Origin of the sequence: Enterobacter sp. HSTU-ASh6, from assembly GCF_026319105.1 — a bacterium.
In the GTDB taxonomy this organism is placed as follows: Bacteria; Pseudomonadota; Gammaproteobacteria; order Enterobacterales; family Enterobacteriaceae; genus Enterobacter; species Enterobacter sichuanensis.
On record NZ_WSPD01000005.1, the window covers coordinates 1 to 229876 of the forward strand.

Consider the following 229876-nt stretch of genomic DNA (forward strand, 5'->3'; position numbering starts at 1 on the left):
CTCAGAAGTGAAACGCCGTAGCGCCGATGGTAGTGTGGGGTCTCCCCATGTGAGAGTAGGGAACTGCCAGGCATCAAATTTAGCGTGCTGATATGGCTCAGTTGGTAGAGCGCACCCTTGGTAAGGGTGAGGTCCCCAGTTCGACTCTGGGTATCAGCACCACTTTATACTTAGGTTAAAGTTCGGCAAGAAGTAAAAGAATTTGTCTGGCGGCTTTAGCGCGGTGGTCCCACCTGACCCCATGCCGAACTCAGAAGTGAAACGCCGTAGCGCCGATGGTAGTGTGGGGTCTCCCCATGTGAGAGTAGGGAACTGCCAGACATCAAACAAGTGAAAAGGCCATCCGAAAGGATGGCCTTTTTGCGTTATGATTGCCGTGAAAACCGTAGGCCCGGCAGGCAACGCGCCTCCGGGCAAGAGAGCAGGTTAATGAATCACCTGCGACAGGAAGGCTCGCGTGCGTTCTGACTTAGGATGGGCAAAGAACTCATCCGGTGGTGCCTGCTCAACAATCTCCCCGCGATCCATAAAGATCACCCGGTCGGCCACGGTTCTCGCGAATCCCATTTCATGTGTCACACACAGCATGGTCATGCCGGATTGTGCCAGCCCAATCATGGTATCCAGCACCTCTTTCACCATCTCAGGATCCAGGGCTGACGTCGGTTCATCAAACAGCATAATTTTCGGCTTCATACACAGCGAGCGGGCGATAGCCACGCGCTGCTGTTGGCCACCCGATATCTGACCAGGAAATTTATTGGCATGCTCTGCAATACGTACGCGTTCGAGGTAGTGCATTGCCAGCGCCTCCGCTTCCTTTTTAGGCATCTTTCGTACCCAAATTGGCGCAAGCGTACAGTTCTGCAGAACGGTCAGGTGTGGAAAAAGATTAAAGTGCTGGAATACCATTCCCACTTCCTGACGCACGCGTTCAATGTTGCGGATATCTTCATTCAGCTCGATACCATCAACCACAATGCGTCCTTGCTGATGTTCTTCAAGATGGTTAATACAGCGAATGGTTGTGGATTTCCCGGAGCCGGAAGGGCCGCAAAGAACGATGCGTTCCCCCTGCTTTACCTTGAGATTAATGTCTTTCAGGACATGGAACTGTCCGTACCATTTATTCACATTTTCCAGCGTAATCATCGCGTCGGCGGGTGTCATAGTTATTTGGCTCATAATTTCCTCAGTGCGGTGTACGCCCGGTGTTAAAGCGCTTTTCCAGATGCTGGCTGTAGCGCGACATGCTAAAACAAAAGATCCAGTAGATAAGGGCTGCAAAGACATATCCTTCTGTGGACATGCCCAGCCAGACAGGGTCCACGGTGGCCTGTTGCACGCTGCTAAAGAGATCGAACAACCCGATGATGATCACCAGGCTGGTATCTTTGAAGAGGGCAATGATTGTGTTGACCAGTCCCGGGATAACCAGCTTGAGAGCTTGTGGAAGAATGACCAGCCCCTGCGTTTTCCAGTAACCGAGCGCCAGTGATTCCGCCGCTTCGTACTGGCCTTTAGGTAACGCCTGCAGCCCACCTCGTACAACTTCAGCAACATAGGCTGACTGGAAGAGAATCACCCCAACCAGCGCACGGATCAGTTTGTCTATCGTGGTGCCTTCTGCCATAAACAGCGGCAGCATGACCGAAGACATAAACAGAACGGTGATAAGCGGCACGCCGCGCCAGAACTCAATGAAGATAACGGAGAGCACGCGTACGATCGGCATTTTTGAACGCCGTCCCAGGGCAAGTAAAATCCCCCACGGCAGTGCGCCGGCTATCCCCACCGAAGCGATAATCAGCGTCAGCGTCAGTCCGCCCCACTGGCGTGTTTCTACGCGTTCCAGCCCCAGGAAACCGCCATACAGCAGTATCCAGACAATGATGGGATAAACCACTGCCCAGCCGGTAATGTAGCGTCCACGATGAGGCAGCTTTTTCCAGAACATGACCGCGACAGAGAGCAGGCCGATGACCAGCGCCAGATTTATCCGCCAGCGCTGTTCATGTGGATACAATCCATACATGAACTGACCGAAACGCTCATGAATAAACACCCAGCAAGCGCCAGCTTTGGTGCAGTCTGCCCGGGTGGAACCGACCCAGTTAGCCTGTAAAAACGCCCAGTTCAGCAGAGGCGGGATCAATTCCCACATCAGCCACAGGCAGACGATCGTCAGCAGGCTATTACTCCAGCTGGAGAACAGATTCTTACGCGCCCACAGAATAAAGCGTCCACCTGTCGAGTTGGCAGGGCGCGAGGCGTGCGACAGTATCGCTTTTGTCATCATAGTTCCTTAGCGCTCGACCAGTGCTATACGACGGTTATAAAGGTTCATCAGCAATGAAATCACCAGGCTGATGATCAGATAGACAGACATGGTGATCGCGATGGTTTCAATGGCTTGTCCGGTCTGGTTAAGCACGGTTCCGGCGAAGAGTGACACCATATCGGGGTAGCCTATGGCTGCGGCCAGCGACGAGTTTTTGACAATGTTCAGATACTGGCTGGTCAGGGGAGGAATAATGACCCGTAAAGCCTGCGGAATGATGACCTGGCGAAGCGTCACGGTATGGGGCAAACCCAGAGAGCGTGCCGCCTCGTGCTGTCCGTGAGGTACAGCCTGGATCCCTGCACGGATAATCTCAGCGATAAACGCGGACGTATAAATCGACAGCGCCAGCGTCAGTGCGGCCAGCTCAGGAATTAATACCATCCCGCCCTGAAAGTTAAAGCCACGCAGATGCGGAATATCCCAGTGTAGCGCTGCTCCGAACAGCCAGTGTGCCAGCAGCGGCAGGCAAACAATCAGGACAGCCGCCGTGGGCCAGGTTCTGCGAAGCTGCCCGGTTTTGATCTGATGCTTGCGATTAAAACGGAATACCCCAGCTGAGAGAGCAAGCGCTATCACAATTGCGGCGATGAACGCATACAGCCCTTCACCTTGCAGAGGAGAAGGAATGGACAACCCTCGGTTACTGAGGAAAAACAGCTCAAACGCGTCGACGGCCTGACGGGGACCCGGAAGGTTACGCAGCACGGCGAAATACCAGAAGAAGATCTGCAGCAGTGGTGGGATATTACGGAACGTCTCGATATAAACAGTCGACAGTTTCCGCAGGAGCCAGTTTTCAGAGAGACGCGCCAGGCCGATAAAGAACCCCAGTATCGACGCGAAGACGATACACAGCGCCGAGACCAACAGCGTATTCAATAAACCGACGACGAACACGCGTCCGTAGGTGTCTCCTTCCTGGTAATCAATAAGGTGCTGAACAATGCCAAACCCCGCGCTGCGATCCAAAAACGCAAAACCGGAGGTAATGCCGCGGTTATTCAGGTTGGTGATCGTGTTGTGGATGAGATACACGGCGATGAGAACAACCGCAACGATAGCAATAATCTGGAATAGCCAGGCGCGGACCGCGGGATGAGAAAAGGATAGCGATCCTTTTACGGCTGAGCGGCGATGGGACATAAAGAAACCTCAATAACCATGACTCTGGAGTGGGCACCGCCTGAGCAGTGCCCGTTACAGCTATGACTTAACGTACTGGTGGCGCGTACTGAATACCGCCGTTATTCCAGAGATTGTTCTGTCCGCGTTTGATCTTCAGTGGGCTATCCGATCCCACGTTGCGCTCAAAGATCTCAGAGTAGTTGCCCACCTGTTTGATGATGTTGTAAGCCCACTTGTTATCCAGCTTCAGATCTTTACCGAAATCACCCTCTTTACCGAGCAGGTGCGCCATATCCGGGTTGGATGGATTCGCGGCTTTCTCATCCACGTTTTTCGAGTTGATGCCCATCTCTTCTGCGTTCAGCATGGCAAACAATGTCCAGCGAACAATGGAGAACCAGTCTTCATCGCCACGGCGTACCACAGGTCCGAGAGGTTCTTTTGAGATCACTTCAGGCAGGACAATCCACTCAGCCGGGTTGCTCAGCTTAATACGTAAGGCATACAGCTGTGACTGGTCAGAAGCCAGGGTGTCACAACGACCGGACTCCAGCGCTTTAGCCGATTCATCCGAGCGGTCAAATGTCACAGGGGTGTACTTCATATTATTGGCTTTGAAATAGTCTGCGACGTTCAGCTCGGTATCAGTACCAGCCTGGATACAGACGGTGGCACCATCCAGTTCTTTCGCGCTTTTCAGGCCCGCTTTGTTATGGGTCAGGAAGCCGATGCCGTCATAATAGGTCACGCCGGTAAATGACATTCCCATACCCGCGTCGCGGGAGGAGGTCCAGGTGGTATTACGGGAGAGCATGTCAACCTCGCCGGACTGCAGCGCCGTAAAGCGCTCTTTCGCCGTCAGCGGGGTATATTTTACTTTGCTGTCATCACCAAAAACGGCAGCTGCGACGCCACGGCAGACATCCACATCAATACCGGTAAATTTGCCGTTCGCATCGGCATAGGAGAAGCCAGGCAAACCGTCACTGATACCACATTGAACAAAACCTTTCTTTTTAACGGCATCCAGTGTCGTTCCCGCATGGGCTTGACCGGCTACGGCAAACAACATGCCTGCAGCGGCCAGGCTGGCTATCATCGTCTTTTTCATAATGCATCCTGTGTGGCGAATTTATCGTTATAGAGGCGTTTTAAAAACGCTTTACCTGTCTGTGGCGTTGGCCAACGTTTATAAAGCAAACGTAATGCCAGTTTTGCGTTCGACAAAATAAGTGAGAAGTGAACGCTTAATGCTGAGTGTAGACAGGCTTAAATAAAACGAGCGCCCCGAAACGGTGCGAAATTACAACCTGTGCCACAAATCGGAGCAAAAGTTTTAACGAGAGTCAGAGGAAATGAAGAGATAGTTTCCAGAGTGAATATTGGCAGGGTATTCAATAGGAATAATGTGTGAAAATCATCACGATAGAATATGAAATTTTAATGAGTATACGGAAAAGTTGTGACTGGCTTCTGGCTGCAATTAATTATTTGAATAAATACGGGGCTATTTTTTTACTTATTTGAAAACACTGCACTCTTTAAAAGCAAAAGCGCGGCCGGAGCCGCGCTTCTGAACAGATGTTATTTGGTCAGGGCAACGATACCCAACGTCAAACCCGCCACAGCGGCTGCACCACCAGCGATAGCACCCGCGGTTTCCCAGTTATCCTGGGTGGTGCCTTTCATACAGGTATTGGTATGAACCAGTCGGCCCTGGTCATCGTAAACCGGTACACATGGAGAGTCGTGCGCGCAACCAGCAAGCAACGCAGCGAGGAGTGCAACGGAAATGAATCTTTTCATGATGTTACCTCAGTATTATTTCTCGTCCGCTATAAAGCCAGGAGGGCAATTAGCGAACAGGAGGTTATTTTACCACCGGGGTAAGACCGTGTTACACGAGGAATAATCTCAATTTATGTCGTTTGTAAAAATCGTGGAGAAAAGTCGGTTTCAGAAAGAATTAATGGAGAAATTATGAAGCTGCAAAAGGCTGTTTTTACTTAATGCAAACTACCCTGGTTTTAACGCTGCTATTTTGTAAAGTCTAATTCGTTGTTTATGTTAAAAATAAAAAGGCACCGAAGGTGCCTTTTCAGGAAAACATTACTCTTTATGGCGGGTGAATCGTCGGCGGACAACCACAAAGAAAACGGGCACGAAGAAAATGGCCAGAAGCGTTGCGGAAAGCATCCCTCCCATCACGCCCGTACCCACCGCGTTTTGCGCGCCGCTCCCGGCCCCGGTGCTGATCACCAGCGGCATGACGCCGAGAATAAAGGCCAGGGAGGTCATCAGGATGGGGCGAAGGCGCATCCTTGACGCCTCCAGTGTAGCTTCAATAATACCTTTACCTTCTTTCTCCATCAGGTCTTTGGCAAACTCGACGATCAGGATGGCGTTTTTCGCCGATAAACCAATCGTCGTCAACAGGCCGACCTGGAAATAGACGTCATTGTTTAACCCGCGCAGCGACGCTGCAAGCAGCGCTCCAATGACACCCAGCGGCACCACCAGCATGACTGAGAACGGAATGGACCAGCTTTCATACAGGGCCGCCAGACACAGGAACACCACAATCAGTGAAATGGCGTACAGCGCCGGCGCCTGGTTACCCGAAAGCCGCTCCTGATAAGACATTCCCGTCCAGTCATAGCCGATGCCGGAAGGCAGTTTTGCCGCCAGGCTTTCCATCATCACCATCGCCTCACCGGTACTTTTCCCCGGGGCTGATTCACCGAGGATCTCCATTGATGGCATCCCGTTGTAGCGCTCCAGGCGAGGTGAGCCATAGACCCAGTGCGCGTTGCTAAAGGCTGAGAACGGGACCATTTCCCCATTCGCGCTGCGCACGTAGAGGTTGTTAATATCGCCTGGCAGCATACGGAATTTTGCGTCGGCCTGAACGTAGACCTTTTTCACGCGTCCGTGATCGATAAAGTCATTCACATAGGTGCCACCTAACGCCGTCGAGATCGTCTGGTTAACGTCAGAAATACTGACACCCAGCGCCTGCGCTTTCTCCTGATCGACATCCAGCTTGAACTGAGGCGTATCTTCAAGACCGTTAGGACGCACGCGAACCAGCAGATCAGGGTGCTCTTTCACCATGCCGAGCAGTTGGTTACGTGCCTGCGTCAGCTGGGTATGCCCCAGGTTAGCCTGGTCAATCAGCTCAAAGTCGAAGCCCGTGGCGGTACCCAGTTCAATAATTGCAGGCAGGTTAAACGGGAACACGAGACCATCTTTAATCTGACTGAAGGCTTTGGTCGCGCGACCCACAATGGCTTCGACGCCATTTTCCGCCCCCGGGCGCTCCTCCCAGGGCTTCAGGCTGATGAAGGCAATGCCGGAGTTCTGACCCTGGCCGCTAAAGCTAAAGCCGTTAACGGTAAAGACGGATTCCACATTCGCCTTCTCTTTGTTCAGATAGTAATCCTGAACCTGGTCGAGGACCTGCTGAGTGCGCGTCTGGGTTGCCCCCGCCGGGAGCTGAACCATCGTCATAAACACCCCCTGATCCTCTTCGGGCAGGAAGGAGGTCGGTAAACGAAGGAAGAGCACCGCCATCCCGCCGACAATAATGACGTACACCACCAGATAGCGGCCGGTCTTACGCAAAATACCGCTCACGCTGTTGCTGTAGTGCTCCACACTTTTATCAAAGCGCGCATTAAACCAGCCGAAGAACCCCCCTTTCTGGGCATGATGGTCGCCGGAGACGGGCTTGAGCAACGTTGCACAGAGTGCGGGCGTCAGGATGAGCGCAACCAGTACGGAGAGCGCCATGGCGGAAACGATCGTCAGTGAGAACTGGCGATAGATTGCCCCCGTTGAACCGCCAAAAAAGGCCATTGGAATAAAGACCGCCGAGAGCACCATGGCGATCCCCATCAGCGCCCCCTGGATTTGCCCCATCGATTTCTGCGTGGCCTCTTTCGGCGGCAGCTTGTCTTCTACCATGACGCGTTCAACGTTCTCGACGACCACGATGGCGTCATCCACCAACAGACCTATCGCCAGCACCATGCCGAACATGGTCAGGGTATTGATGGAGAAACCGAACGCCGCCAGAACCGCGAAGGTCCCCAGCAGAACGACCGGAACCGCGATAGTCGGGATGAGCGTCGCCCGCAGGTTTTGCAGGAACAGGTACATGACCAGGAAGACGAGAATAATCGCTTCAAACAGGGTCTTCACCACTTCGTGAATGGAGATTTTCACAAAAGGTGTGGTGTCATAGGGGTAGACAACCTTCAGCCCCTGCGGGAAGAACTGCTGCAGTTGCGCCAGTTTGCTCTTGATGGCTGCCGCCGTGTCCAGCGCATTTGCCCCGGTCGCCAGCTTAATCCCCAGGCCGGTTGCCGCCTGCCCATTGATTTTGGTCACCATGTTGTAGTTTTCGCCGCCCAGCTCAATGCGAGCCACATCTTTCAGATGCACCATTGAGCCATCCTGATTCACTTTGAGCGTGACCCGGCCAAACTCTTCCGGCGATTTCAGGCGGGTTTGCGCGATGATCGAGGCGTTCAGCTGCTGCCCGGGAATGGACGGCGTTCCACCCAACTGGCCTGCCGCTATCTGGTCATTCTGCGTTTTCAGCTGGTTGATAATATCCAGCGGCGTCAGCTGATATTTGTTCATCGCATTGCTGTCGAGCCAGATGCGCATCGCATACTGAGCACCAAACAGCTGGACGTCGCCGACGCCAGACGTTCGGCTGATGGCATCTTTGACGTTTGAGGCGACATAGTCGGAGATGTCATCCTGCGTGAGATGTTTGTTATCTGAAACAAAACCTGCGACCAGCAGGAAGCTGCTGCTGGACTTCTCAACGCCAATCCCTTGTTGCTGTACCTCTTGCGGCAGCAGCGGCATGGCGAGCTGCAGTTTGTTCTGAACCTGCACCTGGGCGATGTCCGGATCGGTCCCTGACTCGAAGGTGAGGGTGATCGTGACGTTACCTGCCGAGTCGCTGGTGGAAGACATATACATCAGGTTATCGATACCGTTCATGTTCTGTTCGATAACCTGAGTCACCGTATCCTGCACCGTTTGGGCATCAGCGCCCGGGTAGGTTGCGGATATCGCCACCGCAGGAGGCGCAATGGTCGGATACTGGGCGACGGGAAGTTTGAGAATGGCCAGCCCGCCGGCAATCATTAAAATGATGGCAAGTACCCAGGCGAAAACCGGCCGCTGAATAAAGAAATTAGCCATGTTGTCGTCCCTTAACTGGCTGGAGCGGTGGTGGTATCAGGCGTGGCGACCACGGTTGCCCCCGGTCTGACTTTCTGTAACCCGCTGACAATAACGCGGTCACCGTTTTTCAGCCCTTCTGTTACCAGCCAGCGATCGCCAATTGCCTGTGGGGCGACGACGGTACGTGCCTCAACCTGGTTTTTATCATTCACCACCATAACGGTTGCATCGCCTCGTGGCGTACGGGTCACCCCCTGCTGTGGAACCAGGATCGCATCCGGCTGCGTGCCTTCATCAATGCGGGCACGAACGAACATGCCGGGTAACAGCAGATGTTGCGGATTCGGGAAAATGGCACGCAGGGTTATCGAGCCGGTACTCTCATCGACCGTGACGTCAGAGAACTGCAAAGTGCCTTTCAGTGGGTAGGGCTGCCCATTCTCCATCAGCAGCTCAACGGTACTGGCGGACTCGCCTTTTTGCAGACTCGTCTGTTTCAGACGCATAAACTCATTACTGGACTGGGTGACATCGACATAAATCGGATCAAGCTGCTGGACCGTTGCCAGGGCTGTGGCTTGTCCGTTGGTGACGAGAGCCCCTTCGGTTACGCTGGATTTACCGATGCGGCCATCGACAGGCGATGTAACTTTGGTGTACGCAAGGTTAATACGCGCGCTTTCAACACCGGCTTTGGCAGCAACGACGCTGGCGTCTGCCTGCTGAGCCGTTGCTACAGCCTGGTCATACTCCTGCTTGCTGACATACTGGGTGCCCACCAGTGGGAGATAACGTTTCACGGTCAGGTGCGCAATACTGGCTGCCGCCTGGGCCTTCGCCAGCTCGCCTCTCGCACTGTCATAGGCTGCCTGATAGGTCGCGGGATCAATCTGATAAAGTGACTCACCCGCTTTAACATCACTCCCTTCCGTGAAGTTGCGACGCAGGATGATGCCGCTAACCTGAGGACGAACCTCCGCAACCCGAAAAGCGTCGGTTCTGCCCGGGAGTTCAGTGGTAACAGCCAGAGGCGCGCTTTTCACGATATGCACGCTGACCTGAGGTGCCTGCGGGGGTTGTTGTTGTTTTTCCTGACCATCGCATCCAGTGAGCAGTACCGCGCAGACAATGAAACCGGATAAGGGTAAGCGTCTGAAATGATTCGTCATTACTGTTCCTTTAAATACCCATTAACCGATATATGTCATGAACCGGTAGTTGGGGCAGAGGGATAAAAAATAAAATGTAGCTGCGTATAATAATGAGGGTATTTAATGTTTTTTAATTTATAAGTGCGAATGAGCTGGCCTGAAGACAAAATCAGAATCGGGCCTGAGGTTTACGGTAATATACGTCTGGCATAATTATCAGATAAACAGCGTTTAAGGTTATCCATTCATTCAGGTCATGAATTTAATTGGCTTAATGTATTTGTATTAATGATAAATTATGTGCGTTGACTTTTTTTGTGCAAAATGAAAACGGAAATTGGTGAATACTTTCATTTTTATGAACGCAGCAATATCTATAAACCTTGTGTATAACGAGTAGTCGTCTATGGCGCGTAAAAAGAAAGAAGAGGCTCAACAGACCCGACAGCAGCTGATTGAGGCGGCTATCGGACAGTTTGCAACACGTGGCGTAGCCAATACGACGCTGACGGATATCGCGGATGCCGCCAGGGTGACGCGCGGCGCGATCTACTGGCACTTCACCAGTAAATCTGAAATTTTTAATGCCATCTGGGAACAGCAATTACCGCTTCGCGACATTATTCGCGACCGGCTTTCCCTTTCCGAAAGTGACGATCCGTTGTTAATGCTTCGTGAGCAGTTTATTACAGCATTGCAGTATATTGCTCATGAGCCGCGGCAATGTGCGCTTTTACAAATTCTGTATCATAAGTGTGAATTTAGCAGCGATATGATTTCAGAAAGTGAAATCAGAAAGCGTATTGGGTTCAATGATGACGCGTTACGTGTCACGCTGGAGGGCTGTATTTCGCGGGGGATTATTTCACCCAGGATGAATGTGGACCTCACCTTGATCGTATTTCACGGTTTTTTTAGCGGAATCATTAAAAACTGGTTAATGAATAACGACAGTTTTAATCTCTACCAGCAGGCGCCCGCCCTTGTCGATAGCATTCTGGCGACACTCCCGATCGTTCGCGTATCGCCTCATGATGATTACAGCTCCGCGCCAGGTAACATTTCTCCCCGGGCACAAAGTGCCTCTACGGTCTGCGCGCTGACAGGTTTACCTAACAGATAACCCTGAAGGGTATTACAGCCAAGCTCGGTCAAAAAGTTTTGCTGTTCTTCGGTTTCCACCCCTTCCGCCACGACTTTCAGGTTAAGCGTTTTTGCGAGGGCCACAATCGCCGAAACAATGGTGGCATCCTCGCTCTCACCGCTTAACTCTTTCACAAATGCCCTGTCGATCTTGAGTTCGCAGGCCGGCAAGCGCTTGAGATAGAGCAGGCTTGAATATCCGGTGCCAAAATCATCAATAGAGGCCTTCACACCTGCATCCGTCAGCTCTGTCAGCACCCGCACACTTTCATCCGGGTTGCTCATTGCCGTGGTCTCCGTCACTTCCAGGATCAACATTTCCGGCGGCACATGATGACGCGCCAGGCAGTCGAGAACCGTTTTAACCAGCGAAGGTTGTTCGAACTGCAACGTTGACAGGTTGACTGCCATTGACCAGCTTTGATGCCCCTGAAGATGCCATTCCCGCAGCTGGCGGCAGGCTTCATTAATGACCCAGTTACCAATGGGGATGATCAGCCCCGTTTTTTCCGCCAGCGGCAGGAAGAGGTCCGGAGTCAGTAATCCCTGCTTAGGATGTTGCCAGCGTAATAACGCCTCAAAGCCGAGAACCGGCCCTGCGGGAGCGTGAAATTTTGGCTGATACAGCAGGCGCAGCTCATCACGATCGATCGCCATCCACAGATCGTTCATTAGCTGAAGATGGGTCTGCGCCAGGGTATTCATGGAAGGCTGGAAAAAGTGGTAACCGTTCCGGCCCATATGCTTCGTGTGATACATCGCAGCATCGGCATTAAACATCAGCTCGCGCTCGGTTTTGCCGTCGTGAGGATAAAGTGCGATGCCAATACTGAGGGTCACCACCAGTTCATAGGGGTCGAGATTGAACGGGCTATCGATGGCATGCACCAGCGAATTTGCCAGCGAGGCAGCATCGTCGGGACCTTCACCCTCTGCCAGCAGAACAAACTCATCACCGCCGATACGCGCAAGGGTGAACTGGCCTTTCAGGAGAAGCAGCAGACGCTGCGTGACGGCGACCAGCAGCCTGTCGCCGACATCATGGCCGTAGGCATCATTGACGGCTTTAAAACCGTCGAGATCCATGAACATCAGCGCAAAACGGGTGCCTTCACGATCGGCTTTGCTGATGGCCTGATCGAGTCTGTCTTCCAGAAGAATACGGTTGGGCAGCCGCGTCAGGGTATCGTGCAGGGCCAGTTGTGCGAGTTCCCGGTTCGCTTCTGCAAGCGATGAGGCCAGAAGGGCGGTACGTGCCTGGAGACGGGCATCCAGCATCGACACCAGCAGGGTGATCCCAAGAATAGAGAGCGCGACGACGCTGACCAGCACCGCCAGCCAGCTCCCGTTTATACCGTCATGATGAACCATGGTGGACATCGGAAACTGCGCGGCTTTCATCCCGGCGTAGTGCATACCGGCAATGGCAATCCCCATGGTGATGGCGGCACCCATGCGCATCAGCACGACCTGCGCGGCTTCGTGGCGCAGGCGGAAGGTTAGCCAGAGTGCCGCGAGTGAAGCGGCAAGGGCAATCACAACCGAAATGGCGACCCAGAACGTGTCCCAGATAATCCCGGGCATCACTTCCAGCGCTGCCATGCCGGTGTAATGCATGGCAACAATACCGCCACCCATCACCAGCGCGCCTGGCAGCAGACGACGCAAGCGCAATTGTTCGCCGCTGACAAGCCACAGCGCAAACAGTGACGATCCCACGGCGATAACCATGGATAACACCGTCAGGGTGGCGTTGTAGCTCATGCTCATGGAGAGGTCCATCGCCAGCATGCCAATAAAATGCATGGCCCACACGCCAATGCCCATTGCAATGCCCCCGCCAGCCAGCCAGACGCGTGCGGCGACGCCCTGACTCCCGGCGACACGTGCAGCCATATTCAGGGCGGTATACGCCGCAAGGATGGCAACAACAAAGGAGAGGACAACAAGGATTGAGTTGTATTGGCTAACCAGCATGGTCGGTTCTACTCGAGTGTGAAGTTACGCCAGAGCGGTTGAGAAGGGCGAGACATTATCACCGTAAGGTAACGGCTCAAAGGGATTTAAATCCCCGTTTTTACTGGGTAATAGCAGGGTGGTTTGCGCAATCGCGCGGTCAGTCGAGTTCTGAGCAGTTCACTAACTTGAGCGGATTCACGGAGTTCATATTGCGACACTTATCGGTTTCGGTGCTCATCAGCTCAATCCACTGCATCAGCAGTGTATCGAAAATGAAAACGGAGATTGCAAAGACAACCAGCCACCAGTATTTACGAATCATTGTGTCATTCCGCGAGAAGAGCGCCAGTAGGGTGGGTGAAATATACACGAAAAACCGAGCTTTAAAAGCGGGATAAACGAAGGTTTACACAGCGTTGACGGAGAAGAGAAAGTAATAAAAAAGGCGCATCCCCATGCCAGGTAGCGCCTTTTTAAACAAGCATTTGCTAACCGAAATTAGTTCATGCCGTATTTTTTCAGTTTCTTACGCAGAGTACCACGGTTGATACCCATCATCAGCGCAGCGCGGGTTTGGTTACCGCGGGTGTATTGCATCACCATGTCCAACAGTGGCTGTTCAACTTCAGCCAGTACCAGCTCATACAGGTCATTAACATCCTGACCATTCAGTTGAGCAAAATAGTTCTTCAGTGCCTGTTTAACCGAGTCACGCAGGGGCTTTTGAGTTACCTGGTCCTGAGAGTTAACGGTAGAAACGGTCAGTACGTCAGAATTTACGCGTTGTTCGAACATAGTTCTGTCAGCTCTTTATTTCATTACGCAAGATTTTCGAAGTATGCCTCCAACGCCTCCAGCTGTACGCTGGCATCCTCTATGGCGTTGAATGTGCGCCGAAACTGGTCATCTGGAGCATGCTCCTGGAGATACCAGGAGACGTGTTTACGCGCAATTCGGTACCCTTTTGCCTGACCATAAAAGTCATGCAATTCCCGAACATGCGAACAAAGCAAGCGCTTAACCTCTGCCAGTGGCAGGGGGGCAAGCAGCTCCCCAGTGTCCAGATAATGCTGGATTTCCCGGAAGATCCAGGGTCTTCCCTGAGCGGCACGTCCTATCATCAGAGCATCAGCTCCCGTATAGTCGAGCACAGCTCTGGCTTTAAGCGGGTCAGTTATGTCGCCATTCGCGATAATCGGAATGGAAACTTTCTGCTTAACTGCCCGAATGCTGTCGTATTCAGCTTCACCGTTGAACAAACAGGCGCGAGTGCGTCCATGAATGGTCAGGGCCTGAATGCCACAGTCTTCGGCCAGTTGGGCAATTTCTACACAGTTACGGTGTTCCGGCGACCAACCCGTGCGAATCTTCAACGTAACAGGAACGTCCACTGCGCTGACAACCGCCGTCAGGATAGATTTCACCTGATCGGGGTATTGCAGAAGGGCTGAACCTGCAAGCTTGCGATTCACCTTTTTGGCCGGGCACCCCATATTGATATCAATAATCTGGGCACCACTTTCCACGTTAATCCGCGCGGCATCTGCCATCTCTTCAGGCACGCTTCCGGCAATTTGCACGGTGCGGATACCTGGTTCATCAATGTGCACCATCCGAAGGCGGGATTTATCGCTTTCCCAGACCTGCGGGTTAGACGACATCATCTCGGATACGGTTAAACCGGCTCCCATCTCATAACACAGCGTCCTGAACGGCCGGTCTGTTATACCTGCCATTGGGGCTGCGATCAGGCGATTTCTAAGCTGGTGGTGTCCGATGCGCATGAGTTAAGAAATGACCATACTGTGACTGCAAGGCGGCGTATATTACGCATTTTTTGCACGAGATGAAAGGCCAAACTTTGAACAATCCACTGTTATAGATCATGGAATCGCCGCTCTGTCTTTCCGTTCAAAATTATTCACTATTTAAATCATTATGTTAGGCGTGGATGGTTATTTTATGGACGCTTACAATTTACCGTAACTTCTCGTCATTTCTGAATAAAAGCGTCACTGAAGCGGGATATTCTGCTGTTTTTAACAGCAGTTTATCCCGCTTCTTTGCGATCTGCGTCGCATTTCAGAAGATGATCGTATTGCGAGAAATGCCTGTTATTCGACCACTACACGTCCATGCAGAGACTGTACCGGACGGTTATTATCATGATGCATGGTATGGGTAAACTTATCGAGCTGTTCTGCGGAGACTGTCATCGGGTGCTTAAGCACAATCCAGGTGACACCTTCTGAACACGGAGGGGTGGTCAGTGAACCACTAAAGCGGAAGTACGTTTTATCTTCCGGCAGCAGCGTATTCAGGTTGAGATCTCCTTTGATGGAGACGTTCTGCTCGGCCAACTGAGGCATCACGCTCCACAGCTTTTCAAGCTCCGGGTTTGCGGCGCCTTTATCGAACATCACCGCAACCACCGTCAGCTCCCCTGCGGCATTTTTATGAACCAGGTGCATTTCCATTGCATATTTCTTGCCGTGAACGGTGTTTTCGCTCGGAGAGTGGAAATGGAACTGTTGTAACGTCCAGGTTTGCTTATCCAGCGTGATCGTATCGCGGGTGTCAGCCGGTTCACTTGCCTGAATGGTGTGGCCATTGTTCGTTAGCGTCACGGGGCCATCAATGTAGTGTGTTTGGAGCGGGGAGAGATGGGCGTCCAGGGTTGAATCAATATTAATCGGCGACTGGTTCATTCCTTTCTGACAGGTCTTGTATGCCTCGTCCAGTTCGCCCCAGTGTTCCGGTGATTCCTTCCCTTCGTAGCCCCAGTGTGATGCGAATGCTGAAGCCGTAACCATGCTCAGCGCCAGCAGCGCTGCCTTGCCTGTAATGTGTTTCATCATATTCTTCCGGTGAATTTTTGTAATACAAATCAACATGATTTGTATGGTTACTTTACCGGATAAAGAGTAGGGAAATGAAGCCGATCGGCAGGGAAAGCGGCGTGGTCAGATGACCACGCCAAAGGCTTATTTTTTACGGCCGGTGATACGGCACCACTCTTCTTTTTCCACCACCGGGTCGAGAGTGAAGAGATCGGCATAGGCTTCGCATACGCTGTCAGCCTGGCTTGCCAGAATGCCGGAGAGCCCCAGCAGACCGCCCTCAACGGGCAGCACGCTGATTAACGGTGCCAGCTCGCGCAGTGGACCCGCCAGAATGTTTGCGACTACCACATCGGCTTTCATGGCGTCTGGTTGCGCGTCCGGGAGATACAGCTCCAGACGATCGGAGACGCCGTTGCGCTCAGCATTATCGCGGCTGGCCTGAATTGCCTGTGGATCGATATCGATCCCGATGGCTTTTGCCGCGCCCAGTTTCAGTGCGGCAATGGCGAGGATCCCGGATCCGCACCCGAAGTCGATCACTGTCTTGCCGTCAAGATCCAGGCCATCCAGCCACTGCAGGCACAGGGACGTGGTTGGATGGGTGCCTGTACCAAACGCCAGGCCCGGATCGAGCATCACGTTAACGGCGTTTTCATCAGGGACTTCACGCCAGCTTGGACAGATCCACAGACGTTTGCCGAACTGCATCGGGTGGAAGTTATCCATCCACTCGCGTTCCCAGTCTTTGTCTTCCAGCTGTTCGATTTTGTGAGCAAAACCCGCGCCCAGCAGCGGATGGTTTTCAAGAATGGCGACCACTTCTTTCATGTCAGTTTCGGCATCAAACAGGCCAATAACGTCGGTGTCGCCCCACAGGCGGGTTTCGCCCGGCAGTGGCTCAAAGACTGGCGTGTCATGCGTGTCCTGGAAGGTGATAGAGACCGAGCCGGCCTCCATCAGCGCATCGCTCAGTTCCTCGGCGTTAGCGCCGGTTGTGTTCAGTTTTAGTTGGATCCACGGCATGGCAAAACTCTTTATTTATCAGTAGAAATCACAGGTTGTGGGACGGGCTGACCAAAACGGTTCCCCACCACAAACGCCAGTAAACTTAGCAGTAACGAAGGCACAATCGGATGGAAGCCCAGGTACTGAATTTTAAACGTTGCGAGAACGGCATACAGCACACCGCCGACAATCATGCCGCTCAAAGCGCCCGCAGCATTCGCCCGTTCCCAGTAGAGCCCTAGCACCAGCGGCCAGAGGAAAACGGCTTCGAGGCCGCCAAACGCCAGCAGATTCAGCCAGATGATCATCTCCGGCGGACGCCATGCGGCAAGCAGCAACAGCGCGCCTAATACCAGCGTAATTACGGCAGACATGCGCTTTAAGCGTCGTTCGTTTTCCATCTGCTCAGGACGCAAATTCAGATAGAGATCTTTGATAATCGTAGCGGAACTTTGCAGCAGCTGAGCGTTGATGGTCGACATAATGGCAGCCATCGGCGCGGCAAGGAAAATCCCGGCAGCAAACGGTGGCAGCACTTTCACCATCAGGGTTGGGATCACCAGATCGGGCACGGTGAGGTCCGGAATCACGGCCCGGCCCAGAGCCCCTGCCAGATGCATTCCCAGCATCAGTATCGCCACCACAATGGTCCCGATAATAATCCCGCGGTGGACCGCTTTACTGTCCTTATATGAGATACAGCGTACGGCGGTATGCGGCAGACCAATAACCCCGAAGCAGACCAGCACCCAGAACGAGGTCATAAAGGTTGGCGAAAGGATGTCATCTGCGCCCTCCGGAGCGACCAGTTTCGGGTCAATCGCTTCAAGGGTTTCAACCGCGTGGCTCAGCCCTCCAGCTGCATGGACAACCCCCACCAGCAGCACGATGGTTCCGATGAGCATCACCAGGCCCTGCATGGTGTCATTCAGCACGCTGGCGCGGAATCCACCAAACGCCGTATAGAGCGCGATACTGATGCCGAAGATAAGCAGGCCCGTTTCGTACGGGATCCCTGCTGCGGTCTCCAGCAGACGGGCTCCGCCGATAAACTGCACCGTCATTGCGCCAATAAAGGCGACCAGCAGGCTGAGACTTGCCAGCCAAACCAGTAACCGGCTGCGGTAACGGGCAAACAGCATGTCGTTCAGCGTCACGGCGTTATAGCGACGCGCCAGGATGGCAAACTTCTTGCCGAGTATCCCCAGAGAGAGCCAGACGGCCGGAAGCTGGATCATCGCCAGCAGCACCCAGCCTAATCCATATTTATAGGCGGCACCGGGACCGCCTATAAACGAACTGGCACTGATATAGGTGGCTGTCAGCGTCATCGCTAAAACAATGCCCCCCATCGAACGGCTGCCGAGGAAGTATTCGTTCAGAAAGGTGCCGGTGCTCCTTTTACGCATGGCATACACGGACAAGCCAAATACGACCAGTAAGTAAGCGATGAGTGGCAGAATGACTTCAAGCTGCATCGTCGTCCTCCAGGGGAATATCGCGATAAATGAACTTCACCATTGCCCAGCAAAGGAGGATGAAGATCAGCGGTACGAGCAGGCAGGCCATTTCAAACCAGTGCGGCAGGCCGGTAATACCGATACTGGAGTCAGGTAAGTAAGCAGTTACTAACCATGCAGCAAGATAGAGAAGGGTCAGCCACAGCGCCCAGCGCGCTTCTTTATGGGCCTGAACAAAACGTTTGTCCATTGTTTGTCCCTTGTGGATGAAGAAAGCGGGGATTGTACATGATGAGGCTTTCCAGGCCCCAGAAATAAAAAAGGCCGGAAATCCGGCCTTTTTGCAACGCTGCTTTATTACTTCTCGTTCAGACCGAGTTTTTTCTCCAGATAGTGGATGTTGGTACCACCATTCTGGAAGTGCTCATCGCTCATGATACGCATCTGCAGATCAACGTTGGTTTTGATACCGTCGATGATCAGTTCCTGCAGGGCGTTCTTCATGCGGGCAATCGCCACGTCACGGTTTTCACCGTAGCAGATAAGCTTGCCGATCATCGAGTCATAGTACGGCGGTACAGTGTAACCGGCGTAGATATGAGACTCCCAACGCACACCAAAGCCACCCGGCGCGTGGAAACGCGTGATTTTACCCGGGCTTGGCAGGAAGGTGTTCGGGTCTTCGGCGTTGATACGGCACTCGACCGCATGGCCTTTCACCACAACTTCTTCCTGCTTAATGGACAGCGGTTGGCCGGCAGCAATACGCAGTTGCTCTTTGATCAGGTCAACGCCGGTGATCATTTCGGTAACCGGGTGTTCAACCTGAATACGGGTGTTCATCTCAATGAAGTAGAACTCGCCGTTTTCGAACAGGAACTCGAAGGTACCCGCACCGCGATAGCCGATATCGACACACGCTTTGGCGCAACGCTCGCCGATGTAGCGACGCAGTTCCGGGGTGATGCCCGGTGCCGGTGCTTCTTCGACCACTTTCTGGTGACGACGCTGCATGGAGCAGTCACGTTCTGCCAGATAGATAGCGTTACCCTGACCGTCAGCCAGCACCTGAATTTCGATGTGGCGTGGGTTTTCCAGGTATTTTTCCATGTATACCATGTCATTGCTGAACGCGGCTTTCGCTTCAGCTTTGGTCATGGAGATGGACTGCGCCAGTTCAGCATCGCTGCGCACAACGCGCATACCGCGACCGCCGCCGCCGCCGGACGCTTTGATAATAACCGGGTAGCCAATGCGTTTCGCATGAGCACGGTTAGCATCCATGTCGTCGGTCAGAGGGCCGTCAGAGCCTGGTACAGTTGGAACACCGGCTTTCTTCATCGCAGTGATCGCGGACACTTTGTCGCCCATCAGGCGGATGGTGTCAGCTTTCGGACCGATGAAGATAAAGCCAGAGCGTTCAACCTGCTCAGCAAAGTTGGCGTTCTCAGAGAGGAAGCCGTAACCCGGATGAATTGCCACCGCGCCGGTGATTTCAGCGGCGCTGATGATAGCCGGGATGTTCAGATAGCTTTTTACGGACGGAGCCGGGCCAATACAGACCGTCTCATCCGCCAGCAATACGTGTTTTAAATCGCGATCCGCGCTTGAGTGCACAGCGACGGTCTTGATGCCCAGCTCTTTACAGGCACGAAGAATACGCAGTGCGATCTCGCCGCGGTTGGCGATAACAATTTTATCCAGCATGTTCGCCTCGTTACTCGATGACGACCAGCGGCTCGTCAAATTCAACCGGCTGACCACTTTCGACCAGAATCGCTTTCACAGTACCTGATTTGTCTGCTTCGATCTGGTTCATCATTTTCATCGCTTCAACGATGCACAGGGTATCGCCTACGTTGACTTTCTGACCCACTTCGATGAACGCCTTCGCGTCCGGGCTCGGGGTGCGGTAGAAAGTACCAACCATTGGGGAACGTACGATGTGACCACTGATTTCTGCTGCAGCGGCAGGTGCGGCTTCAGTTGCTGCTGGTGCAACGGCTGCGGAGAGCGCAGGCTGCTGCACTGGCGCAGCATAAGCCTGCTGCATTACCGGGAAGCTAGCGGCCGGGGCTGCACGGCTGATGCGTACAGACTCTTCGCCTTCAGAAATTTCCAGTTCGGAGATGCCTGATTCTTCAACCAGCTCGATCAGTTTTTTAATCTTACGAATATCCATGAGTGGGTTCCGTACTCTTGTTTAGTGTGATTGTGACAAGCGTTTTACCGCTGTCTGTAAAGCGTATGAATAACCGTCAGCGCCCAGTCCACAGATAACGCCAGCGGCGATATCCGACAGATACGAATGGTGGCGGAACGGCTCTCGGGCGTGCACGTTACTGAGATGGATCTCGATAAACGGGATACTCACCGCCAGCAGTGCGTCGCGGATAGCAACACTGGTGTGCGTAAACGCGGCCGGATTGATCAGGATATAGTCCACATTGTCTTTAGCCTGATGAATACGGTCGATGAGTGCGTACTCCGCATTTGACTGAAAATGGTCCAAATCCACATTCAGTGACGCTGCTTCCGTACCCAGACGGTTAACAATTTCACTCAATGTCAGCGTTCCGTACTTCTCTGGCTCGCGGGTGCCGAGCATGTTGAGGTTCGGTCCGTTCAAAACTAAGATCTGGAATTTATCAGCCATTGTGCCGCTATCTCCTGCGAATCTCGGGTAAAAAACAAAATATACCTTCAACGCGCGATTGTCACCTAATCAGAGTCCGAAAACTCCGTCAGGGAAACCAAAGTCGCACATTATAACGATTTCGTAGCATTTGGCAGCTAAATACTGGTCTTATCAGGGAAGATTATCAACCGCTATCCGAAAAAGATTTGCGGTTGACGGGGAATCTGCGGGAAAACGCACAGTTTCGCGAACTATCGCAACCACTGGCGGAACTTCTTGTAACGCCATGCTAAAAGCACTGCGGCCGCCAGTGCGTACAGAACGGGCTGAGGCGAGAGGATCTTCACTGACCACAGGTAGTGAATGGGGGCGAGGATCGCGACAAGATAGACGAAGTTGTGCAGCAACTGCCAGCGCCTGCCCAGTTTACGCTGCGCATATTGCGTGGAGGTCAGCGCTAACGCCAGTAAAATCACCCAGCTCACAATACCCAGCGTCAGATAAGGACGTGTCACCAGTTCGCGGCCCAGCAGCGCCAGATTGTTAATCCCCAGTTCCAGCAGCGCATAGCTGGTAAGGTGCAGCGTCGCCCAGGCAAAACACCATAGCCCCAAAAGCCGACGGGTGCGAATCAATAATGGTTGTTTAGCGTAGCGTGCCAGCGGCGTCACGAGCAAGGTGGCCAGCAAAAATTTCAGCGCCATCCTACCCGTAAAATGCTGGATATCCTTGGCCGGGTCGGCGCTAAAGAGGCCCTGGCTGGCGGCCCAGAACAGCCAGATAAAAGGAAGTAACCCGGCCAGGTGCAGCAGCACTTTCAGCCAGGTAATCTGCTTTGCTGTTAAACGCACTTAGAAATTCTCCCGTAAGTTCAGTCCACGATAGAGAGACGCCACCTCATCGGCATAGCCGTTAAACAGCAGCGTCGGCTGCCGCTTCACGTCCAGCGCACCGCCGGAACCGATAAAACGCTCGGTTGCCTGCGACCAGCGCGGGTGATCCACATGCGGATTCACATTCGCGAAGAATCCGTATTCGTCCGGCGCGGCCAGGTTCCAGGTGGTTGGCGGACGTTCGCGGGTCAGCTTAATGCTGACGATCGATTTAATCCCTTTGAAGCCATATTTCCACGGCACGGTTAAGCGGACAGGGGCGCCGTTCTGCGGGGGAAGCGCTTTGCCATAAACGCCGACAGTCAGCAGGGTCAGAGGATGCATCGCTTCGTCAAGACGTAATCCTTCTACATAGGGATAGTCCAGTCCACCACCGATAAACCGGTCTTTCTGCCCTGGCATCTCATCCGGCGCGTAACGCGTCTGGAAAGCGACATATTTTGCGTTGCTGGTGGGCTCAACCATTGCCAGTAATTTATGCAGCGGGAAGCCGACCCAGGGCACCACCATCGACCAGGCTTCCACACAGCGCATACGATAGATGCGCTCCTCTAACGGGAAACGGGTGGTGAGGTCGTGATGATCCAGGGTCAGGGGTTTGGCCACTTCGCCATCGATCTTCAACGTCCAGGGATCGGTTTTGAGGCTTCCAGCGTTGGCGGCTGGATCGGCTTTGTCGAGGCCAAATTCGTAGAAGTTATTGTAGCCAGTGACTTTATCTTCCGGCGTGAGCGTCAGTTTGTTTTGCCACTCGGCAGGTTTCGTAAAGGTGAGCGGGGCGCCGGAAGGGGCCTTAGGCCGATCGTTGCCTTTAAACCAGTCGAGCAGGTCGGCGTGTGCCGCCGGGGAAAGGGTGAGCGCGGTGGCGCTGATGCCAAGCATTTTCAGGATCTGGCGGCGCTGTAACATAAAGACAGACTCGGACGTTACGTCGGCTTCCGTCAGTTTTCGATTTTTCATGGCATCCTCCGTCATGCGTTTTTCTAAGCATGACGGAGGAGAGAGATTCGCGCGAATATGTCACGAAAATTTGAAGATTAGGCGATTTTCACCAGCGCGCGACCGTGGAACTGATTTGCCATAATCTTGCTGGCATACTCCGGCGCCTGGCCGAGCGTGATTTCCGTTGCGCTCTGGGTATAGAAGGATTCTGGCAGATCGCGCACCAGCCGTTCCCAGGCTTCCTGACGACGGGCGGATGGCGTCATAACGGAATCGACACCCTGCAGGCGTACGTTACGCAAAATAAAAGGCATCACGGTGGTTGGCAGGGCAAAGCCTCCCGCCAGCCCGCAGGCGGCAACGCAGCCGCCGTAGTTCATTTGTGCCAGCACTTTTGCCAGCACCTTATCACCAACGGTATCCACCGCCCCTGCCCAGACCTGTTTTTCTAGTGGACGAGTTTCGGCAAACTCGTCGCGACCAAGAATACGGCTGGCACCGAGCTGGCGCAGATAGTCGCGCGTGCTTTCGCGACCCGAAACCGCTGCGACCTGATAGCCCAGCGTGTGCAGCAGCGTGACGGCCGTACTGCCCACGCCGCCGCTGGCGCCGGTGACGACAATTTCACCCGACTCAGGGCGGATGCCGGCATCTTCCAGCGCCATCACGCACAGCATGGCGGTAAAGCCTGCGGTGCCGATGATCATCGCTTTACGGCCATCCATACCTTTCGGCATCGGCACCAGCCAGTCGCCCTTCACCCGCGCCTGCGTGGCCAGCCCGCCCCAGTGATTTTCACCGACGCCCCACCCGGTGAGCAGCACCTGCTGGCCGGTATGGAAGCGCGGATCTTCGCTGGTGCGAACCCGGCCCGCGAAATCAATCCCGGGTACCATCGGGAAATTTCGGATGATTTTACCTTTGCCGGTAATGGCCAGCGCATCCTTGTAATTCAGACTGGACCAGTCGATGTCGACAGTGACGTCGCCTTCAGGCAGTCGGCTCTCTTCAATGGCTTGCACCGAAGCAACGGTTTTGCCGTCCTGCTGTTCTAAGATCAAAGCCTGCATACAGGATCCTCACTATTCTGATGATTGGAAAATTTGTCCTGAAGACTATACTCGCTCAATGAAACGCGATGCCGATTTAACGCAATAAATTGCCAGATACACCCGATTTGGTAGTATGCCGCATTTGAAATGCAAGTTAGCGCTTACTCGCTACCCCATCAACCCACGGAGTAATCTCAAGGATGCGATTAACGACGAAGTTCTCAGCTTTTATCACCTTGCTGACGGGACTTACCATTTTTGTCACCCTTCTGGGTTGCTCTTTAAGCTTTTATAACGCCATTCAGGACAAACTGGTCAACCGGGTACAGTCTGTCGCATCGGTGATTGATACGCGTCTGGTGACGACGTCGTTACCGGCCCTCTCCCGTGAACTTGATGAGTTAATGGTCCCTGTCGATATTGTGCAGATCGATATTCAACAGGGAAAGCATCGCGTATTAAGCCATGAACGGCAGGGAGGTTATCGGCCTGCGGGCGTGGTGAGCCAGTACCGGGAAGTGACGGTACATTCCCTTAAAAATCCTGGGATGACTATACACATGGTCTATCTCGATCCGATGGCCAGCTATTTCCGCTCCATGATGACCACTGCGCCGCTCACCGTCTCCGTGGTGTTTATTGTCATGCTGATCTTTCTCGCGGTCCGCTGGCTGCGGCGCCAGCTCTCTGGTCAGGAGCTACTGGAGCTCCGCTCGGTACGGATCCTCAACGGTGAACGCGGACCGCAGGTGAGGGGCTCGGTCCATGAATGGCCTGCACGCGCCAGCAGCGCGCTGGATACGCTGCTCTCCGAAATTCAGTTTGCCAGCGATCAGCGTAGCCGTATGGACACGCTGATCCGCTCTTATGCCGCCCAGGATAATAAAACCGGCCTTAACAACCGTCTTTTCTTTGATAATCAGCTCGCCACGCTGCTCGACGATTCAGAAAAGGTAGGGACACACGGGGTGGTAATGATGATTCGCCTGCCCGATTTCGATCTCCTGCGCGACACCTGGGGACAGCGGGCCGCGGAAGAGAATCTCTTCACGCTGATTAACCTGCTCTCCACCTTTATTATGCGCTACCCGGGCGCGTTACTGGCCCGCTATCACCGCAGCGACTTTGCCGTATTGCTGCCTCATCGCACGCTGAAGGAGTCGGAAAGCATTGCCAGCCAGCTGCTGAAGGCGGTGGATGCGCTACCGCAGAGCAAAATGCTCGACAGGGACGATATGGTGCATATGGGGATCTGCGCCTGGCGCGGTGGGCAATCGGCTGAACAGGTGATGGAACATGCCGAAGCCGCCACCCGCAACGCCGTGCTGCAGGGAGCGAACGGATGGGCAGTGTATGATGACTCGCTACCGGAAAAAGGGCGCGGCAACGTGCGCTGGCGAACGCTGATCGAGCAAATGCTTAGCCGCGGCGGACCACGTATTTATCAAAAACCCGCGGTCATGAAAAATGGCAATGTGCATCATCGCGAGTTGATGTGTCGTATTTTTGACGGGACGGAAGAGGTTATCTCAGCGGAATATCTGCCGATGGTGCTGCAATTTGGCCTCTCTGAAGAGTATGACCGCCAGCAAATTACCCGGCTGATTCCGTTTTTATCGTTCTGGCCTGAAGAAAACCTGGCGTTACAGGTCACCGTGGAGTCGTTAATACGCCCGCGTTTTCAGCGCTGGCTGCGTGATACCTTAATGCAATGCGAAAAATCGCAACGCAAACACATTATTTTTGAACTTGCAGAGGCGGATGTTGGTCAACACATCAGCCGGTTACGCCCGGTGGTACGTTTGATCAATGCGCTCGGCGCGCGTATTGCGGTGACGCAGGCCGGTTTAACGCTGGTGAGTACCAACTGGATAAAGGAGCTGGATGTGGAGTTATTAAAGCTACATCCAGGCCTGGTAAGGAATATTGAGAAGCGAACGGAAAACCAGCTGCTGGTACAGAGTCTGGTTGAAGCCTGCAAGGGAACGCGGACACAAGTCTTTGCCACGGGCGTGCGCTCCAGAGGTGAATGGCAGATGTTAACAGAGCGCGGTGTCATGGGTGGTCAGGGGGATTTTTTTGCTGCCTCTCAACCGCTTGACACCAACGTGAAAAAATATTTGCAAAGATACTCTGTTTGACCTGCCGTTTACGCTGTTTTCACGTAGAATATCGCGCCTGTAGCTTTGAGTATGTCGAGCAAATAGCCAGTGAACGACCTTTAACGGGTTACAAATGTCAGTGGGGAACGCTACTGTTTACTCAGCCCTGAGGGAGTCAGGGGATGAATTTGTAACATCAGGAAACGTACTGCACAAATTTTCACCGTTGCAGATGATTTTTGCGCCTTGTCGCTGCTGCGTGTGGTTGGTAAAGTAAGCGGATTTTGTTTTCCGCCCCAGCTTTCAGGATTATCCCTTAGTATGTTGAAAAAATTTCGTGGCATGTTTTCCAATGACCTGTCCATTGACCTGGGTACCGCGAATACCCTTATTTATGTAAAAGGACAAGGCATCGTATTGAATGAGCCTTCTGTTGTGGCCATTCGTCAGGATCGTGCAGGCTCGCCGAAAAGCGTCGCTGCAGTGGGTCATGACGCGAAGCAGATGCTGGGTCGTACCCCTGGCAACATCGCCGCCATTCGCCCAATGAAAGACGGCGTTATCGCTGACTTCTTCGTGACTGAAAAAATGCTTCAGCACTTCATCAAGCAGGTTCACAGCAACAGCTTCATGCGTCCAAGCCCGCGTGTTCTGGTGTGTGTGCCGGTTGGCGCAACCCAGGTAGAACGTCGCGCAATCCGTGAATCTGCCCAGGGTGCAGGTGCACGTGAAGTGTTCCTGATTGAAGAGCCAATGGCGGCGGCAATCGGTGCAGGTCTGCCTGTTTCTGAAGCCACCGGTTCGATGGTGGTGGATATCGGTGGCGGTACCACTGAAGTGGCCGTTATCTCTCTGAACGGTGTTGTCTACTCCTCTTCCGTACGTATCGGTGGTGACCGCTTCGATGAAGCCATCATTAATTACGTGCGCCGTAACTACGGCTCTCTGATCGGTGAAGCGACCGCAGAGCGTATCAAACACGAAATCGGCTCTGCGTATCCGGGCGATGAAGTGCGTGAGATCGAAGTGCGTGGCCGTAACCTGGCTGAAGGTGTTCCACGCGGTTTTACCCTGAACTCCAACGAAATTCTGGAAGCACTGCAGGAACCACTGACGGGCATCGTGAGCGCAGTAATGGTTGCGCTGGAACAGTGCCCACCAGAACTGGCGTCCGATATCTCCGAGCGCGGTATGGTTCTGACCGGTGGTGGTGCGCTGCTGCGTAACCTCGACCGCCTGTTAATGGAAGAGACAGGTATTCCTGTCGTAGTTGCAGAAGATCCACTGACTTGCGTCGCCCGTGGTGGTGGCAAGGCGCTGGAAATGATCGACATGCACGGCGGCGATTTGTTCAGCGAAGAGTAGTCGAGTTTGAGAGGGTAGCAATTTGCTACCCTTTCTCTCTGACGCGAGAATACGCATAGCCTATGAAGCCAATTTTTAGCCGTGGCCCATCGCTACAGTTTCGCCTTATTCTGGCGGTTCTGGTTGCGCTTGGGGTCATTATTGCCGATAGCCGCCTCGGTACGTTCAGCCAGATCAGAACGTACATGGATACCGCCGTCAGTCCTTTCTACTTTGTATCAAATGGTCCCCGTGAACTCCTCGACTCCGTTTCACAAACGCTGTCTTCGCGTGACCAACTCGAACTCGAAAACCGGGCATTACGCCAGGAACTGCTGCTGAAAAACAGCGAACTGCTGATGCTGGGGCAATACAAGCAGGAAAACGCGCGTCTGCGTGAGCTCCTCGGCTCGCCGCTGCGTCAGGATGAGCAGAAAATGGTCACGCAGGTGATCTCCACCGTGAACGACCCTTACAGCGATCAGGTTGTGATCGACAAAGGGAGCGTAAACGGCGTGTATGAAGGCCAGCCTGTTATTAGCGATAAAGGCGTGGTGGGCCAGGTGGTCGCCGTGGCCAAGCTGACCAGTCGCGTGCTGCTGATTTGTGATGCTACCCATGCGCTGCCGATCCAGGTTCTGCGTAACGACATTCGCGTGATCGCGGCCGGTAACGGCTGTACGGATGACCTGCAGCTGGAACACCTGCCTGCCAACACGGATATCCGTGTTGGTGACGTACTGGTGACCTCCGGTCTGGGTGGACGCTTCCCTGAGGGCTATCCGGTTGCGGTGGTCTCGTCAGTTAAGCTGGATACGCAACGGGCCTATACCGTGATCCAGGCGCGTCCAACCGCAGGCTTACAGCGTCTGCGCTATCTGCTGCTGCTGTGGGGTGCCGATCGGAATGGCGCTAACCCGATGACGCCTGAAGAGGTGCATCGTGTGGCGAATGAACGCCTGATGCAGATGATGCCGCAGGTTCTCCCGCCAGCGGATTCCATGGGGCCGCCTGCGCCCGTGCCAGCGCCGGCTACAGGCTTAACGCAGCCGCTGCCGGATGCGCCGCCACCGCCTAAACTCTCTTCGGGAGGGCAGTAGTGGCAAGCTATCGTAGCCAGGGACGCTGGGTCATCTGGCTCTCGTTTCTCATTGCACTGTTACTGCAGGTGATGCCCTGGCCGGATGAGATTCTCGTTTTCCGGCCAAACTGGGTATTGCTCATTCTGCTTTACTGGATCCTTGCCCTGCCGCATCGCGTAAATGTCGGCACAGGTTTTGTGATGGGTGCCATACTGGATCTCATTAGCGGCTCTACGCTTGGCGTGCGCGCCTTGTCCATGAGTATTATTGCGTACCTCGTCGCACTCAAATTCCAGCTCTTTCGTAACCTTGCGCTCTGGCAACAGGCTCTGGTCGTGATGTTATTGTCGCTCGCTGCGGATATCGTTGTTTTCTGGGCAGAGTTTTTAGTGATCAACGTCTCTTTCCGACCGGAAGTGTTCTGGAGTAGTGTAGTAAACGGTGTGCTCTGGCCATGGCTGTTCCTGCTGATGCGTAAGGTTCGCCAGCAGTTTGCTGTGCAATAAAAGGTTTCTATGACGTCTTTGTATCTCGCTTCCGGCTCCCCGCGCCGCCAGGAACTTCTGGCGCAGTTAGGGGTATCTTTTGAACGCATCGTGACCGGCATTGAAGAAAAACGTGCCGAGGGCGAAAGTGCTCAACAGTACGTGTCGCGCCTGGCGCGCGAGAAAGCGCAGGCTGGCGTCGCCAGTGTACCGCGCGATCTTCCCGTGCTGGGAGCAGATACCATCGTTATCCTTAACGGTGAAGTGCTTGAGAAACCTTGCGATGCCGATCATGCGGCGCGCATGCTGCGCAAAATGTCCGGACAAACGCATCAGGTGATGACGGCGGTCGCGCTGGCTGACCGTCAGCACGTGCTGGATTGCCTGGTGGTGACGGATGTGACATTCAGAGTACTTACCGACGACGAGATCGCCGCTTATATTGCCAGCGGTGAACCGATGGATAAGGCAGGTGCATACGGTATTCAGGGGCTGGGTGGCTGTTTTGTCAGGAAGATTAATGGCAGCTATCACGCCGTAGTCGGCTTACCGCTGGTGGAAACGTATGAGTTGCTGAGCAATTTTAACTCACTGCGTGAGGGAAGGGATAATTATGACGGCTGAATTGTTGGTAAACGTAACGCCATCGGAAACCCGTGTGGCCTACATTGATGGTGGCATTCTTCAGGAAATTCATATTGAGCGTGAAGCGCGGCGCGGAATAGTAGGCAATATCTACAAAGGTCGTGTCAGTCGTGTACTACCGGGTATGCAGGCGGCTTTTGTAGATATTGGACTGGATAAGGCGGCATTTTTACATGCCTCCGATATTATGCCGCACACCGAGTGCGTCGCCGGCGAAGAGCAAAAACAGTTTGCCGTGCGCGATATTTCTGAGCTGGTGCGTCAGGGACAGGATCTGATGGTGCAGGTGGTGAAAGATCCCCTCGGCACTAAAGGCGCCCGTCTGACCACCGACATCACCTTACCTTCCCGTTATCTGGTCTTTATGCCTGGCGCGTCGCACGTGGGCGTTTCGCAGCGTATTGAGAGCGAAAGCGAGCGTGAGCGCCTTAAAAAAGTGGTCAGCGCGTACTGCGATGAACAGGGCGGATTTATCATCCGTACCGCCGCGGAAGGGATCAGCGAAGAAGACCTGGCGTCCGACGCGGCGTACCTGAAGCGCGTCTGGACCAAAGTGATGGAGCGTAAAAAACGCAATCAGACCCGCTGCCAGCTCTATGGTGAGCTGGCCCTTGCTCAGCGTGTTCTCCGTGACTTTGCCGATGCACAGCTTGACCGCATTCGCGTAGACTCTCGCCTGACTTACGAAGCCCTGCTGGAATTTACCGCCGAGTACATTCCGGAGATGCCAGGCCTGCTGGAGCATTACACGGGGCGTCAGCCGATCTTCGATCTGTATGATGTCGAAAACGAGATCCAGCGTGCGCTGGAGCGTAAGGTCGAGCTGAAATCTGGCGGGTACCTGATCATCGATCAGACCGAGGCGATGACCACCGTCGATATCAATACCGGCGCGTTTGTCGGCCATCGCAACCTGGATGACACCATCTTTAACACCAACATCGAAGCCACGCAGGCCATTGCGCGTCAGCTTCGTCTGCGTAATCTGGGCGGTATTATCATCATCGACTTTATCGATATGAGTAATGAAGACCATCGCCGCCGCGTGCTGCACTCGCTTGAGCAGGCGCTGAGTAAGGATCGCGTGAAGACCAGCATCAACGGGTTCTCACAGCTGGGGCTGGTGGAAATGACGCGTAAGCGTACCCGTGAAAGCGTGGAGCATGTGCTGTGTAATGAATGCCCAACCTGCCATGGACGCGGAACGGTAAAGACGGTTGAGACCGTCTGCTACGAAATTATGCGTGAAATCGTCCGCGTTCATCATGCCTACGACTCCGATCGTTTTCTGGTCTATGCTTCCCCTGCGGTGGCTGAAGCGCTGAAAGGCGAAGAGTCACACGCGCTGGCGGAGGTGGAAATTTTTGTCGGCAAACAGGTAAAAGTACAAATTGAACCGCTCTATAACCAGGAGCAGTTCGACGTCGTGATGATGTAAGACGCAGTTCGCTGTGTGACCAAAGCTGACAAGGAGAGATGCGTGAGGCGATTGCCGGGGATTTTATTGCTTACAGGGGCAACGCTGGTCGTGATTGTCGCGTTGCTCGTGAGTGGGCTACGCCTCGTTTTACCGCATCTGGACAGCTGGCGTCCGCAACTGCTGGCAAAAATCGAATCCACCACCGGCGTGCCGGTGGACGTCAGCCAGATAAGCGCCAGCTGGCAGAACTTTGGCCCGACGCTCGATGCCCGGGATATTAATGCCAGCCTGAAAGATGGCGGCCACCTCAAAATCAAACGCGTGACCCTGGCGCTCGATGTCTGGCAAAGCCTGCTGCATCTGCGCTGGCAGTTTCGCGATCTCACCTTTTATCAGCTCCAGTTTCTGACCAATACCCCCATCTCGGGTGGCGACAGCAGTCAGGGGCTTGAGGCCAACCGATTTAGCGATCTTTTCCTGCGCCAGTTCGATCATTTCGATCTGCGCGACAGCGAGGTGAGCTTTATTACCCTCTCTGGACAGCGCGCGGAACTGGCGATCCCACAGCTGACCTGGCTCAACGGCAGAAACCGGCACCGCGCTGAAGGGCAGGTGAGTCTCTCCAGCCTGAACGGTCAGCACGGCGTCATGCAGGTACGCATGGATCTGCGGGATGATGACGGTCTGCTCAACAACGGCAAAGTCTGGCTGCAGGCCGACGATGTGGATGTGAAGCCGTGGCTGGGGGAGTGGATCCAGCAGAATATGCAGCTGGAAACCGCCCGTTTCAGCCTTGAAGGCTGGCTGACCCTGACGAAAGGCGAATTTGCCAGCGGGGATATCTGGCTCAAGCAGGGTGGCGCAAGCTGGAAAGGTGAAAACCAGCAGCACCAGCTTTCCGTCGATAACCTTACGGCGCACGTAACCCAGGAGAAAGAGGGGTGGCAGTTCGCCATTCCGGATACGCGTATCACCATGGACGGCAAGGCCTGGCCGCGCGGCGCGCTGACGCTGGCCTGGATGCCGGAGCAGGATGTCGGCGGCGTGGCAAACAAACGCAGCGATGAACTGCGCATCCGCGCCAGCAATCTGGATCTCGGTGCCATTGAAGGCCTGCGCTCGATGGCCGCAAAGCTCTCCCCGGATCTCGGTGAGATTTGGCTGGCCACGCAGCCGAGCGGGAAGATAGACGCCCTGGCGCTCGACATCCCGCTGCAGGCAACGGAAAAGACCCGTTTTCAGGCCTCGTGGAAAGATCTTGCCTGGAAGCAGTGGAAGCTGCTGCCGGGGGCGGAACACTTTAGCGGCAAGCTGGAAGGCAGCGTGGAAGACGGCCGGCTGACGGTTGATATGCACGACGCCAGAATGCCTTACGAGACGGTGTTCCGCGCGCCGCTGGAAATTGAACAGGGCATCGCGGTGCTTAACTGGCTCCGTAACGATAAAGGTTTCCAGCTTGATGGCCGCCATATCGACGTTAAAGCCAAAGCCGTACATGCCCGTGGCGATTTCCGCTATCTGCAGCCAGCAGGTGATGAACCCTGGCTGGGGATCCTGGCGGGGATCAGTACCACTGATGGCTCTCAGGCCTGGCGTTATTTCCCGGAAAACCTGATGGGTAAAGCGCTGGTAGATTATCTGAGCGGTGCCATTCAGGGCGGTCAGGCCGATAATGCCACGCTGGTTTACGGTGGCAATCCACATCTTTTCCCGTACAAACATAATGAAGGTCAGTTCCAGGTACTGGTGCCGTTACACAACGCCACCTTCGCGTTTCAGCCGGGCTGGCCGGCGCTGAAAAACCTGGACATTGAGCTTAATTTCCTCAATGACGGATTGTGGATGAAGTCAGACAACGTGGCGCTGGGCGGCGTGACGGCCAGCAACCTGACGGCAAACATCCCCGACTATTCAAAAGAGAAACTGCTGATTGATGCCGACATCAACGGTCCGGGTAAAGCCGTGGGGCCCTATTTTGAGGAGACGCCGCTAAAAGCGTCGCTGGCGGCGACGCTGCAGCAGCTCCAGCTTGATGGCGATGTGAATGCTCGCTTACATCTTGATATTCCGCTGGACGGCGAAATGACTACCGCCAAAGGCGACGTCCGTCTGAAGAACAACAGTCTGTATATCAAACCCCTTGAGAGCACCCTGAAAAACCTCAGCGGGCAGTTCAGTTTTGAGAACGGTAACCTGAAAAGCGAGCCGCTGACCGCCAGCTGGTTTAATCAGCCTGTGAATATTGACTTCTCGACGACCGAGGGGGAAAAGGCGTATCAGGTGGCCGTCAATCTGAACGGTAACTGGCAGCCATCGCGCATGGATGTCCTACCGAAGCCGATTGAGTCGTCAGTGAATGGCGCGGTCGCCTGGCAGGGCAAGGTTGCAATCGATCTGCCTTATCACGCGGAGGCGCGTTATCAGGTCGACATTACGGGCGATCTGAAAAACCTGCAGAGCCAGCTGCCAGCACCGCTGGATAAACAGCCCGGACAGCCGCTGCCGGTGAAGCTGAACGTTGACGGCAACCTGAACAGCTTCGAGCTGACCGGAAACGCGGGCGGGATGAACCACTTCAACAGCCGTTGGCTGCTTAACCGCAAGCTCACCCTCGATAAAGCCATCTGGACGACGGATAGCCGCTCCACGCCACCGCTGCCGCAGCAGTCGGGCATTGAGCTTAATCTCCCGCCAATGGACGGTGCAGAATGGCTGGCACTGTTCCAGAAAGGTGTGGGGCAAAACGTTGATGAATCGGCCCAGTTCCCGCAAACCATTACCGTACGCACCCCGTCGCTGATGCTGGGCGGGCAGCAGTGGAACAACCTGAGCATCGTGTCTCAGCCCACCGCTAACGGCTCGAAAGTGGAGGCTCAGGGCAGGGAGATCAACGGTACGCTGACCATGCGCGATAACGCCCCATGGCAAGCGGCGATCCGCTATCTCTATTACAACCCGGCAAGCGCGAGCGGGAAAAACTCGCCGGCCGAGACATCGCCGTTGAGCAAGACATCCCACGTTGATTTTAGCGGCTGGCCCGATCTCCAGCTGCGCTGTGCGGAGTGCTGGCTGTGGGGGCAAAAATATGGCCGTATCGACGGTGATTTCGCCATTGATGGAAACACGCTGAAGCTCTCCGGCGGCCTGGTTGATACCGGTTTTGGTCGCATGACCGCCGCAGGGAAATGGGTGAATAATCCCGGGGAACAACGAACGTCTCTGAAAGGCGACATTAAAGGTAACAAACTGGATGCGGCCACCAATTTCTTTGGTATCAGTACACCGCTGCGCGGTTCGTCATTTGACGTCGATTACGATCTTCACTGGCGTGACGCACCGTGGAAGCCGGATGAGGCTTCGCTGAACGGCATTCTGAAAACCCGCTTCGGCAAAGGTGAAATCGCTGACGTGAGCACGGGGCGTGCAGGGCAGATCCTGCGCCTGCTGAGCTTTGATGCGCTGCTGCGTAAGCTGCGCTTCGATTTCAGCGATACCTTCAGCGAAGGGTTCTACTACGACTCCATCCGCAGTACGGCGTGGATCAAGGACGGCGTGATGCATACGGACGACACGCTGGTGGACGGCCTCGAAGCGGATATCGCCATGAAAGGCTCGGTCAACCTCGTGCGTCGCGAGCTGGATATGGAAGCCGTGGTGGCGCCGGAAATTTCCGCCAGCGTGGGTGTGGCGGCGGCCTTTGTGGTGAACCCGATTGTCGGTGCGGCGGTGTTTGCCGCCAGCAAAGTGCTGGGGCCGCTGTGGAGCAAGGTCTCCATTCTGCGCTACCGCATTACCGGTCCGGTGGATAAACCGCAGATTAACGAGGTGCTGCGCCAGCCGCGCAAAGATGCACAGCAATGATTTGACGTGGGCAGGTAATTGCCTCACTCTCAATAAATACGATCTTTATACCGCCACGGGCGGCAACGAACGAGTAGCAATACGATGAGTCTGAACCTGGTAAGTGAACATTTGCTCGCAGCGAACGGCCTGAGCCATCAGGACCTGTTCTCCATTCTTGGTCAACTGACCGAACGCCGTCTCGACTACGGCGATCTCTATTTCCAGTCGAGCTATCACGAATCCTGGGTTTTAGAAGACAGCATCATCAAAGATGGCTCTTATAACATCGATCAGGGCGTGGGTGTTCGTGCCGTCAGCGGCGAGAAAACCGGTTTTGCCTATGCCGATCAGATTAGCCTGACCGCACTTGAGCAGAGCGCGCAGGCCGCGCGTACCATTGTGCGTGATACCGGCGATGGTCGCGTGAAAACTCTGGGTGAAGTGTCGCACTCTGCGCTCTATACCACCATCGATCCGCTGCAGAGCATGAGCCGTGAAGAGAAGCTGGATATCCTGCGCCGCGTAGACAAAGTGGCGCGTGCTGCCGATAAACGCGTGCAGGAGGTCTCAGCCAGCCTGAGCGGTGTGTACGAGTTGATTCTGGTTGCGGCCACTGACGGTACCCTGGCGGCGGATGTGCGTCCGCTGGTGCGTCTCTCCATCAGCGTGCAGGTCGATGATGATGGCAAACGCGAGCGCGGCTCCAGCGGCGGCGGCGGTCGTTTCGGCTATGACTGGTTCCTGGGGGATGTTGACGGTGAAGCGCGCGCTGACGCGTGGGCAAAAGAAGCCGTGCGCATGGCGCTGGTGAATCTGAATGCTGTCGCGGCACCGGCGGGGTCATTCCCGGTGGTGCTGGGTGCCGGCTGGCCGGGCGTGCTGTTGCATGAAGCGGTAGGGCACGGTCTGGAAGGCGATTTTAACCGCCGCGGTACGTCCGTATTCAGCGGTCAGATCGGGCAACTTGTCTCCTCTGAGCTGTGCACCGTGGTGGATGACGGTACCCTGCGCGATCGTCGTGGCTCGGTAGCTATCGACGATGAGGGCACCCCAGGCCAGTACAATGTGCTGATTGAAAACGGCGTGCTGAAAGGCTACATGCAGGACAAACTCAACGCGCGCCTGATGGGCGTTGCACCAACGGGTAATGGCCGACGTGAATCCTATGCGCACCTGCCAATGCCGCGCATGACCAATACCTATATGCTGCCGGGCAAATCGACGCCACAGGAGATTATCGAATCCGTTGATTACGGTATCTTTGCGCCAAACTTTGGCGGTGGCCAGGTGGACATCACTTCCGGGAAGTTCGTCTTCTCCACGTCAGAAGCGTACCTGATCGAGAAAGGCAAAGTGACCAAAGCGGTGAAAGGCGCAACGCTGATTGGCTCCGGTATTGAAGCCATGCAGCAGATCTCTATGGTCGGTAACGATCTCAGGCTCGATAACGGCGTCGGCGTCTGCGGTAAAGAGGGCCAGAGCCTGCCGGTTGGCGTGGGCCAGCCAACGCTGAAAGTGGACAACCTGACGGTGGGCGGTACGGCCTGACCTGCGTTCACATAAAAAACAGGCGCTACCGGGTAGCGCCTTTTTTTTAACGTAAGTGACCCAGCGGTATCTCCGGATCCGGCTCGTGGGTGATGCGGTTGCGTAAATCGCGACGAATGATCTCGATCGACCAGAACCAGACCAGATGACCTACGATCTCTGACACGTGCTCATACCAGGGAAGTGTAAACAGCGGTGGTGTCAGCCCCATCAGCGGGAAGGAGATCATATGAACAAAAAGCTGGGCTAATGCACCCGCCAGCAAACCCTGCCAGAGTTTAATTTTCGGAAAGACTTCAGCAACTACACAATATCCCACCGCGAAGACAACGGAGAAAATAATATGTGTTACACCAACCCAGTTAAATATATGTCCGGCAAAGGTATAAACCGCCGCGTTAGGATCAACGACGCCCAGCCAGTCGCGTAAAAAAACATAGGGTGGGTTTAAAAAATTACGGGAGCAATCAATCTGACCCGCGGCTCTTATTAATTGCTCCGGCCCACAGGCGGCGGTGAATAAATCGGTGGGGCTTCGTGGCGGGAGGGGGACCTCGGCACCCCATTTGACAAACGCGGAGACAATCCCTGCAATCAAACCGATGAACGCGGCGAGTCCATAGCGCCTGCGTGACGGCGGTGTTTGTTCAAATATATTCATTTCTTTTCCTTGTTTAACGTCATCCTGCGGAATACATTTTATTATTCAAATCAGCAACAAATTAATAACAGTCTGAATACCAGACTGTTATTAAGGTAAAGGGCAGGCGGCGGCAGTGTCAATTCGCTATTCCTGATAGTGGCAAAAGAATATTCCTGGATGAAGGTCTGCTTCATCCTGAAATATTAATGGCGTGGATATTTCAGAAATTAATCACTTATTCCTTTCTTCTTCCCCGCATCCCCTGAAACAGCTCTGCCACGTCCACAAAATAGTCGGTCAGATAGTTAATACATACCTGTACCTTGAGCGGCAGCTTGTCTTTTTCGGTATACAGGGCGTACACCGGGCGCGGATCGGATTGATAGCGCGGGAACAGGATCTCCAGCACGCCGCTGTTGATCTCGTTGATCACCCACATCAGCGGCACGTAGGCGATCCCGGCCCCGGCCACCAGCCAGCGCGAAATGGTCATCGGGTCGTTGGTCACAAACCGGCCTTCCGGCAGCAGTCGGGTGGAAATCCCTTCCGGGGCAATCAGCTCAAATTCATTGTCGGGCCGTACGCTGTACTCCAGCCACGAGTGGTTGCTGAGATCGGCGGGTTTCTCGGGGACACCGTACTGCGCGAGATAGCTTTTTGAGGCGCAGACCACCATCGGCATGCTGCCCAGCCGACGCGAGAACAGGCTGGAATCCTGTAATGCACCGACGCGGATCACCACATCCAGCCCGTCGGCAATCAGATCCGGCGCCGGAATACCCGTCACCAGATTGACGGTCAGCCCCGGGTATTCTTTCAGCATATCCGCGGTCATGGCGGCGAGAACATTTTGTGCCATAGTTGAAGAACAACCAATGCGCAGGGTGCCAATAGGCGTGTTGTTAAAGGCGTAGAGTTGCTCGTGAACATCCTGCACTTCATGCAGCATGCGGCGACAGCCCTGATAGTAAATTTTACCCGCTTCCGTCAGCCCAATGCTGCGGGTACTGCGGTTGAGCAGCTTGACCTGAAGCTCATCTTCCAGTTTGGACACTGTCTGGCTGATGGATGAGACGCTCATTTGAAGCTGGCGTGCCGCCGCGGTAAAAGAGCCCAGTTCTACCACTTTGGCGAAGACCGACATGCGTTTTAAACGTTCCATTGTTCACTCTGGCTTAAAAGTGATTTAGATCACATATTATAGATAACAGCATAACAGTTACGTTAATATATTATTAATTACATAACGGCTGCGCCATTCCCGCCCGGCGTTTCTTGCTCTCCTGCGGTGGCGTACGCTAAAAAATTCTGAAGCCTGCACTCTCGCTTATCAAGGTCAACATGAGTCTGTTTCCCGTTATCGTGGTGTTCGGTCTGTCGTTCCCACCGATATTTTTCGAGCTGCTTTTATCACTGGCGATTTTCTGGCTGGTGCGCAAGGTGCTGGTTCCTACCGGGATCTACGATTTCGTCTGGCATCCTGCATTGTTCAATACCGCGCTGTATTGCTGCCTGTTTTACCTGATATCGCGCATGTTTGTCTGAGGTTGATGTGAAAACGCTAACAAGAAAAATCTCCCGCACCGCCATCACCATGGCGCTGGTTATCCTCGCGTTCATCGCTATTTTTCGCGCCTGGGTCTATTACACCGAATCGCCGTGGACGCGTGACGCGCGTTTCAGCGCGGATGTCGTGGCGATCGCTCCCGACGTGGCCGGGCTTATCACGGCGGTTAACGTTCACGATAACCAGTTAGTGAAGAAAGACCAGGTGCTGTTCACCATCGACCAGCCGCGTTACCAGAAGGCGCTGGAAGAAGCGGAAGCGGACGTAGCCTATTACCAGGCGCTGGCCGCAGAGAAACGTCGTGAGGCCGGGCGTCGTAATCAGCTGGGCGTTCAGGCGATGTCCCGCGAAGAGATTGATCAGTCCAACAACGTGCTGCAAACCGTACTGCACCAGCTGGCGAAAGCGCAGGCGACGCGCGATCTGGCGAAGCTTGATCTGGAGCGCACCGTGATCCGTGCGCCCGCTGACGGCTGGGTGACCAACCTGAATGTCTATGCCGGAGAATTTATCACCCGCGGCTCAACCGCTGTGGCGCTGGTGAAACAGAACTCCTTCTACGTGCTCGCCTATATGGAAGAGACTAAGCTGGAAGGCGTACGTCCCGGTTTTAGGGCGGAAATCACGCCGCTTGGCAGCAACCGCGTCTTTAAAGGTACCGTGGACAGCGTCGCGGCAGGGGTGACCAACTCCAGCAGCTCTAACGATGCAAAAGGGATGGCGACCGTCGATTCCAACCTTGAGTGGGTACGTCTGGCCCAGCGTGTGCCGGTGCGTATCCACCTGGACGAACAGCAGGGTAATGTGTGGCCTGCCGGTACCACGGCGACGGTGGTGATCACCGGGGAAAAAGACCGGGACGCCAGCCAGGACTCATTCTTCCGTAAAATTGCCCATCGCCTGCGCGAGTTTGGTTAACCGCTATGGGTATCTTTTCCATCGCCAGCCAGCACATTCGCTTCGCTGTGAAGCTGGCGTGTGCCATTGTGCTGGCGCTGTTTGTGGGCTTCCACTTCCAGCTTGAAACCCCTCGCTGGGCGGTGCTGACGGCGGCGATTGTCGCGGCGGGCCCAGCCTTTGCCGCGGGTGGGGAGCCCTATTCAGGCGCGATCCGCTATCGCGGGATGCTGCGTATCATCGGGACGTTCATCGGCTGTTTCGCGGCGCTCACCATTATTATTCTGATGATCCGCACGCCGCTGCTGATGCTGATGGTGTGCTGCATCTGGGCGGGGTTCTGTACCTGGATCTCCTCGCTGGTGAAGGTCGAGAACTCCTATGCCTGGGGACTGGCGGGCTATACCGCGCTGATTATTGTCATCACCATTCAGTCCGAGCCGCTGCTCGCGCCGCAGTTTGCGGTTGAACGCTGCAGTGAGATTGTGATTGGTATCGTCAGCGCCATTGTCGCTGACCTGCTTTTCTCTCCGCGCTCCATTAAACAGGAAGTAGATCGCGAGCTCGACGCGCTGATTGTGGCCCAGTACCAGCTGATGCAGCTATGCATTAAGCACGGTGACAGTGAAGAGGTAGATAAAGCCTGGAGCGGTCTGGTCCGCCGTACGCAGGCCCTGGAAGGGATGCGCAGCAACCTCAATATGGAGTCGTCGCGCTGGGCGCGCGCCAACCGTCGCCTTAAAGCGCTCAACACCGTCTCATTAACGCTTATCACCCAGGCGTGCGAAACCTACCTCATTCAAAACACCCGACCGGAAGCGGTCACTGATACCTTCCGCGAATTGTTTGCCGAACCGGTGGAAACGGTGCAGGACGTGCACAAGCAGCTTAAGCGCATGCGCCGGGTCATCGCCTGGACCGGGGAGCGCGATACGCCCGTGACGATCTACACCTGGGTCGGCGCTGCGACGCGCTACCTGTTGCTGAAACGCGGCGTGATCGGTAACACCAAAATCAGCGCGGCGGAAGAAGAGGTGCTCCAGGGGGAAGTGGTGATCAAGGCAGAATCTGCCGAGCGTCATCATGCGATGGTCAACTTCTGGCGTACGACGCTGGCCTGCATGCTCGGCACCCTGTTCTGGCTGTGGACGGGCTGGACCTCCGGCAGCGGCGCGATGGTGATGATTGCCGTCGTTACCGCCCTTGCGATGCGCCTGCCTAACCCGCGTATGGTCGCCATTGATTTCCTGTACGGCACCATCGCCGCATTGCCGATAGGTGCGCTTTACCTCCTGGTGATCATTCCGTCTACCCAGCAGAGTATGCTGCTGCTCTGTATCAGCCTGGCGGTGATGGCGTTCTTTATCGGCATTGAGGTGCAAAAACGACGTCTCGGATCGCTGGGGGCGCTGGCGAGCACGATTAACATTATTGTGCTGGATAACCCGATGACCTTCCATTTCAGCCAATTTCTCGACAGCGCGTTAGGCCAACTGGTGGGCTGTTTCCTGGCGATGATGGTTATTCTGCTGGTACGGGATAACTCCCAGGCAAGAACGGGACGCGTGTTATTGAACCAGTTTGTATCGGCTGCCGTGTCGTCCATGACCACCAATACGGCGCGTCGGAAAGAGAACCACCTGCCCGCACTCTATCAGCAGCTGTTTTTACTGCTGAACAAGTTCCCGGGCGATATCGCCAAGTTCCGCCTGGCGCTGACCATGATCATTGCACACCAGCGCCTGCGTAACGCGCCGGTGCCGATTAACGACGATCTGTCGGCCTGGCACCGTCAACTGCGTCGCACTGCCGACCACGTATTGTCCGCCAGCAGTGACGACAAACGGCGTCGTTACTTTACGCAACTGCTGGAGGAGCTCGATATCTACCAGGAGAAGCTTAAGGTCTGGGAAGCACCGCCTCAGGTGACCGAGCCGGTAGGACGGCTGGTCTTTATGCTGCATCGCTACCAGAATGCCCTCACGGATAACTGACTGAAGTAAAAAAGCCGACGCCAAAAGCGTCGGTTTTTTTGTGGCTATACTTAATTCCAGCATGTTCTTACATTTCAGAAAGGGAGGGCATATGACGACCCAGGCGCTACAGGACCACATTCTTTTTCAGACCGGTTATCTGGTCAACGGGATCTGGAAAACGTTGGACACAACGTTTGATGTGCTGAACCCCGCGACCGGTGAGGTCATCGCCAGAGTGGCGAAAGCCGGCAAAGCGGAAACCGAAGACGCTATCGCAGCGGCCGCTAAAGCCTTCCCGGCATGGCGCGCCAAAACCGCGAAGGAGCGCTCTGCCATTCTCTATCGTTGGTACGAGCTGATTATTGAGAATAAAAGCTGGCTCGGTCGCTTAATGACGACCGAGCAGGGTAAACCCCTGAAAGAAGCGGAAGGCGAAGTAGAGTACGCTGCCAGCTTTATCCAGTGGTTTGCCGAAGAAGCCAAGCGCGCAAACGGGGAGATTATTCCGCCGATCAAACCCGGCTCGCGTATTCTGGCGACCCGGGAACCCGTGGGCGTGGTTGCGGCGATTACGCCGTGGAACTTCCCGATGGCGATGCTCACTCGCAAGTTAGGTCCGGCCCTGGCTGCGGGATGTACCGGGGTCATCAAACCGGCAAATAACACGCCCCTCAGTGCTTTTGCGCTGCTTACGCTGGCAAAACAGGCCGGTGTGCCTGACGGCGTCCTCAACGCCGTGGCCGGGAATACGCATGAGATCAGCGATGCGATTATGGCAAGCCGGGAGGTGCGCAAAATTTCCTTTACCGGTTCGACCGCCGTTGGCAAAACACTGGTGCGTAACGCCGCAGATACCATGAAGAAAGTCTCCATGGAGCTGGGGGGAAATGCGCCGTATATCGTGTTTGAGGATGCGGACATCGACGCGGCTGTTAAAGGGGCCATCGCCAATAAATTCCGTAATGCCGGGCAGGTCTGCGTCAGCGTTAACCGTTTCTATATTCAGGAAACCGTCTACGACAAGTTTGTCAATAAACTGGCCGATGCGGTCACGGCGCTGAAAGTCGGGAATGGCCTGGAGGAGGGGGTTGTCGTTGGCCCGCTGATCGAACCTTCGGCGGTGAACAAAGTACGCGAGCACGTTGAGGATGCTGTTGCCCGGGGCGCGACCGTTCTGGCGGGCGGCAAACCGCACCCGCTGGGCGGGAACTTCTGGATGCCAACCGTACTGGGTGACTGCCATGAAGGGATGAAACTGGCAGAAGAAGAGACGTTTGGCCCCGTGGCGGCCTGCTTCCGTTTTACCTCGGAAGATGAAGTGATCCAGCGTGCCAACAACACGCCGTATGGGCTGGCGGCTTACTTCTACACCCAGAACCTCTCGCGGGTATTCCGCGTTTCGCAGGCCATCGAGAGCGGGATGATTGGCATTAACGAGTGCGCCGTCTCCACGGAGCTGGGGCCATTTGGTGGCGTCAAAGAGTCAGGGCTGGGACGTGAGGGCTCCGTACTGGGGCTGGAAGAGTATCTGGAAGTGAAAACCCTGCATATCGGGGGATTATAATAGACAGGGCGGCAGATGCCGCTCGCCTGGACTGGGTGGCTGGCAATGAAAACCTATACCTTTGATTTTGACGAGATCGACAGTCAGGAAGACTTCTATCGTGAATTTATCCGGGTGTTTGATCTTGAACGGCAAAGCGTGACGAATCTGGATACGCTGTGGGATGTGGTGACCGGTAGCCTGTTGCCGCTACCGCTGGAGATCGAGTTCATCCATTTGCCCGATAAGCTGCGCAGACGTTTTGGCGCACTGATATTACTGTTCGATGAGGCGGAAGAAGAGCTGGAAGGGCAACTGCGTTTTAACGCGCGGCATTGAAAGAGATAAAAAAAAGCCCCTGACCATGAAGCCAGGGGCAAGTCGTATGATGAGATACGACGAGGGTTTATTTGTACAGTTCTGCCGTAGCATGCCAGTGGTCACCCTGATTCAGTTCGGTGACACGATAGCTGCTGGCGCCTGCTTTTTCAGCTTTGGCGGCAAGTTCGGAACGAATATCCATCGGCGAGCCGGTAACGGATGTTACGGACACACTGCCCATAGGCTGCAGATTTTGTGCCTGGTCTGCGTTCACCTGCTGAACGGCTGCGCTTGCGCCGAAAGAGAGAACCGATGCCAGACCGAGGGTTGCGATGATCAATTTAGTTTTCATAGTCTTTACTCCTGAAGAGGTTTTGCTCAACGGCGAGAAGGGTTGAACCGCTATTTTTATGCCTGGTGCCGTTGAGTGGAGATTTACGTATTCAGTTATTACTAAAACTTATTTATACAGCTCTGCGGTAGCGTGCCAGTGGTCACCTGAACGCGCTTCAATGATGCGATAGGATGACGCACCCTGTTCTTCCGCTTTTTTGTTCAGCATTTCATGCATGTCCATCGGAGACGTGCCGATCGCGCCGACAGAAACCGTACCGATTGCCTGGCGGGATTGCGCCTGTTCGGCATTGATGGAGTCCGCTGCGAAAGCACCGAATGACAGGACAGACAGGACGCTCAGCGTCGCTACAGTGGTTTTGATTTTCATGATTCTTTACCTCGTCGAATTTTTTAGTGGGGTCTTGTTTCGTGACCCTCATCACAAAATCAAGCATACACTAATAACGGCAAAAATTAATACCAGACTAATGGTTTCTGTTGTTATTACGTGTTAACCGGTCTTTTTTTAATAACCAAAATGCATAAGATTGACTGTTTTTTGTGCGATATACGTGGTTATCTCTAATTAAATCATATGGATATTTGATTTTGATATTTTGTGCGATTTTTTGATTTATCATTCACCAAGTGAATGTTAAAGGGTGGTAAAAAGCACTATTTGCCAAAGCAGGGGCAGTGGAATAGCGGGAGAAAAAGAGGGGGAGCAGAACGATCCCCGCAGCGGTGCTACGGGGAGAGAGGATTACAGTTCCTGTTCGAACAGCACCAGAATCGCTTCGTGGAGGTCTTTCACCGAGAATCCGTTAGCCGGAGTGGTAAAGATGGTGTCATCACCGGCGATGGTGCCGAGAATACCCTCCGTTTTACCCAACGAGTCCAGCATGCGGGCAATCAGCTGCGCAGCACCCGGGCTTGTGTGGATCACCACAACAGCGTCGTTGTAGTCGATATCGAGAACCAGATTCTTGAGCGGGCTGGAGGTGGTTGGCACGCCAAGTTCCGCAGGCAGGCAATAGACCATCTCCATTTTGGCATTGCGGGTACGTACCGCACCAAACTTGGTTAACATGCGGGAGACTTTCGACTGATTGATGTTATCGAAGCCTTGTTCCTGCAGCGCCTGAACAATTTCTCCCTGAGAACTGAATTTCTCTTCTTTGAGTAGCGCTTTGAACGCCTTGACTAATTCTTCTTGCTTAGACGAGCTTCGCATAAGTCACCCGGAATATGACGATAGAAACAACATTATTATGCATGTGGATGAATTTTTATGCAAATTATCTACCAGACAGCAGCCTGAAATAATGTTATGAAAGGGAGTGATTTTATCAGATTTCGTTATCAGAAAACATGCCTGGGTCACGCCACGCAAATAAGCTTAAAAGTAAATTAAATGTTATCAAAATGATGTTGTTTTGGTGGCGGGGCAGGGTGTATTGTAACCCCCTCTTAATGCGTTGCCGTCTGTCGTCAGAGCCATCTGAAGAGAGATAAAGTCGCGCGACCTCAAATTCTTTAGCTACGAAAATTGTAATTAAACACTTGCTGAATTATGGTCGCCGCAACGGATTTACAGATACTTAAGTTAACCATAATAAGGAGTTTAGGATGAAAGTCGCAGTCCTCGGCGCTGCTGGTGGTATCGGCCAGGCGCTTGCCCTACTACTGAAAACCCAACTGCCTTCAGGCTCAGAACTCTCCCTGTACGATATTGCTCCGGTAACCCCAGGCGTGGCGGTTGACCTGAGCCACATCCCGACCGCTGTAAAAATCAAAGGCTTCTCCGGTGAAGACGCGCGTCCTGCCCTGCAGGGTGCAGACGTGGTGCTGATTTCTGCAGGCGTGGCGCGTAAGCCAGGCATGGATCGTTCAGACCTGTTCAACGTCAACGCGGGCATCGTGAAAAACCTGGTGCAGCAGATCGCAGAAGTCTGCCCGAAAGCGTGCATCGGTATCATCACTAACCCGGTGAACACCACCGTTGCTATCGCGGCAGAAGTGCTGAAGAAAGCGGGTGTTTACGACAAGAACAAACTGTTCGGCGTGACCACGCTGGATATCATCCGCTCCAACACGTTTGTTGCAGAGCTGAAAGGCAAACAGCCAACTGACATTGAAGTCCCGGTCATTGGCGGACACTCTGGCGTCACCATTCTGCCTCTGCTGTCACAGATCCCTGGCGTGAGCTTCACCGAGCAGGAAGTGGCTGATCTGACCAAACGCATCCAGAACGCGGGCACCGAAGTGGTGGAAGCGAAGGCGGGTGGCGGTTCTGCAACCCTGTCTATGGGCCAGGCGGCTGCGCGCTTCGGTCTGTCACTGGTTCGCGCACTGCAGGGCGAGAAAGGCGTGGTTGAATGCGCTTACGTTGAAGGTGATGGCGAACACGCTCGTTTCTTCTCTCAGCCGCTGCTGCTGGGTAAAAATGGTATCGAAGAGCGTAAGCCGATTGGCACGCTGAGCGCGTTTGAACAACACGCGATGGAAGGCATGCTGGATACGCTGAAGAAAGATATCACCCTGGGCGAAGAGTTCGTTAACAAATAAAACGAACCCGCTTTTGTCGGCCGGGTAAGCGTTAGCGCCACCCGGCAAAAAAACCGAAGCACTTACTGGCTTCGGTTTTTTTATGGCTGTCAGTTGGTGGCCGGGTATTCCTGAATGGTCACATGCAGCGTCAGTTTCTTATCGTTGCGCATGACTTCAACAGGGATGATGGAACCCGGGCGAATTTCTGCCACCTGGTCCATGGTCTCCAGCGCAGAAACCGCCGGCGTGCCGTTGACCGACACAATGACATCATTGACCTGAATTCCCGCGTTAGCCGCCGGACCACCCGGTGCGACCTCGTTGACCACGATGCCCTGAATCTGATCGATACCGCCGCCCTGGGTATGCATAGGCGCAATTTCACGGCCGCCGATACCGATATAGCCGCGGATCACACGGCCATCGCGGATCAGCTTATCCATAATTTTGGTTGCCAGCTGGAACGGAATGGCGAAGCCGATCCCTTCCGGCGTCTCTCCGTCGTTACTCTTATCGAACGAGAGGGTGTTGATGCCCATCAGCTCACCCAGCGAGTTGACCAGCGCGCCACCGGAGTTACCGTGGTTGATTGAGGCATCGGTTTGCAGGAAGTTCTGCCGTCCCGATGGGTTGAGACCAATACGACCGGTCGCGCTGATAATCCCCTGGGTGATAGTCTGGCCCAGGTTGTAAGGGTTGCCGATAGCCAGTACGACGTCACCAATATGCGGGGTACGTTTACGGTTGATCGGGATAACCGGTAAACCGCCCGTAGCGTTAATTTTCAGAACAGCCAGGTCGGTCAGGCTATCCGACCCCACAAGTAACGCCTCAAACACGCGGCCATCCTGCAGGGCGACGATGATCTGATCGGCATCATTAATCACGTGCTTGTTGGTAATAATGTAGCCCCGCTCGTCCATAATCACCCCGGAGCCGAGGGTACGGATCTCCAGCTGGTTATGGGCTGAGGTATTCAGACCACGGTTATAGACGTTGACGACGGCAGGTGCGGCACGGCGAACGGCCTGGTTATAGGTGGCCGGTGTTTCATCCGTGCTATCAAACTGGGGAGCCGACAGTTTATTGAACTGACGTAAAGACGGCAACGCCAGCAGCAGCAGGCCAGCGACAATCAAACCGATGACAATAGAACGTAAGAGCTTTAAAAGCATGATGCGCGTGTCGTGAAAAAAAGGAACGATTTGCAGCATAACATGAGTTATCCGGACATCACACGCAGCGGTGATGTCCGGGATCGCAAATGCTTAGCGCAACAGAATATAGATAGACTCATTGCCACGCATAACCTGCAGGGCAATCACAGCCGGTTTACTTTCCAGCAGCTTGCGCAGTTCAGCAATGGACTGCACGCGATTACGGTTTACACCAATGATAACGTCATCCTGATGCAATCCGGCCTGTGCGGCAGGGCTGCTCTTCTCAACGGTGTCGATGGTGATCCCCTTCGTTCCGTCTTTCAACTGCCCGTCGCTCAACGTAGCCCCCTGTAGCGCTGGAGCGATAAGCTCTGCACTGGCGGAGGAAGAGGTGCTCTTATCCAGCGTCACTTCAACACTGAGCGGCTTGCCGTCGCGGATCAGGCCCAGCTTCACTTTGGCGCCGGGTTCGGTTGTGGCAATCCGCGAGCGCAGTTCTGCAAAGCTGCTCAGCGGTTTATCGTTCAGGCTGACGATCACGTCCCCCGACTTCACGCCCGCTTTTGCCGAGCCGGAGTTTGGCAGCACTTCACTGACGAACGCCCCGCGCTGCACGTTAATATTGAACGCCTTCGCAATATCCGCGCTCATCTCCATTCCTTTGATACCCAGCAGCCCACGTTTGACCTCGCCGAACTGGATGAGCTGCTGCGCCAGGGTTTTGGCCATATTGCTCGGAATAGCAAAACCGATCCCAATGCTGCCGCCGCCCGGGGCCAGGATCGCGGTGTTGATCCCAATCAGCTCGCCGTTAAGGTTGAGCAATGCCCCGCCGGAGTTCCCGCGGTTGATTGAGGCATCGGTCTGGATAAAGTTTTCCAGCCCTTCCAGATTCAGGCCGCTGCGGCCCAGCGCCGAGACGATCCCGGACGTCGCGGTCTGCCCTAAACCAAAGGGGTTGCCCACGGCGACGGCAAAATCACCGACGCGCAGTTTGTCGGAATCCGCGATGGCAATCTGGGTCAGATTACTGGGGTTTTGCACCTGCAACAGCGCGATGTCGCTCTGGTCATCGCCGCCAATCAGTTTGGCATCAAACTCGCGCCCATCATTAAGCAGAACGCTGATTTTATCGGCCTGGCTGATAACATGGTTGTTAGTCAGAATATAGCCTTTGGCTGCATCAATAATGACGCCTGAACCCAGGCCTTCAAAAGGCTGAGCCTGCTGGTCGGGAGCCTCATCGCCAAAATATTTTTTCAGTTCTTCAGGGACGCGTTGGCTTTGTACGGCCGTGCCTTCAACCTGTACGCTAACGACCGCCGGCAACACTTTTTCCAGCATGGGGGCGAGGCTTGGAACGGCCGCTTGCCCGGGCACCTGGGAGGGAATGGCGGCCACTACGGGGAAGGACGCCGAGAGAGATAACCCGACACTTAACGCGATAGCGCTCAACAGCTGGTTTTTTTTCTTCATCGATGTTGACTCTCGTAACCTGGAATAAAGGAAAAACGGCCCTAAAAACACGTTGATGTTATTGAATTTTAAACCGCTGAACAATGAGGTGTTTAACTAAATGATAGCTGGGGTCATGAAGAAAAGACGGGCGCAATCGCTGCGCCCGTAAAATAAATTCAGGTTGTGCGATTAATCGCGTTTTACACCGCCGCGCAGCAGGCCGGACGCGCCATCTGAATAGTCGCGAGGCATCTGGACAGGGGCCTGATCGTTACCGGCTTCAGAGTCTGCCAGACGGTTGCGGAACGGGTTGGTTTCCGCCGTCATTTCCGGCAGCAGGCTGCTGGAGCTTTTGGCCATATGTTGATACAGCTGACGATAGTCGGTCGCCATGTTGTCCAGCAGCTCGGCGCTACGGGCAAAGTGGCTGACCAGCTCTTCACGATACTCTTCCAGCTCGGCTTTGTTCTTTTCCAGTTCGTACTGCAGTGACTGCTGCTGACGCAATTTGCGGTTACCGAAACGCATGGCCACAGCACCAATGACGATGCCGACGACTAAACCGATTAGCGCATATTCCCAGGTCATGAACTTCTCCCGTTGTCTTGTTGTTCCGTAGGGTGTTGGCTCGGCTCCTGCCTGTGCCTGATAATGCCACTATAACCGCTATTTCCGCAGAAGTGGAATCCTGACGTATCATCGCGTAGTGTAGAACGGCCTTTTTTTCATCAGTCACGCCTGCTGATGAGCGTTAATTGAAGGAATAACAATAAGATTATGCAAAACCTGTCCCCTGCATCACGATATCAACTGGCCCTTAACGAGGGCACGCATCAGCCGGATGACGTTCAACGTGAGGCGGTGAGCCGTCTGGAGATGATTTATCAGGCGCTCACGGCCAGACCCGCTGAAACAGAGCAGAGCAGTGGGCTAAAGGCGGCGTTTGGGCGGTTACTCGGTAAAAAAGCACCACCAGAGCACACGCCGGTGCGCGGTTTATATATGTGGGGCGGTGTCGGGCGGGGAAAAACCTGGCTGATGGATCTGTTCTATCTGAGCCTGCCGGGGGCGCGTAAACAGCGTCTGCACTTCCATCGTTTTATGCTGCGGGTGCATGAAGAGCTGACGGCGCTGCAGGGTAAAAGCGATCCCCTGGAGATTGTGGCCGACAGATTCAAGGCGGAAACGGACGTGCTCTGCTTTGATGAGTTTTTTGTCTCTGATATCACCGATGCCATGCTGTTAGGCGGCCTGATGAAAGCGTTATTTGCCCGCGGGATTACGCTGGTTGCCACCTCGAATATCCCGCCGGACGAGCTGTACCGCAATGGCCTGCAGCGGGCTCGCTTCCTGCCTGCGATTGACGCCATCAAGCAACACTGCGACATCATGAACGTGGATGCCGGGGTGGATTACCGCCTGCGCACGTTGACCCAGGCGCACCTGTGGCTTTCACCGTTAAATACCGAGACCACCCGCCAGATGGACAAACTGTGGCTGGCGCTGGCGGGGGCAAAGCGCGAGCATGCCCCGGAACTTGAGATTAACCATCGCCCGTTGCCCACCCTCGGCGTTGAGAACCAAACGCTGGCGGTCTCCTTTACGACGCTTTGCGTAGATGCCCGCAGTCAGCATGACTACATTGCGCTTTCGCGTCTGTTCCACACCGTGATGGTGCTGGATGTGCCGGTGATGACCCGGCTGATGGAGAGCGAAGCACGGCGCTTCATTGCGCTGGTGGACGAGTTTTATGAGCGTCACGTCAAGCTGGTGGTCAGCGCCGAGGTACCTTTATATGAGATCTACCAGGGGGAAAGGCTGAAGTTTGAGTTCCAGCGCTGCCTCTCGCGCCTGCAGGAGATGCAGAGCGAGGAATACCTGAAGCTTGAGCATATGCCATAATAAATGCCACCCTCTCCCTGTGGGAGAGGGGCTGGGGGTGAGGGCATCAGACCGCACACTACCCACCCTCGAAAAACCCATTCCAAATCACATTTAAGGGTCGATCTTTGACCTCAACTTCTCTATAATCTTGCGACCCCACGTTACGAGAAGGTTTTTTTCCCGAAACTTTCTATGTGTCGGCATGAGCTATTCGAAGGGGTAGGTTTGCCGGACTTTGTCGTGTGAACCTCAACTGACTAAACGTTTGGGTGTTCACCAACGTGTAACTTATTATTTGGGTAAGCTTTTAATGAAAACTTTTACAGCTAAACCAGAAACCGTACAGCGCGACTGGTATGTTGTTGACGCGACCGGTAAAACTCTGGGCCGTCTGGCTACTGAACTGGCTCGTCGCCTGCGCGGTAAGCATAAAGCGGAATACACTCCGCACGTTGATACCGGTGATTACATCATCGTTCTGAACGCTGATAAAGTTGCTGTAACCGGCAACAAGCGTACTGACAAAATGTACTACCACCACACCGGCCACATCGGTGGTATCAAAGAAGCGACCTTTGAAGAGATGATTGCCCGCCGTCCTGAGCGTGTGATTGAAATCGCGGTTAAAGGCATGCTGCCAAAAGGCCCGCTGGGTCGTGCTATGTTCCGTAAACTGAAAGTTTACGCAGGCAACGAGCACAACCACGCGGCACAGCAACCGCAAGTTCTTGACATCTAATCGGGATTATAGGCAATGGCTGAAAATCAATACTACGGCACTGGTCGCCGCAAAAGTTCCGCAGCTCGCGTTTTCATCAAACCGGGCAGTGGTAAAATCGTTATCAACCAGCGTTCTCTGGAACAGTACTTCGGTCGCGAAACTGCCCGCATGGTAGTTCGCCAGCCGCTGGAACTGGTTGATATGGTAGAAAAACTGGATCTGTACATCACTGTTAAAGGTGGTGGTATCTCCGGTCAGGCAGGTGCGATCCGTCACGGTATCACCCGCGCTCTGATGGAGTACGACGAATCCCTGCGTTCTGAACTGCGTAAAGCTGGCTTCGTTACTCGTGACGCTCGTCAGGTTGAACGTAAGAAAGTGGGTCTGCGTAAAGCACGTCGTCGTCCACAGTTCTCCAAACGTTAATCCATTCTGCTTGCGCAGAACGATTGGCGAAAAACCCGCTTCGGCGGGTTTTTTTATGGATAATGCGCAGGTTATCCACAATATCAATGCATATATCTTCTCTTTTTCCACATTTCCAGAATCCCCTCACCACAAAGCCATCAAAATCTGGTAAACTATCATCCAATTTTCTGCCCAAATATCGGTGAATACTCGCTTTTTGTTCGATTCTTGAACAATGTGTTTTCTCTGGGATGGGCGATACAACATCTGGCTGGCCCCTGTTGGGCCGGTAGCAGTAAAAATTCTGAATATACCTGGAGGTTTTCATGGCTGTCGCTGCCAACAAACGTTCGGTAATGACGCTGTTTTCTGGTCCTACTGACATTTATAGCCATCAGGTTCGTATCGTGCTGGCCGAGAAGGGTGTCAGTTTTGAGATCGAGCATGTGGAAAAGGATAACCCGCCTCAGGATCTGATCGATCTCAACCCGAGCCAAAGCGTACCGACGCTGGTGGATCGCGAGCTGACCCTGTGGGAATCCCGTATCATTATGGAATATCTGGATGAGCGTTTCCCGCATCCGCCGCTGATGCCTGTTTACCCTGTCGCGCGTGGTGAAAGCCGCCTGTACATGCAGCGTATCGAGAAAGACTGGTACTCGCTGATGAACGTGATTACCAGCGGTTCCGCTGCGGAAGCTGACGCTGCGCGTAAGCAACTGCGTGAAGAGCTTCTGGCTATTGCCCCTGTGTTTGGCCAGAAACCGTTCTTCCTGAGCGATGAGTTCAGCCTGGTGGATTGCTACCTGGCGCCGCTGTTGTGGCGTCTGCCAACCCTGGGTGTTGAATTCAGCGGCCCTGGCGCCAAAGAGCTGAAGGGCTACATGACTCGCGTCTTTGAACGCGACTCTTTCCTGGCATCTTTAACTGAACCGGAACGTGAAATGCGTCTCGGCCGAGGCTAATGACTGTGGAAATGTCACAACTCACCCCACGCCGTCCGTATCTGCTGCGCGCCTTCTATGAATGGCTGCTGGATAACCAGCTCACGCCGCACCTGGTAGTGGATGTGACGTTGCCGGGCGTGCTGGTTCCGATGGAATACGCACGCGACGGACAGATCGTGCTGAATATTGCGCCGCGAGCAGTGGGTAACCTGGAACTGGCCAACGACGAAGTGCGCTTTAACGCGCGTTTCGGTGGTGTGCCGCGTCAGGTATCGGTGCCGCTGGCTGCCGTGCTGGCTATCTATGCGCGTGAAAACGGTGCGGGTACCATGTTCGAGCCGGAAGCGGCTTACGATGAAGACGTTGCCAGCCTGAATGATGACGATACCGCCGGGGAGCGTGAAAGCGACACGGTCATGTCCGTTATTGACGGTGACAAACCCGATCACCAGGATGATAACGATCCGGATGACGATCCGCCACCGCGCGGGGGGCGACCGGCTCTTCGCGTTGTAAAATAAAAACAGGCCCAATCGGGCCTGTTTTTTTACACTTCCAGGTAGTTCAGTATACCGTCTGCCGCCTTACGACCTTCGGCAATCGCCGTCACCACCAGGTCGGAACCGCGAACAATATCACCACCGGCGAAGATTTTCGGGTTGCTGGTCTGGAACGCGTTATCGCTGCCTTCAGGCGCAATAATACGGCCCTGCGAGTCCAGCTCGACGCTGTGCTTCGCCAGCCACTCCATGCTGTGCGGACGGAAACCGAACGCCATGACGACGGCATCGGCCGGGATCACGTGCTCAGAGCCCGCCACGATCTCCGCGCGACGGCGGCCTTTGGCATCCGGCGCGCCCATCTCCGTGCGCGCCATCTTCACGCCGCTCACTTTACCGTTAGCATTCACTTCAATACCCAGCGGCTGGATGTTGAACTGGAACTCGACACCCTCTTCACGCGCATTTTTCACTTCGCGTTTGGAGCCTGGCATGTTCTCTTCGTCACGACGATAGGCGCAGATCACGTGTGCCGCATTCTGACGAATAGAGGTACGCACGCAGTCCATCGCGGTATCACCCCCGCCCAGCACAACCACGCGTTTACCTTCCATGCTGACGAAAGGCTCATCGGCTGTTTCGCCATAGCCCATAATCTGTTTAGTGTTGGCGATCAGGAACGGCAGCGCGTCATAAACGCCCGGCGCGTCTTCGTTTTCCAGACCACCACGCATGGACTGATAGGTGCCCACGCCCAGGAAGACGGCATCGTAATCTTTCAGCAGGTCGTCGAGCTGCACGTCGCGGCCCACTTCTGTGTTCAGTTTGAACTCAATCCCCATGCCGGTGAAGATTTCACGGCGGCGGGTCATGACCTCTTTCTCCAGCTTGAAGGCCGGGATACCGAAGGTCAGCAGACCGCCGATCTCCGGATGACGGTCAAAGACCACCGCCTTCACGCCGTTACGGGTCAGGACGTCCGCACAGGCCAGGCCCGCCGGGCCCGCGCCGATAATCGCCACGCGCTTGTCGGTCTGCTTCACGCCGGACATATCCGGACGCCAGCCCATCTCAAACGCTTTATCGTTGATATAGCGCTCGATGTTGCCGATGGTCACCGCGCCAAACTCGTCGTTCAGCGTACAGGAACCTTCACACAGACGGTCCTGAGGACACACGCGGCCGCACACTTCCGGCAGGGTGTTGGTCTGGTGAGACAGCTCGGCGGCTTCAAAAATACGCCCCTCGTTGGCCAGCTTCAGCCAGTTCGGGATGTAGTTATGTACCGGACATTTCCATTCGCAGTAAGGGTTACCGCAGGACAGGCAGCGGTCTGCCTGTGCTTTGGCCTGGCCTTCTGAAAACGGCTCGTAGATTTCTACAAATTCAATTTTACGGATCTTCAGCGGTTTCTTTGGCGGATCAACACGCTGCAGGTCGATAAACTGGTATACGTTCTGGCTCATCTGAATTCCTTACTGCGCCTGCACACGCAGCTCTGCTGCGCTACGACTACGGTGACCCAACAGGGCTTTAACATCGCTGGACTTCGGTTTAACCAGCGCGAATTTCGCAGAGAATGCTGGCCAGTTCGCCAGGATCTCTTCGCCGCGCGAAGAACCGGTATGCTGCACATGTTCGGTAATCAAACCGCGCAGGTGTTCTTCGTGAATAGCCAGCGTATCAACGTCCAGCACTTCCACCAGTTCCGGGTTCACGCGTTTGCGGAACTCGCCGTCTTCATCCAGGACGTATGCAAAACCGCCCGTCATGCCTGCGCCAAAGTTCACGCCGGTTTTACCCAGGACGCAAACAATCCCGCCCGTCATGTATTCACAACCGTTATCGCCAATGCCTTCCACCACGGTGATGGCACCGGAGTTACGCACCGCAAAACGCTCGCCCGCACGGCCTGCTGCAAACAGACGACCGCCGGTCGCGCCGTACAGGCAGGTGTTACCGATGATGCTTGCCTCATGGCTGCGGAAGGCAGAACCCACCGGAGGACGCACCGCCAGCAGACCGCCCGCCATGCCTTTCCCGACGTAGTCGTTGGCGTCGCCGGTCAGGTATAGCTCAACGCCGCCGGCGTTCCACACGCCAAAGCTCTGACCCGCGGTACCGCTGAAGTGCGCGGTAATCGGATCCGCCGCCAGCCCCTGGTCACCGTGCGTCTGCGCAATGTAACCGGAGAGGGACGCACCCACAGAACGGTCGGTGTTGCGGATATCAAACCAGAACGTTTTGCTCTGCTTGTCATCCACGTACGGTTTCGCCTGCTGCAACAGCTGCGCGTTCAGCACGCCGTTATCGAACGGTGGGTTGTTCTCGGTGCAGTAAACCGCTTTGCCAGGGTGTGGCTGCGCGGTTTCCAGCAGCTTGCTCAACGCCAGCTTCTGCTGCTTCGCCGTGAAGCCTTCTAGTTCTTTCAGTAAATCGGTACGGCCAATCAGGTCCACCAGACGTTTCACGCCCAGCTGCGCCATCAGCTCGCGGGTTTCACGGGCGATGAAGTCAAAGTAGTTGGTCACTTTGAACGGCAGGCCGTGATAGTGGTTCTTACGCAGCTTCTCGTCCTGGGTTGCAACACCGGTTGCGCAGTTGTTCAGGTGGCAAATACGCAGGTATTTACAGCCAAGCGCAACCATTGGGCCGGTACCGAAACCAAAGCTTTCCGCACCCAGAATCGCCGCTTTGATGATGTCGAGGCCGGTTTTCAGACCACCGTCCACCTGCAGACGGATCTTGTGACGCAGACCGTTAGCCACCAGCGCCTGCTGGGTTTCCACCAGGCCCAGTTCCCACGGGCAACCCGCATATTTCACCGAGGAGAGCGGGCTTGCACCGGTACCACCGTCGTAACCGGCGATGGTGATGAGATCCGCATAGGCTTTTGCCACGCCGGTGGCGATGGTGCCAACGCCCGGTTCGGAAACCAGCTTCACGGAGATCATCGCTTTCGGGTTGACCTGTTTCAGGTCGAAAATCAGCTGCGCCAGGTCCTCGATAGAGTAAATATCGTGGTGCGGTGGCGGAGAAATCAGCGTCACGCCCGGTACGGAGTAACGCAGTTTGGCGATGTACGGCGTGACTTTATCACCCGGCAACTGACCGCCTTCGCCCGGTTTTGCACCCTGAGCGACTTTAATCTGAATGACATCGGCGTTGACCAGGTACGCTGGCGTGACGCCGAAGCGGCCGGAGGCCACCTGCTTGATACGGGACACTTTGTTGGTGCCGTAACGCGCCGGATCTTCACCGCCTTCACCGGAGTTAGAATTGCCGCCGATGCTGTTCATGGCTTCCGCCAGCGCTTCATGGGCTTCCGGGCTCAGCGCGCCGATGGACATCGCCGCGGTATCAAAGCGTTTGAACAGTTCAGATGCTGGCTCAACCTCGTCAATGCTGACCGCTTCATCACCCGGATTGAGGGCCAGCAGGTCACGCAGCGTCGCCGCCGGACGGTTGTTCACCAGTTCAGCGTACTGCTTGTAATCACTGTATTCGCCGCTCTGCACCGCCTGCTGCAGCGTGCGCACCACGTCCGGGTTATAGGCATGATACTCGCCGCCGTGGACGTATTTCAGCAGACCGCCCTGATCCAGCGGCTTACGTGCCAGCCATGCGCGTTTCGACAGGTTCACCAGATCCTGCTGGAAGTCAGCAAATCCGGCTCCGCCGATGCGGCTGACGACGCCCTGGAAGCAGAGATTGGCCACGTCGTTATGCAGACCGACCGCCTCAAACAGCTTCGAGCAACGGTAGGAGGCAATGGTCGAGATGCCCATTTTGGACATGATTTTGTACAGACCTTTATTGATGCCGTTACGGTAGTTCAGCATCACTGTACGGTAGTCTTTGTCGATCGCGCGGGTATCCACCAGACGGGCCAGCGTTTCGTAGGCCAGATACGGGTAGATCGCCGTCGCACCAAAACCTAACAGCACGGCAAAGTGGTGCGGGTCGCGAGCGCTGGCGGTTTCAACAATGATGTTGGCGTCGCAGCGCAGGCTCTTATCGACCAGACGCGTCTGGATAGCACCCACTGCCATAGGCGCAGGCACCGGCAGACGGTTTTTCGCGATATTTCGGTCGGACAGCACCAGCAGAACGGTACCGTTACGTACCATCTGTTCGGCTTTGTCACACAGCGCATTCACCGTCTCTTCGAGGCTCGCGTCGTTCACGTCGAAGGTAATATCGAGCGTGTCAGCGCGGTAGTGCTCCTCTTTCATGGTGGTGAGCTGTTTGAAATCGGAATACAGCAGGATCGGCGATTTAAAGGTCAGACGGTGCGCCTGGCCTTCGGCCTCGCAGAAGACGTTCATCTCACGACCAATACTGGTGGCCAGCGACATCACGTGTGCTTCACGCAGCGGGTCGATTGGCGGGTTGGTGACCTGCGCAAACTGCTGACGGAAGTAGTCATAAATGATACGCGGCTGGCTGGAGAGCACGGCAAACGGGGTATCGTCACCCATCGAGCCGACCGCTTCCTGGCCGTTTTCACCGAGCACGCGGATAACCGAGTCCAGCTCTTCCGCACTGTAGTTAAACTGCTTCTGGTAGCTGGCGAGGGTATCGTCGTCCAGCTCGCGGCTGCCCACCTCTTCGTCCGACAGATCTTCAAACGGCACCAGACGACGCACGTTTTTCTCCATCCACTCTTTGTACGGATGGCGGCTCTTCAGGTCGTTATCGGTTTCGGCGGAATGCAGAATACGCCCAACGCGAGTGTCGATAACCATCAGTTCGCCAGGACCGACGCGGCCTTTCTCAACCACTTCGTCAGGCTGGTAATCCCAGATACCGACTTCAGAGGCACAGGTGATGAGCTTATCTTTGGTGATGACGTAGCGCGCCGGACGCAGACCGTTACGGTCCAGGTTACAGGCGGCAAAACGACCGTCGGACATCACGATGCCCGCCGGGCCGTCCCACGGCTCCATGTGCATGGAGTTAAAGTCGAAGAACGCACGCAGCTCTGGATCCATATCCGGGTTGTTCTGCCAGGCCGGTGGCACGAGCAGACGCATGGCGCGCACGATATCCATCCCGCCCGCCAGCAGCAATTCCAGCATGTTATCCATCGAGCTGGAGTCGGAGCCGGTTTCGTTCACGAACGGCGCGGCATCGTGCAGGTCAGGGATCAGTGGCGTCTGGAACTTATAGGTACGGGCACGGGCCCACTGACGGTTACCGGTAATGGTGTTGATCTCGCCGTTGTGCGCCAGATAACGGAACGGCTGCGCCAGCGGCCAGCGAGGTACGGTGTTGGTGGAGAAGCGCTGGTGGAACAGGCAAATGGCCGATTCCAGACGCAGGTCCGCCAGGTCCAGGTAGAAGCGCGGCAGGTCAGCCGGCATACACAGACCTTTATAGATATTTACCAGGTTCGAGAGGCTACAGACGTAGAACTCTTTATCGTCCTGGAGACGTTTTTCAATGCGGCGACGGGCGATAAACAGACGGCGTTCCATATCACGTGGACGCCAGCCCGCAGGGGCATTGACAAAAATCTGTTCAATACGAGGCAGCGAGGAGAGGGCGATTTCACCGAGCACCCCTTCGTTGGTTGGCACATCGCGCCAGCCGACAATAGACAGGGTTTCACGCTGAAGTTCTTCTTCGACGATGTGGCGCGAAGCGGCAGCTTTTTCAGGATCCTGGTTCAGGAACAGCATACCGACAGCGTAGTTTTTGGCTAAACGCCAGCCGCGCTCTTCCGCCACGATGCGGAAGAAACGATCGGGTTTTTGCAGCAGCAGGCCGCAACCGTCGCCGGTTTTACCATCGGCAAGGATGGCGCCACGGTGCTGCATTCGGGCCAGTGCGTGAATAGCAGTACGCACTACCTTGTGGCTAGGTTCGCCTTCTATGTGGGCGATCAGGCCGAAACCACAGTTATCCTTCTCAAGGGATTTATCGTACAACATATCAGTGAACCTCCCCAGGCTCGTCGGGCTTCTCTCTGAACGTAACCGTGGCGCACAGGCGCAGAAAGAGCATGGCGACGGGGTTTGCGTTTCATACGCGGACCTCGCATTCGCCCTCTTTTTCATCCTTTCGCGCAGGTAAACAAGTTTGAGGACTTGCTTCAGAGGGAATCTCAATTACTGCATAAATATGATGAGCAGGCCGCTCATCCAGAAAGCTTCCAGCGGATTTCCAACTTATCGGGAATTGGTACACAGGTCAAATGGCAATCTTATTTATACAAAAATGTGCTAAAGATAAGGTAACTGCTTGTAATTAAAGCTAATTTAACTAATTTTACATTGAATGAATGCCCTGGTAGGGCGTGGCGGAGTGTGATCTGACTCACTATCTGAAAGCGGTATTATCAATGCAGCATGCTGAATAGCGGTTATTTAACAGAATATTACGCTGCTGCGGGGGTTAAACCCGCATAAAGTCACTGTTTTTCAGAGGTGGCGCTATAAATGAAAAAAACAATCAGAACATAAGGAAAAGTAATCACGGCTGGCGTGAATGAAATTGCAGTAATCCTGAGTAGTTATTCATATGGATAAAAGCCGTCCAGGGCGATTGATCCAGGTCATCGCCGACAGAGGCTAAAAGTGGCAGGCTTGTCCCCTTTCTCCGGGACGGTTTATCAGATTATGCAGTTACAGAAATTAGTCAATATGTTTGGTGGGGATCTTTTGCAGCGGTACGGGCAAAAGGTTCACAAGCTGACGCTGCATGGCGGGTTTAGCTGCCCAAACCGGGACGGGACAATCGGGCGCGGGGGCTGCACGTTCTGTAACGTTGCGTCATTTGCAGACGAGGCCCAGCAGCATCGCTCTATTGCCGAACAGCTTTCGCATCAGGCGAGTCTGGTAAACCGCGCCAGACGCTATCTGGCCTATTTTCAGGCCTATACCAGCACGTGGGCGGAAGTGCAGGTGCTGCGCGACATGTATAAGCAGGCTGTCAGCCAGGCCAGTATTGTCGGGCTCTGTGTGGGTACGCGGCCGGACTGCGTACCGGACGCGGTGCTGGATCTGCTCAGCGAGTATAACGATCAAGGCTACGAGGTTTGGCTGGAGCTGGGCCTACAGACCGCGCACGACAAAACCCTGCACCGCATCAACCGTGGTCATGATTTCGCCTGCTACCAGCGCACTACCCGTCTTGCCCGTGAGCGCGGGTTGAAAGTCTGCTCGCATCTGATTGTCGGGTTGCCTGGTGAAGGGCAGCGGCACGGCCTGGAGACGCTGGAAAAAGTGGTTGAGACCGGCGTGGACGGTATCAAGCTGCATCCGCTGCATATCGTGAAGGGCAGCATTATGGCCAAAGCCTGGGAAGCCGGGCGCCTGAACGGTATCGAACTTGACGCCTATACGGTGACGGCGGGGGAGATGATTCGTCACACGCCGCCGGAGATTGTCTACCATCGCATCTCTGCCAGCGCCCGCCGTCCAACGCTTCTGGCACCCTTGTGGTGCGAGAACCGCTGGACGGGGATGGTGGAAATTGACCGCTATCTTCAGGAAAACGGCGTGCAGGGTTCGGCTCTGGGGCGCCCGTGGGTTCCCCGTCTACCGGCGACGGCCGCCTAAGAGGCTCCCCAGCATGCCGCGCACTATCTGATTAGTCACCTGCCGCGCCGCGCTCTTCGCCATGGTTTGTACCACGCCGTCGCGCTTACCGCCGCGCGGCCCGGTGCTGCCAAACAGGATATCTTTGAGTCCACCGAGAATACCGTCATCCACCGCCACCGACTGCCCTTTAGCGGCAGGGGCATCCTGCGATTCCGTTGTCGCCTGGACCCCTTTTTGCAGCATCTCAAACGCGGATTCCCGATCCACCTCGTCTTCATACTTCCCGTACACCGGGGAGTGGTTAATCAGGCCATTGCGTTCATCGTCCGTCACCGGTCCCATCCGCGAACAGGGGGCGATCACCATCGCGCGTTCCACCACGGACGGGCTGCCCTTCGCATCCAGGAATGAGATCAGCGCTTCACCGGTGCCTAACGCCTGAATAGCGGCTTCGGTATCAAAGGCCGGATTGGCGCGCATGGTTTGCGCAGCGGCTTTCACCGCTTTCTGATCTTTCGGCGTAAAGGCGCGCAGGGCGTGCTGAACGCGGTTACCAAGCTGGCCAAGCACGTTATCCGGGATATCAGACGGGTTTTGCGAAACAAACCAGACGCCGACGCCTTTAGAGCGGATCAGGCGAATGACCTGTTCAATCTTGTCCAGCAATATCTGCGGCGCATCGTTGAACAGCAGGTGCGCTTCGTCGAAGAAGAATACCAGCTTTGGTTTTTCCAGATCGCCTGCTTCGGGCAGTTGTTCGTAAAGCTCGGAGAGCATCCACAGCAGGCTGGCGGCGTAAAGCTTCGGCATCTGGTAGAGCTTCTCGGCACTGAGGATATTGATAATGCCTTTGCCGTTACTGTCGGTGCGCATCCAGTCTTTGATATCCAGCATAGGCTCGCCGAAGAAATGCTCAGCCCCCTGTTGCTCAAGCGTCAGTAACCCGCGCTGAATGGCCCCTACCGACGCGCTGCTGATATTGCCATACTGGTTCTGGAAGGATTTCGCGTTATCGCCAATGTACTGAGTAACGGCCCGCAGATCTTTAAAATCAAGCAGCAGCAGACCCTGGTCATCGGCAATGCGGAAGATAATATTCAGCACCCCTGACTGGACGTCGTTAAGGTTCAGCAGGCGGGCGAGCAGCAGCGGGCCGAGATCGGAGACGGTGGCGCGCACCGGGTGGCCTTTCTCACCGAAGATATCCCACACGACCACCGGGTTGCCGTGTGGCGTCCAGTCCGTGATGCCTATATTCTTCAGCCGTTCGAGCAGTTTTTCTGAGGCGGTACCCTCCTGAGCCACACCGGTTAAATCGCCTTTCACGTCAGCCATAAACACCGGTACGCCGATCTCTGAAAGCGACTCCGCCAGCTTTTGCAGGGTCACGGTTTTCCCCGTCCCGGTGGCGCCGGTGATCAGGCCGTGGCGGTTCGTCATGGCGGGCAGTAAATACAGCTCTTTTTCCAGCGTCCGGGCAATTAACAATGGTGTACTCATGATGCGCTTCCTCTCGTAGTCCTGGGTGGAGTATAGGCAACCTGACGGCAAAAGGGATGAGTAAATTCCTGAGTTTGCGGCGCATTATCCAGCGCGGACTATGCTTTTGCATACGGTTCACAAAATAGTGGGAAACTATGTCCAGATTCTTCTTTAATGACCGCAAACAGCTGGTCAACGATGCCATTGAAGGCATACTGCTCTCTGCGCCCCATGCAAATCTCGTCAAGCTTGATATCGATCCGGCCATCAGGGTTGTCGCGCGCGGCGACTGGGACAAAAGCCGCGTGGCGGTGATCTCCGGTGGCGGCTCAGGACACGAACCCGCGCATGCCGGATTTGTTGGCAAAGGCATGCTGACGGCGGCGGTGTGTGGCGATCTGTTTGCCTCGCCGAGCGTGGATGCGGTACTCAATGCCATCGTCGCCGTAACCGGCGATCGCGGCTGTCTGTTGATCGTCAAAAACTACACCGGCGACCGTCTGAACTTCGGCCTCGCGGCGGAAAAGGCCAAACGTTACGGTCTGAAGGTGGATATGGTGATTGTAGCGGATGACATCGCGCTGCCGGATAACAAGCAACCGCGCGGTATTGCCGGCACCGCTCTGGTGCATAAGATTGCGGGGTATGCGGCGGAGCTCGGGAAATCGCTGAGTGAAGTGCGGAAGATCGCGCAGCAGGCCTGCGATAACCTCTGGAGCCTGGGCGTTGCGATGCAAACCTGTAACCTGCCCGGCAGCGAGGAGGAAGAGGGGCGCATTAAGCAGGGCCACGTCGAGCTGGGTCTGGGCATTCACGGCGAGCCCGGGGCGTCCGTGGTGGATACCCAAAACAGCAAAGCCATTATCGACACGCTGGTCACGCCACTGAAAACAGAGGCGGGCGAGGGGCGCTTTGCGGTGCTGATTAACAACCTCGGCGGGGTATCGGCGCTGGAGATGGCGCTGCTGACGAAAGAGCTGGCGCACTCGGCGCTGAAAGAAGAGATCGCGTACCTGATAGGTCCCGCGCCACTGGTAAGCGCCCTGGACATGAAGGGCTTTTCGCTGACGCTGCTGAAGCTTAACGATTTCTTCGAAAAGGCGATTCATGCCGACGTCGAAACGCTGGGCTGGCAGAAACCCGTGGCGTTTGCGCCCTTGCGCACCGTTGAGCACAGCGCCATTCATGACCGCGTGGAATATACCCCATCGAACAATCCGCAGGTGGGAGAGTGTGTCTCCTCAGTGACGCAAACGCTGATCCAGCTGGAAAACCGCCTCAACGCGCTGGATGCGAAAGTGGGAGATGGCGACACCGGCTCCACTTTTGCGCAAGGTGCGCGGGATATTGCGCAGCGTCTGGAGGAGAATACCCTCCCGCTTAACGATGTCTCTACGCTACTGTTACTGGCTGGCGAGCGGCTGGCCACGGTAATGGGCGGATCGAGCGGCGTATTAATGTCGATCTTCTTTACTGCGGCCGGGCAAAAGCTGCATGACGGACAATCGCTCCCGGAGGCATTGCTCAGCGGGCTGGCGCAGATGAAGCAGTATGGCGGGGCGGATCTCGGCGATCGCACGCTGATCGACGCGCTGCAACCGGCGCTGGAGGCTTTACAGAAAAAAGATCTTCAGGCTGCGGCGCAGGCGGCGCAGCAGGGGGCGGAGGCAACGGCGAAAATGGTGAAAGCGGGTGCGGGACGTTCGTCGTACGTGAATAAAGAGAATCTGGATGGCGTAATGGATCCGGGGGCGGTGGCTGTCGCGGAAGTCTTTGCGGCACTGGTGCGGTAGTCGAAAAAGCCCGGTGGCGCTGCGCTTACCGGGCCTACAAAAACGAACCCTGGCCGGGTAAGGCGAAGCCGCCACCCGGCACTGTCACATCAAAAATCCGCTTTCAACACCACGCGATAACGGGCTTTGCCGTCGCGCACGTGCTGGATGGCTTCATTGATTTTCGACATCGGGTACAGTTCGGTGGTGGGTGCCACTTTGGTGCGCCCGGCGAACTTCATCAGTTTGCGCAACTCGTACGGCGTACCGGTTGCAGAGCCGGATATGCTGCGATCCCCGCCGATCAGGGTAAACGCCGGAACCGGCAGCGGCTTCATCACCGCACCCACGGTGTGGAAGTTACCGCCGTAGGCCAGGGCTTCAAAATACGGCTGCCAGTTAAGATCCACGTTCACAGTGTTGATGATCAGATCAAACTGACCCGCCAGCGCGTTCAGCGCGTCCGGATCGCGGCTGTTGACGACTTTATCCGCCCCCATCGCCAGCACTTCCTGCTCTTTCGCCGGGTTCGAGCTGAATGCCGTCACTTCGCAACCCATCGCGTGTAGCAGTTTGATGGCGATATGCCCGAGGCCGCCAATACCGATGACGCCCACGCGGCTGGTGGCGGTGATATGGTGCATCAGAAGCGGTTTGAAGACGGTAATACCGCCGCACAGTAGCGGACCGGCGGATTCAATATCAATGCTGTCCGGCAGCGGAATGACCCATTGCCAGTCGGCGCGCAGCTTATCGGCAAAACCGCCTTTATTCAGAATGGTGGGAACAGCGCCTTCGAGGCAGTTGATCTGGTTGCCGCTGATACAGGCGTCGCAGTGGCCACAGCTGCGTGCTGTCCAGCCAATGCCCACGCGCTGGCCGACTTTCAGCCCTTTGTCCTGCGCAGCGCTACCGAGCGCGACAACACGGCCAATGACTTCGTGCCCGGCAACCAGTGGATAGCTTGAAAAGCCCCATTCGTTATCGATCATCGAGAGATCCGAGTGGCAGATCCCGCAGTAATCAACCTGTACCTCGACGTCTTCTGCTTTTAGAACGCCTGCATCGTACTCGTACAGTTCAAGTTCTGCACCCGCCTGCGGTGCGGCGTAGCTTTTTATCTTCGACATCGTGTTTCCCCCGTTGTGGTGTGAACTGAGAGTGTAGAGCATTCAGTTAACCACCGTTTAACAGAAGAGGGCAGCAAAAAGGTTTACAGCGTTTTCAACATCCTGACTTCGCAATCGACGTGCCCGGTGCAGCCCAGCGGTGCATCAATATGCTCAAAGCCCAGATGTTCATACAGGCCGATGGCCTCTTTGAGGAAGGCGGTTGTTTCGAGGTAACAGCGGGTAAAACCCTGTTTGCGCGCGTGGTCCAGGGCAAGCAGCGCCAGCTTTTTCGCCAGGCCTTGCCCGCGAACGGACGGCAGAAAATACATTTTTTGCAGTTCGCAGATATCCGGCTCGCTGCAGCTGAGGGGTGCTACGCCGCCGCCGCCGACGACCTGGCCGTTCTGCTCGATGACCCAGTAAGCATGCCCCGGCTGGCTGTACAGCTGAAACAGTTCGTCCAGATTCGGGTCGGCAACCGTGTAGCCTTTATCAGCCGTAAGGCCATATTCGGCAGAAACCGTGCGGATGACGGCGGCGATAGCCGGGTTGTCCTGCACAGCGATCCGACGCATCGTCGTCGCGACGGGAGTGATCACGCTCATAGCATTACTCATTACAAAAATTGACACACATTTGCTGTTAATAGCACCGCGGAAAGGGGAGTGCAAGCGAGGAGTTTTCAGGAAGGATACCCCTTACGCCCTGAAGCGTAAGGGGTAATAGCATTACAGGGCTGCGATAACCGCCTGCTGCTCAATCAGCTTGGTCTTCGCATCGGCGAAAGCCACCAGACGCTCACGCTCTTTCGCGATGACCGCTTCCGGCGCACGGGCAACAAAGCCTTCGTTCGCCAGTTTGCTTTCGATCTTGCCGATTTCCACGTCCACTTTCGCCACTTCTTTCGCCAGACGCGCCAGCTCAGCATCTTTGTCGATAAGACCTGCCATCGGGATCAGCAGCTCGGCGCCGTCGATGATTTTGGTCACGGAGACCGGACCTTTGTCATCAGCAGGCAGCACGGTGATGCTTTCCAGGCGCGCCATGGTTTTCAGGAAGGTATTGTTCTCGTTGACACGACGAACCGCCACCTCGCTGCAGCCGCGCAGCAGCAGCTCCAGTGGTTTGCCCGGCGCGATGTTCATTTCCGCACGGATGTTACGTACTGCTACGATCGCCTGCTTCAGCCACTCGGTATCTGCAGATGCCGCGTCATCAACTTTCGCCGCATCGAATTCCGGGAACGGCTGCAGCATGATGGTGTCGGCATTGATGCCTGCAATCACCTTCACGCGCTGCCAGATGGTTTCGGTGATGAATGGAATGACCGGATGCGCCAGGCGCAGCAGACCTTCCAGAACGGTAATCAGCGTATTACGCGTACCGCGCAGTTCAGCCTCAGTGCCGCCGTTCATGACCGGCTTCGCCAGTTCCAGGTACCAGTCACAGAACTGGTTCCAGGTGAATTCGTACAGAATACCCGCCGCGATATCGAAGCGGAAGCTGTCCAGCGCCTCGCGGAACGCTTTCACCGTCTGGTTGAATTCCGCCAGGATCCAGCGGTCTGCCAGAGACAGGGTCATCTCGCCGCCGTTGAAGCCGCAATCCTGATCTTCGGTGTTCATCAGCACGAAGCGGCTGGCGTTCCACAGCTTGTTACAGAAGTTACGGTAACCTTCCAGACGCTTCATGTCCCAGTTGATGTCGCGACCGGTAGAGGCCAGCGCCGCCAGGGTGAAACGCAGGGCGTCGGTACCGTGAGCCTCAATCCCGTTCGGGAACTGCTTCTCGGTACGCTTGCGGATTTTCTCTGCCAGCTGCGGCTGCATCATGTTGCCGGTGCGTTTTTCCAGCAGCTCTTCCAGAGAGATACCGTCAACCATATCCAGTGGGTCAATGACGTTACCCTTGGACTTGGACATCTTCTGGCCTTCATCATCACGGATAAGACCGGTCATATAGACGGTATGGAACGGAACCTGCGGCTTGCCGTCTTCGTCTTTGATGAAGTGCATGGTCATCATGATCATGCGGGCAATCCAGAAGAAGATGATGTCGAAGCCGGACACCATCACGCTGGTTGGGTGGAACTGACGCAGCGCGTCGGTGTTCTCCGGCCAGCCGAGTGTGGAGAAGGTCCACAGTGCGGAGGAGAACCAGGTATCCAGCACGTCTTCGTCCTGGCGCAGGGCAACATCTGCACTCAGGTTGTTTTCCTGACGCACTTCATCTTCGCTACGTCCTACGTAGACGTTGCCTTCGTTGTCGTACCACGCCGGGATACGGTGACCCCACCACAGCTGGCGGGAGATACACCAGTCCTGAATGTCACGCATCCAGGAGAAGTACATGTTTTCGTACTGCTTCGGCACGAACTGGATGCTGCCGTTCTCAACCGCTTCAACAGCCGGTTTCGCCAGCACGTCGGCACGCACGTACCACTGATCGGTCAGCATTGGCTCGATAACCACGCCGCCACGGTCACCGTACGGCACGGTCAGATCGTGAGGTTTGATTTCTTCCAGCAGGCCGAGCGCATCAACGGCAGCCACGATCGCTTTACGCGCCGCAAAACGTTCCAGCTTCTGGAACTCAGCCGGAATGTCGCTTGAGTAAACGTCAGATTCGTTGCCTTTGGTGTCATACACTTCTGCGCTTTCACGGATATCACCGTCGAAGGTCAGAATGTTGATCATCGGCAGGGCGTGACGACGGCCCACTTCGTAGTCGTTGAAGTCGTGCGCCGGGGTGATTTTCACGCAGCCGGTGCCTTTTTCCATATCGGCGTGTTCGTCGCCCACAATCGGAATACGGCGGTTCACCAGCGGCAGCACCACGAATTTACCGATCAAATCTTTATAACGCGGATCTTCCGGGTTAACGGCCACGCCGGTATCGCCCAGCAGAGTTTCCGGACGGGTGGTCGCGACCACCAGGTAATCTTTACCGTCTGCGGTTTTTGCGCCGTCGGCCAGCGGATAGCGGATGTGCCACATGGAGCCCTTGGACTCGCGGTTTTCCACTTCCAGGTCAGAGATGGCGGTGCGCAGTTTCGGGTCCCAGTTTACCAGGCGTTTGCCACGGTAAATCAGGTCTTCTTTGTAGAGACGGACGAAAACTTCTTTCACGGCGTTGGACAGGCCTTCGTCCATGGTGAAACGCTCGCGCTCCCAGTCAACGGAGTTGCCGAGACGGCGCATCTGACGGGTAATGGTGCCGCCAGATTCTGCTTTCCACTGCCAGATTTTGTCGATGAAGGCGTCGCGACCGTAGTCGTGGCGAGTTTTACCTTCTTCAGCGGCAATTTTACGCTCAACCACCATCTGGGTCGCGATACCCGCGTGGTCAGTCCCCGCCTGCCACAGGGTGTTTTTACCCTGCATACGCTGGTAGCGGATCATGGTGTCCATGATGGTCTGCTGGAAAGCATGACCCATATGCAAACTGCCGGTGACGTTCGGCGGCGGGATCATGATGCAGAAGGACTCTTTGCTTTCGTCGCCGTTAGGCTTGAAATAGCCCTGCTGTTCCCAGTGCTCGTAAAGCGGCTGTTCGATATCGCGTGGGTTATATGTCTTTTCCATTATTTCCAGGTTGCCGTATTCAGGTTAAAACCAGCCAGGCGGTACGCTTTATAGCGTTCGCGCGCCAGTTGTTTCAAAGATTCTTCGTAAGGGACAAAGTCTACCACTTCTGTGAAAGCGGTGGCAAAATCTGCAAAATCTATCCGCAGGCTAATCAGAATATCGCGCGCGCTGCTGCTGCGCTTTTGCGGCCAGGCAATTTCAACCGGTGCGCCGCCGCGTGGGCCTTCGCCTGACAGGTTATGCGGCACAAAGCTCTCCGGCGGGCGTGCCCACAGCGCTTCATCAAGTCGAATCGCCTGCTGTTCATCTTCACAGGCAATCAGCACACGTTTACCTGCGCGCCAACGTTCTGCGGCAATTTCACACACCAGCTGTTCGACGGCGCTCAGGCCATCCTGATGGGTGTCGTTGTCCAGAAGGTAGAACGTTGCATTCTTCATATATGGGGTTCTTGTTTTGGATTCAAAGGCAAAGCCGGGTAGCGCTACGCTTACCCGGCCTACGGTTTGCTGCCGTGATGACTTACTCGTCGCCGTTAAAACCCGCGCGGTTCAGCAGGAACTGCGACAGTAACGCCACCGGACGACCGGTTGCGCCTTTGGCCTTACCGGAGCGCCATGCGGTGCCCGCGATATCCAGGTGCGCCCAGTTGTACTTGCGGGTAAAGCGTGCCAGGAAACAGCCTGCAGTGATGGCTCCACCAGGACGTCCGCCGATGTTCGCCATGTCCGCGAAGTTAGACTCCAGCTGATCCTGATACTCGTCACCCAGCGGCAGACGCCATGCGCGGTCGCCGGCCTGCTCCGAGGCACTAATAAGCTCATGCGCCAGCGGATTGTGGTTCGACATCAGACCGGTGATGTGATGGCCCAGCGCAATCACACAGGCGCCGGTGAGCGTAGCGACGTCAATCACTGCTTCCGGCTCGAAGCGTTCCACGTAGGTCAGCACGTCACACAGCACCAGACGGCCTTCGGCGTCGGTGTTCAGCACTTCAACCGTCTGTCCGGACATGGTGGTCAGGACGTCACCCGGACGATAGGCACGACCGCCAGGCATGTTTTCGCAGCCCGCCAGTACGCCAATAACGTTAACAGGCAGCTGAAGCTCCGCCACCATGCGCATTACGCCATACACCGCCGCCGCGCCGCACATGTCGTACTTCATCTCATCCATGCCTTCGGCCGGCTTGATGGAGATACCGCCGGAGTCGAAGGTCAGGCCTTTACCGACGAGCACGATAGGGCGCGCATCTTCGGACGGATTGCCCTTGTACTCAATGACTGACATCAGCGACTCATTCTGCGAGCCGTTACCCACCGCCAGATAAGAGTGCATTCCCAGCTCTTTCATCTGCTGTTCGCCAATGACGCGGGTAATGACATTCTTGCTGTAGGCATCGGCCAGCTGACGCGCCTGAGAGGCCAGGTATGCGGCGTTACAGATGTTCGGCGGCATGTTGCCGAGGTCTTTGGCCGCTTTAATGCCGGCAGCAATGGCCAGACCGTGCTGAATGGCGCGCTCGCCGCTGGTCAGCTCGCGGCGGGTTGGCACGTTAAAGACCATTTTACGCAGCGGGCGACGCGGCTCGCTTTTATTGGTCTTCAGTTGATCGAAGCTGTACAGGCTCTCTTTTGCCGTTTCGACCGCCTGACGGACTTTCCAGTAGGTGTTACGCCCTTTGACGTGCAGCTCCGTCAGGAAACAGACGGCTTCCATTGAACCGGTGTCATTCAGCGTATTAATCGTTTTCTGAATCACCTGCTTATACTGACGCTCATCCAGCTCGCGTTCTTTGCCGCAGCCAATCAGCAGAATGCGTTCGGACAGGACGTTCGGAACATGATGCAGTAACAGCGTCTGCCCAGGTTTGCCTTCCAGTTCGCCACGGCGCAGCAGGGCGCTAATATAGCCGTCACTGATTTTATCGAGTTGTTCGGCGATCGGGGAGAGTCGGCGCGGTTCAAAGACGCCCACAACGATGCAGGCACTCCGCTGTTTCTCCGGGCTACCGCTTTTTACACTGAACTCCATGCACTACGCTCCTGAATCTTAAAGACAACGGCGGCGGCTACGGATAGAATTGAAACCTTTCGTAACTCATGTCCGCTGTTGTGGTGACTTCGTGTTAATCTTACGTTACTACGGTTTCGACACGTCAGAAAAAGTCCTGAAGCGTGAATCCGCCGGATGTTTTAATCTTAGCGATGATTTCGACGACTCAAGAGAATAAATGACGTTTAAGCCATGAAACAAGCGAAATTCCTGCAAAGAGACGGGTTTTTACGGGCGTATTTAAAGTGATAATCATAAGATATCTGGTGCGGGAGACGCTCAAAAGCCAGCTGGCGATCCTCTTCATCCTGCTGCTGATTTTTTTCTGTCAGAAGCTGGTTAAGATCCTCGGTGCGGCTGTTGACGGCGAAATTCCAACGAATCTGGTGCTTTCCCTGCTTGGTTTAGGGATCCCGGAAATGGCGCAGCTTATCCTGCCGCTAAGTCTTTTCCTCGGTCTGCTCATGACCCTTGGGAAGCTCTACACCGAGAGTGAAATCACGGTGATGCATGCCTGTGGCCTGAGCAAAGCGGTACTGGTGAAAGCGGCCATGATACTGGCGCTGTTCACGGGAATTGTTGCGGCGGTGAATGTGATGTGGGCGGGCCCCTTGTCTTCCCGTCATCAGGACGAAGTGCTGGCCGAAGCGAAAGCCAACCCCGGCATGGCGGCGTTAGCCCAGGGGCAATTCCAGCAAGCCACCGACGGGAACTCCGTGCTCTTTATTGAGAGCGTTGACGGCAGCAAGTTTAACGACGTCTTCCTGGCGCAGCTGCGTACGAAAGGTAACGCGCGTCCGTCAGTGGTCATTGCCGACTCCGGGCAACTTGCTCAGCGCAAAGACGGTTCGCAGATCGTGACGCTGGACAAAGGTACCCGTTTCGAAGGGACCGCGATGCTGCGTGACTTCCGTATTACGGATTTCCAGAACTATCAGGCCATTATCGGCCATCAGACGGTGGCGCTCGATCCAACCGATACCGAGCAGATGGATATGCGTACCCTGTGGAATACCGATACCAACAGAGCGCGTGCGGAGTTCCACTGGCGTATTACTCTCGTATTTACCGTATTTATGATGGCGCTGATTGTTGTTCCGCTGAGCGTGGTGAACCCGCGTCAGGGACGCGTGCTCTCGATGCTGCCAGCGATGCTGCTTTACCTGATCTACTTCCTGCTGCAAACCTCGATTCGTTCCAACGGCGCGAAGGGTAAGCTGGACCCTATGGTCTGGACATGGTTCGTGAACAGCTTGTATATCTTACTGGCGCTGGGATTAAACCTGTGGGATACGGTGCCTGTGCGCCGCATACGTGCCCGATTCTCGCGTAAAGGAGCCATCTAATGCAGGCGTTTGGCGTTCTTGATCGCTATATCGGTAAAACCATTTTTACCACCATCATGATGACGTTGTTCATGCTGGTGTCGCTCTCCGGCATTATCAAATTTGTCGACCAGCTGAAAAAAGCCGGGCAGGGAAGTTATGACGCGCTCGGCGCGGGAATGTATACCCTGCTCAGCGTGCCGAAAGATGTGCAGATCTTCTTCCCGATGGCGGCGCTGTTGGGTGCGCTGCTGGGGCTGGGGATGCTGGCGCAGCGCAGTGAACTGGTTGTTATGCAGGCATCGGGTTTTACCCGTATGCAGGTTGCGTTGTCGGTAATGAAAACCGCGATCCCGCTGGTGCTGTTGACCATGGCGATCGGTGAGTGGGTGGCGCCGCAGGGTGAACAGATGGCGCGTAACTACCGCGCTCAGGCGATGTACGGTGGTTCTCTGCTTTCCACTCAGCAAGGGTTATGGGCGAAAGATGGCAACAGCTTCGTCTACATCGAACGCGTAAAAGGCGATGATGAGTTAGGCGGTGTGAGCATCTACGCCTTCAATGACCAGCGCCGCTTGCAGTCAGTTAAACACGCCTCTTCGGCGAAGTTTGACCCTGAACATAAGCAGTGGCGTTTGTCGCAGGTTGATGAGTCTGACCTGAGAGATCCGAAACAGATCACCGGTTCTCAGACGGTGTCCGGTACGTGGAAGACCAACCTCACGCCCGATAAGCTCGGGGTCGTGGCGCTGGATCCTGACGCGCTCTCCATCAGCGGTTTACACAACTATGTGAAATACCTGAAGTCGAGCGGCCAGGATGCGGGACGTTATCAGCTCAACATGTGGAGCAAAATTTTCCAGCCGATGTCCGTGGCGGTGATGATGCTGATGGCGCTGTCGTTTATCTTCGGCCCGCTGCGCAGTGTGCCGATGGGAGTGCGCGTTGTCACCGGTATCAGCTTCGGCTTTGTGTTCTACGTGCTCGATCAGATCTTCGGTCCATTGACGCTGGTGTATGGTATTCCGCCAATTATTGGCGCGCTGCTGCCAAGCGCCAGTTTCCTCCTGATCAGCCTCTGGCTGTTGCTTAAACGCTCCTGATTGACCTCTCCTCGCTTCCGGTTACCCGGGAGCGAGGCTAATCTCCTGTTTCACCCCGCACTTTTTCTCACAACCTTCAACGTCCCGCCGCGAATTTGAGTATTATTGAGCGATAAAGTCGTGAAGGGATCCTCTATGAAGCAAATTCGAATGCTTGCCCAGTATTACGTCGACCTGATGATGAAGCTTGGGCTGGTGCGTTTCTCCATGCTGCTTGCGCTGGCGCTGGTCGTTCTGGCCATCGTCGTGCAAATGGCCGTCACCATGGTTTTGCATGGTCAGGTCGAGAGTATCGACGTCATCCGCTCTATCTTCTTTGGCTTGCTGATTACTCCCTGGGCGGTCTATTTCCTGTCTGTGGTGGTTGAACAGCTGGAAGAGTCCCGTCAGCGTTTGTCAAAACTGGTCGATAAACTGGAAGAGATGCGCGAGCGCGACCTGAAGCTTAACGTTCAGCTCAAAGACAACATTGCGCAGCTCAATCAGGAGATTTCGGATCGTGAGAAGGCGGAAGCCGAGCGTCAGGCCACGCTGGAGCAGCTGAAAATCGAAATGAAAGAGCGTGAGGTCACGCAGATCCAGCTTGAACAGCAATCCTCTTTCCTGCGTTCGTTCCTGGACGCGTCGCCGGATCTGGTGTTCTACCGCAATGAAGATAAAGAGTTTTCCGGCTGTAACCGGGCCATGGAGCTGCTCACCGGGAAAAGCGAGAAGCAGCTTATCCACCTGAAGCCACAGGACGTTTACTCTGAAGAGGCGGCCGCCAAGGTTATGGAGACGGACGAAAAAGTGTTCCGTCACAATGTCTCGCTGACCTATGAACAGTGGCTGGATTATCCGGACGGACGCAAAGCCTGCTTTGAGATCCGTAAGGTCCCCTACTATGACCGCGTGGGGAAACGCCACGGCCTGATGGGCTTTGGCCGCGACATTACCGAGCGTAAGCGCTATCAGGATGCCCTGGAGCGTGCCAGCCGCGATAAGACCACCTTTATCTCTACCATTAGCCACGAACTGCGTACCCCGCTGAATGGTATCGTCGGGTTGAGCCGCATTCTGCTGGATACCGACCTGACCGCGGAGCAGGAAAAATACCTCAAAACTATCCATGTCTCGGCGGTCACGCTGGGGAATATCTTCAACGATATTATTGATATGGATAAAATGGAACGCCGAAAAGTTCAGCTTGATAATCAGCCGGTTGATTTCACCAGCTTCCTTGCGGATCTGGAAAACCTGTCCGGTCTGCAGGCGCAGCAGAAGGGACTGAGCTTTGTCATGGAGCCAACCCTGCCGCTGCCGCATAAAGTGGTGACTGACGGTACGCGTCTGCGTCAGATCCTGTGGAACCTGATCAGCAACGCGGTAAAGTTTACCCAGAAGGGGCAGGTGGCCGTGCGTGTCCGCTATGACGACGGTGACATGCTGCACTTTGAGGTGGAGGATTCCGGGATTGGTATTCCGCAGGAGGAGCAGGACAAAATCTTTGCCATGTACTACCAGGTGAAAGACAGCAACGGCGGGAAACCGGCTACCGGTACGGGCATTGGCCTGGCGGTGTCGAAACGGCTGGCGAAGAGCATGGGCGGGGATATCACCGTAGCCAGTCAGCCGGGCAAAGGCTCAACGTTCACCCTGACGGTGCATGCTCCGGCGGTGGCGGAAGAGGTTGAGGATACCTTTGAAGACGACGATATGCCGCTGCCAGCGCTGCATGTCCTGCTGGTGGAAGACATCGAGCTGAACGTGATTGTGGCGCGCTCGGTGCTGGAAAAACTGGGCAACAGCGTGGATGTCGCGATGACGGGCAAAGCTGCGCTGGAGATGTTTAAACCGGGTGAATACGACCTCGTTCTGCTGGATATTCAACTGCCGGATATGACCGGGCTGGATATCTCCCGTGAACTGACGCGTCAGTACGCGGCCGATGAGCTGCCACCGCTGGTTGCGCTGACGGCGAACGTACTGAAAGATAAAAAAGAGTATCTCGATGCCGGTATGGACGATGTGCTCAGCAAGCCGCTGGCGGTGCCTGCTCTGACCGCTATGATCAAGAAGTTCTGGGATACCCATGATGAAGAGGAGAGCACCATGACGTCTGTTGATAGCGCAAAAGCTCAAACGATACTCGATACCGCGATGCTGGAGCAGTATATCGATCTGGTTGGCCCGAAACTGATTACCGACGGTCTGGCGGTGTTCGAAAAAATGATGCCAGGCTATCTGAGTGTGCTGGAGTCCAACCTGACCGCGCGCGACCAGAAAGGCATCGTAGAAGAAGGACATAAAATCAAAGGTGCAGCCGGCTCGGTCGGCCTGCGCCACCTGCAACAGCTGGGTCAACAGATTCAGTCGCCTGATTTACCTGCATGGGAAGATAACGTGGGTGATTGGGTTGAAGAGATGAAACAAGAGTGGCAAAACGATGTTGCGGTGCTTAAAGCCTGGGTCGAGACCAGAAAAAAATGACCCCGGCTTAACCGGGGTGCGCGAATACTGCGCCAACACCAGGGAAATCGTGGCTGCGCCTGTTTTTTCAAGTATTTTTCGAATCGGCGCCGCCTGAAAAATTTAGGCCGCACGCAGATAAGATAGCAAATCTTAAATGGTTTGTTACATGAATCAGTGAAATGTGTGAAGCATAGCGTTTTAATCAAAATTATTAATGTGCTTCAGCAAGTTGCAGAAAAGGATCCTCATGATGAAAAAGATTGGTGTCGTGCTGAGTGGATGCGGTGTTTACGATGGCTCTGAAATACATGAAGCCGTCATTACGTTGCTGGCCCTGGCAAAACAGGGAGCAGAGGTGATTTGTTTTGCGCCGGACAAAAATCAGGCGGATGTGATTAACCATCTCACGGGTGAGCCAATGGCGGAAACCCGTAACGTACTGGTTGAAGCCGCGCGTATTGCACGCGGAAATATTCACCCTCTTATTCAGGCAGACGCCACAGAGCTTGATGCGCTAATTGTGCCCGGTGGGTTTGGCGCGGCCAAAAATCTCAGTACGTTTGCCACCCAGGGGGCGGAGTGTCAGATCGATCCGCATCTAAAAACGCTTTCGCAGGCTATGCACGCGGCGGGAAAACCGCTGGGCTTTATCTGTATCGCCCCCGCCATGCTGCCTAAAATTTTTGATTTCCCGCTGCGCCTGACCATCGGGACGGATATTGATACCGCGGAAGTCATTGAAGATATGGGCGGCGAGCACGTGCCTTGTCCGGTGGATGACATTGTGGTGGACGAAGACAATAAGATCGTCACCACGCCTGCGTATATGCTGGCGCAGAATATTGCAGAAGCGGCCACGGGTATTGAGAAGTTGGTGGCCAGAGTGCTGGTGCTGGCTGAATGAGTCGTCCATCCGGTGCTGGCGCATGGGTGAAGCGCACCCTGTTGCGCATCGTTCTTGTGCTGGCGGTCTTCTGGGGCGGGGGACTCGCCCTGTTCAGCATTCTGCCCGTGCCATTTTCTGCCGTGATGGTTGAGCGTCAGCTCGGTGCATGGTTCAGCGGTGATTTCAGCTATGTCGCGCATTCTGATTGGGTGAGCATGGACGATATCTCGCCCTTTATGGGGCTGGCCGTGATTGCGGCGGAGGATCAGAAATTCCCGGAACACTGGGGGTTCGACGTCGCGGCCATAGAGAAGGCGCTGGCCCATAATGAACGCCACGAAAACCGCGTGCGCGGTGCATCAACCCTGTCACAGCAGACGGCAAAGAATCTGTTTTTGTGGGACGGCCGCAGCTGGGTACGAAAAGGGCTGGAAGCGGGGCTGACGCTGGGCATGGAAACGGTCTGGAGTAAAAAGCGCATTCTGACCGTCTACCTGAATATCGCTGAGTTTGGCGATGGGGTATTTGGCGTGGAAGCGGCTGCACAACGCTATTTTAATAAACCGGCCAGCCGGTTGAGTATGTCTGAAGCGGCATTATTGGCCGCGGTGTTACCTAACCCTATCCGTTTTAAAGCCGGTGCCCCGTCAGGGTACGTGCGAAGCCGTCAGGCGTGGATTCTGCGTCAGATGCGTCAGCTGGGTGGGGAAGGGTTTATGCAGCGTAATCAGTTGATGTAAGGCGGGTAAGCGCAGCGCCACCCGCCAGAAAATGAGGCGTTAGTCTTCGTCAAAACCGGCGTTAAACAGCGCAACCACCGCCGCCAGCGCTTCCTCTTCCTGAGGGCCGGTGGCTTCAACTTCAATCTGGCGGCCTTTGGCGGAATCCAGCATCAGCAGCGCAATCACGCTGTTTGCTTCCGCTTCGGTACCTTCATCATTTCGCAGCAGAACTTCCGCATCGAAACCCTGCATCAGTTCAAACAGCTTCATCGCCGGGCGCGCATGCATGCCCAGCTTATTGGTGATCTCAACGGTTTGTTTTACGGTCATGTTTTACGTTTTTCCAGCGTGCGATGACGGGACTGAACGTTCTTCCCGCGCGAGCGGAAATAGTCGGCCAGCTGTTCGGCGATGTAGACCGAACGATGTTTACCGCCGGTACAGCCAATCGCCACCGTCAGGTAGCTGCGATTGTTTGTCTCCAGCATAGGTAACCATAGCTCAAGGTAGCTTCGCGTCTGGTAGATAAAATTGTGAACTTCTGTGTGCCTGTCGAGGAAGGCCGCGACGGGTTTATCCAGACCGGTCATCGGACGCAGTTTTGGATCCCAGTGCGGGTTCGGCAGGAAGCGCACGTCGAAAACATAATCTGCATCAATTGGTATCCCGTGCTTAAAGCCAAAGGATTCGAACACCATCGTCAGTTCGCGCTCGCGCTTGCCCAGCAACCGGGTACGCAGCATTTCCGCCAGCTCGTGAACGGACATCTCAGAGGTGTCGACAATCAGGTCAGCGCGTGAACGAAGCGGCTCCAGCAGGTCGCTCTCTTCGTCGATAGCGCTCTCCAGAGAGAGGTTCTTGCTGGAAAGCGGGTGCAGACGACGGGTATCGCTGTAGCGACGGATCAGGGTATTGCGGTCTGCATCAAGGAACAGCAGCTGAGGCGAAAACGCATCAGGCAGGTTACTCATTGCCTGTTCAAAAATTTCAGGCGATTCAGGCATGTTACGAACGTCGATACTGACGGCGGCAGAGGTTTGTCTTTCCGCAAGCGTGCGAGCCAGATCGGGCAGCAACACGACTGGCAGGTTATCTACGCAGTAAAAACCCATGTCTTCCAGCGCGCGCAGAGCGACGGATTTCCCCGACCCTGAACGACCACTGACAATCATCAGCACCATGTTCCGTTTCTCCTCAGGACAACAGATGTGAAGGCCATCTCCTGGTTATGCATCATCCTGATTGCCTTCTGCTTCAGTGATAATCTGATAGAGCTCTTCATCACTTTGGGCCGAGCGCAGTCGGCGGCAAATGGTTTTATCGGCCAGACGTTTGGCAACCAGCGACAGCGTATGCAGATGGGTTTTCGTCTGGTCGGCAGGCACCAGCAGCGCGAAGAGGAGATCGACGGGCTGGTTATCAATGGCATCGAAGGCGATGGGTGTTTCAAGCTGCACAAACACACCCACGGCACGCAGGGTATCCTCTTCTAGTTTGCCGTGCGGGATGGCGATGCCGTTGCCGATACCGGTACTGCCCATTTTTTCACGGGTCAGGATCGCTTCGAACACCACCTGTGGCGGCAGGCCCAGCTGTTTTGCGGCCAGCTCACTGATGATCTCCAGCGCACGTTTTTTGCTCTGGCAGTGAACAGCACTGCGGGTACATTCCTGGTTAAGGACATTGCTCAGTTGAAGAGCGGAATCGTTGTTCATCATAATTTCACCTAAGCGCTAACTGTACAAATGGCCTGTTGTGTTTCACAACAGGCCGTCCTGCACCCGTTAACTGCCCGGACAATTAGTGTTGTTTCAGTTTATCTTTATGTTTATTGAGCTGTCGCGCAAGCTTATCAATCAAGCCGTCGATAGCCGCGTACATGTCTTGCCCTTCCGCACTGGCATGAAGTTCCCCCCCATTAACATGCAGGGTGGCATCCGAGATGTGAGTCACTTTCTCCACTTTCAACACAATATAGACCTGGTTGATCCTTTCGAAATACTGCTCGAGTTTTGCAAACTTCGTATTCACAAAGTCGCGTAAAGCCTCAGTAATTTCGACGTTTTGTCCAGTGATGTTGAGCTGCATAGTGTCTTCCTTATCGGTTGTGTCAGACCAGCTGTTTACGCTGGTTGGACGGCGGAATGGATAAAGACTCTCGATACTTCGCGACAGTACGACGTGCCACCATAATACCCTGTTCGGACAGCATGGTGGTTAACTTACTGTCACTCAGTGGCTTCGCGGGGTTCTCCGCGGCGATCAACTTCTTCACCAGGGCACGAATCGCGGTTGACGACGCTTCGCCGCCACCCTCGGTATTGACGTGGCTGGAGAAGAAATACTTAAGCTCAAAAATACCGCGTGGACTGTGCAGATACTTCTGCGTGGTGACACGGGAAATGGTTGATTCATGCATCTCGACGGCCTGGGCGATATCCGCCAGCACCATCGGTTTCATATACTCTTCGCCCTGCTCAAAGAACGCCTGCTGCTGTTCGACAATGCAGCGGCTGACGCGAAGCAGCGTATCATTACGGCTCTCCAGACTTTTGATCAACCATCGCGCTTCCTGCAAATTGCTACGAATATATTGATTGTCGGAGTCGTTACGCACGCTGGTGCACATGGAGGCATACTGCTGGTTGATTTGCAGGCGAGGAATGCTGTCAGAATTCAGTTCAACGACCCAGCGGCCATTGTGTTTTCGGACCAGCACATCCGGGATCACGTATTCGGGTTCGCTGGTCTGGATCGACTGACCGGGGCGCGGATCGAGCGACTGGATCAGATTCACCGCTTCTTTCAGCACGTCTTCTTTCAGCCGCGTGACGCGCATCAGGGTGCGGAAATCGTGGTTAGCCAACAGATCCAGATGATCGCTGATGATTAAGCGCGCCTCATCGAGCCACGGCGTCTCTTTGCTGAACTGAGAAAGCTGGATCAGCAGGCAGTCGCGCAGATCTCTTGCGGCCACGCCTACTGGATCGAAACGCTGAATGCGCTTCAGAACGGCTTCAACTTCCTCAAGCTCAATCTCTTCGTCGCCCATGCTTTCGAGGATGTCGTCCAGCGTGACGGTTAAATAGCCGGTGTCATCAACGGCATCGACAATGGATGTGGCAATCGCACGATCGGTGTCGGAGAAGGGGGTCAGCTCCACCTGCCACATGAGGTAATCCTGAAGCGACTGGGTGGTTTCTCCCTGATAGACCGGTAGCTCATCGTCCTGGTAGTCCGCACGCGTTCCGGATGGGGTTCCGGCGGTGTAGATCTCATCCCAGCTGGCATCCAGCGGAAGCTCGTCCGGCATCTCTTTTTGTTCGAGTGCATCCGCGGTGTCGAGCGCTTCTGTATCCTGCGATTGCTGGGTATCTACCTCGTCATGAAGATCGGTTTGTTCCAGCAGGGGGTTACTGTCCAGCGCCTGCTGGAGTTCCTGCTGAAGTTCTAACGTGGACAGTTGCAACAGGCGAATTGCCTGCTGTAGCTGCGGCGTCATTGCCAGTTGTTGGCTGAGCCTTAATTGCAAACCTTGCTTCATGTTCAGAGCATTTTTCTCCGGTTCGGCGTTACGTTACCTCTACCCTATCAGAGTCTGAAGTCTTCCCCAAGATAGACGCGCTTAACATGATCATCTTCGAGGATTTGTTGCGGCGTACCGTGGGCGATCAGGTTACCCTGGCTTACAATATACGCGCGTTCACACACGGCCAGCGTTTCACGCACGTTGTGGTCGGTGATCAATACGCCAAGCCCGCTGTCGCGCAGGTGCTCAATGATACGTTTAATATCGATAACGGAGATCGGATCAACACCGGCAAACGGTTCATCCAGAAGGATAAATTTCGGGTTTGCGGCCAGCGCACGCGCAATCTCAACGCGACGGCGTTCCCCACCGGAGAGCGCCTGACCGAGGCTGTCGCGCAGATGCTCAATGTGGAACTCTTCCATCAGCTCGTTGGCACGATCCTGACGCTGTTCGCTGGTCAAATCGTTACGAATTTGCAGAACCGCCATCAGGTTATCGTAAACGCTAAGGCGACGGAAAATGGAGGCTTCCTGCGGCAAATAGCCGATCCCGCGGCGTGCGCGTGCATGCAGCGGCAGAAGGCTGATGTCTTCATCATCAATGACAATGTTGCCGGCATCGCGCGGCACAATGCCAACGACCATATAGAAGGTTGTCGTTTTACCCGCACCGTTAGGGCCAAGCAGGCCCACAATTTCGCCGGAGTTAACGGTCAGACTGACATCCTCTACGACACGGCGGCCCTTATAGGCCTTCGCGAGATTTTTTGCAGTTAATGTTGCCATAACGAATTAGTTACTCTTCTTCTGTGCCGGGGCCTGGCCTTTGCCTTTGTCCTGCAGCTGCGACGGTACCAGTACGGTGGTGACGCGTTTGCCTTTCTCGCTGGAGGCCTGCATTTTTTGCTCTTTAACCAGATAGGTAATCTTGTCGCCGGTAATGTTGCTGTCCAGCTGTTCCAGGTACGCATTTCCGGTCAGGATCACCAGGTCCTTCGCCAGCTCATAGTGCATATGCGTGGCATGGCCTTTCACCGGTTTGCCATTGTCCTGCATTTGGTAGAAGGTCGCCGGATTACCGTAACCATCGATAATCTCTTTGCCCTGCTCGCCACCCGGACGGGTAACAACCACTTTGTCGGCGTTGATTTTGATGGTGCCCTGAGTCATGACGACGTTACCCGTGAAGGTGACGACATTACCCTGCATATCAAGAGACTGGGTGTCGGACTCGATATGAATCGGCTGCTCGGTATCGCCCGTTACAGCAAGCGCGGGGAGACTGGTCGCCAGCATCGCGCTGGCGATAATTACTTTAAGGCTGAGTTTGTTTGTTTTGAATTTCATAGGAGGTTCTAACCTTTTCAATCAGCTCGGCGTTTTTGCTGCGTAAGTTCCCGCGCATTCTCAAACCGCTGGAATTAAATGTTGTGCCATACAGAGTAACCAGATCCTGCGACGTCACATCCTGGGTCACCAGGTTGATCTGGGCATTATCCGTCGTAATTTTTCGCAGTTGCGAGTCAGCGGTCAGGGCGTTGACTTCAACGTGGCCATACAGATAAAGCATACGGTCATTTGTCAGTTTTGCCCGGTCTGACTTGATTGACCACGTCGGTACTTTGTCCTTATCAAACGTGGTCATAACAGGTTGGGTAAACCACGAAATACCGTCATCTGAAAAATATTCAACATGCTGGGCAATCAGGCGATAGTTCAGCGCGCCTTGCGGGCTGTAGACCACGGTGTCGCTGTGATCGCTTTTATAGGTTGGATCGTTATTGTTGATCACTTCCGTTTGCGTATCGTCGCGATCGGCGAGGTTCACGCCAATCAATACCAGGGCGACAAGCGAAAGCAAAATGATAACCCAACGTCTGGTTTTACTCATATCGATTGCCCTTTGGCCTCATCAAGCTTGCCCTGCGCCAGCAGGAGCAGATCGCAGACTTCACGGACGGCACCGCGGCCCCCGTTGATGTGGGTAACGTAGTCCGCACGCGGGATCAGCAGCGGATGCGCATCGGCAACGGCGATACTCAGCCCAACTTCAGCCATTACGGGCCAGTCAATCAGATCGTCCCCGACGTAGGCCACGTTTTCCGGTGCGATAGCCAGTTTACCCAGTAAATCGTTGAACGCCGCCATCTTATCGGATTGACCCTGATACAAATGGGTAATGCCTAAGGTTTCACAGCGATCTTCTACCAGTTTAGCTTTCCGTCCGGTGATGATAGCCACCTCGATACCTGAGGTCAGCGCACAGCGGATACCGTAGCCGTCGCGAACGTTAAACGCTTTAAGCTCTTCACCGTTATTGCCCATATAAATCAGGCCATCGGAGAGTACGCCATCCACATCCAGAATGAGCAGGCGAATGTTTTCCGCCTTTGCCATCATCTGGGTACTGACCGGACCATAACAGGTTGCAAGGGATGCACCCGCATTACTCATTGTCTTATCCTTCATTACACTACGCCTGCGCGCAGCAGATCATGCATATGTACCACACCCAGCAACTGGTCGCCATCGGCAACCATAACGGAGGTGATATGACGGGACTGCATCAGGTTCAGCACATCCACTGCCAGCGTCCCCGGGCGCACGCGTATGCCGCCAGGTGTCATCACATCGGCAATGCCCAGCGTACGGACATCCACACCCATGTCGAACACGCGACGCAGGTCGCCATCGGTGAAGATCCCCTGAATTTTCATCAGATCGTCGCACACGACCGTCATACCCAGATTCTTACGGGTGATTTCCAGCAGCGCATCACGCAGGGAGGCGGCTTTACTGACGTGAGGGATTTCATCCCCTGTGTGCATAATATCGTTAACCCGCAGCAGCAGCTTACGCCCCAGCGCGCCGCCCGGGTGGGAAAGGGCGAAATCTTCCGGCGTAAAACCACGGGCTTCCAGCAGCGCCACGGCGAGCGCATCGCCCATCACCAGCGCCGCGGTGGTGCTGGATGTCGGCGCCAGGCCGAGCGGGCAGGCCTCTTTCGGCACCTTTACGCACAGGTGAATATCGGCTGCGCGCGCCATGCTACTTTCCGGACGGCTGGTCATGCAAATGAGCGGCACCTGCAGACGCTTCAGTACCGGGATCAGCGCCAGAATTTCATTGGACTCACCGGAGTTGGACAGCGCGATGACGATATCCTGCGGCGTGACCATACCCAGGTCGCCGTGGGCGGCTTCCCCCGGGTGGACAAAGAATGAAGAGGTTCCGGTACTGGCAAACGTTGCCGCCATTTTGCGTCCAATGTGGCCGGACTTGCCCATCCCCATCACCACGACTTTGCCGGCACAGTAGAATATCTTCTCACATGCCAGACTAAAATCCTGATTAATGTACTGATCCAACTGCGCCAGACCTTCACGTTCAATCTCCAGAACGTCTTTGCCTGCTTTCTGAAAGTCAAAACCCGGCTGCAATTCTATTTGCGACATAATGCGTTTCCGTTTACCCAGAGAGAAGAGGCGAGAGCCAGTACAGCATCGCCATCCATACGATAAATCCACCCGTCAACAGCGCGCCTGCGCCTTTGCCAATCTGTCGTTGCCGCCGCCAGCAGAGCAGGGCAAATATCACGCTGACCAGCAGCATCACACCGTAATCGCGTGAAAACGCCAGGGGGTTAAAGGGCCCCGGCGTAATCAGGGCCGGCAGGCCCATTACTATCGCGATATTAAAAATATTGGAGCCGATGATATTACCAATGGCAATGTCATCCTCTCCTTTCCGCGCCCCGGCAATGGCCGTGGCCAGCTCTGGCAGACTGGTACCGATAGCAATAACCGTCAGGCCAATGGTCAATTCGCTGATGGCAAAATAGTTTGCCACGACCGTCGCGTTATCTACGACCATGCGCGTGGCCATCGGCATGATGATCAGCGCCACGCCAAGCCAGAGCAGGGCGACGGGGAGCGTGCCTTCCCGCGGGAGTTCGGCGACCTGCTCACGCGTGAGGCTATCGTGCCCCTGCTTCTCAGCCAGACGGGCGATCTTAACACTATACAGCAACCAAATGACGGCCAGCGCCAGCAAGAAAATGCCGTCACTGACGCTCAGTATGCCATCATAAAATACGCACCCTGCCAGCAGACTTACGATTAACATTAGCGGCAATTCACGACGCAGAACATCAGAATGCACGCGAAATGGATGGAGCAGTGCCGCCAGGCCTAAGATCAACAATATATTAACGATATTAGAGCCAATCGCGGTACCGACGGCCAGGTCTAACTGGCCATGCAGCGATGCCGAGACAGAGACGATGATTTCAGGAAGTGATGTTCCAACGCTGACAACGGTCATCCCGATGACGAGAGGTGGCACGCCCGTCAGGCGACACAGGATAGATGCAGCAAACACTAAACGGTCAGCACTGTAGACCACCAAAAGTAAACCAATTATTAACAGTGCTGTTGCTAAAAGCATCAAAAGTCCTTTCTTCAGGTATACTCGTCGGTCCATCGCGCGGGAATGGCTGGACTGCATACAGTCTGAGGCGTAACGAATTCCTAATTTTGACTTTATGCGCCGGAAAAGTAAAACAAATGCCAGCTTTCGCTAACCTCAACGGCTATTATTCTGTAAAAATGCTGAGTTTAGGGCTGATCCAGGCTGCATGCCTAAACGTGAGCAGGGTAAGAAAGGAACCATAAATGAGCCAAACGATGGCGAATTTAGTCGATGTCCGCGGTGTGAGTTTTTCTCGCGCCAACAGATTGATATTTGATGATATTTCGTTGACCGTACCGCGTGGCAAGATCACGGCCATCATGGGGCCGTCCGGGATCGGTAAAACGACACTGCTGCGTCTTATTGGTGGGCAGATCCCACCTGACAGCGGTGAAATCCTCTTTGATGGCGAAAATGTCCCGGAGATGTCGCGCTCGCGTCTGTATACCGTTCGCAAGCGCATGAGCATGCTCTTTCAGTCGGGGGCGTTGTTCACCGATATGAACGTCTTTGATAACGTGGCCTATCCGCTGCGCGAACATACCAGCCTGCCGCCAGCGTTGCTGAAAAGTACGGTGATGATGAAGCTTGAAGCCGTCGGTTTGCGCGGGGCGGCGAAGCTGATGCCTTCGGAACTCTCCGGCGGGATGGCGCGCCGCGCCGCGCTGGCGCGAGCCATTGCATTAGAACCGGATTTAATCATGTTCGATGAACCGTTCGTCGGGCAGGATCCCATCACGATGGGCGTGCTGGTGAAGCTCATCTCTGAACTGAACAGCGCACTTGGCGTAACCTGCATTGTGGTTTCTCACGATGTGCCGGAAGTGTTGAGCATCGCCGATTACGCCTATATCGTGGCGGACAAAAAGATCGTCGCACACGGTAGCGCCCAGGCGTTGCAGGAAAATTGCGATCCGCGCGTGCGACAGTTCCTCGACGGTATTGCCGATGGCCCTGTGCCGTTCCGCTACCCGGCGGGCGACTATCGTGACGATTTACTGGGAATAGGGAGTTAAGCCACTCATGCTGTTAAATGCGTTGGCCGCTCTCGGACACCGTGGCATAAAAACCATCAGGACGTTCGGGCGTGCCGGATTGATGTTATTCAACGCGCTGGTCGGCAAGCCGGAGTTCCGAAAGCATGCGCCTTTACTGGTGCGTCAACTCTATAACGTCGGCGTGCTGTCGATGCTCATCATCATTGTGTCCGGTCTGTTTATCGGCATGGTGCTGGGGCTGCAGGGCTACCTCGTCCTGACAACCTACAGTGCGGAAACCAGTCTCGGGATGCTGGTGGCGCTTTCACTGCTGCGTGAACTGGGGCCGGTTGTGGCGGCGCTATTGTTCGCCGGACGCGCGGGGTCGGCATTAACGGCTGAAATTGGCCTGATGCGTGCGACTGAGCAGCTCTCCAGTATGGAGATGATGGCGGTTGACCCGCTGCGTCGCGTAATTTCGCCGCGTTTCTGGGCTGGGGTGATCTCTTTACCGTTACTGACTATTCTGTTTGTCGCCGTGGGTATCTGGGGCGGTTCGCTGGTTGGCGTTCACTGGAAAGGCATTGATGCCGGTTTCTTCTGGTCCGCCATGCAGGACGCCATCGACCTGCGAATGGATCTGGTTAACTGTCTGATTAAAAGCGTGGTATTCGCCATTACGGTCACCTGGATTGCCTTGTTCAATGGTTACGATGCCATCCCGACGTCGGCAGGCATTAGCCGTGCAACTACACGTACAGTCGTACATTCGTCGCTGGCCGTACTGGGTCTGGATTTTGTGCTCACCGCACTGATGTTTGGGAATTGAGTTCATGCAAACGAAAAAAAATGAAATTTGGGTCGGCGTGTTCCTGCTGCTGGCGCTGCTGGCCGCACTGTTTATCTGCCTGAGAGCGGCGGATATCACCTCCGTGCGTACCGAGCCGACATATCGCATCTATGCCACCTTCGATAACATCGGCGGGCTGAAGGCCCGTTCACCGGTCCGTATTGGCGGCGTGGTGATCGGACGCGTATCAGACATTACGCTTGATGAGAAAACCTATCTGCCACGCGTCGCGATGGATATCGAAGAGCGTTACAACCATATTCCGGACACCAGTTCCCTGTCGATCCGGACTTCCGGTCTGCTGGGTGAACAATATCTGGCGCTTAACGTCGGCTTTGAAGACCCCGAGCTGGGAACGACTATTCTTAAAGACGGCAGCGTTATTCAGGATACGAAGTCCGCAATGGTGCTGGAAGATATGATTGGTCAGTTCCTTTACAACAGTAAAGGGGATGAGAAAAAATCCGACGCTGCCCCTGCGCAGTCTGAAGATCATACCGACGTCGCACCGACACCTGGCACGACGCATTAATTTCAGGAGAAGTCATTCATGTTTAAACGACTGTTAATGGTGGCCATGCTGGTCATTGCCCCTCTTACCGCTGCCCATGCTGCGGATCAGAGTAACCCGTACAAACTGATGGACGAAGCGGCGAAGAAAACCTTCGACCGTCTTAAAAACGAACAGCCTAAAATTCGTGCGAATCCTGATTACCTGCGTGACGTTGTTGACCAGGAATTGCTGCCGTATGTGCAGATTAAATATGCGGGTGCGCTGGTGCTGGGTCGTTATTACAAAGACGCGACCCCTGCGCAGCGTGAGGCCTACTTTGCCGCGTTCCGTGAATATCTGAAGCAGGCTTATGGTCAGGCGCTGGCGATGTATCACGGCCAGACCTACCAGATTGCGCCTGAGCAGCCGTTGGGTGATGCGACCATCGTGCCTATCCGTGTGACGATCAACGATCCAAACGGCCGTCCGCCGGTTCGTCTGGATTTCCAGTGGCGTAAAAACAGCCAGACAGGCCACTGGCAGGCGTATGACATGATCGCCGAAGGGGTAAGCATGATCACCACCAAGCAGAACGAGTGGAGCGACCTGCTGCGCACTAAAGGCATTGATGGCCTGACTGCACAGCTGCAGTCCATTGCTCGTCAGAAAATCACGCTGGACGAGAAGAAGTAATGTCACAGCAACTCAGCTGGTCGCGTGAAGGCGAGACATTGAAACTGTCCGGCGAACTGGATCAGGACCTCCTGAACCCGTTATGGGACCAGCGCCATGACGCCATGCAGGGCGTGACGCTGATTGACTTAAGCGGTATCACCCGGGTGGATACGGCAGGTGTTGCGCTGCTTGCCCATCTGGTTGCCGAGGGGAAAAAGCAGGGGGCGAGCGTCAGGCTTCACGGCGCGAGCGATAATGTCGTGACCCTTGCGCAGCTCTACAATCTTCCTCAGGACGTACTGCCTCGTTAATATTTTCAGTGCGTTACTTCCGAAAGCCCTGACAGTTTCATCGTCGGGGCTTTTTGCTTGTTTAAGACGACGCCACTTTGCTCTAAGATGTTGGGCTTGTTTTCACTATCAGATGATTAAGAACCCATGGAAAATCATGAAATCCAGACAGTGCTGATGAATGCACTCTCCCTTCAGGAAGCCCACGTCACTGGCGATGGCAGTCACTTCCAGGTTATTGCTGTGGGTGAGATGTTCGACGGCATGAGCCGCGTGAAGAAACAGCAGGCTGTGTACGCGCCGCTGATGGAATATATTGCGGATAACCGCATCCACGCCCTGTCGATTAAAGCGTTCACCCCGCAAGAGTGGGCACGCGATCGCAAACTAAACGGTTTTTGAGCTGAGGGCGACAGGCCCGCAGCACGGTTGAATTTATAAGAGAGCACACAATGGATAAATTTCGTGTACAGGGGCCTACGCGCCTCCAGGGCGAAGTCACAATTTCTGGCGCAAAAAACGCCGCGCTGCCAATCCTCTTTGCTGCGCTGCTCGCGGAAGAGCCGGTAGAAATTCAGAACGTCCCGAAACTGAAAGATATCGACACGACCATGAAGTTGCTCACCCAGTTGGGCACTAAAGTTGAGCGTAACGGTTCTGTCTGGATCGACGCCAGCAATGTGAATAACTTCTCTGCACCTTACGATCTGGTGAAAACCATGCGTGCTTCCATCTGGGCGCTTGGCCCGCTGGTGGCGCGTTTTGGCCAGGGGCAGGTTTCACTTCCGGGCGGTTGTGCCATCGGGGCGCGTCCGGTTGACCTGCATATCTTTGGCCTGGAAAAACTGGGCGCAGAGATCAAACTGGAAGAAGGTTACGTTAAAGCGTCCGTCAACGGTCGTCTGAAAGGCGCGCACATTGTCATGGACAAGGTGAGCGTGGGCGCAACAGTCACCATTATGTCAGCGGCAACGCTGGCTGAAGGTACCACGATCATCGAAAACGCCGCGCGTGAGCCGGAAATTGTGGATACCGCCAACTTCCTCGTGGCGCTGGGGGCGAAGATTTCCGGTCAGGGTACTGACCGTATCACCATTGAAGGCGTTGAGCGTCTGGGTGGTGGTGTTTATCGCGTCCTGCCGGACCGTATCGAAACCGGTACCTTCCTGGTGGCAGCGGCGATCTCTGGCGGTAAGATTGTTTGCCGTAACGCACAGCCTGATACCCTGGATGCGGTGCTGGCGAAGCTGCGCGATGCCGGCGCGGATATCGAAATCGGTGAAGACTGGATCAGCCTCGATATGCACGGTCAGCGTCCAAAAGCTGTCAATGTGCGTACGGCGCCACACCCGGCGTTCCCGACGGACATGCAGGCGCAATTCACCCTGTTGAACCTGGTCGCCGAAGGGACGGGCTTCATCACTGAAACCATTTTCGAGAACCGCTTTATGCACGTACCGGAGCTGATCCGTATGGGCGCGCATGCAGAGATCGAGAGTAATACCGTAATTTGCCACGGCGTGGAGAAACTGTCGGGTGCTCAGGTGATGGCCACCGATCTGCGTGCGTCTGCGAGTCTGGTGCTGGCGGGTTGTATCGCGGAAGGGACAACGATTGTGGATCGTATTTATCACATCGATCGTGGTTATGAGCGTATCGAAGATAAACTGCGCGCGCTGGGTGCGAATATCGAGCGTGTGAAGGGCGAGTAATCGTTCCGGCAGCCCCCTGCCAGCAATGACCGGGGGGTTGCTGTGCCTGTCAATTAACGTGTTATTCCTGCAATCCTTTCTTTGCCTTTTTCTGGCGAATCATGCGCGTTCTGTCAATAAACTCATGGGTAATGGGATCGTGGTAACGCGAGGGCCAAATCACCCACGGGTGCGTATCCAGCGCCGTTGCGATAATGAGCTCTCCCTTGGGCCATGGGCGGGTGAGGGCGTTTGCCAGGGTTGAAGAACTCAGTCCGTGGCGGCGGGACTCTGCTGCCAGTGACGTGCCTCTTTTGCGCAGTGCGGCAATAATATCCGCCGTGTGCCAGTCGATAAATTTCGTGTCCATAACGCTGTCCTTAGTTCGGATTCACCTTCGCCGTTTCGTCAGAAACGACGGGGTTACTATACCCATTTCACACTCTTGTTCTAAAAAGTTCGCGTTACTTGAAGGGATATTCAGAATAAGGCACAGCTTTATTCATGCGGACTCTAAACCGATGCGTTTACATGAAGACGTAATTTACAGGAACGTACGGGAATCTCCCCGCAAAGGCGCGGGGAGAAACAGGAGGGATCACCGATCGCGCTGAACGGCGATGTGCGCCAGACCGATCAGCGCATCGCGCCACGGGCTGTCTGGAATAACCTGAAGTGCAGCAATGGCTTTATCCGCTTCCTCTTCCGCACGCTGGCGCGTCCACTCGAGCGATCCGCAAATGGCCATGGTTTCCAGTACGGGTTCCAGAAGATGGCGGCCATTTCCCTGCTCAATCGCTTCACGGATCATTTTCGCCTGGTCGGCCGTTCCGTTGCGCATGGCGTGGAGCAGCGGCAGGGTCGGTTTGCCTTCGTTCAGGTCATCCCCCACGTTTTTGCCGAGCGTCTCGCCGTCCGCACTGTAGTCCAGCAAATCATCAATCAGCTGGAATGCCGTACCCAGATAACGACCGTAGTCCTGCAGCCCTTTTTCCTGGGCGTCGGTACAGTCAGCCAGAATGCCGGAACACTGGGCGGCTGCTTCAAACAGGCGCGCGGTTTTGCTGTAGATCACGCGCATGTAGTTTTCTTCAGTAATATCAGGATCGTTGACGTTCATCAGCTGCAGTACTTCGCCTTCTGCGATGACGTTAACGGCTTCGGACATCACTTCCAGTACTTTCAGGGAGCCCAGACTGGTCATCATCTGGAAGGCGCGGGTATAGATAAAATCCCCCACCAGTACGCTGGCTGCGTTCCCGAAAGCGGCGTTCGCCGTGGCTTTGCCGCGACGCATATCCGATTCATCCACAACATCATCATGCAGAAGCGTCGCTGTGTGAATAAATTCGATGAGCGCTGCGATGGTGATGTGGGCATTTCCCTGATAACCAACGGCTCTGGCAGCCAGAATGGCAATCATCGGACGTATGCGTTTACCGCCACCGCTGACAATGTAATAGCCCAACTGATTGATCAGTTGAACGTCAGAGTTGAGTTGCTCCAGGATTGCTGCATTCACACCCGCCATATCTTGCGCGGTTAACTCGTTGATTTTTTCTAAATTCATCGCAAAAGCCGGGCTTTTTATCCTGTTGATCCCATCTACTATGGGGTAACGAAGGGTTTCGGTTTATCAATAGTATTGCTGATTGTACTGAAAAAACGGCTCAGATAAACGTTACCGTACGTGTTGTGTTTTTTTTCTTCATGTATTGACGGTAGCACTTGTCAAAGGCTCGCGTTTTGCGTAATATTCGCGCCCTATTGTGAATATTTATAGCGCACTCTGATTCATACGAGGACGTGCGCGGAAGCGGAGTTTATATGTACGCGGTTTTCCAAAGTGGTGGTAAACAACACCGAGTAAGCGAAGGTCAGACCGTTCGCCTGGAAAAGCTGGACATCGCAACTGGCGAATCTGTTGAGTTCGCAGAAGTTCTGATGATCGCAAACGGTGAAGAAGTCAAAATCGGCGTTCCTTTCGTTGATGGCGGCGTTATCAAAGCTGAAGTTGTTGCACACGGTCGTGGCGAGAAAGTTAAAATCGTTAAGTTTCGTCGTCGTAAGCACTACCGTAAGCAGCAGGGCCACCGTCAGTGGTTCACTGATGTGAAAATTACTGGCATCAGCGCCTAAGACCTGAGGAGAGATTTAAATGGCACATAAAAAGGCTGGCGGCTCCACACGTAACGGTCGCGATTCAGAAGCTAAACGCCTGGGCGTTAAGCGTTTCGGTGGCGAATCCGTTCTGGCGGGTAGCATCATCGTTCGTCAACGTGGTACCAAATTCCACGCTGGCAACAACGTAGGTTGCGGTCGTGACCACACTCTGTTTGCTAAAGCAGACGGTAAAGTGAAATTTGAAGTTAAAGGCCCGAACAACCGTAAATACATCAGCATCGTTGCTGAGTAAGGTTTTCTCGGTCCGGTAACGGATTAAAGCCCCGCAACCTGTTGCGGGGCTTTTTACATTGGAAACCCGGTAATTTTTTCTGTAGGGAAAACGGGCATGAAGCAGCAGGCCGGCATAGGTATTCTTTTGGCGCTCACTACCGCAATGTGCTGGGGTGCGCTGCCAATTGCAATGAAGCAGGTACTGGAAGTGATGGAGCCGCCTACGGTGGTCTTTTATCGCTTTCTGATGGCAAGTATCGGCCTCGGGGCGATTCTGGCTGTCAAAGGTAAGCTTCCTCCGCTGCGACTCTTCCGGAAACCGCGCTGGCTGGTGTTACTGGCTATCGCGACAGGTGGACTGTTTGGGAACTTCATCCTGTTCAGTTCTTCCCTGCAATATCTTAGCCCTACGGCGTCACAGGTGATTGGTCAGCTTTCACCCGTGGGCATGATGGTCGCCAGCGTCTTGATCCTCAAGGAGAAGATGCGCGGTACGCAGATTATCGGGGCGAGCATGCTGCTATGCGGTCTGGTGATGTTCTTCAACACCAGTCTGATCGAGATTTTTACCCGGCTGACCGATTACACCTGGGGTGTGATCTTCGGTGTAGGGGCAGCAACGGTCTGGGTGAGCTATGGTGTCGCGCAAAAGGTGTTATTGCGTCGTCTTGCCTCACAGCAGATCCTCTTTTTGCTGTACACTTTGTGTACACTGGCGTTGTTGCCGTTAGCGAAGCCGGGGATAATCACCGAGCTTAGCGACTGGCAACTGGCGTGCCTCATTTTTTGTGGGCTGAACACGCTGGTTGGTTATGGCGCGCTGGCCGAAGCAATGGCGCGCTGGCAGGCAGCACAGGTGAGCGCATTAATTACGCTTACTCCGCTGTTTACGCTGTTATTTTCAGATTTGTTATCAATGGCCTGGCCCGATGTCTTCGTCAGACCGATGCTCAACCTGTTGGGCTATCTCGGTGCGTTTGTCGTGGTTGCGGGCGCGATGTATTCCGCCATTGGTCATCGTCTTTGGGGACGTTGGCGCAAAAATGAAGCGGTTGTAGTAGTCCCCCGCTCAGGCGAATGAGTTACGGAGTGTAAAATGAAGTTTGTTGATGAAGCGACGATCCTTGTCGTGGCTGGTGATGGCGGCAACGGTTGCGTGAGCTTCCGCCGTGAAAAGTATATCCCTCGTGGCGGCCCTGACGGCGGCGACGGCGGGGATGGTGGTGACGTGTGGCTGGAGGCGGATGAGAACCTCAACACGCTGATCGACTACCGTTTTGAAAAATCCTTCCGCGCTGAACGTGGTCAGAACGGCCAGAGCCGTGACTGCACCGGTAAACGCGGAAAAGACGTCACCATTAAGGTGCCTGTCGGTACGCGTGTGATTGACCAGGGGACCGGTGAAACCATGGGTGACATGACCAAACACGGTCAGCGCCTGATGGTCGCTAAAGGTGGCTGGCACGGTCTGGGTAACAGCCGTTTTAAATCATCTGTTAACCGTACGCCACGTCAGAAAACCATGGGTACGCCGGGCGATAAGCGCGATCTGCAGCTGGAGCTGATGCTTCTGGCAGACGTGGGCATGCTCGGGATGCCAAACGCAGGCAAATCGACGTTTATTCGTGCCGTCTCTGCTGCGAAACCAAAAGTGGCGGACTATCCGTTTACGACCCTGGTGCCAAGCCTGGGCGTTGTTCGTATGGATAACGAGAAGAGTTTCGTGGTTGCCGATATTCCGGGTCTGATTGAAGGCGCAGCGGAAGGTGCCGGTCTGGGTATCCGCTTCCTGAAACACCTTGAGCGTTGCCGCGTCCTGCTGCACCTGATCGATATTGATCCAATTGATGGTTCCGATCCGGTAGAAAATGCCCGTATCATCGTCGGCGAGCTGGAGAAATACAGCGAAAAACTGGCGAACAAACCGCGCTGGCTGGTCTTTAACAAAATTGACCTGATGGATAAAGCCGAAGCGGAAGCAAAAGCGAAAGCCATTGCTGAAGCGATGGGCTGGGAAGATAAATACTATCTTATCTCCGCCGCAAGCCAGGTGGGCGTGAAAGATCTGTGCTGGGATGTGATGACCTTCATCATCGAGAACCCAGTTGTTCAGGCGGAAGAAGCCAAACAGCCAGAAAAAGTCGAATTCATGTGGGATGACTACCACCGCCAGCAGCTCGAAGAGCTGGAAGCGGAAGAGGATGATGAAGACTGGGACGATGACTGGGATGAAGACGACGAAGAAGGCGTCGAGTTCATCTACAAGCACTAATCGTCGTGAAAGGCCCCTGTTGATTCAGGGGCTTTTTTTATTCTAACGTTGCAGGCAGCCAGCAGCTGGCAATGAGACCGCCTTTCTCGCCATTCTCCAGCGTCAGTTTTCCATGATGAAGCTGCAGGATACGCTGCACGATGCTCAGGCCCAGGCCACTGCCACCATAGCGTTGGTCGAGACGGCGGAACGGTTCTGTGATTGACTGTCGGTGCGCTTCATCGATACCGGGCCCCTGATCGATAACGCTGACCAGCGTTCCGCCGCCCTGCGCGGATAATGTCACTGTGATGGTTGTCCCGGCAGGGCTGTAACGTCCGGCATTTTCAAGCAGGTTGCGCAGCATAAGACGCAGAAGCACAGCGTCTCCCTGCACCGTGAGCGCACTTTTAGCCGGCCAAATAACCGTATGCTCTTTGGCTTCATGCTCAAGGCCAAGCGGCGTAATAATCGTGTCTGTCCAGTTCACCGTCTCGTAGTGACCGCTCGCCATCGCCTGCCCGGCGCGCGCCAGCATCAGCAGCTGTTCAATCGTGTGCATCAACTGATCGATACGGGTTATCAATGTCGCGGCCTGCGGCGCGCCTGACTGCGCCATAAGTTCCAGATGCAGCCTGATCCCGGCGAGGGGCGTTCGCAGCTCGTGTGCGGCGTCGGCGGTAAACAGCCTCTCCTGTTGAATGGTGTGATCCAGCCGGGCAAGCAGCTGATTGAGAGAGGTGGTGACGGCGCCAATTTCTTCCATGTCAGAGTACATCGGAAGCGGGGTCAGGTTATCCGCCGAACGATTTGCCAGACTGGCACGCAGTTTATTCAGGGGTCGGGTTATCCAGGTGACGGCCCAGAAGGAGAAGAACAGGGTGAAGCCGACCATCACCAGGGAAGGGACCAGCAGCGAGGCAATCGCTTCACGGATCTCTTTCTCGACATGGTTATTACGTGACTTGGCAGACAATGTTTCATTGACCAGAAAACCGATCTGCTCGCGGCTTTCATGCCATAGCCAGATCACGCTGATCAGCTGGAAAAACAACAGTATCACCGCCAGCAGGACCATTAACCGCCGACGCATGCTGTTCATTTCTGACTCACCAGACGGTAGCCCACGCCGCGGACGGTTTTGATCCTGTCTTTCCCGAGCTTACGACGCAGATTATGGATATGAACCTCAAGGGTATTCGACCCCGGATCGTCCTGCCAGGAGTAGATATCCTGCTGGAGGGTTTCACGGTGCACCGTCTGTCCGCTGCGCATAATCAGGCGCGTAAGCAGGGCAAACTCTTTGGGCGTGACTTCTACCGGCTGGGACTGGCGCAGGACCTGCTGGGTTTGCAGATTCAGCGTGATATCGCCGTCGGTGAGTAAGTTATCACTGTGTCCCTGATAACGGCGGATTAGGGCCCGGACGCGCGCCTGCAACTCTGCCAGAGCAAAGGGCTTCACCAGATAATCATCGGCTCCAGCATCAAGGCCGGTAATACGATCTTCAATGGCATCGCGTGCCGTCAGGATCAACACCGGATTAGCGATGCCGCGGCGACGCCACTGGGTGAGCAGCGTCGCGCCGTCTTTATCCGGTAAACCTAAATCGAGGATCACCAGACTGTATTCGCCGCTCTGGATCAGGGCATCGGCCTCCGCCGCCGTGGCGGCGCAGTCGAGGGCATATCCTTCACTGGCCAGCGCAAGCGCCAGCCCTTCCTGTAATAACAGATCGTCTTCAACTATAAGGAGTTTCATCTCTGCTTGTGCGGTCCTGTATCCTTGCGATGACATGATTATGGCAGAAAGTGCTGTACTGGCGCACGTACGTTTTTTGCATCCTGAATCTTAATAAAATCCTAATTAAATCGAATTGGATAGTGGATGCATAAACCGCCAGATATAATGTTAGTCTTTTTTCTGAGACTATTGTTATCATTAGTGTACAGCGATAAACGAGTGAGAAAATGGAACCTCTCTATTTATTAGCGCTTTCAGTAATTTTTAATATTATTGCAGTTTTTGTTTATCGGTATAAATCTCAACGAAATGCTTACATTTCGGTACTGATTTTTGTATTGACTGTTGGCGCTGTTTTTCTTAATGGTTTTTGGGCTGTTTGCCAGTATTTTACCGGCGATGGGGTCAATGAATCTGTTATTTATACGCTAACGACAACGATGGAAGGCGGGGAAATAAATAACTACATTTGGCCGTCAATAATGGCAATATTACTGTGTGTGGCGGCTGTTGTTATTATTCATAGGGTTTTATTCAGCGCAGAAGAAGGTAAACAACAAAATTGGACTTATGCTTTTTTATCCACTTCTTGTAGTGTACTGGCGCTGCTAGTTTCACCCGTTCTTTCGCAACTTAGCGGCACGATGATATTATCAAAGAAAGTTGATGGTTCAGATTTTAATGAGTATTATTTTAATGAACCCAGTAAAATTGAACAACCTAAGCTCAATTTGGTGTACATTTATGCTGAAAGTCTTGAGCGTACCTATTTCGATGAAAAAATCTTTCCAGGCTTGTTACCAGATTTAAAAAAATTAAGAGAAAATAGCATCGATTTTTCTAATACATCACAAATGCCTGCCACGGACTTTACCATCGCGGGTATTGTTGCTTCGCAATGTGGATTGCCATTATTCAAACCCACAGCGTTTAATGGTCAAAATACCGTAGGTACGTTCTACCCGGAGAGTCATTGTCTGGGGGATATACTGAGTGCATCAGGTTATGAGACCTATTTTTATCAAGGTGCAAATCTTCATTTTGCTGACAAAGATGCTTTTTTCAACGTGCATGGCATAAAGCATACATGGGGGTTAACGGAATCAGGCCTGAAGGATAATTTTGATCTACAAAATAACTGGGGGCTCTATGATAACCTGGTGCTGGACAAAGCCTGGGAAAAATTTAGTGAGCTTTCCGCTTCCGGACAGCGTTTTGCTCTGTTTACACTGACGGTCGATACGCATCCTCCGAAGGGGTATATCTCACCCGGATGTCGTCAGAAAAATTACACCATTGATGGTCGTTCTGTTGAAGCATTAAGCGCGGTGCTTTGCAGCCAGGAAAATATCTCGCGGTTTGTACAAAAGATTCAGTTGTCCCCCTGGGCCAAAAATACGCTGATTGTTCTGTCATCGGATCATCTGGCCATGCCCAGTACAGCGGTTTCTGTTGATTATCTCAACAAACTTGAGCGTCGTAATCTGTTTTTCATCCTCACGCCGCAGGTGAACTCTGTCCTGAAATCGCAGCCAAGAAGTACTCTTGATAATGGGGCAACCGTGCTGGATCTGCTGGGTGGCGAAAAGAGAATAGGTCTGGGGCGGAGTTCAGTCAGCGAAAAATCGCTCTCAGAAAGTATGCCTGATTTCAGAATGAAATTGTTTGCATGGGCTGACAGCATACGTGGACTTTGGGGAATGCCCGAACACATCGACGATTTTACGATCAATACACAAAAAAAGGAGATTACGTTTAGTGGCCACACTTTTAGCTTGCCAATTCTGATAGACATAAAAGCGGATCAAGTACTGCCCGTCATTGATGATGGCAGCCGAAATATCTCGCTGAGGCAATCACTGGCATTTTTTCCCGAAGGTGAGCGGTTTGTCTGGGTTGATAAATGTTTTCGTCCTGCAACTATCTGGCGGAACGAGTTCGTGCTTTCTGAAGCCTGGTGCGTTACCCAGGGTAAGGCCGGAGGAAAAATCACGGTCGATAAAGTGGACAGTGAGGTATATCAAGGCAAGGTAAGCATTGATGATAGTCCAACAGATACTGTGCGCTATCAACGTGAGCAGGGGCTGATGAAAATAAGTCCCGATGACATTCGTTATGTCTCGAATACATTCAAATTTGCCTTAGACGGAAGACCCATCTTTATCGAAAACATGATGGGAGTCGGTCGCCAGGAATCCTGGGGTCGTTGGTCAGATGCATTGACTTCGCCTTCAGTCATGCTGCTGTATAAATTGCCGTTCCCTCGCGAATTTAATGTTGAGATTGAAGCGAAAGCCTATGGAAAAAATGTTAATGCTCCCGTAGCCATAACAATTGGTGAACAGACGCAGTACGCGCGTTTTGGCGAGAAGGCAACCAGGGTTACGCTTCATTACACAGGGGATCTTTATTCGCGTTTGCTGACCATTACCCCGCCAGAGCCCACGCTTAGCCGAGAGGGAAGCATATTAGGACAAAGCTTTACTTCACCTGCGAGGAAGATAGGTATCGGGTTAAGTGAAGTGAAGATTACGCCAGTGATTCAGATCACTGATAAGACGTAATGGCGGGTGATGGCCTGCAATTCATTGCAGGCCATCACGAACATCAATTGTTCTGGTAAATATCTTTATAAAGCCTGCTTTCGAAGCGAACCAGTGGAATACGACGGTTGCGCTGGTCGGTCGGTTCGACGGCATAGCCGGAAAGATACTGCACGAATGCCATGCGCTGTCCGCTGGCGGTAGTGATGAAGCCTGCAAGGTTGTATACCCCTTGCAGAGAACCTGTTTTGGCTGACACTTTACCATCAACGCCGGCAGCGTGAAGGCCGGCCCGGTATTGAAGTGAACCGTCATGCCCGGCGAGCGGCAGCATCGAGATGAAGTTTAGCTCAGTGTCATGTTGAGCAATGTACTGAAGCACTTGCATCATGGTTGCCGGGGCGATCAAATTGTGTCGCGATAACCCGGAGCCATCGACAGCGATAGTATTACCCAGGTCGATTCCCGCCTGCTGTCGTAAGATCTGACGGACTGCATCGGAACCTGCACGCCAGGTTCCAGGAACGCCAAAGCGCGCGTGACCAATCATGCGGAACACCGTGTCAGCGATCATATTGTCAGACTTCTTCAGCATGATCCTTAGCAGATCGTGCAACGGTTCAGACTGTTTGCTGGCGATAACCGTGCCGGGTTGGTTAACCTGCGTCTGGCGCAGCAGGGTACCGGTATAGGTGATCCCTGCCTGTTTCAGTTCGTCCTTAAGAATGGCGCCTGCGTAGCTTGCGCCATCCTGGATGGCGAAGGCCAGCGGTAATGGATCGGCACGCTGCGTCAGGCAGCCGGTAAGCGTGAAGCGATTAAGATCGCCGGGCACCACATCCAGTTCGCAATACTGTGCATCCGGAGAGCCCTTGGCCAGCGTGCGGACCTGGCTGAACATCGTGACCGGGTAGTAAGACGCCACGCGGATAAACGCTAAATCATCCGGTTTGGGAGCGCTGTAAAGTGAAACCGAGAAGCAGTTTCGGTCAACAATCGCGGCGGCGGGCGGGGCGCTAAAGCATTGCGTCATGTCGTTCCACGGCCAGCCGGGGGCTTTATCGTGGCTGGCAAAAATGGAGGTGTCGATCAGTACGTTGCCATCAATCTTCTGCACTCCCGATTTTTTCAGCACCGCCACCATATTACGGATATCCTGGCGTTTAAAGGTTGGATCGCCGCCAAAACGGGCGATCAGATCGCCTTTCAGCTCGCCATTTTCGACCTTGCCTTTGGTCTCTAGCGTGGTGGTAAAGCGGAAGTCAGGACCAAGCTGAAGGAGGGCGGCAAGCGCAGTGATCACCTTCTGGGTGCTGGCAGGCAGGGCCATCTGTTGACTATGGTAGTCAATCTCCGGCGTCTGCGCCCCGACCTTTTGCACTATCAAGGCAAGGTTGGCACCTGCGGGCAGTTGATTAATATACTCATCAACATTCGCGGCCTGAACGCTGAACGTTATACTGGTAGTCAATCCGATGATAAATCTGGAAAATCGCATAATCTCGCGCTAACAACCCGAAAACAAACCGTCATACTACGGTGCATGGCACTGCAAAGTAAACGATGACCCATAGTGAACTTCGCGGTAAAATGCGTATCAAATTGAAAATTGCTGCTGACCTGGGGCGTTGCTCCCGGGTCGGTTTTCTTTTTGCTTCTGGCCTGCTCTTGAGGGCCGGGGCAGGGAACACTGCTCCCAACAGGAATGTTTAAGAGGTATAACAAATGCAAGCTATTCCGATGACCTTACGTGGTGCCGAAAAACTGCGCGAAGAGCTGGATTTCCTGAAATCCGTTCGCCGCCCTGAAATCATCGCCGCTATCGCGGAAGCGCGTGAGCATGGCGACCTGAAAGAGAATGCTGAATACCACGCGGCGCGTGAGCAGCAGGGTTTCTGTGAAGGGCGTATTAAAGATATCGAAGCGAAGCTGTCGAATGCGCAGGTTATCGATATTACCAAAATGCCAAACAATGGCCGCGTGATCTTCGGCTCAACGGTTACCGTGCTGAACCTGGATACCGACGAAGAGCAAACGTATCGTATCGTGGGTGACGATGAAGCCGACTTCAAACAGAACCTGATTTCGGTGAACTCACCCATTGCTCGCGGCCTGATTGGCAAAGAGCAGGATGATGTTGTCACCATCCGCACCCCTGGCGGTGAAGTCGAATACGAAATTATCAAGGTTGAGTACCTGTAATTCGCCTCTCTGCAAAGATGTTGATACATTGTAAAGAAAGGAAAAAGGCCGCATAGCGGCCTTTTAACAACTCAAGGAGCATGGCATTTTGCTCACCTGCTGACAGAAATCCCTCGTTTAACACAGAAAATGTGTTTGATTCAGGATATCCTTAGCGTGGCAGCGAGATTTTACGCTCTTTAGATGGGCGATAGAGCACCAGCGTTTTACCGATGACCTGTACATTACAGGCGCCGGTTTCGCGCACGATGGCTTCCACGATCAGGTTTTTAGTGTCTCTGTCTTCAGAGGCGATTTTCACCTTGATCAGCTCGTGGTGTTCCAGCGCTTGTTCAATCTCGGCAAGCACCCCTTCGGTCAAACCATTGTTGCCAAGCATCACTACAGGCTTGAGCGGATGTGCCAGACCTTTAAGGTGCTGTTTTTGTTTAGTACTCAGATTCATCGTATATTTTTGCTTACGTTGGGATTGAAAACGGTTCATTCTACCGCCATCTCCCTTATATCGCCAAATAGCTGCGTAGAAATTTACGTCACAGGCAAGCAACGATGAACCAGGACGGAAATGTTAAATGACAGGTAAAAAGCGTTCTGCCAGCTCCAGCCGCTGGCTTCAGGAACACTTTAGCGATAAATATGTTCAACAGGCACAGAAAAAGGGGTTGCGTTCCCGTGCCTGGTTTAAACTTGATGAAATACAGCAAAGTGACAAACTTTTTAAGCCGGGGATGACGGTTGTCGACCTCGGAGCAGCACCTGGCGGATGGTCCCAGTATGCGGTAACGCAGATCGGCGGAACGGGCCGAATCATCGCGTGCGATCTTTTACCAATGGATCCCATCGTCGGTGTCGACTTCCTTCAGGGCGACTTTCGTGATGAATTAGTGCTGAAAGCGTTACTTGATCGTGTAGGTGACAGTAAGGTCCAGGTTGTCATGTCAGATATGGCACCAAATATGTGTGGAACACCGGCGGTGGATATCCCCCGCGCCATGTATCTGGTGGAGCTAGCGTTAGAAATGTGTCGTGATGTACTAGCGCCTGGTGGTAGTTTTGTTGTGAAGGTGTTTCAGGGCGAAGGTTTCGAGGAGTATCTTAAGGAAATTCGCTCCCTGTTTGCGAAGGTCAAAGTTCGTAAGCCGGACTCTTCCCGGGCCCGTTCCCGTGAAGTGTATATTGTAGCGACCGGGCGAAAATGATAACCGGTAGATTTCAGGCGAAAGTTTGAATGAAACTGGATATAGAGTATCCTGACGCTGTTTTTAACACAGTTGTAATATGAGGTTAATCCCTTGAGTGACATGGCGAAAAACCTAATACTCTGGCTGGTCATTGCCGTTGTGCTGATGTCAGTATTCCAGAGCTTTGGGCCCAGCGAGTCGAATGGCCGCAAGGTGGATTATTCTACCTTCCTGCAGGAGGTCAATCAGGACCAGGTTCGCGAAGCGCGTATCAACGGACGTGAGATCAACGTTACCAAGAAAGATAGTAACCGTTACACGACTTACATCCCGGTGAACGATCCTAAGCTGCTTGATAACCTTCTGACCAAAAACGTCAAAGTTGTAGGCGAGCCGCCAGAAGAACCAAGCCTGCTGGCTTCTATCTTCATTTCCTGGTTCCCGATGCTGCTTCTTATCGGCGTCTGGATCTTCTTTATGCGCCAGATGCAGGGCGGCGGTGGCAAAGGTGCCATGTCGTTCGGTAAGAGCAAGGCGCGTATGCTGACGGAAGATCAGATCAAGACCACGTTTGCTGACGTCGCCGGTTGTGACGAAGCGAAAGAAGAAGTAGGTGAATTGGTTGAATACCTGCGTGAGCCGAGCCGTTTCCAGAAACTGGGCGGTAAGATCCCGAAAGGCGTTCTGATGGTTGGTCCTCCGGGTACCGGTAAAACCCTGCTGGCGAAAGCTATCGCGGGTGAAGCGAAGGTGCCGTTCTTTACTATTTCAGGTTCTGACTTCGTCGAAATGTTCGTGGGTGTTGGTGCATCTCGTGTGCGTGACATGTTCGAGCAGGCTAAGAAGGCAGCACCGTGCATTATCTTCATCGATGAAATCGACGCCGTTGGCCGCCAGCGTGGCGCGGGCCTGGGCGGTGGTCACGATGAACGTGAACAGACCCTGAACCAGATGCTGGTTGAGATGGACGGCTTCGAAGGTAACGAAGGTATCATCGTAATCGCGGCGACTAACCGTCCGGACGTTCTTGACCCGGCTCTGCTGCGTCCAGGCCGTTTCGACCGTCAGGTTGTTGTCGGTCTGCCGGATGTTCGCGGTCGTGAACAGATTCTGAAAGTCCATATGCGTCGCGTACCGCTGGCACCAGATATCGATGCGGCAATTATTGCGCGCGGTACCCCGGGCTTCTCCGGTGCGGACCTGGCTAACCTGGTCAACGAAGCTGCACTGTTTGCCGCTCGCGGTAACAAGCGCGTGGTGTCGATGGTGGAGTTCGAGAAAGCGAAAGACAAAATCATGATGGGTGCGGAACGTCGCTCCATGGTGATGACGGAAGCGCAGAAAGAGTCCACTGCATACCACGAAGCAGGCCATGCGATTATCGGTCGCCTGGTGCCGGAACACGATCCGGTGCATAAAGTGACGATTATTCCACGCGGCCGTGCGCTGGGTGTGACCTTCTTCCTGCCTGAAGGCGACGCGATCAGCGCCAGCCGTCAGAAACTGGAAAGCCAGATTTCGACCCTGTACGGTGGTCGTCTGGCGGAAGAGATCATCTACGGGCCAGAACATGTTTCTACCGGTGCGTCCAACGACATTAAAGTCGCGACAAATCTGGCGCGTAACATGGTGACTCAGTGGGGCTTCTCCGACAAACTCGGTCCGCTGCTGTATGCAGAGGAAGAGGGTGAAGTGTTCCTGGGCCGCTCCGTGGCGAAAGCGAAACATATGTCCGATGAAACAGCTCGTATCATCGACCAGGAAGTGAAAGCGCTGATTGAACGTAACTATGGTCGCGCACGTCAGATCCTGAACGACAATATGGACATCCTGCATTCGATGAAAGATGCACTCATGAAATATGAGACCATCGATGCTCCGCAGATTGACGACCTGATGGCTCGCCGCGAAGTGCGTCCGCCAGCAGGCTGGGAAGACCCAGGCGCTTCCAACAATTCTGACAACAATGGCACTCCGCGTGCGCCGCGTCCGGTTGACGAACCGCGTACGCCGAACCCGGGCAACACCATGTCAGAACAGTTGGGCGATAAGTAAGTCACTGCTGTTGAAATGTTTGTCTGTACCTCAAACCCTGGAGCTTGCTCCGGGGTTTTTCTTTTCCATTAAACCACATTAATACCAGGGATTTAGCCATGAAACTATTCGCCCAGGACTCGCATCTCGATCTTTCACATCCTCATGTGATGGGGATCCTGAATGTTACCCCTGACTCCTTCTCAGATGGCGGCACGCATAACACCCTGATCGAGGCGGTTAAGCACGCCAATTTAATGATCAACGCGGGTGCCACTATTATTGACGTTGGCGGTGAGTCGACACGACCTGGTGCGGCAGATGTTTCGGTGGAAGAAGAGCTGGCACGCGTGGTACCGGTGGTTGAAGCCATCGCCCAGCGCTTTGAGGTATGGATCTCCGTCGATACCTCTAAACCTGAGGTGATTCGGGAAGTGGCGAGAGTGGGTGCTCACATTATTAATGATATTCGTTCACTGACAGAGCCGGGGGCGATTGAAGCGGCCGCGGAAACCGGGCTGCCGGTGTGTCTGATGCACATGCAGGGTCAGCCGAAAACGATGCAGGATGCGCCGAAGTATGACGACGTCTTTGCTGATGTAAATCGCTTCTTTATTGAGCACATCGCACGCTGTGAACGTGCGGGCATCCCAAAAGAGAAATTGCTGCTCGACCCGGGGTTCGGTTTCGGTAAAAATCTCTCACACAATTATGCGTTGCTTGCACGCTTATCAGAGTTTCATCATTTCGGCCTGCCGCTGCTGGTAGGTATGTCGAGAAAGTCGATGATTGGGCAGTTGCTTAATGTCGGTCCGAGTGAGCGCTTGAGCGGGAGTCTGGCCTGCGCGGTGATTGCGGCGATGCAGGGGGCGCACATTATTCGTGTCCATGACGTCAAAGAAACAGTAGAAGCCATGCGTGTGGTGGAAGCCACACTGGCAGCGAAGGAAAACAAACGCTATGAGTAATCGTAAATATTTTGGTACCGATGGTATCCGTGGCCGGGTAGGCGATGCGCCAATCACCCCTGACTTTGTCCTGAAGCTTGGCTGGGCCGCTGGCAAGGTACTGGCACGTCATGGTTCCCGTAAGATCATTATCGGTAAAGATACCCGCATTTCGGGTTATATGCTGGAGTCTGCGCTGGAAGCCGGTCTGGCGGCTGCAGGTCTTTCTGCCTCCTTTACTGGGCCAATGCCAACGCCAGCTGTCGCGTATCTGACCCGCACCTTCCGCGCGGAAGCGGGGATTGTCATTTCTGCTTCTCACAACCCGTTCTATGACAACGGCATCAAATTCTTCTCTATCGATGGCACCAAGCTGCCGGACGAAGTGGAAGAAGCTATTGAAGCCGAAATGGAAAAAGAGATCACCTGTGTAGATTCCGCTGAGCTGGGGAAAGCGAACCGTATTGTCGATGCCGCGGGTCGTTACATTGAATTCTGCAAAGGTACGTTCCCGAATGAGCTGAGCCTGGCGCACCTCAAAATTGTGGTGGACTGTGCAAACGGTGCGACCTATCACATCGCTCCGAATGTTTTCCGCGAGCTGGGTGCGAAAGTGATCGCTATCGGTTGTGAGCCGGATGGTCTGAACATTAACGAACAGGTCGGTGCGACGGACGTTCGTGCCCTGCAGGCGCGCGTGCTGGCGGAGAAAGCCGATCTGGGTATTGCGCTGGACGGTGACGGTGATCGTGTGATCATGGTCGACCACGAAGGGAATAAAGTCGACGGCGACCAGATCCTGTATATCATCGCGCGTGAAGGTCTGCGTCAGGGTCAGCTGCGCGGCGGCGCGGTGGGGACCCTGATGAGTAACATGGGTCTGGAACTGGCGCTGAAACAGCTTGGGATCCCGTTTGTCCGCGCGAAAGTGGGCGACCGCTATGTGCTGGAGAAACTTCAGGAGAAGGGCTGGCGTATCGGTGCTGAAAACTCGGGCCACGTGATCCTGCTGGACAAAACGACCACCGGTGACGGCATCGTGGCCGCGCTGCAGGTCGTTGCCGCCATGGCACGTAACCATATGACCCTGCAGGATCTCTGCAGCGGCATGAAAATGTTCCCGCAGGTGCTGGTAAACGTGCGCTTCACCGCCGGCAAAGGCGATCCGCTGGAAAGTGAAAATGTGAAAGCGGTAATGGCTGAGGTTGAAGCCGCGCTTGGCAGCCGTGGGCGCGTTCTGCTGCGTAAGTCTGGTACTGAACCGCTGATCCGCGTGATGGTAGAAGGCGAAGACGAAGCGCAGGTGACGGAATTTGCGCACCGTATTGCGGATGCCGTAAAGGCGGTTTAAACAGCCCGCAGCGGCGAACTGATAAACCCTAAAAAACGTTGTTACGTTTCAATGCAAAACGCCTGGTGGTCATTCTCCGGGCGTTTTGTTTTTTATCTGGCAGAGCAAAAAAATAGCTAAGTACGGCTAATTATTTGATTTGGAATGATATTCGTAACAAAACGGATGAATATTTTTATTTAAAAATACATGGGTTGTTATTTGTAATGTCATTTCATGTTAATGAAAAATTAAATAAGTGCCCGTTAGATGTCTCTTATTTCGTTGGATTAATTATTAAGAATGATCTTTCGTTATTGTTCAATAACAATATGGCATTAAATTTTTAAGCTAAATATAAATGTATTCTTAGTTTTTTTGTGTTTGGTTGTGTCAGTTTTTTTCTGAGTGAATAATGCCAGTGCTGCAGGGCAATACACCTGCGACATAACATGGATTAATAAGGGCATATAATGAATACATTGATATTAGATTTAAAAGGGAATGTGGCTCGCAAAGTCGCACAGGTAAAAGAGATGAGAAAACAGCGCGGTGTGACGTTGCTGGAAATTATCATCGTTTTGGGGATTATCGGTGTTATTGCCGCGGGTGTGGTTATTCTGGCGCAACGAGCATTCACCGCTCAGGATCTGTCTGCTGTACAGGATGATTTAACCAGCGTTCGTACCGCCATGAATGAGGCATATAAAGATCAGGCAGAATATCCGGCACAGAGTGATTCCATTTTAGCGCTGTCGAAATCCACAATCGGCGACACTACTATAGCGAATAATTCGCCAATCGCGACCCTGGTGCGTATGGGTAAAATCTCTGCTGATGAAGCGTTTAACGGTTTCTCTAATGACGCATTCCAGATTGATAATGCTCTGACAGACTCATCAAGCTCCCAGAATAAAGGGTTTGTTGTGTTAGTTAACGGCCTGGCATCAGAAGAGTGTCGTAACCTGATTTCCCAGATGGGAAACCAGTGGGACTATGTTGAAACTATCAAAAGCGGTGCGGCGGCAGGTTCTGAACCGTCCATCACAGGTAAAGATTTGAGCGTAGCTAAAAATGTGGGTTCTGGAATCCTTAAGACGCTGACTTCCGGTGAAATTGCACCTGCTGATATCGTAACGGCCGGTGTTTGTGATGGTCAGGGTTCAATTAACGGCGTTATCTTCGGTAGTAAATAATTTTTAACGTGATTTGAAGTTTAATAGCGTTGCGTTAATGATAAAAGTGGCTGTTTATAATGAATAGCCACTTAATAATGTATTACTTACATGGATGTTTCCCAGGAAAAGGATATGCGATCGCGAAATAATGCGTCAGGTTTTTCATTACTGGAAGTGATAGTCGTTCTGGCCATTATCGGTGGCGCACTGGTTATGTATACCAATTATGCTCGCAAACAGGCGGCAAAAGAAATGCGTCAGACCATCGCGAATGCGCTTGTCCAGGAAATGAAGGGCGTGGTGAATTATTTGCGTGACGATACGCTGCAAACTAAGGGTGGAGAACAAGAGAATCCATTTTATGATATCAGCAGCACAAGCAATGACGCGCACTATCGCTACCGTATTACAAACAACATAGACGATGTAAATACCGGTAATTCAGCGAATTATTTTCTTTGGGGCGATGGCGTTAATGCCCAGAAGCAACAGCGTTACCTGTTTATTAGCAAGAATTGTAATGTTTCGTTGAAATCAGAGTTTGAGCTTACTGCAGAGTATTTACCCTGCTCGCTGGTAACGGCAGCGGATAACCCCGCTGCAAAGATTGAACGTATCGGGTTTGCGTCTCAGGATTTAACGACGCCGTCGAGCTCCGTTTCCAGAATGGATGCCATTATTGCTTTTGCCTATACGGATAGCAGAGACAAGTACAGTTTTGCCAGCTATGCCCCGGCTTTTAACAACGCGTTGAACAACGCGGGGCTGATTGCGTCACATATCATTATTGTTCACCGGAAAACGTCAGCAGACGCATGGCAACTGGTCACCCAGGCTGACGGTAAGACGCCTGTCGAGTTTTCCGATATGGCGACGAACTTTCAACGCGTTGAAAAAATGAGCAAGGGTCAGCAGTTGGGTATTCGTCTTACGTTTGACATGAATGATAACAACAGCGGCAGCGGCAGTAATGCCGGCAATACCTGCTGGAACTCAACGGAAAGTAAAGTTGAGCTCTGTTATGACCAGGAAAAAGGCACTGGCGCTCATGGCGAAGACAAAATTCTGGCGCTTAATATGACCAACTTAGAAAACCCGCGTGGCGACCGGGCCGCAGGTACGTTAAAAGCCAATCTGGTGATGGAAAATACGTCACGGCCAGTTTTTTTGTTCAAGCGTAATTACGGTGGAGATTTAATGCTTTCCGCCGACGGCAACCCTGAACGCTTTACATACAAAAATAACAATAATGAAGAGGTTGAAGGGGATTTTTATCTGGATGATAATACCACTTATCGCTCCTGGAATGGCAATAGCGTAGCCGGGGCTGATATTGTTTCTGATTATTATCCTTCCAGTGCATATGATGCTTTTGAGCTTGTAACTCCATCGGTGAGTGAATATTCTGGAACTGAATATATATCTGCGAATATCACAGATAATAAAAATTATATGGCAGTATATGATGACGGTGTAAGAGAATCTGGCTGGCATCGATTTGCAGTACAGACTTGCCCTGTCATCGAGCAGGAAATTATTTTGCGTGACTCTCAAGGCGACGCAATACTGGATGAAAATGGCAACAAGAAAAAAATAAAAGTTACCAGGACGCTATATCCACGGTTATCTGCCAGTATATCCTCTGTCTCAGCATATAATGATGACAACAGCAGCATACGTGATGATACTTATACTAAACAAAATGAAACTCGCAGAAAATTAGATGATAGCAGGAAAGTGGATTTGCTTGGCGGCGTTACCGTACAGGTAGAGCTGGCTGAGATGGATGTTTCAAATGGGGCGCGTTCCGATCACAATTCGGCGCAAAAATATATATTTCCGGGCAGCAAGTATGTGTGGGCCGTGACAGCGACGGTGGGCATGTATGATTCAGAAACGGGAACAGGATTTAATATAGTAAACCCACAGACAATCTCTTATGTCATTACCAAATGGTGTAGTACGATACCGCAATCAGGTACGCCATATGATTTATTGGCGACAACAGAGTATAAATAATAGTGATCTGATAAATAGAGGGAAAATAACATGATTATCAGGAAATACTGTCTGCTTTTATTGTCGGTAATACTTTTTCCGCAGGCAATCGCAAGTAATAATAGCAATACGGGTATTCATATCGTCGCACCTGGCACATCGTCCGAAGCGTCATATCAACAGAATGCCAGAAATCCCTTTTCGGGCGAAACACAGAATTTAACTTCCCCGATGACGCCGCCTTTGGTGATCCTGGAGAACAACCTGCTCAGTCAGGAGATAGGTAAATGGGTAACTCGTAATGGCTACAAGCTCTTCTGGAACAGCAAGAAGGACTACCGGATTTATAACAGCATTACGTTAGCAGGGAAAAATGAAGATGAAATACTCCAGGAACTGGGGGAACTTTTCTTCTCTGAAAATTATGGTCTGGTTGTCAAAAAGTATCAAAAAAATCGCGTAATCGTCATTGATGAAATGTAAAAATTTTATGGAAACAGGGATGAAGATCAGAACAGGGTTGTTAATGCTCACGGTATTACTTCAGGGCTGCGTCAGCGATTTTGAAAAAAAATATGATTCAGCAAGTCAGGTTCAGGAGCATTTTAAAGACGCAACATCACAGGATGAATCAAAAGCCAGACCTTACATTAAATATGATGGCGCTTTCATCGGGCAGAAAGTGGCATATAGCCCTGAGCAGCAACGTATAATGGACAAACACGTCAAAATCTCCTCCTATGAGCCCGCGACGTTAGGCGTCATCATGGAGGCTGTTTCTGCGCAGACGGGGATCAGCTATCGTATCAACGACAGCGCAATAGGAGGAAAATCAGCAACGGCAAAAGGGGACGAAAGCTGGGATGTTGCCCGCAGTGTCAGATTTGATGGTACTTTTGAAGAATTTATCCGCTACATCGCGTCCTTGTATGACGTTAGTCCGAAACTCGACGAACATAACGTATTAAAAATAAATGTATTCGAAACTTATGTTCTCAAGCTTGATTTCTATGGTGAAAATAACAAAACGGAAACCAATCTTGATCTTTCCGGTAACGAAGCGACCTCCAGTGGCGGCCTGACCGGCAAAACCGAGACCAAATTTGAATCTTCTTTCTGGGATGACGTTGAGGATATGGCGAAAAACTATATTTCCTCAGGGAATTACAATCTCTTTAAAGATTCCTCGGTTTTAATGATCAACGCCAGACCTTCGGAATACGAGGCGCTGAGTAAAGCATTAGATAAGTATAAGACCGATAATAGCCGTCAGTTTATCGTTACGTATAAGATTTTCACCCTTGACAAATCAAAGGTCAGTGAACTGTCTGCGGGATTAAATCTTAATTTCAATGATGGTCAGAACACGGTAAAAATCAGCTCAAGTTTACTGGATTCGCTCACTGGTGGTATCTCAGCCGGATGGAAAAACAGTAATGTTGATATTAATGGCGGGCTGGATGCTCTCTATAAATTAACAGGTGATAGATCATTGCAAAGCGGATCTTTTATTACGCGCAACAATATGGCCATCCCCTTGAATATGACCAAATCGCAGAACTATGTCTCCGGTAAAACACGTACTACCGATGACAACGGTGAAGTGAATGTCGAGGTCGAAACATCTTCAGTAGTAACGGGAACCAGCTTTATCATTACACCGCGCGTACTTTCCGATGGACGTATTGAAGTGGTGAGTGGATTTACAAAACGCTATCTGGAAGGCATTGATACCTATGAAGATGTACAGTTGCCTAACGTGAGCACAACGGAGTCTTTCAACTCATCGATCATCATGCCTGGCGATCTGCTTATGGTAGCTAAATATGATGTGAAAGAGGAAAAGGGCGGGATTGAGTACCAGATCCTCGGTATGGGCGATAAAGATGAGAATGAAGCGGCCACTGTCGTGATGGTTATCGGCGTAGATTACTATCGTCAGCCAATTACGTCCCGCTAACGAGAAACATCATGGATAAGCTTTTACATGATAATAATATTCTTACCGGTCTTCTTTGGGAACCCGAGTCCATGAGCCATCTGGAGCCGGGCGCGCAAGCTGCTTTTCGTGGCATGGTAAAGGCTAATCGCCGGTTAGTCTATAAAGACGCGAATGGTCAACTGGCGACAGGATATTGTGAGAAAATTTCTACGCTTTATGAACCATTCGCCATCTACATAAAAGATCTTTTTGGTGACGGGATCTATTTTTTCCATGGTGATGATAATTTTACCTATCTGCTGATTATTAATAACGGCAGGATTGTCAGTGGAACGGATTGTTTTATTGAGCGCAGCCTGTTTGATGAGTTAATGCGCCATCCGGAACAGTATGAACATCTGGAAATCACGCTGCTCACTGAAGTCCAGCTCTCCGTGGTGATTGAAAAATGTCGGGCGCATCAGCTTTCAATGAAACGGCGTCGCAGGATGATTATTTGCTCAATTCTGGTTGGTGGGATTATTTTTTTAGTTCTCCTGGCGTTAGCGCTTCATTTCCTGGTTACGGGGTAAGATATGCTGGAAAGTTTATATTTCTGGAAGAAAAAAAGCGGCGAGACACTCCTGTTGCGTGTCGTAGCGATACTGCTGACAATTATCTTACTGCTCTGTGGCGCTGGAACAGGTTACTGGTACTATTTTATCAAAAAGCCTGCCGATGAAGTGCAGGCGCAACAGCTGCAGGCCGCGCAGCAGTTACGTAAAGATATTGACACAGTGCATGACTGGTATGCAAAGTCGCTCGAAGGTGCTGATATTGATTCCGCACTTCGTTTACTTGCTGAACTTCATCGCAGCTATATTCCATTGAGATTAATTCATCTACCGATTAAAAGTGTCTCTTATAGCTGTTCAATGAAGTCATGTAATATGCGTTTTGAGCTTGAGCCTGGTGCGATATTAACGCAGCCGTCGTTGATTTTTTTAAATAAAACTTACCAGGCTGCTTTCCCGGTGGCGAAAGGAAAAGACAAAGATAGTACGCTATCTCTGGAATTTAATAATATGAAGTTTTCAACTCTAAGTAATAATCATGCGAAAGCTTATAAATCAAATAAATCATTAGCGTTACCTGTCTGTAATGATGTTATTTCCTACATTAAAACATATAACTCTTTTTTATCTTCAGGAAAAGAACGATTGAAGAATGGTAAGATCGTTTTCAAAATGTTGCCAAAATCACCGGTCAGCGAACTGGAGAAAAAATTAAAAGGACAAGTTAAATCTTATGAGATGCTCTCTTCAGAATGGAGTATCGAATTTGTCGAGGCTAAGGAGAGTTTTAGCAACGCTGAAATTTCAGCCCAGCTCGCCTTATATAAACAAGCATATCGGGATGCTTTTTTAATCAGGAAGATTGAGACAGTGAAACAAGGAATTAAGATTTCCGGAGGATTAATATGCAAAGCGTAAAATATTTCGCGGTGATTGCGACATTGTTGGTCAGTGGTGAACTGGCATTCGCCGCGCCAACTACAGATTTACCTACTGTGCCTCAGGTCGCAGAGAAAGCTGCGTCATCCAAACCCATGCCGGAAAAAATACCTCCGCATGGCGATGTCAATCCAGCGGTATCCACCGCAGAAAGTGTGCCAGCGCAAGCGGAGAAGCCGGTGCAAATGACGATACAGGAGCAGCTCGAGCAGCTGGTTGAGGATGATTACGCTTTTCAGTCGGCAAAGCGTAAACTGGAAAACGAGGTCGCACTTGAGAAAATGCGCAGTGAGATTCGCAAGTTGCGTGGTGAGGATAAAAAAGCGCCAGCTTCGCCAGCAGCTCCCGTGCGTAAAGCCGAGCCGGAAACGAATGCTAAACTATCGGTGCCAGTTGCAACAGCCCTGCCACACGTTGTGCTGGAATCTGTCATTGGCGGGCGTGCTCGCGTTGCCATTGTCAATCATTCCGGCGACCAGTTGCGTTATGCCGCGCCCGGTGAAATGTTCTCTATGGACGGGCTGCAGTATATTCTGAAAAAGGACAAAGAAGCAGGTTTAAAAGTCGAGGAAGTGGTTCCGTGAGCGTTGGCTTTAAGCGAATCACGCCGGAAGAAACACTTTCTGGACAGTGGGAATACCATGAGTTTGATGGCATCGGTATAAGCGCGGTTCATGCTCAGGGAGAAGGCGAATATTTATTAGTGTATGGCATTAATATCAATAAGCTTTTCGAGTATGAATTGCAAATAGCGCGCCTGAAATCCATGCATAAACGTCCCGTTATTGGCCTGGCCGTAGTCACGGAAGATGATTATTTCCATATACTGGAGTTTATATCACTTAAAGCGATAAATGCTGCGCATAATGAAATTGATGTTACGGATACCCAGCAGCGTTTGGTCAATATTTTGCAGCGTGTGGTGAATATGGGCGCAAGCGATCTTCATATTACACGTAATGATGTTCTCGCTGTCTTTGAAGCGCGTGTTAATGGTGTGCTGAAACCGTTTATGCAAATAAAATCTCAGCAGTGCGATGAAATGGTTTTCGTTTTGTATAATGTGGAGGCAACGACCAGAGATACCACCTGGAACCGCGCTATTCCGCAGAGCGCAAATATTTTATACAGCCTGAACGGTAAGCCTTATCGTTTTCGTTACGCTCATTTCCCAATCTTTGGCGAAACGGCTGACTGTTACCATGCCGTACTGCGTATTATTCCTTCCGGTCTGCAAAAGGATAATCTCGGCTCGCTGGATAAAATTAACGTTTCGCAGGAGGAAAAGGAGGATCTTAAACGTATTCTCAGTAACCCCTACGGAGCGTATGTAATTGCCGGTACAACGGGCTCGGGCAAATCCACTACGCTGAAAAACCTGATGGAGTGGTTGCAGATTAACCGCTACGACGATCGCGGCTGTTTCCTGACGGTTGAAGACCCTGTGGAATACCAAATCTACGGCGCGAAGCAAAGTTCGGTTGTCAGCGTGGACGGCGGCGGGTTTCATGCGGCGATTAAATCCGCGCTGCGGCGGGACCCTGATGTGCTGATGGTTGGGGAAATTCGTGACAACGTGTCGGCTAATGCGCTGGCTGGCGCCGTAGAGAGCGGACATTACTGTTTTACTACGGTACATGCAGGCAATATCGTTTCGCTGCTTCAGCGTATGTCCGCGCTGGGTATCAGTAGCGATAAGCTGTCGACGCCGGGGTTTATTGCGGGACTGCAGTGCCAAAAACTGGTGCCGGTGCTTTGTGAGGCATGTAAACAGTTTTACAAGGAAAAAACGATAGCCGGGCGCACTTTTACCCTCTTTCAGGCTGGTGCAAAGGGCTGCGCGAAGTGCAGACACAGCGGTATCAGGGGGCGTCAGCTGGCGATGGAATATTTCTTGCCTACCTACGATGAGCTGGCGGCAATCTCCCGTCAGGAGTGGCTGAACGTCTATATCTTGTGGCGCGAAAAGCGCAAAAAAGTCGCCGGGCTTGCGGAAGGATTTGAAATTCGCGAAAAGGTGATGGCATACGTTCTGCAGGGATACGTTGATGCCAGATGGTTTGCAATGGAATTCGGCGTTCTGCCGGATGAAGACCTGGAGATGATCGTTGAAAAAATTCACTAAAAAGCAGCGAATTTATATCTACCAGTTTTGCGCAGATATGGTGAAGGCTGGCCTGCCTTTATATGATTCAATGCAAAAGCTGCAAAAGGAAGGCCAAACCTTATTGGGTAAAGGCTTCAGTCAGCGACTGCTTGGTTTGATCAACCAGATGAAACAGGAAACTTCTGTAGCCGCGGTATTCGAAGGCCTGGTTCCGAATTCAGAATTAAGCGTCATCACTGCAGCAGAAAAGAGTGGAAGCCTGGCTGAGGGGTTTTTTACGCTCGTATCTATTATTAAATATAATGATGAGCTAAGAAAAAAAATCATCGGTGCGCTTATCTTTCCTCTGATCATGATCACTTTATCTCTGATTGTGATTGCCGGCTATTCTATGAAAGTATTTCCCGCTTTCGCATCCGTTGTGCCCATTGATAAATGGCCTGGCGTTACGCAGAGCCTTTATCATTTTGGGGTTGCACTTTATGAAGGCCTCTGGCTAAAAATTCTGATTGGATTTGTTCTGTTGGTTATCCTCATACGTTTCGCGATGGCCAATATGAAAGGAACGATGAGGAATAAAGTTTGTGACAAAGTAATGCCTTTTTCGACCTATCGGCAGTTGACCTCTTCGATCTTTCTGAATAACTTGTCGCTCATGTTGAGCAACAGTATTCCTCTGACGGACGCCCTGGCTATTATCCAGTTGAATGCCAATCGCTGGCTGAAATGGCATATTTTCGCCATGCTGGAAAAAATGGCCCATGGTATCAATTATGGAAAGGCACTTGATACAGGGCTTATGGGGCCGGAAGAACTGCTGAATGTTAGCTTGTATGCCGATCTTCCTTCGTTCAATGAAGTACTGCTTTCTGTTTCAGAGCGTTCAAGAGAGCATATTCAGGAGTACATAAAAAAACTGGCAGGGCTTCTGAAAAATTTAGCGACGCTTGTTTTGGGGGGCAGCGTGGTTTGGGTCTTTGTTGCTCTTTTCTCATTGATGGATACGCTTTCAAAAAATGCAGTAGGGTAATTAAAGATGACTATTTTTCAGTGTAACATCTGGTCAAAAGTCCTGTTGTTGGTGGCACTTTTTTTTGCGGGGGGGGGCCGCACAGGGGGCGGAAAAGTACGGTTTTAGTGCCGGGTTAAAACGCTGCGCGCTTTGGGATACCTTTTTTCCAATTTCATTTCAAATTCCTGATCTGGAGAATGCACGGTTTGCACCTGAGCCAGTATTTAACGTCATCTATATTGCTGGAGATGATACGCCACATATGGATGATTTTTTTGATCTTTACTCGGTGGGGGGCAAACCTGTCTGGCCAATGTCACCTCTGTTGGCTGATGGCAGAAGTCAGCCGAAATGCCGAAAGAATGGGAATTGCATTGAGAGTGGAAAGGGAGGTGTGGGTAAGGGGGTTTCTGCCTATGATGACATTGTAAACGAAGCCGCTTTAAAAAATGATACAAAAAAAGTTTTAGCAGATTCAGTTTATCGTGGTGGTGGCATTTTATGGCTATATTTGCCTACCCGTAAATTAAAATTATTACGCGTTGAGTTTTTCACTCCTTCCCGTGGTACATTTATGTCTATTTCAGATAAGGGGTATGTCGAACCCTTATTCTTCGAGTACAGAGCGACAGGGAAGCACGACGAGATGGAATTGACGGCGATGGGGGGAACTGCCGCGGGTAATAATTTTAATGGCGTTAATTTACCTCCTAAAATCAAGCTGACCTGGCTCTCAGCTATTCATGTTTGGCTGCAGAAAGATGGTAAGAGCGGCAATTTATGGCAAGATCTCATACCTTATACTGGGCTGGTCTATTTCAATGAAGCACAGATGGCACAGGTTCCGAATAACTGTAAATGACTTTGAAGATAATTACTATGGATATTTATAGAAGGTAAGTTTCGCATGGACGCTTTTTTCACGCCCTGGTACCCATGGCTGGCATTACTCCTGGGGGGGCTGATTGGCAGTTTTCTCAATGTGGTCATTTATCGTTTACCCATCATGATGCTGCGTGAAAATGCGACTGATGAAGAAAAGTTGACTCTGCCAGATGTTAATTTATGGTGGCCGCAATCGCATTGTCCCCGGTGTCAGCAAAAAGTGATGCCATGGGATAATATCCCTGTTGTCAGCTGGCTTCTTTTGCGTGGGAAATGTCGATATTGTCACTGTGCAATATCGGCTATTTATCCATTAAGTGAAGCTGTAATCGGTGTGGTTTTTTGGGGGTTAGTATTCTGCCTTTATCCGCAATATAGCCTTGTTCAGCTGACGTTCATCGCACTATTTTTATGCTTGCTCTATACGCTTGCACTTATCGACATCACCACGTTTTTGCTGCCCGACAGTCTTGTGTATCTGTTGTTATGGACCGGGCTTATCGCCGCTGTGCGTAATATTATCCCGGTCTCTCCGCGAGATAGCGTCATGGGCACTGTTTTTATATGGGGTTTTACCTGGTTGATGGCCGAAGGTTACCAACGGATTAAAGGACGTGAAGGTTTTGGAAAAGGCGACGTGAAACTGTATGCCGCCTGTGCGGCCTGGTTGGGGGCAGCGAACGTTGCCATGCTCATTCTCGGATCAGCGTTGCTGGGGTTTGCTTGTTTTCTGCTGCGTCATTGCTTCGCTCGTTGCCGTCTCATCGCGGCTAAAGAAGATAAACAAGTGTATATCCCATTCGGCCCGGCGATTGCGGTGATGTCGGTGTACCTGATGTATACGGAGATACTTCATCTATGATCTCGCTGCTGCTTCATTTACTTCTGTTTCAGTTTGCACCTGATGGCGTGAGTACTCCGACTGAGCATACTGTCACCCGCGCCACGCAGAGGCTGTTATCCCCTTCTGGTTTATATGATCCCACCTTGTTAGCCATGTTGGGGCAAATACCGCGTACTCCTGACATGCGTGCATACCCGGCGTGGCGTTCCATGTACATTGGATTCGAGCCGCTTTCCTGTCAGATCAGCGCTACAACGTTATGGCGTAAGGCTTTCGCTCTTTTACCTTCTGAGATCATGCCCTATAAAAGAGGGGATTTTTCCTGCGCACCCGTCATGGCACTGGCCCGGTTCTTTTCCGTTGTTGCTCCGTATGAAGCCGAAGATGTCGCCTATGAAGAAGATGAGGCTGCCAGCAATGTTTTCTCTGTCCTGAATCTGACGATCCCGACGCGAAGCGCTTCGCCTCCAGTATGGCGGCCTTTATTGCAACAACGTACTGCTTCTTTGATGGATGACATTCCCAAAGAGGCATTCATTTACCCGCTCACGCATGACATCGTGGTGACCTCACCTTACGGAATGCGCTATCACCCGATAATGCATCAATTTATGCGTCATGAAGGCGTTGATTTCCGTGCGCCTGTAAATAGCCAGGTCATGGCCATTGCTGATGGAGATGTTGTGGAGACGGGTTATGGCCCTGTGACGGGCTTCTACATTACCGTCAATCATGAAGATGGCTGGAGCAGCCGTTACCTGCATTTAAATTCTGTTCAGGTTTTTAAAGGCGATAAAGTGCTGCGAGGCAATGTTATTGCGTTATCCGGAGCAACCGGGCGCACCAATGGACCTCATCTTCATCTGGAGCTCAGTCAGCATCAGCAGCTTTTGGATCCTATGAATGTGCTTTCCGCGTCGACGTTGACGCCTAACGTCAGCGTTGCTCAGAGGAAACCAGCCCAGGAAGAGGCCGCAAAACCGAAAACAGGGCCCGTCTCTACCACTCCCACGATCGCGCTGATCAGTGGAGAAGGGGAAAATATGCAGGTAGGCGTTCGAGTGGGCGCCAGAACGTTTTTTTACAGCCCGGGTGAGCCAGTTGAGACTGATGCAGGCATATGGCGCATAGTTAAACGTTATGGAAAATATAAGCTTGTTAAGCAAGAGAAGAAGGGTGATTACAATTAGTAGATTGTTTTGTGGCCTTTTTTTCACCGTGAATGGGCAAAAAGAAACGCTTTTGCTGTTTTTTTCCGCAGTTGATAAAATGCCAACAAAATGCCCTTGCGAAGGTCATTCGCTTTGGTTAGTATTCACACCCGCTTCAGTGGGAAACAAAATCCTGCTAATTGGTCGAAGCATTGGTATGCGGCAAATCCGCAAGGAACAGGTTGATTATGTACGAAGCTCTTTTAGTTGTTTTCCTTATTGTAGCCATCGCTCTCGTAGCGCTGATCATGCTGCAACAAGGTAAAGGCGCTGATATGGGAGCCTCCTTCGGAGCAGGCGCTTCCGGTACGCTGTTCGGTTCAAGTGGTTCTGCGAACTTCATGACCCGCACAACGGCGATTCTGGCTACGCTGTTCTTCATCATCAGTCTGGTGCTTGGCAATATCAATAGCAACAAGACCAACAAAGGAAGCGAGTGGGAAAACCTGAGCGCGCCAGCTAAAACTGAGCAGACTCAGCCAGCTGCACCGGCTAAGCCAACCAGCGATATCCCGCACTAAGTATTCTGTACCGAGGTGGTGGAATTGGTAGACACGCTACCTTGAGGTGGTAGTGCCCTAACGGGCTTGTGGGTTCGAGTCCCATCCTCGGTACCAATATTCCAGAAGAAAGACGTCGAAAGACGTCTTTTTTTTTCGTCTGTATTCTGTGGATCTAATCTTTTGTAGGGCGGGTAAGCGCAGCACCACCCGCCATTTTTGCCCGGTGGCGCTGCGCTTACCGGGCCTAAGAAGGCTACAAAAAAGGCGCCTCTTGGGCGCCTTTTGCATGTCACATCAGCGATTACTTCTTGTCGCTGTGCTCCAGGTTTTCAACCTGCGGCAGGCCATTACCGGAACTGGCTGACAGCAAACCGTTCTCAACGTAGTTGAACAGCTTCTCACGGGTATCGGTGATATCCAGGTTACGCATGGTCAGCTGGCCAATACGATCGTCCGGCGAGAACACGGATTCGCCTTTCTCCATGGTCAGACGCTCTGCTTTGTAAGTCAGATTGTCAGACACGGTGTTCAGGATGGAGTAGTCATTCCCGCGACGCAGTTCCAGAGTCACTTCACCCGTAATCGCACTTGCCACCCAACGCTGCAGGGCATCACGCAACATCAGCGCCTGTGGATCAAACCAGCGACCCTGATACAGTAATTTACCCAATTGACGGCCATGAGCGTGATACTGCTCGATGGTGTCTTCGTTGTGAATACCGGTCAGCAGACGCTCGTAAGCGATGTGCAGCAGCGCCATGCCCGGGGCTTCGTAGATGCCACGGCTTTTCGCTTCGATGATACGGTTTTCAATCTGATCGCTCATGCCCAGACCGTGACGGCCACCAATACGGTTAGCTTCCAGCATCAGTTCAACATCATCAGAGAAGGTTTTACCGTTCAGCGCCACCGGATGGCCGCGTTCGAAACGCACGGTCACTTCTTCGGCCTGGATTTTGACGTTCTCGTCCCAGAACTTCACGCCCATGATCGGGTTAACGATCTTCACGCTGGAGTTCAGGAATTCCAGATCTTTTGCTTCGTGCGTCGCACCCAGCATGTTCGAGTCGGTAGAGTAGGCCTTCTCGACTGACATCTTATAGTCAAAACCGCAGGCGATCATAAACTCAGACATCTCATGACGGCCACCCAGCTCGTCGATGAAATCGGTATCCAGCCACGGTTTGTAAATCTGCAGTTCGGCGTTGGTCAGCAGGCCATAACGATAGAAACGTTCGATATCGTTGCCTTTATAGGTGCTACCGTCACCCCAGATGTTTACGCCGTCTTCTTTCATGGCGGCAACCAGCATGGTGCCGGTGACCGCACGGCCCAGCGGAGTGGTGTTGAAATAGGTTAGGCCGCCGGTGGTGTTATGGAACGCACCGCACTGAATCGCCGCGATACCTTCGGCGACCAGTTGCTTACGGCAGTCAATCAGGCGCGCGTTCTCTGCACCATACTCTTTTGCGCGACGAGGAATGGCATCATAGTCGTCCTCATCCGGCTGACCCAGGTTCGCAGTATATGCATACGGAACCGCTCCCTTCTGGCGCATCCACAGCAGTGCAGCGCTGGTATCCAGGCCGCCTGAGAAAGCGATGCCAATACGTTGTCCTACCGGAAGATGCTTGAGAATCGTCGTCATAGAATAAAACCCTGCTTGATTGACTGATTAGAGACCGCTTTCGCTCTCTTGTGCATTTTTATGCAAAATAAGTGAGTATTCATTTAATCATCTTTTGGCGAAGACCGGAAGAGACTCGTGCGTTTTTTGTAAAAATTTTGGTCTGTTCTGTCTGGCGGATGTCGCCTTGACAGGTGGGGTCAACTATCAATATACTAAACGCCGATTTTACGTCCCGTCTTCGGTACCAAATCCCAGCATTATTTGCAAATTCTGTCCAAAACGCGTAGAATTTGCCACGTTTCAGGCGCGGGGTGGAGCAGCCTGGTAGCTCGTCGGGCTCATAACCCGAAGGTCGTCGGTTCAAATCCGGCCCCCGCAACCACTTTCCCATAAAGTTCTTTTTCAAATATACTGTGAAGACTTAGAGCCTTCGTAGCTGGATTTGAAAAATTTCTTTCGGAGAGTGCTCCAGGCCACAGTTGTGGCTATAGGGTTCAGTTATCTAAAGCCCCGATTTATCGGGGTTTTTTGTTATCTGACTACAGAATAACTGGGCTTTACGCCCTTTTTTTATGTCTTGGGGGTGGGCTTGTCCACATTAGAGCAAAAATTAACAGAGATGATTACTGCACCGGTCGAAGCACTGGGCTACGAACTGGTCGGCATCGAATTCGTTCGCGGCCGTACATCGACGCTGCGCATCTATATTGATAGTGAAGATGGCATCAATGTTGATGATTGTGCTGATGTCAGCCACCAGGTGAGTGCGGTTCTTGATGTTGAAGATCCGATTACCGTTGCGTACAACCTGGAAGTTTCCTCACCTGGCCTCGATCGCCCGATGTTCACGGCCGAGCACTATGTGCGCTTTACCGGTGAAGAAGTGGCTCTCGTTCTGCGTATGGCCGTACAGAACCGCCGTAAATGGCAGGGAATTATCAAAGCCGTTGATGGTGAGATGATCACGGTGACAGTCGAAGGCAAAGATGAAGTGTTCGCGCTGAGTAATATCCAGAAGGCGAACCTGGTTCCCCACTTTTAACAGTCTGGATTGAGGTGAAAAGCCCGCGATGAACAAAGAAATTTTGGCTGTTGTTGAAGCCGTCTCCAACGAGAAATCACTGCCGCGTGAGAAGATTTTCGAAGCGCTGGAAAGTGCACTGGCTACAGCAACCAAGAAAAAATACGAGCAAGAGATCGATGTTCGCGTAGAAATCGATCGTAAAAGCGGTGACTTCGATACATTCCGTCGTTGGGTAATCGTTGAAGAAGTGACCCAGCCGACCAAAGAGATCACGCTGGAAGCGGCACGTTTTGAAGACGAGAGTCTGAACGTGGGTGACTACGTTGAAGATCAGATCGAATCTGTGACCTTCGACCGTATCACCACCCAGACCGCCAAGCAGGTTATCGTGCAGAAAGTGCGCGAAGCCGAGCGCGCGCTGGTTGTCGATCAGTTCCGCGATCAGGAAGGCGAAATCATCACTGGCGTGGTGAAAAAAGTGAACCGCGACAACATCTCCCTGGAGATCAAATCCGAAGGGTTGCCGGGTAACGCTGAAGCCGTGATCCTGCGTGAAGATATGCTGCCGCGTGAAAACTTCCGTCCAGGCGACCGTATCCGTGGTGTTCTGTACGCTGTCCGTCCAGAAGCGCGCGGTGCGCAGCTGTTCGTGACCCGTTCTAAACCAGAAATGCTGGTTGAACTGTTCCGTATCGAAGTACCGGAAATCGGTGAAGAAGTTATCGAAATTAAAGCGGCGGCTCGCGATCCGGGCTCCCGCGCGAAAATTGCGGTGAAAACCAACGACAAGCGTATCGACCCGGTCGGTGCTTGCGTCGGTATGCGTGGTGCGCGTGTCCAGGCAGTCTCTACTGAGCTGGGCGGCGAACGTATTGATATCGTTCTGTGGGATGACAACCCGGCGCAGTTCGTGATCAACGCAATGGCTCCAGCTGATGTGGCGTCTATCGTTGTTGACGAAGACAAACACACTATGGATATCGCTGTTGAAGCGGGCAACCTGGCGCAGGCAATCGGCCGTAACGGTCAGAACGTACGTCTGGCGTCACAGCTGAGCGGCTGGGAACTCAACGTGATGACCGTTGATGACCTGCAGGCTAAGCATCAGGCTGAAGCCCATGCGGCGATCGATACCTTCACTAAATACCTGGATATTGACGAAGATTTCGCCACTGTTCTGGTTGAAGAAGGTTTCTCTACGCTGGAAGAACTGGCCTATGTGCCAATGAAAGAGCTGCTGGAAATCGACGGTCTGGATGAACCAACCGTTGAAGCCCTGCGTGAACGCGCTAAAAACGCACTGACCACCCTGGCACTGGCTCAGGAAGAAAGCCTTGGCGATAAAAAGCCGGCTGATGACCTGCTGAATCTGGAAGGTCTTGATCGTGCGATTGCGTTCAAGCTGGCTGCCCGTGGTGTTTGTACGCTGGAAGATCTCGCCGAGCAAGGCGTTGATGACCTGGCTGATATCGAAGGTTTAACCGACGAGAAAGCCGGCGAGCTCATCATGGCCGCACGTAATATTTGCTGGTTCGGCGACGAAGCGTAATAAACTGTAGCAGGAAGGAACAGCATGACTGATGTAACTGTAAAATCGCTGGCTGCCGAGATTCAGACCTCCGTGGACCGCCTGGTACAGCAATTTGCTGATGCAGGGATCCCGAAGTCCGCTGATGACTCGGTGACCGCGCAAGAAAAACAAACCTTGTTAACGCACCTGAACCGTGAACACGGCTCTACGCCTGACAAGCTGACGCTGCAGCGCAAAACGCGTAGCACGTTGAATATCCCTGGTACCGGTGGCAAAAGTAAATCGGTACAAATTGAAGTCCGCAAGACGCGCACCTTTGTAAAACGTGATCCGCAAGAGGCAGAACGTCTTGCCGCGGAAGAGCAGGCACAGCGTGAAGCGGAAGAACAAGCTCAGCGTGAAGCGGAAGCAACCGCCAAACGTGAGGCAGAATTAAAAGCTGAACGTGAGGCCGCAGAAAAAGCGAAACGCGACGCAAGTGATAAAGTGAAGCGTGACGCTGCGGAAAAAGACAAAGTGAGCAATCAACAGACAGACGAAATGACCAAAACCGCCCAGGCTGAAAAAGCCCGCCGTGAAAATGAAGCTGCCGAGCTGAAGCGTAAAGCGGAAGAAGAAGCCCGCCGCAAGCTGGAAGAAGAAGCACGTCGTGTGGCTGAAGAAGCGCGCCGTATGGCAGAAGAAAACGAGAAGAACGGTGTTGATACCGCTGAGCAGTCTGAAGATACCAGCGACTATCACGTGACCACTTCTCAGCATGCGCGTCAGGCTGAAGATGACAACGACCGTGAAGTAGAAGGTGGTCGTGGCCGTGGTCGCAATGCGAAAGCGGCGCGTCCGGCGAAAAAAGGCAACAAACACGCTGAGTCTAAAGCTGACCGTGAAGAAGCGCGTGCAGCCGTGCGTGGCGGTAAAGGTGGTAAACAGCGTAAAGGTTCTTCTCTGCAGCAGGGCTTCCAGAAGCCAGCTCAGGCGGTTAACCGTGACGTTGTGATCGGCGAAACCATCACCGTTGGCGAACTGGCAAACAAAATGGCGGTAAAAGGCTCTCAGGTCATCAAAGCGATGATGAAACTGGGCGCCATGGCGACCATCAACCAGGTGATCGACCAGGAAACCGCACAGCTGGTTGCTGAAGAGATGGGCCACAAAGTTATCCTGCGTCGTGAAAACGAACTGGAAGAAGCGGTAATGAGCGACCGTGATACGGGTGCTGCGGCAGAACCGCGCGCACCGGTAGTGACCATCATGGGTCACGTTGACCACGGTAAAACCTCTCTGCTCGACTACATTCGTTCTACGAAAGTGGCCTCCGGTGAAGCGGGTGGTATTACCCAGCACATCGGTGCATACCACGTAGAAACTGACAACGGCATGATCACCTTCCTGGATACCCCAGGCCACGCCGCGTTTACCTCAATGCGTGCTCGTGGTGCGCAGGCGACGGATATCGTTGTTCTGGTTGTTGCTGCAGACGACGGCGTGATGCCACAGACCATCGAAGCTATCCAGCACGCGAAAGCGGCGGGTGTGCCGGTTGTGGTTGCAGTGAACAAGATCGATAAACCAGAAGCGGATCCGGATCGTGTTAAAAACGAACTGTCCCAGTACGGCATCCTGCCGGAAGAGTGGGGCGGCGAAAGCCAGTTCGTACACGTGTCTGCGAAAGCGGGTACCGGTATCGACGATCTGCTGGATGCGATCCTGCTGCAGGCTGAAGTTCTGGAGCTGAAAGCCATCCGTAACGGTATGGCAAGCGGTGCGGTTATCGAATCCTTCCTGGACAAAGGCCGTGGCCCGGTTGCTACCGTTCTGGTTCGTGAAGGTACCCTGCATAAAGGCGATATCGTTCTGTGTGGTTTCGAATACGGTCGCGTGCGTGCGATGCGTAACGAATTGGGTCAGGAAGTGCTGGAAGCCGGTCCGTCCATTCCAGTAGAAATCCTTGGCTTGTCCGGTGTGCCGGCTGCCGGTGACGAAGTGACCGTAGTGCGTGACGAGAAGAAAGCGCGTGAAGTTGCACTGTATCGTCAGGGCAAATTCCGTGAAGTTAAACTGGCTCGTCAGCAGAAATCTAAACTCGAGAACATGTTCGCGAACATGGCTGAAGGCGAAGTTCACGAAGTGAACGTCGTACTGAAAGCTGACGTTCAGGGCTCTGTGGAAGCGATCTCCGACTCCTTACTGAAACTGTCGACTGACGAAGTGAAAGTGAAGATCATCGGTTCTGGTGTCGGTGGTATCACCGAAACCGACGCTACCCTGGCTGCTGCGTCCAACGCCATCCTGGTTGGCTTCAACGTGCGTGCTGATGCTTCTGCTCGCCGCGTGATCGAAGCAGAAAGCCTGGATCTGCGTTACTACTCCGTCATCTATAACCTGATCGACGAAGTGAAAGCAGCGATGAGCGGTATGCTGTCGCCTGAGCTGAAACAGCAGATCATCGGTCTGGCTGAAGTACGTGACGTCTTCAAATCACCGAAATTCGGTGCAATCGCGGGCTGTATGGTTACCGAAGGTACCATCAAACGTCACAACCCAATCCGCGTTCTGCGCGATAACGTGGTTATCTATGAAGGCGAGCTGGAATCCCTGCGCCGCTTCAAAGATGACGTTAACGAAGTCCGTAACGGCATGGAATGTGGTATCGGCGTGAAGAACTACAACGACGTTCGCGTAGGCGATATGATCGAAGTGTTCGAGATCATCGAAATCCAGCGTACCATCGCTTAATCTTCGTTAAGATTGCTGATTGTAGGCCGGGTAAGCGAAGCGCCACCCGGCAACTATTTCAAAAGGGGCTGAATGCCCCTTTTTTGTCTGGAGAATTTATTATGGCGAAAGAGTTTGGTCGCCCACAGCGCGTCGCGCAGGAAATGCAGAAAGAGATCGCCCTCATTCTGCAACGTGAAATTAAAGACCCCCGCGTCGGCATGATGACCACCGTGTCGGGTGTAGAAATGTCCCGCGACCTGGCCTATGCCAAGGTGTTCGTCACTTTCCTGAACGATCAGGACGAAGCGGCAGTGAAAAACGGCATTAAAGCGCTGCAGGAAGCGTCAGGTTTCATCCGCTCTCTGCTCGGCAAAGCAATGCGTCTGCGTATCGTTCCAGAACTGACCTTCTTCTACGACAACTCGCTGGTTGAAGGGATGCGTATGTCCAACCTGGTGACCAGCGTGGTGAAACATGACGACGAGCGTCGTGTTAATCCGGCGGACGACAGCAAGGAGGACTGATGAGTCGTCCTCGTCGTCGTGGTCGCGACGTGCATGGTGTGCTGCTGCTGGATAAACCCCAGGGCGCTTCCAGCAACGACGTGCTGCAAAAAGTGAAGCGCATTTACAACGCCAACCGTGCGGGCCACACTGGCGCGCTCGATCCGCTGGCAACCGGCATGCTGCCGGTCTGCCTGGGAGAGGCGACAAAGTTTTCCCAGTACCTTCTCGACTCCGATAAACGTTACCGCGTTATCGCTAAACTGGGCCAGCGCACGGATACCTCCGATGCCGACGGCCAGGTGGTCGAAGAGCGCCCGGTGACGTTCAGCGCGGAACAGCTTGATGCTGCCCTGGAGAGCTTCCGCGGGGACACGATGCAGGTGCCATCGATGTATTCGGCGCTGAAATATCAGGGAAAAAAACTCTACGAATATGCACGCCAGGGCATCGACGTCCCGCGTGAAGCCCGTCCGATCACCGTGTATGAGCTGCTCTTTATTCGCCACGAAGGTGATGAGCTGGAACTGGAAGTACACTGTTCGAAAGGCACCTATATTCGTACCATCATCGATGATCTGGGCGAGAAGCTGGGCTGTGGCGCGCATGTGATCTACCTGCGTCGCCTGGCGGTCAGTAAATACCCGGTTGAGCGGATGGTGACCCTGGAACAGCTTCACGCGCTGGTTGAACAGGCACACGCGCAGGGGATAGCGCCGGCCGATTTGCTCGATCCCCTGCTGATGCCGATGGACAGCCCGGCAGCGGATTTCCCGGTGGTTAATCTTCCTTTAACATCGTCCGTTTACTTTAAGAACGGCAACCCGGTTCGTACGGCGCAAGCGCCGCAGGAAGGGCTGGTTCGCGTGACTGAAGGTGACGACGGTAAGTTCATCGGAATGGGCGAAATGGATGGCGAAGGGCGCGTTGCGCCGCGTCGTCTGGTCGTCGAATATCCGGTCGACGCGTGACGGCGATAACGGCTCACCTTGCGATAAGCAGGGGAGACGAGTAGAATATCGCCGCTTAACGCCTGGTGAATTGTTTAACAATCCGCGAGGCGTACATGGGGTCGCTGAATTAGAGATCGGCACCCTTACATTCTTTATACTTTGGAGTTTGAAAATGTCTCTAAGCGTTGAAGCTAAAGCTAAAATCGTTTCTGAGTTTGGTCGTGGTACTAACGACAGCGGTTCTACCGAAGTTCAGGTTGCACTGCTGACTGCACAGATTAACCACCTGCAGGGTCACTTTGCAGAGCACAAAAAAGATCACCACAGCCGTCGTGGTCTGCTGCGTATGGTTTCTCAGCGTCGTAAACTGCTCGACTACCTGAAACGTAAAGATGTTGCACGCTACACCGCGCTGATCGAGCGTCTGGGTCTGCGTCGCTAAGTCTTGCGAGTTTCAGAAAAGGGGGCCTGATGGCCCCTTTTTTCAACCAGACGGCAGCAATTCACTGGAAACTATTGTATTGTTGCTATAAATGATCTTCATTGCAGAGGTTCGCGCGGCTAATGAGAGGCTTCACCCATGGGGGTGTTGGTTGTCATTAGTCGCGAGGATGCGAAGAAGGTCGGGTCAAATCGACAGCACACCGGTGGTGTGCTGTCAAACATTTAAGAAAGGACAGAATTTTGCTGAATCCGATCGTTCGTAAATTCCAGTATGGTCAACATACCGTCACGCTGGAAACCGGTATGATGGCTCGTCAGGCTACTGCTGCCGTTATGGTAAGCATGGATGACACCGCGGTATTCGTTACCGTTGTGGGTCAGAAAAAAGCTAAACCAGGTCAGGACTTCTTCCCTCTGACCGTTAACTACCAGGAGCGTACTTACGCTGCCGGTAAAATCCCGGGTGGCTTCTTCCGTCGTGAAGGCCGTCCAAGCGAAGGCGAAACCCTGATCGCGCGTCTGATTGACCGCCCGGTTCGTCCGCTGTTCCCGGAAGGCTTCGTTAACGAAGTTCAGGTTATCGCGACCGTTGTGTCCGTTAACCCACAGGTTAACCCGGACATCGTTGCGATGATCGGTGCGTCCGCTGCCCTGTCACTGTCTGGTATTCCATTCAATGGCCCAATCGGTGCGGCGCGCGTCGGTTACATCAACGACCAGTACGTACTGAACCCGACTCAGGAAGAGCTGAAAGAGAGCAAGCTGGACCTGGTGGTTGCCGGTACTGAAGCCGCTGTGCTGATGGTTGAATCCGAAGCTGAACTGCTGAGCGAAGACCAGATGCTGGGCGCTGTGGTCTTCGGCCACGACCAGCAGCAGGTTGTTATCCAGAACATCAACGAACTGGTGAAAGAAGCCGGTAAGCCACGTTGGGACTGGCAGCCTGAAGCAGCAAACGACGCGCTGAACGCACGCGTTGCTGCACTGGCAGAATCTCGCCTGAGCGATGCTTACCGTATCACTGACAAACAGGAGCGTTATGCTCAGGTTGATGTGATCAAAGACGAAACCATCGCCACGCTGGTTGCTGAAGACGAAACGCTGGATGCTAACGAGCTGAGCGAAATTCTGCATGCCATCGAGAAAAACGTGGTGCGTAGCCGCGTGCTGGCAGGTGAGCCACGCATCGATGGCCGTGAAAAAGACATGATCCGTGGTCTGGATGTGCGTACTGGCGTGCTGCCACGTACTCACGGTTCTGCGCTGTTCACCCGTGGTGAAACGCAGGCGCTGGTAACTGCGACGCTGGGTACTGCACGTGACGCACAGATCATCGACGAACTGATGGGCGAGCGCACTGACAGCTTCCTGTTCCACTATAACTTCCCTCCGTACTCCGTTGGTGAAACCGGTATGGTTGGCTCGCCGAAGCGTCGTGAAATTGGTCACGGTCGTCTGGCGAAGCGCGGCGTGCTGGCTGTGATGCCAGATGCGGACAAATTCCCGTACACCGTCCGTGTGGTTTCTGAAATCACCGAATCCAACGGTTCTTCTTCTATGGCTTCCGTATGTGGTGCCTCTCTGGCGCTGATGGATGCAGGCGTGCCAATCAAAGCCGCCGTTGCGGGTATCGCAATGGGTCTGGTGAAAGAAGGCGACAACTATGTTGTTCTGTCTGACATTCTGGGCGACGAAGACCACCTGGGCGATATGGACTTCAAAGTGGCGGGTTCCCGCGACGGTATCTCTGCGCTGCAGATGGATATCAAAATTGAAGGTATCACCAAAGAGATCATGCAGGTTGCGCTGAACCAGGCTAAAGGTGCACGTCTGCACATCCTGAGTGTGATGGAACAGGCGATTAACGCGCCGCGTGGTGATATCTCTGAATTCGCTCCGCGCATTCACACCATCAAGATCAATCCAGACAAGATCAAAGATGTTATCGGTAAGGGCGGTTCCGTTATCCGTGCGCTGACCGAAGAGACGGGCACCACGATCGAAATCGAAGATGACGGTACTGTGAAAATCGCAGCAACCGACGGCGAGAAAGCGAAATTCGCGATCCGTCGTATCGAAGAGATCACCGCAGAAATCGAAGTGGGCCGTATCTACAGTGGTAAAGTGACCCGTATCGTTGACTTTGGCGCATTTGTGGCCATCGGTGGCGGTAAAGAAGGTCTGGTTCACATCTCTCAGATCGCTGACAAGCGCGTTGAGAAAGTGACCGATTACCTGCAGATGGGTCAGGAAGTACCGGTTAAAGTTCTGGAAGTTGATCGCCAGGGCCGTATCCGTCTGAGCATTAAAGAAGCAACTGAGCAGTCTCAGCCAGCTGCTGCGCCTGAAGCACAGGCTGCAGAACAGCAAGGCGAGTAAGTTGCGATTTGCCCTCCGCTTTGCGGAGGGCCTGGTATCAGGCAGGACGCCTTGTTAAGCCGCCGGGGGACAGGACGTTCATCCAATAGTTGTCTTCGGGAGTGGGAAATGAAGCCTTTTTTGCGCTGGTGTTTCGTTGCGACAGCTTTAACGCTGGCAGGATGCAGCAACTCTGCCTGGCGTAAGAGCGAAGTCCTCGCAGTGCCATTGCAACCGACTTTGCAGCAGGAAGTGATTCTGGCACGCATGGAACAAATACTTGCCAGTCGGGCTTTAACCGATGACGAACGCGCACAGCTTTTATATGAGCGCGGAGTGTTGTATGATAGTCTTGGTCTGAGGGCATTAGCGCGGAATGATTTTTCACAAGCGCTGGCTATCCGACCTGATATGCCTGAAGTATTCAATTACTTAGGCATTTATTTAACGCAGGCAGGCAATTTTGATGCTGCCTATGAAGCGTTTGATTCTGTACTTGAGCTTGATCCAACTTACAACTACGCGCACTTGAATCGCGGTATCGCATTGTATTACGGCGGTCGTGATAAGTTAGCGCAAGATGATCTGCTGGCGTTTTATCAAGACGATCCTAATGATCCTTTCCGTAGCCTGTGGCTTTACATCGTTGAGCAGAAGCTCGATGAGAAGCAGGCAAAAGAGGCACTGAAACAGCGCTTCGATAAATCGGACAAGGAACAGTGGGGATGGAACATTGTCGAGTTCTACCTGGGCAACATTAGCGAAGCAACGCTGATGGAACGCCTCAAGGCGGACGCAACGGATAACACCTCGCTCGCTGAGCATCTCAGTGAAACCAACTTCTATTTAGGTAAGTACTACCTAAGTCTGGGGGATAAGGACAGCGCTACGGCACTGTTCAAATTAGCGGTTGCTAACAACGTACACAACTTCGTTGAGCACCGTTATGCATTGTTGGAATTATCGCTCTTGGGCCAGGAGCAAGACGACCTGGCAGAATCGGACCAGCAATAGCTGACGACATAAACATCAGCCCGTAATCTTTTGATTGCCATCACCTTAACTGGTGAGGGCGTTGTTGTTCGTCAATACACCTACTTTGAGCCGGTTCACACTTTTCAATGAAAATTGCTAATCATTTTCACGATGAGCTAAGTAGACTGGCCGCCATTGACATTGAGGCACTCGTACTACATGGCTGAATTCGAAACCACTTTTGCAGATCTGGGCCTGAAGGCTCCTATCCTTGAAGCCCTTAACGATCTGGGTTACGAAAAACCATCTCCGATCCAGGCTGAGTGTATCCCACACCTGCTTTCTGGTCGTGACGTGCTGGGCATGGCCCAGACTGGTAGCGGTAAAACTGCAGCGTTCTCGCTGCCGCTGCTGAACAACATTGATCCGGACCTGCGTGCACCGCAGATCCTCGTCCTGGCACCAACCCGTGAACTGGCTGTTCAGGTTGCTGAAGCCATGACGGAATTCTCTAAACATATGCGCGGCGTAAACGTGGTAGCCCTGTACGGCGGCCAGCGTTATGACGTGCAGTTACGCGCCCTGCGCCAGGGCCCACAGATTGTTGTCGGTACGCCGGGCCGTCTGCTGGATCACCTGAAGCGCGGTACGCTGGATCTCTCTAAACTGAGCGGTCTGGTACTGGACGAAGCAGATGAAATGCTGCGTATGGGCTTCATCGAAGACGTTGAAACCATCATGGCGCAGATCCCGGACGGTCATCAGACCGCGCTGTTCTCTGCCACCATGCCTGAAGCTATCCGTCGCATTACCCGCCGCTTCATGAAAGAGCCGCAGGAAGTGCGTATTCAGTCCAGCGTGACGACTCGCCCGGACATCAGCCAGAGCTACTGGTCTGTGTACGGCATGCGTAAAAACGAAGCGCTGGTTCGTTTTCTGGAAGCGGAAGATTTTGATGCGGCGATCATCTTCGTTCGTACCAAAAACGCGACCCTGGAAGTGGCTGAAGCCCTGGAACGTAGCGGCTACAACAGCGCAGCGCTGAACGGCGACATGAACCAGGCCCTGCGTGAGCAGACGCTGGAGCGTCTGAAAGACGGTCGTCTGGATATCCTGATTGCAACTGACGTGGCAGCACGTGGCCTGGACGTTGAGCGTATCAGCCTGGTGGTTAACTACGACATCCCGATGGATTCCGAGTCTTACGTTCACCGTATCGGTCGTACTGGTCGTGCGGGTCGTGCGGGCCGTGCGCTGCTGTTCGTTGAGAACCGCGAGCGTCGTCTGCTGCGTAATATCGAACGCACTATGAAGCTGACCATTCCAGAAGCCGATCTGCCAAACGCAGAGCTGCTGGGCAAACGCCGTCTGGAAAAATTCGCCGCGAAAGTCCAGCAGCAGCTGGAAAGCAGCGATCTGGATCAGTACCGTGCGCTGCTGTCCCAGATCCAGCCTGTTGCTGAAGGCGAAGAGCTGGACATGGAAACCCTGGCTGCAGCACTGCTGAAAATGGCGCAGGGCGAACGTAGCCTGATCGTGCCGCCAGATGCGCCGATGCGTCCTAAGCGTGAATTCCGTGACCGTGACGATCGCTTCGAACGTCGTGGCGACCGTAACGATCGTGGCCCACGTGGCGACCGTCCAGAGCGTGGTGGTGAAGACCGTCCACGTCGTGAACGTCGCGATGCGGGTGATATGGAGCTGTACCGCATTGAAGTGGGCCGTGATGATGGCGTTGAAGTGCGTCATATCGTTGGCGCGATCGCCAACGAAGGCGACATCAGCAGCCGTTACATCGGTAACATCAAGCTGTTCGCATCCCACTCTACTATTGAGCTGCCAAAAGGCATGCCGGGTGAAGTACTGCAGCACTTTACGCGTACTCGCATCCTGAACAAGCCGATGAACATGCAGCTGCTGGGCGATGCACAGCCACGTCCTGACCGTGGCGGCGAACGTCGTGGCGGTGGTCGCGGTTTCGGTGGCGAGCGTCGTGAAGGCGGTCGCAGCGAAGGTCGCGGTGGTGAAGGTCGTCGTTTCTCCGGCGAGCGTCGCGAAAACCGTGGCCCACGTCGTGAAGAAGGCACCAGCCGTCGTCGTTTCGGTGACGCGTAAGCCTTGCACTTCTGACGTAAAGTAAAATATACAGCCCCGATAGATGCTATCGGGGCTTTTTTTATTCCCTTTGTACTCTTGTACTGGTACAGTGCGTCACATTAAAATGCAGAACCGCATGATTGACTGGAGAAAAGGCTGTATGGCGACACTAACCACCACCCAAACGTCACCTTCGCTGCTTGGCGGCGTGGTGATCATCGGCGGAACCATTATAGGTGCCGGGATGTTTTCCCTGCCCGTGGTCATGTCCGGTGCGTGGTTCTTCTGGTCGCTGGCCGCACTGGTCTTTACCTGGTTCTGTATGCTTCATTCCGGGTTAATGATCCTCGAAGCCAACCTGAACTACCACATTGGCGCGAGCTTCGACACCATCACCAAAGATCTGTTAGGCAAAGGCTGGAACCTGGTCAATGGACTCTCCATCGCATTTGTCCTGTACATCCTGACCTACGCCTACATTTCGGCGAGCGGCTCGATTCTGCATCACACCTTCTCGGAGATGTCGCTGAACGTTCCGGCGCGTCTGGCAGGATTGTGCTTTGCACTGGGTGTGGCGTTTATCGTCTGGATGAGTACCAAAGCGGTGAGCCGGATGACGGCCATTGTACTGGGCGCAAAGGTGATCACCTTCTTCCTGACGTTCGGCAGCCTGCTGGGGCACGTAACGCCGGCAACGCTGTTTAATGTCGCCGAAGTGAACACCTCGTATACGCCGTATTTGCTGATGACGCTGCCGTTCTGTCTGGCTTCGTTTGGCTACCACGGTAATGTGCCGAGCCTGATGAAGTACTACGGCAAAGATCCGCGCACTATCGTGAAATGTCTGGTCTACGGTACGCTGCTGGCGCTGGGGCTGTATGTCATCTGGCTGCTGGGAACCATGGGCAACATCCCGCGTCCGGAATTTATTGGCATTGCACAGAAGGGCGGTAACATTGATGTGCTGGTGCAGGCGCTGAGTGGCGTTCTGAACAGCCGCAGTCTGGATCTGCTGCTGGTGGTGTTCTCCAACTTTGCGGTGGCAAGCTCGTTCCTCGGCGTGACGCTGGGCCTGTTTGACTACCTGGCAGATCTGTTTGGCTTCGATGACTCCGCGATGGGACGCTTCAAAACTGCACTGCTGACCTTCCTGCCACCGATTGCGGGTGGCCTGCTGTGGCCGAACGGCTTCCTGTACGCCATCGGCTATGCCGGTCTGGCAGCGACCATCTGGGCGGCAATTGTGCCGGCGCTGCTGGCCCGAAAATCACGTCAACGCTTCGGCAGCCCTAAATTCCGCGTCTGGGGCGGCAAACCGATGATTGTACTGATTCTGGTATTTGGTGTGGGTAACGCGCTGGTTCACGTGCTGTCGAGTTTTAACCTGTTGCCTGTGTATCAGTAAGTTTTTGTGCCGGATGGCGGCTACACCTTATCCGGCCTACGCGATCCCGTAGGCCCGGTAAGCGAAGCGCCACCGGGCAAAAGGGCTACCCCACCAACTCCTCTTTCACCTGCATCGCCAGCTCAAAGGAGTGCAAACGCGCCTGGTGATCGAAGATCTGGCCGTTAACCATAATCTCATCGGCCTGCGTCTCACGCAGCACCGCTTCCAGCCCGTGACGCACCTTCGCTTTATCACCCACCAGTGACATGCCGAGCGCCTGTTGAACACCATACTGCTCGGAGGCTGACCAGAGCTGATGCATATTCTCCACTGGCGGCGGAAGCTGGCCTGTCTCACCACGACGCAGCTTCACAAACGCCTGCTGCATAGAGGTAAACAGGAATTCTGCGTCGCGATTGCTGTCGGCGGCAATGATGTTGATACACACCATCGCGTACGGTTTCGCCAGACGCTCAGACGGTTTGAAATGGGTGCGGTAGAGATGCAGCGCCTGATGCAGCATATCCGGCGCGAAGTGCGAGGCAAACGCAAACGGCAGCCCCAGCTGTGCGGCAAGCTGCGCGCTATACAGACTTGAGCCTAACAGCCAGACCGGGATCTTCTCACCATAACCGGGTACCGGGCGCACGTGCGGGTTCGGGTCTCGCGCATCGAACCAGTCCACCAGTTCCGCCACGTCGCGCGGGAAGTTGTCGATATCGCCGCTCATATGGCGGCGCAGGGCGCGCATGGTGGGCTGGTCACTCCCCGGCGCACGGCCAAGCCCTAAATCTATACGGCCCGGATAGAGCGTATTCAGCGTGCCAAACTGCTCGGCAATCACCAGCGGGGCGTGGTTAGGCAGCATCACGCCGCCGGACCCCAGGTGCAGAGTGGTCGTATTTGCCGCCAGATAGCCAATCAGAACCGAGGTTGCCGCACTGGCGATGCCGACCATGTTGTGGTGCTCGGCCAGCCAGTAACGGTGATAGCCACGTTTTTCGGCCAGACGAGCGAGATCGAGCGAGTGCGAAAAGGCTTCTCGCGCCGAGGAGCCTTGAGGGATCGGCGCCAGATCCAGCACCGAAAACGGAAGGGTTTTGTCAGTCATAACAGCTCACTTTGTCGACGGTCAATCATTAATAGTGCATTAAAAAATGATAACCGTTGTTAACAAAGTGAGCCTTTTTTACGCCTGCAGCTCCAGCCCGGCGAGACGTCGCCAGTAGCCGTTGCAGTCGCTATTAGCCTGCAGCGCCAGCGGCGCGGCACCGTTTTCGTTGGCGCGGAAGGCATCCAGCATCGCGAACACGCCGTTATCGAGCGGCGACAGGCGCACCATATCTACCAGCCCATCCATCGACGCCAGCTCGTTGCCCAGGTTATAGACATAGCCGCTCATGGTCTGAATGCCGTTCAGGACAAACACCTGCTGATTCTCCTGCGACAGCATGCTGCGCCCGTTCGGGTACTTAATGCAGCAGGTTTCGCACTCGTCTTTCGGACGGTCTTCCGAACGCGCGGTAAAGCAGCGGGCGGAATAGGCCAGCGGCAGATGCCCGTAGCTCAGCACTTCCACTTCAAACTTGTTGCGAATACCCAGCTCTTCGCACTGCGTGAGCAGGTTTGCCAGCCAGTCGCGGGAGAGCTCAACCGGCATGCACCAGCGCGTCATTCCCTGTTTCAGCAACAGGCGCAGGGTCACGGCGTTGTAGCAGTTCAGGGCATGGCCCGCGACAAACGGCAGCCTGCGTTCGGCGCACATGTTCACTACGCCGAGATCGCTTGCTTCCAGCAGGAACTCGCCGTTCTCCACGTAGCGCTTTAGCTCGCCCAGTTCAGAAGCGGCCTGTACCAGGGCGAGCGTCGAAAGCACCACCTGTTTACCGCTTCCGGCGAGGATCTTCGCCATCTCCAGCCAGTCGCCCACTTTGGTGGCCCGGCGCTTGCTGCACACCGCTTCGCCGAGGTAAATCACATCGGCGCTGCTGCTGGCGGCCTGTTGATAAAAGTCTTCCAGCGTCTCTTTTGGCCAGTAGTAAAGCACCGGCCCTAATGAATATTTCATGATTTTCTCACTGCCATTTACGGTGATACGCGCCCAGCGTGGTTTGCGTGCCTTCAGACATCGACCCCAGCGTCTCCATCCATGCCGGCTGCGGGGCGTAGTGCTGCGGGTCCGCCATGCAGCGGTCGATGGCCTGACGCCAGACTTTCGCAACCTGGCTCACGTAGGCCGGGCTGCGCTGGCGACCTTCGATTTTCACCGAGGCAATATTGGCCGCCAGCAGTTCCGGCAGCAGCTCAAGCGTATTGAGGCTGGTGGGCTCTTCCAGCGCGTGGTAACGCTGGCCGTCGACCAGATAGCGCCCTTTACAGAGGGTTGGATAACCGGCGTTTTCGCCGTCCTGATAGCGGTCGATCAGCACCTCATTCAGACGAGACTCCAGCCCCTGCGGCGTTTGCTGCCAGCGAACAAAGCGGGCAGGGGAGCAGGCCCCGACGGTATTGGGTGATTCACCGGTTAAATAGGAGGAGAGATAACAACGGCCTTCAGCCATGATGCACAGGCTGCCAAAGGCAAAAACTTCCAGCGGCACTGGCGTGACGCGCGCGAGTTGCTTAACCTGATGAATAGAGAGTACGCGCGGCAGTACCACGCGGGCTACGTCAAAGTTTCGGTGATAAAAACGTACGGCCTCTTCGTTGGTGGCAGATGCCTGAACAGAGACGTGGCGCTCAATATGGGGATAGCGTTCTGCCGCATACTCAAGCATGGCGAGGTCGGCCAGAATCAGCGCATCGGCACCCAGCTGTGCGGCCATATCCACCGCGCGCTGCCAGCGGGCGTAGCCGTCAGGATGGGCAAAGGTATTAATGGCAATGTGCAGTTTGCGGCGGTGCTGGTGAACGAAGTTAACGGCTTCCTGAAGCTTTTTCTCCGTAAAGTTGAGGCCAGCAAAATGGCGGGCGTTAGTATCATCTTTCAGCCCGATATAGACCGCATCGGCCCCATTTTCGATGGCCGCCTTAAGCGCCGGAAGGTTTCCGGCAGGGCAGAGCAGCTCCATAATTTATCCTGATGTAGTCGATCGCAAAAATGTTAACGAGCTGGGATTTTAATTAACCCATACGCGACAATTTTTGATTTAAGGCAGCTAATGGCGTATTGATGGCACCAATAATGAGCGTCACCGGACGACGGTTTGTTGATTTACGCCGCTATGTTATGTGCCGGATATGGCAAAATAGCGGGACTATAGCTATCAGGGAGTAAAGCTCGTGCTGGATAAACTGCGTTCACGTCTCGTACAATTTGGTCCATCAATGCTGAGCGTGCCGGTAAAACTGGCGCCGTTCGCGCTTAAACGTCAGGTGCTGGAGCAGGTCCTGAGCTGGCAGTTCCGTCAGGCGTTGCAGGATGGCGAGCTGGAGTTCCTGGAAGGACGCTGGTTAAGCATCGACGTGCGTGACATCGGGCTGCGCTGGTTTACCTCGGTTGAGAATGACCAGCTGATCGTACGCGAATCCGCTGACGCGGACGTGAGCTTCAGCGCCAACGCCAGCGATCTGCTGATGATTGCCGCGCGTAAGCAGGATCCGGATACGCTCTTCTTCCAGCGCCGTCTGGTGATTGAAGGCGATACGGAGCTGGGCCTGTACGTGAAAAATTTAATGGATGCCATTGAGCTGGAGCAGATGCCGAAAGCGCTGCGCGTGATGTTAATGCAAATGGCAGATTTCGTTGAGGCCGGGCTGACAACCCCGCCGGACAGTAAACACACTTCAGTAGGTGAGCCATGCTGATTCGAGTCGAAATTGGGATTGATGCGCCGGGGATTGATGCGTTGCTGCGACGTTCTTTTGAGAGCGATGCCGAAGCCCAACTGGTCCACGATCTCCGCGAAGACGGCCTGATTACGCTGGGGCTGGTTGCCACCGATGACGAAGGTCAGGTGGTGGGCTATGTGGCCTTCAGTCCGGTCAGCGTTCAGGGCGAAGAGCTCCAGTGGGTAGGAATGGCACCGCTGGCGGTGGATGAAAGCTATCGCGGGCAGGGGCTGGCGCGCCAGCTGGTCTATGAAGGGCTGGATTCACTGAATGAGTTCGGTTACGCGGCCGTTGTCACGCTGGGCGATCCCGCGTTTTATGGCCGTTTAGGCTTTGAACAGGCCGCGCATTACGATCTTCACTGCCGCTGGCCGGGCACCGAATCCGCCTTCCAGGTTCATCGTCTGGCGGACGACGCGCTCAACGGCGTGCATGGCCTGGTAGAGTACCACGACCATTTTAATCGCTTTTAAGCAGGCTCTCGCGTAGCGCCTCAAAAGAGCCGTCTCCGGTCACGAGGCGCTCTTTCTGGCGCTTCGTCAGCTGTTTAATGCGGTATTCCAGCCTCAGCGCCAGAGAACGATCGCCCACGGCGGCTGAAAATGCCAGCTGCAATTCCCCTTTCCCCCGCAGCGCCTTTGCGCCTTTCCCCGTTTGATGTTGTAAAAAACGCCGTGCCACATCGGTGGTGATCCCGGTGTAGAGGGCATTATCAGCGGTTCGGACAAGATAGAGAAACCAGCACACGGTAAACAGATTCAGTATGTTAAGGTGAACGCACCATAGCATGAGAGAGAGCGAAAATGGAAACACTGGCCGCCATTAACCGCTGGCTGGCGAAGCAGCATGTCGTCACCTGGTGCGTTTACCACGAGGGAGAAATGTGGTGCGCAAACGCGTTTTACTACTACGATCCTGAGCGCGTCGCGTTTTACGTCATGAGCGAAGACAAAACGCGTCATGCGCAGATGACCGGCCAGCAGGCAAAAGTCGCGGGCACGGTGAATGGCCAGCCTAAAACGGTCGCGCTGATACGTGGGGTGCAGTTTAAAGGGGAAATCCGTCGTCTGGATGGAGAAGAGAGCGACGCGCGTCGTAAGCACTACACGCGCCGCTTTCCGGTTGCCGCTGCGCTAAAAGCCCCGGTGTGGGAAATCCGCCTTGATGAGCTGAAATTTACCGACAACACCCTGGGCTTTGGCAAGAAGCTGCACTGGTTACGCGCCGAGCAGGCGTAGCGCTTCGCGGTTAAACGCCGGGAGATCGTCCGGGGTCCGGCTGGTGATCAGCTGGTCTTTGTCGTTGACCACCTCCTGATCGTAAAACTCGGCCCCCGCGTTTTTCAGATCGATAACGATCGGTTTCACCGCCGTGAGCTTACGCCCGCGGACAACCTCCGCGCTGATGAGCAGCTGCGGGCCGTGACAGATGGCAAAGACCGGTTTGCCGGTAGAGACAAAATCCCGGGTAAAGGTCACGAAGCGCTCGTCCCCGCGCAGGGTGTCCGGCGAGTGGCCGCCGGGTAACAGCAGGGCGTCAAAATCGGAAGGGCTAACGTTATCGATAGTCTCGTCGATGGTCACGCTGGCCTCGCCCTTATGGCCTTTCACCGTTTTGCCCGCTTCTTTCTCAATGGTGATCACTTCATGTCCCGCCTTGCGGAACGCCTCTGCAGGAGAGGTAAATTCTGAATCTTCAAACTCGTCGGTAATCAAGACTGCGATTTTCTTGCCCATGCTTCCTCCGTTGTTTTGGCTTCAGACTGATTTTTCTCCGCTTGTGGTAAATACTTACCTGTAACAGACTTCTAAGTGTGGTCGACCACGCCGAGTTCGCAAACGGACAATTCTGTAAAGGGGAGAAGATGAGCCAGGTACTGATAACAGGCGCAACCGGGCTGGTGGGCGGACATTTGCTGCGCCTGCTGATTCAGGATCGTCGCGTGAATTACATCGCCGCCCCGACGCGACGACCGCTCGCCGACGTCTCCGGTGTCTTTAACCCCCACGACCCACAGCTGACTGACGCGCTGGCGCAAGTGCAGGATCCGATTGAGATCGCCTTTTGTTGTCTTGGCACGACCCGGCGCGAGGCGGGCAGTAAGGAGGCGTTTGTGCATGCGGACTACACGCTGGTGATTGATACGGCGCTCACCGCCAAAAGGCTGGGGGCCAAACATTTCCTGGTGGTCAGCTCGCTGGGGGCCAGCGCCGGATCGCCCTTTTTCTACAACAAGGTGAAGGGCAAAATGGAAGAGGCGCTGATTGCCCAGAAATGGGAGTACCTGACGATTGTTCGTCCCTCCATGCTGCTGGGACACCGGGACGAACGGCGTTTTAATGAGTCAATCTTCGCACCGCTGTTCCGCATTCTTCCCGGAAACTGGAAATCAATTGAAGCGAGGGATGTGGCGCGCGCGATGCTGAAAGAGGCGTTATCTCCTTCGAAAGAAGGGGTGAACATTATCCCTTCGGCAAAACTGCGTGAAATCGCGCAGGGCGAGGCGTAAACTCCCCCGGCTAATTACCTAATACTCTCCGGGGAATGCTATGACTGGTCAGTCTTCATCTCAGGCGGCAACACCTGTTCAATGGTGGAAGCCCGCACTCTTCTTTCTCGTGGTCCTTGTTGGCCTCTGGTATGTGAAATGGCAGCCGTACTACGGTAAAGCCTTCACCGCCGCCGAAACGCACAGCATCGGAAAATCTATTCTCGCGCAGGCTGATGCCAGCCCGCTGCGGGCGGCGTGGGATTACGCCATGGTCTATTTCCTTGCCGTCTGGAAAGCGGCCGTTTTAGGCGTCATTCTGGGCTCGCTGATACAGGTGCTGATCCCGCGTCACTGGTTGATCAAAACCCTGGGCCAGCCGCGCTTTCAGGGCACGCTGCTGGGGACGGTTTTCTCCCTGCCGGGCATGATGTGCTCCTGCTGTGCCGCACCGGTGGCCGCAGGGATGCGTCGCCAGCGCGTGTCGATGGGCGGCGCGCTGGCGTTCTGGATGGGCAACCCGCTGCTCAACCCGGCAACGCTGGTGTTTATGGGCTTTGTGCTGGGCTGGCATTTCGCGTTCATCCGTCTGGTGGCCGGGTTGCTGACCGTGCTGGTGGTGGCGACGCTGGTGCAAAAATGGGTGAAGGATACTGCCGTCGAGCCTGCGTCCGTTGAGCTGAACGTCAGCGAGCCGCAGGGTGGTTTTTTCGCACGCTGGGGCAAGGCGCTATGGCAGCTTTTCTGGAGCACTATTCCGGTCTATATCCTGGCGGTACTGGTTCTCGGGGCGGCGCGCGTCTGGCTGTTCCCGCATGCGGAGGGCGCTATCGACAACACGCTGATGTGGGTGATTGCGATGGCCGTTGCAGGCTGCCTGTTCGTTATCCCGACGGCCGCAGAAATTCCTATTGTACAGACCATGATGCTGGCTGGCATGGGTACCGCGCCAGCACTGGCGCTGCTCATTACCCTGCCTGCCATCAGCCTGCCGTCACTCATCATGCTGCGTAAGTCATTCCCGGCGAAAGCGCTGTGGCTCACCGCGGGACTGGTGGCGTTGAGTGGGGTGATAGTGGGGAGTCTGGCGCTGATGTAAAAAAGCCCGGTTGCGCTAGCGCTTACCGGGCGTGGAGTCGGGTGTGGATTACTTAATGTAAGTAAACGCGGTGGTGACGTGTTTCACGCCGCTCACCCGGCTGGCGATATCGGCCGCCGCTTTCCCTTCACGGTCGGTCACCAGACCCAGCAGGAACACTTCACCGTTTTCCGTCGTCACTTTCACGTTGGAAGATTTGACCTGATCCGAGCCCAACAACTGGGAACGCACTTTGGTGGTGATCCAGGTATCGGATGAGGCCTCACCCAGACCAATGGGTTTGCCCTGGCGCACTTCGTTAAAGACTTCAGTGGTTCCTTCAACACCCATCGCAATTTGTTTGGCGCGAGAGGCGAGCTCCATATTCGGCGCCTGGCCTGCCAGCAGCACTTTGCCCTGATAAGCCGTCACGTTGATACGCGCTTCTTTCTTGATTTGTTCATCTTTCGACAGCGCACTGTTAACGCGCAGCTCCAGCGTACCGTCATCCACCTGCGTACCCACCGTACGTGGATCGGTTGCCGCTTTGGTGCCGACTGCGGCGGTACCCACAACGGCCGCAGCGATACATCCCTGAAGCAGTAATGCAGACATAAGGACTGCGAGGGTCGATAAAGCCTTCATAAGAACTCCTTAATCATCCTGGTGAGGGAAAAGCGTGTTATCGATCAAATCACATAAGCAGTTCACCGTGAGCATATGCATCTCCTGAATGCGTGCGCTCCGGTGAGACGGAATGCGGATTTCCACATCCTGCGGCCCCAGCAGACCCGCCAGCTCACCCCCGTCATAGCCGGTTAAGGCCACAATGGTCATGTCGCGGGTGACGGCGGCTTCAACGGCTTTAACAATATCCCGGCTATTGCCGCGCGTGGAAATGGCCAGCAGCACATCTCCGGCATGACCCAGAGCGCGCACCTGCTTTGCGTAAATTTCGTCATGCAGACGATCGTTAGCAATCGCTGTTAAGACCACATTATCGGTATTAAGTGCAATGGCAGGTAAACTGGGGCGTTCTGTTTCAAAACGATTGATCATGCTGGCAGCAAAATGCTGTGCGTTGGCGGCGGAAGTCCCATTGCCACAACAGAGGATTTTGTTGCCGTTAAGCAGGGATTGCACCAGCGTCATCGCGGCACGAGAGATAGCATCCGGAAGGGCTTCCGCCGCGGCAATCTGAGTCTGGATGCTTTCTGTGAAGCACACTTTAATTCTTTCGAGCACGTTATCCCTTTTAAATCTTAATTATGCGTCTTCGCCAAAAGCGTTTTTAAGCCATTCGATCTCATTTCCGGTGAAGGCTATCACATCGAACCGGCAATCCACAGTATCAAAACTCCCATTATGGCGGGCAAGCCACAAGTGGGCAGTCTGTAATAATTTATGTTGTTTGGCGAGCGTCACGCTGGCGGCAGCACCGCCAAAACGGGAGGACTGTCGAAAGCGGACTTCGACAAACACAATCACCTGACCCTCTTTCATGATCAGATCGATTTCGCCGCCACGTCCGCGAACGTTAGCGGCGATAAAGCGCAGTCCTTTGCCTTCAAGCCAGCGACGGGCCTTTAATTCCCATGCGTCGCCGGTCTCTTTACGGCTTAACTGGCCGGGACGATTTGCCCCTGCTGGTATTTGAGCCATGATAACTTCCTGTTGATCACGCAGTCCTGAGTCGCGGTCAGATCGCCGGTGTTGCCGTTAAGCTCAAAGCCCGGTACCTGACGCATCTGGGTAAAGTGGTTCGCCAGCGCCCAGGCATCGACACCCATCGCATACAGACGCGCCAGCGAGTAGTCGTTACGCACCGCGCCCAGCGCCTGCTGCATCAGCGCCGGGTTGCTGCCAGCCAGCATCGGGATTTCGCTGTACTGCAGACCGTCCATCTCCAGGCGGAAATCCGGACCTGCGGTGCCCTGCGCGCTGCGGGAGCTGGCATAGAGCGTTGCGCCACTCTGGCTGCCGTTACGCATCGCGATCATCGGTTTGATAAAGGCGATCTCCTGTGGCGTGGCAACGATATAGGCTGCATCCACTTTACCGCTGCCGCTAATCTGCGCGTCAGTTGGTGGGGCAGGGATCGTCAGACCGCCAATGGTCACCCCCTGCTGCTGCGGCAGGCTCGCGGTGACCGGGCTACCGTTAAGCGCAATGCCTGCTCCGCCGTTTACGCCCGCGCGCAGTTCAGAGACGGAACCGAATTTCTGCTGCAGCACCACGCCGCCACCCAGCTTCTGCCACTCATCGGCAAAGGCATTGGCCACGCGATCGCCCAGCGTGCTGCGTGGGATGAGCAGCAGTGGAGCCTGTTTGCCCTGCTCGTGAATATGACGCGCCGCGTCGCGGGCTTCATCTTCCGGTGAGAGAGCGAAGTAGCAAATATTGGCCCGGTTCTGCACCTGCTCAGGCTGGTTGAGCGCCAGCACGTTCAGCGTGGTGTTGCTCTTCATCAGCTCTTCCACGTTATTTTTCAGCAGCGGGCCGACAACGATGCTGGCACCGTCCTGTTGAACCTGCGCCAGAACCTGATCAAGCGGTTGCGAGCTGGTGTCATAGATTTTCAGCTCAGCGCCAGGGTTAGCGCTGGCGGTTGCCACGGCCTGCGGCTGAGCGGCAGGTTGAGCAGTGGGCTGAGTGGTGGGCTGAGTGGTCTGCGCCTGCGGCTGTTCCGCTGTCGCGGGCGCCGTGGTCGGCGCGGCTTGTGTCTCTGCCGGCGCCTGATCCGGCGTGGCTGGCTCTGGCGTCGCGGCTGGAGGCGTCGTCGGGGCCGTCACCGGGTTTTGCATCGTGCCCTGCGCCGGGGTTTGCGCTGTGGTCAGGTCGCTGGTCTCTGCGGCGGAAGGGCTGACAACGTCGCTCACGTTCGCCGCCTGTGCCGCCTGGGCGGGCACCGCGCTGCCGGTCACGGGTGTGGTACCGTTCTTCGCCGCTTCAAAGCCCTGCTGAATGGTGCGGCCAAATACCGCCGCCTGGCCGTTTAACGGCAGAAGCAGGGCGATTTTGCTGGTGGAGGCAGGCTTAAAGTTCTGCACGTTAACCAACTGAGTGGGCAGCATTTTCGCGCCCGGGTTCTGCGGGTAGCGGGTCTGCCAGTCGGTAATACCGGCTTTCAGCATTTTTGGATCGCTGCGGTTGTTAAACCACATCTGCTGCAGATCCAGCCAGCCCTGTAGCACGTTTTCATCCGCGTTGATGACCAGCGCCTGAGCCTGTTCCTGGGTCATCGAGGCAAGCGCCTGCCAGGTGGCATCGATATTTTTCTGCTTATCCGCACCGCCAAGCAGCGGCTCCTGGGCAATCAGCGCACGCAGCAGCGTCAGGGAAGTGCGTCCCTGTTCAGCGGTAATGCCCGTCTGCCAGAAACGGGCCTGCTGATTTTTATCCAGCGCGCTCACGTCGATGTCGCCGAGGACCTTCTTCGCGGCGGCGTAATCTTTCAGTGCGACTTTCAGCTCGGCGGAGAGCAGGCTCTGCTCACGGCGCTGGGTGTCGTTAAGATCGTTCGGCAACTGGTTGAACAGCTCGGCGGCCTGCTGGGTTTTCCCCTCTTTCAGCAGTGCACGAATGGCGAGTAATTGCCAGTTGATCCTGGTATCATTTGAACTCTGCGACATTTGTTGCAGATAAAAGCCAGAATCAGCCTGAGCAGACCCCTGAAGATGGGCTGTGCTCTGGTCAGGTGCCTGAGTGCCACAGCCTGCAAAGATCAGGGCTGCCAGCAGAAGCGGCACGCTGCGCGTGGCTTTTTTTCGAAGAAACGTTAACGGTACCATACTGTATCCAGTGATTTTTTACGCAATGCTCAATATTAAAACGGCAATACGGACGAAACAATGAAACAACACGAAACGGCAGATAATTCTCAAGGCCAGCTTTATATTGTACCTACTCCTATCGGGAATTTATCTGATATTACCCAACGTGCGCTGACCGTATTGCAAACTGTTGATTTAATTGCCGCTGAAGATACCCGACACACCGGTTTACTGCTTCAACATTTCGCGATTAACGCCCGTTTGTTTGCCCTGCACGATCACAATGAGCAACAAAAAGCCGAAACGCTGGTGGCGAAGCTGAAGGAGGGGCAGAACATTGCCCTCGTCTCCGACGCCGGTACGCCGCTGATTAACGACCCTGGCTATCACCTGGTGCGTACCTGTCGTGAAGCCGGTATTCGCGTTGTGCCGCTGCCGGGGCCGTGCGCTGCCATTGCGGCGCTGAGCGCCGCGGGTCTGCCGTCCGACCGTTTCTGCTATGAGGGCTTCCTGCCTGCCAAATCCAAAGGCCGTCGTGACGTGCTGAAGGATCTGGAAGCGGAACCGCGTACCCTGATTTTCTACGAATCCACGCATCGTCTGCTGGAGAGCCTGGAAGACATGGTGACCGTCTGGGGCGAAGGTCGCTACGTGGTGCTGGCGCGCGAGCTGACCAAAACATGGGAGACCATTCACGGCGCGCCGGTGGGCGAACTGCTGGCGTGGGTGAAGGAAGACGAGAACCGCCGCAAGGGTGAGATGGTGCTGATTGTCGAAGGGCATAAAGCGCAGGAGGATGCGCTCCCTGCCGACGCGTTGCGCACGCTGGCGCTGCTGCAGGCAGAACTGCCGCTGAAGAAAGCGGCGGCACTGGCGGCGGAGATCCACGGCGTGAAAAAGAATGCGCTCTATAAGTATGCGCTGGAGCAGCAGGGGGAGTAAGCCAGATGAGCCGCTATCAGCCTCCTTTTACTATCACACCATCGATTCTCAATCAGGTTGTTGAGATTGGTGAGCTATTAGGGCATTGGGCGGCACATTCAGGAAGAACCTCTCCGCTACTGCGTAAAGAGAACCGAATCCGCACAATTCAGGCTTCTCTGGCCATTGAGCATAACTCTCTGACGACCGGGCAAGTGACGGCAATCATGGAGGGTAAGCGCGTGCTGGCACCTGAAAAAGATATTCAGGAAGTGCGTAACGCGATTCTTGCTTATGAGAAATTGCCCGAATGGAAGCCCTGGAAGCTTAAAGACTTACTCAGCGCACATCGGTTATTAATGACTGGTCTGGTCGATCATCCTGGGAAGCTCAGGAATGGGGGTGTTGGGGTATACCGTGGGAACCAGTTAGTCCACATGGCTCCGCCAGCCTCGCAGATGAACCGCCTTATTGGCGATCTGCTTGCCTGGCTTAAGCAAACCGATCTTCACCCGCTGATTGCCAGCTCGGTATTTCATTACGAGTTTGAATTCATCCACCCTTTTTCAGATGGAAATGGCCGCATGGGGCGGCTGTGGCAAACGTTGATCTTAAGCCAGTGGCGTGCAGAACTTGCATGGTTGCCCGTTGAGACTCTCATTCACTTCCAGCAAACGCGCTATTACCAGATTCTGGGACAATGCGATCGGACCAGTGATTGCACGGCATTCGTGGAGTTTATGCTGCAAAATATGGCCGAAGCTTTGCGGGAAGGCATAGGCGCTTCTTCCGTAATGTCGGAAAAAATGTCGGAAGAATTGTCGGAAAAGGAAAATGCTATCCTTGAGCTTCTTGCCGTTCAACCGCAGCTTTCCGCGGCGATGTTAGCATCCATGTTTGGCGTCACTTCGCGCACAGTGGAACGATACCTCCACGCTTTGCAAACGAAGGGGAAATTAAAACGCCTGGGGGCAAGGAAAGGGGGAAGCTGGCAGGTCATGCGCTGACCTGCGTCGTAAGCTATACCGTAATGACCTCCGTACCCGCTTTGCTCAGCAGTTCTTTATCGTGCTTTCCGATCCCTTCATCCGTAATGACGCAGTCAATCTTCTCCATCGGCAGCACCTGGTTAAACCCGCGGCGATTAAACTTGCTGGCATCCAGGACGGCAATCACCTTATGTGCGGCCGCGGCCATCACGCTGCTGATCGAGTAGCCTTCATTGAAAGTGGTGATGCCGTTTGTCGCATCAATACCGTCAGCCCCAACAAACATCAAATCCGCGCTGATACCTGCAAGCGAACGCTCTGCAATGGTGCCATGCATCGAATGCGTTTTATGGCGCACCGTACCGCCACAGACCACCAACGTAATATCTTTATTTTCCGAAAGGGCAAACGCGGCGGGCAGGCTGTTGGTGATGACAGTGATATTGCTTTTTTTAGTCAGTGCTTCGGCGATGAGCATCGTGGTGCTCCCGCTGTCCAGGATGATCGTCATCCCTTCTTCAATCATGGCCACCGCTGCCTGCGCGATACGCTTTTTCGGATCGCTTGCCAGTTGATAGCGGTCTTCCAGAACGACTTCCTGATTTTCGCTTTCCGACAGGTTACTGCCGGGTCTGGCGGCTCCGCCATGAAAGCGGGTGACCAGCCCCTTTTCTTCCAGCAGGCGCAGATCGGTTCGAATGGTCACTTCCGAAATACCAAACCTATTCGAAAGATCCTGCACCATCACGCTGCCCTGAGCGTTGACGAGGTCAACGATTTTGTTCCTTCGCTCAAATGAGTTCATATTGAATTGCCTGATAATTAACTGTCCCTATTCTAATCGAAGGTATGCGAAAGGTGTAAGGCAATATTCGAAAGTAAATGTGAGCCAGCTCTGGTTGCTGGCTCGAGGCATCAGGCGAAACGCAGCATAATTTTGCCCTGCATCGGTGCGCCGTTCAGAGCCTGCACGGCCTGAGCGAAGCTCTCACTGTCGCCGATATGGGCAATGAGTGGCTCCAGTTGCAGTTTTTTCCCCGTGAGCAGGCGGACCGCCGTTTCCCACTCTTCCCCAGGCCACGGTGCTGAGTAGTTCATCCAACTACCCAGAAGCGTCAGTTCCTTACGCAGGATCTTGCCGAAGGTTGCAACAGGTAAATTCAGGTCATGATGTAATGTACCGACCAGTGCAATCTGAGCGTGAGGACCGGCAATATCAATGGCAAGCGAGACAGTTTGTGGGGTTCCCGCAGTCTCCAGCACCAGTTGATCAAACCGGCTGTCCCTCAGCGCGTTGAGAATGTCATCGACGCTTAGGGCCCGGCTGTTAAACACCTGAGTTGCACCCAGCGAGGTCGCCAGGGCGAGCTTATCGTCGTTGATATCAATTGCAGTTACGCTCTTTGCCCCCAGCGCCAGCGCGCACTGCATTGCCAACAGACCAATCGTCCCGGCACCGACGATAACGACATTTTTACCTTTGCATCCTGAAGCCAGGTGGAACGCGTGCAGTCCTACGGTGACAGGCTCGATAAATGCCCCGTCTTCGATCGCCATCTCTGCTGGCAGACGGAACAGGTTCGCGCGCTTCACGACAATATATTCCGCATTGCCGCCGTCTCTGCGTGAGCCGACAAACTGGTACTGTTTACACAGCGAGTAGTAGCCTTTTTCACACTCCGGACAGGAAAAACAGGGCAGGAGTGGAATGCAGGCCACTGCATCTCCTGCCTGGAGATCCTTTACATCTGCACCACAGGCTTCGACGTGTCCGCTAAATTCATGGCCCAGGGTGATCGGGTAGTAGTGCGCCCCTTTGGCAAAAATACGCGGAATGTCCGAGCCGCATAATCCTGAGCAAACAATGCGCACCAGAACATCATCCGCTGCCTGAATCTGAGGGACCGGGCGTTCTTCAACACGCACGCTGCCCTCAGCGTGAATTACCACTGATTTCATGATTCACTCCAGAAAAAGAAGGGGAGCACGGCTCCCCGGATATTAAGATACCGTCTGGCTTTGCGGGTTTTCGGCGTTTTTCTCCGCCGCCGTAAACGCCCGGGCACGTCGCCAGGTGAGCAGTACGCCAGTGAAGTAGATCGCGCCAATCACGATGAATCCCACCACGTTTTGCCAGGTAAAGAGCTGGATGAGCAGCCAGGTGACCGGCGAACCACCCTGATCCATGGATGCCACAAGCCCACCTGCTTTTAACGCACCAGCATTCTGTGCAAGCTGGGTGTGCAGACCGATGGTCTGTGTGGCGATCCAGAGTGTGATCCCCATGATGATGACGCCGGAGATGAGTGTGCGGAACAGATTACCCTGGTGAACCGCGACCGCCATTGCCACGAAGAAGCCGATAGTCGCAAGGTCGCCGAAAGGCAGCACCTGGTTACCCGGTACCAGCACCGCAATTAGAATGGTTAACGGGATGAAAATGAGACTGGCGGAGACCACTGACGTATGGCCCAGCAGTAGCGCGGGATCAAGACCAATTAAGAACTCCTGACCACCAAATTTGGCCTGCAGGCGTTTGCGGGCGTGTTTAGCAATCGGCGTCAGGCCGTCCATAATCGGCTTGATGACACGCGGCATCAGCAGCATCACTGCGGCGGTTTTCACCGCCAGTTGCAGAACGGATTTTGCGTCGTAGCCTGCCAGTATGCCGATGACCAGCCCCATGACAAAACCGACGGTGACGGGCTCGCCAAACGGACCAAAGCGTTTCTGCACATCGTCGGCGCTAAAGTGGATCTGCTTCAGACCTGGAATGTGGTTGATAATCGTATCGACCAGCACCGCGACAGGACCGAGATACGCCGACGAGCCGTGAGGAATGGCAATTCCCTCCAGACCGAAGAAGTCTCGCGTATCTTTGGCAAACCAGTCTCCCTGCTTGTAGACAAAGGCCGCGTGAACCACCACACCAAGGATCCCCAGCCAGTAAGAGCCAGTAGCCAGGTGCAGCATTGCGCCGGTGAAGGTCATGTGCCAGATGTTCCAGATATCCACGTTCACTACGCGGGTCATACGAGTGACCAGCATGATGACATTGACCCCAATAGCTACCGGGATCGCCACCAGTGCGATTTGGGAGGCCCAGGTCATGGGAGAAGAACCTGGCCAGCCGATGTCCACCACGTGCAGGTTAATCTGGAATTGTTCCGCCATCGCTTTGGCTGCCGGGCCAATGGAGTCGAGCATAAGGCCAATGACCAACCCAATTCCCACGAAGCCGATGCCGATATGCAGGCCGGACTTGAAGCAATCGCCCAGTTTCATCCCCAGCAGTTTCGAGAAGATAATGATGACAATCGGCAGCATGACGGTGGGACCGAGGTCGAGGATATACCGCATGATTTCGGTAAACATGATCTTACCCCTCGAGGATAGTGAGGATTTTTTGTTGCAGGGCTTCGATACCGACGCCCGATACAAACGGCATCCCATGAACCACCGGAATGTCACCAAACGATCTGTCGACTTTTGCCGTGGTGCAGATCAGGTCTGCACCGTCCATATAGGTTTCAATTTCGGTCACCCGACACTGAACCAGATCCAGCGTTATGTGGTGGGCTTCACACAGTTCTTTGATCTCTTCAGCCGCCATGGTTGAGGTGGCTACAGCACCACCACAGGCAACAATAACTTTACGTTTCATAGGGTACTCCTTTTTATTATCAGTATGTTATGAAGCCTGTGCACAGGAGGCAGGCTCAAGGATAGTCTCCCGGAATTGCTCGGCCAGGCGATCGGCTGGCGTGGCCAGCAACATGTCCAGCGTGTCCGGGTTTTGTAGCTCGCTGAAAAGACGGCGCAGCAGTTTTATTTGCGCCGCAGGGTTTTCAACAATTAACGCGATGATGAGTGAAACCGCGACCTCTCCATCATCATCCGCCTGCTGAAAATTCACCGGCTTGTCCGGGCGAATCAGGTAAATCGCAGGACTTTTGGCGTGTACCGCTTCACAATGCGGGATCGCAACTGCATGGCGTTCGAGGGTAATGCCGGTGGGGTAGTTGAGCTCCCTTTCCAGCAGTGCGGCCGGGTAAGTGGCATGCACAACACCTTTCGCCAGCATCTCCTCGCCAATGTGTGCCAGCGCAAGCTGGCTGTTTTCAAACTCAATTCCGGTACGGACAAAAATGTGACTCATAGACTCTCCGGGCATCAGACGAATTCAGGGGTACAGCCAAATCGATAGGCGCGTAATACATCCTGTATTTTGTCGATGATGAGATTTTGCGGTGTTGCAACGATCTCATTCATCGACAAACGTTCGAACTGAACGGGCATAAACTGGCTGATCAGCCCCAGTGGCAGTGCGGTGTTACTCAGGTTGGCGAGTAATTTCTCCACACCCTGACGGATACGCGGATGCGGCCAGTAGTAGCGAATGCGGTCTGAGAGGCTGAAATGAATATCCACCATCGCCTGACTCCAGGTCGGGCGGTAGTACTTCTGCCAGTAGTCCGGCTCGTTCAGCATCACTTCGTCGATTACCTCCAGCACGTGGCTGCGCTGCTCAGGGCAGATAAGTTCTTTCTCCATTTGCGCAAGGGCAAAGATGGCTTCACGCAGGGCAAAGGTGAGCGCAGGGCCAACTTTCAGGATCGCGAAGTGATCGCGTACCAGAGCACGATAAGCCTGTCGGGTCTGGTAGTCGGTCGAATGCGCCTCGTAGACCATCGGTGTCTGGCGGATCCAGCCGGACAGTGCCTCTGCCGCGTGGGGCTGGTAGTGAATAATTTGGGTATGATCGAACTCCACGCCCGGTTGCACCACGATAGCAATCACGCGCGTCATGGCGTCGTCCAGTCCCAGTTCGCTAAAGGCTATGCGATGGGTGTCCAGCGTCTGTGCCGCATCTTCGACACGGGTAACATGCACGCTGTTAATCGTGCTGGCTTCTCCGCCTGGTACGGGAACTTCAGTACCAATGACGTAGGTTAAAGCTGCTTTTTGTTGCTCAGTGGCCGTCTCTTCTGCTGCTTTGCACAACCGTGCAGCGCGCTGTGCTACCACCACTGGCGCTAGCGGAATGGGGTCGTCGGCGCAGGACATGGATGCATCCAGATGGATCTTGGTAAATCCGGCAGCCACATAGGCTTTTATCAGCTCAACGGATTTTTCCATCGCGGCTTCCGCCGGTTCGTTTTGCCAGCAGTTAGGCCCCAGGTGATCCCCACCAAGAATCAGGCGTTCGCGTGGAAAGCCAACCTCCCTGGCGATGTTCAGCACAAAATCGCGAAAATCAGCAGGTTCCATCCCGGTATAGCCACCAAACTGATTCACCTGATTTGAGGTGGCTTCAATCAGCACTTTATTGGCGGTGTTCACATCAAATCGCAGTGCAGCTTCGATGACCAGCGGGTGTGCTGAACAGACAGAACAAATACCGAGATGCTCTCCCGCCTTATGGCGGGCAATAATATCTTTCACGTTTCCTCCGGGTCAGGACTTTAGAGTTTTCCTTCACAACCACAATCGGTAATCACCTTGCGTACGACCTCTTGCATGGCACTTTTGGCAGGTACCATGTAATGACGCGGATCGCTGGCATCGGGATGTGAAGCGAGATAGGTTTTCAGCGCATTTGAGAAGGCGATTTTGAGTTCTGTGGCAACATTAACTTTGCAGATCCCGAGGCTGATTGCCTTACGGATATCTTCTGTCGACAATCCTGAGGCACCGTGCAGTACCAGCGGGATATCAACCTGACTGCGGATCTCTGCCAGGCGCTCGAAATCGAGTTTTGGCGTGGCTTTGTACAGGCCGTGCGCAGTGCCGATGGCAACAGCCAGCGAGTCGATACCCGTGAGTACAACAAACTCATGCGCCTGTTGTGGATTGGTGTAAAGCGCATCTTTGCTGTCGACGACCAGGTCATCTTCCTGACCCCCCAAACGCCCAAGTTCGGCCTCCACGCTAACGTCGTAGCGGTGGCAGTAGTCCGTTACTCTCTTCACCAGCGCCACGTTTTCAGTGAACGGATGATGAGAGCCGTCGATCATTGCAGAGCGGATCCCGCTCTGTACTTTCAGCGCGATATCGTCGAAATCTTCGTGATGATCGAGGTGGATCGCCAGTGGCTGGTTGTACGTTTTGGCCAGATCGCTGGCGATGGCGACCACGCTCCCGGTTCCGGCATAGCTAAACGTCCCGGGCGTACCCGCGACGATCAGGGGAGAGCGCATCTCAGAGGCCGTTTCGACGACCACCTGCAGCGTTTCGAGATTATGAATATTGAATGCCGGAACCGCGTAACCTTCACGCTGTGCCTTTATCAGCATCGCTTTCGACGAGATGATGTACATCTTTCCTCCGAAACCTTTCGTTTTGAGTATGCGAAAGACAATATATGGTTTCGGAATGTTTTTTTGTGATTGGTATCTTAAAAACGAAAGAACCGAAATGAAAGGTAAGAATGCGAAAGGATCGAAAGCAAAAAAAAGCATGGCCGAAACCATGCTAAAGGAGGTTTACAGTAAACTCACGTCACAGGCGCCGGGTTAAACACCGCCAGCTGGTTATGCAGCCCCCATTGATCAGAGAAGGTTTTCTTCCGCCCGCTCGCCACGTCCAGAATGAAGTGGAACAGTTTCCAGCCCACCTCTTCAATGCTCTCTTCCCCGGTGGCGATGGTGCCCGCGTTGATATCCATTAAGTCATACCAGCGGTTTGCCAGCTCGGTGCGCGTCGCCATTTTTATTACCGGCACCGCCATCAGGCCGTACGGCGTACCGCGCCCGGTGGTGAAGACCTGCACCGTAATGCCGGAAGCAACCTGCTGGGTACCACAGACGAAATCACTGGCGGGCGTTGCCGCGTAGATCAGGCCGCGCTTCGTCGGGCGCTGGCCGGGAGAAAGCACTTCCGCAATCGCGCTCTGACCGGATTTGGCGATCGAGCCAAGGGCTTTTTCCACCACGTTTGCCAGACCGCCTTTTTTGTTGCCGGGAGAGGGGTTAGCGCTGCGGTCGGTTTTGCCCATATCCAGATAGTTATCGTACCAGGCCATCTCCTCAAGCAGGCGTTTGCCCACCTCTTCATTGACGGCGCGCGGCGTAAGCAGATGGATGGCGTCACGGACTTCGGTCACCTCGGAGAACATCACCGTGGCACCGCAGCGAACAAGCAGATCGGACGCATAGCCCACCGCCGGGTTGGCCGTCACGCCGGAGAATGCATCGCTGCCGCCGCACTGGGTGCCCACCACCAGTTCCGATGCCGGGCATGTTTCGCGCTGGCGTTGGTTAAGTTTGTCCAGATGGCGCTCTGCGACCTGCAGAATGTCGTCAACCATTGAGCGGAAACCGACGTGGCGTTCGTCCTGCAGGCGCACAATGCTGGCCTCATCGGCCGGGATGGCTTTGACATCTTCCGTGCCCTGCAGCAGGCGCTCAGGCTGGAGCTTTTCACATCCCAGGCCGATCACCATCACCTCGCCGCCAAAGTTCGGGTTCAGGGCGATATTGTGAATGGTGCGGATGGGCACGACGGCTGCCGGGGCGTTAATCGCCACGCCGCAGCCGTAAAGGTGGTTCAGGCCGACCACGCCGTCCACGTTCGGGTATTTCGGCAGCAGATCGCGTTCAATAATTTTCACCACGTAATCCACTACGCCCGCCACGCAGTGTACGCTGGTGGTAATGCCGAGCAGGTTTTTGGTGCCGACGCTGCCGTCCGTATTGCGATAGCCTTCGAAGGTATAGCCTTCCAGCGGGGGAAGCGGCTCCGGCACGCGGGTTGCCAGGGGCAGCGTATTCAGCGGCGGGGCTTCCGGTAGCTCAACCAGCGACTCCTCAACCCAGCTACCCCTGGCAATGAAGCGCACGGCATAGCCGATGACTTCACCGTAACGCACGATTTCGCTGTTAGCAGGAATATCCACCAGGGCGACTTTATGCCCCTGCGGAATATGCTCAATCAGTTCCAGTCCGTCCGGGAAGCGGGTTCCTGCTTTTAAGCCATTGTCGTTGACAATAATCGCCACATTATCGGTGTCGTGCACTTTTATATAGAACGCCGTCGGCGATGCGTGTCGAATTTCAATGTCGGCCATTGTTCACTATTCTCCGGCAAAGTGTCTGATAATAAATTCAGCCAGTTTTCTAATGGTAGAAATTAATACGCGGCTTTCAGAAATAAAGCATGTCAGCAGATGGCATATGAAAATGTGATCCCGATCGCTTGCGAACCAGTAATGCCTGATTCTGTGCATCAGCGCCCAGTGCTTTGTGCATATGCTCAAAATATTATCAAAATGCAACGCAATGCTTGAGCATTAAAACAATGTGTGGACATGAATAGCGTCTTATACTGAATGACGATTTTATTACGCCAAACCAGGTCAGAATAATAAATATCATCCTGTCGCTGCGTCTGAATAAATAAAATGATATTGAACAAGGCTGCGGAATTAAAAAGGTAAACGCGATGAATAACGATATCTTCCCGAATAAGTTTAAAGCGGCCCTCGCGGCGCACCAGATTCAGATTGGCTGCTGGTCCGCGCTGGCAAATCCCATCAGCACGGAAGTGCTGGGATTGGCCGGGTTCGACTGGCTGGTGCTGGACGGCGAACATGCGCCGAATGATATCAGCACCTTTATTCCGCAACTGATGGCGCTGAAAGGCAGCCCGAGTGCCCCCGTAGTGCGCGTACCCACCAATGAGCCGGTGATCGTTAAGCGTCTGCTGGATATTGGTTTCTACAATTTCCTGATCCCGTTTGTGGAAACGGCAGAGCAGGCAGCACTGGCCGTGGCCTCCACACGCTATCCGCCGGAAGGGATCCGCGGCGTCTCCGTTTCGCACCGCGCCAACATGTTTGGCACCGTCCCGGACTACTTCGTGCAGTCCAACAGCAACATCACCATCCTGGTCCAGATCGAGAGCCAGCAGGGTGTTGATAACGTCGATGCGATTGCCGCCACCCACGGCGTGGACGGTGTCTTCGTCGGCCCAGGCGATCTGGCGGCCGCGCTCGGACACCTGGGCAATGCCGGTCACCCGGACGTACAGCGTGCCATACAGCACATCTTTGCCCGCGCCAGCGCGCACGGCAAACCGAGCGGCATTCTGGCACCGGTTGAGGCGGATGCCCGCCGCTATCTGGAGTGGGGAGCCACGTTTGTTGCCGTCGGCAGCGACCTCGGCGTATTCCGCTCGGCCACGCAGAAATTAGCGGACGCTTTTAAAAAATAACCATCATTGAGGAAAAGACTATGACGCTGAAAGTGGGTTTTATTGGCCTGGGGATCATGGGTAAACCAATGAGTAAGAACCTCATCAAAGCAGGTTACTCACTGGTGGTATCCGATCACAATCCGCAGGCCGTGGCTGAGCTTATGGCGGCTGGCGCAGAAACGGCCACCACCGCCAAAGCCATTGCTGAGCAGTGCGATGTCATCATCACCATGCTGCCAAACTCACCGCATGTCAAAGAGGTCGCGCTGGGTGAGAACGGAATTATCGACGGTGCGAAGCCGGGCCTGGTGCTGATCGATATGAGCTCTATCGCGCCGCTGGCAAGCCGTGAAATCAGCGAGGCGTTAAAAGCAAAGGGTGTTGATATGCTGGACGCGCCGGTCAGCGGCGGTGAACCAAAAGCGATCGACGGGACGCTGTCGGTCATGGTCGGCGGTGAGAAAGCCGTTTTCGACAAATACTACGATCTGATGAAAGCGATGGCGGGCTCCGTGGTGCATACGGGGGACATCGGGGCGGGTAATGTGACCAAGCTGGCAAACCAGGTGATTGTGGCGCTGAACATTGCCGCTATGTCGGAAGCGCTGACGCTGGCAACCAAAGCGGGCGTCAACCCGGACCTGGTCTATCAGGCTATTCGCGGTGGGCTGGCGGGCAGTACCGTGCTGGATGCCAAAGCGCCGATGGTGATGGACCGAAATTTCAAACCTGGCTTCCGTATCGATCTGCACATTAAAGACCTGGCCAACGCGCTGGATACTTCTCACGGCGTGGGAGCCCAGTTGCCGTTGACGGCGGCGGTCATGGAGATGATGCAGGCGCTGCGCGCGGATGGCCTGGGCACGGCCGATCACAGCGCGCTCGCGTGCTATTACGAAAAGCTGGCGAAGGTGGAAGTCGCCCGTTAATCGCCTCTTGCCCACACCTGAGGGTGACAGCGGCGCGCAAACCCTCTATACTGCGCGCCGAAGCTGACCAGACAGTCGCCGCTTCGTCGTCGTCCCCTTCGGGGGAGACGGGCGGAGGGGAGGAAAGTCCGGGCTCCATAGGGCAGGGTGCCAGGTAACGCCTGGGGGGGAAACCCACGACCAGTGCAACAGAGAGCAAACCGCCGATGGCCCGCGCAAGCGGGATCAGGTAAGGGTGAAAGGGTGCGGTAAGAGCGCACCGCGCGGCTGGTAACAGTCCGTGGCACGGTAAACTCCACCCGGAGCAAGGCCAAATAGGGGTTCACATGGTACGGCCCGTACTGAACCCGGGTAGGCTGCTTGAGCCAGTGAGCGATTGCTGGCCTAGATGAATGACTGTCCACGACAGAACCCGGCTTATCGGTCAGTTTCACTTCTTAGAAAACCCCGCTTCGGCGGGGTTTTTGCTTTCAGGGTGTGTAGGTAGGGTAAGCGCAGCGCCACCCGGCAACCGTACAAACGACATCAATTCTCATATTTGCGACATTAAGCACATTTCACTGTTTTTGCCCCGTCAGTATTCATCCCGCCTCTGTAGACGATCGTCATCACAAAATTTCACGCTAAAAAGTGGTCATTTTTTGGTATTGATAGTTTGTTATGATTGTTACCTTAATGATCTCGATTTTTTTCTCATATGATATAAACATATTGAAATTAAAAACATTCACTCCATGAATGTGTGACGTATTCCACTCTTTAATGCCAGTCTGCCCAATCACGCCTGAAAATTTTTAGAAATTAAAAGAATGTTTCAAAAGAGTAGTGGTTATTTATTGTCCTTTAATTGCCTGAAAGATCGTCTTTATTGTTTTTTTTAATGCAGGAAAATTTATCCGTGTTATCGCCATAAAATAAATTTATTACCCCGGTTTTTATTGATCAATATCAGCGTAATGGCGCGTTGTGATGTGGTTAAGCTGTTGATAATAAAGGTTTTTAATGGGTTTTGGTCCGGTCTGTATTGGGTGCGGAAAGGCAAATTGTGAGTAACAGCACATACCCCCTGAAACATTATTGAGTAGAATCCACCCCGTCATAGGGAAATAAGCGCAGAATATTATGAACACTATTATTCTACCGAAAACACAGCACCTCGTGGTATTTCAGGAAGTCATTAAAAGTGGCTCCATAGGTTCTGCAGCAAGACAGCTGGGGCTGACACAACCCGCCGTCAGCAAAATTATCAGCGATATTGAGTCCTACTTTGGCGTCGAAGTGATGGTGCGTAAAAACACCGGCGTAAAACTCACTGCCGCGGGCCAGGTTCTGCTCTCGTACTCAGAGTCGATCACCCGTGAGATGAAAAACATGGTGAGCGAAATCAACAGCCTGAGTTTCAGCACCGTCATGGACGTCTCCTTTGGCTATCCGTCGCTGATTGGTTTTACCTTCCTGTCTGAAATGATCAAAAAATTCAAGGAAGTGTTCCCGAAAGCGCGTGTCTCCATGTATGAAGCGCAGTTGTCATCTTTCCTGCCGGCCATTCGCGACGGTCGGCTGGATTTTGCCATCGGTACGCTGAGCGATGAAATGCTGCTGCAGGATCTGCACGTCGAGCCGCTGTTTGAATCTGAGTTTGTGCTGGTAGCCAGCAAATCACGAACGTGCACCGGCCCGACGACACTGGCATCACTCACCCACGAGCAGTGGGTGATGCCGCAAACCGACATGGGCTACTACAAAGAACTCCTGACCACCCTGCAAGACAACCACATCAGCATTGAAAATATCGTCCAGACCGATTCCGTCGTCACCATTTATAACCTTGTGTTGAATGCAGATTATCTGACGGTCATTCCCCGTGACATGATTGCCCCGTTCGGTTCCGATCAATTTATTGTCCTGCCAGTGGAAGATGAATTACCCGTGGCGCGTTATGCCGCCGTATGGTCAAAAAATTACAGAATAAAAAAATCGGCGTCAGTCTTAGTCGAACTGGCAAAACAATATGCGTCACTCACTGGCGAAAGACGACGATGATATATTAACGCCCTAATAAGCATTAAACCTTTTTAAAACACCCAGAGCTTATTTTAGCCGTGCTCTGATACCCTGACTTTGCCTGAAAAGAATGAATTATTATAACGAGGATATTATGCATATTACCTACGATCTCCCGGTAACGATTGAAGATATTCAGGATGCCAGAAAACGACTGGCAGGAAAAATATATAAAACCGGCATGCCGCGCTCAAATTACCTCAGCGAACGCTGTAAGGGCGAAATATTCCTGAAGTTTGAGAACATGCAGCGTACCGGTTCGTTTAAGATCCGCGGTGCGTTTAATAAATTAAGCTCGCTGACCGACGCTGAAAAACGCAAAGGCGTGGTTGCCTGTTCCGCGGGAAACCACGCGCAGGGGGTCTCTCTCTCCTGTGCCATGCTGGGCATTGACGGCAAAGTGGTGATGCCGATGGGCGCGCCGAAATCTAAAGTGGCCGCGACGCGCGACTACTCGGCGGAGGTCGTGCTGCACGGGGAGAACTTCAATGACACCATCGCCAAAGTCAGCGAAATCGTCGAGATGGAAGGGCGTATTTTTATCCCGCCTTACGATGACGCCAAAGTAATCGCCGGACAGGGCACCATCGGGCTGGAAATTCTCGAAGACTTGTACGATGTGGATAACGTCATTGTGCCAATCGGCGGTGGCGGCTTAATTGCCGGGATCGCGACGGCGATTAAATCCATCAACCCCACCATCAATATTATCGGCGTGCAGTCAGAAAATGTTCACGGGATGGCGGCATCGTATCAGGCCGGAGAAATTATGAATCATCGCGTCACCGGTACATTAGCAGACGGTTGCGATGTCTCTCGCCCGGGTAAATTAACGTTCGAAATTGTTCGTGAATTGGTCGATGACATCGTACTGGTCAGTGAAGAGAACATTCGCGACAGCATGATTGCACTTATTCAGCGAAATAAAGTGGTGACCGAAGGTGCCGGCGCGCTGGCCTGTGCCGCGTTATTAAGCGGCAAGCTTGACCACTATATTCAGGGTCGTAAAACCGTCTGCATTATTTCCGGCGGCAATATTGACCTCTCCCGTGTTTCCCAAATTACCGGCTTCGTTGACGCATAAAGGTGACCTATGAGCAACACAGAAAGCATTATCGTTGGCCAGACAAAAACGTCCTCCTGGCGTAAGTCTGATACCACCTGGACGCTTGGCCTGTTCGGAACCGCCATTGGCGCAGGCGTGCTGTTCTTCCCCATTCGCGCAGGTTTTGGTGGCTTGATCCCTATCCTGCTGATGCTGCTTCTCGCCTTCCCGATCGCGTTTTACTGCCACCGTGCGCTGGCGCGTCTGTGCCTGTCCGGCAGCAACGTCTCCGGCAACATCACCGAAACGGTGGAAGAGCATTTTGGTAAAACCGGTGGGGTGGTCATTACCTTCCTCTACTTCTTCGCTATTTGCCCGCTGCTGTGGATTTACGGCGTCACCATTACCAACACCTTTATGACCTTCTGGGAAAACCAGCTCCAGCTGCCTGCGCTGAACCGCGGCGTGGTGGCGCTGTTCCTGCTGCTGCTGATGGCCTTTGTAATCTGGTTCGGCAAAGACCTGATGGTGAAGGTGATGAGCTTCCTGGTGTTCCCGTTTATCGCCAGTCTGGTGCTGATTTCCCTGTCGCTGATCCCTTACTGGAACTCGGCGGTTATCGACCAGGTCAACCTGAGCGATATCGCCTTCACCGGCCATGACGGCATTCTGGTCACGGTGTGGCTGGGCATTTCCATTATGGTCTTCTCCTTTAACTTCTCGCCGATTGTCTCCTCGTTTGTGGTCTCCAAGCGTGAAGAGTACGAGCCGGCGTACGGAAAAGAATTTACCGAGCAGAAATGTTCCAAAATCATCGGTCGCGCCAGCCTGCTGATGGTTGCCGTGGTGATGTTCTTCGCCTTTAGCTGCCTGTTTACGCTCTCTCCGCAGAACATGGCGGATGCCAAAGCGCAGAACATTCCGGTGCTCTCATACCTGGCGAACCACTTTGCCTCGATGTCGGGAACCAAATCGACCTTCGCGACGGTACTGGAATACGGGGCTTCCATCATCGCGCTGGTCGCTATCTTCAAATCCTTCTTTGGTCACTACCTGGGCACGCTGGAAGGGCTGAACGGTCTGATCCTGAAGTTCGGTTATAAGGGCGACAAGAAGAAGGTCTCTGTGGGCAAGCTGAACACCATCAGCATGGTGTTCATCATGGGATCCACCTGGGTTGTTGCATACGCCAACCCGAACATTCTTGACCTTATCGAAGCGATGGGGGCGCCGATCATCGCCTCTCTGCTGTGCCTGCTGCCGATGTATGCCATCCGCAAAGCGCCAGCCATGGCGAAGTTTAAAGGCAGACCGGAGAACATCTTCGTCACGGTTGTGGGCCTGCTGACCATTCTGAATATCGTTTACAAACTGTTCTAACCAAAGCTCAGGAAGAGCGGAGCCACACCATGATTGAGTTTCCGGTAGTACTGGTTATTAACTGCGGTTCGTCCTCTGTTAAGTTTTCGGTGCTCGATGCCAGCGCCTGTGACGCCCTGATGACGGGCATTGCAGACGGCATCAACACGGATAACGCCTTTATTTCCGTAAACGGGGGTGAGCCAGCCAGACTGGCTCACCATGACTACGAAGGGGCGCTGGCTGCCATCGCCCTGGAGCTGGAGAAGCGTAACCTGATGAGCAGCGTGGCCTTAATTGGCCATCGCATTGCTCACGGCGGCGACCTCTTCAGCGAGTCGACCCTGATTACGGAGGAGGTGATTGCGCAGATCCGTCAGGTTTCCCCGCTGGCGCCACTGCATAACTACGCCAACTTAAGCGGCGTGGAAGCCGCAGAGCGCCTCTTCCCTGGCGTGCAGCAGGTTGCGGTGTTCGATACCAGCTTCCATCAGACGCTGCCGCCGCAGGCGTATCTGTACGGCTTACCGTACCGCTATTTTGAAGAGTTGGGCGTGCGTCGCTACGGCTTCCACGGCACCTCTCACCGCTATGTGGCCGGACGGGCGCAGGCGCTTCTCGGGCTGTCCCCCGATGACAGCGGTCTGGTGATTGCCCATCTCGGTAACGGCGCCTCCATCTGCGCGGTGCGCAATGGCGAAAGCGTGGATACCTCCATGGGCATGACGCCGCTGGAAGGGCTGGTGATGGGCACACGCTGTGGCGACGTGGATTTTGGCGCCATGGCGTGGATTGCCCAGCAGACTGGCCAGTCGTTCGAGGATCTGGAGCGCGTGGTCAATAAAGAGTCCGGATTGCTGGGGATCTCCGGCCTCTCGTCTGATCTGCGTGCGCTGGAGAAGGCCTGGCACGCGGGTCATGAACGCGCGCAGCTGGCGATCCAGACTTTCGTTCACCGCGTTGCGCGCCATATCGCCGGGCACGCGGCATCGCTGCACCGCCTGGACGGCGTGGTCTTTACCGGCGGTATCGGCGAAAACTCGACGCTTATCCGCGCGCTGGTGGCGGAACACCTGAAGGTCTTTGGCCTCATCCTCGACGACGCCAAAAATACCCTGCCGGGCAGCGCGGGTGAGCGCGTGATCTCCACCGGGTCGTCCCGCGTAGCCTGCGCGGTTGTCCCTACCAACGAAGAAAAAATGATCGCACTGGATGCCCTCCGTCTTGGGAAGGTTACCCCGGCTGCGGCTTACGCCTGATAAAGCGAGAATAAGATGAAAGTAACAATCGATACGGGCGTCGCACCCTACAGCGACGCATGGGCCGGGTTTCGCGGTGAAGAATGGAAAAACGCCGTCAACGTGCGCGATTTTATTCAGCATAACTACACCCCTTATGAAGGCGACGAAGCTTTCCTCGCGCAGGCGACGCCAGCAACGACGGCGCTGTGGCAGAAGGTAATGGTCGGCATTCGTCAGGAGAATGCCACCCACGCCCCGGTAGATTTTGACACCAATATCGCCACCACCATTACGGCTCATGGGCCGGGCTATATCGACCAGGATCTGGAGACGATCGTCGGTCTGCAAACCGATAAACCGCTTAAGCGCGCCCTGCACCCGTACGGCGGGATCAACATGATCCGCAGCTCGTTCGAAGCCTACGGGCGGGAGATGGATCCGCAGTTCGAATACCTGTTTACCGACCTGCGTAAAACCCATAACCAGGGCGTATTTGACGTCTACTCGCCGGAGATGATGCGTTGTCGTAAATCCGGGGTACTGACGGGGCTGCCGGACGGCTACGGGCGCGGACGCATCATTGGCGATTACCGCCGCGTGGCGCTGTATGGCATCAGCTATCTGGTGCGCGAGCGTGAACTGCAGTTTGCCGATCTCCAGCCGAGACTGGAACGTGGTGAAGATCTTGAGGCGACGATCCGCCTGCGTGAGGAGCTGGCGGAACACAAACGTGCGCTGCTGCAGATCCAGCAGATGGCGGCGAATTATGGTTTTGATATTTCACGTCCGGCGATGAACGCCCAGGAAGCGGTGCAGTGGGTCTATTTTGCCTACCTGGCGGCGGTGAAATCCCAGAACGGCGGGGCGATGTCGCTGGGTCGCACGGCCTCGTTCCTCGATATTTACATTGAGCGCGACATGCAGGCCGGGCGGCTGAATGAAGTCCAGGCGCAGGAGCTGATCGATCACTTCATTATGAAGATCCGCATGGTGCGCTTCCTGCGCACGCCGGAGTTCGACACGCTTTTCTCCGGCGATCCGATCTGGGCGACGGAAGTGATCGGCGGGATGGGGCTGGACGGGCGCACGCTGGTGACCAAAAACAGCTTCCGCTATCTGCATACGCTGCACACCATGGGGCCTGCGCCGGAGCCTAACCTGACGATCCTCTGGTCTGAACAACTGCCGATCGCGTTCAAGAAATATGCCGCGCAGGTATCGATCGTCACCTCGTCGCTGCAGTATGAGAACGACGATCTGATGCGTGCCGACTTCAACAGCGACGACTACGCCATTGCCTGCTGCGTCAGCCCGATGGTGATCGGCAAGCAGATGCAGTTCTTCGGTGCCCGCGCCAACCTCGCCAAAACGCTGCTGTACGCGATCAACGGCGGGATGGATGAGAAGCTGAAGATCCAGGTCGGCCCGAAAACCGCGCCGCTGCTGGATGACGTGCTGGACTACGACACCGTGATGGCGAGCCTCGATCACTTTATGGACTGGCTGGCGGTGCAGTACATCAGCGCGCTGAATCTCATTCACTACATGCACGACAAGTACAGCTACGAAGCCTCGCTGATGGCGCTGCACGACCGGGACGTTTACCGCACCATGGCCTGCGGCATTGCTGGCCTGTCGGTGGCGGCGGATTCCCTGTCCGCTATTAAATATGCCACGGTGAAACCGGTGCGCGACCACACCGGTCTGGCGGTCGATTTTGTGATAGAAGGAGATTACCCGCAGTACGGCAACAACGATGACCGCGTGGACAGCATTGCCTGTGACCTGGTGGAGCGCTTTATGAAGAAAATTCAGGCACTGCCAACCTACCGCAACGCGGTACCGACTCAGTCGATCCTGACTATTACCTCCAACGTGGTTTACGGTCAGAAGACCGGCAACACGCCGGACGGACGCCGCGGCGGCACGCCGTTTGCGCCAGGCGCGAACCCGATGCACGGTCGCGACAGAAAAGGGGCTGTGGCTTCGTTAACCTCGGTCGCTAAGCTGCCGTTCACCTATGCCAAAGATGGGATCTCTTACACCTTCTCCATCGTGCCGCAGGCGCTCGGTAAAGATGAGATGGTGCGCAAAACTAACCTGGTGGGGCTGCTGGACGGCTACTTCCACCATGAAGCGGCCATTGAGGGGGGACAGCATCTTAACGTCAACGTCATGAATCGGGAGATGTTGCTGGATGCCATTGCGCACCCGGAGAATTATCCGAACCTGACGATCCGCGTTTCAGGCTATGCGGTGCGGTTTAATGCCCTGACGCGTGAGCAGCAGCAGGATGTGATCTCCAGGACGTTTACGCAATCCATCTGACGCAAGTCAGTCCTGATGCCCCCTCACCGCAGGGGGCATTTTTTTGGCCCGCTTAACATACAAAATTGTTTATATAATTACTCACACATATTCATCCGTTCTTGAAAAACAATACGCCTGCTTTTTCCTATAACAGATTGTAAGGACTGTAAGATGATGAAAATGACCCGCATTGCGTTGGCAGCTGCTTCACTGGTGGTGTGCAGTTTTACGGCGCAGGCCGCTAACGTTGAGGCCGCCCCGTCGCCCTCGCAGGATCCGCTGGTACAGCACCTGAAGCTCAGCAACGAGCAGGTTAAGAAGATTGAAGATCTGCATAAGCAACTGGAAGAAAATGTCAGCAAGATCCCGATGACGGGCGTGAAGGACGGCGCGCTGATCGACATGTTCCAGGCAGGTAAATGGGACGAAAGCACAGTGAAAAGCCAGCTTACCGCATTCAGCAAAATTGAAGAGCAGACCCGTTATTACCGCGTGAAATATTACTTCGACGTCAGCCAGGTATTGACGCCGGAGCAACGCAAGCAGATCAGAACCGATATGGCTAACGCGCTGGCTGAGTGATCCTGGAATCAATCATTTAAAATGAAAACTCACAGAATCGCTTCAATTGGATTCTGTGAGGAATGATCCTGACTTTCATGCTGATGCCCGTTCATTCCATGCATCAGCAAACTCGGTTGGAATACTCAAGTTATGGGTTAAACCTCTAATTTCAACACTCCCTTCACGATCCTGAACATCACATGAACCTTTAATGAGTGAGCCACCGTCGTCATAGAACCAAATGTGAACAGGTACGGCCATGATAAAAACTCCTTCTTTAAATCAATCTTGTATCCATTTTCCTGCTTTTACCGCTTCGGCAAACATTCTTACCGTCAATGGCTTTGATATTTGCTTAACCGGTTCTTTAGTAAACCATTTCCTGAAAAACCAGGTTTGAGTCCAGGGGAAATAATTTTCAGTGTTAACTTCGATACGATACTCTTTTTCGAATCTCTCAATGGCATATACGATATCATCCAGATCGGTGTAATCCTGTAAAACATCATCTATCCCGAGGGGAATCCGTTTACCCGTAAATGTGCCTTGTTCTGGTAAATTATCCCTGAAGAATTTTAAAACATCAGCTTCACTGTTCATCTTCACCAAATCCGGTCTTTTGGGTGAGCAATCGTATTATATCTTGAAAGCGTTTTGTAACTTATCATTGCAACATCTGCAGCAAGTATAGTTATCCCTGGTGCAGGTATCCATCGGCCAATGAACGCACCTAAGTTTTTTGTATACATTGGTTTTCTGTATTTAAAGCTTGCAAGTGTAATTGTAGGTAGTCGGTGTGGTAGCTGTACATTCAATAGATCTCGCAGGTACTTAGATGCCACAGATGTGCCTATTGTAGCCGTTTCTGGCTTTGTTCTGGTTTCAAGTATAGGTACACCAAGAATCATAGTGGCCATCATTACTGCATCCTTTAATCCGCCGAACTGTTCATCGGTGGCATTCAGAAAAATCCAAAAAAATAACTCAGATGCGGAGATGTTACATACACCTTTATAAAAGTATGTTCCATTGAGTTCTTCAACGGTGTCCATAGTATAACCAAAATCATCAGGTGGTTTGTTGAGATGTCATCCTATAAAAAACAAAGGGCTGAGAGTAGGGCATTCATTTTTATAAATTCCGCAATATTCGTTTTTTCAAGAGGGGCTACTATTTTTAAAAGTACATCATTCTTAGAAAGTCTTGGTTATTTTTTTACCAGTTCATGGGGATTTTTTCTCCCTTGCTCCGGTTAAGATTTTCTCACACCAACATTAAGTTTCTGCTGCAATCTGAATCGCAATCGCTGGAAATCGGCAACATAGTCGGCAACGCTAGCGGGACGATCTGCGACGGGGCTAACAGGCAACGAGGGGATTGTGGCGCACGATGTGGAGCAATCGAGCGCGAACCTGTGCGCGCTCGCGTGTCGTTCGATGCAGACCACGGACCGGCAGATTATTGAGATTATGGCGAGTAAGGTGTTGTGAATAGTTCCTCGCCCCTCATCCTAGCCCTCTCCCAAAGGGGAGAGGGAACCAATCGAGCCCCTCGCCCCTTTGGGGAGAGGGGTTGGGGTGAGGGGGATTTCTAAACCGGCAAATCAATCAGCAGCGCGCGCAGCGGCGTATCCGCGACCAGCGTGATATTCGCTTCATCACGAATAAACGCCCCGTCACCGCAGGTGAGCGCTTCCTTCTCTTCCGTATGCGTTACCGCATGCACCGTGCCGTGAATCGACTGCAGATAGGCGCGCGGACCGTGAAGCTGGAAGCTCGCCTGTTCACCTTTCTTCAGTTCGATATGGTGCAGCCACACCTGCTGACGCAGCTGCAGGCTATCTTTGCTGCCGTCAGGTGATGCAATCAGCTGCTGCTTATCGCCCGTCAGGTCTAGCTTTTGTACCAGCGGGTTTTCCCGCTCAGGGCAGGCGTCAAGCCACAGTTGCATGCGGGTCAGCGTTTTGTCTTTGCTGAGGTTATGCTCGCTGTAGCTGATGCCCGGCTGTGTGGAAATTAATAACGCTTCGCCAGCCTTCGCCTGGACATGATTGCCCTCGCTATCGCGGTATTCTGCCTCGCCTTCCAGGATCAGGTTCAGGATATCGACTTTCGGGTACGTACGCGGCTGGAAGGAGGCGCCCGGGGCGAGCACTTCCTGATTTAACACACGTAGTGATGCGTAACCGAGGAGTTTAGGGTCAAAGTAGTGTCCAAAGGAAAAGGTGTAGCGGGCCTGCAGCCAACCGAAATCGGCTTGTCCGCACTGTTTAGCTGTTCTTGTCGTAATCATAAACTGACCTCTCTTTACACTAAAACAATGGTAAAGGTATGGACGCTGCATTGTTAGCCAGATATTCTGCCGGGTATGTTCAAATTTCCTGAATGAGAACGAGATGGCTAAAGAGAGAGCATTGACGCTTGAGGCGCTTCGCGTCATGGACGCAATCGACCGGCGCGGCAGTTTTGCGGCGGCGGCAGATGAGCTGGGGCGCGTTCCGTCTGCGCTGAGCTACACCATGCAAAAGCTGGAGGAAGAGCTGGACGTGGTGCTGTTTGACCGCTCCGGTCATCGAACAAAATTCACCAACGTCGGGCGGATGCTGCTGGAGCGCGGCCGCGTGCTGCTGGAAGCGGCGGATAAGCTCACGACGGACGCCGAAGCACTGGCTCGTGGCTGGGAAACTCATCTGACGCTGGTGACGGAAGCCCTGGTGCCGACCGAATCGCTGTTCCCGCTGGTGGACCGTCTGGCGGCGAAGGCTAACACGCAGCTGTCGATCATCACTGAGGTGCTGGCAGGGGCGTGGGAGCGGCTGGAGACTGGCAGGGCGGACATCGTCATTGCGCCGGACATGCACTTCCGTTCCTCGTCGGAGATCAACTCGCGCAAGCTTTACAGCGTGATGAACGTCTACGTTGCCGCACCCAATCACCCAATTCACCAGGAGCCGGAGCCACTCTCTGAAGTCACTCGCGTGAAGTATCGCGGCGTGGCGGTTGCGGATACCGCACGTGAACGTCCGGTGCTGACGGTACAGCTTCTGGATAAACAGCCGCGACTCACCGTTACGTCTCTGGAAGATAAGCGCCAGGCGCTGCTGGCAGGGTTAGGCGTGGCGACGATGCCATACCCGTTTGTGGAAAAAGACATTGCGGAAGGACGGTTGCGGGTCGTAAGCCCGGAATACACCAGCGAGGTGGATATCATTATGGCATGGCGTCGTGACAGCATGGGCGAAGCCAAGTCGTGGTGTTTGCGAGAAATTCCAAAGCTCTTTGCGCACCACAATAAGTAGATCCGTAGGCCCGGTAAGCGTAAGCGCCACCGGGCTCTGATTTACACGCCGGCTTTCGGATCCGGACCAAAGCGGTTTTCGCCTGGGGTGCCGCTCTGGCAGTTGAAGATCAGAATCACGATCCAGCCCACAATCGGGATCAACAGCAGCAGTAACCACCACGCCGAACGATCGGTATCGTGCAGCCGACGGAACAGTACCGCCCACGATGGCAGCAGGACTAACAGGCCATAGATGGTGGTCAGTACGCCTTCACCGCCAGCCCGCTCCCAGCCGAGAATTTTATCCACGATGCCCAGCACCATAATCAGGACGAAGTTCACCAGAACGAACATCCAGTACTCTTTGCGGCGGGCGCGGCCACCAAATCCAATGTAGTTGCGCAGTACTTTTAAATACCAGTCCATTTTCCTTGCCTCATTAGTCAGTCAATCACTTGTTTTCTAAGCGATCGAGGTAAGGATAGATGGAGATTGTGAATTAAAAAAGGGCATCCATTGATGCCCTTAATATTTATCCAAAACGCACATCGCGCCCGTGCGGTTCATCCAGGTCCTGCCACGGCCCAATGGAGATAATGCCCGTTGGGTTAATGGTCTTGTGGCTGCGGAAATAGTGAGTGCGGATATGGTCGAAGTTGACCGTGTCGGCGATGCCCGGCATCTGGTAGATGTCGCGCAGGAAACCATACAGGTTCAGATAGTCACTGATGCGGTGCTTGTCGCACTTAAAGTGGGTGACGTAGACCGGATCAAAGCGAACCAGCGTGGTCCACAGGCGGATATCCGCTTCCGTCAGACGATCGCCCGTCAGGTAGCGGTGCTGGCCGAGGATCTGCTCCAGACGCTCAAGAGATTCAAAGACTTTTCCGACCGCTTCGTCATACGCTTCCTGACTGGTGGCAAAGCCGGCCTTGTAGACACCGTTGTTGACGTTGTCGTAAATCCAGCTGTTCAGCTCATCAATTTTATCGCGCAGCTCAACCGGATAGTAATCCCCGGCGCGGGCGCCGTGGGCATCAAATGCGGTATTGAACATGCGGATGATTTCCGCAGACTCATTGCTGACAATCGTCTGGTTTTTCTTGTCCCACAGCACTGGCACGGTCACGCGCCCGGTGTAGTGCGGGTCGGCCCGCAGGTAGAGCTGGTAAAGGAAATCATGGTGGTATAGATCGTCGCCGGTCGCGGCAGGGAAGTCACTGTCAAACGTCCAGCCGTTTTCCAGCATCAGCGGGTTCACCACGGAAACCGGAATTAAGGATTCAAGACCTTTGAGCTTGCGCACAATCAATGTGCGATGCGCCCACGGACAGGCAAGGGAGACATAAAGATGATAACGATCTTTCTCGGCCGCAAAGCCGCCTTCGCCACTTGGGCCGGGAGCCCCGTCGGCGGTGAGCCAGTTACGGAAGGCCGAAACAGAGCGCTTAAAGCGTCCACCGGTGGATTTGGTGTCATACCAGACATCCTGCCAGACGCCGTCTACGAGTTGTCCCATTCTTTTCTCCTCCGTCAGATAGCAAAAGCGAGGAGAGATCTCCTCGCTTTGTGTTCATTCAGTATAGCGTGCTTACCATTTTTTATTCAGAACGCGATCGATGCTGTATGCACCCGGGCCAGTGACGGCCAGCAGCAGGAAGCCACCCGCGATGGTCAGGTTTTTCATGAACATCAGAGAGTTCACGCCTTCCGCAAAGTTGCTGTGGAAGATAAACGCGGTCAGCACGGTGAAGCCCGCGGTAAACAGCGCGGTGGTACGGGTCAGGAAGCCGAACAGTACCGCCAGGCCGCCGCCGAACTCAAGAAGAATAGTCAATGGCAACAGGAACCCTGGAACGCCCATGGCTTCCATATACTGCTGGGTACCCGCATAACCGGTGATTTTGCCCCAACCTGCCACGATGAACAGAATTGGCATCAGAATACGTGCTACCAGTACACCAACATCTTCTAATTTTTTCATTTTACTCTCCAGGAAACCACATCAGCGGCTGAACTTTATTTGTCTGCAATTCCGGGTAGATACCGCGGTATTGCTGTCGATGGAGAGCATCATAAACGTGACGGTTGGCGATTGTTAGCAAGGAAAACTGTCAATCTTTTTCAAAGATATTGAGTAAGGGAGCGTGCGCGCTGGTGCCCTTACCCCAACCCTCTCCCACAGGGAGAGGGCGCAAAACAAAAAACGGTAACCAGGGTTACCGTTTTGCTTTTATCACCGCAGCTGCTGCTGACGAATTGTGGCTTTCACCAGACGCCAGGCGCTCCAGGCGCCAAAGCCACGCCGCGCCCAGCGGATCAGCATATTCGGATGACGAACCGTCCAGATAGCCATCACGCTACTGCCGACCAGGGCCCAGGAACGCAGGCTCAGGAAGGTGTTCCAGCCACGATCAAAGCGTCGCGTCGCATCAATCCAGTCGCGACGGCTGGCAGACAGATCCAGCCGTTGCTGCTGGATCTGGCTTAACAGATACGCTTTGCGCTTCTGACGTTCGGCTTTACCGCTCACGGCTTGTCATCCTCCAGCAGGGCGCGATCGTTAGCCAGCTCCTGACGCGTATGGCGCAGGAAAGTGGACTGGCGTGCTTTACGCAGCGTCCAGATCCCGCCAATCAGCGCCGCAACCAGCAGCACGACGGTGGTGGCAATCATCGCGTTAAGACGATACTGCGGGTCAATGGCCCAGATGATTAACACCATCAGGCTCATCAGACCAAACGCGGCGAAGAGCATGGTCAGGCCCAGCATCAGCAGCATCTGGAAGAGGTTCGCTTTCTCCTCTTCCAGCTCTACCACTGCCAGCCGGACGCGCGTTTCGGCAATGCCAACCAGCGTTGTTAATATACGCTGGCCGATGCCGAGGACGTTATTAGCAGGCCCTTGTGCGTGACGAGGATCTTCCATATCAACGACGCGTCAGAAGGACACCCAGTACCACACCGACTGCGGCACCAATCCCGACACCCGTCCATGGATTGTCACGCACGTATTCATCGGCACGGGCAGCCGCTTCGCGGGTCTGTTTTGCCAGTGCATCACCGGTTTCACCCAGGCGATAGCGGCTCTCTTTGAGTGCCTGCTCCGCTTTGCTACGCAGTTTGCTGACCTCTTCCTTTGACTTGTCAGCAGAGGAGTTCAGCACCTCTTCCAGGGTATCGGCCAGGGATTTCAGTTCAGCGCGCAGATGTTCAGACGTCGTATCTTTTGACATGATTCTCTCCTGTTGAGATTTCCGTTAACTCAATAATCGCGAGCTTCCAGCGCTTTCAGGTCGTCCTGCGCTTCTTTCAGCTTCTTCTCGCGCTTAGCAATTTTTTCCGCATCGCCTTTCTCTTTCGCTTCCTGCAGGTCGCGACGGCGTTCGGCTATCTCGTCCTTCTGTTCAGCGATTTTTTTCTGATGATCGGCACGAAGCTTGCTGTCTGTACAGTTCGCTTTCACTTCGCTCAGCGCTTTTTTAAGACCATCAACACGGTGCTGATTGTTATGCTTTTCGGCATAGCCGATCTCACGCTGAATATCCTGTTCTTTCTCCTGACAGAGAGAGTTTGCAAAGGATGCTGTGCTCAAAGAAAAAAGGGCCAGAGCCAGGGTCATGCGGAATTTCATTATCGAAACCTTCCATTGTGTTACGGCGTAAGCCGCGTTCCAGACTAATGCGGAGTACATTCGAGGGGTGCTCCGCGTACTTAAGCATAGTAAGTAAACGGGGGATTCACCAAAGTGGGTGAAAAGATTCGGAATCCTGGTAATTATCCGAACCGATGTGACGTATCGCGAATCAAGGACAGCCAGGCAGCAGGCTGGCTGTCATCTTCCTGCTGAGCGATGATATACCCGTGCGGCAGCGTACGGTCGAGAACCACTTTCGCGGCGGCACTTTGCGCACGGGAATCAAACTTAATCAGTAAAACGTCGTCCTGCGGGGTGATGCTCTTAAAGCGGATCCCGTTCGCATCAAGATGATGCCAGACAGAAAAGCCGTCAGGCACGCTCGCTCCCTGGTTTATCGGGCGAATGGCCAGCGTCGATTCCTGATGCGAAAGCGCACTCCAGGCCAGCAGCAGGGCGCTGATGACCACCAGGGCAATCGCGGCACAGGCAAAGCGGCGCAGGGCGAGCGGCGAGATAACCATCGTTAGCCTTTGGCTCCGTATTTCTTTTTCCACAGGACGACCAGCGAGCCAATCAGGCCGAAGACCAGCAGAACAACGGGCAGCAGCATCAGGCAGGACATCAGCTGGTCCTCATATTTCATGAAGACCGGGGTTTTACCCAGCGCATAGCCCAGTGTGGTCAGAATAAGCACCCACAGCAGGCCGCTCATCCAGTTAAAGAACTGGAAGCGTGTGCTGCTCAGCCCGGAAAGGCCAGCAATGGTCGGCAACAGGGTGCGTACAAAGGCGATAAAACGGCCTATCAACAGCGCTGAAAGCCCGTGTTTATGGAATAGGTGGTGCGCCCGCTGATGATAGTGCGCAGGCAGATGCGAGAGCCAGTTCTGAACGATCCGGGTATTGCCCAGCCATCTGCCCTGGATGTAGCTCACCCAGCAGCCGAGACTCGCGGCGACGGTCAGTAACAGAATGGTTTGCGGAAATGCCATCGCCCCTTTGGCACACAGCACGCCGACAAGCACCAGTAAACTGTCACCGGGCAGGAACGCAGCAGGCAGCAAACCGTTCTCGAGGAACAGGATCATAAACAAGACAAAATAGAGCATGCCAATCATGGAAGGGTTGGCCAGCGTTTCAAAATCCTGCGCCCAGAGGGCATGCAGTAGTTGGGTCAAAAGTTCCATTCAGTGTTCCTGGAAATCGGTTAACGTCACGCCTGTTATCCGGGACAAACAGCACGGCGACATTGTTGTGATTTCATTATGGTCGCTCGCGGACACATTGCGGTGTGGCCAACACTGTTCCCTGTTAATTGGCTGGTTAGCAAGCACTAACTTACAAAATAACGAAGTGAATCCAATTGTAACAAAGCCCAACGTTCTGCGTCACAGAATTTGCAGGGGCGAGTTGATTTTGGCGTAAGGCCAGGAAGTGAGCGAGGGGATTTACAAAGGCTGACACTATATATGTTTTGCTTACCCACTTAAGCCGGAAGGCGCAGCGAAGCGCCTGCCAGCAGAAATGTCATCTATTTTGCGCCACTGGAGGCCGTATCAAGATGAACAACAGGATTATCGGCAAAAAGATAGCGGTCAGCGTTAAATTCGAAGTCGTCGCTGGTTTCATTGAACAGCATCTGCTTGGTGTTTTCCAGGTGCTGCCACATCGCCAGTTTAGCGGCATGAGGGTCTTTACGGATCAGCGCCTTAAGGATTTGATCGTGATCGTCACACCAGTTGTCGACGGTACGGGAATCGATATGGTCGTGCAGTTTTTTCCAGTACGGGTTGTGAACGCGCTGAGTCCACATTTTCTCAACGATTGCCGCCAGCGCCGTATTTTGCGTGGCCAGAGCCACCTGAACGTGGAACTGCAGATCCCACTCTGAATCGCGGAAACATTTTTCCTTGCGGGCATTCTCCTGGATTTCCATCAATTTCATGATGTCCTGCTTGGTCACCTGCGTCGCCGCAAATTCGGCAATATTGCTTTCGATCAGCTGGCGAGCCTGGAGCAGCTCAAACGGACCATAGCTGGCGAATTCCAGACTTTCGTCCGCGACGGGGGAGTGTTTCGGCAGATTGGAAATCACGTGAATGCCGGAGCCTTTGCGTACCTCAACGTAGCCTTCCACTTCCAGCATGATAATCGCTTCGCGCACCACCGTGCGGCTGACGCTTTTTTCATCCGCGATAAAACGCTCGGCGGGAAGTTTGTCACCGACAAGATAGACCCCTTGCTCGATGCGATTTTTCAGCTCGGCAGCAAGTTGTTGATATAAACGACGTGGTTCGGTGATTTCCATATGCGCTCCAGGCAGGGTACGGCAGATGATTTGTTATACCACTTTTGCGTGCCACTCTCCAGATTTTGCCATTAAAAAAGCCGCTACTGAGCGGCCTTTAAATGCCCGGCGGCGCTTCGCTTGCACGGGCCTACGGGTTTTGTAGGCCGGGTAAGCGTAGCGCCACCCGGCGGAAAAATGGTTGCTAACTCTGCGTCGCCGGTTTTCCGAGAGACTCTTTCGCCAGCTCTTCTGCCGATTTGCTTTTCAGCACCGTCCAGATCACCACCGCGCCCATCAGGTCGAAGACCGCCAGTACCGCAAACAGCGGGCTGAAGCCGATGGTATCCGCCAGCGCGCCAACCACCAGCGCAAACATCGTACTTGCGGTCCAGGCGGCCATCCCGGTCAGACCGTTGGCGGTGGCCACTTCGTTACGACCAAAGACGTCAGAGGAGAGGGTGATCAGCGCGCCGGACAGGGACTGGTGCGCAAAACCGCCGATGCACAGCAGGGCGATAGCCACATATGGGCTGGTGAACAAGCCGATCATCCCCGGGCCAATCATCAACAACGCGCCCATGGTCACGACCATTTTACGGGAGACAATCAGATTCACGCCAAACCAGCGCTGGAACAGCGGTGGCAGGTAGCCGCCAACGATACAGCCCAGGTCTGCGAACAGCATTGGCATCCAGGCGAACATGGCGATCTCTTTCAGGTTAAAGCCGTAGACTTTAAACATGAACAGTGGGATCCAGGCGTTAAAGGTACCCCAGGCGGGTTCCGCGAGGAAACGCGGCAGGGCGATACCCCAGAACTGACGGGTGCCCAGGATCTGCCAGACGGTCATTTTCTTGCCGTTGTTGGTCTGATGCTGCGCTTCCTGACCACCAATGATGTAGTCACGCTCTTCGTCAGACAGTTTTTTCTGGTCACGCGGGTGCTTATAGAACAGCAGCCACGCTATTGCCCAGGCAAAGCTCAGCACGCCAGAGATGATAAACGCCATCTGCCAGCTGTGCATTACGATAGCCCACACCACCAGCGGCGGCGCAATCATCGCCCCGATGGACGAGCCCACATTGAAATAACCGACCGCAATCGAACGCTCTTTTGCCGGGAACCACTCCGAGCTGGCTTTCAGCCCGGCAGGGATCATCGCGGCTTCCGCGGCACCCACCGCGCCGCGTGCCAGCGCCAGACCGCCCCAGCTGCCTGCCAGCGCCGTTGCCCCGCAGAACACCGCCCAGGCGATGGCGAAGAAGGCATAACCGATTTTGGTCCCGAGAATATCCAGCACATAGCCTGCCACCGGCTGCATGATGGTATACGCCGCGGAATAAGCGGCAATGATGTAGGAGTATTGCTGCGTGGAGATATGCAGCTCTTCCATTAACGTTGGCGCTGCTGCTGCCACGGTGTTACGCGTCAGGTAGCCCAGCACGGTGCCTAACGTCACCAGCGCGATCATATACCAACGTAACCCTTTAATTTTACGCATCTAAAACCTCATCGTTATGTTATGTCCGCGCCAGAGCACGGCAACCGCTCAACCGTTGCCGGGAGCCGTTGTGTAACGGGAGGGGCGTAGCCGGGAACAGCTCCCGGAACGGCCCGAACCTTGCCATAAGTAAGCGTGCATAAGTCGGTATCCGTACCGTTAAACCCGATGTCTCTCACACCGGTAATGCATTCCGTCGGCTAAGTGTTTGCGACGGCGAAAAGATAACTTGTCATACAACTTTAAAAGGTGAGTGACATCACAAATGTATGATTATTTGTGGGGACATTCGTCGCTGCGGGCAAAGCCAGTAATGGCGCGGCCTGCAGCAGGGTTTGTTCCAGTGAGGGGAATGAATTTGTTGGCGTTTATTGATCTCACTCACGAAAAAAGGTTCGGTGGGTGGAAATTGGTGTGATAACTTTGCAGCATATGAACATACGCTTTCTGACGCTCCCGTAATGAGGAAGACGATAATGACGCCGTTTATGACTGAAGATTTTCTGTTAGATACCGAATTTGCCCGCCGCCTGTACCACGACTACGCCAAAGACCAGCCAATTTTCGACTACCACTGCCATTTACCGCCGCAGCAGGTTGCCGAAAATTACCGTTTCAAAAACCTGTATGACATCTGGCTGAAAGGTGACCATTACAAATGGCGCGCCATGCGCACCAACGGCGTGGCTGAACGCCTGTGTACCGGCGACGCCACTGACCGCGAGAAGTTTGACGCCTGGGCGGCGACCGTTCCGCACACCATCGGCAACCCGTTATTCCACTGGACGCACCTTGAGCTCCGCCGTCCGTTTGGTATCTCCGGAACACTGCTCTCTCCAGCGACCGCGGATGAGATCTGGGATCGGTGTAATGCGCTGCTGGCGCAGGATAACTTCTCCGCGCGCGGCATCATGAAGCAGATGAACGTAAAAATGGTGGGCACCACCGACGATCCGATTGACGCTCTCGAACACCATGCGGCCATCGCCAAAGACAGCGCGTTTGACATCAAAGTGTTGCCAAGCTGGCGCCCGGATAAAGCTTTTAATATCGAACAGGCCACATTTAAGGATTACATGGCAAAGCTGGCCGAGGTTTCTGATACCGACATCCGTCGTTTCGCAGACCTGCAAACCGCGCTGACCAAACGGCTGAATCACTTCGCGGCGCACGGCTGTAAAGTGTCTGACCATGCGCTGGATGTGGTGCTGTTCGCGGAATCAAACGAAGCCGAGCTGGACAGCATTCTGGCGCGTCGTCTTTCCGGTGAGTCCCTGAGCGAGCATGAAGTGGCGCAGTTCAAAACGGCGGTACTGGTGTTCCTCGGCGCAGAATATGCCCGTCGCGGCTGGGTACAGCAGTACCATATCGGCGCGCTGCGTAATAACAACCAGCGCCAGTTTACGCTGCTGGGCGCGGATGTGGGCTTCGACTCCATCAACGACCGTCCGCTGGCTGAAGCGCTGTCTAAGCTGCTGAGCAAGCAGAACGAACAAAATCTGCTGCCAAAAACCATTCTCTACTGCCTGAACCCGCGCGATAACGAAGTGCTGGGCACCATGGTCGGCAACTTCCAGGGTGAAGGGATGCCGGGCAAGATGCAGTTCGGTTCCGGGTGGTGGTTCAACGACCAGAAAGACGGTATGGAGCGTCAAATGACGCAGCTGGCGCAGCTTGGCCTGTTAAGCCGCTTTGTCGGCATGCTGACCGACAGCCGCAGCTTCCTGTCCTATACCCGCCATGAATACTTCCGCCGCATCCTGTGCCAGATGATTGGCCGCTGGGTACACGCAGGCGAAGCGCCGGCGGATATCCAGCTGCTGGGCGAAATGGTGAAAAACATCTGCTTTAACAATGCGCGCGACTACTTCGCCATTGAACTGAACTAAGGCCGTTTGAGGTTGATATGCAATACATCAAAATCCATTCGCTGGATAACGTGGCCGTCGCGCTGACGGATCTCGCTGAAGGCGACGTGGTGACCGTTGATAACCAGAGCGTCACCCTGCGTCAGGCGATTGCTCGCGGACATAAGTTTGCCGTGAAGCCTCTCGCCAAAGGGGACAACGTCGTGAAGTACGGTCTGCCGATTGGGCATGCGTTAGCGGATATTGAGCCGGGTGAACATCTTCATTCCCACAATACCCGCACCAATCTTAGCGATCTGGACGAGTACAGCTATCAACCTGATCTACCCGCAGAAAGCGTTCAGGCGGCGGATCGCGAGGTGCAGGTCTACCGTCGCGCCAATGGCGAGGTGGGGATCCGCAACGAGCTGTGGATCCTCCCGACCGTCGGCTGCGTCAATGGGATTGCGCGTCAGATCCAGACGCGCTTTCTGAAAGAAACCAATAATGCCGAAGGCACTGACGGGGTGCATCTCTTCAGCCATACCTACGGCTGCTCCCAGCTGGGTGACGACCATATCAATACCCGTACCATGCTGCAAAACATGGTGCGTCATCCGAATGCGGGTGCGGTGCTGGTGATCGGCCTCGGCTGCGAGAACAACCAGGTGGACGCCTTCCGCGAGACGCTGGGTGAGTTTGACCCTGAGCGCGTGCATTTTATGGTGTGTCAGCATCAGGATGACGAGGTGGAAGCAGGCGTTGAGCAGCTTCATCAGCTTTATGAGGTGATGCGACATGACAAGCGCGAGCCGGGCAAACTGAGCGAGCTGAAATTTGGTCTGGAATGCGGCGGGTCCGATGGCCTGTCCGGTATCACCGCCAACCCGATGCTGGGCCGTTTCTCGGACTACGTGATCGCCAACGGCGGCACGACGGTGCTGACCGAAGTGCCGGAGATGTTCGGTGCAGAGCGTATTCTGATGAGCCACTGCCGTGACGAAGCGACGTTTGAGAAGACCGTCACCATGGTGAATGACTTCAAACAGTACTTCATCGCCCATAACCAGCCGATTTATGAGAACCCGTCGCCGGGTAATAAAGCGGGCGGGATCACCACGCTTGAAGAGAAATCCCTCGGCTGCACCCAGAAAGCGGGCGCGAGCCAGGTCGTCGATGTGCTGCGCTACGGCGAGCGCCTGAAAACGCATGGTCTCAACCTGCTGAGCGCCCCCGGAAACGATGCGGTCGCCACCAGCGCACTGGCCGGCGCAGGCTGCCATATGGTGCTGTTCAGCACTGGCCGCGGCACGCCGTACGGCGGTTTTGTACCGACGGTGAAAATCGCCACCAACAGCGAGCTGGCGGCGAAGAAAAAACACTGGATCGACTTTGATGCCGGACAGCTGATTCACGGTAAAGCGATGCCTGAGCTACTGGCGGAGTTTGTGGACAGCATTGTGGAATTTGCTAACGGCAAGCAGACCTGTAACGAGAAGAACGATTTCCGCGAGCTGGCGATCTTTAAGAGTGGTGTGACGCTGTAATCGGTGCGGCCTGATGCCCTCACCCTGACCCTCTCCCACGGGGAGAGGGTACAAACACTAAAAACGGCAACCTCAGGGTTGCCGTTTTGCTGTTAACCTCGCAGGGCGTTCTTCGCTAAACGGGCGTCTTCCGCCTGACAGGCCGCCGCGGTAAACAGCACGTCGGTAGAGGAGTTCAGCGCGGTTTCGCAGGAGTCCTGCAGCACGCCGATGATAAAGCCGACGGCTACGACCTGCATGGCGATCTCGTTCGGGATACCGAACATATTGCACGCCAGCGGGATCAGCAGCAGCGAACCGCCCGCCACGCCGGATGCGCCACAGGCGCACAGCGACGCCACGACGCTCAGCAGCAATGCGGTTGGCAGATCTACCGGAATACCCAGCGTATGCACCGCCGCCAGAGTCAGTACAGTGATCGTAATCGCCGCACCCGCCATATTCACGGTTGCGCCCAGCGGGATCGACACGGAATAGGTATCGCGGTCCAGGTTCAGCTTCTCCGCCAGCGCCATGTTCACCGGAATATTTGCCGCAGAGCTGCGGGTGAAGAAGGCATAGACGCCGCTCTCACGCAGGCAGGTCAGCACCAGCGGATACGGGTTGCGGCGGATCTGCCAGAACACCAGCAGCGGGTTGATCACCAGCGCCACCAGCAGCATGCAGCCGATCAGCACAACCAGCAGCTGGGCATAGCCCCACAGCGCGTCAAAACCGGTGGTCGTCAGCGTGGAGGAGACCAGACCGAAAATCCCGACTGGCGCAAAGCGAATCACCAGTTTGACCATAAAGGTCACGGCGTTCGACAGATCGTTTACCAGGTTTTTGGTGGTCTCATTACCGTGACGCAGCGCGAAGCCCAGACCAATCGCCCAGACCAGAATACCTATGTAGTTGCCGCTCATCAGCGCCGTGACAGGGTTAGAAACCATGCTCATCAGCAGACCGCGAAGCACTTCCACAATTCCTGAGGGTGGTGTGATCTCACCGGCGGCGCTGGTCAGATGCAGCGTGGACGGGAACAGGAAGCTAAATACAACGGCGGTTAATGCCGCCGAGAAGGTTCCCAGAACATACAGGAACAGAATAGGGCGAATGTTGGTTTTTTGTCCGTGTTGATGGTTGGCGATAGATGCCATCACCAGCATCAGAACCAGTACCGGCGCGACGGCTTTCAGGGCGCCAACGAACAGTGTCCCAAGTAGCCCCGTAGCTTCCGCGGCAGGTTTTGAGACCATCGCCAGCAGAATACCCAGCACCAGCCCGACCAGAATTTGTTTTACGAGGCTGCCCTGCGCCAGGCGCGCGAACAGACCGCTAGATTGTGTGCTCATACGTTATTCCTGAGTGAAATTGCGTTCCATCCTGGATGTGCTCTAAGTCACATTTATGTCCGGATGTAAGAAAATGTTTGCCAGGTCGAGTATAGGGAATGCGCGAAAGGAGGGAAGCGTAAAATGCTGGATTTTACGTGTTGTGTCATGTTTTTTAACTATTGATTAACGAAAGTGCCGGGTGGCGCTGCGCTTGCCCGGCCTACGGGGTGACGTTGTAGGCCCGGTAAGCGCAGCGCCACCGGGCAAAACGCACTAAGCCTGCTGCTTCTTATCGTGCTGGCGGTTAACCCAGGTATTGATAATCAGCGTCACGATCAGAATGCCAAACACCACGCCGAGCGAGATGGCGATTGGGATATGGTAGAAATCGACGATCAGCATCTTGATACCGATAAACACCAGGATCACCGACAGGCCGTACTTCAGCATTGAGAAGCGCTCCGCCGCGCCTGCCAGCAGGAAGTACATGGCGCGCAGACCGAGGATCGCAAACAGGTTTGAGGTCAGCACGATGAACGGGTCGGTGGTCACCGCGAAAATAGCCGGGATACTGTCCACGGCGAAAATCACGTCGCTCAGCTCAACCAGAATCAGCACCAGCAGCAGCGGGGTGGCAAACAGCAGGCCGTTCTTGCGCACGAAGAAGTGCTCGTTCTCGATCCTGTCGGTCATGCGCAGATGTCCACGGATCCACTTCACCAGCGGACGATCGCCAATCGCGGAGCCGTCCTCTTTCGCCAGCGCCATTTTGACCCCGGTAAACAGCAGGAACGCGCCGAAGACGTACAGCAGCCATTCGAACTGGGTAATCAGCCAGCTACCGGCGAAGATCATAATGGTACGCAGAACAATCGCGCCCAGCACGCCGTACACCAGCACGCGGCGCTGCAGGGCAGCAGGTACGGCAAAGTAGCTGAACAGCATCAGCCAGACGAAGACGTTATCGACTGCCAGCGCTTTTTCAATCAGATAACCGGTGAGGAAGGCGAGCGCCTGAGGATCGGCCACTGCCCGGCCCTCGGTGGAGGCCAGATACCACCAGAAGGCGGCGCAGAAGAGCAGAGAGAGGGTAACCCACACCAGCGACCAGACGGCGGCCTGTTTCATGGTCATACCGTGCTCGCCGCGACGCCCCTGCAAAAAGAGGTCGATCGCCAGCATGATGAGCACGATAACCGCGAATCCGCCCCACAACATTGGAGTGCCGACAGAATGCATACTATTTTCCTTACACATAAAAAACAAAAACGGCTATGGTCAGAAGACGATAGCCGTTAGCTTTTTATGCATAGACCTCGCCTTCCGGCAAGGTCTCACTTACAACCACGAGGGTTGCCCGGCGACCGGATGCGATTTTGCACGCATCGTAATGACGATCCACCGGCGAAGAAGTTACTCCCCTTTGCAGGTAACAAAATATGTCAGACCATTGGTTTCGTCAATGGTCTGCGCCGTTTCATTACACAGCTTTACGCGATAGCGTTCGCGCTCACGCCGTCTGCCGGGAACACCACGCCGGTCTGACGGCGGATCTCCGTTTGCAGTTTCGACGTGCTGCGGCTCACCGCGAGCCCCGGGTGATTCACTTCGTTGTCTTCCACCAGGCGGGCGAAGACCTCTGCCTCATAGAGCATAGTGTTTATATGCTGAGGCTGCGTCAGCTCCTGCGATTTACCGCCGCGCGGCACAAAGCTGACCTTCTGGCACTCTGAGATCTTCTCGATAACCAGCGACCCGGCTTCGCCCTGAATTTCGCTCGGCAGGACGGAATCGCTGACTTTGGAGTGCTGCAGCGTGACGCTGAAATCACCGTAATCCAGCACCACTAACCCGTGTGCATCCACGCCGCTCTCCAGCAGGCTGGCCTGAGCCCTTACGCTGTGCGGCTCGCCCCACAGCGCCACGGCGGAGGCCAGGCAGTAAAAACCGATATCCATAATCGAGCCGTTCGAGAAGGCCGGGTTAAAGGTGTTCGGGTTCTCGCCGTCCAGGTAGCGCTGGTAGCGCGACGAATACTGGCAGTAGTTGATAAAGGCTTTACGCATCTTGCCAATTTTCGGCAGCGACTGCTGCAGCAGCAGGAAGTTTGGCAGGCTGGCGGTTTTGAACGCTTCGAACAGCACCACCTGGTTTTCGCGGGCCAGCGCGATGGCGGCTTCCACTTCATCGATGTTCGACGCCAGCGGCTTCTCGCAAATCACATGCTTTTTATGGCTGAGGAACAGCTTCGTTTGCGGGAAGTGCAGAGAGTTCGGGCTGGCGATATACACCGCGTCAATGGCGTCGCTTTGCGCCATGTCATCAAGCGAGGTGAAGAGATGCTCAACGAGGTAGTCGTTGGCAAAGCTCTGCGCCTGCTCAAGGCTGCGGGAATAGACTGCGGTAAGTTTAAGTTTGCCGGTTTCGTGGGCGGCGTCGACGAACTGGCGCGTGATCCAGTTCGTACCAATGACTGCGAAACGTATCATAAACGTTTACGTACTCCGTAGCGGGGAAACTTTAGCCACTGTAGCACGTCATCATGACAATTCGCGTGCGCTACTGCGCATTACCTTTTAACGATAAATGCGTCAGCCACAGACGGGTATCAAACTCCAGCTGGTGGTACTGCGGCTCCATGTGGCAGCACAGGGAGTAAAACGCTTTGTCGTGTTCTTTCTCTTTCAGGTGCGCCAGTTCGTGCACCACGATCATTCGCAGGAAGGCTTCCGGCGCGTTGCGGAAAACCGTCGCGACGCGGATCTCGGCTTTCGCTTTCAGCTTGCCGCCCTGCACGCGGGAGATGGCGGTGTGCAGGCCGAGCGCGTTTTTCAGCACATGGATCTTGTTGTCGTACATCACCTTATTGATCGGCGGCGCGCTCTTCAGATACCGGTTTTTCAGATCCTGCGTATACTGCCAGAGGGCTTTATCGGTCGCGACATCGTGCGTGCCGGGGTAGCGTTTTTCCAGCACGGCACCCAGTTTCTGCTCGGCAATTAACGTGCGGACCTGGGAAAGCAGATGCTCCGGGTAGCCCTGGAGATAAGTCAGCTGGTTCATCAAAACCCCAAAATAAGTTGAAAACGGGTATACTCACGCACCCTTTTCAGGGATAACGCCGAAATTTTACCATTCAGGAGGGCCGATGAGCCACTTAGACAACGGTTTCCGTTCACTCAACCTTAAACGTTTCCCGGAGACGGACGACGTTAACCCGCTTCAGGCGTGGGAAGCGGCGGATGAGTATCTGCTGCAGCAGTTGGATGAGACTGAAATCCGCGGCCCGGTTTTGATCCTGAATGATGCCTTTGGCGCACTGGGCTGTGCGCTGGCGGAACACGCGCCGTACAGCATCGGCGATTCTTACTTAAGCGAGCTGGCGACGCGTGAAAACCTGCGCCATAACGACATCGAAGAGTCCAGCGTGAAGTTCCTCGACAGCACCGCGGACTACCCGCAGGCGCCTGGCGTGGTACTCATTAAAGTGCCAAAAACCATGGCGCTGCTGGAGCAACAGCTGCGTGCGCTGCGTAAGGTCGTGACGCCAGAAACCCGCATCATCGCGGGTGCCAAAGCGCGCGATATTCACACTTCGACGCTGGAGCTGTTTGAGAAAGTCCTTGGGACAACCACCACGACGCTGGCATGGAAAAAAGCGCGGCTGATCAACTGTACGTTCAGCGCGCCCGATCTGGCCGACGCGCCGGACACGCTGAGCTGGAAGATGGAAGGGACCGACTGGACCATCCACAACCACGCGAACGTCTTCTCCCGCACCGGTCTGGATATCGGGGCGCGTTTCTTTATTGAGCATCTGCCGGAAAATCTGGAAGGGGAGATTGTCGATCTGGGCTGCGGTAACGGTGTGATTGGCCTGACGCTGCTGGCGAAGAATCCGGAGGCCAGCGTGGTGTTCAGCGACGAATCGCCAATGGCGGTGGCCTCCAGCCGTCTGAACGTGGAAACCAACCTGCCAGAGGCGCTGGACCGCTGCGAGTTTATGATCAACAACGCGCTGTCCGGCGTAGAGCCGTTCCGCTTCAACGCGGTGTTCTGTAACCCGCCGTTCCACCAGAAGCATGCCCTGACGGATAACGTCGCCTGGGAGATGTTCCACCACGCGCGCCGCTGTCTGAAGATCAACGGCGAGCTGTACATCGTTGCCAACCGCCATCTGGACTACTTCCACAAGCTGAAGAAGATTTTCGGTAACTGCGTCACCATCGCGACCAACAACAAGTTTGTGGTGCTGAAATCAGTGAAGCTGGGGCGTCGTCGTTAAGATTGTTTTGCCTGGCGGCGCTGCGCTTGCACAGGCCTACGGTTTTGTAGGCCCGGTAAGCGCAGCGCCACCGGGCAAGAAATCAAATCGCTAAAGCCAATGTCGTCCCCTGCGCAATCGCCCGCCGCGCATCCAGCTCCATCGCCACATCACACCCGCCGATTAAGTGCACCGTTTTCCCGGCGTCACGCAGCGGATCCGCCAGATCGCGCTTCGGCTCCTGGCCGGCGCACAAAATGACATGATCCACGCGCAGCAGCTGCGGCTCACCGCCGATCGTGACGTGCAGGCCCTCATCGTCGATCTTCTGGTAACTCACCGCCGGGATCATCTTCACCCCACGCGAGAGCAGGGTGGCGCGGTGGATCCAGCCGGTGGTTTTCCCCAGCCCTTCGCCCGGCTTACTCGCTTTGCGCTGCAGCATCACGATCTTTCGTGGGCTTTTCGGCAACTGTGGCCCTTCCGGACGCAGGCCGCCGGACTGGTTCAGGCTGGTGTCGATCCCCCATTCCACGCAAAATTCGGCAATATTCTGGCTGGTGGCCTCGCCCGGCTGGCTTAAGTACATGGCGGTATCAAAGCCGATCCCACCGCAGCCGATAATCGCCACTTTCTCCCCAACCGGTGCTTTGTCACGCAGCACGTCGAGATAGCTCAGGACCTTCGGATGATCGATACCCGCGATCGCAGGCGTGCGTGGGGCGATCCCGCTCGCCAGGATCACCTCGTCGAACGCCAGCAGATCGGCCGCTTTTACCCACTGATTGAGCCGCAGATCCACGCCCGTCAGGTCGATCATCCGACGGTAGTAGCGCAGGGTTTCATAGAACTCCTCTTTGCCGGGGATCTGTTTGGCGATATTAAACTGCCCGCCAATTTCACCGGCGGCATCAAACAGTGTCACGCTGTGCCCGCGCGAGGCGGCATTAACCGCAAACGCCAGGCCCGCAGGGCCTGCACCCACAACCGCCAGGCGTTTTTTGTTGACCGCCGGAATGACCGGCATTTTGGTTTCATGGCAGGCGCGCGGGTTGACGAGACAGGAGGTGACCTTGCCGACGAAGATCTGATCAAGACAGGCCTGGTTACAGCCGATGCAGGTGTTGATCTCATCCGCACGGCCGCTTTGCGCTTTGGACAGCAGTTCGGCATCGGCCAGGAACGGCCGCGCCATGGAGACCATATCGGCATCCCCGCGTGATATCACATCGTCCGCCACCTGCGGGTCGTTAATACGGTTGGTGGTGACCAGCGGAACAGAGACTTTCCCTTTCAGCTTGCGCGTCACCCAACTGAACGCCGCACGCGGTACCGGGGTGGCGATGGTCGGGATACGCGCCTCGTGCCAGCCAATACCGGTGTTAATAAGGGTGGCACCGGCGGCTTCAATCGCCTGCGCCAGCTGCACGGTTTCGTCGAAGGTGCCGCCGCCCTCCACCAGGTCGAGCATCGACAGGCGGAAAATAATAATAAAATCAGCCCCCGCACGTTCGCGCACCGCGCGTACCACCTCCACGGCAAAGCGCATGCGGCGGGCATAGTCGCCGCCCCATTCGTCGTCACGCTGGTTGGTGCGCGCGGCGAGGAACTCGTTAATCAGATAGCCTTCGGAGCCCATGACCTCGACGCCGTCATAACCCGCTTCACGGGCCAGCGCGGCGCAGCGTGCGAAGTCGTCAATCAGCGCCAGGATCTCGTCGTGGCTGAGGGCATGGGGCGTGAAACGGTTAATCGGCGCCTGAATGGCGGAGGGGGCCACCAGATTCGGCTGGTAGCTGTAGCGCCCGGTGTGGAGGATTTGCAGGGCGATTTTGCCGCCCTCACGGTGTACCGCGTCGGTCACCATGCGGTGGTGCGGCAGCTGTGACGCATCGTTTAACACCGCGCCGCCCTCCATGCCGACGCCGGAAGGGGCAGGAGCCACGCCGCCGGTGACAATCAGCGCCACCCCGTGGCGCGCGCGCTCGGCATAGAAGGCCGCCAGACGCTCGGCCCCGTCCGGATGCTCCTCCAGCCCGGTGTGCATCGAGCCCATCAGCACGCGGTTTTTGAGGGTGGTGAACCCCAGATCCAGGGGGGCGAATAACGACGGGTAGCGGCTCATAGTCTCTTCCAGTGTAAAATTATTGTTATGTGGTCGGATGAGTTACTAATTTAGCCAGCGTCAGCAGAAAGGTAAAAGCGGGATCGAATGATTGTGATAGATCTCAAAGAACTTCGCCCCTCACCCTAACCCTCTCCCCAAAGGGGAGAGGGGGCTGGCCGGTGCGGTCTTAATGTATTGGCTCGATCTGGTTTTCTCCCTCGCCCCTTTGGGGAGAGGGACGGGGTGAGGGGGATGCCCGCACCAGCCCCGGCGCCTGCCACATCGACGTCGTCAGCCCGCTGTCCACCAGCCCAAGCTGGTCGGCGTATACCGCCTGCCATTTCTGCATCATGCCGTCGTAGAGCTCGCGATGCTGTGGGTTCGGCGTGAACTCGCGGCTCCATTTCACCAGCCGCTCGCCCGTCGAGGCCATATCCGCAAACAGTCCCGCGCCTGTTCCGGCCGCGATCGCGCAGCCCAGCGCCGTGGCTTCTTTCACTTCCGGCACGCGCACCGGCAGGCCGGTAACGTCGCTTAAAATCTGGCTCCACAGGGCACCTTTTGACCCGCCGCCCGCGAAGACGAGGCTCTCAAACGTCACGCCGGAAAAGCGGGATATCTGCGCCAGGTTACAGGCCGAGACAATCGCCGCGTTCTCTTCCAGCGCGCGGAATAGCGTCGCTTTGTTGCACTTTTCCGGGTCGATGGAGAGGTTAATAAACGACGGTGCAGCGTGGTACCACTGCTTAAAATGCATCGCGTCGGAGAAGATCGGCATCACCCCGTGGGAACCTGCCGGCACGCGGCTGGCCATCTCTTCCAGCAGGGAATAGGTGTCCATCCCCATCCGTTCGGCAATCAGTTTTTCCTCGGCACAAAAGGCGTCGCGGAACCAGCGCATGGTCAGCCCGGTAAAGAAGCTGATCGACTCCGCCTGCGCCATGCCGGGGATGACGTGCGGGTTCACGCGGATGTTCATTTCAGGATCGGTGCGTACCTGCGGCAGGTTGACCACCTGCTGCCAGAAGGTGCCGCCCAGCACCGCCGTCTGCCCGGCGCGTACCACGCCCAGCCCCAGACAGCCCAGCTGCACGTCACCGCCGCCCATCACCACCGGGGTCCCTTCGCGCAGTCCGCTCTGCTGCGCGGCGTCATGGGTGATGGCCCCCAGCACGGTGCCGGTCTCTTTCACCGGCGAGAGGATATCGGCCCGCAGCCCGGCCATGTCCAGCAGCGCCGGACGCCAGTCGCGGGAGAAGAGATCCAGCATGCCGGTGGTGCCCGCGTTGGAGGGGTCAACGGCCAGCTCGCCGGAGAGTTTCGCCGCCAGCCAGTCGCTGATCATGGTGATGGTTGCGGCCTTGCGGTAGATGTCCGGACGATGGTGCGCCAGCCACAGCAGGCGCGGCATCGCGCTCAGGGCCAGGGTCTGGCCGGAAACGTCGTACACTTCGGATTCAAAACGATCGTCGTGGATCTCTTTGAGCTCCGCCACCTCGCAGCTGGCGCGGGCGTCAACGTTGGCGCAGGCCCAGATGGCCTCGCCGTTGCGGTCATACAGCACAATCCCTTCGCGCATTGAGCAGCAGGCGACGGACTGAATATCCCCCGCGCTCAGGCCCGCTTGCGCCAGCGCCTGATGAATACACCGGCAGGTCAGCCGCCAGTTGGTGTCGAGGTCAAACTCCATCGAGCCCGGCACATTTTCCACGCTCAGGTGCTTCCACTCGGCCTGACCAACGGCAATCTGGTTGCCCTGTAAATCGAAAATAACGGCGCGAACGCTGCCTGTCCCTGCATCTAACGCTAAAAGGTAACTCATGAGCTTGCCTCGTTGTTAGCGCAGGGCGACTCTTATCCGGCCAGAGCCAGCACCGCGCGGGCTGTCGTCTCTTCCGTCACCAGGCCATTGATACGGCGACCTTTCAGTGCGGCATTAATCGCATCGGCTTTTTCAACACCGCCGGCTACGCCAACGATGGTGGGCAGCTGCGCCAGTTCATCCAGCGTGACGCCCAGTAATTCTTTATGGATCTCCAGCTCCTCGACGCATTCTCCTTCGGCATTGAGGAAATAACCGAGAATGTCGCCGACCGCGCCTTTACGGGCGTACATCAGCTGTTCGCCCTCGCTGATATAGCCGGAGCGCAGTATCGTTGCGTCACGGCGCTGGTTCACCGAACCAATGCCGACCACCGCCACGTCGGCTGCGGTCGCGGCGAGGATCACGTCCCGCACGCTGGTTTCGCGTTTTAAGATCCCGGCAACTTCTGCGGATGACACGCGCAGCGGGGCGGGGATCATGCTGACGCTGCAGGCGGCGTCCAACTGGCCGATTCCGGTCATATACGGCCCCACGCCACCGGAAAGGGTGACCAGGCGGATCTGCTGTGAGCTGATAAAGCCGCTCAGGTGCTGCAGGCTGCTCATGGTGGTTTCACCAAATCCCACCGCTAACAGCTGGCCGGGTTCCAGCACGCCCATCAGTGACTGCGCAGCGCCAATGCCTAACCGCACACTCATCGGCGGGGTATTCAGGGCAGGCAGTACGCGCACCAGCTTCAGGCCAAAGCGCTGTTGTAGCTCGGTTTCCAGCGCCAGACAGCCCTCGTAGCGGGAATTGATCTGCACCCTGATCACCCCGGACTGACGCCCCTTCTCCAGCAGGCGGGAGATTTTAAGCCGCGGCAGGCCAAGCCGTTCGCCAATGTCATTCTGGGTCAGCCCGTCGTGGTAGTAACACCAGGCCACGCGGGCCACCAGCTCCTCTTCCGCCAGTGCCAGCCCGACAAACCGTCCTTCTTCCGCAGTGCGTTTATCGCTCATAGTTGAACTCTTATAAAAATTTAGATCATATGTTCGCGTTGGCGCGCGAGGAAAATGTGAGCCACGCGACAAAACGGATCTTTATGGTGCTTTCTGTTTAATCTGGATCTTAATCGATAAAACTGTGATCCCTGCACGGTTGTAAATATAGTTCACCGTCTACGCTTTTGAACATTATTAAATCTAAAAATCATTTGTTCAATAGCGGAGCGATGATGACCCCACTTCTTAAAGCGCGCGATATCTGCAAGCAGTTCTCCGGTGTGCCGGTTCTGAAAGGCATTGATTTCACACTGCTTGCGGGTCAGGTACATGCGCTGATGGGCGGTAACGGTGCGGGAAAATCGACGCTGATGAAGATCATCGCTGGGGTTGAGACGCCGGACAGCGGTGAACTTTGTGTCGGGGAGCAATCATATGCGCGGCTCTCCCCGGTGCAGGCGCACTCGTTAGGCATCTATCTGGTGCCGCAGGAGCCGCTGCTGTTCCCCAACCTGACGGTGAGGGAGAACATCCTTTTCCGCCTGCCGCGCGAACGGGATCTGGAAAAGCGGCTGGCCGATAAGCTCCAGCAGCTGCAGTGCCAGCTTAACCTCGACGCCACCGCCAGCACCCTGGAAGTGGCGGATCAGCAGATGGTGGAGATCCTGCGTGGATTAATGCGCAACGCCAGGATCCTGATCCTTGATGAACCCACGGCCTCGCTCACGCCCGGCGAAACCGAGCGCCTGTTCCGGCAGATCCGTGCCCTTCAGGATCTCGGCGTCGGGATTGTCTTTATCTCCCACAAGCTGCCGGAGATCCGCATGCTTTCGAGCCACGTCTCGGTGATGCGCGACGGTGCGGTGGTACTGAGCGGCGAAACGGCGCAGTTCGACGATAACGCCCTGATCGCAGCCATGACGCCGGTGAGCCGGGAGAAAGGCTTAAGCGATGCGCAAAAACTGTGGCTGGCGCTGCCGGGCAATCGCCGTACCCAGCCGCAGGACTTTCCGGTGCTGCGGGTGGACTCACTCACCGGGGAGGGGTTTATCGATCTGAGCCTTGAGATCTACGCGGGAGAGATCGTCGGTCTGGCCGGGCTGGTGGGATCCGGGCGCACCGAGTTTGCCGAAACCCTCTACGGCCTGCGCCCGGTGCGCGGCGGGCGGGTCTGGCTGGAGAATCAGGAGATCACTCACGAGTGCGTGGGCGCACGGCTGGACAAAGGCCTGGTCTACCTGCCGGAGGACAGGCAGGTATCCGGTTTGTTCCTGGATGCGCCGGTTCGCTGGAACACGGTGGCCCTGAACGAGCCGTCTCTCTGGCAGCAGCGCAAGCGGGAGTCTGCGGTGGTGGAACGCTACCACCGGGCGCTCGGGATCAAGCTCAACCATGCGGATCAACCCGTGCGCACCCTCTCCGGCGGCAACCAGCAGAAGGTGCTGCTGGCGCGCTGTCTTGAAGCCAATCCATTATTGCTGATCGTCGATGAGCCCACGCGCGGCGTGGACGTGGCGGCGCGGGCCGATATCTATCAGCTGCTCAAAAGCGTGGCGGCGCAGAACGTGGCGGTGCTGATGATCTCAAGCGATCTCGATGAGTTTCCAGGCCTCGCCGATCGCGTGCTGGTGATGCACCAGGGCGTGCTCAGCGGCGAACTGCCACGCCATGCCGTCAGCCTGGATCGCATGATGGCGCTGGCGTTCGGAGGACAATCATGAAGACGTTACTGAAAAATCGTGAGCTGAGCGCCTTTCTCGCCATTCTGGCGCTGTTTGTCGTGCTGGTGGCGCTTAATCCAGCGTACCTGAGCCTTCAGACGCTGGGGATGATCTTCGCCAGCGCGCAAATCCTGATCCTGCTGGCGCTCGGTGCCGCGCTGGTGATGCTGACCCGCAATATTGATGTCTCCGTGGGCTCTACCGTCGGGCTGTCGGCGATTGCCGTCGGCGTGGCGCTCAACAGCGGATACAGCCTGCCGGTGGCAATGCTCTTTGCCCTGTCCGTTGGGGCGCTGGCGGGGGCGTTCAACGGTTTTCTGGTGGTGGGGCTGCGCATTCCGGCGATAGTCGCCACCCTCGGCACGCTGGGGCTGTACCGCGGGGCAATGCTGCTCTGGACCGACGGGAAGTGGATTGAAGGGCTGCCGCCCGGGCTGAAATCCCTCTCAGAGCCGGTGGCCCTCGGCGTTTCGCCGCTCGGTATGGGGGTGCTGTTTTTAGCCGCCGCAGGTGCGTGGACGCTGTCGCGCACCGCCTTTGGTCGTGATTTCTATGCCGTGGGGGATAACCTTGCCGCGGCGCGCCAGTTGGGCGTGGCGGTGAACCGCACGCGGATGATCGCCTTTACGCTTAACGGCATGCTGGCGGCCTGCGCCGGGATCGTCTTTGCCTCACAGATCGGTTTTGTGCCGAACCAGACCGGCAGCGGGCTGGAGATGAAAGCCATTGCCGCCTGCGTGCTCGGCGGCATTTCGCTGCTGGGCGGCACGGGCACGCTGATTGGCGCGTTACTCGGTGCCTTCTTCCTGACGCAAATCGACACCGTGCTGGTGCTGTTTAAGCTCCCGGCGTGGTGGAACGACTTTATCGCCGGGCTGGTGCTGCTGGGCGTGCTGGTGCTCGACGGGCGGCTGCGCCAGGCGCTGGCGCGTCATCAGCGGGCGCTCAAGTACGGTCGCTTCCAGCCGGGCAACCGAGGGGGAAAGCACGTCACCCCCTATCCCAAACGCAAAAAAGAGGTGGCGTAAATGAAGCTTAACTGGGAAAGCGCGCTGCTGATGTTACTGGTGCTGGAGATCCTGCTCTTTGGCGCCCTCAACCCGCGCATGCTCGACATCAACATGCTGCTGTTCAGCACCAGCGATTTCATCTGCATCGGTATTGTGGCGCTGCCGCTGACGCTGGTAATCGTCAGCGGCGGGATCGATATTTCGCTGGGGTCCACCATCGGCCTGTGCGCTATCGCGCTGGGGGTGATGATGCAGGCCGGGTGGCCGATGGCGGTTGCCATTCCTCTGACGCTGCTGCTGGGCCTGCTGTGCGGACTGCTGAATGCGGCGCTGATCCACTACACCGGCATTAGTCCTCTGGTTATCACCCTCGGCACGCTCTACCTCTACGGCGGCGGGGCGCTGCTGCTCTCCGGCATGGCGGGAGCGACGGGCTATGAGGGGATTGGCGGCTTCCCTGACAGTTTTACCGCGTTCGCTAACCTCACGGTGCTTGGCCTGCCAGTCCCGCTGGTGTTGTTCGCGGTGATGACCGTTTTCTTCTGGCTGATTGCCCACCGCGGGCGCTTTGGCCGTCATCTGTTCTTGATCGGGCAGAACCCGCGCGCGGCGCGCTACGCAGCGCTGTCGGTGAACGGCATGCCCTATGCGCTGTACGGCCTGGTGGGCGTGGCCTCGGCCATTGCCGCGCTGGTGATGGTCTCCTATTTCGGCTCTGCGCGCTCGGATCTGGGGCGCGATTTGCTGATGCCTGCACTCACCGCCGCCGTGCTCGGCGGGGCCAATATCTACGGCGGGTCAGGTTCGGTTGTCGGTACGGCGCTGGCGGCGCTGCTGGTGGGCTACCTGCAGCAGGGTTTACAGATGGTCGGCATCCCCAACCAGGTGTCGAGCGCGCTGTCAGGGGCGCTGCTGGTTGTGGTGGTGATGGGACGGTCGCTGAGTCTGCACCGTGAATGGGTGCGCAATATCTTCCTGAAAACTACCCGGAGCGTAAGATGAAAACAAAACTGCTCGTCCTGGCAATGGCCCTCAGCTTCGCCTCGGCGCAGGCCGCGGACCGCATTGCCTTTATCCCGAAACTGGTGGGGGTCGGCTTCTTCACCAGCGGCGGCAACGGCGCGAAAGAGGCGGGGAAAGATCTTGGCGTGGACGTCACCTACGACGGCCCCACCGAGCCGAGCGTCTCCGGTCAGGTGCAGCTCATCAATAACTTCGTCAACCAGGGCTATAACGCGATTATTGTCTCCGCCGTGTCGCCGGACGGCCTCTGCCCGGCGCTGAAGCGCGCGATGCAGCGTGGCGTCAAGGTCCTGACCTGGGACTCCGACACCAAACCGGAGTGCCGCAGCATCTACATCAACCAGGGGACGCCGGAACAGCTCGGCGGCCTGCTGGTGGAGATGGCGGGCAAGCAGGTCACCAAACCGAATGCCAAAGTGGCGTTCTTCTACTCCAGCCCCACCGTTACCGACCAGAACCAGTGGGTAAAAGAGGCGAAGGCCAAAATTGAGAAAGACCATCCCCAGTGGCAGATCGTGACCACGCAGTTTGGCTATAACGACGCCACCAAATCCCTGCAGACCGCCGAGGGGATCTTAAAAGCGTATCCGGATCTGGATGCCATTATCGCGCCGGACGCCAACGCACTTCCCGCCGCCGCCCAGGCGGCAGAAAACCTGAAGCGGGAAGGAGTAGCGATTGTCGGGTTCAGCACGCCGAACGTGATGCGCCCGTACGTGGAGCGCGGCACGGTGAAAGCCTTCGGTCTGTGGGATGTCGTACAACAGGGCAAAATTGCGGTCAATGTCGCCGATCGTTTGCTTAAAAAAGGCGATCTTAACGTTGGCGACAGCGTGGACGTAAAAAACATCGGGGCGCTGAAGGTCGAGCCGAACAGCGTGCAGGGCTACCAGTATGAGGCGAAGGGCAACGGCATCGTGCTGCTGCCGGAGCGCGTGGTGTTCACCAAAGAGAACATCAACAAATACGATTTCTGACGGGGGAGCAAATGGCTGATTTAGACGACATCAAAGACGGTAAGGATTTTGGCATCGGCACGCCGCAGCAAAATGTGCCGTTCACCCTGAAAGGCTGCGGCTCGCTGGACTGGGGAATGCAGTCTCGACTGGCGCGCATCTTTAACCCGCAAAGCAACCGCACGGTGATGCTGGCCTTTGACCACGGCTATTTTCAGGGGCCGACCACCGGCCTTGAGCGTATCGATCTCTCCATCGCGCCGCTGTTCGGCGAAACCGACGTGCTGATGTGTACCCGCGGCATCCTCAGGAGCCAGGTGCCGGCCGCGACGAATAAACCGGTGGTGCTGCGTGCCTCCGGGGGGAATTCGATTCTGGGTGAGCTCTCCAACGAGTGCGTGGCGGTGGCGATGGAGGACGCGCTGCGCCTGAACGTCTGCGCGGTGGCGGCGCAGGTCTATATCGGAAGCCCGTTTGAGCATCAGTCGATCAACAACATCATCAAGCTGGTGGACGCCGGGGCGCGTTACGGTATGCCGACGCTGGCGGTGACCGGCGTCGGGAAAGAGATGGCGCGGGACGCGCGCTATTTCTCGCTCGCCAGCCGCATCGCCGCCGAAATGGGAGCGCAGTTCGTCAAAACCTACTATGTGGACGAGGGCTTTGAAAAAGTGACCGCCAGCTGCCCGGTCCCGATCGTCATCGCCGGCGGCAAAAAGCTGCCGGAGCACGAGGCGCTGGAGATGTGCTGGCGCGCGATTGATCAGGGGGCTTCCGGCGTGGACATGGGACGCAATATCTTCCAGTCCAGCGCGCCGCTCGCCATGCTGAAGGCGGTGAAGAAAGTGGTTCACGAGAACATGAACGCCCGGGAGGCGTTCCAGTTCTGGCAGGAAGAGAAACAGGGAGAAGCAAAATGAACGTGACGCTGGTTGAAATCAACATTAAGCCCGAGCGGGTGGACGAGTTTCTTGAGGTGTTTCGCGCCAACCACGAGGGGGCGATTCAGGAGCCCGGAAATCTGCGCTTTGACGTATTGCAGGATCCCAGGGTGAAAACCCGGTTCTTTATCTACGAGGCCTATAAAGACGAAGAGGCGGTGCTGGCGCACAAGCAAACTCCGCACTATCTGGCGTGCGTGGATAAACTTGAAGAGTTGATGTCCGAGCCGCGCAAAAAACGCAGTTTTGTCGGGTTGTTGCCGGAGTAACAGGCGTTATAAAGGTTTGTAGGCCGGGTAAGCGTAGCGCCACCCGGCGTTGTTCAGGCCAGCGCCAGCAGTTGAACCTGAGACCTGGCTCCCGGCATCAGCCGCTGCAGGCTATCCACCAACTCCGCACCCGCCTCTTCCAGCGCTGCAAGCGGCATCGACGGCAGGCTTTCAAGAATAAACCACATGGTGTGCGCCTGGCTGTTCAGGCGCGTCCGTATCCCCTGGCGCCAGTTCCAGCGGCGGCAGGTGACGCCGAGATCGTCGCGCCAGATAACCTCGCACGGTTCCGGATGTTCCACCACCGGCTGTCCCTCTTTGAAGGTATCAAACGGCTCGCTGCCGTCGGCCAGCGTCAGACGCGGCGCGCCTGAATACGCCGTGAGATTTTCTCCGCCGACCGGAATGGCGTAGCGAATGCTCACCGCGTTATAGATATCCACCACCGGATCCAGCGGCGGCAGCGATCCGTCTTTCAGGACCCGCTTACGCAGGGCGGATGCCGAGCAGGGCGTGCGTTTCGGTTTCGCACCGAAGGCTTTAAACACCTCATCCCAGCCTGAAAGGTGTGCATCAGCCCAGGGCACATCATCATTAAGCATCTGCTGGCAGGCCTGCGCCAGCGCGGCGGTCGCCACTTCCGGGTGGGTAATCGGCGCAGCTTCAACCAGAATGCTCAACGCCCGAAAGCCTGGGGCAATCCCGGCAAGACGTGAGTCTATTGACGGCGTAACGAGAGACATAAATAATCCTGTATTGACTGTTTTATACCATGGTAGTGACCAATGACTGATAAAGTCAATATAATGACTGAGCAGGGGGCCGATATTGCCCAGGTAAGCCTGGCCGTCGCGAACCGCATACGCAACTGGCGCAAAGAGAAAAAACTGTCGCTGGATGAGCTATCCCGCCGCGCCAGCGTCAGCAAAGGCATGCTGGTGGAGATCGAAAAGGGCGCAGCCAACCCCAGCATCGCCATTTTGTGCAAACTGGCCGCCGCGCTCGGTATCTCAGTGGCGGATATCGTTAACGTCTCCAGCGAGCCGCAGGTGCACGTTATCGAAGAAGCCGCGATTCCGGTGCTGTGGCAGGGCACACAGGGCGGTTACGCCAGACTGCTGGCAGGCACCGCGGGCCCGGATATGATTGAACTATGGCAGTGGGAGATGCAGCCGGGAGAGCGTTTTAGCTCTTCGGGACATCCGGCGGGCACCTTTGAGCTGCTGCACGTGAATGAGGGCATGTTAACGCTGACGGTGGACGAGACGGTGACGCAGGTGGCTGCCGGGGCGTCGGCAGTGGCGAAAACGGAAGCCGCGCACGGCTATGCCAATGAAGGCAATACCGTACTTCGCTTCACCATGACGGTTGCGGAGTTTCACCGATAAAAAGCAGCCCGGTGGCGCTACGCTTACCGGGCCTACATATGCCGTATTTGGTAGGCCGGGTAAGCGTAGCGCCACCCGGCGTTGATTACGCCTCTTCCACACTCACGCGCAGCGCCGCCAGCGCTTTGCGTGCCGCTTTCAGCACCTGCTCACACTGCTCAATAGTCAGTGTCAGCGGCGGTTCAATGCGGATGGTTTTCGAGTTGTTCAGCGTGCCGGCGACCAGCACCCGCTGGCGGAACATCTCGCTCGCGAAGCTATAGCCGATTTCGTTGTCAACAAACTCAATCGCCATCAGCATCCCTTTGCCGCGTGCTTCCTGGATCAGATCCGGGTATTCACGGCCCAGCTGGCGGAAGCCGTCCAGCAGCATGTCACCTTTTTGCTCCGCCTGCGCAGGCAGGTTTTGCTCAAGCAGCACGTTGATGGTCGCCAGCGCGGCCGCACAGGCCAGCGGGTTACCGCCAAAGGTGGTGGTATGCAGGAACGGATTGTCGAACAGCACCGAGAAGACCTCTTCGGTGGCGACCGTCGCACCGATTGGCATCACGCCGCCGCCCAACGCTTTCGCCAGGCATAAAATGTCCGGCTGAACGTTCTCGTGCTCACAGGCAAACATCTTGCCGGTGCGCCCCATCCCGGTCTGGACTTCGTCGAGGATCAGCAATGCGCCAAACTCATCGCACAACTGACGCACGGCAGGCAGATAGCCCTGCGGCGGGAGGATCACGCCGCCTTCACCCTGAATCGGCTCCAGGATCACCGCAGCCACGTCATCACCGGTTTTACGGCATTCCGTCAGCACGGTGCGCATGGCGTTAATGTCGCCAAACGGCACGTGGCGGAAGCCCGGCAGCAGCGGCATAAACGGTTTGCGGAAGGTGGATTTCGCGGTCGCCGACAGTGCGCCCAGGGATTTACCATGGAACGCGCCGCTGGTGGCAATGAAGGTGAATTTCCCGCGCGGCGACTGGTACGCTTTGGCGAGCTTAATCGCCGCTTCGACCGATTCCGTGCCGCTGTTGCTAAAGAAGCTGTATTTCAGTTTGCCGGGCGTTAAGGCTGCCAGCGTTTTTGCGAGCATGGCGCGAAGCGGATCGAGCAGCTCCTGGCTATGGAGAGGTTGTTTCGCAAGTTGATTCTGTACGGCGGAAACCACAACTGGATTACGGTGCCCCACGTTGAAAATTCCAAAACCTCCCAGGCAATCGATAAACTCCTGTCCCTGGGTGTCGACAAGCGTGTTCAGACTCCCCGCTTGCCACTCTACGGCTCCGTAATCCCCGCCGGCGGTAACAGATTTGCGATACTCAAGAAACCCTGGATTGACGTGCTCTTTAAAGTAATCGATGACCTCTCGGTTAAGTTGTTTCATCTCCTCATGATCAAGCGTTCGCTTCTCAATGAGATTCAGTGCGTGCGCGGTACAGGCAAGAGCCGAGGCGCTGGAAGGTAACCTGTTCAAAATATGCTCCCGGGGATCGCGTATCACATGATACTGGTTTAAGTATTGCAGGGATTACGCCACTTCAGCTGCCTTAACGAAAATCGGGATAAACGCCAGGTTAAAATAATGTTGCACAATATTTAATCATGCCGATACAACCGAAACGGGATTTCGCGGTACAGGATTGCGAGCATCAGGGAGAGGGTAAGCGCCACGTTGCACTAAAGAGGTGCAGTTGCTGCAACTTAAGTGGGCGTTAACGGGTCATGCACTGTGGGTAATTTCTTATCGAAAGTATTTGAAATCAATGGATTATAAAATCGTACAAAAAGTATGGTTTAAGTCAAATCTGCGATCTTCATCAAGTTTAACAACTAAAGATAAATTGTTTACCGCCGAAAAAACATTGACCCACAAAATTAACATTCAAATAACCTGCAAGGGATGCCCACGATGTCCTCTCCAACCTATGTCACCCAGAATGAATATCCTCTGGACGATGACACCACCTTAATGTCTACCACAGACATCCACAGCTACATCACCCACGCCAACGACACCTTTGTGCAGGTGAGCGGCTACCAGCTCGATGAGCTGACGGGCCAGCCACACAATATGGTGCGCCACCCCGATATGCCAAAAGCCGCGTTTGCCGATATGTGGTACACGCTGCAGCAGGGCGAGCCGTGGAGCGGGATCGTCAAAAACCGACGTAAAAACGGTGACCACTACTGGGTGCGTGCTAACGCGGTGCCGATGGTGCGCCACGGGCAGGTGACAGGCTATATGTCGATTCGCACCAGGGCCACTGAGGAGGAAATTGCCACCGTGGAGCCGCTCTACCGGGCGCTGAATGGCGGAAGCTGTAAGAAACGTATTCATAAAGGGCTGGTGGTCAGAAAGGGCTGGCTGGGTAAACTACCGGCCATGCCGCTGCGCTGGCGCGTGCGCAGCGTGATGGCGGTACTCTTTGCCGTACTCGCCGCCTCGCTGGTTGCCACCTCCGCAGGCTGGACACCGCTCGCCGCTGCTGCGGTGGTGATGCTGCTGGGGACGCTGCTGTTTGAGCAACAGATTGTCCGCCCGGTAGAGAATGTGGCGCGACAGGCGCTGAGGGTTGCAACCGGTGAGCGCAACAGCGTGGAACATCTGAACCGCAGCGATGAGCTGGGGCTGACGCTGCGGGCGGTAGGGCAGCTGGGCCTGATGTGCCGCTGGTTGATCAATGACGTCTCGAGCCAGGTGGTGAGCGTCCGTGACGGCAGCGACAGGCTGGCGAAGGGAAATGACGATCTGAACGATCGTACGCGTCAGACCGTGGCAAACGTACAGCAGACCGTCGCGACAATGAACCAGATGGCCGCTTCCGTACAGAGTAATTCTGAAACCGCCGCCGAGGTGGATAAACTCTCCGTGGCTGCCAGCAGTGCGGCGACGAAAGGGGGTAATGCGATGCAGACCGTCGTTAAAACCATGGATGACATCGCCGACAGCACGCAGCGCATTGGCTCCATTACCTCCCTGATTAACGACATCGCGTTCCAGACCAACATTCTGGCGCTGAATGCGGCTGTTGAAGCGGCAAGGGCCGGCGAACAGGGGAAAGGTTTTGCCGTGGTGGCTGGTGAAGTGCGCCATCTCGCCAGCCGCAGCGCCAGTGCAGCAAATGATATTCGTAAGCTGATTGATGCCAGCGCCAGCAAGGTGCAGTCCGGCTCCGAACAGGTCCACGCCGCAGGCCGCACGATGGATGATATTGTCGAGCAGGTGCAAAACGTGACGCAGCTGATCGCCCAGATCAGCCACGCCACGTCCGAGCAGGCCACCGGGTTGTCAGAGTTAACCCGCGCGGTGGCCGAGCTCGACAGCATCACGCAGAAAAACGCCGACCTGGTCGAGGAGAGCGCGCACATTTCTGCGATGGTGAAACACCGCGCCGGACGTCTTAAGGATGCCGTGACCGTGCTCCATTAAGCCATTATGTTCCAGAAAAGCCGTTTATACCGTAAGGTATAAGCGGCTTTTTATTTTTCCGAATGTAACTATTCATGTGGTTTAATGTTAATTTGATATTAAATAACTAAAGAAAGTGCCTCAGTTATTTATTCCTGCCTAAGTCAGTTCTTCAGAATGCTATTTCGAAAAAGCCCCGTCTGGCGGTCTGGTAACGATCGATGAAGCAATATTAATAGCCGCTACCTATCCATTGTGATGGTTATGAAATAAAAAAACGATCAAAGTCATAAAGTTAGCTTGTCCGTTACCGATAACAGCGATCGTCTGAGAAATAATCACATCGATGGAGAAAATATGTTCCTACATGACGTAAAGATCGGCACGAAATTATTTCTGGCGTTTGGTTTCTTTATTGTCCTGATGGTCATCAGCGCGAGCCTGTCATTGCTGAGTCTGAACCGGGCAAATAACGGGATGCAATCCATTATTACCCGTGATTATCCCACCACGGTAAAAGCGAACCAGTTAATTGATAACTTCCAGGAATTTATTAGCACTCAGCAACTGATGCTGCTGGATGAACGGGGAACTTACACGGGGCAGTCTCAGCAGCGCCTGAAAGAGATCAGCGAGCATATCACGGTGATCCTGGGCGAGCTGAACAACGCCCTGCAGGATCAAAAGTCTCAGCAGGTGCTGGCGGAGATCCGCAGCGTGCGCCAGCAGTATCTGGACTCGCGCTACCGCATTTTGCAGGCGGTGCAGAACAACAATCGTGAGGGCGCCATTCAGGAGATGATGACCACCACTCTCGCCGTGCAGCAGGCTTACAAAGCGAAGGTGAAGGAGCTGATTGCCATTCAAAACAGCGAGATGCAGAGTGCTGGCGCGCAGGTGGAAGGGGATTTCCGGTCCAGCCGTTTGCTGCTGATCCTGATTACTCTCTTTAGCGTCGCGGCAGGTAGCCTGATTGGCTGGTTAATTGTGCGCGCTATCACTCGTCCGCTCGGCGAGGCGGTGAATTTTGCAAAAGCGATTTCAGAAGGCGATCTGACGGGGAGCATCACGCCGCACGGCAAAGACGAAACGGGCCTGCTGCTGCATGCGCTGATGGAGATGAAGTCGCGTCTGCTGGATATTGTGCAGCAGGTCCAGACCGGCTCGGAGAATATCTCCAGCGCCGCGGCACAGATTGTCGCCGGGAACCAGGATCTGGCCGCGCGCACGGAAGAGCAGGCAAGTTCTGTTGAGCAGACCGCCGCCTCAATGGAGCAGATCACCGCGACGGTGAAAAACACGGCCGCGCACACCGGGGAAGCGACCAACCTCTCGGCAGATGCCGCCACGGTGGTCAAAAACAACGGCGAGATGATGAAGCAGGTGACCAGCAAAATGCGCCTGATTAATGAAACCTCGAACCGGATGTCAGACATTATCGACCTGATCGACGCCATTGCGTTCCAGACCAACATTCTGGCGCTGAACGCGGCAGTGGAAGCGGCGCGTGCCGGCGAGCACGGTCGCGGCTTTGCGGTGGTGGCCGGTGAGGTGCGCCAGCTTGCGCAGAAGAGCGCGTCGTCAGCCAGTGAAATCCGCGAGCTGATTGAGAGTTCTACCAGCCAGACTCAGGACGGGATGAACCTGGTGGAGAAAGCGAGCGCGCTGATCAACGGGATGGTCGGCAACGTGGAGGAGATGGATGTGATCCTGCGCGAGATCCGCCAGGCCAGCCATGAGCAGACGGAGGGAATCTCGCAGATCAACAGCGCGATTGGCCTGATTGATGCCACCACCCAGCAAAACTCCGCGCTGGTCGAGGAGTCGGTTGCGGCGGCGGCATCGCTTAACGAACAGGCGATGCACCTTAAAGAGCTGGTACGCGTCTTCCGCGTGAGCAAACACGCGCCGGCTTAATCCAGTTGGGAGATCTCCAGCGCCGCGCGGTCAATCACGCCGACGATCTGCTTCAGTTGCGCGTCGCTGAGCTCTCCCTGATTCACCTTCAGGTCTAACACCGCTTTGAAGTTATCCAGGGCCCGCTTCATCTGCGGGTTTTTGCGCAGCTGAAAGCCGACGGAGCGCGCTTTAATGCGGGCCTGTATGTGTTCAAGCTGTTCCTGGTTTTCATCCAGCCACTGCTGTCCTGCAGTGCTAATCGCAATCCGCTTACGCCCGTTGTCTTCTTCGGTAATGGTGATAAAGGCCTGATCCTGAAGGTAGTCCAGCGTCGGATAGATCACCCCAGGGCTTGGGATGTAGTTTCCCTGGGTCAGGTTCTCGATCTCTTTAATCAGCTCATAGCCGTGGCTCGCGTTGCGGGTCAGGATATCCAGAATCACCAGCCGCAGGTCGCCGTGGCCGAAAAAGCGCGGTCGACGTCCGCCGCCCTCGTGTTCGTGTCGCATACTACCCCCTTTAATTTGATATATCTAAACTATATCTAAGATATATTCAGATGCAATCTAAAAGATCTTGCTTTTTCTCTGATTAGTAATCATTATCATTTAAAATTGATTTAGATATATCGTATTCACCAGAGAAGGGTCTAAAAATGGCATCTACCCGTTACCCACAGCGTGTTCGTAATGAGCTGCATTTTCGCGAGCTGACGGTGCTTCGTGTTGAGCGCGTCAGCGCGGGCTTCCAGCGTATTGTTTTGGGCGGCGAGGCGCTGGAAGGCTTCAGCTCCCGCGGTTTCGACGACCACACCAAAGTCTTTTTCCCGGCCCCCGGGACAACGTTTGTACCGCCGGTGGTGACCGATGAAGGCATCGACTGGGGTGAAGGCGTGCGTCCGCAGGCGCGCGACTATACGCCGCTGTACGATGAAGCCCGTCATGAGCTGATGCTTGATTTCTTCATTCATGACGGCGGTATTGCCAGCCGCTGGGCCCTTGAGGCGAAAGCGGGCGACAGACTGACCATCGGCGGCCCGCGCGGTTCGCTGGTGGTGCCGGAAGATTACGCCTGGCAGCTGTACGTGTGCGATGAATCCGGCATGCCCGCGCTGCGTCGTCGCCTGGAGAGCCTTGCTAAACTGCCGGTTCGCCCGGGGGTTCATGCGGTAGTGACGGTTGGAGACGAGTCTTATAAGGCGTATCTGGCGCACCTGAGTGGGTTCGATATCACCTGGGTGGTGGGGCACAGCGAGCAGGCGGTCGCAGATCATCTGGCGGCGCTGAGCGTCCCGGCGGAGGATTATTTCATCTGGCTCACCGGGGAAGGGAAGGTGGTGAAAACGCTGAGCCGTCAGTTTGAAACCGACGCGATTGACCCACAGCTGGTGCGTGCCAGCGCATACTGGCACGACAAATAGTCAGGCGGCGGAATCCAGCTGCGCTTCGTTCACCTGATGTTCGAGCGAGGCGCGGACCTCGTGCAGCGCCTTCTCCTGCTGCGCAAAGTACGCTTCCATATTGCTCAGCGACGAGACCAGCAGCCAGGACTCCTCTTTCTCCAGCTCCGCCAGCTCGTTCACTAAAATGTCGATCTGCTCGCGCACCTGCGCCATTTTTTTGCGGATACGCTCCAGATCGTTCAGCCTGTCGCTGGCCATCAGCGGCTCGAAGCCCTGCTGCAGACGGGCCACCAGTGAGCGGATGGCTTTCACATCTCCACGCTGTTTGGCCTGGTTAAGCTGCACCATCATCGCGTTGGCTTCTTCTTTCAGGTCGTCCGCCACCAGGTCCGGATGGCAAAGTTTGCTCGCCTGTCGCCAGAGTCGCTTCAGTTCGTTCCGATCTTCGTCCGAAAGATCTTTCCCCTTACGCATCCGCACTTCGGCATCGTGATGCTGCTCGCGATACTTCTCATACTCTTCGTTGGCTTCGTCGCGGGCCTGCCGCGCAGGCTCCTCTTCGCGCGTTAAGCCGCTCTCCAGTTCGAGCGCCTCGGCCAGCAGGTTGGCAATCAGATTACTTTGCTGCTCCAGATGCTTACGTGCCTCGGCGGCCTGTACGGAATCTGCCGGGAGATCGCGCCAGCGCTGGGTGAGCGTCGCCAGCACCTCTACCGCCTGCGCCATATAGTGCTGGCAGCGACGGTAATCTTCCTCGCGACGACGCGCCTCCGCCTGCTGACGACGCAGGTTTAGCTCCGCCAGGGTTTTACGCAGGGCGAGGATCTGCTGCATCAGGGGACCGAGGCGGGAGAAATAGAGATCGTTAAATTCATCCAGCTGCTGTACCCGCGCGTTGCGACGGTCAATCAGATCGCGAAGACGCTCTTCCAGCGCCTTCAGCTCCAGCTTGCTGGCCGCCACCTGCGGGTCGCGCCATGGGGTCACGGCGCGCTGGCCCTGCAGCCAGGCGACGATTGCTGCCATCGCCGCGGTGTAGTTCTTCTCCTCAAGCGCCACGACGATTGCCTGTAGCGCATCGTCAAACGCTTCATTTTTCAGGCGTGTCAGCTGGCTCTGGATGATGTCGTCATCTTCCAGTTCAATGGCATTTTTAATGATTTCTAGCCGTTTGATCGGTGTGCTCATGATGCCTTTCGCTTTGGCGCTTAAGTATTTGAGTTAAGGGTAGTTGTTGTAAAAGCTACAGGAAATAATACACACGGATGATGATCGGCGCGATGGGGGATTTCTTTAGAATTGCAGAATGTGAAGATGGGCGCGTAACAGATGAAATGAGCAGGTTGATTTTGATGATAAGCGCTAATCCATTGAAAGAAATAACAATCGTTTTAAAAACAAGACCAGTCCCTACGTAAAATTACCAGGTAAAACGCGTATTCCTCCGAATAGTTTGCCCTTTCGGGAGTGCTTATGCTTCGTCTCACTGACTTTTCCTGACACCGGCAGAAGATGGTTCGCCGTGCGGAATGTTTTTCCAAAGGAGTGTAGATGAAGATGAAAGCTATTGTAGTCGCCCTGCCTGTCGCGATGATCCCGGCTACCGTTCTGGCGGCAAATACGGAAGAAGGGTATTACGGTTCGGCAAAATATCTGCAGATTGAACAGCGGGCCAAAGAGATGGATACCAGCTCCCGTCCGGGTGTCGGGCAGTTTGTGGGCGGTAAACAGAAAGAACACTTAGGCGGTGCGGCGATTGCTGCGGGTTATCAGTTTGGTAACGGCTGGCGCACTGAAGGTGAATATACCTTTAAGCAGAAAACCGAATACACCAACGGTTCCAGCGCCTTCCCTAACGGTTTTGATCATCTTAAGACGGAAACAGAACGTCTGATGCTGAACGTCTATCGTGATTATGAACTGGGCTACGGTGTCTCTCTTTACGGTACTGCAGGGCTTGGTGTGAGCAGGATTAAAGCCGGCGGCTGGCAGGGCAATCCTGGCCGTGAATACGGCTCGACGACGCAAAACAACCTGACTTACGCATTAGGCGCAGGCGTAAGCTACACGCCGGTTGAACGTCTCTATGTCGATCTGGGCTATCGCTATATCGATATGGGTAAGATCGAAAGTGGATATAACAACTATGCGAACATGCGTGGCTTAAAGGATGAGCAGATGAAAGCGCATATTGTCTCTAACGAATTTACGCTGGGCATGCGTTACGTGTTTTAACCTGTTGTGAATGTCACTGCTTTAAAACAGGGCCAACACCGTGGAAGTGCGGGGTTGGCTTTTTTCTTGCGTGCATGTGGCATGTAGGTTTCCTGATTCCCATCAAAACCATCGATTATGTTTTACATAAAAATAGGTAACGATGATGATCCATGCCAGGGTAAGAAGACCAAAATAGTCAGGGATGAAACGCGCGAACAGATAAGCGCCAGCAACGATGAGCGCTATAGGGATATAATAAATATATGACTGCAGAAACCATAATATTGCTCGTTTCATCTTTTTAATAACTCATATAAAGCATCGCCGATTATTTCCTCATTGTTGCCACCTGATTCAATTTGATAAATTATTTTTGTCATTTGTGGTATATCAAGAGCAACATCGTTTCGGTTATAGATTTCGACAAGTGCTAATGTCGGACGGTGGTCTTCATTTATTACCTCGCGACAGGCATTGCGGCAGTAATCGTCAGGGTAAAATTCCTTTCTGATTTCACCTTCATTTTTGCATAGCTGTCTGCCATTATAATTTTCCTTGTTGTAAAATTACCCTGCCAATAATTGATCATCATCGTCATAGGGGCAAGGAAGAAAATGAAAAAAAGCGGTAGAGTGGCAATTTATGTTCTGGTGGTGATTATTTTCTTTCTCACTATTCCGGAGATCGTCGTTCGTGTACTCACTCCAGAGCAGTTTGCTCGATTAAGTGATTTTACAAGCTTTGGTGGCTTGTTCAGTCATATCCTTTCTTTATTGATTTTCCTTGGCTTAGCTTCCATTCTGCTGGGTGTACTCGCCATTTTTGTAACGAAAAAAATTTGCCGCCATCGTCCCTAAGCCATAGATAAGCAGGAATAGCCATTTTTAAAACTCCATTTCCATTGAGGTTAAACTCTCATTAACGGCTAAAACGGATCGCAGGTGATACAAATTGTGTTATATGCTCGTGTTATTTAATAGCGTTACTTATTGATTTTGCAAATAAAATTAATAAATTGATCTCAAGCAGTACGCGTTACCGTTATTGCTCTTATGTTGCCCTTTTTGCCTGGCTGAAGGGATTTAACAATGGCATGTATACCGCTCTATCCGCCCCGTGGGCTGGAGATTTTGCGAGATCATATCAGGCTCGCCAGGGCGCGGCATGAAGTGCAGGACATGGCCGCCCCGCTTACCTATATATGGTTTTATCAGCAAGTTAGAAACAGCGGGCCGTGGGATTACAAACAAAAAAATAAATTATGGGCCGACTACGGCAACTTCCATTATGGGGCCGTAGGCTATGCAGCTGGCATACCCGCAGAAATTTTACATATTGCCGCCGGCGCAGCTCAGGAAGTGGCAAAAACATCGCTACCCGTCTGGGGGCATTTTTACTCCGACGCGCCATTTGGTGACGACCCGCGAGATCAGTTCTGGATAAAACAGGGTATAGATTATGTTAAGCAACACCACTATTAGGGCGTTTAAGGCGTTGCATTGGGTGGCTACAATTACGATGGCCATCGTGATCGCTGGGTACTGTTATTTCCAGCATATACAGCGTTTAACTGTTAGTGATCGGCTTTATGAAGTTCGCCAGCTCACGCCCCGGACTTGGTTATACATTACTGAATATGACGGCTCGAACATGACCACGGGGGAAGTGTATCGTTATTTTTTAGCGAGCAAGATTGACGGCGATCCGCTGGTGGCTCTCGAAAAACAACATATCGCGCCCACGCTTACAGCGAACACCGCCCGCGCGAAAGTTGACGGCATAGGCAACAATATCTCATTTACTGTTTATGGCACCGTGTACAGCTTTACAACGTCCGCATTTTTTTATGATGCTGAGGGAATAGCGGCCGCGCCTTCAATCGACTTAACGGCTCGTGGCGAGGGCTGGGACAAGGGGAAATTTAGTCGATAATAAATCTTTATTTAAAAACAGAGGATACGCGGAACCGTCAAAATTGCGAATTCGCAATTTTTGGTTTAATGATTTCGGGAATCATCATGGTGCTTCGATCGTCTCAAAACACATGTCGGCGGTACGTCTGGCGGGTTTTCTGGCAGGGGAGGGCCGGATAATTCGCGGATATGCCTTACCCCATGAGCTGATAAGAAATGCTAAGGTTTTTGGGGGGCACCCTGCCGGAAGCAAATAACCGTACTCTACTGTAGCAGGCGCTGTAAGGTGCACGGCGGCATGAGTACCGGGGCAAAGGCAAAGTCCGGGCGAAAGCGTCAGCGTGATGGGTTCCGCGCGTGGCAGGAACGTCAGCGAGCCAGCAAGGCGGGCCGTAAGCGCTCCAGAATCAACACCAGTGATGTTTCAGGCATTGATGGTACAAAGAGGCGAGAAAAACACCCAATCGCCCACAGCATCGTGTGCAGAGAGTTGTTAACACAGTCAATATACATGGGGGATTCTTCACCAACCTCCAATTGGCGGCTGGTGAAAATGCTGAGCAATCAATGTCAGTCACGAACGGAACGGATGTTGACATCGTCAAACAGCTTATCTCCATTCTTGAGCAGCAGGGGAAGCCTATATCTGAAGTACAAAAAGAGGGCATTCAATCTGCTGTTGCAGCAGCAAGCGAAGGTGATGGAAAACGGGCAAAATCGTTACTGGCAAAAGTATGTGGCCCGGCCTGGGAATCGGTACAGCCTGTTATGTGGCCGATCGTTGGAGGGTTAGTGAAAAGAAGGCTTGGTCTTTAAAGCCGTCAGATTTATTTATGCCGCGTTTGCGGCTTTATTTACGTTTAGGTTCTATGGCGTCGCCAAAGCGACCAGGCGACTTATACCTAGCCATACCTATAGATGGCACCCCATGGGACCCCCAAGAAAAGCAAAAGGACCGGAGATTTCTCTCCAGCCCTTGCTGTTTCTGGTGGCCCCTGCTGGACTTGAACCAGCGACCAAGCGATTATGAGTCGCCTGCTCTAACCACTGAGCTAAGGGGCCGTGGCGGTGAATTATAAAGTAACTCCCCTCAGCAATCCAGCCATTCACACCTGCCTGCTGTTTTTATAAACAATGCATAATCAATCCTTTATACTTCCCTGACGATGTATTGAGCGGGAGTAACGATGATTAACGATATTCTGGCCCCAGGACTGCGGGTGGTGTTCTGCGGCATTAACCCCGGCAAGTCCTCGGCGCACACCGGTTTTCACTTTGCCCATCCGGGAAATCGCTTCTGGAAGGTGATCTATCAGGCCGGGTTTACCGACAGGTTATTAAAGCCCGAAGAGGAACAGCACCTGCTGGATACGCGCTGCGGCATTACCATGCTGGTAGAGCGCCCGACGGTACAGGCGAGCGAAGTCAACCTGCATGAGTTGCGCAGTGGCGGCCGGGAACTGATCAAGAAGATTGAAGATTATCAGCCCGCCGCGCTGGCGATCCTCGGTAAACAGGCCTACGAGCAGGCGTTCAGCCAGCGTGGGGCGCAGTGGGGCAAGCAGGCTATCACCATCGGCGTGACGCAGGTGTGGGTGCTGCCGAATCCGAGCGGGCTCAACAGGGCAACGCTGGACAAGCTGGTAGAGGCCTATCGGGAGCTGGATGAGGCGCTGATGGTGCGGGGGCTTTAATCCTCTGCGGCCTGATGCCCTCACCCTGGGAGAGGAAATAAACAAAAAAAAAGCTCCCGATTGGGAGCTTTTTGCTGTTTACCTGGGTTAGTCGTCCAGGAAGCTACGCAGCACTTCAGAGCGGCTTGGGTGACGCAGCTTACGCAGCGCCTTCGCTTCGATCTGACGGATACGTTCGCGGGTTACGTCGAACTGTTTACCCACTTCTTCCAGCGTGTGGTCGGTGTTCATATCGATACCGAAACGCATACGCAGTACTTTCGCTTCACGGGCAGTCAGGCCGGCCAGCACGTCGTGCGTGGCGGCACGCAGGCTCTCGGTAGTGGCAGAGTCCAGCGGCAGCTCGAGGGTGGTATCCTCGATGAAATCCCCCAGATGCGAATCTTCATCGTCACCGATAGGTGTTTCCATAGAGATTGGCTCTTTGGCGATCTTCAGCACTTTACGGATCTTGTCTTCCGGCATCAGCATGCGCTCGGCCAGCTCTTCCGGCGTCGGCTCACGACCCATCTCCTGCAGCATCTGGCGGGAAATACGGTTGAGCTTGTTGATGGTCTCAATCATATGCACCGGAATACGGATGGTGCGCGCCTGATCCGCGATAGAGCGGGTGATAGCCTGACGGATCCACCAGGTTGCGTAGGTGGAGAACTTGTAACCACGACGGTATTCGAACTTATCTACCGCCTTCATCAGACCGATGTTGCCTTCCTGAATCAGATCCAGGAACTGCAGACCACGGTTGGTGTATTTCTTGGCGATAGAGATAACCAGACGTAAGTTCGCTTCAACCATCTCTTTCTTCGCACGACGGGCTTTCGCTTCACCGATGGACATACGACGGTTGATGTCTTTAACCTGCTCGATGGTCAGGCCAGTCTCTTCTTCAATCTGCTGCAGTTTCTGCAGGCCGCGATACACGTCTTCTTTCACGTCGTGCAGTTTTTCAGACCACGGCTTGTTCATCGCGATAGCTGCGTTGAACCAGGTTTCGCTGGTTTCGTTGCCGGTGAAGAGGGTGATGAAGTTCTTCTTCGGCATTTTGCACTGCTCAACGCACAGCTTCATGATGATGCGTTCCTGGGTACGTACGCGATCCATCATCACGCGCATGCTGTTCACCAGGTAGTCGAACTGTTTTGGCACCAGGCGGAACTGTTTGAACACTTCAGACAGTTTCAGGATCTCTTCCTGAGCGGCGGCATGGCTGCGGCCTTTCGCTTTGATGGTGTCACGCGTCACTTCGTACTGAGTACGCAGCTCGGCAAATTTCTCACGTGCCAGTTCCGGGTCGATGCTGTTGTCATCATCCGCGGTGTCGTCGTCGCTCTCTTCCTCATCTTCGTCTTCGTCATCATCCATCTCTTCCTGAGACAGTTCAGAACCGACGTGAGTAGCGGTTGGTGCCATATCTTCTTCAGCGTTCGGGTCGACAAAACCGGTGATCAGGTCAGACAGGCGCGCTTCTTCCGCTTCAACGCGATCGTACTGCTCCAGCAGATAGGTGATCGCTTCCGGGTACTCGGCTACAGAGCACTGAACCTGGTTGATCCCGTCTTCGATGCGTTTTGCGATGTCAATTTCGCCTTCGCGGGTCAACAGTTCAACGGTGCCCATTTCGCGCATATACATGCGGACCGGGTCAGTAGTACGCCCGATTTCAGATTCCACGCTGGACAGTACCTGTGCAGCAGCTTCTTCCGCATCTTCGTCAGTGTTGTTGGAGGTTTCAGCCAGCAACAGATCATCGGCATCCGGTGCTTCTTCCATCACCTGAATGCCCATGTCATTGATCATTTGGATGATATCTTCGATTTGATCTGAATCGACGATATCTTCCGGCAGATGGTCATTGACCTCGGCATAGGTCAGATAGCCTTGCTCCTTACCACGTTGGACAAGAAGTTTCAGCTGTGACTGCGGGTTTTGCTCCATAAGACGGTATCCACACTTAATTCGTTTGATTGGTGTCGGCGATGGGGCTGCCAACCTTTAAAGCGAGGGCGTACTTATATTTTTGCCGCTGCCTCTCAGTGCGGCTGCCGGGGGCTTCCCGATCGAAATTCGGCACTTAAGCCGTTAAATACTTTTGTCTTTGACTTATTTCTTCGCCAGTTCCTGGTTAATCATCCAGAGCTCCCGGCGCTCTTCGCTGCTCAAACCGTGTGTGCGCTCGCGAGCAATCAACTCTTCCTGGCGCAGCTCAAGCATCGAATCAAACATATGGTTGAGTGAGTCGGTGAACGTTTTTTCTGCAATGTCCTTATCAGCTATATCGTCCCACATCGACAATTTTTCAAGGGTAGCGGCCTCTTTTGTACCGCGATAATGCTCTAAAAGTTGTCCGGTGGTCAGACCTGGCTGAGACAAACAAGTGTTGACCAGTTCTGAAAATAAGCCAAGTCCGGGCAATTTTTCGTGGTCCAAACCCGCCAGCGACGGCACTTGCGGCGCAAGCTCGGGGTTTTGAACCAGCAACCCTATCAGTATACGCATGGTTGTGCGTTTTAGCTGAGGCGCGGCGCGAACCGTGCCGTTTTCAGCCTGTTTAGGCATTAAACGTTCAAGCTGGCTGTCATCCAGAATGCCGAGCTTGTTGCCTAACTCCTGACGCAGATAGATACGCAGCGTTTCGCCTGGCACCTGGCTGATTAACGGCAGCGCCAGCGTACTGAGCTGCGCGCGCCCGTCAGGGGTACTCAAATCGACCTGCGGCATCAGGCTGTTAAACAGAAACGTGGAGAGCGGCTGAGCCTGCTCCATCCGCGCTTCAAACGCCGCTTTGCCCTCTTTACGCACCAGCGTATCCGGGTCTTCACCGTCAGGCAGAAACATAAAGCGCAACTGTCGACCGTCGGTCATGTAGGGTAGCGCGGTTTCCAGCGCGCGCCAGGCGGCGTCACGTCCTGCGCGGTCACCGTCGTAACAACAAATCACGTTGTTGGTCACGCGGAACAGAAGCTGGATATGATCCGCCGTCGTGGACGTTCCTAACGACGCTACCGCGTAGTTAATGTCGTACTGCGCCAGCGCAACAACGTCCATATACCCTTCGACGACCAGAAGACGCGGAGGTTCCGCATTGTTCTGTTGCGCCTCATAAAGGCCATACAGTTGGCGGCCCTTATGGAAAATATCGGTTTCCGGGGAGTTGAGGTACTTCGGCAGGGCATCACCCAGCACGCGACCACCAAAACCAATCACCCGGCCACGCTTGTCGCGGATCGGGAACATCACCCGTTCACGGAAGCGGTCGTAGCTACGTCCCTGGTCGTTGGTGACCAGCATGCCTGCATCGATAAGAGACTTACGATCTTCGCTATTGCCGCCAAAACGCTTTAACACGTTGTCCCAGCCGGGCGGGGCGTAACCAATAGCGAAACGCGCAATGACCTCATCGCTCAGTCCGCGCTTGTTCAGATACTGACGCGCAGGCTCAGCCGCAGAGTGCTTAAGAGACTGTTGGTAAAACGAATTCAGGCCATCCATCAGTTGATACAGCGTTTGCCGTTGATGGCGCTCGATCTGACTTGGGCCACTGCCTGCTTCATACGGCACTTCAAGGTTATGCATCGCCGCCAGCTCTTCGACGGTTTCAACGAACTCGAGCTTGTCGTAGTTCATTAAAAAATCAACGGCATTACCGTGAGCACCACAGCCGAAGCAATGGTAAAACTGCTTTTCACCGTTTACGGTGAAGGAGGGGGTTTTTTCGTTATGGAACGGACAGCACGCATGGTAATTCTTGCCCTGCTTTTTCAGCTTTACCCGCGCGTCGATGAGATCGACGATGTCGGTTCTGGCGAGCAGGTCATTGATGAAAACGCGTGGGATTCTTCCGGCCATATGCCCCAAAATTTAAGCGACTTATAAACGAAAACAAGCCGCGCATTCCTTCCGGAAGCACGGCCTTACGACTATTACTCTGTCTGTCAATTGAGGGCGTTGGCCCTCAATCAATTAGTACAGACGAGTACGGCGTGCGTTTTCGCGAGCCAGTTTCTTCGCGTGACGTTTCACAGCGGAAGCTTTAGCGCGCTTACGTTCGGTCGTTGGTTTTTCATAAAACTCACGACGACGAACTTCAGCCAGAACACCTGCTTTCTCGCATGAACGTTTGAAGCGACGCAGTGCTACGTCGAACGGCTCGTTTTCACGTACTTTAATTACCGGCATGTAACTCTCACCTTTAATAAATTCGGTTTGCCGCTGGCATCAGCGCCAGCTTATTTCAAAATGGTGCGGAATTTTACTGCAAATGCTGCTGCTTTGTAAAGCACCGAAGCGATTTTGAAAGGGACTTTTATAAGGGGGAAGAGTATACACGAGCGGATGTCCTGGGGCGAACAAAGTTTTACATCAACCCGCATTCGCCCTACACTGCGCGGTATTGAAGCGAGGTAAAACAAGTCATGCGTGTACTGGGTATTGAAACATCCTGCGATGAAACCGGCATCGCCATTTACGACGACGAAAAAGGGCTTCTGGCCAACCAACTGTATAGTCAGGTGAAATTGCACGCTGACTACGGCGGCGTCGTGCCTGAACTGGCCTCTCGTGACCACGTGCGTAAAACGGTTCCCCTGATTCAGGCGGCGCTGAAAGAGGCCGGGTTGCGTTCAAACGATATTGATGCCGTGGCCTATACCGCAGGCCCTGGGCTGGTTGGCGCGCTGCTGGTTGGCGCCACGGTGGGACGTTCGCTGGCGTTCGCGTGGGATGTGCCGGCCATTCCGGTGCACCATATGGAAGGGCATCTTCTGGCACCGATGCTGGAAGAGAATCCGCCTGAGTTTCCGTTTGTGGCGCTGCTGGTTTCAGGTGGGCATACCCAGCTGATCAGCGTGACGGGGATTGGCAAGTATGAACTGCTGGGCGAGTCGATCGACGACGCCGCCGGTGAAGCGTTCGACAAAACCGCCAAGCTGCTGGGGCTGGATTACCCGGGCGGCCCGATGCTGTCCAGAATGGCGTCACAGGGAACGGAAGGGCGCTTTGTCTTCCCACGCCCGATGACCGACCGGCCAGGGCTGGATTTCAGCTTCTCCGGGCTGAAAACCTTCGCGGCCAACACTATCCGCAATAATGATGACAGCGAGCAGACCCGGGCCGATATTGCCCGCGCGTTCGAAGATGCGGTGGTCGATACGCTGATGATCAAGTGCAAGCGCGCGCTGGATCAGACCGGCTTTAAGCGTCTGGTGATGGCCGGTGGCGTCAGCGCCAACCGCACGCTGCGCGCGAAGCTGGCCGAGATGATGCAAAAACGTCGCGGGGAAGTGTTCTATGCGCGTCCGGAATTCTGTACCGATAACGGGGCGATGATCGCCTACGCCGGGATGGTGCGTCTGAACGCGGGGGCGACCGCCGATCTCAGCGTCTCCGTACGTCCGCGCTGGCCGCTGGCGGAACTGCCCGAGGCCTGAAGGCGCTAAACCCGGATGTCAGATGGCGATATCAAACATCCGGGTCGTAGTGAGCAGACAATAAAGATGGCAGTCGCTGGCGACATGTAATTTCTCCATCGCCCGGAGCTTATGTGCGCTGACGGTTTTGATGCTCAGATGCATCTGCCTCGCGATTGCCACCAGCGGTAACCCTCTGCACAGCAGGCGCAGCACATCCATCTCACGCGGCGACAGCTCGTCTGCGATCTGCTTTCCTGACTGGAAAAAGGCGTTTATTGTTGAGCGCTCAATATACATCTCCCCGCCAGCCACGGTAACCAGTGCCTGAATGAGCCGCTTTTCACTGACATTGCGGGTAATGTAGCCGTGGGCGCCCGCTTTCAGCGCCGCGCGGATCAGCTGTGGGTTGCTGTAGGGGGAAACCATAATAACCTTCAGCAGCGGATATTGACGGGTGATCCACTTCAGCAGCGCCAGACCGTCCATTCCGCAGGCAGGATGTGGCCCCTGCGATGTGCGCAGGTTGTAGCCCAGCAGCAAAATGTCAGGCGTTTCTTGCGCGAGCATCTCCACCAGGGCTGATGTCGCATCCGCTTCCCCCGCCAACGTAAAGGAAAGCGAGTGAAGACTCAGGTTAGTTGCCAACTGATCCACAATAATGGCGTACAGTCCCCGCCGAAAAATAGGGTTTTCATCAGCAATGGCAAATTTGACGGTCACGGAGGTTCCTCTTGCGTTATACGCGTATATGTCCTGGTTGAAATTATTTTACCTGTGAGATGGTTTTATCTGTAAAACATGCTGGAAGATATTTTTATTGTCGTTATTTGTTTTTAAGTAATTTTATTTTCATGACTGGTTGACTTATTTCCTCTCTTTTTTGCGACGCTTTATAAAGAAAATTCTCAGCGTTAAATAGAGGGTTCTCATTGTTCCGTGATGCGCATTAATACAGTTTGAATAAAGCAATTAAGCGTATACATGTCATAAAGGAACAATGGCTCAAATGAAAAAAAGTATTCTCTCACTGTTAATTTGCGCAGCAGTAACCAGCTCTGCGTATGCTGAAGCAGCGACAAAGGTAGAGTTCGCTCAGGAGGGCGTCACGTATACGGCTATCGTCGTAAAACTTAAGCCCGGCAAGCCCTTGCTGAAAGCTACAAATACCGCCACCACGACGGCGTCAGAGGAGCTCACGCTCGGCGATCCCTCTTTAGTGGCGAATAAAATGTTTCGCTCCAATAAACTTCGTAGCACCCAGTCGGATGAATTAACTAAACTGGATGCTACCTACGGGTTTGATCGCTATATGCGAATAGATATTCCTGAAAACAAAAGTCAGGATAAAGCCTTTATTAACCACGCGATTGCCGAGCTGGAACAAAATCCAAAAGTTGAATTAGTGTATGCGGAAGCCATGCCGGTTTCGCTGGATGAATATCAACATGATAATACCACGCCGCCGCTTTTACGCCAGTCCGCCGGAAATGCGACGCTGACCGCCACTGCCGTTCCTGATTTCCGTAACCTGCAGGATTATTTAAAATCCTCTGCGGAAAAACGCCCGGGTTATTATATGGGTGGAGTTAACCGCGACGGCGTTAGCGGTTATGCCGGTAGCGATGGGACTGGCGTTACCATTATCTCCACCGAAAACTGCGCCTGGAACACCAGCCACGTTAACTTACCGGCGATGGCCCTGAGCCAGGGCGACCGCACCTGGAAACCCGGCTGTGGCGATCATGACTCCTCTTCCGTGGGGATTATGGCAGGGAAAGATATCGGCAGCGGTATTCGCGGCTTTGCCTGGAACAGTAAGGTGGGTTATGCCGCCTGGCAGACGAACAATCTTTATAACATGATCCCCCTGCTGAAAGCGGGCGACGTGGTGCAGGTGGGTATGCAGGCCGAAAGCGCCAAACCTGCTGGCTGCACGAAAGAGTGTTATAACCCGTGGGAGGCGCAGCCAGCCTTCTTTGATATCACTAAGGCGCTGACCGATAAAGGGGTATATGTCATCGCTGCCGCAGGTAACGGTGGCCTCAGCCTTGACGATCCGGCTTACAACGGTAAATTTGATCTGTCAGTGAAGGATTCCGGCGCGATTATTGTTGGCGCAATGTGTGCGAGTGATGGCAAAAAAGCGTACTTCAGCAGCTATGGCTCACGCGTGACCAGCGCGGCGTGGGGCTGCTGGGACGTGGTGACCACCGGCAGTGGCGATTTGTACAGAGACGGCGCCAATAACTATACCCGTTCATTTGCCGGTACGTCCTCCGCTAACCCCATCATTGCAGGTGTGGTGGCGAGCCTGTCAGGAATTGCAAAAGCGCACGGGATTACCGTTACGCCGAAGCAGATGCGTCAGATTCTGCAGGAAACCGGGACGCCGCTGGCAAACGGGGATTCGGCTAAGATTGGCACCTTCCCGGATATGGAGCGTGCGGTTGCCCGTATTATGGCGTTGAAAGACGGCGGCACGCCTGCCGCTCCGGCGCCAACTGCCGCCGCGGGAGCGGATTATACGATGGTCTCCCCGACGACTGGCGTAAGTACCTATCCGCTGGACGGCAGCAAGAGCCTGAATGCCGTATCCTTTAACTGGAGCGTGACGAAAGGGGCGGAAACCTTCTCGCTGGAAGAAAAACTGAACGGCACGCTGGTCAAGAGTGTGGATAGCGCGCATGCCTATGCCGTCATTCCTGCTAACAGCGAGGGAGAGGCGACCTACACCCTGACCACCACCGGCGCGGATGGGCGTACCGCGACCGACAGCATGACCATTAAGGTCAGTAAGCCAGCGGTGCCGCCGAAGGACGATACGCCGGTAAAACCTGCGGCGCCGGCCTACAACGCCAAAATTGCCTATCCAACCAAATGCACCAAAGTCTCGTACGACGGTAAAATCTGGTTTAACCAGTGGTATGTCAACCCGGGCCAGGAAACGCCGGGAACCGGCGGCCAGTGGGGCGCATGGCGAGAACAGGGAAGTGCTGGAAACAGCTGTAAATAACGCGTGAAGCCTGGCCTCCTGCCAGGCTTTTTCCGCATTACACTTTCAACATCCCTTTTTCTTCCAGAAACGCAACGATCGTCGCCAGACCGTCACCCGCTTTCAGGTTGGTAAAGGTCCACGGACGTTCGCCGCGCATGCGGTTGGTGTCACGCTCCATCACCTCCAGCGAAGCCCCCACGTACGGCGCGAGATCGGTTTTGTTGATCACCAGAAAATCGGATTTGGTGATCCCCGGCCCGCCCTTGCGCGGGATCTTCTCACCTTCGGCCACGTCGATGACGTAGATCGTCAGGTCAGCCAGCTCGGGGCTGAAGGTCGCGCTCAGGTTGTCGCCGCCGCTTTCAACGAAGATCAGATCCAGATTGCCGAATTTTTCGCTCAGCGCTTCAACGGCTGCCAGGTTCATCGAGGCATCTTCGCGGATGGCGGTGTGCGGGCAGCCGCCAGTCTCCACGCCGACGATGCGCTCCGGCTCAAGGGCGCCTGCTTCGGTCAGGATGCGCTGATCCTCTTTGGTGTAGATATCATTCGTCACCACCGCCAGGTGATACGTGTCGCGCATCGCCTTGCAGAGTGCTTCCAGCAGCGCGGTTTTGCCCGACCCCACCGGGCCGCCCACGCCCACGCGCAGGGGATGTTTGTAATCAGCCATATTGCTTCCTCAGGAACGGAAAAGTCGTGAATATTGTGTTTCGTGGCGGGCAGAAGCGATGGCGGAAAGCGGCGCTGCCGCCCCCAGCTCGTCGTCGCCACGTAAAAAAGCCTGTTCAAGCCCGGCCGCAAAATGGTCGCTCAGCGCAATGATCAGCTGCTGCGCGGCCTGTTGCCCAAACGGCACCAGCTTGACGCCCGCCATTACCGCGCTCTCAATCCAGCTATAGCCGAGACTCAGGGCCAGCTCGCGCACGCCAATGCCCCAGCGTACGCCGAGCCACGCCATGCCGCAGAGCTGGCTCTGCATAAACAGCGCCTGCCACCGGGCCGGGCAGTCCGGCTCCCAGCTTTTAATGAGACGCGTAAAGGCGGCACCGCGATTGCGCTCTTCTTCCCGCAATTCACGGGTTTCCCGGCAGGCGAGAAGGTAAGCCGTCCAGCGTTTTGCTGCCGCAAGGTCGCCTTGTTCACAGGCCCGGTACAGCCGGACAAACAGCGGCAGGTCAACGCAGAAAAAGCTCTGCTCCATCTGCTGCGTTTGCCAGCGTTTAAAGGCGTCGGCATCCGTGATCCAGCCTGCTTCCACGGCCCACTCCAGCCCCTGCGACCAGGTAAACGACCCGACCGGCAGGCTGCTGCTGGAGAGCTGCATCAGGCGCAGCCACTGGCGGGAATGCTCCATCAGCTCATCAGCGCCAGCAGGGCAGAGACGATCAGCCCGCCGCCGAAGGTTTTGCGCAGACCGTCGTGTCGGCGCAGCAGCAAGCCTGCGGCGAAACTGGCGCACAGTACGGTCGCGCTGGCGAACATAAACCCGCTGGTGAAGAGCCAGAAGCTATGGCCGGACATCTCCACGCCGTGCGCCCAGCCGTGGAACATCGCCAGGGCTGGCACCGCCAGCAGCAGGCGGTTTTCGGTTTTAAACATCATCACGCCGCAGACCGCCAGCGAGGCGATAATCAGCATCTCCATGCCGCTAAAGCCGCCGAGCAGGCTACCCGCCACGGCGCCGACAAGCATCATCCCGAGGGTGGCAAACGGCAGCAGCAGTTTGCGGCCGCTCAGCGCCGAAAGCACGCCGGCGCCCGTCAGCATCAACAGATGATCGAGCCCGGTCAGCGGGTGGAAGAAACCAGCCTGAAAGCTGTCGGCGCCGTGGCCAGGATGGGCGAGCGCGGGAACCGAAAAGGCCAGCAGTAACAGGGGAAGTAACGTGCGCATGAGTAATCCTTAGTGTGAATGGGCGTGAGAGTGGCTATGGCTGTGGGCATCGCTGGCATACGCGCCCGCTTCCGGTTCAAACGGCAGCGTGGCGTACGTCACCTCCAGCCCGAACTGGCGCAGCATGTCGTCGAGAACATGATCGTGGTGGTAGCGCAACTCGCCGGGCATCACCTGCAAAGGCACGTGGCGGTTGCCCAGGTGGTAGCAGGCGCGGGCGAGCAGGAACGGATCGGCGCAGCGCACCACGGAGACGGACTCCGGGGCGGCGATCACTTCGATCACCTCGCTGCCGTCGTCGTTGCTGAGCAGGTCGCCGCCGCGCAGCAGTAAACCGCGCGGCAGCATCAGTCCGGCTTCGCGGCCGTCGTTCAGCGCCACGCGGGCGCGGCTTTTCACCCGCACGTCAATCGGCAGCGTGACGCTGGCGGTAATCGGGTGCGCATGGTCCAGGCGTTGGGTTAAATAGATCATCATCACTCCTCAAAACAGGAAATAGCGTTGCGCCATCGGCAGAACCTCAGCCGGTTCGCTGGTAATCAGTTCACCGTCAACGCGCACTTCATAGGTTTGCGAATCGACGGTGATATTTGGTTGCAGGCCGTTATGGATCATGTCCGACTTTTTCACCGTCCGGCAGCCTTTCACCACCGCGGTGGCGCTCTGCAGGTTGAGCTGCTGCGGGATGCCCCGCGCGTCAGCGGCTTGCGAGACAAACGTCAGCCGCGTGGCGTGGCGCGCGGCACCCAGCGCACCAAACATCGGGCGATAGTGGACCGGTTGCGGGGTGGGTATGGAGGCGTTGATATCGCCCATCGGCGCGCAGGCGATCATTCCGCCCTTGACGATGGTGGCGGGTTTTACGCCGAAGAACGCCGGGGACCAGACCACTAAATCGGCCAGCTTGCCCGCCTCAATCGAACCCACCTCATGGGCGATACCGTGGGTCAGAGCCGGGTTAATGGTGTATTTGGCGACATAGCGCTTCACGCGGAAGTTGTCGTTATCGCCGCTTTCTTCCGGCAGGGCGCCGCGCTGGACCTTCATGCGGTGCGCCACCTGCCAGGTGCGGATAATCACCTCTCCCACGCGACCCATGGCCTGAGAGTCTGACGAGGTGAGAGAAAACGCGCCGATATCGTGCAGCACATCTTCGGCGGCGATGGTCTCCCGGCGAATGCGCGACTCGGCAAAGGCGACGTCTTCGGCGATATCCGGATCGAGGTGGTGACACACCATCAGCATGTCGAGATGCTCGTCGATGGTATTCACCGTGTAGGGCAGCGTCGGGTTGGTGGAGGAGGGCAGAATATTCGGGTGCGCGCAGGCGGTGATAATATCCGGCGCATGGCCGCCACCTGCCCCTTCGGTGTGGAAGGTGTGGATCGTGCGTCCGCCAATGGCGGCCAGCGTGTCTTCCACAAAACCGGACTCGTTCAGCGTGTCGCTGTGCAGCGCCACCTGAATATCCATCTCTTCAGCCACCTCAAGCGAGCAGTTGATCGCCGCAGGCGTCGCGCCCCAGTCCTCGTGGATCTTAAGCCCAATGGCGCCGGCTGCGATTTGCTCGCGCAGCGCGTCGGGGTTTGAACCGTTGCCCTTGCCGAGCAGACCGATGTTTACCGGCAGAGTATCCGCAGCCTGTAGCATGCGGGCGATATACCACGGGCCGGGCGTGCAGGTGGTGGCGTTGGTGCCCGCCGCGGGCCCGGTGCCGCCGCCGATCATGGTGGTGACGCCGGAGACCAGCGCCTCTTCCGCCTGCTGCGGACAGATCCAGTGGATGTGAGTATCGATCCCGCCGGCGGTGACGATCTTCCCTTCGGCAGCGATCACTTCCGTCGCGGCGCCAATCGGGATCGTTACGCCGGGCTGAATGTCCGGGTTACCGGCTTTGCCGACGGCAAAGATCCGCCCGTTCTTCACGCCGATGTCGGCTTTCACGATCCCCCAGTGATCGACAATCAGCGCGTTGGTCAGCACCAGATCCACGCAGTCGTCTGCGGTCATCTGCCCCTGGCCCATGCCGTCGCGGATCACCTTCCCGCCGCCGAACTTGACCTCTTCGCCGTAGACGGTGAGATCGTCTTCTACTTCGATCCACAACTCGCTGTCGGCCAGCCGCACTTTATCGCCGGTGGTTGGGCCGAACATATCGGCGTAAGCCTGGCGCGAAATCTCAGCCATGTTTCACCTCTCCCATTACCTCACCGCGAAAACCGACTATGCGCTGCGCGCCCGTTACCTGCACCAGCGTCACTTCACGCTTCTGGCCGGGCTCGAAGCGCACGGCGGTACCCGCCGGGATATTCAGCCGGTAGCCACGGGTGGCCTCCCGGTCAAACTTCAGCGCCGGGTTGACCTCGTAAAAGTGGTAGTGCGACCCGACCTGGATCGGCCTGTCGCCGTGGTTTTCGACAATGACACGCCGGGTGTCTCGCCCGACGTTGAGGGCGAGAGTACCGGGCTTGATCTGGTATTCACCTGGGATCATCACGCGCTCCTTAGACGATCGGGTTATGGACGGTGACGAGCTTGGATCCGTCCGGGAAGGTGGCTTCCACCTGAATATCCGGGATCATCTCCGGTACGCCCTCCATCACCTGGTCACGTCTCAGAACGTGGCGGCCCGCCTCCATCAGTGCGGCGACGGTTTCGCCATCGCGCGCGCCTTCCATAATGAAGGCGCTGATCAGCGCGACCGATTCCGGGTAATTGAGCTTTACTCCGCGCGCAAGGCGGCGTTCGGCAACCAGCGCGGCGGTGAACAGCAACAGCTTGTCTTTTTCTCTGGGGGTCAGTTCCATAACGTTTCTCTTATGTCTGCCAGATACGCGGCGAACAGGCGGTTTTGGTGGTGAGAAGCGGGCGAAGCGACTGCCAGATGTCGCGCATCACCCGCTGACAAATCAGGTTGTCGTGGGAGAGAAAACGCACCGACATGAGATCGTCCGTGAGCGTGGCGCCCGCAAACGTATCCAGTGGGGCGAGCAGCACCCGCGCCGCGTCGAGATGTTCTTCTCTGGCCGGATAGAACAGCAGCGTGCCGAGCCACGGTTGCCCGGCAACGGGCGTGAGATCGCTGTTGCTGAGATGCTGACGCTCAATCAGGCGCGGTTCGTCGTCGACCCACACCTCAAGGCGGCTCTCCAGCGTGCCGTGGCTAAAGGTCTCACCGATCACCGGACGCCCCAGGCAGTACAACTCCCACGCCAGCAGTGTACTGGAGGCCTTGAGGTGGAAGACGGAACGCAGCGCGGCATTGGCGCCGGGAAAGATAATGGTGTCCTGCGGCAGCCACTCCAGCGTGGCGTCTTCATCAAGATAAAAGTGTTGGTTCAGACGGGCCTGCGGTCCGCTGCTGCGATAGAACTTACTGGCGCCGGGCATGGTGATGAGCGCGTGGCTGTTGGCGTCCAGCCGGACAGATATGTCCAGTGTATCGCCGCCCACAACGCCACCTGGTGGGTGCAGCAGATAGAGGTGGCAGGTTTCACCTTCAGGATAAAACGGTCGCTGAACGGTTAGCGGCCCGAGGTGATGAGCGGAGTGCAGGAGGGTTTTCTCAGGGGTGTGACAAAACTGCAGGGCAAGCGACGCCTGCCAGCCTTTATACGTATTATCAGTGACCTGAGCTGCTAACATGCTGCATCCATCTGCTCATCATCGGGGTCGTTTCAGTATGCCCTGGCAGAATTGAAGGCTGTCATATGAGTCGCTTATGGATAAAAACCGGCTCATATGATTAATGCAGGCCGGGTAAGCGCAGCGCCACCCGGCAAGAAAGGCGATGAGACTAGCGGTAATCCTCCGCATCCACGTCATACCCGGACGGCTCCCAGCGGATCGCCAGCAGCGAGGCCAGGCCGATAAACGGCGCCAGCGCAATCACCCAGAACACGGCGGTATCAAGGGATGCGACCAGCAGCGGGAAAAGGAACAGCGACAGCGTGGAACTGCTGCGCATCAGCGTCTGGTTGAGACCCACGCCGACGCCGCGCAGCGAGGTCGGGTAGCTCAGGGAGGCAAACGTCATGGTATGCGCACCCGGACCAAAGCCCTGGCCGAACAGGAACAGGGCCAGCATGCCGACGGCGACCACACCTTCCGTTGCGCCTTCAGGCCGCCCCACCAGCGCCAGCCCGAGCAGCGCGACCAACTGGCAGGCGTAGCCCGCAAGCGACATCCGCCAGGCACCGAAGCGCGGCACGTAGCGTACCGCCAGCAGCCCGCCGACGAAGGCAAACAGCAGGTTAAGCACCAGGGAAATCAGAATGGTCGTCAGCATCGACTGAACAAAGAAGCTGGAGATGATCACCGGCAGACCAAACGCCACGGCGTTATAGGCGAAGGAGGAGACCACAGACAGCAGCGTGGCGAGCGTCGTACGGCGTAAATAGATGCCGCGAAACAGGTTCAGGTAGTTTGCCCATTTTGCTTTATTGACGACAGGTGCGGGCTGGCTGAGCGCGTCCTGCGGTACGTGGGCATTGATGTTATAAGACTGGCGTAAAATCGACGCCGCCTCTTTCAGGTTGCCCTGATTCGCCGCCCAGACCGGCGATTCGCTCATATAGCGGCTACGAATAGCAATAATCACCAGCGCCGGCACCGCGCCAAAACCGAGGATCAGGCGCCACAGCCAGTCACTGTGGCTTTCCGGCAGCACGGCGTAGAAGAAGAGCACCAGCAGATAGGAGACGCTGATGGCGGCATACCAGGTGGGGCACCACATCGCGACGCTGGAGGCTTTATTTCCCGGGCCTTTCAGCCTGGCAAACTCGCTTAAAAAGGCCATCGCCACGGGCAGGTCGATCCCGACCCCAAGCCCCATGACAAACCGGGCGCCCGCCAGCACGTATTCGTTAGGTGCCAGCGCGCAGGCAATAGCGGCCACCACGAAGAAGAGCATGTCGGCCATAAAGACCCGGTAGCGGCCAATTTTGTCCGTAAGATAACCGCCGAGCAGCGCCCCGACAATGGCCCCAAAGGTAATGGCCGAGGCCACCATGCCGGTGCCTGCTGGCGTGAGGTTAAATTCACGGGTGATGTCTTTGATACCGAACGCCAGCGCACCAAGGTCGTAGGCATCGAGAAAAATACCGCCCAATGCGATGCCGATAACGATGCGTGCATTGGCCCGTCCCTGCGAACCGTGATTGACCAGCCGCGAAACGTCAGCGGCGCTGCGCACCCACTGGATATCGCCATCCGCTGCGTGGCGTGGTGTTGAAAGAGGAGTGGTGTCTGTAATGTCTGCCATTTTCTTCTGATGTGGTTGTGTTGTGTCTCTAACAGTTACCACAGGCAGAAGGTGACCAAAATCACATTTGGCTATAAGGCATAACTAACCTTATTGAGCGTCTTTTTTCTTCCTCTTGAGCTTCGTCCAGATTTTGGTCTCCTGACGACGCCACAGGCGCTGAATATTATCGTGATGGCGCAGCAGGATAAGGCAGGAGAGCATCGACACCGGGAAGGTAAATTGCGGTTTGAACCACCAGACGTAGAACGGCGCGATCAGCGCGCTGACGATGGCGCCCAGCGACGAATAGCCGCTGAGAAGAATGGTCAACAGCCAGGTACCTGCCATCACGCCGGTCAGATCCCAGCCGATAGGCGCAATGGCACCAAAGGCCGTCGCCACGCCTTTACCACCTTTAAAGCCGAAGAATACGGGCCAGATGTGGCCAACGCAGGCGGCAATCGCAATCAGCCCCAGCCAGAACGGCGTGACGCCCAGCGCATACGCGCCCCAGACGGGTAGCATCCCTTTCAGAACATCAAAAACCAAAACCGCTACGGCTGCTCCCTTGCCGCCAATTCGTAGTACGTTGGTCGCTCCCGGGTTCCCGGAACCACTTTCACGCGGGTCAGGTAACCCGGCAATGCGGCAGACCAGAATGGCGCTGGAGATTGAGCCGCAAAGGTAGGCGAGGAGGATCATTCCAGGCGCGATTGCACTCATAACGCTGTTCCGTTTTGAAAATGTATCTGTATTCTCAGCATCTGTGGATAATACGCATAATTCGCCGGAAGTGGTATCCGGTTTAGCCAAAAAGCAGGCAGGTCGTGATGGATATTGTATTTATAGAGCAACTTTCGGTAATCACCACAATTGGTGTTTACGACTGGGAACAGACCATCGAGCAGAAGCTGGTGTTCGATATCGAAATGGGCTGGGATAACCGCAAGTCGGCAAAAAGTGATGACGTGAATGACTGTCTGAGCTATGCCGACATCAGTGAAACGGTCATCGCCCACGTTGAAGGGCAACGTTTTGCGCTGGTCGAGCGGGTGGCGGAAGAGGTCGCGGAACTGCTGCTGAGTAAATTCAACTCACCGTGGGTGCGTATCAAACTGAGCAAGCCGGGCGCGGTGGCGCGTGCCGCCAATGTGGGGGTCATCATCGAGCGTGGCACAAATCTGAAAGGGAAGATTTAACGTCATAATAGCTAAACCATTTTAGGTTATACCGGTCTCAGGACTGTATCTTTATCGGTTGTCCGTATGGGGCACCGTTTTTTTATATCTTTTTAGGGGTTTATAGATGAGCGATATGCACTCGCTGCTGGTGGCGGCAATACTGGGTGTGGTCGAAGGATTGACGGAGTTTTTACCGGTTTCCAGTACCGGCCATATGATTATCGTTGGCCATCTGCTGGGCTTTGAAGGCGATACCGCAAAAACCTTCGAAGTGGTCATTCAACTGGGTTCTATTCTGGCCGTGGTGGTCATGTTCTGGCGTCGTTTGTTTGGCCTGATCGGGATCCACTTTGGTCGTCTTCCTCAGCGCGAAGGTGAAGGTACCGGCCGTCTGACGCTTATCCATATTCTGCTCGGCATGCTCCCGGCGGTAGTGCTGGGGCTGGTATTCCACGACACCATTAAATCACTGTTCAACCCGATTAACGTGATGTACGCGCTGGTGGTAGGGGGCTTCCTGCTGATCGCCGCGGAAGTGCTGAAGCCAAAAACGCCGCGCGCGGAAGGTCTGGATGATATGACGTATCGTCAGGCGTTTATCATTGGCTGCTTCCAGTGTCTGGCGCTGTGGCCGGGCTTCTCGCGTTCTGGTGCCACCATTTCCGGCGGGATGCTGATGGGCGTGAGCCGTTACGCCGCGTCAGAGTTTTCGTTCCTGCTGGCCGTGCCGATGATGATGGGCGCCACCGCGCTTGACCTCTATAAAAGCATTGGTTTCCTGACCACCGGCGACATTCCGATGTTCGCCGTTGGCTTCATCACCGCGTTTATCGTGGCGCTGATTGCCATCAAAACCTTCCTGCAGCTGATTAAGCGTATCTCGTTTATTCCGTTCGCGATCTATCGCTTTATCGTCGCGGCTGCGGTGTACGTGGTCTTCTTCTGACCGACTGCCCTCAGTCTTTTGGCTGAGGGCAATGCTTTTCCTTCCAGTCTGATACCGCCTGAATTCGCCGTTTTGTCAGCTCCTCCCGAATCTCCGGTCCTTTGAATCCCGCCTCGACAACGTCTTTCGTCGGCACGGCTTTTGCCACGTTCCACGCCGCCCGCAGCAAGCGCCCTTGCGGATAGTCACAGGCTTCAAACCCGGTGCGCCCGCGCACGTCAGCCTCGCTGGTGAGCGCGATCTGCTCCACGCGCTGGGGTTTGCGCCAGGCGTCGATGTTATCGAACAGCTTGACGATGGTGGCCGGTTTCAGGATCGGGAAGGTGTGAATCAGGTCGTGGAACTCGGCCACCAGTTTCGCCAGATCGCGGATCTCGTTCGGGACGCGCAGACGCTGGCACAGCCCCTCGA

219 protein-coding genes, 4 tRNA genes, 1 rRNA gene, 1 other RNA gene and 3 pseudogenes (1 of these 228 cut by a window edge) are annotated in these 229876 nt (G+C 54.7%); 114 read left to right on the top strand and 114 right to left on the bottom strand.

Annotated elements, in window-relative coordinates:
* The first annotated feature begins 86 nt into the window (after nt 1–86).
* Nucleotides 87–162 (top strand) — tRNA-Thr (locus GM298_RS07235).
* 43 nt (nt 163–205) lie between these two features.
* Nucleotides 206–321, top strand: a 5S ribosomal RNA gene (gene rrf, locus GM298_RS07240).
* 105 nt (nt 322–426) lie between these two features.
* Here rrf and GM298_RS07245 read toward each other — a convergent pair.
* The 7 genes from GM298_RS07245 to GM298_RS07275 all read right to left on the bottom strand — a co-directional run bounded on the left by GM298_RS07245 (nt 427) and on the right by GM298_RS07275 (nt 9843).
* The gene (locus GM298_RS07245; RefSeq protein WP_014171880.1) at nt 427–1185 is read right to left on the bottom strand and encodes an amino acid ABC transporter ATP-binding protein; all 759 of its coding nucleotides are present in this window, start codon (nt 1183–1185) and stop codon (nt 427–429) included.
* Nucleotides 1186–1192: 7 nt separating this feature from the next.
* Nucleotides 1193–2296, bottom strand: coding sequence for an amino acid ABC transporter permease (locus GM298_RS07250; RefSeq protein WP_025760269.1), 1104 nt, complete (start codon nt 2294–2296; stop codon nt 1193–1195).
* A gap of 9 nt (nt 2297–2305) precedes the next feature.
* The gene (locus GM298_RS07255; protein ID WP_025760268.1) at nt 2306–3487 is read right to left on the bottom strand and encodes an amino acid ABC transporter permease; all 1182 of its coding nucleotides are present in this window, start codon (nt 3485–3487) and stop codon (nt 2306–2308) included.
* A 67-nt stretch (nt 3488–3554) separates the two neighbouring features.
* A complete protein-coding gene (locus tag GM298_RS07260) occupies nt 3555–4580 on the bottom strand; it encodes an amino acid ABC transporter substrate-binding protein (RefSeq protein WP_025760267.1) in 1026 nt (341 codons plus the stop codon).
* A 473-nt stretch (nt 4581–5053) separates the two neighbouring features.
* Entirely contained in the window at nt 5054–5275 is a 222-nt protein-coding gene (locus GM298_RS07265; RefSeq protein WP_008502867.1) for a lipoprotein, read from the bottom strand.
* Nucleotides 5276–5578: 303 nt separating this feature from the next.
* Nucleotides 5579–8692 carry an efflux RND transporter permease subunit gene (locus GM298_RS07270; protein ID WP_266153854.1) on the bottom strand — a complete coding sequence of 1038 codons (3114 nt, stop codon included), beginning with the start codon at nt 8690–8692 and terminating at the stop codon, nt 5579–5581.
* A gap of 11 nt (nt 8693–8703) precedes the next feature.
* Nucleotides 8704–9843, bottom strand: coding sequence for an efflux RND transporter periplasmic adaptor subunit (locus GM298_RS07275; protein ID WP_045286782.1), 1140 nt, complete (start codon nt 9841–9843; stop codon nt 8704–8706).
* A 388-nt stretch (nt 9844–10231) separates the two neighbouring features.
* On the opposite strand from GM298_RS07275, the gene envR reads away from it, so the two are divergent.
* Entirely contained in the window at nt 10232–10948 is a 717-nt protein-coding gene (envR, locus tag GM298_RS07280) for an acrEF/envCD operon transcriptional regulator (RefSeq protein ID WP_266153855.1), read from the top strand.
* Here the strand turns inward: envR and GM298_RS07285 are convergent.
* The 14 genes from GM298_RS07285 to GM298_RS07350 form a co-directional block, all read right to left on the bottom strand.
* Entirely contained in the window at nt 10864–12945 is a 2082-nt protein-coding gene (locus GM298_RS07285; RefSeq protein WP_266153856.1) for a putative bifunctional diguanylate cyclase/phosphodiesterase, read from the bottom strand. The two genes, envR and GM298_RS07285, sit on opposite strands and share 85 nt — an antisense overlap.
* 139 nt (nt 12946–13084) lie before the next feature.
* A complete protein-coding gene (locus GM298_RS07290) occupies nt 13085–13249 on the bottom strand; it encodes a DUF2556 family protein (RefSeq protein WP_025756647.1) in 165 nt (54 codons plus the stop codon).
* Nucleotides 13250–13425: 176 nt separating this feature from the next.
* The gene (gene fis / locus GM298_RS07295) at nt 13426–13722 is read right to left on the bottom strand and encodes a DNA-binding transcriptional regulator Fis (protein ID WP_000462905.1); all 297 of its coding nucleotides are present in this window, start codon (nt 13720–13722) and stop codon (nt 13426–13428) included.
* Between the two features lie 23 nt (nt 13723–13745).
* The gene (gene dusB, locus GM298_RS07300) at nt 13746–14711 is read right to left on the bottom strand and encodes a tRNA dihydrouridine synthase DusB (RefSeq protein WP_025756648.1); all 966 of its coding nucleotides are present in this window, start codon (nt 14709–14711) and stop codon (nt 13746–13748) included.
* Nucleotides 14712–15041: 330 nt separating this feature from the next.
* Nucleotides 15042–15782, bottom strand: a complete 741-nt coding sequence (locus GM298_RS07305) for a carbonic anhydrase (RefSeq protein ID WP_025756649.1) — start codon at nt 15780–15782, stop codon at nt 15042–15044.
* Between the two features lie 129 nt (nt 15783–15911).
* Complete coding sequence (gene prmA, locus GM298_RS07310) at nt 15912–16793, bottom strand: 50S ribosomal protein L11 methyltransferase (protein ID WP_025756650.1); 882 nt, start codon at nt 16791–16793, stop codon at nt 15912–15914.
* Nucleotides 16794–16804: 11 nt separating this feature from the next.
* Nucleotides 16805–18253, bottom strand: a complete 1449-nt coding sequence (gene panF / locus GM298_RS07315; protein ID WP_094919376.1) for a sodium/pantothenate symporter — start codon at nt 18251–18253, stop codon at nt 16805–16807.
* Nucleotides 18243–18485 (bottom strand): YhdT family protein, encoded by a 243-nt coding sequence (locus GM298_RS07320; protein ID WP_025756652.1) that lies wholly within the window; start codon nt 18483–18485, stop codon nt 18243–18245. The genes panF and GM298_RS07320 overlap by 11 nt, the downstream gene beginning before the upstream one ends.
* 107 nt (nt 18486–18592) lie before the next feature.
* The gene (gene accC, locus GM298_RS07325; RefSeq protein ID WP_003860388.1) at nt 18593–19942 is read right to left on the bottom strand and encodes an acetyl-CoA carboxylase biotin carboxylase subunit; all 1350 of its coding nucleotides are present in this window, start codon (nt 19940–19942) and stop codon (nt 18593–18595) included.
* A 10-nt stretch (nt 19943–19952) separates the two neighbouring features.
* Nucleotides 19953–20417 (bottom strand): acetyl-CoA carboxylase biotin carboxyl carrier protein, encoded by a 465-nt coding sequence (gene accB / locus GM298_RS07330; protein ID WP_013098992.1) that lies wholly within the window; start codon nt 20415–20417, stop codon nt 19953–19955.
* 21 nt (nt 20418–20438) lie between these two features.
* Nucleotides 20439–20891 (bottom strand): type II 3-dehydroquinate dehydratase, encoded by a 453-nt coding sequence (gene aroQ / locus GM298_RS07335; RefSeq protein WP_025756653.1) that lies wholly within the window; start codon nt 20889–20891, stop codon nt 20439–20441.
* 233 nt (nt 20892–21124) lie between these two features.
* The gene (gene msrQ / locus GM298_RS07340) at nt 21125–21724 is read right to left on the bottom strand and encodes a protein-methionine-sulfoxide reductase heme-binding subunit MsrQ (protein ID WP_025756654.1); all 600 of its coding nucleotides are present in this window, start codon (nt 21722–21724) and stop codon (nt 21125–21127) included.
* Nucleotides 21725–22726 (bottom strand): protein-methionine-sulfoxide reductase catalytic subunit MsrP, encoded by a 1002-nt coding sequence (gene msrP, locus GM298_RS07345; RefSeq protein ID WP_025756655.1) that lies wholly within the window; start codon nt 22724–22726, stop codon nt 21725–21727. It abuts the gene before it with no gap.
* Nucleotides 22727–22803: 77 nt separating this feature from the next.
* Entirely contained in the window at nt 22804–23778 is a 975-nt protein-coding gene (locus GM298_RS07350; RefSeq protein ID WP_266153857.1) for an MDR family oxidoreductase, read from the bottom strand.
* A gap of 182 nt (nt 23779–23960) precedes the next feature.
* Here GM298_RS07350 and csrD point away from each other — a divergent pair, with 182 nt between their 5' ends.
* From csrD to tldD, 8 genes are all read left to right on the top strand, one after another.
* Nucleotides 23961–25901 (top strand): RNase E specificity factor CsrD, encoded by a 1941-nt coding sequence (gene csrD, locus GM298_RS07355; RefSeq protein WP_025756657.1) that lies wholly within the window; start codon nt 23961–23963, stop codon nt 25899–25901.
* A 282-nt stretch (nt 25902–26183) separates the two neighbouring features.
* On the top strand, nt 26184–27227 hold the full coding sequence (mreB, locus tag GM298_RS07360) for a rod shape-determining protein MreB (RefSeq protein ID WP_000913396.1): 1044 nt from the start codon (nt 26184–26186) through the stop codon (nt 27225–27227).
* 62 nt (nt 27228–27289) lie between these two features.
* A complete protein-coding gene (gene mreC / locus GM298_RS07365; protein WP_023309400.1) occupies nt 27290–28306 on the top strand; it encodes a rod shape-determining protein MreC in 1017 nt (338 codons plus the stop codon).
* Nucleotides 28306–28794, top strand: a complete 489-nt coding sequence (gene mreD, locus GM298_RS07370) for a rod shape-determining protein MreD (RefSeq protein ID WP_025756658.1) — start codon at nt 28306–28308, stop codon at nt 28792–28794. The genes mreC and mreD overlap by 1 nt, the downstream gene beginning before the upstream one ends.
* Nucleotides 28795–28803: 9 nt before the next feature.
* Nucleotides 28804–29397 (top strand): Maf family protein, encoded by a 594-nt coding sequence (locus tag GM298_RS07375; RefSeq protein ID WP_025756659.1) that lies wholly within the window; start codon nt 28804–28806, stop codon nt 29395–29397.
* Nucleotides 29387–30856 carry a ribonuclease G gene (gene rng / locus GM298_RS07380; protein WP_025756660.1) on the top strand — a complete coding sequence of 490 codons (1470 nt, stop codon included), beginning with the start codon at nt 29387–29389 and terminating at the stop codon, nt 30854–30856. Before GM298_RS07375 ends, rng begins: the two co-directional genes overlap by 11 nt.
* 42 nt (nt 30857–30898) lie before the next feature.
* A complete protein-coding gene (gene yhdP / locus GM298_RS07385) occupies nt 30899–34699 on the top strand; it encodes an AsmA2 domain-containing protein YhdP (protein ID WP_266153859.1) in 3801 nt (1266 codons plus the stop codon).
* An 84-nt stretch (nt 34700–34783) separates the two neighbouring features.
* Nucleotides 34784–36229, top strand: coding sequence for a metalloprotease TldD (gene tldD, locus GM298_RS07390; protein WP_025756662.1), 1446 nt, complete (start codon nt 34784–34786; stop codon nt 36227–36229).
* A 46-nt stretch (nt 36230–36275) separates the two neighbouring features.
* Here tldD and GM298_RS07395 read toward each other — a convergent pair whose 3' ends face one another.
* Both GM298_RS07395 and aaeR read right to left on the bottom strand, forming a co-directional pair.
* Nucleotides 36276–36890 carry a YagU family protein gene (locus tag GM298_RS07395; RefSeq protein WP_025756663.1) on the bottom strand — a complete coding sequence of 205 codons (615 nt, stop codon included), beginning with the start codon at nt 36888–36890 and terminating at the stop codon, nt 36276–36278.
* A 217-nt stretch (nt 36891–37107) separates the two neighbouring features.
* Entirely contained in the window at nt 37108–38034 is a 927-nt protein-coding gene (gene aaeR / locus GM298_RS07400; protein WP_045284722.1) for an HTH-type transcriptional activator AaeR, read from the bottom strand.
* 179 nt (nt 38035–38213) lie between these two features.
* Between aaeR and aaeX the strand changes: the two genes are divergently transcribed.
* The 5 genes from aaeX (at nt 38214) to GM298_RS07425 (ending at nt 43194) form a co-directional block, all read left to right on the top strand.
* Nucleotides 38214–38417: a p-hydroxybenzoic acid efflux pump operon protein AaeX gene (aaeX, locus tag GM298_RS07405; protein ID WP_003860416.1), complete on the top strand. Its 204-nt coding sequence runs from the start codon at nt 38214–38216 to the stop codon at nt 38415–38417.
* Nucleotides 38418–38424: 7 nt separating this feature from the next.
* Complete coding sequence (aaeA, locus tag GM298_RS07410; protein ID WP_045284724.1) at nt 38425–39357, top strand: p-hydroxybenzoic acid efflux pump subunit AaeA; 933 nt, start codon at nt 38425–38427, stop codon at nt 39355–39357.
* Nucleotides 39358–39362: 5 nt separating this feature from the next.
* Entirely contained in the window at nt 39363–41330 is a 1968-nt protein-coding gene (gene aaeB, locus GM298_RS07415) for a p-hydroxybenzoic acid efflux pump subunit AaeB (RefSeq protein ID WP_266153861.1), read from the top strand.
* A 91-nt stretch (nt 41331–41421) separates the two neighbouring features.
* Nucleotides 41422–42876: an NAD-dependent succinate-semialdehyde dehydrogenase gene (locus tag GM298_RS07420; protein ID WP_095450661.1), complete on the top strand. Its 1455-nt coding sequence runs from the start codon at nt 41422–41424 to the stop codon at nt 42874–42876.
* A gap of 45 nt (nt 42877–42921) precedes the next feature.
* Nucleotides 42922–43194 (top strand): barstar family protein, encoded by a 273-nt coding sequence (locus tag GM298_RS07425; RefSeq protein ID WP_025756665.1) that lies wholly within the window; start codon nt 42922–42924, stop codon nt 43192–43194.
* Between the two features lie 67 nt (nt 43195–43261).
* On the opposite strand, the gene yhcN (GM298_RS07430) is transcribed toward GM298_RS07425, so the two are convergent.
* The 3 genes from yhcN (GM298_RS07430) to argR form a co-directional block, all read right to left on the bottom strand.
* On the bottom strand, nt 43262–43528 hold the full coding sequence (gene yhcN, locus GM298_RS07430) for a peroxide/acid stress response protein YhcN (RefSeq protein WP_045284727.1): 267 nt from the start codon (nt 43526–43528) through the stop codon (nt 43262–43264).
* Between the two features lie 108 nt (nt 43529–43636).
* Nucleotides 43637–43900: a peroxide/acid stress response protein YhcN gene (gene yhcN, locus GM298_RS07435; RefSeq protein ID WP_025756667.1), complete on the bottom strand. Its 264-nt coding sequence runs from the start codon at nt 43898–43900 to the stop codon at nt 43637–43639.
* 375 nt (nt 43901–44275) lie between these two features.
* Complete coding sequence (argR, locus tag GM298_RS07440; RefSeq protein WP_025756668.1) at nt 44276–44746, bottom strand: transcriptional regulator ArgR; 471 nt, start codon at nt 44744–44746, stop codon at nt 44276–44278.
* Between the two features lie 395 nt (nt 44747–45141).
* Here argR and mdh point away from each other — a divergent pair, with 395 nt between their 5' ends.
* A complete protein-coding gene (mdh, locus tag GM298_RS07445) occupies nt 45142–46080 on the top strand; it encodes a malate dehydrogenase (RefSeq protein ID WP_025756669.1) in 939 nt (312 codons plus the stop codon).
* An 89-nt stretch (nt 46081–46169) separates the two neighbouring features.
* Here mdh and degS read toward each other — a convergent pair whose 3' ends face one another.
* From degS to zapG, 3 genes are all read right to left on the bottom strand, one after another.
* The gene (gene degS, locus GM298_RS07450; RefSeq protein WP_045284728.1) at nt 46170–47237 is read right to left on the bottom strand and encodes an outer membrane-stress sensor serine endopeptidase DegS; all 1068 of its coding nucleotides are present in this window, start codon (nt 47235–47237) and stop codon (nt 46170–46172) included.
* Nucleotides 47238–47330: 93 nt separating this feature from the next.
* Nucleotides 47331–48698 (bottom strand): serine endoprotease DegQ, encoded by a 1368-nt coding sequence (degQ, locus tag GM298_RS07455; RefSeq protein ID WP_025756671.1) that lies wholly within the window; start codon nt 48696–48698, stop codon nt 47331–47333.
* Between the two features lie 171 nt (nt 48699–48869).
* A complete protein-coding gene (gene zapG / locus GM298_RS07460; protein ID WP_008502832.1) occupies nt 48870–49268 on the bottom strand; it encodes a Z-ring associated protein ZapG in 399 nt (132 codons plus the stop codon).
* Between the two features lie 189 nt (nt 49269–49457).
* Here zapG and zapE point away from each other — a divergent pair, with 189 nt between their 5' ends.
* From zapE to sspB, 5 genes are all read left to right on the top strand, one after another.
* The gene (zapE, locus tag GM298_RS07465; protein ID WP_045284729.1) at nt 49458–50582 is read left to right on the top strand and encodes a cell division protein ZapE; all 1125 of its coding nucleotides are present in this window, start codon (nt 49458–49460) and stop codon (nt 50580–50582) included.
* Nucleotides 50583–50874: 292 nt separating this feature from the next.
* Nucleotides 50875–51303 carry a 50S ribosomal protein L13 gene (gene rplM, locus GM298_RS07470; protein WP_003860434.1) on the top strand — a complete coding sequence of 143 codons (429 nt, stop codon included), beginning with the start codon at nt 50875–50877 and terminating at the stop codon, nt 51301–51303.
* A 15-nt stretch (nt 51304–51318) separates the two neighbouring features.
* On the top strand, nt 51319–51711 hold the full coding sequence (rpsI, locus tag GM298_RS07475) for a 30S ribosomal protein S9 (RefSeq protein ID WP_003860436.1): 393 nt from the start codon (nt 51319–51321) through the stop codon (nt 51709–51711).
* A 308-nt stretch (nt 51712–52019) separates the two neighbouring features.
* Nucleotides 52020–52658: a stringent starvation protein SspA gene (sspA, locus tag GM298_RS07480; protein WP_025756674.1), complete on the top strand. Its 639-nt coding sequence runs from the start codon at nt 52020–52022 to the stop codon at nt 52656–52658.
* Nucleotides 52659–52663: 5 nt separating this feature from the next.
* Nucleotides 52664–53161 (top strand): ClpXP protease specificity-enhancing factor, encoded by a 498-nt coding sequence (gene sspB, locus GM298_RS07485; protein ID WP_025756675.1) that lies wholly within the window; start codon nt 52664–52666, stop codon nt 53159–53161.
* A 26-nt stretch (nt 53162–53187) separates the two neighbouring features.
* Here sspB and gltD read toward each other — a convergent pair whose 3' ends face one another.
* Together gltD and gltB are read right to left on the bottom strand one after the other, a co-directional pair.
* Nucleotides 53188–54606: a glutamate synthase subunit GltD gene (gene gltD, locus GM298_RS07490; protein ID WP_025756676.1), complete on the bottom strand. Its 1419-nt coding sequence runs from the start codon at nt 54604–54606 to the stop codon at nt 53188–53190.
* 9 nt (nt 54607–54615) lie between these two features.
* Nucleotides 54616–59076, bottom strand: coding sequence for a glutamate synthase large subunit (gene gltB, locus GM298_RS07495; RefSeq protein WP_088244393.1), 4461 nt, complete (start codon nt 59074–59076; stop codon nt 54616–54618).
* Between the two features lie 687 nt (nt 59077–59763).
* On the opposite strand from gltB, the gene GM298_RS07500 reads away from it, so the two are divergent.
* Complete coding sequence (locus tag GM298_RS07500) at nt 59764–60705, top strand: TIGR01212 family radical SAM protein (RefSeq protein ID WP_120262307.1); 942 nt, start codon at nt 59764–59766, stop codon at nt 60703–60705.
* Here the strand turns inward: GM298_RS07500 and GM298_RS07505 are convergent.
* Nucleotides 60685–62187, bottom strand: a complete 1503-nt coding sequence (locus GM298_RS07505; protein WP_128338901.1) for a helicase HerA-like C-terminal domain-containing protein — start codon at nt 62185–62187, stop codon at nt 60685–60687. The two genes, GM298_RS07500 and GM298_RS07505, sit on opposite strands and share 21 nt — an antisense overlap.
* 137 nt (nt 62188–62324) lie before the next feature.
* On the opposite strand from GM298_RS07505, the gene GM298_RS07510 reads away from it, so the two are divergent.
* Nucleotides 62325–63962 (top strand): dihydroxyacetone kinase subunit DhaK, encoded by a 1638-nt coding sequence (locus GM298_RS07510; protein WP_266153868.1) that lies wholly within the window; start codon nt 62325–62327, stop codon nt 63960–63962.
* Between the two features lie 89 nt (nt 63963–64051).
* Here the strand turns inward: GM298_RS07510 and ahr are convergent, their stop codons facing one another.
* The 5 genes from ahr to pepA form a co-directional block, all read right to left on the bottom strand.
* Nucleotides 64052–65071 (bottom strand): NADPH-dependent aldehyde reductase Ahr, encoded by a 1020-nt coding sequence (ahr, locus tag GM298_RS07515; protein WP_025756680.1) that lies wholly within the window; start codon nt 65069–65071, stop codon nt 64052–64054.
* Between the two features lie 83 nt (nt 65072–65154).
* Nucleotides 65155–65658 carry a GNAT family N-acetyltransferase gene (locus GM298_RS07520; protein ID WP_025756681.1) on the bottom strand — a complete coding sequence of 168 codons (504 nt, stop codon included), beginning with the start codon at nt 65656–65658 and terminating at the stop codon, nt 65155–65157.
* Between the two features lie 123 nt (nt 65659–65781).
* Nucleotides 65782–68637 carry a valine--tRNA ligase gene (locus tag GM298_RS07525; protein WP_266153869.1) on the bottom strand — a complete coding sequence of 952 codons (2856 nt, stop codon included), beginning with the start codon at nt 68635–68637 and terminating at the stop codon, nt 65782–65784.
* On the bottom strand, nt 68637–69080 hold the full coding sequence (gene holC / locus GM298_RS07530; RefSeq protein ID WP_025756683.1) for a DNA polymerase III subunit chi: 444 nt from the start codon (nt 69078–69080) through the stop codon (nt 68637–68639). Before holC ends, GM298_RS07525 begins: the two co-directional genes overlap by 1 nt.
* 82 nt (nt 69081–69162) lie before the next feature.
* On the bottom strand, nt 69163–70674 hold the full coding sequence (gene pepA, locus GM298_RS07535) for a leucyl aminopeptidase (protein ID WP_025756684.1): 1512 nt from the start codon (nt 70672–70674) through the stop codon (nt 69163–69165).
* Nucleotides 70675–70940: 266 nt separating this feature from the next.
* On the opposite strand from pepA, the gene lptF reads away from it, so the two are divergent.
* The 5 genes from lptF (at nt 70941) to mtgA (ending at nt 77200) form a co-directional block, all read left to right on the top strand.
* On the top strand, nt 70941–72041 hold the full coding sequence (lptF, locus tag GM298_RS07540) for an LPS export ABC transporter permease LptF (protein ID WP_045284739.1): 1101 nt from the start codon (nt 70941–70943) through the stop codon (nt 72039–72041).
* Nucleotides 72041–73123: an LPS export ABC transporter permease LptG gene (gene lptG / locus GM298_RS07545; protein WP_025756686.1), complete on the top strand. Its 1083-nt coding sequence runs from the start codon at nt 72041–72043 to the stop codon at nt 73121–73123. The genes lptF and lptG overlap by 1 nt, the downstream gene beginning before the upstream one ends.
* Before the next feature lie 135 nt (nt 73124–73258).
* Nucleotides 73259–75592, top strand: a complete 2334-nt coding sequence (arcB, locus tag GM298_RS07550) for an aerobic respiration two-component sensor histidine kinase ArcB (RefSeq protein WP_225287488.1) — start codon at nt 73259–73261, stop codon at nt 75590–75592.
* Nucleotides 75593–75824: 232 nt separating this feature from the next.
* Entirely contained in the window at nt 75825–76478 is a 654-nt protein-coding gene (elbB, locus tag GM298_RS07555) for an isoprenoid biosynthesis glyoxalase ElbB (protein WP_094919364.1), read from the top strand.
* Nucleotides 76475–77200 carry a monofunctional biosynthetic peptidoglycan transglycosylase gene (gene mtgA / locus GM298_RS07560; protein ID WP_025756689.1) on the top strand — a complete coding sequence of 242 codons (726 nt, stop codon included), beginning with the start codon at nt 76475–76477 and terminating at the stop codon, nt 77198–77200. The genes elbB and mtgA overlap by 4 nt, the downstream gene beginning before the upstream one ends.
* Nucleotides 77201–77239: 39 nt before the next feature.
* Here the strand turns inward: mtgA and npr are convergent, their stop codons facing one another.
* The 11 genes from npr to GM298_RS07615 form a co-directional block, all read right to left on the bottom strand.
* Entirely contained in the window at nt 77240–77512 is a 273-nt protein-coding gene (npr, locus tag GM298_RS07565; protein WP_025756690.1) for a PTS phosphocarrier protein NPr, read from the bottom strand.
* Nucleotides 77509–78363 carry an RNase adapter RapZ gene (rapZ, locus tag GM298_RS07570; protein ID WP_014885397.1) on the bottom strand — a complete coding sequence of 285 codons (855 nt, stop codon included), beginning with the start codon at nt 78361–78363 and terminating at the stop codon, nt 77509–77511. Before rapZ ends, npr begins: the two co-directional genes overlap by 4 nt.
* 45 nt (nt 78364–78408) lie before the next feature.
* Nucleotides 78409–78900, bottom strand: a complete 492-nt coding sequence (gene ptsN, locus GM298_RS07575; RefSeq protein WP_008501443.1) for a PTS IIA-like nitrogen regulatory protein PtsN — start codon at nt 78898–78900, stop codon at nt 78409–78411.
* An 82-nt stretch (nt 78901–78982) separates the two neighbouring features.
* Nucleotides 78983–79270 carry a ribosome hibernation promoting factor gene (gene hpf, locus GM298_RS07580; RefSeq protein WP_013098943.1) on the bottom strand — a complete coding sequence of 96 codons (288 nt, stop codon included), beginning with the start codon at nt 79268–79270 and terminating at the stop codon, nt 78983–78985.
* A gap of 22 nt (nt 79271–79292) precedes the next feature.
* On the bottom strand, nt 79293–80726 hold the full coding sequence (gene rpoN / locus GM298_RS07585) for an RNA polymerase factor sigma-54 (RefSeq protein ID WP_025756691.1): 1434 nt from the start codon (nt 80724–80726) through the stop codon (nt 79293–79295).
* 47 nt (nt 80727–80773) lie between these two features.
* Nucleotides 80774–81499 carry an LPS export ABC transporter ATP-binding protein gene (gene lptB / locus GM298_RS07590; protein WP_025756692.1) on the bottom strand — a complete coding sequence of 242 codons (726 nt, stop codon included), beginning with the start codon at nt 81497–81499 and terminating at the stop codon, nt 80774–80776.
* 6 nt (nt 81500–81505) lie between these two features.
* Nucleotides 81506–82060 carry a lipopolysaccharide ABC transporter substrate-binding protein LptA gene (lptA, locus tag GM298_RS07595; protein ID WP_025756693.1) on the bottom strand — a complete coding sequence of 185 codons (555 nt, stop codon included), beginning with the start codon at nt 82058–82060 and terminating at the stop codon, nt 81506–81508.
* A complete protein-coding gene (gene lptC / locus GM298_RS07600; RefSeq protein ID WP_025756694.1) occupies nt 82029–82604 on the bottom strand; it encodes an LPS export ABC transporter periplasmic protein LptC in 576 nt (191 codons plus the stop codon). Before lptC ends, lptA begins: the two co-directional genes overlap by 32 nt.
* Complete coding sequence (kdsC, locus tag GM298_RS07605) at nt 82601–83167, bottom strand: 3-deoxy-manno-octulosonate-8-phosphatase KdsC (protein ID WP_025756695.1); 567 nt, start codon at nt 83165–83167, stop codon at nt 82601–82603. Before kdsC ends, lptC begins: the two co-directional genes overlap by 4 nt.
* A gap of 14 nt (nt 83168–83181) precedes the next feature.
* Entirely contained in the window at nt 83182–84168 is a 987-nt protein-coding gene (kdsD, locus tag GM298_RS07610) for an arabinose-5-phosphate isomerase KdsD (protein WP_025756696.1), read from the bottom strand.
* A gap of 13 nt (nt 84169–84181) precedes the next feature.
* Nucleotides 84182–85159, bottom strand: a complete 978-nt coding sequence (locus GM298_RS07615) for a calcium/sodium antiporter (protein WP_045284743.1) — start codon at nt 85157–85159, stop codon at nt 84182–84184.
* A 227-nt stretch (nt 85160–85386) separates the two neighbouring features.
* Here GM298_RS07615 and mlaF point away from each other — a divergent pair, with 227 nt between their 5' ends.
* The 7 genes from mlaF to murA all read left to right on the top strand — a co-directional run bounded on the left by mlaF (nt 85387) and on the right by murA (nt 90180).
* Complete coding sequence (gene mlaF / locus GM298_RS07620; protein WP_025756698.1) at nt 85387–86199, top strand: phospholipid ABC transporter ATP-binding protein MlaF; 813 nt, start codon at nt 85387–85389, stop codon at nt 86197–86199.
* A gap of 7 nt (nt 86200–86206) precedes the next feature.
* Entirely contained in the window at nt 86207–86989 is a 783-nt protein-coding gene (gene mlaE, locus GM298_RS07625; RefSeq protein ID WP_010436044.1) for a lipid asymmetry maintenance ABC transporter permease subunit MlaE, read from the top strand.
* A 4-nt stretch (nt 86990–86993) separates the two neighbouring features.
* Nucleotides 86994–87542: an outer membrane lipid asymmetry maintenance protein MlaD gene (gene mlaD / locus GM298_RS07630; protein WP_025756699.1), complete on the top strand. Its 549-nt coding sequence runs from the start codon at nt 86994–86996 to the stop codon at nt 87540–87542.
* A gap of 18 nt (nt 87543–87560) precedes the next feature.
* A complete protein-coding gene (mlaC, locus tag GM298_RS07635; RefSeq protein ID WP_014885387.1) occupies nt 87561–88196 on the top strand; it encodes a phospholipid-binding protein MlaC in 636 nt (211 codons plus the stop codon).
* A complete protein-coding gene (gene mlaB, locus GM298_RS07640) occupies nt 88196–88489 on the top strand; it encodes a lipid asymmetry maintenance protein MlaB (RefSeq protein WP_045284744.1) in 294 nt (97 codons plus the stop codon). The genes mlaC and mlaB overlap by 1 nt, the downstream gene beginning before the upstream one ends.
* Nucleotides 88490–88615: 126 nt before the next feature.
* Nucleotides 88616–88870 (top strand): BolA family iron metabolism protein IbaG, encoded by a 255-nt coding sequence (gene ibaG, locus GM298_RS07645; RefSeq protein ID WP_008501458.1) that lies wholly within the window; start codon nt 88616–88618, stop codon nt 88868–88870.
* Between the two features lie 50 nt (nt 88871–88920).
* A complete protein-coding gene (gene murA / locus GM298_RS07650; RefSeq protein ID WP_025756701.1) occupies nt 88921–90180 on the top strand; it encodes a UDP-N-acetylglucosamine 1-carboxyvinyltransferase in 1260 nt (419 codons plus the stop codon).
* A gap of 61 nt (nt 90181–90241) precedes the next feature.
* On the opposite strand, the gene sfsB is transcribed toward murA, so the two are convergent.
* Both sfsB and ispB read right to left on the bottom strand, forming a co-directional pair.
* Nucleotides 90242–90529, bottom strand: a complete 288-nt coding sequence (gene sfsB, locus GM298_RS07655) for a DNA-binding transcriptional regulator SfsB (RefSeq protein ID WP_047959543.1) — start codon at nt 90527–90529, stop codon at nt 90242–90244.
* A 228-nt stretch (nt 90530–90757) separates the two neighbouring features.
* A complete protein-coding gene (gene ispB, locus GM298_RS07660) occupies nt 90758–91729 on the bottom strand; it encodes an octaprenyl diphosphate synthase (RefSeq protein WP_025756703.1) in 972 nt (323 codons plus the stop codon).
* A gap of 257 nt (nt 91730–91986) precedes the next feature.
* On the opposite strand from ispB, the gene rplU reads away from it, so the two are divergent.
* The 4 genes from rplU (at nt 91987) to cgtA (ending at nt 94828) form a co-directional block, all read left to right on the top strand.
* On the top strand, nt 91987–92298 hold the full coding sequence (gene rplU / locus GM298_RS07665; RefSeq protein ID WP_003025032.1) for a 50S ribosomal protein L21: 312 nt from the start codon (nt 91987–91989) through the stop codon (nt 92296–92298).
* 19 nt (nt 92299–92317) lie between these two features.
* Entirely contained in the window at nt 92318–92575 is a 258-nt protein-coding gene (rpmA, locus tag GM298_RS07670) for a 50S ribosomal protein L27 (protein ID WP_004385076.1), read from the top strand.
* Nucleotides 92576–92671: 96 nt separating this feature from the next.
* Entirely contained in the window at nt 92672–93637 is a 966-nt protein-coding gene (locus GM298_RS07675; protein WP_266153877.1) for a DMT family transporter, read from the top strand.
* 15 nt (nt 93638–93652) lie between these two features.
* Nucleotides 93653–94828 carry an Obg family GTPase CgtA gene (cgtA, locus tag GM298_RS07680; RefSeq protein WP_045284746.1) on the top strand — a complete coding sequence of 392 codons (1176 nt, stop codon included), beginning with the start codon at nt 93653–93655 and terminating at the stop codon, nt 94826–94828.
* 37 nt (nt 94829–94865) lie between these two features.
* Here cgtA and pmrB read toward each other — a convergent pair whose 3' ends face one another.
* Both pmrB and pmrA read right to left on the bottom strand, forming a co-directional pair.
* Nucleotides 94866–95909 carry a two-component system sensor histidine kinase PmrB gene (gene pmrB / locus GM298_RS07685; RefSeq protein ID WP_088244392.1) on the bottom strand — a complete coding sequence of 348 codons (1044 nt, stop codon included), beginning with the start codon at nt 95907–95909 and terminating at the stop codon, nt 94866–94868.
* Nucleotides 95906–96568, bottom strand: a complete 663-nt coding sequence (gene pmrA / locus GM298_RS07690) for a two-component system response regulator PmrA (protein WP_262783793.1) — start codon at nt 96566–96568, stop codon at nt 95906–95908. The genes pmrB and pmrA overlap by 4 nt, the downstream gene beginning before the upstream one ends.
* A 209-nt stretch (nt 96569–96777) precedes the next feature.
* On the opposite strand from pmrA, the gene opgB reads away from it, so the two are divergent.
* Nucleotides 96778–99114, top strand: coding sequence for a phosphatidylglycerol--membrane-oligosaccharide glycerophosphotransferase (gene opgB / locus GM298_RS07695; protein WP_266153878.1), 2337 nt, complete (start codon nt 96778–96780; stop codon nt 99112–99114).
* A 43-nt stretch (nt 99115–99157) separates the two neighbouring features.
* Here opgB and dacB read toward each other — a convergent pair whose 3' ends face one another.
* On the bottom strand, nt 99158–100591 hold the full coding sequence (dacB, locus tag GM298_RS07700) for a serine-type D-Ala-D-Ala carboxypeptidase (RefSeq protein WP_266153879.1): 1434 nt from the start codon (nt 100589–100591) through the stop codon (nt 99158–99160).
* A gap of 227 nt (nt 100592–100818) precedes the next feature.
* Between dacB and greA the strand changes: the two genes are divergently transcribed.
* Nucleotides 100819–101295, top strand: a complete 477-nt coding sequence (gene greA / locus GM298_RS07705; protein WP_025756709.1) for a transcription elongation factor GreA — start codon at nt 100819–100821, stop codon at nt 101293–101295.
* Nucleotides 101296–101446: 151 nt separating this feature from the next.
* On the opposite strand, the gene yhbY is transcribed toward greA, so the two are convergent.
* Nucleotides 101447–101740: a ribosome assembly RNA-binding protein YhbY gene (gene yhbY / locus GM298_RS07710; RefSeq protein WP_003861814.1), complete on the bottom strand. Its 294-nt coding sequence runs from the start codon at nt 101738–101740 to the stop codon at nt 101447–101449.
* A gap of 127 nt (nt 101741–101867) precedes the next feature.
* Here yhbY and rlmE point away from each other — a divergent pair, with 127 nt between their 5' ends.
* From rlmE to GM298_RS07800, 18 genes are all read left to right on the top strand, one after another.
* The gene (gene rlmE, locus GM298_RS07715) at nt 101868–102494 is read left to right on the top strand and encodes a 23S rRNA (uridine(2552)-2'-O)-methyltransferase RlmE (RefSeq protein ID WP_003861812.1); all 627 of its coding nucleotides are present in this window, start codon (nt 101868–101870) and stop codon (nt 102492–102494) included.
* Between the two features lie 102 nt (nt 102495–102596).
* Nucleotides 102597–104531: an ATP-dependent zinc metalloprotease FtsH gene (ftsH, locus tag GM298_RS07720; protein ID WP_013098921.1), complete on the top strand. Its 1935-nt coding sequence runs from the start codon at nt 102597–102599 to the stop codon at nt 104529–104531.
* Nucleotides 104532–104629: 98 nt separating this feature from the next.
* Entirely contained in the window at nt 104630–105478 is an 849-nt protein-coding gene (gene folP / locus GM298_RS07725) for a dihydropteroate synthase (RefSeq protein ID WP_025756710.1), read from the top strand.
* On the top strand, nt 105471–106808 hold the full coding sequence (gene glmM, locus GM298_RS07730; RefSeq protein WP_095450580.1) for a phosphoglucosamine mutase: 1338 nt from the start codon (nt 105471–105473) through the stop codon (nt 106806–106808). The genes folP and glmM overlap by 8 nt, the downstream gene beginning before the upstream one ends.
* A gap of 452 nt (nt 106809–107260) precedes the next feature.
* Entirely contained in the window at nt 107261–107983 is a 723-nt protein-coding gene (locus tag GM298_RS07735; RefSeq protein WP_095450581.1) for a type IV pilus major pilin, read from the top strand.
* Nucleotides 107984–108097: 114 nt separating this feature from the next.
* Nucleotides 108098–109984 (top strand): type IV pilin protein, encoded by a 1887-nt coding sequence (locus tag GM298_RS07740; RefSeq protein ID WP_266153882.1) that lies wholly within the window; start codon nt 108098–108100, stop codon nt 109982–109984.
* Nucleotides 109985–110014: 30 nt separating this feature from the next.
* A complete protein-coding gene (locus tag GM298_RS07745; RefSeq protein WP_095450583.1) occupies nt 110015–110446 on the top strand; it encodes a TcpQ domain-containing protein in 432 nt (143 codons plus the stop codon).
* A 19-nt stretch (nt 110447–110465) separates the two neighbouring features.
* Nucleotides 110466–111923, top strand: coding sequence for a type II and III secretion system protein (locus tag GM298_RS07750; RefSeq protein WP_266153883.1), 1458 nt, complete (start codon nt 110466–110468; stop codon nt 111921–111923).
* A gap of 11 nt (nt 111924–111934) precedes the next feature.
* Nucleotides 111935–112477 carry a pilus assembly protein gene (locus tag GM298_RS07755; protein ID WP_095450585.1) on the top strand — a complete coding sequence of 181 codons (543 nt, stop codon included), beginning with the start codon at nt 111935–111937 and terminating at the stop codon, nt 112475–112477.
* A 3-nt stretch (nt 112478–112480) separates the two neighbouring features.
* Nucleotides 112481–113377, top strand: coding sequence for a hypothetical protein (locus tag GM298_RS07760; protein WP_262783789.1), 897 nt, complete (start codon nt 112481–112483; stop codon nt 113375–113377).
* Nucleotides 113365–113982: a hypothetical protein gene (locus GM298_RS07765; RefSeq protein ID WP_252087444.1), complete on the top strand. Its 618-nt coding sequence runs from the start codon at nt 113365–113367 to the stop codon at nt 113980–113982. Before GM298_RS07760 ends, GM298_RS07765 begins: the two co-directional genes overlap by 13 nt.
* Nucleotides 113983–114164: 182 nt before the next feature.
* Nucleotides 114165–115523, top strand: coding sequence for an ATPase, T2SS/T4P/T4SS family (locus tag GM298_RS07770; RefSeq protein WP_262783807.1), 1359 nt, complete (start codon nt 114165–114167; stop codon nt 115521–115523).
* Complete coding sequence (locus GM298_RS07775) at nt 115507–116535, top strand: type II secretion system F family protein (RefSeq protein WP_266153885.1); 1029 nt, start codon at nt 115507–115509, stop codon at nt 116533–116535. The genes GM298_RS07770 and GM298_RS07775 overlap by 17 nt, the downstream gene beginning before the upstream one ends.
* Before the next feature lie 64 nt (nt 116536–116599).
* A complete protein-coding gene (locus GM298_RS07780) occupies nt 116600–117379 on the top strand; it encodes a hypothetical protein (protein WP_266153886.1) in 780 nt (259 codons plus the stop codon).
* A 45-nt stretch (nt 117380–117424) separates the two neighbouring features.
* The gene (locus GM298_RS07785) at nt 117425–118264 is read left to right on the top strand and encodes a prepilin peptidase (RefSeq protein ID WP_262783786.1); all 840 of its coding nucleotides are present in this window, start codon (nt 117425–117427) and stop codon (nt 118262–118264) included.
* On the top strand, nt 118261–119436 hold the full coding sequence (locus tag GM298_RS07790) for a M23 family metallopeptidase (protein WP_259567033.1): 1176 nt from the start codon (nt 118261–118263) through the stop codon (nt 119434–119436). Before GM298_RS07785 ends, GM298_RS07790 begins: the two co-directional genes overlap by 4 nt.
* Nucleotides 119437–119645: 209 nt before the next feature.
* On the top strand, nt 119646–119978 hold the full coding sequence (secG, locus tag GM298_RS07795) for a preprotein translocase subunit SecG (RefSeq protein WP_045284760.1): 333 nt from the start codon (nt 119646–119648) through the stop codon (nt 119976–119978).
* A 9-nt stretch (nt 119979–119987) separates the two neighbouring features.
* Nucleotides 119988–120074, top strand: a tRNA-Leu gene (locus tag GM298_RS07800).
* 187 nt (nt 120075–120261) lie between these two features.
* Here the strand turns inward: GM298_RS07800 and argG are convergent.
* Nucleotides 120262–121608: an argininosuccinate synthase gene (gene argG, locus GM298_RS07805; RefSeq protein ID WP_095450611.1), complete on the bottom strand. Its 1347-nt coding sequence runs from the start codon at nt 121606–121608 to the stop codon at nt 120262–120264.
* Nucleotides 121609–121895: 287 nt separating this feature from the next.
* On the opposite strand from argG, the gene GM298_RS07810 reads away from it, so the two are divergent.
* From GM298_RS07810 to mtr, 12 genes are all read left to right on the top strand, one after another.
* Nucleotides 121896–121972: transfer RNA gene (locus GM298_RS07810), tRNA-Met, on the top strand.
* Nucleotides 121973–122179: 207 nt separating this feature from the next.
* On the top strand, nt 122180–122632 hold the full coding sequence (gene rimP / locus GM298_RS07815) for a ribosome maturation factor RimP (RefSeq protein WP_014833432.1): 453 nt from the start codon (nt 122180–122182) through the stop codon (nt 122630–122632).
* Nucleotides 122633–122660: 28 nt separating this feature from the next.
* A complete protein-coding gene (gene nusA, locus GM298_RS07820; protein WP_003861798.1) occupies nt 122661–124163 on the top strand; it encodes a transcription termination factor NusA in 1503 nt (500 codons plus the stop codon).
* A gap of 24 nt (nt 124164–124187) precedes the next feature.
* Nucleotides 124188–126878, top strand: coding sequence for a translation initiation factor IF-2 (gene infB / locus GM298_RS07825; RefSeq protein WP_025756714.1), 2691 nt, complete (start codon nt 124188–124190; stop codon nt 126876–126878).
* Nucleotides 126879–126979: 101 nt separating this feature from the next.
* Nucleotides 126980–127384, top strand: coding sequence for a 30S ribosome-binding factor RbfA (rbfA, locus tag GM298_RS07830; protein ID WP_003024988.1), 405 nt, complete (start codon nt 126980–126982; stop codon nt 127382–127384).
* Nucleotides 127384–128334 carry a tRNA pseudouridine(55) synthase TruB gene (truB, locus tag GM298_RS07835; RefSeq protein ID WP_025756715.1) on the top strand — a complete coding sequence of 317 codons (951 nt, stop codon included), beginning with the start codon at nt 127384–127386 and terminating at the stop codon, nt 128332–128334. Before rbfA ends, truB begins: the two co-directional genes overlap by 1 nt.
* A 154-nt stretch (nt 128335–128488) precedes the next feature.
* Entirely contained in the window at nt 128489–128758 is a 270-nt protein-coding gene (gene rpsO / locus GM298_RS07840; protein ID WP_003861789.1) for a 30S ribosomal protein S15, read from the top strand.
* 242 nt (nt 128759–129000) lie between these two features.
* Nucleotides 129001–131139, top strand: a complete 2139-nt coding sequence (gene pnp / locus GM298_RS07845; RefSeq protein ID WP_025756716.1) for a polyribonucleotide nucleotidyltransferase — start codon at nt 129001–129003, stop codon at nt 131137–131139.
* A 108-nt stretch (nt 131140–131247) separates the two neighbouring features.
* Nucleotides 131248–132132, top strand: a complete 885-nt coding sequence (nlpI, locus tag GM298_RS07850) for a lipoprotein NlpI (RefSeq protein ID WP_013098912.1) — start codon at nt 131248–131250, stop codon at nt 132130–132132.
* Nucleotides 132133–132239: 107 nt separating this feature from the next.
* Nucleotides 132240–132320, top strand: a complete 81-nt coding sequence (gene yrbN, locus GM298_RS23330; protein WP_100122156.1) for a protein YrbN — start codon at nt 132240–132242, stop codon at nt 132318–132320.
* A complete protein-coding gene (locus tag GM298_RS07855; RefSeq protein ID WP_025756718.1) occupies nt 132313–134208 on the top strand; it encodes a DEAD/DEAH family ATP-dependent RNA helicase in 1896 nt (631 codons plus the stop codon). The genes yrbN and GM298_RS07855 overlap by 8 nt, the downstream gene beginning before the upstream one ends.
* Before the next feature lie 142 nt (nt 134209–134350).
* A complete protein-coding gene (gene mtr, locus GM298_RS07860; protein ID WP_128339766.1) occupies nt 134351–135595 on the top strand; it encodes a tryptophan permease in 1245 nt (414 codons plus the stop codon).
* Nucleotides 135596–135680: 85 nt separating this feature from the next.
* On the opposite strand, the gene GM298_RS07865 is transcribed toward mtr, so the two are convergent.
* From GM298_RS07865 to ubiU, 3 genes are all read right to left on the bottom strand, one after another.
* Complete coding sequence (locus GM298_RS07865; RefSeq protein WP_266153889.1) at nt 135681–136688, bottom strand: luciferase-like monooxygenase; 1008 nt, start codon at nt 136686–136688, stop codon at nt 135681–135683.
* A 78-nt stretch (nt 136689–136766) separates the two neighbouring features.
* Complete coding sequence (locus GM298_RS07870; protein WP_266153890.1) at nt 136767–137645, bottom strand: U32 family peptidase; 879 nt, start codon at nt 137643–137645, stop codon at nt 136767–136769.
* A gap of 7 nt (nt 137646–137652) precedes the next feature.
* Nucleotides 137653–138648, bottom strand: a complete 996-nt coding sequence (gene ubiU, locus GM298_RS07875) for a ubiquinone anaerobic biosynthesis protein UbiU (protein WP_025756722.1) — start codon at nt 138646–138648, stop codon at nt 137653–137655.
* Nucleotides 138649–138859: 211 nt separating this feature from the next.
* On the opposite strand from ubiU, the gene ubiT reads away from it, so the two are divergent.
* Together ubiT and GM298_RS07885 are read left to right on the top strand one after the other, a co-directional pair.
* Entirely contained in the window at nt 138860–139384 is a 525-nt protein-coding gene (gene ubiT, locus GM298_RS07880) for a ubiquinone anaerobic biosynthesis accessory factor UbiT (RefSeq protein WP_025756723.1), read from the top strand.
* Complete coding sequence (locus tag GM298_RS07885) at nt 139378–139881, top strand: GNAT family N-acetyltransferase (RefSeq protein WP_266153891.1); 504 nt, start codon at nt 139378–139380, stop codon at nt 139879–139881. Before ubiT ends, GM298_RS07885 begins: the two co-directional genes overlap by 7 nt.
* Here GM298_RS07885 and GM298_RS07890 read toward each other — a convergent pair.
* Nucleotides 139868–140197 carry a GIY-YIG nuclease family protein gene (locus GM298_RS07890; RefSeq protein WP_120262308.1) on the bottom strand — a complete coding sequence of 110 codons (330 nt, stop codon included), beginning with the start codon at nt 140195–140197 and terminating at the stop codon, nt 139868–139870. The genes GM298_RS07885 and GM298_RS07890 overlap by 14 nt on opposite strands.
* Before the next feature lie 14 nt (nt 140198–140211).
* Between GM298_RS07890 and GM298_RS07895 the strand changes: the two genes are divergently transcribed.
* A complete protein-coding gene (locus tag GM298_RS07895) occupies nt 140212–140646 on the top strand; it encodes a YhbP family protein (protein WP_025756726.1) in 435 nt (144 codons plus the stop codon).
* Here GM298_RS07895 and GM298_RS07900 read toward each other — a convergent pair.
* Entirely contained in the window at nt 140626–141144 is a 519-nt protein-coding gene (locus GM298_RS07900) for a type 1 glutamine amidotransferase domain-containing protein (protein WP_025756727.1), read from the bottom strand. The genes GM298_RS07895 and GM298_RS07900 overlap by 21 nt on opposite strands.
* A 128-nt stretch (nt 141145–141272) precedes the next feature.
* On the opposite strand from GM298_RS07900, the gene GM298_RS07905 reads away from it, so the two are divergent.
* Both GM298_RS07905 and GM298_RS07910 read left to right on the top strand, forming a co-directional pair.
* Complete coding sequence (locus GM298_RS07905; protein ID WP_045284765.1) at nt 141273–141917, top strand: NAD(P)H-binding protein; 645 nt, start codon at nt 141273–141275, stop codon at nt 141915–141917.
* Nucleotides 141918–141957: 40 nt separating this feature from the next.
* A complete protein-coding gene (locus tag GM298_RS07910) occupies nt 141958–142995 on the top strand; it encodes a permease (RefSeq protein WP_266153893.1) in 1038 nt (345 codons plus the stop codon).
* Between the two features lie 48 nt (nt 142996–143043).
* Here the strand turns inward: GM298_RS07910 and dolP are convergent, their stop codons facing one another.
* The 4 genes from dolP to GM298_RS07930 are packed head-to-tail and all read right to left on the bottom strand — an operon-like array spanning nt 143044 to nt 146765.
* On the bottom strand, nt 143044–143619 hold the full coding sequence (gene dolP / locus GM298_RS07915; protein WP_025756730.1) for a division/outer membrane stress-associated lipid-binding lipoprotein: 576 nt from the start codon (nt 143617–143619) through the stop codon (nt 143044–143046).
* A 9-nt stretch (nt 143620–143628) separates the two neighbouring features.
* A complete protein-coding gene (diaA, locus tag GM298_RS07920; RefSeq protein ID WP_003861754.1) occupies nt 143629–144219 on the bottom strand; it encodes a DnaA initiator-associating protein DiaA in 591 nt (196 codons plus the stop codon).
* A 21-nt stretch (nt 144220–144240) separates the two neighbouring features.
* Complete coding sequence (locus tag GM298_RS07925) at nt 144241–144636, bottom strand: YraN family protein (protein ID WP_025756731.1); 396 nt, start codon at nt 144634–144636, stop codon at nt 144241–144243.
* Nucleotides 144594–146765: a penicillin-binding protein activator gene (locus GM298_RS07930; protein WP_266153896.1), complete on the bottom strand. Its 2172-nt coding sequence runs from the start codon at nt 146763–146765 to the stop codon at nt 144594–144596. Before GM298_RS07930 ends, GM298_RS07925 begins: the two co-directional genes overlap by 43 nt.
* A 60-nt stretch (nt 146766–146825) precedes the next feature.
* Between GM298_RS07930 and rsmI the strand changes: the two genes are divergently transcribed.
* Both rsmI and GM298_RS07940 read left to right on the top strand, forming a co-directional pair.
* Complete coding sequence (gene rsmI, locus GM298_RS07935) at nt 146826–147689, top strand: 16S rRNA (cytidine(1402)-2'-O)-methyltransferase (RefSeq protein ID WP_045284768.1); 864 nt, start codon at nt 146826–146828, stop codon at nt 147687–147689.
* 5 nt (nt 147690–147694) lie between these two features.
* On the top strand, nt 147695–148675 hold the full coding sequence (locus GM298_RS07940; RefSeq protein WP_095450606.1) for a Fic family protein: 981 nt from the start codon (nt 147695–147697) through the stop codon (nt 148673–148675).
* Between the two features lie 13 nt (nt 148676–148688).
* Here the strand turns inward: GM298_RS07940 and GM298_RS07945 are convergent, their stop codons facing one another.
* The 8 genes from GM298_RS07945 to garD all read right to left on the bottom strand — a co-directional run bounded on the left by GM298_RS07945 (nt 148689) and on the right by garD (nt 156725).
* On the bottom strand, nt 148689–149462 hold the full coding sequence (locus tag GM298_RS07945) for a DeoR/GlpR family DNA-binding transcription regulator (protein ID WP_262747587.1): 774 nt from the start codon (nt 149460–149462) through the stop codon (nt 148689–148691).
* Nucleotides 149463–149572: 110 nt separating this feature from the next.
* Nucleotides 149573–150616: a galactitol-1-phosphate 5-dehydrogenase gene (gene gatD, locus GM298_RS07950; RefSeq protein WP_266153900.1), complete on the bottom strand. Its 1044-nt coding sequence runs from the start codon at nt 150614–150616 to the stop codon at nt 149573–149575.
* A 42-nt stretch (nt 150617–150658) separates the two neighbouring features.
* Entirely contained in the window at nt 150659–152032 is a 1374-nt protein-coding gene (locus tag GM298_RS07955) for a PTS galactitol transporter subunit IIC (protein ID WP_266153901.1), read from the bottom strand.
* Between the two features lie 4 nt (nt 152033–152036).
* The gene (gatB, locus tag GM298_RS07960; protein WP_025756738.1) at nt 152037–152321 is read right to left on the bottom strand and encodes a PTS galactitol transporter subunit IIB; all 285 of its coding nucleotides are present in this window, start codon (nt 152319–152321) and stop codon (nt 152037–152039) included.
* Between the two features lie 27 nt (nt 152322–152348).
* Nucleotides 152349–152816, bottom strand: a complete 468-nt coding sequence (gene gatA / locus GM298_RS07965) for a PTS galactitol transporter subunit IIA (protein ID WP_025756739.1) — start codon at nt 152814–152816, stop codon at nt 152349–152351.
* A gap of 14 nt (nt 152817–152830) precedes the next feature.
* A complete protein-coding gene (gene gatZ, locus GM298_RS07970) occupies nt 152831–154102 on the bottom strand; it encodes a tagatose-bisphosphate aldolase subunit GatZ (protein ID WP_045284772.1) in 1272 nt (423 codons plus the stop codon).
* 20 nt (nt 154103–154122) lie between these two features.
* The gene (locus GM298_RS07975; RefSeq protein WP_266153902.1) at nt 154123–154977 is read right to left on the bottom strand and encodes a tagatose bisphosphate family class II aldolase; all 855 of its coding nucleotides are present in this window, start codon (nt 154975–154977) and stop codon (nt 154123–154125) included.
* Between the two features lie 176 nt (nt 154978–155153).
* Nucleotides 155154–156725 carry a galactarate dehydratase gene (garD, locus tag GM298_RS07980; RefSeq protein ID WP_025756742.1) on the bottom strand — a complete coding sequence of 524 codons (1572 nt, stop codon included), beginning with the start codon at nt 156723–156725 and terminating at the stop codon, nt 155154–155156.
* Between the two features lie 374 nt (nt 156726–157099).
* Here garD and garL point away from each other — a divergent pair, with 374 nt between their 5' ends.
* The 9 genes from garL to GM298_RS08025 all read left to right on the top strand — a co-directional run bounded on the left by garL (nt 157100) and on the right by GM298_RS08025 (nt 167382).
* Nucleotides 157100–157870, top strand: coding sequence for a 2-dehydro-3-deoxyglucarate aldolase (garL, locus tag GM298_RS07985; RefSeq protein WP_266153903.1), 771 nt, complete (start codon nt 157100–157102; stop codon nt 157868–157870).
* Between the two features lie 20 nt (nt 157871–157890).
* On the top strand, nt 157891–158781 hold the full coding sequence (garR, locus tag GM298_RS07990) for a 2-hydroxy-3-oxopropionate reductase (protein ID WP_126801121.1): 891 nt from the start codon (nt 157891–157893) through the stop codon (nt 158779–158781).
* Nucleotides 158782–158840: 59 nt separating this feature from the next.
* Nucleotides 158841–159217, top strand: an RNA gene (rnpB, locus tag GM298_RS07995) — RNase P RNA component class A.
* 686 nt (nt 159218–159903) lie between these two features.
* The gene (gene tdcA / locus GM298_RS08000; protein WP_014885345.1) at nt 159904–160824 is read left to right on the top strand and encodes a transcriptional regulator TdcA; all 921 of its coding nucleotides are present in this window, start codon (nt 159904–159906) and stop codon (nt 160822–160824) included.
* Nucleotides 160825–160939: 115 nt separating this feature from the next.
* A complete protein-coding gene (tdcB, locus tag GM298_RS08005; RefSeq protein ID WP_045286338.1) occupies nt 160940–161929 on the top strand; it encodes a bifunctional threonine ammonia-lyase/L-serine ammonia-lyase TdcB in 990 nt (329 codons plus the stop codon).
* 9 nt (nt 161930–161938) lie between these two features.
* Nucleotides 161939–163270 carry a threonine/serine transporter TdcC gene (gene tdcC, locus GM298_RS08010; RefSeq protein WP_045286337.1) on the top strand — a complete coding sequence of 444 codons (1332 nt, stop codon included), beginning with the start codon at nt 161939–161941 and terminating at the stop codon, nt 163268–163270.
* Between the two features lie 29 nt (nt 163271–163299).
* Nucleotides 163300–164508 carry a propionate kinase gene (tdcD, locus tag GM298_RS08015; RefSeq protein ID WP_045286336.1) on the top strand — a complete coding sequence of 403 codons (1209 nt, stop codon included), beginning with the start codon at nt 163300–163302 and terminating at the stop codon, nt 164506–164508.
* 15 nt (nt 164509–164523) lie between these two features.
* Nucleotides 164524–166818, top strand: a complete 2295-nt coding sequence (gene pflB, locus GM298_RS08020; protein WP_045286335.1) for a formate C-acetyltransferase — start codon at nt 164524–164526, stop codon at nt 166816–166818.
* Between the two features lie 153 nt (nt 166819–166971).
* The gene (locus tag GM298_RS08025; protein WP_045286334.1) at nt 166972–167382 is read left to right on the top strand and encodes a Spy/CpxP family protein refolding chaperone; all 411 of its coding nucleotides are present in this window, start codon (nt 166972–166974) and stop codon (nt 167380–167382) included.
* Nucleotides 167383–167487: 105 nt separating this feature from the next.
* On the opposite strand, the pseudogene GM298_RS08030 reads toward GM298_RS08025, so the two are convergent.
* From GM298_RS08030 to GM298_RS08040, 3 genes and pseudogenes are all read right to left on the bottom strand, one after another.
* Nucleotides 167488–167625 (bottom strand): annotated as a pseudogene (locus GM298_RS08030) (type VI secretion system tube protein Hcp); the annotation flags it as partial.
* Between the two features lie 21 nt (nt 167626–167646).
* Nucleotides 167647–167964, bottom strand: coding sequence for a DUF1493 family protein (locus GM298_RS08035; protein ID WP_259567072.1), 318 nt, complete (start codon nt 167962–167964; stop codon nt 167647–167649).
* 2 nt (nt 167965–167966) lie between these two features.
* Nucleotides 167967–168416 (bottom strand): STM2901 family protein, encoded by a 450-nt coding sequence (locus tag GM298_RS08040; RefSeq protein WP_259567075.1) that lies wholly within the window; start codon nt 168414–168416, stop codon nt 167967–167969.
* Nucleotides 168417–168716: 300 nt separating this feature from the next.
* Between GM298_RS08040 and GM298_RS08045 the strand changes: the two are divergent.
* Nucleotides 168717–168854: pseudogene (locus GM298_RS08045) on the top strand (serine dehydratase subunit alpha family protein); the annotation flags it as partial.
* 100 nt (nt 168855–168954) lie between these two features.
* Here GM298_RS08045 and GM298_RS08050 read toward each other — a convergent pair.
* Nucleotides 168955–169656 carry a pirin family protein gene (locus tag GM298_RS08050; protein WP_025759872.1) on the bottom strand — a complete coding sequence of 234 codons (702 nt, stop codon included), beginning with the start codon at nt 169654–169656 and terminating at the stop codon, nt 168955–168957.
* Nucleotides 169657–169759: 103 nt separating this feature from the next.
* Between GM298_RS08050 and GM298_RS08055 the strand changes: the two genes are divergently transcribed.
* The gene (locus GM298_RS08055) at nt 169760–170662 is read left to right on the top strand and encodes a LysR family transcriptional regulator (protein WP_025759871.1); all 903 of its coding nucleotides are present in this window, start codon (nt 169760–169762) and stop codon (nt 170660–170662) included.
* Between the two features lie 41 nt (nt 170663–170703).
* Here GM298_RS08055 and GM298_RS08060 read toward each other — a convergent pair whose 3' ends face one another.
* The 11 genes from GM298_RS08060 to GM298_RS08110 all read right to left on the bottom strand — a co-directional run bounded on the left by GM298_RS08060 (nt 170704) and on the right by GM298_RS08110 (nt 178072).
* On the bottom strand, nt 170704–171069 hold the full coding sequence (locus GM298_RS08060) for a DUF805 domain-containing protein (protein WP_025759870.1): 366 nt from the start codon (nt 171067–171069) through the stop codon (nt 170704–170706).
* Between the two features lie 106 nt (nt 171070–171175).
* Nucleotides 171176–172162 carry a glutathione S-transferase family protein gene (locus tag GM298_RS08065; protein ID WP_225288005.1) on the bottom strand — a complete coding sequence of 329 codons (987 nt, stop codon included), beginning with the start codon at nt 172160–172162 and terminating at the stop codon, nt 171176–171178.
* A gap of 72 nt (nt 172163–172234) precedes the next feature.
* Nucleotides 172235–172627 carry a DoxX family protein gene (locus GM298_RS08070; RefSeq protein ID WP_023309292.1) on the bottom strand — a complete coding sequence of 131 codons (393 nt, stop codon included), beginning with the start codon at nt 172625–172627 and terminating at the stop codon, nt 172235–172237.
* A 252-nt stretch (nt 172628–172879) separates the two neighbouring features.
* Nucleotides 172880–173176, bottom strand: a complete 297-nt coding sequence (locus GM298_RS08075) for a YqjK-like family protein (RefSeq protein ID WP_008503139.1) — start codon at nt 173174–173176, stop codon at nt 172880–172882.
* Nucleotides 173173–173571 carry a phage holin family protein gene (locus tag GM298_RS08080; RefSeq protein ID WP_025759867.1) on the bottom strand — a complete coding sequence of 133 codons (399 nt, stop codon included), beginning with the start codon at nt 173569–173571 and terminating at the stop codon, nt 173173–173175. Before GM298_RS08080 ends, GM298_RS08075 begins: the two co-directional genes overlap by 4 nt.
* A 1-nt stretch (nt 173572) precedes the next feature.
* Nucleotides 173573–173878, bottom strand: coding sequence for a DUF883 family protein (locus tag GM298_RS08085; RefSeq protein ID WP_008503141.1), 306 nt, complete (start codon nt 173876–173878; stop codon nt 173573–173575).
* A gap of 29 nt (nt 173879–173907) precedes the next feature.
* Nucleotides 173908–174276, bottom strand: a complete 369-nt coding sequence (locus GM298_RS08090) for a DUF1090 domain-containing protein (protein ID WP_025759866.1) — start codon at nt 174274–174276, stop codon at nt 173908–173910.
* Between the two features lie 143 nt (nt 174277–174419).
* A complete protein-coding gene (mzrA, locus tag GM298_RS08095; protein WP_025759865.1) occupies nt 174420–174803 on the bottom strand; it encodes an EnvZ/OmpR regulon moderator MzrA in 384 nt (127 codons plus the stop codon).
* A 2-nt stretch (nt 174804–174805) separates the two neighbouring features.
* Complete coding sequence (gene yqjA, locus GM298_RS08100) at nt 174806–175468, bottom strand: DedA family general envelope maintenance protein YqjA (protein ID WP_266153907.1); 663 nt, start codon at nt 175466–175468, stop codon at nt 174806–174808.
* 344 nt (nt 175469–175812) lie between these two features.
* The gene (exuR, locus tag GM298_RS08105; RefSeq protein ID WP_025759862.1) at nt 175813–176589 is read right to left on the bottom strand and encodes a transcriptional regulator ExuR; all 777 of its coding nucleotides are present in this window, start codon (nt 176587–176589) and stop codon (nt 175813–175815) included.
* A 184-nt stretch (nt 176590–176773) separates the two neighbouring features.
* Entirely contained in the window at nt 176774–178072 is a 1299-nt protein-coding gene (locus GM298_RS08110; RefSeq protein ID WP_025759860.1) for an MFS transporter, read from the bottom strand.
* A gap of 476 nt (nt 178073–178548) precedes the next feature.
* On the opposite strand from GM298_RS08110, the gene uxaC reads away from it, so the two are divergent.
* Nucleotides 178549–179961, top strand: a complete 1413-nt coding sequence (uxaC, locus tag GM298_RS08115; RefSeq protein WP_266153908.1) for a glucuronate isomerase — start codon at nt 178549–178551, stop codon at nt 179959–179961.
* Between the two features lie 17 nt (nt 179962–179978).
* Nucleotides 179979–181466, top strand: coding sequence for a UxaA family hydrolase (locus GM298_RS08120; RefSeq protein ID WP_266153909.1), 1488 nt, complete (start codon nt 179979–179981; stop codon nt 181464–181466).
* Nucleotides 181467–181558: 92 nt separating this feature from the next.
* Here the strand turns inward: GM298_RS08120 and sstT are convergent, their stop codons facing one another.
* The 4 genes from sstT to GM298_RS08140 all read right to left on the bottom strand — a co-directional run bounded on the left by sstT (nt 181559) and on the right by GM298_RS08140 (nt 185845).
* On the bottom strand, nt 181559–182800 hold the full coding sequence (sstT, locus tag GM298_RS08125; RefSeq protein ID WP_266153910.1) for a serine/threonine transporter SstT: 1242 nt from the start codon (nt 182798–182800) through the stop codon (nt 181559–181561).
* A gap of 255 nt (nt 182801–183055) precedes the next feature.
* Nucleotides 183056–184021 carry a TerC family protein gene (locus GM298_RS08130; protein ID WP_025759576.1) on the bottom strand — a complete coding sequence of 322 codons (966 nt, stop codon included), beginning with the start codon at nt 184019–184021 and terminating at the stop codon, nt 183056–183058.
* Between the two features lie 251 nt (nt 184022–184272).
* Nucleotides 184273–185271, bottom strand: a complete 999-nt coding sequence (locus GM298_RS08135; RefSeq protein WP_025759577.1) for a Gfo/Idh/MocA family protein — start codon at nt 185269–185271, stop codon at nt 184273–184275.
* 70 nt (nt 185272–185341) lie between these two features.
* Nucleotides 185342–185845 (bottom strand): YgjP-like metallopeptidase domain-containing protein, encoded by a 504-nt coding sequence (locus GM298_RS08140; protein ID WP_025759578.1) that lies wholly within the window; start codon nt 185843–185845, stop codon nt 185342–185344.
* 85 nt (nt 185846–185930) lie between these two features.
* Between GM298_RS08140 and rlmG the strand changes: the two genes are divergently transcribed.
* A complete protein-coding gene (gene rlmG / locus GM298_RS08145; RefSeq protein ID WP_088244388.1) occupies nt 185931–187067 on the top strand; it encodes a 23S rRNA (guanine(1835)-N(2))-methyltransferase RlmG in 1137 nt (378 codons plus the stop codon).
* An 82-nt stretch (nt 187068–187149) separates the two neighbouring features.
* On the opposite strand, the gene GM298_RS08150 is transcribed toward rlmG, so the two are convergent.
* The 3 genes from GM298_RS08150 to lsrR form a co-directional block, all read right to left on the bottom strand.
* Nucleotides 187150–189171: an NADPH-dependent 2,4-dienoyl-CoA reductase gene (locus GM298_RS08150; protein ID WP_266153911.1), complete on the bottom strand. Its 2022-nt coding sequence runs from the start codon at nt 189169–189171 to the stop codon at nt 187150–187152.
* 169 nt (nt 189172–189340) lie between these two features.
* Complete coding sequence (gene lsrK, locus GM298_RS08155; protein WP_266153912.1) at nt 189341–190975, bottom strand: autoinducer-2 kinase; 1635 nt, start codon at nt 190973–190975, stop codon at nt 189341–189343.
* 32 nt (nt 190976–191007) lie between these two features.
* On the bottom strand, nt 191008–191979 hold the full coding sequence (gene lsrR, locus GM298_RS08160) for a transcriptional regulator LsrR (protein ID WP_266153913.1): 972 nt from the start codon (nt 191977–191979) through the stop codon (nt 191008–191010).
* A gap of 215 nt (nt 191980–192194) precedes the next feature.
* Between lsrR and lsrA the strand changes: the two genes are divergently transcribed.
* The 6 genes from lsrA to lsrG are packed head-to-tail and all read left to right on the top strand — an operon-like array spanning nt 192195 to nt 197881.
* Nucleotides 192195–193682 carry an autoinducer 2 ABC transporter ATP-binding protein LsrA gene (gene lsrA, locus GM298_RS08165; RefSeq protein WP_095450132.1) on the top strand — a complete coding sequence of 496 codons (1488 nt, stop codon included), beginning with the start codon at nt 192195–192197 and terminating at the stop codon, nt 193680–193682.
* Nucleotides 193679–194710 carry an autoinducer 2 ABC transporter permease LsrC gene (gene lsrC, locus GM298_RS08170; protein WP_266153914.1) on the top strand — a complete coding sequence of 344 codons (1032 nt, stop codon included), beginning with the start codon at nt 193679–193681 and terminating at the stop codon, nt 194708–194710. Before lsrA ends, lsrC begins: the two co-directional genes overlap by 4 nt.
* Nucleotides 194711–195694 (top strand): autoinducer 2 ABC transporter permease LsrD, encoded by a 984-nt coding sequence (lsrD, locus tag GM298_RS08175; protein ID WP_128339721.1) that lies wholly within the window; start codon nt 194711–194713, stop codon nt 195692–195694.
* A complete protein-coding gene (gene lsrB / locus GM298_RS08180) occupies nt 195691–196692 on the top strand; it encodes an autoinducer 2 ABC transporter substrate-binding protein LsrB (protein WP_025759587.1) in 1002 nt (333 codons plus the stop codon). Before lsrD ends, lsrB begins: the two co-directional genes overlap by 4 nt.
* 11 nt (nt 196693–196703) lie before the next feature.
* Nucleotides 196704–197591, top strand: coding sequence for a 3-hydroxy-5-phosphonooxypentane-2,4-dione thiolase (gene lsrF, locus GM298_RS08185; RefSeq protein WP_025759588.1), 888 nt, complete (start codon nt 196704–196706; stop codon nt 197589–197591).
* Nucleotides 197588–197881 (top strand): (4S)-4-hydroxy-5-phosphonooxypentane-2,3-dione isomerase, encoded by a 294-nt coding sequence (gene lsrG / locus GM298_RS08190; RefSeq protein WP_008503162.1) that lies wholly within the window; start codon nt 197588–197590, stop codon nt 197879–197881. Before lsrF ends, lsrG begins: the two co-directional genes overlap by 4 nt.
* 53 nt (nt 197882–197934) lie before the next feature.
* Here lsrG and GM298_RS08195 read toward each other — a convergent pair whose 3' ends face one another.
* Nucleotides 197935–198624 (bottom strand): B3/4 domain-containing protein, encoded by a 690-nt coding sequence (locus tag GM298_RS08195; RefSeq protein ID WP_266153915.1) that lies wholly within the window; start codon nt 198622–198624, stop codon nt 197935–197937.
* 42 nt (nt 198625–198666) lie between these two features.
* Between GM298_RS08195 and GM298_RS08200 the strand changes: the two genes are divergently transcribed.
* Nucleotides 198667–199269: a helix-turn-helix domain-containing protein gene (locus tag GM298_RS08200; protein WP_025759591.1), complete on the top strand. Its 603-nt coding sequence runs from the start codon at nt 198667–198669 to the stop codon at nt 199267–199269.
* A gap of 85 nt (nt 199270–199354) precedes the next feature.
* On the opposite strand, the gene ygjG is transcribed toward GM298_RS08200, so the two are convergent.
* A complete protein-coding gene (gene ygjG, locus GM298_RS08205) occupies nt 199355–200734 on the bottom strand; it encodes a putrescine aminotransferase (protein ID WP_032672648.1) in 1380 nt (459 codons plus the stop codon).
* 435 nt (nt 200735–201169) lie between these two features.
* Here ygjG and GM298_RS08210 point away from each other — a divergent pair, with 435 nt between their 5' ends.
* Together GM298_RS08210 and GM298_RS08215 are read left to right on the top strand one after the other, a co-directional pair.
* On the top strand, nt 201170–202690 hold the full coding sequence (locus GM298_RS08210; protein WP_266153916.1) for a PAS domain-containing methyl-accepting chemotaxis protein: 1521 nt from the start codon (nt 201170–201172) through the stop codon (nt 202688–202690).
* Between the two features lie 336 nt (nt 202691–203026).
* A complete protein-coding gene (locus GM298_RS08215) occupies nt 203027–204586 on the top strand; it encodes a methyl-accepting chemotaxis protein (protein ID WP_045286317.1) in 1560 nt (519 codons plus the stop codon).
* Here the strand turns inward: GM298_RS08215 and GM298_RS08220 are convergent.
* Entirely contained in the window at nt 204583–205077 is a 495-nt protein-coding gene (locus tag GM298_RS08220) for a PadR family transcriptional regulator (RefSeq protein WP_266153917.1), read from the bottom strand. The genes GM298_RS08215 and GM298_RS08220 overlap by 4 nt on opposite strands.
* A 146-nt stretch (nt 205078–205223) precedes the next feature.
* Between GM298_RS08220 and GM298_RS08225 the strand changes: the two genes are divergently transcribed.
* Nucleotides 205224–205988, top strand: a complete 765-nt coding sequence (locus GM298_RS08225; RefSeq protein ID WP_266153918.1) for a siderophore-interacting protein — start codon at nt 205224–205226, stop codon at nt 205986–205988.
* On the opposite strand, the gene GM298_RS08230 is transcribed toward GM298_RS08225, so the two are convergent.
* Complete coding sequence (locus GM298_RS08230; RefSeq protein ID WP_095450136.1) at nt 205989–207158, bottom strand: DNA repair protein; 1170 nt, start codon at nt 207156–207158, stop codon at nt 205989–205991.
* 363 nt (nt 207159–207521) lie between these two features.
* Here GM298_RS08230 and GM298_RS08235 point away from each other — a divergent pair, with 363 nt between their 5' ends.
* The 6 genes and pseudogenes from GM298_RS08235 (at nt 207522) to GM298_RS08255 (ending at nt 210916) form a co-directional block, all read left to right on the top strand.
* Complete coding sequence (locus tag GM298_RS08235; protein ID WP_155031765.1) at nt 207522–208205, top strand: outer membrane protein; 684 nt, start codon at nt 207522–207524, stop codon at nt 208203–208205.
* Nucleotides 208206–208801: 596 nt separating this feature from the next.
* Nucleotides 208802–209044 (top strand): hypothetical protein, encoded by a 243-nt coding sequence (locus GM298_RS08240; protein WP_262783764.1) that lies wholly within the window; start codon nt 208802–208804, stop codon nt 209042–209044.
* Nucleotides 209045–209275: 231 nt separating this feature from the next.
* A complete protein-coding gene (locus GM298_RS08245) occupies nt 209276–209668 on the top strand; it encodes a polymorphic toxin type 44 domain-containing protein (RefSeq protein ID WP_266153919.1) in 393 nt (130 codons plus the stop codon).
* Nucleotides 209646–210119, top strand: coding sequence for a hypothetical protein (locus GM298_RS08250; protein WP_094918766.1), 474 nt, complete (start codon nt 209646–209648; stop codon nt 210117–210119). Before GM298_RS08245 ends, GM298_RS08250 begins: the two co-directional genes overlap by 23 nt.
* 225 nt (nt 210120–210344) lie before the next feature.
* Nucleotides 210345–210419 (top strand): annotated as a pseudogene (locus GM298_RS23265) (hypothetical protein); the annotation flags it as partial.
* A 248-nt stretch (nt 210420–210667) separates the two neighbouring features.
* On the top strand, nt 210668–210916 hold the full coding sequence (locus GM298_RS08255) for a hypothetical protein (protein WP_266153920.1): 249 nt from the start codon (nt 210668–210670) through the stop codon (nt 210914–210916).
* 170 nt (nt 210917–211086) lie between these two features.
* Here GM298_RS08255 and GM298_RS08260 read toward each other — a convergent pair.
* Nucleotides 211087–211162 (bottom strand) — tRNA-Ile (locus tag GM298_RS08260).
* Nucleotides 211163–211287: 125 nt separating this feature from the next.
* Here GM298_RS08260 and mug point away from each other — a divergent pair.
* On the top strand, nt 211288–211794 hold the full coding sequence (gene mug, locus GM298_RS08265; protein ID WP_025758550.1) for a G/U mismatch-specific DNA glycosylase: 507 nt from the start codon (nt 211288–211290) through the stop codon (nt 211792–211794).
* Between the two features lie 87 nt (nt 211795–211881).
* On the opposite strand, the gene rpoD is transcribed toward mug, so the two are convergent.
* The 3 genes from rpoD to rpsU all read right to left on the bottom strand — a co-directional run bounded on the left by rpoD (nt 211882) and on the right by rpsU (nt 215970).
* Nucleotides 211882–213729 (bottom strand): RNA polymerase sigma factor RpoD, encoded by a 1848-nt coding sequence (gene rpoD / locus GM298_RS08270; protein WP_025758549.1) that lies wholly within the window; start codon nt 213727–213729, stop codon nt 211882–211884.
* A 165-nt stretch (nt 213730–213894) separates the two neighbouring features.
* The gene (gene dnaG, locus GM298_RS08275) at nt 213895–215640 is read right to left on the bottom strand and encodes a DNA primase (protein WP_025758547.1); all 1746 of its coding nucleotides are present in this window, start codon (nt 215638–215640) and stop codon (nt 213895–213897) included.
* Between the two features lie 114 nt (nt 215641–215754).
* Nucleotides 215755–215970: a 30S ribosomal protein S21 gene (rpsU, locus tag GM298_RS08280; protein ID WP_001144069.1), complete on the bottom strand. Its 216-nt coding sequence runs from the start codon at nt 215968–215970 to the stop codon at nt 215755–215757.
* Between the two features lie 236 nt (nt 215971–216206).
* Between rpsU and tsaD the strand changes: the two genes are divergently transcribed.
* Complete coding sequence (tsaD, locus tag GM298_RS08285) at nt 216207–217220, top strand: tRNA (adenosine(37)-N6)-threonylcarbamoyltransferase complex transferase subunit TsaD (protein ID WP_025758545.1); 1014 nt, start codon at nt 216207–216209, stop codon at nt 217218–217220.
* An 18-nt stretch (nt 217221–217238) separates the two neighbouring features.
* On the opposite strand, the gene GM298_RS08290 is transcribed toward tsaD, so the two are convergent.
* Entirely contained in the window at nt 217239–217922 is a 684-nt protein-coding gene (locus GM298_RS08290; protein ID WP_266153921.1) for a response regulator transcription factor, read from the bottom strand.
* A gap of 286 nt (nt 217923–218208) precedes the next feature.
* On the opposite strand from GM298_RS08290, the gene GM298_RS08295 reads away from it, so the two are divergent.
* Complete coding sequence (locus GM298_RS08295) at nt 218209–220215, top strand: S8 family serine peptidase (RefSeq protein WP_266153922.1); 2007 nt, start codon at nt 218209–218211, stop codon at nt 220213–220215.
* A 37-nt stretch (nt 220216–220252) separates the two neighbouring features.
* On the opposite strand, the gene ureG is transcribed toward GM298_RS08295, so the two are convergent.
* The 10 genes from ureG to plsY form a co-directional block, all read right to left on the bottom strand.
* Entirely contained in the window at nt 220253–220870 is a 618-nt protein-coding gene (gene ureG, locus GM298_RS08300) for an urease accessory protein UreG (RefSeq protein ID WP_045285924.1), read from the bottom strand.
* A 9-nt stretch (nt 220871–220879) separates the two neighbouring features.
* Complete coding sequence (locus tag GM298_RS08305; protein WP_128339709.1) at nt 220880–221554, bottom strand: urease accessory protein UreF; 675 nt, start codon at nt 221552–221554, stop codon at nt 220880–220882.
* Entirely contained in the window at nt 221554–222093 is a 540-nt protein-coding gene (locus GM298_RS08310) for a HupE/UreJ family protein (protein ID WP_025758537.1), read from the bottom strand. The genes GM298_RS08305 and GM298_RS08310 overlap by 1 nt, the downstream gene beginning before the upstream one ends.
* Before the next feature lie 9 nt (nt 222094–222102).
* On the bottom strand, nt 222103–222567 hold the full coding sequence (ureE, locus tag GM298_RS08315) for an urease accessory protein UreE (RefSeq protein ID WP_025758536.1): 465 nt from the start codon (nt 222565–222567) through the stop codon (nt 222103–222105).
* Between the two features lie 9 nt (nt 222568–222576).
* Nucleotides 222577–224280, bottom strand: a complete 1704-nt coding sequence (ureC, locus tag GM298_RS08320; RefSeq protein ID WP_266153923.1) for an urease subunit alpha — start codon at nt 224278–224280, stop codon at nt 222577–222579.
* Nucleotides 224273–224587 (bottom strand): urease subunit beta, encoded by a 315-nt coding sequence (locus GM298_RS08325; RefSeq protein WP_025758534.1) that lies wholly within the window; start codon nt 224585–224587, stop codon nt 224273–224275. Before GM298_RS08325 ends, ureC begins: the two co-directional genes overlap by 8 nt.
* A 10-nt stretch (nt 224588–224597) precedes the next feature.
* A complete protein-coding gene (locus GM298_RS08330; protein ID WP_025758533.1) occupies nt 224598–224900 on the bottom strand; it encodes an urease subunit gamma in 303 nt (100 codons plus the stop codon).
* A 10-nt stretch (nt 224901–224910) separates the two neighbouring features.
* Nucleotides 224911–225738, bottom strand: a complete 828-nt coding sequence (locus GM298_RS08335; RefSeq protein ID WP_266153924.1) for an urease accessory protein UreD — start codon at nt 225736–225738, stop codon at nt 224911–224913.
* 151 nt (nt 225739–225889) lie between these two features.
* Nucleotides 225890–227356 carry an MFS transporter gene (locus GM298_RS08340; RefSeq protein WP_047959483.1) on the bottom strand — a complete coding sequence of 489 codons (1467 nt, stop codon included), beginning with the start codon at nt 227354–227356 and terminating at the stop codon, nt 225890–225892.
* Between the two features lie 90 nt (nt 227357–227446).
* Entirely contained in the window at nt 227447–228061 is a 615-nt protein-coding gene (plsY, locus tag GM298_RS08345; protein ID WP_025758529.1) for a glycerol-3-phosphate 1-O-acyltransferase PlsY, read from the bottom strand.
* Between the two features lie 107 nt (nt 228062–228168).
* On the opposite strand from plsY, the gene folB reads away from it, so the two are divergent.
* Both folB and bacA read left to right on the top strand, forming a co-directional pair.
* A complete protein-coding gene (gene folB / locus GM298_RS08350; protein ID WP_025758528.1) occupies nt 228169–228537 on the top strand; it encodes a bifunctional dihydroneopterin aldolase/7,8-dihydroneopterin epimerase in 369 nt (122 codons plus the stop codon).
* A 106-nt stretch (nt 228538–228643) separates the two neighbouring features.
* Nucleotides 228644–229465 carry an undecaprenyl-diphosphate phosphatase gene (gene bacA / locus GM298_RS08355; protein WP_045285916.1) on the top strand — a complete coding sequence of 274 codons (822 nt, stop codon included), beginning with the start codon at nt 228644–228646 and terminating at the stop codon, nt 229463–229465.
* A 10-nt stretch (nt 229466–229475) separates the two neighbouring features.
* Here the strand turns inward: bacA and GM298_RS08360 are convergent, their stop codons facing one another.
* Nucleotides 229476–229876, bottom strand: partial view of a multifunctional CCA addition/repair protein gene (locus GM298_RS08360; protein WP_266153925.1) — the final stretch only. The gene runs 841 nt beyond the window's last position; 401 of the gene's 1242 nt are visible here — the last part of the coding sequence; the start codon falls outside the window, past its right edge; it ends in the stop codon at nt 229476–229478.

Excerpts from the sequence above, each read along its gene's own strand:
- GM298_RS07245 (WP_014171880.1), bottom strand. The coding sequence starts at position 1,185 with ATGAGCCAAATAACTATGACACCCGCCGACGCGATGATTACGCTGGAA.
- GM298_RS07250 (WP_025760269.1), bottom strand. The coding sequence starts at position 2,296 with ATGACAAAAGCGATACTGTCGCACGCCTCGCGCCCTGCCAACTCGACA.
- GM298_RS07255 (WP_025760268.1), bottom strand. The coding sequence starts at position 3,487 with ATGTCCCATCGCCGCTCAGCCGTAAAAGGATCGCTATCCTTTTCTCAT.
- GM298_RS07260 (WP_025760267.1), bottom strand. The coding sequence starts at position 4,580 with ATGAAAAAGACGATGATAGCCAGCCTGGCCGCTGCAGGCATGTTGTTT.
- GM298_RS07265 (WP_008502867.1), bottom strand. The coding sequence starts at position 5,275 with ATGAAAAGATTCATTTCCGTTGCACTCCTCGCTGCGTTGCTTGCTGGT.
- GM298_RS07270 (WP_266153854.1), bottom strand. The coding sequence starts at position 8,692 with ATGGCTAATTTCTTTATTCAGCGGCCGGTTTTCGCCTGGGTACTTGCC.
- GM298_RS07275 (WP_045286782.1), bottom strand. The coding sequence starts at position 9,843 with ATGACGAATCATTTCAGACGCTTACCCTTATCCGGTTTCATTGTCTGC.
- envR (WP_266153855.1), top strand. The coding sequence starts at position 10,232 with ATGGCGCGTAAAAAGAAAGAAGAGGCTCAACAGACCCGACAGCAGCTG.
- GM298_RS07285 (WP_266153856.1), bottom strand. The coding sequence starts at position 12,945 with ATGCTGGTTAGCCAATACAACTCAATCCTTGTTGTCCTCTCCTTTGTT.
- GM298_RS07290 (WP_025756647.1), bottom strand. The coding sequence starts at position 13,249 with ATGATTCGTAAATACTGGTGGCTGGTTGTCTTTGCAATCTCCGTTTTC.
- fis (WP_000462905.1), bottom strand. The coding sequence starts at position 13,722 with ATGTTCGAACAACGCGTAAATTCTGACGTACTGACCGTTTCTACCGTT.
- dusB (WP_025756648.1), bottom strand. The coding sequence starts at position 14,711 with ATGCGCATCGGACACCACCAGCTTAGAAATCGCCTGATCGCAGCCCCA.
- GM298_RS07305 (WP_025756649.1), bottom strand. The coding sequence starts at position 15,782 with ATGAAACACATTACAGGCAAGGCAGCGCTGCTGGCGCTGAGCATGGTT.
- prmA (WP_025756650.1), bottom strand. The coding sequence starts at position 16,793 with ATGCCGTGGATCCAACTAAAACTGAACACAACCGGCGCTAACGCCGAG.
- panF (WP_094919376.1), bottom strand. The coding sequence starts at position 18,253 with ATGCAGCTTGAAGTCATTCTGCCACTCATCGCTTACTTACTGGTCGTA.
- GM298_RS07320 (WP_025756652.1), bottom strand. The coding sequence starts at position 18,485 with ATGGACAAACGTTTTGTTCAGGCCCATAAAGAAGCGCGCTGGGCGCTG.
- accC (WP_003860388.1), bottom strand. The coding sequence starts at position 19,942 with ATGCTGGATAAAATTGTTATCGCCAACCGCGGCGAGATCGCACTGCGT.
- accB (WP_013098992.1), bottom strand. The coding sequence starts at position 20,417 with ATGGATATTCGTAAGATTAAAAAACTGATCGAGCTGGTTGAAGAATCA.
- aroQ (WP_025756653.1), bottom strand. The coding sequence starts at position 20,891 with ATGGCTGATAAATTCCAGATCTTAGTTTTGAACGGACCGAACCTCAAC.
- msrP (WP_025756655.1), bottom strand. The coding sequence starts at position 22,726 with ATGAAAAATCGAAAACTGACGGAAGCCGACGTAACGTCCGAGTCTGTC.
- GM298_RS07350 (WP_266153857.1), bottom strand. The coding sequence starts at position 23,778 with ATGCAGGCTTTGATCTTAGAACAGCAGGACGGCAAAACCGTTGCTTCG.
- csrD (WP_025756657.1), top strand. The coding sequence starts at position 23,961 with ATGCGATTAACGACGAAGTTCTCAGCTTTTATCACCTTGCTGACGGGA.
- mreB (WP_000913396.1), top strand. The coding sequence starts at position 26,184 with ATGTTGAAAAAATTTCGTGGCATGTTTTCCAATGACCTGTCCATTGAC.
- mreC (WP_023309400.1), top strand. The coding sequence starts at position 27,290 with ATGAAGCCAATTTTTAGCCGTGGCCCATCGCTACAGTTTCGCCTTATT.
- GM298_RS07375 (WP_025756659.1), top strand. The coding sequence starts at position 28,804 with ATGACGTCTTTGTATCTCGCTTCCGGCTCCCCGCGCCGCCAGGAACTT.
- rng (WP_025756660.1), top strand. The coding sequence starts at position 29,387 with ATGACGGCTGAATTGTTGGTAAACGTAACGCCATCGGAAACCCGTGTG.
- tldD (WP_025756662.1), top strand. The coding sequence starts at position 34,784 with ATGAGTCTGAACCTGGTAAGTGAACATTTGCTCGCAGCGAACGGCCTG.
- GM298_RS07395 (WP_025756663.1), bottom strand. The coding sequence starts at position 36,890 with ATGAATATATTTGAACAAACACCGCCGTCACGCAGGCGCTATGGACTC.
- aaeR (WP_045284722.1), bottom strand. The coding sequence starts at position 38,034 with ATGGAACGTTTAAAACGCATGTCGGTCTTCGCCAAAGTGGTAGAACTG.
- aaeX (WP_003860416.1), top strand. The coding sequence starts at position 38,214 with ATGAGTCTGTTTCCCGTTATCGTGGTGTTCGGTCTGTCGTTCCCACCG.
- aaeB (WP_266153861.1), top strand. The coding sequence starts at position 39,363 with ATGGGTATCTTTTCCATCGCCAGCCAGCACATTCGCTTCGCTGTGAAG.
- GM298_RS07420 (WP_095450661.1), top strand. The coding sequence starts at position 41,422 with ATGACGACCCAGGCGCTACAGGACCACATTCTTTTTCAGACCGGTTAT.
- GM298_RS07425 (WP_025756665.1), top strand. The coding sequence starts at position 42,922 with ATGAAAACCTATACCTTTGATTTTGACGAGATCGACAGTCAGGAAGAC.
- yhcN (WP_045284727.1), bottom strand. The coding sequence starts at position 43,528 with ATGAAAACTAAATTGATCATCGCAACCCTCGGTCTGGCATCGGTTCTC.
- yhcN (WP_025756667.1), bottom strand. The coding sequence starts at position 43,900 with ATGAAAATCAAAACCACTGTAGCGACGCTGAGCGTCCTGTCTGTCCTG.
- argR (WP_025756668.1), bottom strand. The coding sequence starts at position 44,746 with ATGCGAAGCTCGTCTAAGCAAGAAGAATTAGTCAAGGCGTTCAAAGCG.
- mdh (WP_025756669.1), top strand. The coding sequence starts at position 45,142 with ATGAAAGTCGCAGTCCTCGGCGCTGCTGGTGGTATCGGCCAGGCGCTT.
- degS (WP_045284728.1), bottom strand. The coding sequence starts at position 47,237 with ATGCTTTTAAAGCTCTTACGTTCTATTGTCATCGGTTTGATTGTCGCT.
- degQ (WP_025756671.1), bottom strand. The coding sequence starts at position 48,698 with ATGAAGAAAAAAAACCAGCTGTTGAGCGCTATCGCGTTAAGTGTCGGG.
- zapG (WP_008502832.1), bottom strand. The coding sequence starts at position 49,268 with ATGACCTGGGAATATGCGCTAATCGGTTTAGTCGTCGGCATCGTCATT.
- zapE (WP_045284729.1), top strand. The coding sequence starts at position 49,458 with ATGCAAAACCTGTCCCCTGCATCACGATATCAACTGGCCCTTAACGAG.
- rplM (WP_003860434.1), top strand. The coding sequence starts at position 50,875 with ATGAAAACTTTTACAGCTAAACCAGAAACCGTACAGCGCGACTGGTAT.
- rpsI (WP_003860436.1), top strand. The coding sequence starts at position 51,319 with ATGGCTGAAAATCAATACTACGGCACTGGTCGCCGCAAAAGTTCCGCA.
- sspA (WP_025756674.1), top strand. The coding sequence starts at position 52,020 with ATGGCTGTCGCTGCCAACAAACGTTCGGTAATGACGCTGTTTTCTGGT.
- gltD (WP_025756676.1), bottom strand. The coding sequence starts at position 54,606 with ATGAGCCAGAACGTATACCAGTTTATCGACCTGCAGCGTGTTGATCCG.
- gltB (WP_088244393.1), bottom strand. The coding sequence starts at position 59,076 with ATGTTGTACGATAAATCCCTTGAGAAGGATAACTGTGGTTTCGGCCTG.
- GM298_RS07500 (WP_120262307.1), top strand. The coding sequence starts at position 59,764 with ATGCAGTTACAGAAATTAGTCAATATGTTTGGTGGGGATCTTTTGCAG.
- GM298_RS07505 (WP_128338901.1), bottom strand. The coding sequence starts at position 62,187 with ATGAGTACACCATTGTTAATTGCCCGGACGCTGGAAAAAGAGCTGTAT.
- GM298_RS07510 (WP_266153868.1), top strand. The coding sequence starts at position 62,325 with ATGTCCAGATTCTTCTTTAATGACCGCAAACAGCTGGTCAACGATGCC.
- ahr (WP_025756680.1), bottom strand. The coding sequence starts at position 65,071 with ATGTCGAAGATAAAAAGCTACGCCGCACCGCAGGCGGGTGCAGAACTT.
- GM298_RS07520 (WP_025756681.1), bottom strand. The coding sequence starts at position 65,658 with ATGAGCGTGATCACTCCCGTCGCGACGACGATGCGTCGGATCGCTGTG.
- GM298_RS07525 (WP_266153869.1), bottom strand. The coding sequence starts at position 68,637 with ATGGAAAAGACATATAACCCACGCGATATCGAACAGCCGCTTTACGAG.
- holC (WP_025756683.1), bottom strand. The coding sequence starts at position 69,080 with ATGAAGAATGCAACGTTCTACCTTCTGGACAACGACACCCATCAGGAT.
- pepA (WP_025756684.1), bottom strand. The coding sequence starts at position 70,674 with ATGGAGTTCAGTGTAAAAAGCGGTAGCCCGGAGAAACAGCGGAGTGCC.
- lptG (WP_025756686.1), top strand. The coding sequence starts at position 72,041 with ATGCAGGCGTTTGGCGTTCTTGATCGCTATATCGGTAAAACCATTTTT.
- arcB (WP_225287488.1), top strand. The coding sequence starts at position 73,259 with ATGAAGCAAATTCGAATGCTTGCCCAGTATTACGTCGACCTGATGATG.
- elbB (WP_094919364.1), top strand. The coding sequence starts at position 75,825 with ATGAAAAAGATTGGTGTCGTGCTGAGTGGATGCGGTGTTTACGATGGC.
- mtgA (WP_025756689.1), top strand. The coding sequence starts at position 76,475 with ATGAGTCGTCCATCCGGTGCTGGCGCATGGGTGAAGCGCACCCTGTTG.
- npr (WP_025756690.1), bottom strand. The coding sequence starts at position 77,512 with ATGACCGTAAAACAAACCGTTGAGATCACCAATAAGCTGGGCATGCAT.
- rapZ (WP_014885397.1), bottom strand. The coding sequence starts at position 78,363 with ATGGTGCTGATGATTGTCAGTGGTCGTTCAGGGTCGGGGAAATCCGTC.
- ptsN (WP_008501443.1), bottom strand. The coding sequence starts at position 78,900 with ATGATGAACAACGATTCCGCTCTTCAACTGAGCAATGTCCTTAACCAG.
- hpf (WP_013098943.1), bottom strand. The coding sequence starts at position 79,270 with ATGCAGCTCAACATCACTGGACAAAACGTCGAAATTACTGAGGCTTTA.
- rpoN (WP_025756691.1), bottom strand. The coding sequence starts at position 80,726 with ATGAAGCAAGGTTTGCAATTAAGGCTCAGCCAACAACTGGCAATGACG.
- lptB (WP_025756692.1), bottom strand. The coding sequence starts at position 81,499 with ATGGCAACATTAACTGCAAAAAATCTCGCGAAGGCCTATAAGGGCCGC.
- lptA (WP_025756693.1), bottom strand. The coding sequence starts at position 82,060 with ATGAAATTCAAAACAAACAAACTCAGCCTTAAAGTAATTATCGCCAGC.
- lptC (WP_025756694.1), bottom strand. The coding sequence starts at position 82,604 with ATGAGTAAAACCAGACGTTGGGTTATCATTTTGCTTTCGCTTGTCGCC.
- kdsC (WP_025756695.1), bottom strand. The coding sequence starts at position 83,167 with ATGAGTAATGCGGGTGCATCCCTTGCAACCTGTTATGGTCCGGTCAGT.
- kdsD (WP_025756696.1), bottom strand. The coding sequence starts at position 84,168 with ATGTCGCAAATAGAATTGCAGCCGGGTTTTGACTTTCAGAAAGCAGGC.
- GM298_RS07615 (WP_045284743.1), bottom strand. The coding sequence starts at position 85,159 with ATGCTTTTAGCAACAGCACTGTTAATAATTGGTTTACTTTTGGTGGTC.
- mlaF (WP_025756698.1), top strand. The coding sequence starts at position 85,387 with ATGAGCCAAACGATGGCGAATTTAGTCGATGTCCGCGGTGTGAGTTTT.
- mlaE (WP_010436044.1), top strand. The coding sequence starts at position 86,207 with ATGCTGTTAAATGCGTTGGCCGCTCTCGGACACCGTGGCATAAAAACC.
- mlaD (WP_025756699.1), top strand. The coding sequence starts at position 86,994 with ATGCAAACGAAAAAAAATGAAATTTGGGTCGGCGTGTTCCTGCTGCTG.
- mlaC (WP_014885387.1), top strand. The coding sequence starts at position 87,561 with ATGTTTAAACGACTGTTAATGGTGGCCATGCTGGTCATTGCCCCTCTT.
- mlaB (WP_045284744.1), top strand. The coding sequence starts at position 88,196 with ATGTCACAGCAACTCAGCTGGTCGCGTGAAGGCGAGACATTGAAACTG.
- ibaG (WP_008501458.1), top strand. The coding sequence starts at position 88,616 with ATGGAAAATCATGAAATCCAGACAGTGCTGATGAATGCACTCTCCCTT.
- murA (WP_025756701.1), top strand. The coding sequence starts at position 88,921 with ATGGATAAATTTCGTGTACAGGGGCCTACGCGCCTCCAGGGCGAAGTC.
- sfsB (WP_047959543.1), bottom strand. The coding sequence starts at position 90,529 with ATGGACACGAAATTTATCGACTGGCACACGGCGGATATTATTGCCGCA.
- ispB (WP_025756703.1), bottom strand. The coding sequence starts at position 91,729 with ATGAATTTAGAAAAAATCAACGAGTTAACCGCGCAAGATATGGCGGGT.
- rplU (WP_003025032.1), top strand. The coding sequence starts at position 91,987 with ATGTACGCGGTTTTCCAAAGTGGTGGTAAACAACACCGAGTAAGCGAA.
- rpmA (WP_004385076.1), top strand. The coding sequence starts at position 92,318 with ATGGCACATAAAAAGGCTGGCGGCTCCACACGTAACGGTCGCGATTCA.
- GM298_RS07675 (WP_266153877.1), top strand. The coding sequence starts at position 92,672 with ATGAAGCAGCAGGCCGGCATAGGTATTCTTTTGGCGCTCACTACCGCA.
- cgtA (WP_045284746.1), top strand. The coding sequence starts at position 93,653 with ATGAAGTTTGTTGATGAAGCGACGATCCTTGTCGTGGCTGGTGATGGC.
- pmrB (WP_088244392.1), bottom strand. The coding sequence starts at position 95,909 with ATGAACAGCATGCGTCGGCGGTTAATGGTCCTGCTGGCGGTGATACTG.
- pmrA (WP_262783793.1), bottom strand. The coding sequence starts at position 96,568 with ATGAAACTCCTTATAGTTGAAGACGATCTGTTATTACAGGAAGGGCTG.
- opgB (WP_266153878.1), top strand. The coding sequence starts at position 96,778 with ATGGAACCTCTCTATTTATTAGCGCTTTCAGTAATTTTTAATATTATT.
- dacB (WP_266153879.1), bottom strand. The coding sequence starts at position 100,591 with ATGCGATTTTCCAGATTTATCATCGGATTGACTACCAGTATAACGTTC.
- greA (WP_025756709.1), top strand. The coding sequence starts at position 100,819 with ATGCAAGCTATTCCGATGACCTTACGTGGTGCCGAAAAACTGCGCGAA.
- yhbY (WP_003861814.1), bottom strand. The coding sequence starts at position 101,740 with ATGAATCTGAGTACTAAACAAAAACAGCACCTTAAAGGTCTGGCACAT.
- rlmE (WP_003861812.1), top strand. The coding sequence starts at position 101,868 with ATGACAGGTAAAAAGCGTTCTGCCAGCTCCAGCCGCTGGCTTCAGGAA.
- ftsH (WP_013098921.1), top strand. The coding sequence starts at position 102,597 with ATGGCGAAAAACCTAATACTCTGGCTGGTCATTGCCGTTGTGCTGATG.
- folP (WP_025756710.1), top strand. The coding sequence starts at position 104,630 with ATGAAACTATTCGCCCAGGACTCGCATCTCGATCTTTCACATCCTCAT.
- glmM (WP_095450580.1), top strand. The coding sequence starts at position 105,471 with ATGAGTAATCGTAAATATTTTGGTACCGATGGTATCCGTGGCCGGGTA.
- GM298_RS07735 (WP_095450581.1), top strand. The coding sequence starts at position 107,261 with ATGAATACATTGATATTAGATTTAAAAGGGAATGTGGCTCGCAAAGTC.
- GM298_RS07740 (WP_266153882.1), top strand. The coding sequence starts at position 108,098 with ATGCGATCGCGAAATAATGCGTCAGGTTTTTCATTACTGGAAGTGATA.
- GM298_RS07745 (WP_095450583.1), top strand. The coding sequence starts at position 110,015 with ATGATTATCAGGAAATACTGTCTGCTTTTATTGTCGGTAATACTTTTT.
- GM298_RS07750 (WP_266153883.1), top strand. The coding sequence starts at position 110,466 with ATGAAGATCAGAACAGGGTTGTTAATGCTCACGGTATTACTTCAGGGC.
- GM298_RS07755 (WP_095450585.1), top strand. The coding sequence starts at position 111,935 with ATGGATAAGCTTTTACATGATAATAATATTCTTACCGGTCTTCTTTGG.
- GM298_RS07760 (WP_262783789.1), top strand. The coding sequence starts at position 112,481 with ATGCTGGAAAGTTTATATTTCTGGAAGAAAAAAAGCGGCGAGACACTC.
- GM298_RS07765 (WP_252087444.1), top strand. The coding sequence starts at position 113,365 with ATGCAAAGCGTAAAATATTTCGCGGTGATTGCGACATTGTTGGTCAGT.
- GM298_RS07770 (WP_262783807.1), top strand. The coding sequence starts at position 114,165 with ATGCATAAACGTCCCGTTATTGGCCTGGCCGTAGTCACGGAAGATGAT.
- GM298_RS07785 (WP_262783786.1), top strand. The coding sequence starts at position 117,425 with ATGGACGCTTTTTTCACGCCCTGGTACCCATGGCTGGCATTACTCCTG.
- GM298_RS07790 (WP_259567033.1), top strand. The coding sequence starts at position 118,261 with ATGATCTCGCTGCTGCTTCATTTACTTCTGTTTCAGTTTGCACCTGAT.
- secG (WP_045284760.1), top strand. The coding sequence starts at position 119,646 with ATGTACGAAGCTCTTTTAGTTGTTTTCCTTATTGTAGCCATCGCTCTC.
- argG (WP_095450611.1), bottom strand. The coding sequence starts at position 121,608 with ATGACGACGATTCTCAAGCATCTTCCGGTAGGACAACGTATTGGCATC.
- nusA (WP_003861798.1), top strand. The coding sequence starts at position 122,661 with ATGAACAAAGAAATTTTGGCTGTTGTTGAAGCCGTCTCCAACGAGAAA.
- infB (WP_025756714.1), top strand. The coding sequence starts at position 124,188 with ATGACTGATGTAACTGTAAAATCGCTGGCTGCCGAGATTCAGACCTCC.
- rbfA (WP_003024988.1), top strand. The coding sequence starts at position 126,980 with ATGGCGAAAGAGTTTGGTCGCCCACAGCGCGTCGCGCAGGAAATGCAG.
- truB (WP_025756715.1), top strand. The coding sequence starts at position 127,384 with ATGAGTCGTCCTCGTCGTCGTGGTCGCGACGTGCATGGTGTGCTGCTG.
- rpsO (WP_003861789.1), top strand. The coding sequence starts at position 128,489 with ATGTCTCTAAGCGTTGAAGCTAAAGCTAAAATCGTTTCTGAGTTTGGT.
- nlpI (WP_013098912.1), top strand. The coding sequence starts at position 131,248 with ATGAAGCCTTTTTTGCGCTGGTGTTTCGTTGCGACAGCTTTAACGCTG.
- yrbN (WP_100122156.1), top strand. The coding sequence starts at position 132,240 with ATGAAAATTGCTAATCATTTTCACGATGAGCTAAGTAGACTGGCCGCC.
- GM298_RS07855 (WP_025756718.1), top strand. The coding sequence starts at position 132,313 with ATGGCTGAATTCGAAACCACTTTTGCAGATCTGGGCCTGAAGGCTCCT.
- mtr (WP_128339766.1), top strand. The coding sequence starts at position 134,351 with ATGGCGACACTAACCACCACCCAAACGTCACCTTCGCTGCTTGGCGGC.
- GM298_RS07865 (WP_266153889.1), bottom strand. The coding sequence starts at position 136,688 with ATGACTGACAAAACCCTTCCGTTTTCGGTGCTGGATCTGGCGCCGATC.
- GM298_RS07870 (WP_266153890.1), bottom strand. The coding sequence starts at position 137,645 with ATGAAATATTCATTAGGGCCGGTGCTTTACTACTGGCCAAAAGAGACG.
- ubiU (WP_025756722.1), bottom strand. The coding sequence starts at position 138,648 with ATGGAGCTGCTCTGCCCTGCCGGAAACCTTCCGGCGCTTAAGGCGGCC.
- GM298_RS07885 (WP_266153891.1), top strand. The coding sequence starts at position 139,378 with ATGCTGATTCGAGTCGAAATTGGGATTGATGCGCCGGGGATTGATGCG.
- GM298_RS07890 (WP_120262308.1), bottom strand. The coding sequence starts at position 140,197 with ATGCTATGGTGCGTTCACCTTAACATACTGAATCTGTTTACCGTGTGC.
- GM298_RS07895 (WP_025756726.1), top strand. The coding sequence starts at position 140,212 with ATGGAAACACTGGCCGCCATTAACCGCTGGCTGGCGAAGCAGCATGTC.
- GM298_RS07900 (WP_025756727.1), bottom strand. The coding sequence starts at position 141,144 with ATGGGCAAGAAAATCGCAGTCTTGATTACCGACGAGTTTGAAGATTCA.
- GM298_RS07905 (WP_045284765.1), top strand. The coding sequence starts at position 141,273 with ATGAGCCAGGTACTGATAACAGGCGCAACCGGGCTGGTGGGCGGACAT.
- GM298_RS07910 (WP_266153893.1), top strand. The coding sequence starts at position 141,958 with ATGACTGGTCAGTCTTCATCTCAGGCGGCAACACCTGTTCAATGGTGG.
- dolP (WP_025756730.1), bottom strand. The coding sequence starts at position 143,619 with ATGAAGGCTTTATCGACCCTCGCAGTCCTTATGTCTGCATTACTGCTT.
- GM298_RS07925 (WP_025756731.1), bottom strand. The coding sequence starts at position 144,636 with ATGGCTCAAATACCAGCAGGGGCAAATCGTCCCGGCCAGTTAAGCCGT.
- GM298_RS07930 (WP_266153896.1), bottom strand. The coding sequence starts at position 146,765 with ATGGTACCGTTAACGTTTCTTCGAAAAAAAGCCACGCGCAGCGTGCCG.
- rsmI (WP_045284768.1), top strand. The coding sequence starts at position 146,826 with ATGAAACAACACGAAACGGCAGATAATTCTCAAGGCCAGCTTTATATT.
- GM298_RS07940 (WP_095450606.1), top strand. The coding sequence starts at position 147,695 with ATGAGCCGCTATCAGCCTCCTTTTACTATCACACCATCGATTCTCAAT.
- GM298_RS07945 (WP_262747587.1), bottom strand. The coding sequence starts at position 149,462 with ATGAACTCATTTGAGCGAAGGAACAAAATCGTTGACCTCGTCAACGCT.
- gatD (WP_266153900.1), bottom strand. The coding sequence starts at position 150,616 with ATGAAATCAGTGGTAATTCACGCTGAGGGCAGCGTGCGTGTTGAAGAA.
- GM298_RS07955 (WP_266153901.1), bottom strand. The coding sequence starts at position 152,032 with ATGTTTACCGAAATCATGCGGTATATCCTCGACCTCGGTCCCACCGTC.
- gatB (WP_025756738.1), bottom strand. The coding sequence starts at position 152,321 with ATGAAACGTAAAGTTATTGTTGCCTGTGGTGGTGCTGTAGCCACCTCA.
- gatA (WP_025756739.1), bottom strand. The coding sequence starts at position 152,816 with ATGAGTCACATTTTTGTCCGTACCGGAATTGAGTTTGAAAACAGCCAG.
- GM298_RS07975 (WP_266153902.1), bottom strand. The coding sequence starts at position 154,977 with ATGTACATCATCTCGTCGAAAGCGATGCTGATAAAGGCACAGCGTGAA.
- garD (WP_025756742.1), bottom strand. The coding sequence starts at position 156,725 with ATGGCCGACATTGAAATTCGACACGCATCGCCGACGGCGTTCTATATA.
- garL (WP_266153903.1), top strand. The coding sequence starts at position 157,100 with ATGAATAACGATATCTTCCCGAATAAGTTTAAAGCGGCCCTCGCGGCG.
- garR (WP_126801121.1), top strand. The coding sequence starts at position 157,891 with ATGACGCTGAAAGTGGGTTTTATTGGCCTGGGGATCATGGGTAAACCA.
- tdcA (WP_014885345.1), top strand. The coding sequence starts at position 159,904 with ATGAACACTATTATTCTACCGAAAACACAGCACCTCGTGGTATTTCAG.
- tdcB (WP_045286338.1), top strand. The coding sequence starts at position 160,940 with ATGCATATTACCTACGATCTCCCGGTAACGATTGAAGATATTCAGGAT.
- tdcC (WP_045286337.1), top strand. The coding sequence starts at position 161,939 with ATGAGCAACACAGAAAGCATTATCGTTGGCCAGACAAAAACGTCCTCC.
- tdcD (WP_045286336.1), top strand. The coding sequence starts at position 163,300 with ATGATTGAGTTTCCGGTAGTACTGGTTATTAACTGCGGTTCGTCCTCT.
- pflB (WP_045286335.1), top strand. The coding sequence starts at position 164,524 with ATGAAAGTAACAATCGATACGGGCGTCGCACCCTACAGCGACGCATGG.
- GM298_RS08025 (WP_045286334.1), top strand. The coding sequence starts at position 166,972 with ATGATGAAAATGACCCGCATTGCGTTGGCAGCTGCTTCACTGGTGGTG.
- GM298_RS08035 (WP_259567072.1), bottom strand. The coding sequence starts at position 167,964 with ATGAACAGTGAAGCTGATGTTTTAAAATTCTTCAGGGATAATTTACCA.
- GM298_RS08040 (WP_259567075.1), bottom strand. The coding sequence starts at position 168,416 with ATGGACACCGTTGAAGAACTCAATGGAACATACTTTTATAAAGGTGTA.
- GM298_RS08050 (WP_025759872.1), bottom strand. The coding sequence starts at position 169,656 with ATGATTACGACAAGAACAGCTAAACAGTGCGGACAAGCCGATTTCGGT.
- GM298_RS08055 (WP_025759871.1), top strand. The coding sequence starts at position 169,760 with ATGGCTAAAGAGAGAGCATTGACGCTTGAGGCGCTTCGCGTCATGGAC.
- GM298_RS08060 (WP_025759870.1), bottom strand. The coding sequence starts at position 171,069 with ATGGACTGGTATTTAAAAGTACTGCGCAACTACATTGGATTTGGTGGC.
- GM298_RS08065 (WP_225288005.1), bottom strand. The coding sequence starts at position 172,162 with ATGGGACAACTCGTAGACGGCGTCTGGCAGGATGTCTGGTATGACACC.
- GM298_RS08070 (WP_023309292.1), bottom strand. The coding sequence starts at position 172,627 with ATGAAAAAATTAGAAGATGTTGGTGTACTGGTAGCACGTATTCTGATG.
- GM298_RS08080 (WP_025759867.1), bottom strand. The coding sequence starts at position 173,571 with ATGGAAGATCCTCGTCACGCACAAGGGCCTGCTAATAACGTCCTCGGC.
- GM298_RS08085 (WP_008503141.1), bottom strand. The coding sequence starts at position 173,878 with ATGTCAAAAGATACGACGTCTGAACATCTGCGCGCTGAACTGAAATCC.
- GM298_RS08090 (WP_025759866.1), bottom strand. The coding sequence starts at position 174,276 with ATGAAATTCCGCATGACCCTGGCTCTGGCCCTTTTTTCTTTGAGCACA.
- mzrA (WP_025759865.1), bottom strand. The coding sequence starts at position 174,803 with ATGGTTATCTCGCCGCTCGCCCTGCGCCGCTTTGCCTGTGCCGCGATT.
- yqjA (WP_266153907.1), bottom strand. The coding sequence starts at position 175,468 with ATGGAACTTTTGACCCAACTACTGCATGCCCTCTGGGCGCAGGATTTT.
- exuR (WP_025759862.1), bottom strand. The coding sequence starts at position 176,589 with ATGGAAATCACCGAACCACGTCGTTTATATCAACAACTTGCTGCCGAG.
- GM298_RS08110 (WP_025759860.1), bottom strand. The coding sequence starts at position 178,072 with ATGCGTAAAATTAAAGGGTTACGTTGGTATATGATCGCGCTGGTGACG.
- uxaC (WP_266153908.1), top strand. The coding sequence starts at position 178,549 with ATGACGCCGTTTATGACTGAAGATTTTCTGTTAGATACCGAATTTGCC.
- GM298_RS08120 (WP_266153909.1), top strand. The coding sequence starts at position 179,979 with ATGCAATACATCAAAATCCATTCGCTGGATAACGTGGCCGTCGCGCTG.
- sstT (WP_266153910.1), bottom strand. The coding sequence starts at position 182,800 with ATGAGCACACAATCTAGCGGTCTGTTCGCGCGCCTGGCGCAGGGCAGC.
- GM298_RS08130 (WP_025759576.1), bottom strand. The coding sequence starts at position 184,021 with ATGCATTCTGTCGGCACTCCAATGTTGTGGGGCGGATTCGCGGTTATC.
- GM298_RS08135 (WP_025759577.1), bottom strand. The coding sequence starts at position 185,271 with ATGATACGTTTCGCAGTCATTGGTACGAACTGGATCACGCGCCAGTTC.
- GM298_RS08140 (WP_025759578.1), bottom strand. The coding sequence starts at position 185,845 with ATGAACCAGCTGACTTATCTCCAGGGCTACCCGGAGCATCTGCTTTCC.
- rlmG (WP_088244388.1), top strand. The coding sequence starts at position 185,931 with ATGAGCCACTTAGACAACGGTTTCCGTTCACTCAACCTTAAACGTTTC.
- GM298_RS08150 (WP_266153911.1), bottom strand. The coding sequence starts at position 189,171 with ATGAGCCGCTACCCGTCGTTATTCGCCCCCCTGGATCTGGGGTTCACC.
- lsrK (WP_266153912.1), bottom strand. The coding sequence starts at position 190,975 with ATGAGTTACCTTTTAGCGTTAGATGCAGGGACAGGCAGCGTTCGCGCC.
- lsrR (WP_266153913.1), bottom strand. The coding sequence starts at position 191,979 with ATGAGCGATAAACGCACTGCGGAAGAAGGACGGTTTGTCGGGCTGGCA.
- lsrA (WP_095450132.1), top strand. The coding sequence starts at position 192,195 with ATGACCCCACTTCTTAAAGCGCGCGATATCTGCAAGCAGTTCTCCGGT.
- lsrC (WP_266153914.1), top strand. The coding sequence starts at position 193,679 with ATGAAGACGTTACTGAAAAATCGTGAGCTGAGCGCCTTTCTCGCCATT.
- lsrD (WP_128339721.1), top strand. The coding sequence starts at position 194,711 with ATGAAGCTTAACTGGGAAAGCGCGCTGCTGATGTTACTGGTGCTGGAG.
- lsrB (WP_025759587.1), top strand. The coding sequence starts at position 195,691 with ATGAAAACAAAACTGCTCGTCCTGGCAATGGCCCTCAGCTTCGCCTCG.
- lsrF (WP_025759588.1), top strand. The coding sequence starts at position 196,704 with ATGGCTGATTTAGACGACATCAAAGACGGTAAGGATTTTGGCATCGGC.
- lsrG (WP_008503162.1), top strand. The coding sequence starts at position 197,588 with ATGAACGTGACGCTGGTTGAAATCAACATTAAGCCCGAGCGGGTGGAC.
- GM298_RS08195 (WP_266153915.1), bottom strand. The coding sequence starts at position 198,624 with ATGTCTCTCGTTACGCCGTCAATAGACTCACGTCTTGCCGGGATTGCC.
- GM298_RS08200 (WP_025759591.1), top strand. The coding sequence starts at position 198,667 with ATGACTGATAAAGTCAATATAATGACTGAGCAGGGGGCCGATATTGCC.
- GM298_RS08210 (WP_266153916.1), top strand. The coding sequence starts at position 201,170 with ATGTCCTCTCCAACCTATGTCACCCAGAATGAATATCCTCTGGACGAT.
- GM298_RS08215 (WP_045286317.1), top strand. The coding sequence starts at position 203,027 with ATGTTCCTACATGACGTAAAGATCGGCACGAAATTATTTCTGGCGTTT.
- GM298_RS08220 (WP_266153917.1), bottom strand. The coding sequence starts at position 205,077 with ATGCGACACGAACACGAGGGCGGCGGACGTCGACCGCGCTTTTTCGGC.
- GM298_RS08225 (WP_266153918.1), top strand. The coding sequence starts at position 205,224 with ATGGCATCTACCCGTTACCCACAGCGTGTTCGTAATGAGCTGCATTTT.
- GM298_RS08230 (WP_095450136.1), bottom strand. The coding sequence starts at position 207,158 with ATGAGCACACCGATCAAACGGCTAGAAATCATTAAAAATGCCATTGAA.
- GM298_RS08235 (WP_155031765.1), top strand. The coding sequence starts at position 207,522 with ATGAAGATGAAAGCTATTGTAGTCGCCCTGCCTGTCGCGATGATCCCG.
- GM298_RS08240 (WP_262783764.1), top strand. The coding sequence starts at position 208,802 with ATGAAAAAAAGCGGTAGAGTGGCAATTTATGTTCTGGTGGTGATTATT.
- GM298_RS08245 (WP_266153919.1), top strand. The coding sequence starts at position 209,276 with ATGGCATGTATACCGCTCTATCCGCCCCGTGGGCTGGAGATTTTGCGA.
- GM298_RS08250 (WP_094918766.1), top strand. The coding sequence starts at position 209,646 with ATGTTAAGCAACACCACTATTAGGGCGTTTAAGGCGTTGCATTGGGTG.
- GM298_RS08255 (WP_266153920.1), top strand. The coding sequence starts at position 210,668 with ATGTCAGTCACGAACGGAACGGATGTTGACATCGTCAAACAGCTTATC.
- mug (WP_025758550.1), top strand. The coding sequence starts at position 211,288 with ATGATTAACGATATTCTGGCCCCAGGACTGCGGGTGGTGTTCTGCGGC.
- rpoD (WP_025758549.1), bottom strand. The coding sequence starts at position 213,729 with ATGGAGCAAAACCCGCAGTCACAGCTGAAACTTCTTGTCCAACGTGGT.
- dnaG (WP_025758547.1), bottom strand. The coding sequence starts at position 215,640 with ATGGCCGGAAGAATCCCACGCGTTTTCATCAATGACCTGCTCGCCAGA.
- rpsU (WP_001144069.1), bottom strand. The coding sequence starts at position 215,970 with ATGCCGGTAATTAAAGTACGTGAAAACGAGCCGTTCGACGTAGCACTG.
- tsaD (WP_025758545.1), top strand. The coding sequence starts at position 216,207 with ATGCGTGTACTGGGTATTGAAACATCCTGCGATGAAACCGGCATCGCC.
- GM298_RS08295 (WP_266153922.1), top strand. The coding sequence starts at position 218,209 with ATGAAAAAAAGTATTCTCTCACTGTTAATTTGCGCAGCAGTAACCAGC.
- ureG (WP_045285924.1), bottom strand. The coding sequence starts at position 220,870 with ATGGCTGATTACAAACATCCCCTGCGCGTGGGCGTGGGCGGCCCGGTG.
- GM298_RS08305 (WP_128339709.1), bottom strand. The coding sequence starts at position 221,554 with ATGGAGCATTCCCGCCAGTGGCTGCGCCTGATGCAGCTCTCCAGCAGC.
- GM298_RS08310 (WP_025758537.1), bottom strand. The coding sequence starts at position 222,093 with ATGCGCACGTTACTTCCCCTGTTACTGCTGGCCTTTTCGGTTCCCGCG.
- ureE (WP_025758536.1), bottom strand. The coding sequence starts at position 222,567 with ATGATCTATTTAACCCAACGCCTGGACCATGCGCACCCGATTACCGCC.
- ureC (WP_266153923.1), bottom strand. The coding sequence starts at position 224,280 with ATGGCTGAGATTTCGCGCCAGGCTTACGCCGATATGTTCGGCCCAACC.
- GM298_RS08325 (WP_025758534.1), bottom strand. The coding sequence starts at position 224,587 with ATGATCCCAGGTGAATACCAGATCAAGCCCGGTACTCTCGCCCTCAAC.
- GM298_RS08330 (WP_025758533.1), bottom strand. The coding sequence starts at position 224,900 with ATGGAACTGACCCCCAGAGAAAAAGACAAGCTGTTGCTGTTCACCGCC.
- GM298_RS08335 (WP_266153924.1), bottom strand. The coding sequence starts at position 225,738 with ATGTTAGCAGCTCAGGTCACTGATAATACGTATAAAGGCTGGCAGGCG.
- GM298_RS08340 (WP_047959483.1), bottom strand. The coding sequence starts at position 227,356 with ATGGCAGACATTACAGACACCACTCCTCTTTCAACACCACGCCACGCA.
- plsY (WP_025758529.1), bottom strand. The coding sequence starts at position 228,061 with ATGAGTGCAATCGCGCCTGGAATGATCCTCCTCGCCTACCTTTGCGGC.
- folB (WP_025758528.1), top strand. The coding sequence starts at position 228,169 with ATGGATATTGTATTTATAGAGCAACTTTCGGTAATCACCACAATTGGT.
- bacA (WP_045285916.1), top strand. The coding sequence starts at position 228,644 with ATGAGCGATATGCACTCGCTGCTGGTGGCGGCAATACTGGGTGTGGTC.